The following is a 209,082-nucleotide window of genomic DNA, read 5'->3' on the forward strand; positions in this document are numbered from 1 at the left end:
AGTGGTGGGTGATGACGGGATCGAACCGCCGACCCCCTCCTTGTAAGGGAGGTGCTCTCCCAGCTGAGCTAATCACCCACTTCTCAATTTTCTGTTCTACACGGCGGAGACTACGTTAAGTAGTGGTGGGTGATGACGGGATCGAACCGCCGACCCCCTCCTTGTAAGGGAGGTGCTCTCCCAGCTGAGCTAATCACCCCCGCTGTGTGGAGTCGCATTATAGGGAGAGTTGAAAATGAGTCAACGCCTTTTCTAAAGAATTCGTTCGTTCGTCGTAAAATTAAACAAAGCGATCGCAAAAGCGGCGTCATAGCATGATTTATAAACAAAAACGGCAAACCGCGACGTTCCGACGGGAACAACATTGAGGAATCAGCCCACGGTGTTAGAATATTGACCCATAATTTCCACCGGACATTGCCGGCTATCGGCATCTTTATTAAACGTAAGGCCAATTCATGAAAATCAAAACTCGCTTCGCGCCAAGCCCAACCGGCTATCTGCACGTTGGCGGTGCGCGTACTGCTCTCTATTCCTGGCTTTTTGCCCGTAACCACGGCGGTGAGTTTGTACTGCGTATTGAAGACACCGATCTCGAACGCTCCACCCCGGAAGCAATTGAAGCCATCATGGATGGCATGAACTGGCTGAATCTGCAATGGGACGAAGGTCCCTATTACCAGACTAAACGTTTCGATCGTTATAACAACGTGATCGATGAGATGCTGGAAGCCGGTACCGCTTATAAATGCTATTGCTCAAAAGAGCGTCTGGAAGCGTTGCGCGAAGAGCAAATGGCGAACGGTGAGAAGCCGCGTTACGATGGACGCTGCCGCCATAGCCACGAGCATCATGCCGATGATGAGCCGTGCGTGGTGCGTTTCGCCAACCCGCAGGAAGGGTCGGTTATTTTTGACGATCAGATCCGCGGACCTATCGAGTTCAGCAACCAGGAGCTGGACGATCTGATCATTCGCCGTACCGATGGTTCCCCGACCTACAACTTCTGCGTCGTAGTGGATGACTGGGACATGGCGATCACCCACGTGATCCGTGGTGAAGATCATATCAACAACACGCCGCGCCAGATCAACATCCTTAAAGCGCTGAATGCGCCTGTGCCGGTATACGCGCACGTATCGATGATCAACGGCGACGATGGCAAGAAACTCTCCAAACGCCACGGGGCGGTCAGCGTGATGCAGTATCGCGACGATGGCTACCTGCCCGAAGCGCTGCTGAACTATCTGGTGCGTCTGGGCTGGTCCCATGGCGATCAGGAGATCTTCACCCGCGAAGAGATGATCGAGTTCTTCTCGCTGGGGGCGGTCAGCAAATCCGCGAGTGCGTTCAACACCGACAAGCTGCTGTGGCTGAACCATCATTACATCAATACGCTGCCGGCGGAGTATGTGGCGACGCATCTGCAGTGGCATATTGAGCAGGAAAATATCGATACCCGCAACGGTCCGCAGCTGGCCGAGTTGGTGAAGCTGCTGGGCGAGCGTTGCAAAACGCTGAAAGAGATTGCCCAGAGCTGCCGCTACTTCTATGAAGAGTTCGCTGAATTCGACGCCGACGCGGCGAAGAAACATCTGCGTCCGGTAGCGCGTCAGCCGCTGGAAGTCGTCCGCGACAAGCTGGCGGCGATTAGCGACTGGACGGCGGAAAACGTCCACCACGCGATTCAGGCGACCGCTGATGAGCTGGAAGTGGGCATGGGTAAAGTCGGTATGCCGCTGCGCGTGGCCGTTACCGGTGCAGGGCAGTCTCCTGCGCTTGACGTTACCGTCCATGCAATCGGCAAGTCCCGTAGCGTAGAGCGTATCAATAAAGCGCTGGCTTTTATCGTTGAGCGCGAAGGCCAGGCGTCCTGACGGGGACCTGGATGATAAAACGGCAGGATACCCCTGCCGTTTTTTTTGTCTGTTACACCGGGCTGGCGATGCCGAGGCGGGCAAGAAAACCGCTAATCCCTTCCCGGGCCAGCAGGTCGCGGAGCTGCAGCTGTTCTGCCGGAGTCATCAGTTGCAGGGTTTCTGTGATTTGCCGCCAGATCGCGTCCGCTTCATTGACCAGGTAAGCGCCTGGCGATTCCGCGAGATGATTGTCGCTAAACAGATGGCGTCTGGCGGGAATGTTCGTCAGAAACTCGCGCACCGGTTGGTCGATGACCACCAGCCGCGCTCGGCCTCCTTTGACGCCGGGTATCGTTTCCGTGCGCCATTTCTTCTCACGAACCCAGCGATTGATCGTTTGTCTCGCCAGCCCCAGGCAGTCGGCAAGCTCTGCGGGCGTCATTTTATCTTTTAGTTTCATCATGGTTTACCGATCGCGGATCCCTAACCGAAGCAGTAACCCGGTGATCCCCTCGCGTAACAGCAGCGACATAAGCTGCTTCTGCTCGCTGGGAGTGAGTTCTTTACAGAGGGTCAGCAGCAGCGATTCCAGATCGCTGTCGTGGGGAGAATAGGTGCCGGGCGTCTCCGCCACGCGCTGGGCGCTGCGGATAAACTCCCTGACTTGCTCATTGACATGGACCAGGCGCGCCTTACCGCCCTGGACGCCAGGCCGCGGAGAGGTCTGCCAGCCTTCTTTCCGCACCCACTTATTGATAGTTTGCCGGCTGTAGCCGGTCAGATGGGCGATTTCTTCAGGTGTCATTCGTTCCTTGAGCATACTATTTCCTGAGTAAATGTATGGGAATTAGCTGTCCATGTTATAGCATCCTTTTACTGGAAAAGGTGACCTGTTTAACTTCTGGCTGCGATAAGGCTCGCAATCTCAGCAGGTTGCCTGCTTTTTCAGCGATTGAATCGAGAAGGATAATTTTGCCGTTGACACCTGAGCGAGGAATTCATATTATGCCGCCCGTCAACACGACACGCTTTACGTTACGGGGCTATAGCTCAGCTGGGAGAGCGCTTGCATGGCATGCAAGAGGTCAGCGGTTCGATCCCGCTTAGCTCCACCAAATTCTGCACCCAGCGGATTTGGTTCATAAAGAGGTCCTGTGGGGCTATAGCTCAGCTGGGAGAGCGCTTGCATGGCATGCAAGAGGTCAGCGGTTCGATCCCGCTTAGCTCCACCAAAATTCAGAACCCTCGCTTCGGCGGGGGTTTTTTTTATCTATTCTCATGTAAAGCACTTTCTGGTTACGTCAGTTAATCTCCAGCTATTAAAATCGAAAGTAATTTCAGACTTTTTCCTGATAATTCACCTTGCTTGCCCTAAATAAGCAACATAACATTTCCCCCATTAAGCGTAATGAGGTTGCCGGAGTTTTAATTAACAATAATGGTTGATAAAATTAACATTAATATCAAAAAAACTCTGTTGGCCTTTATCGTCTGTTTAGTCGCTATTCCGCTGGCTCGTTTTATTTCACCGCAAACGGTTATTGATGGCAATCTTATTTATATTGCCTGGCTGCCAATCAGCGTAATGTTTTCTGTTATTTTTATCTTTGGTCGCTATGCGATTGCACCATTAATTCTCGCATTTGCCATTACCAATAGCCTGATAATTAAATTAACGCTACCGCAGGCGTTTATCTTACTCTTTTGTCAGCTGTTTGCGGTGTTCGTCTCCTGCGCTATTCTAAGACTGTTGGTGGGTAAGCGCTGGCGCTGTGGTCCAACGGCGAAACATATGGGGGCGCGGATCTTCTGGGGCGGGTTCTTCGCGCCGGTGCTGCTGAAAATCACCATGTACCTCGCCGGACAATATTTTGCGTTTCCCCTATCTATTACCAGCTATTTTGGTAGTATGCCGTTGATTTACACCGTAATAGATATTCAAAGTTTAATCAGCGCAGCATTAATTTTTACCACCTTTTTATATTATCCAATGCGGATGATTATCAATCCACGCTACGCTCGACGATTCTGGCGGCAGGAATGTTTACCGTGGCTGGCAGCAAAATATCGTTCCTTTACGCTATATTGGTTTATTGCGCTGGCGGTGATATTAACGCTATTGTGTGCGCCGTATCAGTCTGAATTTATTGCCGGTTATTTAGTTCCGGTGATTTTTATCGTCTACTTTATCGGGATTAGCCGGATTGGTCATGCGTTGCTGCGTATTTCATGGTCGGTCTCGGCTTTTTTACTGGTGGTGTATAACAAAAACTTTCTCCAGGGCGTCCAAAGCGAGTATTCATTATCCTTTGTGCTGTCAGTGTTGATCTCCTTTACTATCTGTTTGTTTTATATGGCAGACACCTATGCCCGCAGCGATCGCAATAAACGCCGCTGGCGTAGTCAGGCGGAAGAAGATCCGCTGACTGGCTTGCCTAACCTGCGCGCGCTGGAGAGCCATTTACAAAGCTGTCCGCAGCAGGTTATCTGCAGCCTACGTATTCATAATCTCGACTTTCTCAGCAGGCATTATGGCCTGATGATGGGGGTGGACTGTAAACGGCAGATTATTCGGGCGCTGCAACCGCTGCTGGGGGAGGCGGATAAAGTTTTCCAGGTGCCGGGCAGCGAACTGATCCTCGTGCTTGACGGACCGGAGCCTTCATCCCGTTTGCATCATATGGTCGCGGTTCTCAACCACAAAAAATTCAGCTGGCACAATCAGCCGCTGGATCTAGAGTTTGGCGCGGCCGGGGGGCGCGACGACGGTCAGCGCGAGGGACTTCACCAGATGCTGGGTCAGCTAAGCTGGCTTTCCGAACAGGCGGGCAGCGAACGTCGGGTGCTGGCGCTGGATGAGGAGCAGGAGCTGGTGGTGGATCAAACCACCGAGCAGGTGCGCCTCCTCATGCGCGTCAAGCAGGTGCTCAAAGAGCGGGCGCTCATGCTCTATGCGCAACCGATTCAGAACAGGGAAGGGGAGGGATATCATGAGATCCTCACCCGGATGCGCTGTGGCGATAGCGTCATTATGCCCGATCAGTTTATCCCGTTGATTGTGCAGTTTAACCTCAGCCAACGTTTCGACATGCTGGTGCTGGAGACCTTGTTCAGCGTGCTTCATCAGCACGCTGGCCAGCGATTCTCGGTCAATCTGCTGCCTGCAACCCTGATGCAAAAGGATAGCGCCGCGCAGATTATCGCGCTGTTTCAACGCTATGCGGTCTCACCAGACCTTATCACTATTGAAGTCACTGAAGAGCAGGCCTTTTCCAATGCCGACATCAGCCGGCAAAATCTTGAAGCGCTGCGCGCGTTTGGCTGCGCCATCGCCATTGATGACTTTGGCACCGGATATGCGAACTATGAACGACTGAAGCATCTGCAGGCCGATATCATCAAGATTGACGGCTGCTTCGTCCGCGACATCCTCACTGACCCGCTGGACGCCATTATGGTGAAATCGATTGTCGAGATGGCGCGGGCGAAACAGATGAGCGTGGTGGCGGAATATGTCGAAAGCGAACCGCAAAAAGCGCGCTTGCTGGAGCTGGGGGTGAATTATCTGCAGGGCTACCTGGTGGGCAAGCCTCAGCCGCTGGGCGAATGACGGGTAAAAAAAAGCCGGGCATCGCCCGGCTCAGATGACAGGCGTCTGTTACAGAACCAGAGCCGCAATAGAAGCAGACAGGACGCTGACCAGCGTGGAGCCGTAAACCAGCTTCAGACCGAAGCGAGAAACCACGTTGCCTTGTTCTTCGTTAAGACCTTTGATCGCCCCGGCGATGATGCCGATAGACGAGAAGTTGGCGAAGGAGACCAGGAAGATAGAGATAATGCCTTCCGCGCGCGGGGAGAGCGTCGAGGCGATTTTCTGCAGATCCATCATGGCGACGAATTCATTCGAGACCAGCTTGGTAGCCATAATACTGCCCACCTGCAGCGCTTCGCTTGCCGGCACGCCCATCACCCAGGCGACCGGGTAGAAGATATAGCCAAGGATCCCCTGGAAGGAGATGCTGTAGCCGAACCAGCCGGTCACAGTGGCGAACAGGGCGTTCAGCGCGGAGATCAGCGCGATGAAGCCGATCAGCATCGCCGCCACGATAATCGCGACTTTAAAGCCCGCCAGAATGTACTCGCCCAGCATCTCGAAGAAGCTTTGACCTTCGTGCAGATTCGACATCTGCAGATTTTCTTCACTCTCTTCCACACGGTACGGGTTAATCAACGACAGAACGATAAAGGTGCTGAACATGTTGAGCACCAGCGCCGCGACGACGTACTTCGGCTGCAGCATGGTCATGTATGCGCCGACGATGGACATCGATACGGTGGACATCGCGGTCGCCGCCATGGTGTACATACGGTTGCGTGACATTTTGCCGAGAATATCTTTATAGGCAATAAAGTTTTCCGACTGGCCGAGGATCAGCGAGCTGACGGCGTTGAAGGACTCCAGCTTGCCCATGCCGTTGATTTTCGACAGCACGGTACCGATGGCGCGAATAACAATCGGCAGGATGCGAATATGCTGCAAAATACCGATCAACGCGGAAATGAAGACGATAGGGCACAGAACCTTAAGGAAGAAGAAGGCCAGACCTTTGTCGTTCATGCTGCCGAACACGAAGTTTGTCCCTTCGTTGGCAAAGCCGAGAAGTTTTTCAAACATCTCGGAGAAGCCTTTCACAAAACCCAGACCAATATCGGAGTTCAGGAAGAACCAGGCCAGCAGGACTTCAATGACAAGCAGTTGAACAACATAACGAATACGGATCTTTTTACGGTCATGACTGACCAACAGGGCCAGTATAGCCACCACAACGATCGCGAGGACAAAATGCAAGACGCGGTCCATAGTTGCTCCAAATATGAGGCAGGTTAAATTTCCGTGCACATTCTATGCAACGGCTTTAAAGAAAACGAGATCAATTGCACACTATTGCAAGGAACTGTGACCAATGGCAAAAATAGTGATCAAACATCCACTTTTGTTATGTTACGTAAAGGTTTTAAAAGTTGCATTCTTGTACTACTCTTACTAGCGGGCGCGATCGGGTTTACTGACGCCCGTTTTTCATTTCCGGCCAGCAATTGTTCCCTCCTATCACAGCAATCATTATCTCCATTCTAAATGAACTTGATAATCATTCGCATTTTGATAGCATGAAACATAGCAAAGGCTATATTTCCAGAGGCAGAAGATGACTAGCAGTCGCGTTGAGAATAGCAGTAGTCGCGCCGCGCGCAAGGTGAAGCTCGCCTTAATGGGGCCAGCTTTCGTCGCTGCCATTGGCTATATCGATCCGGGTAATTTCGCCACGAATATTCAGGCTGGCGCCAGCTTTGGCTATCAGCTGCTGTGGGTGGTGGTATGGGCCAACCTGATGGCAATGCTGATCCAGGTGCTCTCTGCCAAACTCGGCATTGCCACCGGTAAAAACCTGGCCGAGCAGATCCGCGACCATTACCCGCGCCCGGTAGTGTGGTTTTACTGGGTGCAGGCGGAAATCATCGCCATGGCCACCGACCTGGCCGAATTTATTGGCGCTGCGATTGGCTTTAAGCTGGTGCTGGGCGTATCGCTTCTGCAAGGGGCGGTGCTGACCGGGGTGGCGACCTTCCTGATCCTGATGCTGCAGCGGCGCGGACAAAAACCGCTGGAGAAGGTGATTGGCGGCTTGCTGCTGTTTGTTGCCGTCGCCTATGTCGTTGAATTGATCTTTTCCCAGCCCGCGCTGGCTCCCCTGACCAAAGGGCTGGCGATCCCTACGCTGCCCAACGGCGAGGCGGTATTCTTAGCCGCCGGGGTGCTGGGGGCCACCATTATGCCGCACGTGATCTACTTACACTCCTCGCTTACCCAGCATCTGCACGGCGGGACGCGAAAAGAGCGCTATAACGCGACCCGCTGGGATGTGGCGATCGCCATGACCATTGCCGGGTTCGTCAACCTGGCGATGATGGCGACTGCCGCGGCGGCATTCCATTTCAATGGCCATACCGGCGTCGCCGATCTTGATCAGGCTTACAGAACGCTGGAGCCGCTGCTGAGCCATGCGGCGGCGACCATCTTTGGCCTCAGTCTGGTCGCTGCAGGTTTATCATCGACGGTGGTGGGGACTCTCGCAGGTCAGGTGGTCATGCAGGGCTTCATTCGCTTTCATATTCCACTGTGGTTTCGCCGGGCGGTCACCATGCTGCCGTCGTTTGTCGTTATTCTGCTGGGGCTGGATCCAACGCGCATCCTGGTGATGAGTCAGGTGTTGCTGAGCTTTGGTATTGCGCTTGCCCTGGTACCGCTGCTGATATTTACCAGCAATGCAAAGCTAATGGGAGACCTGGTGAATACCCGCTGGGTGAGAGGCATCGGCTGGGCGATAGTCGCGATTGTGGTGAGCCTGAACGGCTGGTTAATTGTGGGATCGCTGCTCGGGGTGGATTAATGGCCTCCCGATGCGGAATAAAGCGAAGGGGAGCCGATGGGCTCCCCTTTTCGTCTGTTAGTGATGGCCATGTCCATGACCGTGACCACGCCCGCCGGGACCACGTCCCCAGCCGCCGCGGCGATCGTCGCGGTCGCTCCAGCCCGCGCGATAGCCGCGCTCCCAGGCTTTATCTCTGCCTTTGTACCAGCCTTTGTGCCAGCCGTTGTCATGACGATGCCAACGGTTATCACGCCATTCATAGTGACGACGCCAGTAATCACGGTCGCGCCAGCTGCCACCGTCCCAGTAGTTACCGTAATTGTCACGATCGCCAATTTGTAATTTTATCGATGGCAACAGGGTGATTTCACCAGCGTTAGCGACTAATGGCGCTGCGGCCAGCAGTACTGCTGCCAGAATCAGTGACCTGAACATACTCTTCTCCTTCACGATCGGGGCCCTAAGCGGCCTGTTAACGTGATATTACGGGCCGGTAAAGACCTATCGCATCGGACGAACTCCGAAAGCACAGAAAAGAGCACTTTTTGCTAAAGTAACATTTGCTTTACAGCGCCAGGATGGCATCAATCGCGGCGCACTCTTCGGCGCTGAAATGACGATGTTTCAGCATTCCGACAGCGTCATCCAGCTGGGCGGTTTTGCTGGCGCCGATCAGCACGGAGGTGACTTTCTCCTCGCGCAGCACCCAGGCCAGCGCCATCTGCGACAGCTTCTGCCCGCGTGCTTCCGCCAGCGTATTCAGCTGACGAATTTTTTCTAATCTGGCGCTGGTCAGCTGCTCCGGCTGCAGAAAACGACTGCTGCTGGCGGCACGTGAGTCTGCCGGAATGCCGTTGAGATAGCGGTCGGTGAGCTGTCCGCCGGCCAGCGGTGAAAACGCTATACTTCCCACCCCTTCCGTCTGCAAAAAATCCAGCAGCCCCTCTTCCACGCCGCGTTCAAACATGGAGTAGCGGGGCTGGTGAATGACGCAGGGGGTGCCGAGATCGTTAAGGATCTTCACCGCCTCCCGCGCCTGGGCCAGCGGATAGTTGGAGATGCCGACGTACAGCGCTTTACCCTGGCGGACAAGGTGATCAAGCGCGCGCATCGTTTCCGTCAGCGGTGTCTCCGGGTCCGGGCGGTGATGATAAAAAATATCGACATATTCCAGCCCCATGCGCTGCAGGCTCTGGTTAAGGCTGGCCACCAGATATTTGCGTGAACCCCAGTCGCCGTAAGGGCCGTCCCACATGGTGTAGCCCGCCTTGGTGGAGATGATCAACTCATCGCGATAGGGCAGGAGCGCCTCTTTGAGGATGCGGCCAAAATTGCTCTCCGCCGAGCCCGGCGGCGGCCCATAGTTGTTGGCCAGGTCGAAATGGGTAATGCCGAGGTCAAATGCGTGCTGGAGCATCTGCCGGCTGGTTTCCACCCGCGTTTCATCGCCAAAGTTATGCCACAGACCGAGAGAAATTGCCGGCAGCTGAAGGCCGCTGCGGCCGCAGCGACGATAGGCCATCGTTTGATATCGCGTGGTACTTGCCTGGTAAACCATTCTTCCTCCGCAGATAAAACAGGGTGTGTATACGTTTACACTAATCAATGTTCTGCGTGGAGTACACCGCTTTTTCGGCGTAATTATTGCTTTACACCGCCTTTATCGCCCCCTTTCTGGACAGGCGGATCGCTTATTCAATACTCAAATTACACCTGCGCCAAAATGAGGAAAATGGATATGCAACCGACTTACACTATTGGGGATTATCTGCTGGATCGCCTCGTCGACTGCGGTATTGACCGCTTGTTCGGCGTGCCGGGAGATTACAACTTACAGTTTCTCGACCGGGTCATTGCGCACAATGCGTTGGGGTGGGTCGGCTGCGCCAACGAGCTCAATGCGGCCTATGCTGCTGACGGTTATGCACGCATTAAGGGAGCCGGTGCGTTACTAACAACCTACGGCGTCGGCGAACTGAGCGCCCTGAACGGCGTGGCGGGCAGCTATGCGGAGCATATTCCGGTATTACATATCGTCGGCGCGCCCTCCACTGGCGCTCAGCAGCGGGGCGAACTGCTGCATCACACCCTGGGCGACGGCGATTTCCGCCATTTTGCGCGGATGAGCGAGCAGATCACCTGTAGCCAGGCGCTGCTGACCGCCGGCAACGCCTGCCATGAGATCGACCGTGTTCTGCGCGATATGCTGACGCATCATCGGCCTGGCTATCTGATGCTGCCGGCCGATGTCGCCAGAGCGGCAGCGATTGCCCCAGCGCAGCGCTTGCTGGTGGAGGCCGCTCCGGCGGATGAAAACCAGCTCGCCGGATTCTGCGAGCATGCCAGCCGCCTGCTGCGGGGCAGTCGACGCATCTCCCTGCTGGCGGACTTCCTCGCGCAACGCTATGGCCTGCAAAACACGCTCCGGGAATGGGTAGCGAAAACCCCCGTCGCCCACGCCACCATGCTAATGGGCAAGGGGCTGTTCGATGAGCAGCAGAGAGGTTTTGTCGGCACCTACAGCGGTATCGCCAGCGCGCCGCAGACCCGGGAGGCCATCGAAAACGCCGAGACCATCATCTGCATCGGCACGCGCTTCACCGACACCATCACCGCAGGATTCACCCAGCATCTGGCGCGGGATAAGACGATAGAGATCCAGCCCTTCGCGGTCAGGGTGGGCGATCACTGGTTCAGCGGCGTGCCGATGGATCAGGCACTGGCTGCGCTGATGACCCTTTCCGCACCGCTGGCGGCGGAGTGGGCTGCGCCTCAGGTCGTGGCGCCGGAAGTGGAGGAGGGGGCCGACGGCGAACTCACGCAGAAAAATTTCTGGGCGACGGTGCAGGGGGCGCTGCGTCCCGGCGATATTATTCTCGCCGACCAGGGGACGGCCGCCTTCGGCATTGCCGCGCTGAAGCTGCCGTCAGAGGCGTCGCTGATCGTCCAGCCGCTGTGGGGCTCGATTGGTTTTACCCTCCCGGCCGCCTATGGCGCGCAAACCGCGGCGGCAGAGCGGCGGGTGGTGCTGATCGTCGGCGATGGCGCCGCCCAGCTGACGATTCAGGAGATGGGCTCTATTCTGCGCGATAAGCAAAATCCGCTTATTCTGCTGCTGAATAACGAAGGGTATACCGTGGAACGGGCGATTCACGGCCCGGAGCAGCGCTACAATGACATTGCCCTGTGGGACTGGCGACGCCTGCCGGAAGCCTTCGCCCCGGACGTTGCCTCGCGCTGCTGGCGGGTTACGCACACCGATGAGCTACGGGAGGCGATGGCGGAGAGCATCACCTCCGATACGCTCACCCTGGTGGAAGTGATGCTGCCGAAAATGGATATTCCCGATTTCCTGCGCGCGGTGACGCAGGCGCTGGAGGAACGAAACAGCCGCGTTTAGTCGGTATGGTGTCTGGCAATCATCAAGGGCCTCCCGGCCAGCAGCAGCCAGGCCGGGAGCATCACAATGCACAGCAGCGGCAGCAGCGTGGTGTCCGGCACCACCACGGCGGCCATAAACAGGCTCAGCCAGCCGTCGCGGGTGACGACCAGCACCATGCCGAGGATCGCGCAGGAGACGGTGATCGCCGCCGGCACGGCGTCCACGTGGGCATGCAGCATCAGCCCCAGCGCCACGCCGACGAAGACCGCGGGGAAAATCCGCCCGCCGCGAAAGCCGCAGGCCGAGGCGAGAACCAGCGCAGCCAGTTTAACCAGCGCGATGAGCAGATAATCCGAGGCTGTCAGCGTCTGGCTGAAGGCCAGCTGCTGCATCTCATCCAGCCCCTTAAACAACGTTAAATGTCCGCCAATGGTCCCGAGGATCCCTAACAGTAAGCCGCCGAGGCCCAGCGTCAGGATCGGGTTTTTCAGGCGATGCATCAGCGTGTGCAGGCGCGGCAGACACCAGACGGCGACCATACCGACGGCGATAGCGATCAGGGCGACGATCATGCCGCTGACAATATCGACGAAGTGCATCTGGCTATAGTGTGGGAGCGGCAGCGTGAAGTGGGGGTGGAAAAACAGCCCGGTGGTCAGCGCGCCCGCGGCGGCGGCAAGCATCGGGGCAAACAGACGATCCCATAGCGGCGACTCGTTGCTGCTGTTGAGGGTTTGCGAAAAAATCAGCGCGGCGGCCACCGGGGTGCCGAAGAGGGCGCCGATGGTGCCTGAGGCCGCGAGAATGGTCCAGTCAAGAGAGCTGACCCGCGGGAACAGTCGGGAGCCGACGGCGACGGCCAGCGCAATATTCACCACCATAATCGGATGCTCCGGGCCGAGGCTGACGCCGCCGGCGAGGCCAAGGATCAGCGCCGCCAGCAACCCGGGCAGCGCGCCGGTGGCAATGGGCGCGCCGATTAACGACTCGGTCGCCGGGTCCGGCCCGGCATGCCCCGGGCTGTAACGGACGACCAGGCCCACCGCGATCCCCGTCGCCGTGAGAATGGCGATGATCCACAGCGGGTTCTCGGCGCTTACTCCAAACTGCACAGGCAAATTGCTCCACAGGATGCGCTGCAGCAACGCGGCAACCTTCATCGCGCCGATCAGGATCAGACTAGAGGCGATGCCAATCAGGATAGCCGGCACCGACAGGATCAGCATTGTTCTGGCGCGAGGATGGAGCATGAAAATGTCCTTGTTAAAGTTCAGGAGCACTACTTTGCCTTTGTCGGCGGGGACCGTCGATGCAAATGGTGCTGAAACGATAAAGTTAAGGCGGCGTCTGATACCCGTGGCCTCGTTAATAGGCTACTTTGCATTGATTACAAACTAAATGTGACCTGTGTCGCTAAACAAGGGGCGTCCGCGAGTTGGACGTTGTTGTTAAGCCGCCATGAATTTACAGTGTGCCAAAAGATTTATTTTGACTTTAGCGGAGCCGTAACGGAATGACAAAATTTGCTTTAGTAGGAGATGTCGGGGGGACCAACGCCCGCCTGGCGCTGTGTGATCTGGCGAGCGGAGAGATCTCTCGTGCAAAGACCTATTCCGGGCTCGATTATCCCAGTCTGGAGGCGGTGGTGCGCGTCTATCTCGAGGAGCATCAGGTGACGGTCAGCGAAGGCTGTATCGCTATCGCCTGCCCGATCACCGGCGACTGGGTGGCGATGACCAACCATACCTGGGCCTTCTCCATCGCCGAGATGAAGCGCAACCTTGGCTTTGCGCACCTTGAGATTATTAACGATTTCACCGCCGTTTCAATGGCCATCCCGATGCTGAAAGCCGAGCACCTGATCCAGTTCGGCGGCAGCGCGCCGGTAGCCGGCAAACCGATCGCCGTTTATGGCGCCGGAACCGGGCTGGGCGTAGCCCATCTGGTACACGTTGATAAGCGCTGGGTCAGCCTGCCGGGCGAAGGCGGCCATGTCGATTTTGCGCCGAACAGCGAAGAAGAGGGCATTATTCTGGAAGAGCTGCGCGCTGAGCTAGGGCATGTCTCCGCAGAACGCGTCCTCTCCGGTCCTGGTCTGGTCAACCTTTATCGCGCGATAGTCAAATCGGATGGACGACTGCCGGAGAACCTGCAGCCGCGTGAGGTCACCGAGCGGGCGCTGGCGGATAGCTGCACCGACTGTCGCCGGGCGCTGTCGCTGTTCTGCGTCATTATGGGGCGCTTCGGTGGAAACCTGGCGCTGACCCTGGGGACGTTTGGCGGCGTCTATATCGCTGGCGGCATCGTGCCGCGCTTCCTGGAGTTCTTTAAAGCCTCCGGCTTCCGCGGCGGTTTTGAGGACAAAGGTCGTTTTAAAGCCTATGTCCAGGATATCCCGGTTTACCTGATCGTGCATGACAACCCAGGCCTGCTGGGCTCCGGCGCGCATCTGCGTCAGACGCTGGGTCAGGTGCTGTAAGCGCATTCCTCCCGGGCTACTGTCGTAGCCCGGCCAGGCGGGGAGCCCCGCCGTCTACAGATTCATCAGCTGGCGAAACTCTTTCACTTTACTGCGACTGACCGGAACCTGAAACTCCAGGTCGCGCAGGCGTAGCACATAGGTATTGTTAAACCACGGCTCAATTTCCCGAATTTTGCAGAGATTCACACAGTACGAGCGGTGACAGCGAAAGAAATGTGCGGTGGGCAGTTTGCTGCAGAATTCGGTAATGTTCATCGGCATGACGAATGACTCCCGGCGAGTGTAGACGAAGGTCATCTTCTCGTGCGCCTCGGCATAATAGATATCATGAATGCTGGTGACGATGATCCGCTCATCTTTTATCAGATTGATGGTGTCGTTTTCCCGAGGCGCCACGCTGGTTAACCCGGAAGCGGCGTTATTTTGCTGCTGCCAGGCGGCGGTCAGCTTCTGCAGCATATTGATGATGCGCGACTCCTGGTAGGGCTTCAGAATGTAGTCAAACGCCTCCAGCTCAAAGGCTTCCACGGCGTGTTCTTTCCACGCGGTGATAAAGACGATAAAAGGCTTATGGGCGAACTGGCTGATGTTCTGCGCCAGCAGAACGCCGTCCAGCGATGGAATATTGATATCGAGAAAGATGGCGTCGACCTTGTTGTGCTGGAGAAATTTCAGCACGTCCAGTCCGTCGTCAAAGCTGCCGACGATCTCCATCTGGCTGTGGGTGTTGATAAGCCAGGAGAGTTCCTGTTGGGCCAGAAACTCATCCTCCACAATGATAACTTTCATCTTTTCTCCGCTCATGACAACAGAGACTCCGTCAGCGCCTGCGGCGTAGAGTGATTGGGGACATAAAAAGCGATCTCCGTTCCTGGCGTCAGGGTGCGGATATGCAGCCCCTCGCCATAGAGAAGTTTCACCCGATGATGAACGTTGAGCAGGCCGATTTTGTTACCCGGCATTTCATCGGCTTCCACGCGGGCGACCACGGCGGGATCGATGCCGTTGCCGGTGTCGCGAACGCTGATGCGAACCCGATTACCGCACTCATTGATGCCGATCGTCACCACGCCTTTCCCTTTACACGGCTGAATGCCGTGCACAATGGCATTTTCCACCAGAGGCTGGATAAGCAGGCTTGGGATCACGCAGCTGACGTCGTCGTCAATATCATAGATAACCGTCAGTTTGTCGCCGAATCGCGCCTGTTCAATGGCGATGTAATCTTTGATCTGATACAGCTCTCGTTTGATATCAATCTGCTCATCGTCTTTTAATTCGATGTTATAGCGCAGATAGCGCGACAGATTAAAAATGAGCTGGCGCGCGGTGTCCGGATTAAGGCGAATCGAGGAGGAGATCGCGTTCAGGGCATTGAATAAAAAGTGCGGGTTAATCTTGCTTTGCAGAGCGCGCAGCTCCGCTTTGTTGGCCATCTCCCGTAGCTGTTCGGCGCGGGAAACCTCCAGCTGGGTGGAGATGATTTGTGACAGGCCTATCGCCATCTCCTGCAGCGTCGAGGTGATGCGATGGGCGTGGCAGTAATAGATTTTTAGCGTACCGGTGACCACCCCTTTTTCCCACAGCGGAATGACCATCAAGGAGTGGATCTCCGGCGTGCGGTGGGCTTCATCATTGTTTTTAATAATGATTTTTCCATAACGGATGGCCTGTCGGGTGGTGGGACTGATGACATCGTTATGATGTTGATAGTTGGCTTCACCGACGCCCACGTAGGCCAGCACGTGTTCCGTATTGGTGATCGCCACCGCGTCGGCGGTAATGTCGCGGCGGATAATGTCGCAAACCTGGCGCAGAGAATCGCTGTTGACCTGACGGAACAGCGGCAGGGTTTTGTTGGCAATGTCGAGCGCCAGTTTCGCCTGCCGCGCGGCGCTGGCCTCCTTTTCCCCTTCCACGCTCTGCACCAGCAGCACGATAAAACCGATGCAGACGCTGCCGAGGATCATCGGGATACCAATTTTCGAAACAATATCCACGCCGAGGCTGAGGGAAGGGGCCCAGATCACCACCAGGATCATGGTCAGAGTCTCGCAGACCATTCCGGCCAGAATGCCGATTTTCCAGCGTTGATCGCGGGCCACTTTGCGGTTAATCAACCCCGACAGCAGGCCGGCGATGATGCTGGTGATAAAGCAGGGCACGGCGGTCACGCCGTCAATATCAATCAGATAGCGGTGCACACCGGCAATCACCCCGACAATGGCCCCCACCCAGGGACCAAACAGGATCCCGCCGGACATCACGGCGATGATGCGCACGTTTACCAGCGATCCTTCCACCGGCACACCGGACCAGGTACTGAAGAGCGCGAACAGCGAGAAAATGGCGGTGACAGCCAGCAGCTCTTTCGGCGTATGCGCCGACTTATGCAACAGTTCGCGGAACAGGCGCAGGCGAATGAGAAAAAACAGGCAAATAAGCATCAGGGCCGCACGATCATAGACCGCCAGCATCATAGTAAAGATTTCGTGCATGGGTGCGCCGCGTCAGTGGCCAGAAAAGGACATGATAAAAAACCTGACGACAGAAGACCAGCCGCAGAAAAATAATGAGGAAAAGGCGCACTTTTAAAAGGGGATTGAGGGGTGGGGAGGCGATGTACCGCCAGACGCCAGAAGAAACGATAAATACCCGTGATAGAAAAGATATCAATATGTTACCACTTGCAGACAAAACGGTATTCATTCCGCAGCGTACTGCCGTATTTAGCGCAGACGATACCCGTTTTTAACGCCAGTGATTATTTTTCGTCAGGGCACTCGACAACGTGATTTTTTTCAGGTTATTTTCTAAACGAGCCGCAACAGCGGCAGCGTCGCTCGGACGGTCCGGGCGCTAACGTTAATCAGAGGAACCTATGGCTGAATCCAGTCCTGAACGCCGTTTTACGCGTATCGATCGTCTCCCCCCGTACGTTTTTAATATTACTGCCGAACTGAAAATGGCTGCGCGCCGGCGCGGCGAAGATATTATTGATTTCAGTATGGGCAATCCCGATGGCGCGACGCCGCCGCATATCGTGGAAAAACTCTGCACCGTCGCCCAGCGGCCTGACACCCATGGTTACTCTACCTCGCGGGGGATCCCACGCCTGCGTCGCGCTATTTCGCGCTGGTACGAAGAACGCTATAACGTCGATATCGATCCGGAATCGGAAGCGATCGTCACCATTGGTTCGAAAGAGGGGCTGGCGCACCTGATGCTGGCGACGCTGGATCATGGCGACACCGTGCTGGTGCCGAACCCCAGCTACCCGATCCATATCTACGGCGCGGTGATTGCCGGGGCGCAGGTGCGCTCGGTGCCGCTGGTGGAAGGGGTGGATTTCTTTAACGAACTGGAACGCGCCATCCGCGAGAGCTATCCGAAGCCGAAGATGATGATCCTTGGCTTTCCCTCGAATCCGACCGCGCAGTGCGTCGAGCTGGATTTCTTTGAAAAGGTTGTCGCCCTGGCGAAGCAGTATGACATCCTGGTCGTCCACGATCTGGCCTATGCCGATATCGTGTATGACGGCTGGAAAGCGCCCTCCATCATGCAGGTGCCCGGCGCGCGCGATGTCGCCGTCGAGTTCTTTACCCTGTCGAAAAGCTATAACATGGCCGGCTGGCGCATTGGCTTTATGGTCGGTAATAAGACCCTGGTGAACGCGCTTGCCCGCATCAAAAGCTACCATGACTACGGCACGTTTACGCCGCTGCAGGTGGCGGCGATCGCTGCCCTGGAGGGCGATCAGCAATGCGTGCGGGATATCGCTGAACAGTATAAGCGCCGCCGCGATGTGCTGGTGAAAGGGCTCCATGAGGCCGGCTGGATGGTGGAGTGTCCGAAAGCGTCCATGTACGTCTGGGCGAAAATTCCGGAACCTTATGCCGACATGGGCTCGCTGGAGTTTGCGAAAAAGCTGCTTAACGAAGCGAAGGTTTGCGTTTCTCCGGGGATTGGCTTTGGCGATTATGGCGATACCCATGTCCGCTTCGCGCTGATCGAGAACCGGGACCGGACGCGTCAGGCGATCCGCGGCATTAAGGCGATGTTCCGCGCGGATGGCTTGCTGCCCGCCGCGAGCTAGCGCTTCGGCGAATACGCTATAACAAAAACGGGAGCCTCTGGGCTCCCGTTTTTTTTGACACCGCTGCAGTCTAGATCATCAGGGCAAAAGTACCGGCCCAAACGATGACCATAAAAGAGAGGCCCATAAAGAAGTATTTCACGACTCATCACTCCACGCGCTTATGCGACGTTCAAATGAATTAATTGTTCTGTTTTTCAAGGGCTGTCGCTGGTGAAATCTCACCCTGCGGCAGCTCGCAATTCTGTGCGTTAAGTGCTCCAGATGGCGCTAATGTACGCCTAAAAAATCAGGGAAACAAGAGGCATTTTTTTATTAATTTTTAGTTACTTACGAGTGTCGTGATTCGGCGACACATTAATTTCGCCCGGTAATAAATTTAGCGCCAGCGACGCTGCGAAAACGGGTTTCTCATCAGGGCGATTAGCGGGGCTAGTCAGGCTTGGCGCGCGGCATTCACGTTGCCACGCGCCACCGGTTTAATGCAGATCAGAGGCGCGCTGTCGCCACTCGGCAGGGTAGTGTGCCGGGATAAAGCGCAGCGTGATCGCCATGAGTAACAGGACACAGAGCGCATGCCAGGACCAGTCAAGGGTGTAGTTCCCGCTCAGGCTACGCAGCAGGCCGGAAAGCCAGGGCGACAGGCCGGCGATAATAAATCCGATACCCTGCATAAAGGCTACCAGCCGGCCGGCCACCGTCGGTTGTCCGGCATGATCGAGGGCCAGCACCAGGCACAGGGGAAACGCGCCGCCCAGACCGACGCCGCAGGCGAGAGCCCAGAGCGCGGAGAAGTGCTGCGGCAGCCAGATGAAGCCGCAGAAGCCAATCAGCTGGAGCGCCAGAGCACACAGCAGTAGCTGGCGCCGGTCATCCTGGCGAGCCAGCGCCGGCAGCAGCAGCGCGCCCGCGGTTTGCCCAACCGTCAGCAACGCCAGCAGCGAGCCGCTGTACTGGGCGCTGTCGCCAAGCTGCATATAATAGGGCGGCAGCCAGGCGATCAGACTGGCGTAGCCGGCATTGATCAGTCCGAAATAGAGCCCCAGCGTCCAGGCGCGGCGCTGGCCAATAATCGCTACCCGGGGGGCGGCGCTGGTCTGATGCGGAGCACGGGGCAGGTGCCGGCAAATCGCCAGCCAGCTGAGCAGGGCGAGGAGGGCGGGGAGCGCCCACCAGGCCAGCGCATCCCGCCAGGCTGTGCTGTGCGACGCCAGCCACGGCGTTAACGCGGCGCCTAACCCGCCACCGCCCATTAGCGCGGCTGACCATAGCCCCATTACCAGCGGCGTCCGTCGGGCGAATAAGCGCTTAATCACCGCCGGGATGGCAGCCTGGATGATGCCGATGCCAACGCCTCCGGCCAGGGCGCTGGTGAGCAGTAGGCCGCTATTCGGGGCGATTTCCCGCAACAGGGCGCCCGCCGCGATAATCAGCAGGCTTAGCGCAATGCTACGGTTTTGACCGACATGACGATCGACCCAGCCGCCGGCCAGCGCCAGCACGCCCATCGCTACCACCGGCAGGGCGGTCAGTAGCGCGGCTAGGGTATAGCTCATCCCGCTGGCGGCGCGGATCTCCGGAAGCAAAGGGCCGATGGAGGTGAGCAGCGGCCGCATATTTATGCCGATCAGCACCAGGATCCCCAGCGTCAGATTCTGTCGCAACACGGCTTTCATGGCTGCTGTTCCGCCCACCGCTGATAAACTGCCAGCCCCTCCGGCTGGGGGCGATGATGGATCGGCAACGTCTGCTGCGCCAGCGGCTGCTGCAACTGCTGATAAATCGCGGCGGTAGATAGCTGAAAAGGCTCTCCGTCCTGATTGCTGTTGGCGAAAAATACTTCCCGCACGCCGGTTAAATAGAGTGCGCTAAGACACATCGGACAAGGCTGTCCGCTGGCGTAAATAACGCATTCGCGCAGAACTTCGCTTCCCAGCCTGGCGGCAATATCGCGAACGGCATTCAGTTCGGCATGCGCCGTTGGGTCGCCGCTCAGATGAAAGGTATTGACGGCTTCGGCGACAACCTCGTTATGGCGCACCATCACGGCGCCAAAGGGGCGACCACCGTGGGTTGTGTTGTGTTTTGCCAGCGCTAAGGCGCGCTGGAGATAGCGATCGTGAGCGGACATAGTCACTCCTGCATAAGATGATGTTCAAGGTAAAAGAGGCAACGGGTCGTGCGTAGAGGGTACGTAACTTGTTTCATAAGTTAAAAGACTTATTTATGATGAACCCTAGTTGAATTACTTATAGGTAAGCGGATGCTCCTGCGCCATCTTTCCTACTTTATCGCTGTGGCAGAACACCGTGGCTTTACCCGCGCCGCCGCGGCGCTGCACGTCTCCCAGCCGGCGCTGTCACAGCAGATCCGCCAGCTGGAAGCCATGCTGGAGGTTCAGCTTTTCGACCGCTCTGGCCGTTATATCCGGTTAACCGATGCCGGAGAGATCTGGCTGGAGTATGCCCGCCGGGCGTTACGCGATCTTGAGGAGGGGCGGCGCGCTCTGCATGACGCTGAGGATCTGCAGCGCGGCAAACTCCGCATTGCCATGACGCCGACCTTCACCACCTATATGCTGGGACCGCTGGTGGAAAACTACTATCGACGCTACCCCGGCGTGAAATTGCTGATCCAGGAGATGAACCAGGAGCGCATGGAAATGATGTTGCTGCAGGATGAACTGGATGTCGGCATCGCCTTTGACGACAGTCGTTCCCCGGATATTGTCGTTCAGCCGCTGCTGACGGAAACCCTCGCACTGGTGGTGAGCCGCACGCATCCTCTGGCCAGAGAGAACGCGCTCAGGCTGCAGGCGCTCGACGCGCAGCCGCTGATTTTACTGAGCAGCGAGTTTGCCACCCGGGAGCAGATCGATCGTTATTGTCGTCGTCATCGGCTCGAACCTGACGTGCAGATGGAGGCCAACTCTATCGGCGCCGTTCTGTCGGTCATTCGGCGAACGCCCCTTGCGACACTGCTGCCGGCGGCGATCGCCGGGCAGTATGATGATGTGGTGGCGATTGGGCTGGAACCCGCGCTGCTGCAGCGAACGGCCTGTTTGCTCCAGCGCAGGGATGCGTGGCAGAGCGCCGCGGCACGCGAATTTATCGCCCTGGCGCGGGAGATTGCGCTAACGCTTGAGCAGGAAAACCGCCTGCCTCCTGCCTGAAGGCGTGCGTCGCTCGGCGGCGAGCCAGGATTAACGATGGGCTGCGTTGCTGGTGTCGGCCTCGTCGGGCAGGGCATTCTCTCTAAGCATGACTTCCTCCTTAAGCCTTTCCAGCACGTGATGAAAGAGCTGGGTCTTGTCTGGCTCAGCCATTGTCTGCAATTTCACATTAAATAAAGTATGGGACAGAATAAGATCGTGGATAAATTCCAGCAGTACCTCACTTTGCGGAAGTGAAGTTAATTCCTGATGGATATAACCGGTTTGTTGCCGTAGCGGATTTTTTGTGACATCCATCGGTCGGGCGCTAATGCTATGGGCAAATATTTTCTCAATTGCCTGACTGGTAATATAGAGCCGATTCAATGACAGGATGGGGTTTTCGGCTTCCTGCGGAATGAAGTGACAATAAACAAACGGTTTCTCAGGCAGCATCATGCTGAACCTGTTTTCACGATGAATATCGTTAGGCGCCTCCAGCAACGCCATTAAATTCCGGCTGTGCGGATGCCAGAGTCCTGAAGCTGTGACCTTGACGTTGAACTGCGTGACGGTATTCCCGCTCTGGGTTTCCATGACGGGAATATCGCCATCAATCCGCAAAATGCTATGGATATGGGAGTGTGGCGACCAGTAGGTTTCCAGCGTCTCAGATGAATTGAGTGGATTAAATGTGTTGGTTACCTCTTTTTCCTGATGAGAAAGGACGGCGAGTTTTAGTGTTCCCCGCGTCGGGTTAAGCTTCAGGCATAGATTGATCGCACCGATATCATGCCAGTGAAGAATGTCTTCAATTTCACAGTTTAATAATTTTTGCGCCCGGGAAAGGGAACAATACTCCATTGGCGGTAAATTATTTAATTTCCAGATATTCCGTTCTGTTATATTCATAAGGATTGTTTATTGCAGAAAAATAGCGGTCAGTATTAGCAATGAAAATCTGATGGTCATGTGCTTTTTTTTGTTAACGTCGCTGGTCTGATTGATGAAATTCATTCATGTTGAGAATATTATATCAATAAGATGATTATTCTTATTGTTACGTCAGCCATTCACTTGATTGTGTAATCCTATCATTTATTTCGCTCGAGAAAAATAGTTTGCTTAGCGCCTGAATACAACACTTTTTTTGTTTTTTTATTAACGACCTCGACGAGAGGGAACGCATCATGAAGAGAATGTGGATCTTGAGATCAATGCCTGGACGACAGGGATAACGCAAACGGATGCTCGCGGCATCCGTTTGCGGCGGCCAAGCTTAACGGGTTACAGAGGGATAGCGATCTCCTGGCTGCGCGATGGCATACCAGGCCATCATCTCCGCGGTACCCGGCTGACCTTCTGCTGGCGCCCAGTCCATAGTGTCGATTTCAGCAAGCGGTTGATAAGCGCCTTGTTTGACTTCAAATACCATCCCACCAGCGTCGAGTGAGAGCACCGTATGCCAGGTGCCAGGCTCCATTTCCAGTGCCATGCAGGTTTCACCCAGCACCACCCGGTTAGTGATCGCGCCATGATCATCAAAATTTAGCACCACAAAGCGGCCTTTCAGCGGCAGCAAAAGTTCAAAGGTATGTCGGTGCCGGTGCGGGCGGATATAGGTGCCGGGTTCCATAGCGATAGCCAGACGCTGCACCGGGTCGCTCAGCTCAGGGTGAAAATTGCGATGGGCACGTAAGCGCGGGGAACTGGCCGCCGCTTCGCTCTGCTGCTGCATATCGCTAAGGGTGATCTGTTTCATATCAACGCCTGGCTCCTTTGTTGTCCAGAGAGTGTTGCATCGGCTGGGCGGCAGGTTAACGACCAGGCCACGCGATATTGTACGCATAAAGCGTGTTGCTGTCGGTTAATTGTCGAGGCTATAGAGTGCAGGAGGGCTTCTGCCAGGCAACCACGCAATTCCTACCTGCTTTTTTTGCCTGGTACAGGGCGCCGTCGGCACGGTTAAGTCATTCATTCTATAACGTTTTAGGATCCTCCGTTGTGGCAAGACCGATACTGATCGTGACGCTTTCGGGCAGTTTAACCCTGCTGCTGACGTCGCCTGGGTTGATAATGGTCTGGCGGGTCCGCTCGGCGATGAGTTGCGCCTGCTGTTGGCCCACGTCAGACAGTAATAGCGCAAATTCCTCGCCGCCTGTTCTGGCCACAATATCATCTCTGCGAACCTGATCCTGAAGAACCCCGGCCACATACTGAATAACAAGATCTCCCTGAAAGTGACCATATTTGTCATTGATGCGCTTGAAATGATCGATGTCGCATAACAATTTAGACAATGGTTTTGCACAGAGACCCGTTGCATTTTTTATCAGCACAAGGTAAAAATAACGGCGGTTATACAGCTGCATCAGATAATCACGAATCGAGTTCTGATAGGCATTCTCATATTTATTGTTGGATAATTGATAAAGATTAAACGCATTAAGGAAAATAATGATAATAAAGATCAGAGTGCCCAGCGTTTCGAAAAGCCTCGCTTTATACCCTGTGTTCTCGCTAGCGACATCTGCGGTTGTTAAGAAAGAGAAGGTTAAGATATAAACGAAGTAGTAAAAATAGACTCCTGTCCTGAATATATTTCTGAAGCGGGTTAATGCCATCGTCGTGGAAAAAAAGAACGTCCATATGTAAGCCATTATATTACTGGCTAAGCGAATCGTTGGTTCATACAGGTGGATTGAGGAAAATCCAACAATCAGGACGATAGCTAAGGTCAGGCTTACACAGGCAAAGGTAATAATAATGTGATTATGGGAGGCCAGCAGGCGATGCGAACGAAACTTGAATACTAATACCGCGGTGATGATTTAGGTGAGTGTTAACGCGTTGCGGTAAAAATAGATGAGTCTGATGGCCTGTTCATTAGGTCATACCTGTCAGGGCAAGAAAACTATGTTTTTATGATCGTGAATATCAATATTTTGAATGTCTGTCGGGAGTGAGCAGTATGCTTTTCGTGCGGTCGCTGCTGACGATGTCATTACGTTTTACAACTCCTCTTTTCCTGTGAGTTGTTCATTTTAGTCGCAAAATTATAACTGGTGTTTTCCTCTTTTTAAAAAGAGGAATGGCGCCACAGGTTTTATATCTATAAATAAATCACTTTGTGCGTTAACAGGAAGGGGGCATTGATGATCAGGTCGGTACCACCTTGAGTAGACAGTCTACAGGAGCTGCAGAAAAACCATCAAAAGTCGGCGTGGATCCGACATAAAGCAGGAGGGTTATGGTGTCCCCTGCAGGAATCGAACCTGCAACTAGCCCTTAGGAGGGGCTCGTTATATCCATTTAACTAAGGGGACAAGGCGGCACGAGTATAGCGTTTTTCGCCCGCCTGAGTAAGAGCTATACCGTCTGACTGCTTAAACCCTCGCCATTCTAAGCGCTTTTTTTATGCCCGGTCGGCATTTTGGCTTTTGCAGCGGCCTGCGCGCGGGCTTCCGCTTTTCGCTTGTTGCTCATGTCGTTACGGATCTGCGCATGGCTCAGCAGTGCGAAGATGAAGGTCCCGCCGCAGATATTACCCGCCAGCGTCGGAAGGGCGAAAGGCCAGATGAAGTCGCTCCAGGGCAGGCTTCCATTAAACACCAGATAAAGGATCTCCACCGAGCCCACCACGATATGGGTAGTATCCGCCAGGGCGATAAGCCAGGTCATCAGAATGATCACCACGATCTTGGCGGCGCCGGCGAGGGGAAACATCCAGACCATGGTGGCGACCAGCCAGCCGGAAATAATCGCATTGGCAAACATCTCCGTCGGGCTGTTTTTCATCACATCTTCGGCGATGCTGACGAAGGCCTGGCGGGTCGGCTCATCAAAAACAGGCATATAATTGAAGGCCCATGCGGCCACCGCGGTGCCGATGAGATTGCCCGCCAGCACCACCGACCATAGCCGCATGAGTAAACCGACGTTTCCGGGGGTGGGATTGTGCATCACCGGCAGTACGGCGGTGACCGTATTTTCCGTGAACAGCTGCTGGCGGGCCATAATCACGATAATAAAGCCGAAGGTATACCCGAGGTTCTCGAGTAAAAACCCTCCCGGGATCCCCTCCAGCTTGACGTGAAAAATCCCTTTCGCCAGCAACGAGGCGCCCATCGACAGACCGGCCGCAATCGCAGACCACAGCAGGGCCAGCGCATCGCGCTCCATCTCTTTTTCCCCTTCCTGACGAATATGTTCATGGATCGCCATCGCCCGCGAGGGAAGACGGTCTTCATCCACTTCTATCTCCTCCCCGCGCTGCTTTTCTTCACTTTCGACCTCACGTTCGTCGTCCGCTGGCTTTAATTTGTTATCATCAAGTTCATCCATTTCGTGGCCCTCGCTATCACTCTGTATAGTAATAGCGTAGCGGCTTTACCTGGCGTCTGGCTGGGCATACTCTGAAATCGCAAAAATGGTAACGTCAGATTTTTGTCGCTCCGCTAGAATAGGAGCCCCGCGATCTCGTTATTCCCAGGCTATGATCAAATCAACAACTTGGGTGATATAGACATCGTTCAACGTGCTGTTACAATCGCTCACATCTGTACGGGCGGAAACGTTGTCTTTCCGTCATGGATGGCAACTCGCGATAGCCATAAAAACCAGGGAGACATCTATGAATTATCGCCTGTCGGCGCTTGCGCTTGGCGCCACATTGCTGGTGGGATGTGCCAGTTCCAGCTCTGGCGATCGGCCGCAGGGGCGCTCAGACCCGTTAGAAGGGTTTAACCGCACGATGTTTGACTTCAACTTTAACGTGGTTGATCCTTACGTGCTTCGTCCCGTCGCGGTGGCATGGCGTGACTATGTTCCGCAGCCGGCGCGCAATGGCTTAAGCAACTTCACCAGCAACCTGGAAGAGCCGGCGGTGATGGTGAACTCCTTCCTGCAGGGCGACCCGTATAAAGGTATGGTCCACTTTACCCGCTTCTTCCTGAACACCATCCTCGGGATGGGGGGGCTGATCGATGTCGCCGGGATGGCTAATCCGCAGCTGCAGCGCGTTGAACCGCATCGTTTCGGCAGTACGCTCGGCCACTATGGCGTCGGCTATGGCCCGTATGTGCAACTGCCATTCTACGGCAGCTTTACCCTGCGTGACGAAGGCGGCGATATGGCCGATGGCCTCTATCCGGTGCTCTCCTGGCTGACCTGGCCGATGTCGATCGGCAAATGGGCGGTAGAAGGGATTGAGACACGCGCTCAACTGCTGGATTCCGACGGCCTGCTGCGTCAGTCTTCCGATCCTTACATTCTGGTGCGTGAAGCTTACTTCCAGCGTCATGACTTTATCGCCAACGGCGGTAAGCTGACCCCGGCGGACAATCCGAACGCCCAGGCCATTCAGGATGAACTGAAAGATATCGATTCACAGTAATCTGCGAATAAAAAAAGGGTGAACATGATGTTCACCCTTTTTTGTTGCGCGCTGCTTATCAGAAGCGGTAGTTGAAGTTGGCGCCGTACAGCCAGGCGGTCCCTTCGGAGCGGAAGGTATACGGGCCTTCCTTGATTTCCACATGCTGCCCGTGCATATAGGAAATCCCGACGTCAACCGACGCATCCTTGTTGAACGCGTAGGTGGTACCCGCGCTCAGCCACAGGCGGTCCTGGTCCGGAATGGAAATGGAGCGATTGTTGGCCGGTACCGGGCTGTCGTCGAAGGCGATACCGGTGCGGAAGGTCCAGTTATCGTCGTAATAATAGGTCGTCCCCAGCGCTACGCGGTAGGCGTCCTTAAAGCCTTCCTCTTTATAGAACAGCGTCTGGCCGTTGCTGCCGGTGGCTTTCAGCTCCTGGAACTGGCTCCAGCTGGTGTAGGTCAGACTATAGTGGACCGCCCACTGCGGCGCCACGCGGTTATAGCCCGACAGTTCCCACATTTCCGGCAGGTTAAGGGTCAGTGAACCGCCGGTGGTCTGGCCGTTAGTACCCGCCGGCAGACCGAAGTTGCCAAGGATCTGGTTATAGGCCGCTGGCAGACTGCTGCGATAGTTACCGTCGAAATCGATCTTGACCTCGGAACGGTAGGTTAAACCGTAGCGGTTGTTCTTATCCAGCTCATAGAGGATACCGGCGTTCCAGCCAAAGCCCCACGCATTGCCGTTAAGATGGGCGATCTGCGTGTCGGCTGGGATCTTCGCCACCTGGCCTGCCAGCGCCGGCGGCAGCGCGCCAGAGCCAGCGACAATCTGGCCCAGATCGCCTGCATAGCGCTCGATCTTCGCCTTAGCGTAGACCGCATCGAAACCTAAGCCAAAGCTCCAGTTGCTGTCGAGGCGATAGGCGCCGCTCAGGTTGAAGTTAGCCGTAGTCAGGTCGGTTTTACCGCCCATGCTGCCGGCCGCATAATCATCGTTATACTCTGTTGCCAGGCCGTAGTTGGAGGTGATGGACGCCCCCCAGCCGAACTGATCGTTAATCGGCGCGACAAAGTGGAAGTTGGGTACCCACGCCGTCGGGGCGATATTGTCCGCATTCAGGCTTTTGCCGGTGGGGGAAGTCCCGGAGACATTGACGCCCGGGTCGACAAAAACGGCGCCCGCCGACATAGTCGGACGGTCAAACATCATAATTAATGCCGGGTTACGACTGGCATTGCCTGCATCGTCTGCGATAGCCCCTTCACCGGAATAGGCCCGACCCAGCCCTGATGAAGAGAATTCGTTGAGCTGGAAGCCTGCTGACCAGGCCTGGGTGGAAACAAGTGCGACAGCCACTGCAAGGGCAGATTGGGTAAAGCGGGTTTTCTGGCTCATGCCCATAACCTCATTGAGTTATTTTTTTTTAAACTATGTTACATGCCGTAACAGAAGCGCGGAAGTGTAGGGTCTGCGGTACAACAGAGAAATCAGACCAGTGCGCTGAGTATAGGTCTGACCAGATGAGTTGTTGCAAGTTTGTTTATGAAGTTTTTCAATTGTGATAACAGAAACGCGATCCAGCTGGCAAAATTGTCGGGGGGAAGGCGACGGAGAAAAGGTGATTTTTGTTTTAGATCATTTTTAAGTGTGATTTCTGTCACTTAACGCCGTGATAGCGATTATCGGCTGGAGGCAAACCGGAGGGCGGGCGTAAAATAGGCACATTAATTGTCTGGCACCGCAGGTGCATATCCAGAGGAAATCTACGATGAGTAAATGTAGCGCTGATGAAACCCCGGTTTGCTGCTGTATGGATGTTGGGACCATTGTCGACAACACCGACTGCACCGCCTCATACAGCCGCGTATTCGCCAACCGCGCGGAAGCAGAGCAAATGCTCGCCGCGCTGAGCGAAAAAGCCCGCAGTGTGGAATCTGAACCGTGCAAAATTAATCCCGTCTTCGCCGACGTTGACGGCGGCGTAAAGCTGGATATCGATTTTGTGTTTAGCTGTGAAGCCGAATCCCTCATCTTCCAGCTGGGTCTGCGTTAATCCCTCCGCTTAGCGCCCCGTGAACGGGGCGTTATCTTTTCTGTTCAATGTGTTTTGGCTCGCAATTTTTCGCTTCCCCGATTGGCTTAATGTAAAAAATTAGTTAACAATGCTATCAGGTCAGACCACTTGGTTGTCTTGGTTAACAGGGGAGAGTTATGAGTCAGGCATTACCGCTTATCACCCGTCAGGGCGATCGCATTGCCATTGTCACAGGGTTACGCACGCCGTTTGCGCGTCAGGCGACGGCATTTCATGGCGTTCCTGCCGTTGATTTAGGAAAAATGGTGGTTGGCGAAATGCTGGCGCGCAGCGACATTCCTGTGGAAGCCATTGAGCAACTGGTCTTCGGTCAGGTCGTGCAGATGCCGGAGGCGCCGAATATCGCCCGGGAAATTGTGCTCGGTACCGGAATGAGCGTGCACACCGACGCCTACAGCGTCAGTCGCGCCTGCGCCACCAGCTTCCAGGCCGTGGCGAATGTCGCTGAAAGCCTGATGGCCGGCACCATCCGCGCCGGTATCGCCGGCGGTGCCGATTCCTCCTCTGTGCTGCCTGTCGGCGTCAGCAAAACGCTGGCCCGCGCGCTGGTCGATGCGAACAAAGCCCGCACGCTGAGCCAGAAACTGAAGCTGTTTTCCCGCCTGCGGCCGCGCGACCTGCTACCGGTCCCCCCGGCGGTGGCGGAATATTCAACCGGCTTACGGATGGGCGATACCGCCGAACAGATGGCGAAAAGCTGGGGGATCAGCCGGGAACAACAGGATGCGCTGGCGCATCGTTCACATCAGCTGGCGGCTAAAGCCTGGGAAGAGGGAAAGTTGTCCGCGGAGGTGATGACCGCCTATGCGCCCCCCTTCCGCCAGCCGCTGGAGCAGGACAACAACATCCGTAAAAATTCAACCCTCGCAGATTACCAAAAGTTACGCCCGGCCTTCGACCGTAAACATGGCACCGTTACCGCCGCCAACAGCACGCCGCTGACGGATGGCGCGGCGGCGGTGATCCTGATGACCGAGTCGCGGGCCAAAGAGCTGGGGCTGACGCCGCTGGGTTATCTGCGCAGCTATGCCTTTACCGCCATCGACGTCTGGCAGGATATGCTGCTGGGGCCCGCATGGTCCACGCCGCTGGCGCTGGAGCGCGCTGGCCTGACGCTGGCGGATCTCACGCTTATCGATATGCATGAAGCTTTCGCCGCGCAGACGCTGGCCAATCTTCAGTGTCTGGCAAGCGACCGCTTTGCCCGCGAGGTGCTGGGGCGTGCGCAAGCCACCGGTGAGGTGGATGAGAGTAAATTTAACGTCCTCGGCGGCTCTATCGCCTACGGTCATCCCTTTGCCGCCACTGGCGCGCGGATGATCACCCAGACGCTGCATGAGCTGCGGCGACGGGGAGGGGGATTTGGTCTGGTGACGGCCTGCGCGGCAGGCGGTCTGGGCGCGGCGATGATTGTGGAGGCTGAATAATGGATACGGTTTCCGCTTTTAAGCTTGAGGTCCGTGCGGACAACATCGCGGTGATTACCATCGATGCCCTGGGTGAAAAAATGAATACCCTGAAGGCCGAGTTCGGCAATCAGGTGCGGGGACTGATACGCCAGATACGCGACGATAAGTCGGTGCGCGGCGTGGTATTTATCTCCGCCAAAGCCGATAACTTTATCGCCGGCGCAGATATCAACATGATTGCCCGCTGCCGCAGCGCGCAGGAGGCGGAAGCGCTGGCCCGCCAGGGGCAGCAGATTATGGCCGAGATCCATGGCTTGTCGATTCCGGTCATTGCCGCCATCCATGGCGCTTGTCTGGGCGGCGGACTGGAGCTGGCGCTGGCCTGCCATGGCCGCATTTGTAGCGATGACGAAAAAACCCGACTCGGGTTGCCGGAGGTACAGCTTGGCCTGCTGCCGGGTTCCGGCGGGACGCAGCGTTTACCGCGGCTGATCGGCGTCAGTACGGCGCTGGATATGATGCTCACCGGCAGGCAGTTACGGCCGCGCCAGGCGCTGAAGGCCGGTCTGGTGGACGAGGTGGTTCCGCAGACAATTTTACTGCAGGCGGCGGTGGAGCTGGCGCTGAAGGGGCGCCCGGCCAGCCGCGAGGTGCCTGTTCGCGAACGCGTGCTGGCGGGCCCCCTGGGTCGCCATCTGTTATTCCAGTACGTCGGCAAGCAAACGCAGCGCAAGACCCAGGGCAACTACCCGGCGGTGAAGCGAATTTTGCAGGTCGTCGAGAATGGTCTGGCCCATGGCTGCAGCAGCGGTTACGCCGAAGAGGCCCGTGCGTTTGGCGAACTGGCGATGACCCCGCAGTCGCAGGCGCTGCGATCGATCTTCTTTGCCAGTACCGATCTGAAAAAAGACCGTGGCGCCGAGGCGGAACCCGCTCCGCTGAGAAGCGTTGCCGTCCTGGGCGGCGGCCTGATGGGCGGGGGGATCGCCTATGTGACCGCCTGTAAAGGCGGACTGCCGGTGCGAATCAAAGATATTCAACCCGGCGGGATCAACCACGCCTTAAAGTACAGCTGGGATCTGCTGAACAAACAGGTTCGCCAGCGTCGACTGCGCCCCAGCGAGCGCGATCGTCAACTGGCGCTGATCACAGGCACAACCGACTATCAGGGCTTTACCCATCGCGACGTGGTGATTGAGGCGGTATTCGAGGACCTGGCGCTGAAACAGCGGATGGTCAGTGAAGTGGAGCAAAACGGCGGTCCGCAGACTATCTTTGCCTCGAATACCTCGTCGTTACCGATAGGCGATATAGCCGCCCATGCCAGCCACCCTGAGCGGGTGATCGGCCTGCACTTTTTCAGCCCGGTGGAGAAAATGCCGCTGGTTGAGGTGATCCCGCATAAGGGAACCGATCCGCAGACCATCGCCACGGTGGTGCAACTGGCTAAACGTCAGGGGAAAACGCCGATCGTGGTGGCGGACAAAGCGGGCTTCTATGTAAACCGCATCCTCGCGCCGTATATAAATGAAGCGATGCGTCTGCTGGTGGAGGGAGAACCGGTTGAGGTGATTGATAAGGCGCTTGTGAAATTCGGTTTCCCGGTGGGACCGGTTCAACTGCTGGATGAAGTAGGTATTGATACCGGCACCAAAATTATTCCCGTGCTGGAGAAGGCCTTTGGAGAGCGTTTCAGCCCACCTGCAAACATCATTGACGCGATTTTGAAGGACGATCGCAAAGGTAGAAAAAATAATCGTGGTTTCTATCTTTATGAGACAAAAGGGCGTAAAAGCAAAAAACGGCCCGACCCGGCAGTCTATCCGCTGCTGGGCATCGACCGCCCCCAGTCGCGGTTGTCCACGCAGCAGGTGGCGGAGCGCTGTGTGATGATGATGCTTAACGAGGCGGCGCGCTGCTTTGATGAGCAGATTATCCGTAGCGCGCGCGATGGTGATATCGGCGCCGTATTTGGTATAGGGTTTCCGCCATTTCTTGGCGGCCCGTTCCGGTATATGGATACTATCGGCGCGGGTGAAGTTGCCGCGATCCTGCAGCGCCTGGCCGCCCAGTACGGCCCACGTTTTACACCCTGTGACACTTTATTACGCATGGCCGAACAGGGGACCACCTTTTGGCCAGCGGATGAACGGATGACCTAAGTTATGGTCAAAGAAGGTAAATCCGGCTGCGGATGACGCTGTTGATTGGCTGTTTTGTAAACAATCATTGACTATACTTACGCCATTGAGGTAAAAAACAGCGTTTCATTCGTTGAATGGATCAGGCACAATGCCCGGCCACCGGGTCACCTGCGTATTGTCTTCGCAGGCCAAACTACGGTGCTTCTGGTTAACAAAAGCGGTGCAATATGCAAGTTTTTATTATGCGTCACGGCGACGCTGCCCTCGATGCAGCCAGCGACTCGGTTCGTCCATTAACCGTATGCGGTTGTGATGAGTCTCGTCAGATGGCAACCTGGCTGAAAGGTCAAAAAGTGGATATTGAGCGCGTTCTTGTCAGTCCCTATCTGCGTGCGGAACAGACGCTGGATATTGTTGGGGAGTGCATGAACCTGCCGAAACATGTCGACGTGATGCCGGAACTCACGCCGTGCGGCGATGTGGGAATGGTGAGCGCCTATCTGCAGGCGCTGGCAAATGAAGGCGTGGCGACGGCGCTGGTCGTCTCCCACCTGCCGCTGGTGGGGTACCTGGTCTCAGAGCTGTGCCCGGGGGAAACGCCCCCGATGTTCACCACCTCGGCTATCGCCTGCGTTAATCTGGACGCCGACGGCAAGGGTGAATACCTCTGGCAGAAAAGCCCCTGCAATCTCAAGATGGCCAACGCCATCTGACGACCCCGGAGCTCGCCGTCAAGGCAGCTCCGGCGGTTGCCACTCCTCGACCTCAATCAGAATCAGCAGTGCGGCGTCACCGCCGTACTCTTTTGGCGCCTGATGAAAAGCCATGATGTGCGGATGCTGCGCCAGCCACAGCGGGGTTTGCTGTTTGAGAATGTGCTTACCGTGCCCGTGCATCACGCAGGCGCAAAACACATGCTCGCGGCGGCAGGCGGCAATCAGCGCGCCCAGTTCCTGTTTGGCCTGCTGCTGGGTGAGCCCATGCAGATCGAGAAACAGTTCCGGCGAATAATCCCCACGGCGCAGCTTTTTCAGCTCAAAATGGCTGACGTCGGCGCGGACATATTTTGTCGAGCCTTCGGTATTCAGTAACGGCTGAAACTCATCGGAAAAATAGTGGCTGTTGTCGGCCTGCTCCTGCAGCAGACGCTTAGGGGCAACCTCGGTGATTTTCTTGCGCTGCGGGCGGTGAACGATGGTGTCCTGTTTGATCTTCCGCGTGCCGGTCATCAGCTGACGGAACAGCGCCTGATCCTCCTCGCTAAGCGATGTCTTCTTTTTCATTGTCCGCTCTCATTAATACTTTGCGCTAGTTTACCCGACTCAATATCCCTTCGGGCAAGGAAAACCTGTTTTTTCCCCCGCCACCCCACGCAAGAATGCTGATTTATCGCCGTCTTCATGGCACACTAGCCGCCGAATTTATAGCAGAGTGTGCCCTGGAGGATGTCGTGGATAAAATTTTTGTTGATGAGGCAGTCAATGAGCTGCATACCATTCAGGACATGCTGCGCTGGGCGGTAAGCCGTTTCAGCGCTGCTAATATCTGGTACGGTCACGGGACTGACAACCCATGGGACGAGGCGGTACAGCTGGTGCTGCCTTCGCTGTATCTGCCGCTGGATATTCCGGAAGATATGCGTACTGCGCGCCTGACCTCCAGCGAGAAACACCGCATTGTAGAGCGGGTGATTCGCCGCGTGAACGAGCGTATTCCCGTCGCCTATCTGACCAACAAAGCGTGGTTCTGCGGCCATGAGTTTTACGTCGATGAGCGAGTGCTGGTGCCGCGCTCCCCGATCGGCGAACTGATCAATAACCAGTTTGCCGGGCTGATTACCCATAAGCCGCAGCATATCCTTGATATGTGCACCGGCAGCGGCTGCATCGCCATTGCCTGCGCCTATGCCTTCCCGGAAGCCGAAGTCGACGCCGTGGATATCTCCCCGGACGCGCTGGCCGTCGCCGAGCACAATGTGGAATCCCATGGCCTGATCCATCACGTGACGCCGATCCGTTCTGACCTGTTCCGCGACCTGCCGAAGCTACAGTACGATCTGATCGTCACTAATCCGCCGTATGTCGATGAAGAGGACATGGCCGATCTGCCGGAAGAGTATGAGCATGAGCCGGTTCTGGGTCTGGCCTCAGGAAGCGATGGCCTGAAGCTGACGCGCCGCATCCTCGGCAATGCGCCGGATTATCTCAGCGACGACGGGATTCTGATTTGTGAAGTCGGTAACAGCATGGTACATCTGATGGAGCAGTATCCGGACGTGCCGTTTACCTGGCTTGAGTTTGATAACGGCGGCGACGGCGTCTTTATGCTGACCAAACAGCAGCTGATTGACGCTCGCGCGCACTTCGGTATTTATAAAGACTAAAAAAAACAACACGCCAACATAACGACAAAGAATGGAGCCGTGATGGCAGGAAATACAATTGGACAACTCTTTCGCGTCACCACCTTCGGCGAGTCGCACGGCCTGGCGCTGGGCTGCATCGTTGACGGCGTGCCGCCGGGCATTCCGCTGACCGAAGCCGATCTGCAGCACGACCTCGATCGTCGTCGCCCGGGTACCTCGCGTTACACCACGCAGCGTCGCGAGCCGGATCAGGTCAAAATCCTCTCCGGCGTCTTCGAAGGCGTCACCACCGGGACCAGTATCGGGCTGCTGATTGAGAACACCGATCAGCGCTCGCAGGATTACGGCGCGATCAAAGATCTGTTCCGTCCTGGCCATGCGGATTACACCTACGAACAAAAGTATGGTCTGCGCGACTATCGCGGCGGCGGTCGCTCCTCCGCCCGCGAAACCGCGATGCGCGTGGCGGCCGGGGCGATTGCCAAAAAATTCCTCGCCGCGAAGTTCGGCATCGTCATTCGCGGCTGCCTGACGCAGATGGGCGACATTCCGCTGGCTATTAAAGACTGGGATCAGGTTGAACAGAATCCTTTCTTCTGCCCGGACCCGGAGAAAATCGACGCTCTCGATGAACTGATGCGCGGTCTGAAAAAAGAGGGCGACTCCATTGGCGCCAAAGTGACCGTCGTCGCCGACGGCGTACCGCCGGGCCTTGGCGAGCCGGTCTTTGACCGCCTTGACGCCGATATCGCCCACGCGCTGATGAGCATCAACGCCGTGAAAGGCGTGGAGATTGGCGACGGTTTCGACGTGGTGAAGCTGCGCGGCAGCGAAAACCGCGATGAGATCACCAAAACCGGATTCCAGAGCAACCACGCCGGCGGCATTCTTGGCGGCATCAGCAGCGGTCAGCAGATCGTTGCCAACATCGCGCTGAAGCCGACCTCCAGTATTACCGTTCCCGGTCATACCATTAACCGCTTTGGCGAAGAGGTGGAGATGATCACCAAAGGGCGTCACGATCCGTGCGTCGGCATACGCGCCGTACCGATCGCTGAGGCGATGCTGGCGATTGTCTTAATGGATCACTTTATGCGTCAGCGCGCGCAGAATGGCGACGTGACGACGACAATTCCACGCTGGTAACCATGAAAAATACCGTTATCGCCCTGCTGGCGCTGCTGGCCAGCGCCGGCAGCCTGGCCGCCACGCCATGGCAGAAGATATCCCAGCCAATTGGCGGCAGCGCGCAGTCGATTGGCGCGTTCTCCAATGGCTGTATCGTTGGCGCCGAGGCGCTGCCGCTGAACGCCGCCGGCTATCAGGTGATGCGAACCGATCAGCGTCGCTACTTCGGTCATCCGGATCTGGTTCAGTTTATTCAGCGCCTGAGCAATCAGGTGCACAATAAAGGCATGGGGACCGTGCTGATTGGCGACATGGGGATGCCGGCAGGCGGCCGCTTTAACGGCGGCCACGCCAGCCATCAGACGGGCCTCGATGTCGATATCTTCCTCCAGCTGCCGCAGACGCGCTGGACTTCGTCCCAGTTGCTGAAGCCGCAGGCCCTGGATCTGGTCGCCAGCGATGGCAAACGCGTGGTGCCGTCGCTGTGGAGTCCGCAAATCAGCCAGCTGATCAAGCTGGCGGCGGAAGATAGCGAAGTGACCCGCATCTTCGTCAACCCGGCGATTAAACAGCAGCTGTGTCTGGATGCGGGCAACGACCGCCAGTGGCTGCGCAAAGTTCGTCCCTGGTTCCAGCATCGCGCCCATATGCACGTCCGTCTGCGCTGCCCGGCGGGCAGCCTGGAGTGCGAAGATCAGGCGCCGCCGCCGGCCGGCGATGGCTGCGGTGCGGAGCTGCAGAGCTGGTTCGAGCCACCTAAACCCGGGTCTACCCCACCTGTGAAGAAGACGCCGCCGCCGTTGCCGCCTTCCTGCCAGGCGCTACTGGATGAGCATGTGCTGTAATGGATAGTTTTATTGAGTTGTTTTCCGTATCGCCGCTGGTGCTGGTGGTGCTTTTCTTTGTCGCCATCCTGGCCGGTTTTATTGACTCACTGGCCGGGGGCGGGGGCTTACTGACCGTGCCGGCGCTAATGGCCGCCGGTATGCCGCCGGCCCAGGCGCTGGCGACCAATAAGCTGCAGGCCTGCGGCGGATCGCTGTCGGCGACCCTCTATTTTGTCCGCCGCAAGGTGGTCAATCTCGCCGATCAGAAGCTGAATATTCTGATGACTTTTATCGGTTCAACCGCCGGCGCGCTGCTGGTCCAGCACGTGCAGTCCGATATTCTTAAGCAGATCCTGCCGTTGCTGGTGATCGGCATCGGTCTCTATTTTCTGCTGATGCCGAAACTGGGCGAAGCGGACCGACAGCGTCGGCTCTACGGCCTGCCGTTTGCGCTGGTCGCCGGCGGCAGCGTCGGGTTTTACGATGGCTTTTTCGGCCCCGGCGCCGGTTCGTTTTATGCGCTGGCGTTTGTCACCCTGGCCGGGTTTAACCTGGCGAAGTCGACGGCCCACGCCAAACTGCTCAACGCCACCTCGAACGTCGGCGGCCTGCTGCTGTTTATTATCGGCGGAAAGGTTATCTGGGCCACCGGCTTTGTGATGATGGCCGGCCAGTTTATTGGCGCCCGCGCCGGCTCCCGGCTGGTGCTGAGCAAAGGGCAATCGCTGATCCGACCGATGATCGTTATCGTTTCGGCGGTGATGAGCGCGAAACTTCTCTACGACAGCCACGGGGCTGAGATTTTGCAGTGGTTGGGAATTCATTAATGCAACAGCAACACCATTATCAGCAGCTTATTGACCTCTTCAACAGCTGCTTTGCCGCAGATTTTAATACTCGCCTGGTGAAAGGCGACGATGAGCCGATCTACCTCCCGGCGGACGATGACACGCCATATCACCGTATCGTCTTCGCGCACGGTTTTTTTGCCAGCGCTCTGCATGAGATCTCCCACTGGTGCATCGCCGGCAAAGCCCGCCGCGAGCTGGTGGATTTTGGCTACTGGTACTGTCCGGACGGCCGCGATGCGATGACCCAAAGCCAGTTTGAGGACGTGGAGGTGAAACCACAGGCCCTGGAGTGGCTGTTCTGCGTGGCGGCGGGATTTCCGTTTAACGTCAGCTGCGACAATCTGGAAGGTGACGTTGAACCCGATCGCATCGCCTTTCAGCGCCGGGTACATGCCCGGGTGATGACTCTGCTTGAACAAGGGATCCCCGAACGTCCGGCGCGTCTTATTCGCGCATTACAACACTATTATCAAACGCCGCCATTGACGGCAGAACACTTTCCGTGGCCGGAAGACCTGCACTAAGGCCACACATTACATGACAAGAGGTAAGATGATGATCGCGGAGTTTGAATCACGCATTCTGGCGCTGATTGACAACATGGTAGACCACGCCAGTGATGATGAACTGTTTGCCGGCGGTTATCTGCGCGGCCACCTGACGCTGGCGGTGGCTGAGCTGGAAGGTGAGGGCGAACATTCAGCGGAAGCGGTACACAGCAAAGTCAGCCATAGCCTGGAGAAAGCCATCGGCGCTGGCGAACTGTCGCCGCCGGACCAAATTCTGGTGCAGGGCATGTGGGAAAACCTGTATCAGCAGGCGAAAAATCAGGCCTGATCCATGATGTAGGTCGGATAAGCGTAGCGCCATCCGACACGCTAACGGCGCAACCAGGATTTACCCTGTTTGCGCTGTGCTTCGCCGGGCTACCGTGTTGGTCGCCCGGATGAGGCCGGGAATGTCGCGCTTCCCAGGGATTTTTCTCCCCTTGCGCTGTTACTTCACCGCTTTTCCCTTCAGCAGTTTTCTCACCCATAGCCGATTCGGATTCAGCGCCGCCAGGGTGCCGCTATCCAGCGGTAGCGGTTCAGCGCTCATCTGCGCCGCCAGCAGCTCAGCGCTTAACGGCGCGGTGCAAATGCCTCGCGATCCGAGGGCGCCAAGCATAAACAGGTTATGGAAGACCGGCGCGCTACCGGCGTTATCCTGCCGTTCGTGGAGGCTGGCGTATTGCGTCAATGTCGCCGCATAGTCCGGCACGTTGCCGACCATCGGCAGATGATCGCGGGTGGCGCAGCGCACGCCGCAGCGGGCGTCACTGGCGCTAATATCCACGTCCTGCGGCCACTCCGCGCCCGGGAAGCAGTCGATCAGCCGTTGCCGGTTGTGCTGCTGATCTTCTTCGCTGAAGGTGGTGTCGGTTTTGCCGCGATGGTAGCTGGCGCCAATGCAGTGCTGCTGATTTTGCGGATTCTGCGGCGTCAGGTAGCCGTCGTAGCACAGCACCTGGCGCAGGTCGGAAAGCCGCGGGGTGGTGGGTATATGGCTGACCTGGCCGCCAACGGGGTAGACCGGCAACGGCGCGGTTTGCGCAAAATCCGATATGCGGTGGCCGTTGGCCAGCACGACCGCCTGATGATAGCGCTGCCGGTTGAGCAGCCAGCCATCGCCCTCCGCACTCAACGTCTCGACCTGATAACCATAATGCACGTGCAGTCCGCGAGTCGCCGCCAGCGCCAGCAGCTCGGCGGTGAGCTGCTGCGGGCACAGCCAACCGCCGGCTGGATAGGTTATGCCGCCGCAGCCGGTCTCGACGCCGGTCAGCTCCGCAGCCTGCTCCGCCGTCACCGCGCAGGCGATATCAGGGGGCAGCTCCAGGGCCAGCATCTGATTGATTTTGTGTGCGCTTTTTTCATCCCAGCCAAGCTGGGTGACCCCGCACCATTGATGATCGAACAGCACCGGCAGCGCGTCGTAGGTGCGGCGGGCGAAGGTAAAGGCGGCTGGGAAAAAGCGCGCCAGCGCCGGATCGTGCTGGCTTAACAGCGGGTAGAGCGCGCCCTGGCGATTACCGGAGGCGCCCTGCGCCGGGGCGTCGTCCGCACAGTAAAGGGTCACCTGCCAGCCGCGACGCAGCAGCGCCAGGGAGAGCAGGGCGCTGGCGATACCGCCGCCGACGATGGCCGCCTCGCGGGCCTCGCTCCCGGGGCGGGCGAACCAGGGCGCGCGCGCCGGCAAGGTCAGCGTTTGCGCCATCTCGCCGGTCAGCATCTCCCGTTTGCGGCCGAAGCCTTTGGTTTTACGCAGGGTAAACCCGGCTTCCTGCAGGCCGCGGCGGACAAAACCGGCGGAGGTAAAAGTGGCCAGCGTCCCGCCGGGACGCGCCAGGCGCGCCATGGCATTGAACAGATCCTGGGTCCACATGTCGGGATTTTTCGCCGGGGCAAAGCCGTCGAGAAACCAGGCGTCCACCTGCTGATTCAGCGAATCATCCAGCTCTCTGGTCAGCTCGTTGATATCGCCAAACCACAGATCGAGCGTGACCCGTCCGCCGTCGAGCAGCAGACGATGGCATCCGGCGAAGGCCGAAGGCCATTGCGCCTGCAGCTGTTCCGCCCATGGAGCCAGCTCTGGCCAGCGCTGGTGCGCCAGGCGGAGATCTTCCGCCTTCAGCGGATATTTCTCAAAACTGATGAAATGTAACCTTTGCAGGGTAACGTCCGGGTTATCGCGAACAAAAACGTCAAACGCCTGCCAGAGGGTGAGGAAATTGAGCCCGGTGCCGAAGCCGCTCTCCGCGACGATCAACAGCGGGCGAGGGTGGCTGGAGAAGCGCTCCGGCAGATGATTTCCGCCGAGAAAGACGTAGCGTGTCTCTTCCAGACCGTTGTCATTGGAAAAGTAAACATCGTCAAAATCTCGGGAAACAGGTGTACCCTCAGCATTGAATTCCAGGTTGGCGGGTTGTATAGCGTTTTGTTTCACGTAAGTTACTCGAATCACAAGGCGTAGCGCGATCTTAGCGATGTGTGCCTGAGGGCGCAAATTTATACACAAAATGTCTGATCGGACTTGTTCGGCGTACAAGTGTACGCTATCGTGCGACACGAAACTTAAAATAGTGCGACTTACAGAGGTATTTAATGAAACGTGCAGTGATTACTGGCTTGGGCATCGTTTCCAGCATCGGTAATAACCAGCAGGAAGTCCTGGCATCTCTGCGTGAAGGACGTTCAGGGATCACTTTCTCTCAGGAGCTGAAAGATTCAGGGATGCGCAGCCACGTATGGGGCAACGTCAAACTGGATACCACTGGCCTCATTGACCGCAAAGTAGTGCGCTTCATGAGCGACGCCTCCATCTATGCTTACCTGTCCATGGAACAGGCCGTTGCCGACGCAGGTCTGGCGCCGGAAGCATACCAGAATAACCCGCGTGTCGGCCTGATCGCAGGCTCCGGCGGCGGCTCCCCGAAATTCCAGGTCTTCGGCGCCGATGCCATGCGCAGCCCGCGTGGTCTGAAAGCCGTGGGTCCGTATGTGGTCACCAAAGCGATGGCTTCCGGCGTTTCCGCCTGCCTCGCCACGCCGTTTAAAATCCACGGCGTTAACTACTCCATCAGCTCCGCCTGCGCCACTTCCGCACACTGCATCGGTAACGCGGTAGAGCAGATCCAGCTGGGCAAACAGGATATCGTCTTTGCCGGCGGCGGCGAAGAGCTGTGCTGGGAAATGGCCTGCGAGTTCGACGCCATGGGCGCGCTGTCCACCAAATACAACGACACGCCGGAAAAAGCCTCCCGCACCTATGACGCCAACCGTGACGGCTTCGTTATCGCCGGCGGCGGCGGTATGGTCGTGGTGGAAGAGCTGGAACACGCCCTGGCGCGTGGCGCGCACATCTATGCGGAAATCGTCGGCTACGGCGCAACCTCCGATGGCGCAGACATGGTAGCCCCATCCGGTGAAGGCGCAGTGCGCTGCATGCAGATGGCGATGCACGGCGTTGATACCCCGATCGACTACCTGAACTCCCACGGTACTTCCACGCCGGTCGGCGACGTGAAAGAGCTGGGCGCGATCCGCGAAGTGTTCGGCGACAACAGCCCGGCTATCTCGGCGACCAAAGCAATGACCGGTCACTCGCTGGGCGCTGCTGGCGTGCAGGAAGCTATCTACTCCCTGCTGATGCTGGAGCACGGCTTTATCGCGCCGAGCATCAACGTCGAAGAGCTGGACGAGCAGGCTGCCGGCCTGAACATCGTCACCAAACCGACTGACGCTAAGCTGACCACCGTGATGTCCAACAGCTTCGGCTTTGGCGGCACCAACGCCACGCTGGTGATGCGTAAATACAACGCCTAATCGGCACGCGATGCACTGAGGGGAGCCACCGGCTCCCCTTTTTTGTCATCTTGACAGGGTAAGAGCCCGCAGGCACACTGCTGGCGGATCCATTAGTCTCTCCACTAATGCGTAAGCGTTTAACGTCAACCAACGCGCCTTAACCCTGATAGTCAGGTGGAGGGGGCGTGTCGCTTTGCTCGCCTTACTCTGCGAATCTGGAGTAATGCATGTCCGCAGTCACTGAAACAACATCTCATTCATCCGCGAATTTGTCGCTTTTTCGCATTACGCTCGCCGTCTTTTTGACCTATATGACCGTCGGTTTGCCGCTGCCGGTGATCCCGCTGTTTGTCCATCAGGAGCTGGGATTGGGTAACACCATGGTCGGCGTAGCGGTGGGGATCCAGTTCCTCGCCACCGTTCTTACCCGCGGCTACGCCGGGCGCCTGGCAGACCAGTACGGCGCCAAACGCTCCGTCCTGCAAGGGATGCTGGCCTGCGCCCTGGCCGGCGCGGCCTGGCTGGCCGCTGCGCTGCTGCCGCTGCCGGTGTTAGCGAAGCTGGGCCTGTTGCTGCTGGGCCGCCTGATCCTCGGGTTTGGCGAAAGCCAGCTGCTGACCGGCAACCTGAGCTGGGGGATGGGGCTGGTGGGGCCGGCCCGCTCCGGCAAAGTGATGTCATGGAACGGCATGGCGATGTACGGCTCGCTGGCGGTGGGCGCCCCGCTGGGATTGTTAATTTACAGCCACTTTGGCGTGGCGGTCCTGGCCTGCGTCACCATGGGACTACCGCTTGTCGCCTTGCTCATCAACGGCACGGTGCGCAAAGTGGCGGCGCACGGCGGTGAGCGGCCTTCACTGTGGAGCGTCATCGGCATGATCTGGCGGCCGGGTATTGGCCTGGGCCTGCAGGGCGTCGGTTTTGCGGCGATCGGCACCTTCGTTTCTCTCTATTTTGCCAGCCAGAACTGGCCGATGGCCGGATTTACCCTGACGGCGTTTGGCGGCGCCTTTGTGCTGATGCGGGTGCTGTTTGGCTGGATGCCGGATCGGTTTGGCGGCGTTAAAGTGGCGATGGTCTCGCTGCTGATAGAGGCGGTCGGTCTGACGCTGCTGGGGCTGGCGCCCGGCGTCTGGGTGGCGCTGGCCGGCGCGGCGCTGACCGGATGCGGCTGTTCGCTTATTTTCCCCTCGCTTGGCGTGGAGGTGGTGAAGCGCGTCCCGGCGCAGGTGCGCGGCACTGCGCTCGGCGGCTATGCGGCCTTTCAGGATATCTCTTATGGCCTGACCGGGCCGCTGACCGGTCTGCTGGCCACTTCGCTGGGCTACTCGTCGGTATTCCTTGCCGGCGCCCTCTGCGCGGTGCTGGGGATCCTCGTCACCATCATCTCATTTCGCCGCTAGGTTGTTGTCAGGCCAGAAATCGCCGTAGTCAGCACTGCGGCGTTTGGCATGAAAGGGTGCCGTGAACGCCGCCAGTGCCTGCTCGGCTACAGCAGGAGCCACAGCACCAGGAGCAGGACAACCGCGCCCAGCGCCAGCTGCCAAGGCTTAACGGCCCATGTCCGCCGGGTCACGGGCTCCTCCTGCGGGATCGCCAGCGTCTCCTGGGCGCGGGCTACCCGCAGCACAAACACCTTATTCAGCAGCGCCAGGATCTGCGCCGGGCTCAGCGTGGTCTGGGGCGTGACCTGCCAGTTGCGACGGGCAAAGTCGACAATCTTCTGCCACTCCGCGGCCTCCAGCGGCTGCTTGAGCGCCCCCTGCAGCGAGGTAAGCGTGGGCGCGCTTTGCGCGCTGAGCGTCTGCCGCGCCTGCAGCCAGTACGAAAGCGGCGTGAAGTGCGTCGCCGGGATCAGCTCCCCGGACTTGACGCCGCAAAGTTCCAGCATGGACTGCCAAATCAGTTTGCTTGGTTCGCCGGTGGCGGCCGCCAGCTTAGTCACCAGCTGATTGAGCGTGTTGTGCTCGGCCGGCAGCAGTGGACGAAGGGTCGGCGGGCGCTGCTGCGGCTGCGGGATCGACAGCTGACCGCGCTGCAGCAGATGCAGAATGTTCTCCAGTTGCGACTGGCTGAGGGCATGCAGCGCCGTTTGCCCATAATGCTGACGAATATAATCGCTCACCGCCTGGCGGTTATTGCCCTGGCCGAGCAGATCGCTGAGCTGCGCCAGGGTCTGGCGATGATGATGATTGTCCTGCGCGGCGGCCAGGCGCTGGTTGAGACTGGCCTCGGCGGCGCTGAAATGGCGGGCCAGCAGGGGCGTGTCGCCTTTCAGTCCGAGGTCATGTTTGACGCAGGCCCACACTTCCGCATTCTGCTGCGAGGTCAGCGCCACCAGGCGCGTGATCAGTCGCTCCAGGACGGTGCGTTGCTGCATGGAAAGCGAAGGTTCGCCGGTGGCGGCAGTGCCTGATGGGCCTCGCCCTGGAGGACGGTCTGGCATATCTGCAAGGGGGTGCGTCATGATTCATCCTTTCGATATCGCGGTGCTGGAACCAGGTGATGAGTATGCCTGGCGGCCAGATTATGGCACACTTCCCCGGTTAACTCTCGTTCTCAGACAGGTACTGAACTGTGAAAATCCTCGTTGATGAAAATATGCCCTATGCCCGTGAGCTTTTTAGCCGTTTAGGCGACGTGCAGGCGATCCCGGGCCGCCCGGTCCCGGCCGATGCCCTGACCGATGCGGATGCCTTAATGGTGCGCTCGGTCACCCGGGTCAATGAAGCATTGCTTGCCGGCAAGGCCATCAGGTTCGTCGGCACCGCGACCGCAGGCACCGATCATGTCGATCAGGCGTGGCTGCAGCAGGCGGGGATTGGTTTCTCCGCAGCGCCAGGCTGTAACGCCATTGCGGTGGTGGAGTATGTCTTTTCATCGCTGCTGATGCTGGCCGAACGTGACGGCTTCTCGCTGCGCGATCGCACCGTCGGGATTGTCGGCGTCGGTAACGTCGGCGGGCGGCTGCAAAAGCGTCTGGAGGCGCTGGGCATCAAAACCCTGCTCTGCGATCCGCCGCGCGCTGACCGCGGCGACGAAGGCGACTTCCGCTCCCTTGACGATCTGGTCCAGCAGGCCGATGTCATCACCTTCCATACCCCGCTGTATAAAGAAGGGCAATATAAAACGCTGCATCTGGCTGATGAGGCGCTGATTAGCCGCCTGAAGCCCGGAACGATTTTGATCAACGCCTGCCGCGGGTCGGTGGTGGATAACGCCGCGTTGCTGAAACGGCTGGAAGCCGGTCAGTCCCTGAGCGTGGTGCTGGACGTTTGGGAGCCGGAGCCGGATCTCAACGTAGAGCTTCTCAAGCGGGTAGATATCGGCACGGCGCACATCGCCGGCTACACCCTTGAAGGGAAGGCGCGCGGGACGACGCAGGTATTCGAAGCCTATAGCGCCTTTATCGGCCATCCGCAACAGGTGGCGCTGGATACCCTGTTGCCGGCCCCGGAGTTTGGCCGCATCACCCTGCATGGCCCGCTCGATCAGCCGACGCTGAAAAGACTGGTTCATTTGGTGTATGATGTGCGCCGCGATGATGCGCCGCTGCGGAAGGTGGCGGGCGTCGCCGGTGAATTCGACAAGCTGCGTAAAAATTATCAGGAACGTCGCGAATGGTCTTCGCTGTACGTGCAGTGCAGCGATGAGCAGGCGGCGACGCTGTTGCGCCAGCTCGGTTTTAACGCCGTGCATCATCCTGTTCGTTAATATCTTCTTAATGCCCCTGCCGGATACTCCGGCAGGGCCGCTTTATTTCTGGAGTAAACCACCATGTCTGAAGGCTGGAATATTGCCGTACTGGGCGCAACGGGCGCCGTAGGCGAAGCCCTGCTCGAAACTCTCGCTGAACGCCAGTTCCCGGTGGGGGAGATTTTTGCTCTGGCGCGCAATGAAAGCGCGGGCGAACATCTGCGTTTTGGTGGCAAGTCGGTGATCGTCAAGGACGCCGCCGAGTTTGACTGGACCCAGGCCCAGCTGGCCTTCTTTGCCGCAGGCGTCGAAGCCAGCGCAGCGTATGTCGAAGATGCGACAAACGCCGGATGTCTGGTTATCGATCTCAGCGGCCTGTTTGCGCTGGAGCCGGACGTACCGCTGGTGGTGCCGGACGTGAACCCGTTCGTGTTAGGCGATTACCGCAACCGCAATCTGATTGCGGTGCCCAATAGTCTGACCAGCCAGCTGCTGACGGCGCTGAAGCCGCTTATCGATCAGGGTGGACTGTCGCGCATTAGCGTCACTAACCTGCTCTCCGCCTCAGGGCAGGGGAAAAAAGCGGTGGATGCGCTGGCAGGGCAGAGCGCCAAGCTGCTGAACGGCATCCCCATCGATGAAGACGATTTCTTTGGCCGCCAGCTGGCCTTCAACATGCTGCCGCTGCTGCCGGATCGTGAAGGTAGCGTGCGCGAAGAGCGCCGTATCGTCGATGAAGCGCGCAAAATTCTTCAGGATGACGGGCTGATGATCTCCGCCAGCGTCGTCCAGTCGCCGGTCTTCTACGGCCATGCGCAGATGGTGAACTTTGAAGCGATGCGTCCGCTGGCAGCGGAAGAGGCGCGTGACGCCTTTACCCGCGGCGAGGAGATCGAACTTTCTGAAGAGGGCGAATTCCCCACTCAGGTTGGCGATGCTTCCGGCAACGCCCGTCTCTCCATCGGCTGCGTGCATAATGATTACGGCATGCCGGAGCAGGTCCAGTTCTGGTCGGTGGCGGATAACGTCCGCTTCGGCGGCGCGCTGATGGCGGTGAAGATCGCCGAGAAGCTGATTGAGGAGTACCTGTACTGATGTCTGAGATGGAGCAACAGCCGGTCTGTAAAATCGCGCTGGGCATCGAGTACGACGGTAGCAAATATTACGGCTGGCAGCGGCAAAACGAAGTACGCAGCGTGCAGGAGAAGCTGGAAAAGGCGCTCTCGCAGGTGGCGAACGAACCCATTACCGTCTTTTGCGCCGGCCGCACCGACGCCGGTGTCCATGGCACCGGCCAGGTGGTGCATTTCGAAACCCGGGCGCAGCGTAAAGATGCCGCCTGGACGTTGGGGGTAAATGCGAATTTACCTGGTGACATCGCGGTGCGTTGGGTCAAACATGTCCCGGCGGATTTTCACGCCCGGTTCAGCGCCACGGCGCGCCGCTATCGTTACGTCATCTATAATCATCGCCTGCGTCCGGCGGTATTAAGTCAGGGCGTCACGCATTTTCATCAGCCGCTCGACGCCGCGCGCATGCAGCGTGCCGCACAGTGTCTGCTGGGGGAGAATGACTTTACCTCGTTTCGCGCGGTGCAGTGCCAGTCGCGTACCCCGTGGCGCAACGTGATGCACATTAACGTTACCCGCTACGGCGCTTATGTGGTGGTGGATATCAAAGCGAATGCCTTTGTACATCATATGGTCAGGAATATTGTGGGCAGCCTGATGGAAATCGGGGCCGGAAACCAGCCGGAGAGCTGGATGGCAGAACTGCTGGCAGCAAAAGACAGGACGCTCGCTGCGGCAACGGCAAAAGCGGAAGGGTTGTATCTGGTGTCGGTGGATTACCCGGCCCATTATGATTTACCGGTGCTGCCAATGGGCCCGCTGTTTCTGGCGGACTAATAGGGTCATTAAGGGTAAAGACAAACATGGACTTGATTCACTTTTTAATTGATTTCATCCTGCATATTGATGTGCACCTGGCCGAGCTGGTCGCCCAGTATGGCGTCTGGGTTTATGCCATTCTGTTTTTGATTCTGTTCTGCGAAACCGGGCTGGTGGTAACGCCGTTCCTGCCGGGGGATTCCCTGCTGTTCGTCGCGGGCGCGCTCTCGGCCCTGCCCACCAACGATCTGAATGTCCACCTGATGGTATTGCTGATGGTCATCGCGGCTATCGTCGGCGATGCGGTCAACTACACCATTGGCCGGCTGTTCGGCGAAAAGCTGTTCAGCAACCCGAACTCGAAGATTTTCCGTCGCAGCTATCTGGATAAAACCCATAGCTTCTACGAACGTCACGGCGGAAAAACCATTATCCTGGCGCGCTTTGTGCCGATAGTCCGAACCTTCGCGCCGTTTGTGGCGGGAATGGGGCATATGTCCTATCGTCATTTTGCGGCCTATAACGTCGTCGGGGCGTTGCTGTGGGTGCTGCTGTTCACCTACGCCGGCTATCTGTTTGGCGATCTGCCGGTGGTGCAGGAGAACCTGAAGCTGCTGATCGTGGCGATCATCGTGCTTTCCGTCCTGCCGGGTGTGATTGAGATTATTCGCCATAAGCGGGCGGCGGCGAAGCAGGCGAAGTAGTTTAGCCTGCGTTGCGCGTGACGGTACACGAGCGTCACGCGCAGCGGTTTGACCACTTTTTTATCCCATGTTCCGGGATGATATGATTTAATGTGCAACATTCATGGTCTGTAAGAGGCAAAAATGGCATTATGCGCCCCTTACGACAAAACTGGCATCGACCAGGTTCAGGCAGAAAGGTTATCAATGAGCTGGATTGAACGAATTAAAAGCAACATCACTCCCACCCGCAAGGCGAGCATTCCTGAGGGTGTATGGACCAAGTGCGACAGCTGCGGTCAGGTACTCTACCGCGCCGAGCTGGAGCGCAACCTGGAGGTTTGTCCTAAGTGCGATCACCATATGCGCATGTCGGCGCGTAATCGCCTGCATAGCCTGTTGGATGAAGGTTCCCTGGTGGAACTGGGTAGCGAACTTGAGCCAAAAGATGTGCTGAAGTTCCGCGATTCAAAAAAATACAAAGACCGCCTGGCGTCCGCTCAAAAAGAGACGGGCGAAAAAGACGCGCTGGTGGTGATGAAAGGTACGCTCTACGCGATGCCGGTGGTGGCCGCGGCCTTTGAATTCTCCTTTATGGGGGGATCGATGGGTTCCGTCGTTGGCGCACGCTTTGTGCGCGCGGTGGAGCAGGCGCTGGAAGATAACTGCCCGCTGATCTGCTTCTCCGCCTCCGGTGGCGCCCGTATGCAGGAAGCGCTGATGTCGCTGATGCAGATGGCGAAAACCTCCGCGGCGCTGGCAAAAATGCAGGAGCGCGGATTACCGTACATCTCTGTGCTGACCGACCCGACCATGGGCGGCGTATCGGCGAGCTTTGCGATGCTGGGCGACCTGAACATTGCCGAGCCGAAAGCGCTGATCGGCTTTGCCGGTCCTCGCGTCATTGAGCAGACCGTACGTGAGAAGCTGCCGCCGGGATTCCAGCGCAGTGAGTTCCTGATTGAAAAAGGGGCGATCGATATGATCGTTCGCCGTCCGGAAATGCGTCTCAAGCTGGCCAGCATTCTGGCGAAGCTGATGAACCTGCCGGCGCCGGTTGCCGCTTCGGAAACGCCTCATGAAGGCGTGGTGGTGCCGCCGGCACCGGATCAGGAACCCGAGGCCTGATAAAGCAGAGGGCAGGGCCTGGCGGCGCTGCCCTTTTTTATTCAAACGCGTTAACCGTCAATTCTTGCGGGCATCATGGAAAAAGATCCTATTCCTCAGGCCACGTCGCCCCTGGCTACGTGGCTTTCTTATCTGGAACATCTGCACAGTAAAACCATCGACCTGGGGCTGGCGCGCGTCAGCGAGGTCGCGCGGCAGATGGATATCGTCAAACCGGCGCCGTTCGTCTTTACGGTCGCGGGCACCAATGGCAAAGGCACCACCTGCCGCACGCTGGAAACGGTCCTGATGGCGGCCGGCTATAAAGTGGGGGTCTACAGCTCTCCGCATCTGGTGCGCTACACCGAACGCGTGCGCATTCAGGGCGCGGAACTGCCGGAGGCGGCGCATACGGCCTCGTTTGCGGAGATTGAAGCGGCGCGGGGCGACATCTCGCTGACCTATTTTGAGTACGGCACGCTCTCTGCGCTATGGTTGTTTAAGCAGGCGCAGCTGGATGTGGTGATCCTGGAGGTGGGCCTCGGCGGCCGTCTCGACGCCACCAATATCGTGGATGCCGACGTCGCCGTGGTCACCAGCATCGCCCTCGATCATACCGACTGGCTGGGACCGGATCGCGACAGTATCGGCCGGGAGAAAGCCGGTATCTTCCGTGCCGGTAAACCGGCGGTGGTAGGGGAGCCGGATATGCCGCACACCATTGCTGAAGTGGCGCGCGAGAAGGGCGCGCTGCTCCAGCGCCGCGGCGTCGACTGGCGCTATGAGGTGGAAGGCGAGACATGGTCCTTCCGCGACGCGGGCGGGGCGTTAAGCCGCCTGCCTCTGCCTCAGGTGCCGTTGCCGAATGCCGCCACGGCCGTGGCGGCGCTGCGCGCCAGCGGCCTTGCCGTGGATGACGCTATCCTGCGCGCGGGGATCCGCGACGCGATGCTGCCGGGACGCTTTCAGATAATCAGCGACGCCCCGCGGGTGATCCTCGATGTGGCGCATAACCCGCACGCGGCGGCTTATCTCGCCGGGCGTCTCAAAACGTTAGCGAAAACGGGACGCGTGCTGGCGGTTATTGGTATGCTGCATGATAAGGACATCGCCGGTACGCTGGCCAATCTGACGCCGGAAGTTGACGTCTGGTACTGCGCGCCGCTGGAGGGTCCGCGCGGGGCGACGGCGGAGCAACTGGTGGAACATTTGCGTGGCGGCACAGTCTATAGCAGCGTGGCGCAGGCATGGCGCGCGGCCATGGCTGACGCTAAAGCGGAAGATACAGTGCTGGTGTGTGGTTCATTTCTCACGGTAGCGCAGGTAATGGAAGAGATTGACGCGGGGAGAATCGGTGGCGAGTAAGTTTCAGAACCGTTTAGTCGGGACAATCGTGCTGGTGGCGCTGGGGGTGATTATCCTGCCAGGGCTGCTGGACGGGCAGAAAAAGCATTATCAGGATGAGTTTGCCGCGATCCCGCTGGTGCCGAAACCCGGCGATCGCGATGAACCGGATATGCTGCCGGCGGCGACTCAGGCGCTGCCTTCGCAGCCGCCGGAAGGGGCGGCGGAGGAGGTGCGGGCTGGCGATGCCGCTGCGCCATCGTTAGATCCGTCGCGTATCCCGGTGAACAGCAACAGCTTCGATGACGTTCAGGAGCCGGTGGTTGCCGCGAAACCGCAGCCTAAACCCCAGCCGAAGCCGCAGCCGAAGCCGCAACAGCAGGCTGCGACGCCTACCCCTCCGCCGGCTAAGCCTCAGCAGCAGCAACCACCGCAGCAGCAGGCGGCCCTGCCGGCGCCGACCGGCAAGGCCTATGTGGTCCAGCTGGGCGCGTTGAAGAACGCCGATAAGGTGAACGAGATCGTCGGTAAGCTACGGGCATCGGGCTTCAAAGTCTATACGTCGCCTTCGACGCCGGTACAGGGTAAAATTACCCGTATCCTCGTCGGCCCGGATGCGTCAAAAGACAAGCTCAAGGGCCAGCTGGGCGATCTGCAACAGATCTCCGGGCTCAGCGGGGTGGTGATGGGCTTCACCCCGAACTGATGGTTTTTTTCCGCCATGCGGAGAGAACGCGGCGGGGCTAAACGCCCCGCAAACCCTGTCTCAGCCGCCCTGAAGAGGCGAAAGGCAGTCTGGCGTTGAATGTTTTTTCAGCGCCATTTTTATTTCTGTAGGGCAAGGAAATCCCTACGCAAACGTTTTCTTTTTCTGTTAGAATGCGCCCCGAACTGGACGACAGGGCGTAAAATCGTGGGACGTATATGGTCTGGATTGATTACGCCATTATGGCGGTGCTGGGTCTTTCTTGCCTGGTCAGCCTGATCCGCGGCTTCGTTCGCGAAGCTTTATCGTTAGTCACGTGGGGTTGCGCGTTTTATGTCGCCAGCCACTATTACGCTGACCTGTCTGTCTGGTTTACGGGCTTTGAGGATGAACGGGTTCGAAATGGGATTGCTATTGCGGCGCTGTTTATCGTGACGCTCATCGTTGGCGCTATCGTGAACTATGTGATAGGCCAGCTGGTGGAGAAGACCGGTTTGTCAGGTACCGACAGGGTATTGGGGATCTGCTTCGGCGCGCTACGTGGGGTGCTGATCATCGCCGCTATCCTGTTCTTCCTTGACACCTTTACCGGGATGGCGAAGAGCGATGACTGGCAGCAGTCGCAGTTTATTCCCTATTTTACCCCCGTCATCAGATGGTTTTTTGAATACCTGCAAAGCTCGTCAAGTTTCTTGCCTAAAGTATAGACTTTGGGTCGTTGCTGAACGAGGAAAAGACGTATGTGCGGTATTGTCGGTATCGCCGGTGTTATGCCGGTTAACCAGTCGATTTATGATGCGCTAACGGTGCTCCAGCACCGTGGACAGGATGCCGCTGGCATCATCACCATTGATGCCAACAACTGCTTCCGGTTGCGTAAGGCTAACGGGCTGGTAAGCGACGTATTCGAAGCCCGCCATATGCAGCGTATGCAGGGCAATATGGGGATTGGCCACGTGCGTTACCCCACGGCGGGCAGCTCCAGCGCCTCCGAAGCGCAGCCGTTTTACGTCAACTCGCCGTATGGCATCACGTTGGCGCATAACGGCAACCTGACCAACGCCCATGAGCTGCGTAAAAAGCTGTTTGAAGAAAAACGCCGCCATATCAATACCACCTCAGATTCCGAAATCCTCCTCAATATTTTCGCCAGTGAGCTGGATAACTTCCGTCACTACCCACTGGAAGCGGACAACATCTTTGCCGCGATTGCGGCGACCAACCGCCTGATCCGCGGCGCGTACGCTTGCGTGGCGATGATCATCGGTCATGGCATGGTGGCCTTCCGCGACCCGAACGGCATTCGTCCGCTGGTACTGGGCAAACGTGACGTAGGCGATGGCCGCACCGAGTATATGGTGGCCTCGGAAAGCGTGGCGCTTGACACCCTTGGCTTTGAATTCCTGCGCGATGTGGCGCCGGGCGAAGCGGTTTATATTACCGAGAAGGGCCAGCTGTTTACCCGTCAGTGCGCCGATAACCCGGTCAGCAACCCGTGTCTGTTCGAGTATGTCTATTTTGCCCGTCCGGACTCGTTTATCGACAAAATTTCCGTCTACAGCGCCCGCGTCAATATGGGAACCAAACTGGGCGAAAAGATTGCCCGCGAGTGGGAAGATCTGGATATTGACGTCGTTATCCCGATCCCGGAGACCTCCTGCGATATCGCGCTGGAGATCGCCCGCATCCTTGACAAGCCTTATCGTCAGGGCTTCGTGAAGAACCGCTATGTCGGCCGCACATTTATCATGCCGGGTCAGCAGCTGCGTCGTAAGTCTGTGCGCCGCAAGCTCAACGCCAACCGTGCGGAGTTCCGCGATAAAAACGTGCTGCTGGTGGACGATTCTATCGTCCGCGGCACCACCTCGGAGCAGATCATCGAGATGGCGCGCGAAGCAGGGGCGAAAAAAGTGTATCTGGCCTCAGCCGCGCCGGAAATTCGTTTCCCGAACGTGTACGGTATCGATATGCCGACCGCCAACGAACTCATCGCCCATGGCCGCGAAGTGGATGAGATCCGCCAGATCATCGGCGCCGATGGCCTGATTTTCCAGGATCTCAACGATCTGATCGAAGCGGTGCGCGCGGAAAATCCGGATATTCAGCAGTTTGAATGCTCAGTGTTCAACGGGGTATACGTCACCCGGGATGTCGACCAGCAGTACCTCGACTACCTCGATTCCCTGCGTAACGATGATGCCAAAGCGGTTCAGCTGCAGAACGAAGTCGAAAACCTCGAGATGCACAACGAGGGTTAAGCCGTTCGCGCGTCGCGGGCCCGCCGTTCCTGATGGAAGGCGGGCCTTTTTTTCGCCCGGCAACCGTGCGTCAATGGTTGCGCCAACGGCTATAATCCGGCAAAGTCTGCGGCACGACGCGCAAGGGGTAACTGAACGTGAAACGACTGATTATTGGCATTTCCGGCGCCAGCGGCGCCATCTATGGCGTGCGGATGCTGCAGGTGCTACGGAATGTGCCGGATATTGAAACCCATTTGATCCTCAGCCAGGCGGCGCGCCAGACGCTGGCGATGGAGACCGACTTTACCGTGCGTGAAGTACAGGCGCTGGCTGATGTGGTGCATGATGCCCGCGACATCGCCGCCAGCATCTCCTCCGGCTCGTTTAAAACCGCCGGGATGGTGATTTTACCCTGCTCAATGAAAACGCTCTCGGGTATTGTCCATAGCTACACGGATGGTCTGCTGACGCGGGCGGCGGATGTGGTGCTGAAGGAGCGTCGTCCGCTTGTGCTCTGCGTGCGGGAGACCCCGTTCCATCTTGGCCATCTGCGCCTGCTGGTGCAGGCCGCGGAGCTGGGGGCGGTGATTATGCCGCCGGTGCCGGCCTTCTACCATCGGCCGCAAAGCCTGGATGATGTTATCAACCAGACCGTCAACCGGGTGCTCGATCAGTTCGACATTAGCCTGGAACAAGACTTGTTTACTCGCTGGCAAGGGGCTCAGGATTGCACCAAATAGGTGCGTGAAATGTACGCTTGCGCTGCGGTGGTGCAAATTTGTCGCCCCGATCAAATCCTCGACATTTATTTCGTCTTTTTGCGTTCAGGCGCTGCGGTTTCGCCAGTAATGCTGGTATCTTCCCTTTTAAGACAATCCTGCAACTTTATTTTAACAAATTTAACCCTGTTCCCGGCACGCACCGGGAAGATGGCACAAAAACTGCAGGATTGCTCGGCAATCACCATAACAAGCAACGCACCACATCACGACACTTAAGGGTACTGTATGAAGAAGACGATTCTGGCTCTCTCTTTACTCGTGGGAATGAGCAGCACGGCCAGCGTGTTCGCTGCTCTGCCGCAGAGCATTCGCATTGGCACTGACGCGACCTATGCGCCGTTTTCGTCGAAAGACGCGAAAGGGGACTTTGTTGGCTTTGATATCGATTTAGGCAATGAACTGTGCTCCCGTATTAAGGTGAAATGTACCTGGGTCGGCAGTGATTTTGACTCCCTGATCCCCTCCCTCAAGGCGAAGAAAATTGACGCCATCATCTCCTCGCTCTCCATCACCGAGAAGCGCCAGCAAGAGATCGCCTTCTCTGACAAGCTTTATGCCGCCGACTCCCGTCTGATCGCGGCCAAAGGCTCGCCGATCCAGCCGACGCTGGAAGCGCTGAAAGGTAAACACGTCGGCGTGCTGCAGGGCTCCACGCAGGAAGCCTATGCTAACGATCGCTGGCGCAGCCAGGGCGTTGACGTGGTGGCCTATCAAAACCAGGACCTGATCTATTCCGACCTCTCCGCGGGTCGTCTGGATGCGGCGCTGCAGGATGAAGTCGCCGCCAGCGAAGGCTTCCTCAAACAGCCCGCCGGGAAAGATTTCGCCTTCGCCGGCCCGTCGGTTAAAGACAAAAAGTACTTTGGCGACGGCACCGGTATCGGCCTGCGTAAGGACGACGCCGAGTTGAAAGCCGCGTTTGATAAAGCGCTGGGCGAGATGCGCAAAGACGGCACCTACGACAAAATGGCGAAGAAATACTTCGATTTTAACGTCTACGGCGACTAAGACTGCCGCAGGCCCGCGCTATCGGGTGGGCCTGCCGCCATGCTCGTGTAAAAGCCCTGAAAAGGTGCATCGCCAGACGCTGTGGATCATATTAGTGCAAAGGCGGCCGCTTTTGTGGCTAAAAAATGCATAGTTAAGCGTTTGTGATGCAAAAAAATGGCCTTTCTGGTGCATAAATCTTTGCCCTCAAGGGGCGAATAATGGCACGATAACTGGTGTTAATAGTTCTAATAAACCCGTTAGAATGACAGTCTGTCGAGGATAGTTATGAAAAAACTGGCGTTGTCTCTCTCTTTAGCGCTGGCCCTTTCCAGCGTTTCCACGGTCTTTGCCGCTATTCCGCAAAAAATTCGTATCGGTACCGATCCGACTTATGCTCCCTTCGAATCGAAGAATGCGCAGGGGGAATTGGTGGGTTTTGATATCGATCTGGCAAAAGAGCTGTGTAAGCGTATTAATACCCAATGTACCTTTGTGGAAAACCCGCTGGATGCGCTGATCCCCTCTTTAAAAGCGAAGAAAATCGACGCGATTATGTCTTCGCTGTCGATTACCGAAAAGCGTCAGCAGGAAATCGCTTTCACCGACAAACTGTATGCGGCTGATTCGCGTCTGGTGGTGAAAAAGGGCAGCCCCGTGACGCCGGACCTCGCCACCCTGAAGGGGAAGCGCGTGGGCGTGCTGCAGGGCACGACGCAGGAAACTTATGGTAATGAGCACTGGGCGCCGAAAGGTATCGAGATTGTCTCTTATCAGGGACAGGACAATATCTATTCCGACCTGACCGCCGGCCGTATTGATGCCGCTTTCCAGGATGAGGTCGCGGCCAGCGAAGGGTTCCTGAAACAGCCTATCGGTAAAGATTACCAGTTTGGCGGTCCGTCGATTAAAGACGAAAAGCTGTTCGGCGTCGGCACCGGTATGGGGCTGCGTAAGGAAGACAACGAACTGCGTGAAGCGCTGAATAAGGCGTTTGCAGAGATGCGTAAGGACGGCACCTACGACAAGCTGGCGAAAAAATATTTCGATTTTAACGTATACGGCGAATAATTCTCACGCCTCACCACTGCGCGTCCGATTCACGCGCAGTGGTGGATGACAGACAGGGTAGGCAGCATGCTGTATGGGTTTTCACAGGTTATTTTGCAGGGTGCGCTCGTCACCCTGGAGCTTGCGCTCAGCTCGGTCGTTCTCGCCGTCCTGATCGGGCTGGCGGGCGCGGGCGCAAAGCTATCGAGCAACCGTCCTCTGGCGCTGGTGTTTGAAGGCTATACCACACTGATTCGCGGCGTCCCCGACCTGGTGCTGATGCTGTTGATTTTCTACGGCCTGCAGATTGCGCTCAACAGCGTCACCGACGCGTTGGGCATGTCGCAGTTTGATATTGACCCGATGATCGCCGGGATAATTACCCTTGGCTTTATCTATGGCGCCTATTTTACGGAAACCTTCCGCGGCGCCTACCTGGCGGTGCCGAAGGGGCATATCGAAGCGGCCACCGCCTTTGGCTTCAGCGGCGGGCAGACGTTCCGGCGCATCCTGTTCCCGGCGATGATGCGCTACGCGCTGCCGGGGATCGGCAACAACTGGCAGGTTATCCTCAAGGCGACGGCGCTGGTCTCGCTGCTGGGGCTGGAGGATGTGGTCAAAGCCACGCAGCTGGCGGGCAAAAGCACCTGGCAGCCGTTCTACTTCGCCATCGTCTGCGGTCTGATTTATCTGGTGTTTACCACCCTGTCTAATGGCGTACTGCTGCTGCTCGAACGCCGCTATACCGTTGGCGTGAAGAGGGCTGACCTGTGATTGAAATTATTCAGGAGTACTGGAAATCACTGCTGTGGACCGACGGCTATCGCTTTACCGGCGTGGCGATTACCTTATGGTTGCTGATCTCTTCGGTGGTCATGGGGGGCATCCTGGCGGTCTTTCTGGCAATCGGCCGCGTTTCGAGCAATAAGTTCATCCAGTTTCCCATCTGGCTGTTTACTTACATATTTCGCGGCACGCCGCTGTACGTGCAGCTATTGGTCTTTTACTCCGGCATGTACACCCTGGAAATCGTCAAAGGCACTGAACTGCTGAACGCCTTTTTCCGCAGCGGGTTAAACTGTACGGTGCTGGCGCTGACCCTGAACACCTGCGCCTATACCACCGAAATTTTCGCCGGCGCGATCCGCTCGGTACCGGCGGGCGAAATTGAAGCGGCGCGGGCCTACGGCTTCTCTTCGGTCAAACTGTACCGCTGCATCATCCTGCCTTCCGCGCTGCGGATTGCGCTGCCGGCCTACAGTAACGAAGTGATCCTGATGCTGCACTCAACGGCGCTGGCGTTTACCGCCACGGTGCCGGATCTGCTGAAAATCGCCCGCGATATCAACTCGGCCACCTATCAGCCGTTCACCGCCTTCGGCATCGCCGCGGTGCTCTATTTAATTATCTCGTATGTGCTGATTAGCTTGTTCCGCAAAGCGGAAAAGCGCTGGTTGCAGCATATCAAACCTTCTTCAACGCATTGAGAACGCCATGTCCGACAATAAATTAAACGTTATCGATCTGCATAAACGCTATGGGGAACACGAGGTGCTGAAGGGCGTCTCGCTGCAGGCGAAAGCCGGGGACGTTATCAGTATCATCGGTTCATCGGGCTCCGGGAAAAGTACCTTTTTGCGTTGTATTAACTTCCTTGAAAAACCGAGCGAAGGCACGATCGTCGTCAGCGGCCAGAATATTGGCCTGGTACGGGATAAAGACGGCCAGCTGAAGGTAGCCGACAAGAACCAGCTGCGCCTGCTGCGCACCCGGTTGACCATGGTGTTTCAGCATTTCAATCTGTGGAGCCATATGACGGTGCTGGAGAACGTCATGGAGGCGCCGATTCAGGTGCTGGGCTTAAGCAAACAGGAAGCGCGCGAACGGGCGGTAAAATACCTGGCCAAGGTCGGGATAGACGAACGTCAGCAGGCGAAATACCCGGTGCATCTTTCCGGCGGCCAGCAGCAGCGTGTCTCTATTGCCCGCGCGCTGGCGATGGAGCCGGAGGTGCTGCTGTTTGATGAGCCGACCTCCGCGCTGGATCCGGAGCTGGTGGGCGAAGTGTTACGCATTATGCAGCAGCTGGCGGAAGAGGGGAAAACCATGGTGGTGGTGACCCACGAAATGGGCTTTGCCCGCCACGTCTCTTCGCATGTCATTTTCCTGCATCAGGGAAAAATTGAAGAAGAAGGGCATCCGGACGCGCTGTTCGGCGCGCCGAAAAGCCCGCGCCTGCAGCAGTTTCTGAAAGGGTCGCTGAAATAAACGGCTCACCCGGCGTCCGCGGGCGCCGGGTGGGATCCACGCTCCAGCCGGTAGATCCAGTCATCGTAATCGACGCCGTTCAGATGATAGGCTTTCTCCAGCACCTGCGTGCGTACAAAGCCCTGCTTCTCCAGCAGGCGCGATGAGCCACGATTCTCTGCCAAAACCCAGGCATTGATAGCCCGCACCCCCAGCGTGCTGAAACCATAATCGCAGATCGCCCGCAGCGCTTCGCTGGCATACCCTTTTCCCTGAGCCTCGGGCAGCAACGCATAGCCGACGTCGGCCTCGTGCGGATTTTTAGGGCTGACGCGAAGCCCAATATCGCCCAGCGCATCGCCGCGCTGATTACGCAGAACATACACGCCGGGATCGGCGCAGCGACTGGCGAACACGCTGCGCAATGCCTCCTCGCTTAACACTTCGCCCATAAAACGCATCACCTGCGGATCCTGGCGCAGGCGCAGAAAAAAGGGCCAGTCATCGGTAACAAAGCGGGTAAGCGAAAGGCGAGGCGTGGTGATGGTCGTCATAAAGCAGTCAATACAAAGAAGGAAAGGCCTACCTTAGCACTTTACTCCGCCTGTTAACACCGGCGAACCGGCCCGCTGGCGATGAACTCAGGCGCTTCAGGGCGCGGGTTGTCCGGGATAGGGCGACACTGCAGCGCCAGGCTGAGACCATCCAGGCGTGGGGCATTAGCCAGCAGAATGGAATCAGGGGAGCCAATGCCCCCCCGTGTCAGCCATTAACTCAGCACATCCTTTAGCGCTTCGTCGAGATCGTACCAGCGGAAGGCGAAGCCGGCGGCTTCCAGCCGCTTAGGCAGCGCGCGCTGACCGCCGAGCACCAGGACGGCGGATTCGCCCATCAGCAGGCGGATGGCGGCGGCGGGGACGCGGAAAATCGCCGGTCGATTGAGCGCATGACCCAGCGCGTGGGCGAACTGCTCGTTATGCACGGGATAGGGCGAAACCATATTGAACGGGCCGCGCAGATCGTTATCCAGCAGCCACAGAATGCCGTTAACCATATCGTCGATATGGATCCAGGCCAGGTACTGTCTGCCGCTGCCGATAGGCCCGCCGAGGCCGAGCTTAAAGGCTGGGGTCATTTTGCCGAGAATACCGCCCCGCGGCGCCAGTACCACGCCGGTGCGCAGCAGACAGACGCGAGTGCGCTCGCTTTGCGCTTCGCAGGCAATTTGCTCCCAGCGGGCGCAGAGCTTATGGGTAAACTCATTGTGCGGCGGCTCTTCTTCGGTCACCACCACTTCGCCGAGGTCGCCGTAATAGCCGGTGGCTGACCCGCTGATCAGCACGGAGGGAGGGGTGTCGCTGGCGTGGATCAGGCCCACCAACCGCTGAGTGAGATCCCAGCGACTATGGCATAAGCGCTGTTTCTGTTCGGCGGTCCAGCGTTTATCGGCGATGGGCTCGCCCGCCAGATTGATGACGGCATCGATGTCATTGAGGTGGTGATGGCCCTCGAAATCGCGCCACAGCGTGACGCGCGGATCGAGACGGGCGCGGGCGGTATCCGGATGCCGGGTGGAGACCGTGACGCTATGCCCGAGCTCCAGCAATCTGGGTATCAGATGTCGGCCAATCAGGCCGGTACCACCAGTAAGCAGGATCTTCATACCACCTCCCTGACATGGTTAGCGCCGCCAGCTCATGGTCATGGATACCGAGTCGGCATAGCGCAGCGCGTGAAGTTTATCGATCTCCACTTCAGCATATGTGACCCAGTGATGTTCGCATGCGATATTCAGCACATCCTGAGTTAATTTTTCCAGCAGTGAAAAACGACCATTCTCAAGATGGCTGATGATGCGTTTGGTAATGGTGCGGTAGTTCAACGCATCATTAATGTCCTCGCTGTCGCGCGCTTTATCGGCAGGGTAGTGAATGGCCACATTCACCACCACGTCCTGGCGGTTGGCGATCTCTTCCTCTTTAATACCAATAAAAGTACGCAGGCGCAGGTTCTTAATACGAATAATGGCGTCTGGTTGAGACATTGCAGGCTTCCTCCGTGGTGTAAGTCCTGCAATCATACAACAAAGCGCGACGGGCGAGCAGGGGGTTAATAAGACTGAATTTTTAGCATCGCTTCCACTGTCGCCGGCCGCTGCTTAATGCGCTCATACCAGTTATGCACCGCCGGATAGTTCGCCAGATCGATCCGCTGGCGGACATGGCAGTTCACCCAGGGCCAGGCGGCGATGTCGGCGATGCTGTAGTGGTCCCCGCCCAGCCACGGGCTGGATCCCAGGCGGTGATTCAGTACCCCGTAGAGTCGCTGGGTTTCCACCTGAAAACGCTCAATCGCGTAGGGCACGGTTTGCGGCGCTGAGTGGGAAAAATGCTGATTTTGCCCCAGCATCGGTCCCAGGCCGCCGACCTGCCAGAACAGCCACTGCAGGGTGGTATAGCGCGCCCGCAGCTCCCCGCTCAGCAGCTTGCCGCTTTTTTCCGCCAGATAGAGCAGAATGGCGCCGGACTCAAAGACGCTCAACGGCGCGCCGCCGTCAGCAGGCATGTGGTCGACGATAGCCGGAATTTTGTTATTCGGCGAAATCGCCAGAAACTGCGGATGAAACTGCTCCCCTTTACCGATATCGACCCGGATTAGCCGATAGGCCAGCTGCGCCTCTTCGAGAAAGAGGGTGATTTTGTGGCCGTTTGGGGTGGGCGCATAGTAGAGATCGATCATAATATTTCCCGCCGTCGTGGGTCGCAAACTGATCGAGTATAGGTGAAGCTGCGCGACCCGGGAGAAAATCCGCGAGCGGCGCGTCGGTCTGTCGCCAGCCGCGCAGCGGGCGAGCAGTGACATCGCCTGTAAGACAGGCTATGTTGGTTTATTGCCCTGTCTACCAACCCTGAGGAAGCTATGAGCCAGCCTGTGATTACCCTGTGGTCCGATGCCGATTTTTTCTCACCGTACGTGATGTCTGTCTATGTCGCGCTGCAGGAAAAGAGCCTGCCTTTTAGCCTTAAAACCATCGACCTGAACCGCGGCGAACATCTGCAGGCCGGCTGGACGGGCTATGCCGCCACCCGTCGCGTACCGCTGCTTGAGGTTGACGATTTCGCGCTGAGCGAGTCTTCGGCGATTACCGAATATCTGGATGAACGTTTCGCGCCGCCTGAGTGGGAGCGCCTTTATCCACACGATCTGCAAAAGCGGGCCCGCGCCCGGCAGATCCAGGCCTGGCTGCGCAGCGATCTGGTGCCCATTCGTGAAGAGCGATCCACCGCCGTGGTGTTTGGCGGAGTGAAAATGCCGGCGCTCAGCGAGGCAGGCAAGCGGTCGGCGGAAAAACTGTTTGCCACCGCGACCACACTGCTGGCCCACGGCGGGCAAAATTTATTCGGCGAATGGTCTATAGCCGACGCCGACCTGGCGCTGATGCTCAATCGTCTGGTTCTCAATGGCGATGAGGTGCCGGAGGCGCTGGCGGATTATGCGGCGTTCCAGTGGCAGCGGGCCTCAATCCAGCGTTACGTGGCGCTTTCCGCCAAACGCGGAGGCTGATAACCCGCTGCGCTTCCGCTATCATAGAGGCATCGTAACCAGTGGAGATGGAACCTATGAAGCTGATGTTTGCCTCCGATATTCATGGTTCGCTGCCCGCCACGGAACGCGTGCTTGAACGTTTCGCGCAAAGTGGCGCCAGGTGGCTGATCATCCTCGGCGATGTGCTTAATCACGGACCGCGCAACGCGTTGCCGGAAGGCTATGCGCCGGCGGAGGTGGCCGAGCGGCTGAACAGCGTGGCGGAGCGCATCATTGCCGTCCGCGGTAACTGCGACAGCGAAGTGGATCAAATGCTGCTTCGTTTTCCCATGACCGCGCCCTGGCAGCAGGTGCTTGGCGAAGGCTATCGCCTGTTTCTGACCCACGGTCATCTGTATAGCCCGGACAATTTGCCGCCACTTGCCGCTGGCGATGTCCTGGCGTATGGCCATACTCATATTCCGGTTGCTGAAAAACGCGGGGCGATCTCTCTGTTTAATCCAGGCTCAGTGAGTATCCCGAAAGGGGGATATTCCGCCAGCTATGGGCTACTGGATGAGGGGCGTCTGCAGGTTTTAGCACTCAATGATAATCAGGTTATTGCAGAGGTCGCAATTTACCCGTAATTTAGCCCTCAATCATAAAGACGCGCCGCAAGAGCGCTTTTAAAGTAAGGTTTCCTGATGGCGGAACAGAATCATTTGGCAAGCACAGAATGGGTCGATATTGTTAATGAAAACAATGAGGTGATAGCACAGTCCAGCCGCGAGCAGATGCGCGCGCAGTGCCTGCGCCACCGGGCGACCTATATCGTCGTTCACGACGGAATGGGGAAAATTCTGGTGCAGCGACGCACCGAGACAAAAGACTTTCATCCGGGCATGCTGGATGCCACCGCCGGCGGCGTCGTGCAGGCTGATGAGCAATTGCTGGAGTCGGCCCGCCGCGAGGCGGAAGAGGAGTTAGGCATCGCCGGGGTGCCGTTCGCCGATCACGGCCAGTTCTACTACGAAGATAAATTCTGCCGCGTCTGGGGAAGCCTGTTCAGCTGCGTTTCCCACGGGCCGTTTGCCCTGCAGGAAGAAGAGGTAAGCGAGGTGTGCTGGTTAACGCCGGAAGAGATCACCGCCCGCTGCGATGAGTTCACGCCCGACTCCCTGAAAGCGCTGGCGCTGTGGATGACCCGCAACGCCGGTAACGAGTATGATGACGCGGAAGAGAGCGAGCGCGAATAATCGCGCGAACGCGTGGCAGCAAACGCTGTTCGCCTCCTGACAAAAAAAGGCAGCCATCTGGCTGCCTTTTGCTTTTCTCTCAGCGAGCGATTACTTCTGCTGCTGAGCTGACTGGATCGCGGTCAGTGCGATGGTGTAGACGATATCGTCTACCAGCGCGCCACGAGACAGATCGTTGACCGGCTTGCGCATACCCTGCAGCATCGGCCCGATGGAGATCAGGTCGGCAGAGCGTTGTACCGCTTTGTAAGTGGTGTTACCGGTGTTCAGATCCGGGAAGATGAACACGGTCGCGCGGCCAGCTACCGGCGAGTTCGGCGCTTTGGATTTCGCGACGTCAGCCATCACCGCGGCGTCATACTGCAGCGGGCCGTCGATCATCAGATCAGGACGTTTTTCCTGCGCCAGGCGGGTCGCTTCGCGGACTTTTTCTACATCGCTACCCGCGCCGGAAGTACCGGTGGAGTAGGAGAGCATCGCCACGCGCGGTTCGATGCCGAAGGCAATCGCGGAGTCAGCGGACTGAATCGCGATTTCCGCCAGCTGCTCTGCGGTCGGATCCGGGTTGATCGCGCAGTCGCCGTAAACGTAAACCTGTTCCGGCAGCAGCATGAAGAACACCGAAGAGACCAGCGAGCTGCCCGGTGCGGTTTTGATCAGCTGCAGCGGCGGACGAATGGTGTTGGCGGTGGTGTGTACCGCGCCGGACACCAGGCCGTCGACTTCGTCTTGTTCCAGCATCAGGGTGCCGAGAACCACGTTATCTTCCAGCTGCTCGCGGGCGACCGCTTCGGTCATGCCCTTGCTCTTACGCAGTTCGACCAGGCGAGCCACGTAGCTTTCGCGTACCACTTCCGGGTCGACGATTTCGATACCGGCGCCCAGCTCAACGCCCTGCGCTGCCGCAACGCGGTTGATCTCATCCGGGTTACCCAGCAGCACACAGGTGGCGATCCCGCGTTCGGCGCAGATAGCGGCGGCTTTCACGGTACGCGGCTCGTCGCCTTCCGGCAGAACCACGCGTTTGCCGGCTTTGCGCGCCAGCTCGGTCAGCTGGTAGCGGAAGGCTGGCGGGGAGAGACGACGGCTGCGCTCGGAGGTCGCGGTCAGCGATTCGATCCAGTCGGCGTTGATGTAGTTGGCGACGTATTCCTGAACTTTCTCAATGCGCTCGTGATCGTCAACCGGTACTTCGAGGTTGAAGCTCTGCAGGCTCAGGGAGGTCTGCCAGGTGTTGGTGTTGACCATGAATACCGGCAGGCCGGTGGCGAAGGCGCGTTCGCACAGCTTGCTGATGCGCGCGTCCATTTCATAGCCGCCGGTCAGCAGGATGGCGCCGATTTCCACGCCGTTCATCGCAGCCAGGCAGGCGGCAACCAGCACGTCAGGACGATCTGCGGAGGTCACCAGCAGCGAGCCCGCGCGGAAGTGCTCCAGCATGTGCGGGATGCTGCGCGCGCAGAAGGTCACGGATTTGACGCGGCGGGTGTTGATGTCGCCTTCATTGATGATGGTCGCATTCAGGTGATGGGCCATGTCGATCGCGCGGGTGGCGATCAGATCGAAGCTCCACGGTACGGCGCCCAGCACCGGCAGCGCGCTGCCGTTTTGCAGCTGAGCCGGGTCGATCTTCACAACTTTCGCTTTGGATGAGTCGTCGAAGATTTCTGACAGGTCAGGGCGGGTACGGCCCTGCTCGTCGACCGGCGCATTCAGTTTGTTGATGATAACGCCGGTGATGCTGGTGTTTTTCGCGCCGCCAAAGCTGTTGCGGGTCAGTTCAATACGCTCGTTCAGCTGTTCTGGCGTATCGGTGCCCTGCGACATCACGAAGACGATTTCCGCGTTCAGGGTTTTGGCGATTTCAAAGTTCAGCGCCTGGGCGAACTGATGCTTACGGGTCGGCACCAGGCCTTCCACCAGTACCACTTCCGCGTCCTGAGTGTTCGCGTGGTAGTTGGCGATGATCTCTTCCATCAGCACATCTTTCTGATTGCTGGAGAGCAGAGACTCAACGTGGTTCATCTTCAGCGGTTCAGCAGCGGTGGTGGTGGAGGAGCTGGCGCGAACGATGGTGGTGGTCTGGTCCGGGGCATCGCCGCCGGAGCGCGGCTGGGCGATAGGTTTAAAGACGCTCAGACGAACGCCTTTGCGTTCCATAGCGCGGATCACACCGAGGCTGACGCTGGTCAGGCCTACGCTGGTACCGGTAGGAATTAACATGATAGTACGGGACACGGTATATCCTCTTTCGTTACCGCCAGTATCAGGCGGGATACAAAACAGCACCACCAGCGACCTGTCATACTCCACGTTGCACGTGCGTTGGCTCTACTTGCTCACCCCGGTCGCGTACGCGCTGTACGCGCCGGGGATCTGCTGTGTCGCCGCCTTCCTGCAGCTCGAAGTATTGCGGGTCAGGGCTGGCGGTGTGGAATTATGCGGTCAGACGGCTGGCGTCTTGCGCGATGACCAGCTCTTCGTTGGTCGGGATAACCACGGCAGGACGGGTGCCTTCTTTGTTGATGAAGCCAGACTTGCCGAAGCGGGCAGCCAGGTTACGCTCATGGTCAACTTCAAAGCCCAGTACGCCCAGTTTGCCCAGCGACAGCTCACGCACCATCGCGGCGTTTTCACCGATGCCACCGGTGAAGATCACGGCGTCGAGACGGCCGTCCATCAGCGCGGTGTAGGAGCCGATGTATTTCGCCAGGCGGTGGCAGTAGACGTCCATCGCGCGTTTAGCGTCGGCTTTTTCCTGGTAGTTGTCTTCCACGTAGCGGCAGTCGCTGGTGACTTCGGTCAGGCCCAGCAGGCCGGACTCTTTGGTCAGCATTTTGTTGATGGCGTCAACGCTCATGCCCAGGGTGTCGTGCAGATGGAAGATGATGGCCGGATCGATATCGCCGGAGCGGGTACCCATCACCAGGCCTTCCAGCGGGGTCAGACCCATGGAGGTGTCAACGCACTTGCCGTTACGAATAGCGGAAACCGAACCACCGTTGCCGAGGTGGCAGGTGATGATGTTCAGCTCTTCAACCGGCTTGTTCAGGATCTTAGCGGCTTCCTGAGTCACGTAGAAGTGGCTGGTGCCGTGCGCGCCGTAACGACGAACGCCGTGCTCTTTGTACAGGCTGTACGGCAGGGCGTAGAGATAGGATTCTTCCGGCATGGTCTGGTGGAACGCCGTATCGAATACTGCCACGTTTTTGTCTTTCAGGTGCGGGAAGGATTTCAGCGCTTCAGCGATGCCGATCAGGTGTGCCGGGTTGTGCAGCGGGGCGAAGGACGCGGCGTCTTTAATGCCCTGAATCACGGACTCGTCGATGACTACGGAGCTGGTGTATTTTTCGCCGCCGTGGACGATACGGTGGCCGATTGCGGTCAGCTGAGCAGACAGTTCTGGTTTTTGTGCCAGAATAGTGTTAACGATAAAGTTCAGTGCTTCGCTGTGCGCGGCGCCCGCGCCTAATTCGGCTTCTTGTTTGCCGCCGTCAATTTTCCATTTGATACGGGCTTCCGGCAGGTGGAAGCATTCCGCTAAACCGGACAGGTATTCGTCGCCGTTCACGGCGTCAAGGATAGCAAATTTCAGAGAGGAGCTACCGCAGTTCAGAACCAGTACTAACTTACTCGACATGGAAGTACCTTTTTATGATACGTGGCTAAAAAAACGTCAGTGTGTCATTAGCGTAGCGCAGGATGACCTCGACATTTATGATTAACATCATGCCTTGTTCTGTTTTCAGGCACGATGAGATAAGTACATTTGATTTTATGCCATTTTGCATGATTTTCAGCCAATGGCAGAATATGCGATAATTTGACTAGCCTGGCAAAAGAGTCTATCCGCCCTTTCAGGCGGGCACAGGATACCTGATTGCGGCATCCTTTGCCAAAATCTTTTGAACGATGTCATGCATAGTTGGTGTTTTGCACGAATTTTTTAAGTTTTATATGTAAAGTTGAGGTAAAGCCATGTCGACCCCTGAGAAACGCCCCGTTAGCTTCTTTAGCTTGTTCAACCGCGGGCAGCACTACGCCAAGACCTGGCCTCTCGACAAGCGCCTCGCGCCGGTATTTATCGAAAACCGCATCATTCGTGCCACCCGCTACGCCATCCGCATCATGCCGCCGATCGCCATTTTCACCCTCTGCTGGCAGATAGCGCTGGGCGGCCAGCTGGGTCCCGCCGTGGCCACCGCGCTGTTTGCATTGAGCCTGCCGATGCAGGGGTTATGGTGGTTGGGTAAACGTTCAGTGACGCCGCTGCCGCCTTCCATTCTTAACTGGTTCTACGAAGTACGCGGCAAACTGCAGGAGGCGGGGCAGGCGCTGGCGCCTGTCGAAGGCAAGCCCGATTATCAGGCGCTGGCTGACACGCTTAAGCGCGCCTTCAAACAACTCGATAAAACTTTCCTTGATGATTTGTAATTCACTACGGAAAACGCATATAAAAGAAGGCGCATGATTTATGCGCCTTCTTTATTTCACGCCCTACCGTGCTACAGGAGTCACAACATGGAAATGACCAATGCGCAGCGTCTGATTTTATCCAATCAGTACAAAATGATGACGATGCTAGACCCGGACAATGCGGAGCGCTACCGTCGTCTGCAAACCATCATTGAGCGTGGGTATGGGCTGCAGATGCGTGAACTGGACCGCGAGTTCGGCCAGTTGACGGAAGAAACCTGCCGTACCGTTATCGACATCATGGAGATGTACCACGCGCTACACGTCTCCTGGACCAACCTGAAAGACGCGGAGGGTATCGACGAGCGTCGGGTTACCTTCCTCGGCTTTGATGCCGCCACCGAAGCGCGTTTTCTCGGCTACGTGCGCTTTATGGTCAATGTTGAAGGCCGTTACAGCCACTTTGACGCCGGCACCCATGGCTTTAACTCGCAGACCCCGATGTGGGAGAAATATCAGCGGATGCTGAGCGTCTGGCACGCCTGCCCGCGCCAGTATCATCTGAGCAGTAACGAAATTAACCAAATCATCAATGCCTGAGGGAGGTGCCCGTGCAGTGTAAAGGTTTCCTGTTCGATTTAGACGGGACGCTGGTGGATTCCTTGCCGGTGGTGGAGCGTTCATGGTGCAAGTGGGGGGATCGTTTCGCCATCGACCATGATGAAATTCTCAGTTTTATTCACGGCAAACAGGCCATTACCTCCATTCGCCATTTTATGCCGGGTCGCAGCGAGGAGGATATCCAGGCCGAATTCCGTTATCTCGAGCAGATGGAAGCCACTGATATCGAAGGCATCGTTGCCCTGCCGGGGGTGTTAGCCCTGCTGAATTCGCTCAATGAGGCTGGGATCCCGTGGGCGATTGTCACCTCCGGCTCGATTCCGGTTGCGCACGCGCGTCACCGCGCGGCGGGCCTGCCGATGCCGGAGGTGTTTGTCACCGCAGAGCAAGTGAAGCACGGCAAGCCGGCGCCGGACGCCTATCTGCTGGGCGCCGAGCGGTTGGGGCTGCCTGCCGGGGAGTGCGCGGTGGTGGAAGATGCGCCGGCGGGGCTGCTCTCCGGGCTGACGGCAGGCTGTCGCACCATCGCGGTCAAGGTGCCTGCCGATGCCCCCCGTCTGGATGAAGCCGACCTTGTGCTGAGCAGCCTGGAAGATCTGCTGGTTGAACGCCAGGCCGACGGCGTGGTGAATGTGCGTCTTAAAGCGTAAACCCATGATTTCGCCCCGCGTCGTCGGGGCTTTTTTATGCCACTATGTCGACTCCCACTTGTGACAAGGAAACGTTGTGAACGGTGAATTGATTTGGGTTTTATCCCTCCTGGCCATCGCGGTTGTGCTGTTTGCTACCGGCAAGGTGCGCATGGATGCTATCGCCCTGATGGTCATTGTCGCCTTTGTCCTCAGCGGCACGCTGACGCTGACCGAAGCTTTTTCCGGGTTCAGCGATCCTAACGTGATCCTGATTGCCGCCCTGTTTATTATCGGCGACGGCCTCGTGCGTACCGGGGTAGCCACCAAGATGGGCGCCTGGCTGGTGAGCGTAGCAGGCAACAGCGAAACCAAAATGCTGATCTACCTGATGCTCACCGTCGCCGGGCTGGGCGCGTTTATGAGCTCCACCGGCGTGGTCGCCATTTTCATTCCGGTGGTCCTTAGCGTCTCGGCGCGGATGAATACCTCCCCCTCGCGGCTGATGATGCCGCTGAGCTTCGCCGGGCTTATCAGCGGGATGATGACCCTGGTGGCGACGCCGCCCAACCTGGTGGTCAACAGCGAACTGCTGCGCGAAGGGCTGCACGGCTTCAGTTTTTTCAGCGTCACGCCGATTGGCCTGGTGGTGCTGATCCTGGGCATCGTCTATATGCTGGCGGTGCGCTTTATGCTGAAGACGGATAATGGCGAATCCGCGCGCGATGGACGAAAAAGAAGCACCTTCCGCGATTTGATTCGCGAATATCACCTCACCGGCCGCGCCCGCCGGCTGGCGATCCGACCCGGTTCGCCGATGATCGGTCAGCGGCTGGATGATTTAAAGCTGCGTGAGCGCTACTGTGCCAACGTCATCGGCGTTGAGCGCTGGCGGCGGTTCCGTCGAGTGATTGTTAACGTCAACGGGGTATCGGAATTTCGCGCCCGCGACGTCCTGCTGATCGATATGTCCGCCTCCGATGTCGACCTGCGCCAGTTCTGCGGCGAGCAAATGCTCGAGCCGATGGTGCTGCGCGGCGAGTATTTTGCCGATCAGGCGCTGGATGTGGGGATGGCGGAGGTGGCGCTGATCCCGGATTCAGAGATGATAGGCAAAACGGTGCGTGAGATAGCCTTCCGCACCCGGTTTGGTCTCAATATCGTCGGCATGAAGCGCGATGGCAAAGCGATGGATGGTTCCGTGGTCGATGAGCCGCTGCAGCTCGGCGATATCCTGCTGGTGGTCGGCAACTGGCGGCAAATTGCCCTGCTGGCGAAGCGCGGTCGGGATTTCGTGGTGCTCAATATGCCGGTTGAGGTCGATGACGCTTCGCCGGCCCACAGCCAGGCTCCGCACGCGATTTTCTGTCTGGTGCTGATGGTGGCCCTGATGCTGACGGATGAAATCCCCAACCCTATCGCCGCGATCATCGCCTGTCTGCTGATGGGCAAATTCCGCTGCATCAACGCCGAAAGCGCCTACAAGGCGATCCACTGGCCGAGCATTATTCTGATTGTCGGGATGATGCCGTTTGCCCTGGCCTTGCAGAAAACCGGTGGGGTGGATCTGGTGGTCAAGGGACTGATGGACGTTGCCGGAGGCGAGGGGCCTTATCTGATGCTCGGCTGCCTGTTTGTGATGTGCGCGGCGATAGGCCTGTTTATCTCTAACACGGCCACCGCTGTGCTGATGGCGCCTATTGCCTTAGCGGCGGCGAAGTCGATGGGCGTGTCGCCCTATCCCTTTGCCATGGTGGTGGCGATGGCGGCTTCGGCGGCGTTTATGACCCCGGTCTCCTCGCCGGTCAACACCCTGGTGCTTGGCCCGGGTAAGTATTCCTTCAGCGACTTTGTAAAGATTGGCGTGCCCTTTACCGTGCTGGTAATGGTGGTCTGCGTCCTGCTGATCCCGGTGCTCTTCCCGTTTTAAGGTATGCAGGCCGGGTAGGGGGCGACCGCGGCCCGGCCTGAAAAATTACAGCGGCGAATCCTGGCTGATTTCATCCAGCGACAGCTGGAAGCTCGGGACAAACACCTGCATAAAGTAATCCATCTCCGCGCTGCGCCGCGACGCCAGCGTTTTTTCCAGACGGCCTTTGGCCAGCAGAAATTCGTTGTTGCCCGCCGACAGCTCTTCGAGGCATTTCAGGTAGGCGCAGAGGGCGTCAGCCTGTTTGACGATCGACTGCTCTTCCTCACTGTAGTGATGCTCGTCAATCAGCGGTTCGAAAATATCGCGCAGCTCGTCAGGCACCATATCCACCAGCTTCTGCTGGGCGATTTTCTCAATCGCCTTATATTCCTGGGCAATCTGCGAATTGAAATATTTCACCGGAGTAGGGAGATCGCCAGTTAAGACTTCCGAGGCGTCATGGTACATCGCTAACAAGGCGATACGCTCGGCGTTGACCTGGCCGCCGAATTTGCGGTTTTTGATCGCCGCCAGCGCGTGGGCGACCATCGCCACCTGCAGGCTGTGCTCGGAGACATTTTCAGTGCGCACGTTGCGCATCAGCGGCCAGCGGTTAATCAGTTTCAGACGGGAGAGGTGGGCAAAGAAATGACTCTGACTCATAGGAACCCTTAATCAGTGACAACATCGGGTTCCATTGTGCGCAGGGATCGCCGCCGGATGCAAATGCCGGCGGCGGCACGATTACAGCTGATGGTAGCCGGAGAGGAAGCGGCCGAAGCGGGAGATCGCCATCTCCAGGTCGTCTTCGCGAGGCAGGGTCACAATGCGTACGTGATCCGGCCACGGCCAGTTAAAGGCAGTACCCTGCACCAGCAGCACTTTCTCCTGCAGCAGGAAATCGAGCACCATTTTCTGGTCATCGTGAATATTGAAGCGTTTGGCGTCGATTTTCGGGAACATGTACAGCGCGCCTTTTGGCTTCATGCAGGAGACGCCCGGAATATCGTTGATCAACTCCCAGGCGCGGTTGCGCTGTTCATACAGACGCCCGCCGGGAATGATGAATTCGCTGATACTCTGGTAGCCGCCCAGCGCCGTCTGGATAGCATGCTGGGCCGGCACGTTGGCGCACAGACGCATCGACGCCAGCATTTCCAGTCCTTCGATATAGCCTTTCGCATGTTTTTTCGGGCCATTCAGCACCATCCAGCCCTGACGGAAGCCGGCGACGCGGTAAGTTTTCGACAGTCCGTTGAAGGTCACCGTCAGCAGATCGGGCGCCAGAGCGGCGATCGAGTGATGCTGGGCTTCGTCGTAGAGGATCTTGTCGTAGATCTCATCGGCGAAAATAATCAGGTTGTGCTGGCGGGCGATCTCCACGATCTCCTGCAGCAGCTCTTTGGAATAGACCGCGCCGGTGGGGTTGTTGGGGTTGATGATCACGATCCCGCGGGTGCGAGGCGTAATTTTAGCGCGGATATCGTCAAGATCCGGGAACCAGTCAGAGGATTCGTCACACAGATAGTGCACCGCTTTACCGCTGGAAAGGGACACCGCCGCCGTCCACAGCGGGTAGTCCGGGGCGGGAACCAGCATCTCATCGCCGCTGTTTAACAGCGCCTGCATCGCCTGGACAATCAGTTCGGACACGCCGTTGCCGATGTAAATATCTTCCACGGTGACATCGCGCATTCCCCGCGCCTGGTAATGCTGCATGATGGCTTTACGCGCCGAGTACAATCCTTTCGAATCGCAGTAACCCTGGGCGGTAGGCAGATTGCGGATGACGTCGACGAGGATCTCGTCAGGGGCTTCGAAGCCGAAGGGCGCCGGGTTGCCGATGTTCAGTTTCAGAACCTTATTGCCTTCTTCTTCAAGACGTTTCGCTTCTTTCAGAACCGGGCCGCGGATGTCATAACAGACGTTCTCTAACTTGCTGGATTTTTCGATGGGGGACATGAATCTTGACCTTTTAGCTGTTATCGCCACTCCCTGCCGTGGAAGTCAGCACGGAACAATGTACTCCGCCTCCCCGCTGTTTTGAAGGCTTTGCAGGAGAAGATTTTGTTAACGCAGGATTTTAAGCGTAATTGATTTATCTGCTGCTTGCTGATTTTTCCTGTGGTTTATGCCTTTTCATGGCATTTTTTCGGTCGTCTATGTTGAGGTAGTGCCTTTTTTACCATCATTTATCTGGTTTGTTTGTCGGGTAAACGGAGGGGCTGAAGAATGGATGGCCGCAAAAAAACGCTATCCTTAATGTAATAGCGGTTGATTTGTAATCTTGATGTTAAGTAATTTTAATAAAAAACTGTGCGCAAGCGCATTATTATTATTTTTGACAGGTAATAATCTGAGGTTTGTTAATTTATATTAAATGTTGAAAAAAATTTAAAATTAACTCAGTTAATCCTTATTAAGGCTTATAAAAAGGATGGGAATCGGTTAGAATATCGCCGTTAATATCAGTTCTAGTCGGTATGATTTACGGCTGAATTGGTATCTAATATATTGTTATTACAGAATTTTATTGTTCGTTTTTCGCCAAAAAAGACGTCCGGCGAAAGAGAGGCTTTCTCACCACCACTGTGCGATTTCCCGGGGCGACGTATGACGCCTTGCTGGCCGTGGTAATTAATAATAATGAGGAATACGAACAATATATTACTCCGGTGTTCTGCGCATTTGCTCAGATGAGTACTTTGGCATGTAATAACGTTCGTCCAGTTGTTTATCCGCCATCTGACGGTGAGCACAAGGCTCAGGGAATAGCCGGAAACCTGGCGTAAAGCATCAACAAGGCAGGTCAGCGTTAGCCACCTGTAAGTGAAGAAAGATGATTAATACAACACGTCCGATACTCAACCTCGATCTCGATCTGCTGCGCACCTTTGTAGCCGTCGCTGATTTGAACACCTTCGCCGCCGCCGCCGCCGCAGTGTGCCGTACCCAGTCCGCGGTCAGCCAGCAAATGCAACGCCTGGAGCAGCTGGTTGGCAAGGAGCTTTTCGCTCGTCACGGACGCAATAAACTGCTGACCGAGCAGGGCATCCAGCTGCTGGGCTATGCCCGCAAAATCCTGCGCTTTAACGATGAAGCCTGCATGTCGCTGATGTATGGCAGTCTGCAGGGGGGACTGACTATCGGCGCGTCGGAAGAAACCGCTGATACTATCCTGCCGTTTCTGTTAAACCGCATCGGCTGCTTCTATCCCAGAATGACGCTGGAGATTAAAGTCCATCCCCACGCCGTCATCATGGCGATGCTGAGCGGGGGAGAGGTCGATCTGGCATTAACCACCCATCAGCTTCCCGGTTTTACCGCTTTTACGCTGAGAACGTCGCCTACCCTCTGGTACTGTGCGGCGGACTACGTGCTGGCGAAAGGGGAGTCGATCCCCCTGATCCTGCTCGAAGAGCCTGGCCCGTTCCGTGAGGACATCATCGCCGCGCTGGAGGCTGCCCGCGTCTCCTGGCATCTGGCCCACGGCGCCTCGTCGCTCTCCGGGGTGAAAGCGGCAGTGAAAGCCGGGCTGGGGGTCACCGCGCGTCCGGTCGAAATGATGAGCCCGGATTTGCGCGTGGCCGGCATTAGCGATGGCCTGCCGGTCCTGCCGGATACCCGGTACGTCGTCAGCTGCAATCCGCAGACGGTGAGCGAACTACCGCAGGCGATTTTTCAGTCTCTGAGCCAGGAGAGCGATCCCTGGCGCGCGGGGCCGGCACTTACTCCGGAAGAGGGAGGAAGCACCTTCATTTTGTGAGGTTATTTTGCTAACAAAGATCACAAAAACTGGTAACAGAATGTAAGTGTCCAAAAAGAGCCTCAGGGGTGGGTTTCTCGTCTGGTGGCTCTTTTTTTTGCACTCTTATTGATGTTTTGAATCTTTTTTTTATTTCTTTGCAGAAAAATCAGCATATTGGCGTGACCGGACGCTCACCTTGCCGACTTTTTCCTGCACTTTCAACACTTCCTGCTAATGTTAAAAAACCGGATGGATTGTTGCCGATTTCCTGGGGTAATTAACAAAACCGTGTCGCAGATCAAGAAAATACCCCTCTTTGGGGGGAGGAATCGAGGCTAAATCCTGTCAAAATAGCAGGGATTTTTGATTTACGACGGAAACGGACACGATTCAACAACACTAAAACCGAACAGTATGCAAGGTTATTTCGCATAAAAGGGCATTTAATGTTAATGAAAAGATTCCAATGTAAATTAATGTTATGAAAACTTTTGTTAAAGTTGACAAAAGGTTAAAGAAAGGGGTAAAAAGCCACGGCATCTGGGCTTCTCACATCTTCCAGGGACGCTTTTTTGCACGGTTATTTTTTATTCCTCCCGTGAAACGCTGTGGCGTTCATCTGCCAGTAAGAGCAGAGGGTTTTGGCGCTACACTTTTTTGGTTAAGCAATGCGTATGTCAACATCCACTGAAGTCATCGCTCATCACTGGGCATTCGCTATATTTCTCATCATCGCTATCGGTCTGTGCTGCCTGATGCTCGTCGGCGGCTGGTACCTTGGCGGTCGCGCGCGCGCGCGTAGCAAAAACACGCCGTTTGAATCGGGGATCGACTCCGTTGGTTCGGCCCGCTTACGTCTTTCTGCGAAGTTTTATCTGGTTGCCATGTTCTTCGTGATCTTCGACGTGGAAGCCCTGTATCTCTACGCATGGTCGACCTCCATCCGCGAGAGCGGCTGGGTCGGCTTTGTGGAAGCCGCAATTTTCATTTTAGTGCTACTGGCTGGTCTGGTTTATCTCGTTCGCATCGGCGCACTGGACTGGACGCCTGCGCGTTCCCGTCGCACGCTGGTTAACCCGGAAACAGACAGTCCCACTAACCGTCATATGCAGTAAAAGCGAGGCAATAAGATGGATTATACGCTCACCCGCATAGATCCTAACGGTGAGAACGACCGTTACCCCCTGCAGAAACAGGAGATCGTTACCGACCCCCTGGAGCAGGAAGTCAACAAAAGCGTGTATATGGGGAAACTCGAACACGCGCTGCATGACATGGTGAACTGGGGCCGTAAGAACTCAATTTGGCCGTATAACTTCGGCCTTTCTTGCTGTTATGTGGAAATGGTGACGTCATTCACTGCGGTGCATGACGTTGCGCGCTTTGGGGCCGAAGTTCTGCGCGCCTCTCCGCGTCAGGCGGACCTGATGGTGGTCGCCGGAACCTGCTTCACCAAAATGGCGCCGGTTATTCAGCGTCTCTATGATCAGATGCTGGAGCCGAAGTGGGTGATCTCCATGGGCGCCTGCGCGAACTCCGGCGGCATGTACGACATCTATTCCGTCGTCCAGGGCGTGGATAAATTCATTCCGGTCGATGTGTACATCCCGGGCTGTCCGCCGCGTCCGGAGGCCTATATGCAGGCGCTGATGCTGCTGCAGGAGTCCATTGGTAAAGAACGTCGTCCGCTCTCATGGGTGGTTGGCGATCAGGGCGTCTATCGCGCCAATATGCAGTCGGAACGCGAGCGTAAACGCGGCGAACGTATTGCAGTGACCAATCTGCGGACGCCGGACGAGATTTAATTTGCGCCTGCGGGCGGGAGAACCACTTCGCAAATCAATCTACAACAGCGCGAAGTCTCGCCCGGCAGTCACCACGGACCTTTTGCAATGGTGAACAATATGACCGATTTAACCGCGCATGACGCCGCACCAGCCTGGCAAACCCGCGATCACCTTGATGACCCGGTGATCGGCGAACTGCGCAACCGCTTTGGGCCGGATGCCTTTACCGTTCAGCCAACCCGTACCGGCGTACCGGTGGTATGGGTCAAGCGCGAGCAGCTGCTTGAGGTGGGTGATTTCCTGAAGAAATTGCCGAAGCCTTACGTGATGCTGTTTGACCTGCACGGCATGGACGAACGTCTGCGCACGCACCGCGATGGCCTGCCCGCCGCGGATTTTTCCGTTTTCTATCACCTGATTTCCATCGACCGCAACCGCGACATCATGCTCAAGGTGGCGCTGTCTGAAAACGATCTGCATCTGCCGACCTTCACCAAACTGTTCCCCAACGCCAACTGGTATGAGCGTGAAACCTGGGAAATGTTTGGTATTACCTTCGATGGCCACCCGAACCTGCGTCGCATCATGATGCCGCCGACCTGGGAAGGCCACCCGCTGCGTAAAGACTACCCGGCGCGCGCCACCGAATTCGATCCGTTTGAGCTGACCAAAGCCAAACAGGATCTGGAGATGGAAGCGCTGACTTTCAAACCGGAAGAGTGGGGCATGAAGCGCGGCACCGACAACGAGGACTTCATGTTCCTCAACCTCGGTCCGAACCACCCCTCCGCGCACGGTGCGTTCCGCATTATTCTGCAGCTGGATGGCGAAGAGATCGTCGACTGCGTGCCGGACATCGGTTACCACCACCGCGGCGCCGAGAAGATGGGCGAGCGCCAGTCCTGGCACAGCTACATCCCGTACACCGACCGTATCGAATACCTTGGCGGTTGCGTCAACGAGATGCCGTACGTGCTGGCTGTGGAAAAACTGGCCGGGATCACCGTGCCGGATCGCGTCAACGTGATCCGCGTAATGCTCTCCGAACTGTTCCGCATCAACAGCCACCTGCTGTATATCTCTACCTTTATTCAGGACGTCGGCGCGATGACCCCGGTCTTCTTCGCCTTTACCGATCGGCAGAAAATCTACGATCTGGTGGAAGCGATCACCGGTTTCCGTATGCACCCGGCGTGGTTCCGCATCGGCGGCGTCGCGCACGATCTGCCGCGCGGCTGGGATCGTCTGCTGCGTGAGTTCCTCGAGTGGATGCCGAAGCGTCTGGACTCCTATGAAAAAGCCGCCCTGCGCAACACCATTCTGAAGGGCCGTTCCGTCGGCGTGGCAGCCTATACCGCTAAAGAGGCGCTGGAGTGGGGCACCACTGGCGCAGGCCTGCGCGCCACCGGTATCGGCTTCGACGTGCGTAAATGGCGTCCTTATTCTGGCTATGAAAACTTCGACTTCGAAGTCCCGACCGGGGGCGGCGTCTCTGACTGCTACACCCGCGTGATGCTGAAAGTCGAAGAGCTGCGCCAGAGCCTGCGCATTCTTCAGCAGTGCCTCGACAATATGCCGGAAGGGCCGTTCAAAGCGGATCACCCGCTGACCACGCCGCCGCCGAAAGAGCGCACGCTGCAGCATATCGAAACCCTGATCACCCACTTCCTGCAGGTATCGTGGGGCCCGGTCATGCCGGCCAACGAATCCTTCCAGATGATTGAGGCGACCAAGGGGATTAACAGTTACTACCTGACCAGCGACGGCAGCACCATGAGCTACCGTACCCGCGTCCGCACGCCGAGCTTTGCGCACCTGCAGCAGATCCCGTCGGCGATCCGCGGCAGCCTGGTATCCGACCTGATCGTCTATCTGGGTAGTATCGATTTTGTTATGTCAGACGTGGACCGCTAATTATGCACGAGAATCAACAACCACAAACCGAGGCTTTTGAGCTGAGTGCGGCAGAGCGTGAGGCTATTGAGCACGAGAAGCACCACTACGAAGACCCGCGTGCGGCGTCCATCGAAGCGCTGAAAATCGTTCAGAAACAGCGCGGCTGGGTGCCGGATGGCGCGATCTACGCCATTGCCGATGTGCTGGGCATCCCGGCCAGCGACGTCGAAGGCGTGGCGACGTTCTACAGCCAGATTTTCCGCCAGCCGGTTGGCCGTCACGTGATCCGCTACTGCGACAGCGTGGTGTGCCACATTACCGGCTATCAGGGAATTCAGGCCGCCATCGAGAAGAAGCTGAACATCAAGCCAGGGCAGACCACCTTTGATGGCCGCTTTACCCTGCTGCCGACCTGCTGCCTGGGCAACTGCGACAAGGGACCGACCATGATGATTGATGAGGACACTCACAGCCATCTGACGCCGGAGGCAATTCCTGACCTGCTGGAGCAGTACAAATGAAAACCGTAATTCGTACTGCGGAAACGCATCCGCTCACCTGGCGCCTGCGCGACGACAAGCAGCCGGTCTGGCTGGACGAGTATCGCAGCAAAAATGGCTATGAAGGGGCGCGAAAAGCGCTGACCGGCATGGCGCCGGACGAGATCGTCACGGCGGTAAAAGACGCTGGCCTGAAAGGGCGCGGCGGCGCGGGCTTCTCCACCGGTCTGAAGTGGAGTCTGATGCCGAAAGACGAGTCCATGAATATCCGTTACCTGCTGTGTAACGCCGATGAAATGGAGCCGGGCACCTATAAAGACCGCCTGCTGATGGAGCAACTGCCGCACCTGCTGGTGGAAGGCATGCTGATCTCCGCGTTTGCGCTGAAGGCCTACCGCGGCTACATCTTCCTGCGCGGAGAGTATATCGAAGCGGCCCAGCATCTGCGCCGCGCGATTGCCGAAGCCACCGAGGCGGGCCTGCTGGGGAAAAACATCTTCGGCACCGGTTTTGACTTCGAGCTGTTTGTCCACACCGGGGCAGGGCGCTATATCTGCGGCGAAGAGACGGCGCTGATTAACTCCCTGGAAGGTCGCCGCGCTAACCCGCGCTCCAAGCCGCCGTTCCCGGCGAGCTCCGGCGTGTGGGGTAAGCCGACCTGCGTCAACAACGTGGAAACCCTGTGCAACGTGCCGGCGATTTTGGCCAACGGCGTTGAGTGGTACCAGAACATCTCCACCAGTAAAGATGCCGGCACCAAGCTGATGGGCTTCTCCGGCCGCGTAAAGAACCCGGGCGTCTGGGAGCTGCCGTTCGGCACCACTGCCCGCGAGATCCTGGAAGATTACGCCGGCGGCATGCGCGATGGCCTGAAGTTTAAAGCCTGGCAGCCGGGTGGGGCAGGGACCGACTTCCTCACCGAAGCGCACCTCGATCTGCCGATGGAGTTCGAAAGCATTGGTAAAGCGGGCAGCCGTCTGGGCACCTCGCTGGCGATGGCCGTTGACCACGAGATCAACATGGTCTCGCTGGTGCGCAACCTCGAAGAGTTCTTCGCCCGCGAGTCCTGCGGCTGGTGTACGCCGTGCCGCGATGGGCTGCCGTGGAGCGTGAAGATCCTGCGCGCCCTGGAGCGCGGCGAAGGCCAGCCTGGCGATATCGAAACCCTTGAGCAACTGTGTCGATTCCTGGGCCCGGGTAAAACCTTCTGCGCGCACGCGCCGGGCGCGGTTGAGCCGCTGCAGAGCGCGATTAAATATTTCCGCGAAGAATTCGAGGCTGGCATTAAGCAGCAGTTCAGCAATACCCATGCAATCAACGGGATTCAGCCGAACCTGCTTAAGACGCGCTGGTAATCTAAAGGTTTTTTTATTTTTGGAAGCACGCTAATGGCTACGATTCATGTAGACGGCAAAGAATACGAGGTCAACGGAGCGGACAACCTGCTGGAGGCTTGTCTCTCTCTTGGGCTTGATATTCCCTACTTTTGCTGGCACCCGGCGCTAGGGAGCGTCGGTGCTTGCCGCCAGTGTGCGGTGAAGCAATATCAGAACGCGGAAGACACGCGTGGTCGCCTGGTGATGTCCTGTATGACTCCGGCATCCGACGGCACCTTTATTTCTATCGACGATGGCGAAGCGAAGCAGTTCCGCGAAAGCGTGGTGGAGTGGCTGATGACCAACCACCCGCACGACTGCCCGGTCTGCGAAGAGGGCGGCAACTGCCACCTGCAGGATATGACGGTGATGACCGGCCATAGCTTCCGCCGCTATCGTTTTACCAAGCGTACCCACCGCAATCAGGATCTGGGGCCGTTTATTTCTCACGAAATGAACCGCTGCATCGCCTGCTACCGCTGCGTGCGCTACTACAAAGATTATGCCGACGGCACCGATCTGGGCGTCTATGGCGCCCACGACAACGTCTACTTCGGCCGCCCGGAAGATGGCACCCTGGAGAGTGAATTCTCCGGCAACCTGGTGGAAGTCTGCCCGACCGGCGTCTTCACCGATAAAACCCACTCCGAGCGCTATAACCGTAAATGGGACATGCAGTTTGCGCCGAGCATCTGCCAGCAGTGTTCCATCGGCTGTAACATCAGTCCGGGCGAACGCTATGGCGAACTGCGTCGTATCGAAAACCGTTATAACGGGACCGTTAACCGCTACTTCCTCTGCGACCGCGGTCGTTTCGGCTATGGCTACGTGAACCTGAAAGACCGTCCGCGTCAGCCGGTTCAGCGCCGCGGCGACGATCTGATTACCCTCAACGCCGAGCAGGCGATGCAGGGCGCGGCGGATATTCTGCGCCAGTCGAAGAAAGTGATCGGCATCGGCTCCCCGCGCGCCAGCATTGAAAGCAACTTCGCGCTGCGCGAACTGGTGGGCGCCGACAACTTCTATACCGGCATCGCCAAAGGCGAACAAGCGCGCCTGCAGATGATGCTGAAAGTGCTGCGCGAAGGTGGGATCCACACCCCAAGCCTGCGCGATATCGAATCCTACGACGCGGTACTGGTGCTGGGCGAAGACATTACCCAGACCGGCGCGCGCGTCGCGCTGGCGGTGCGTCAGGCGGTGAAAGGGAAAGCACGCGAAATGGCGGCGGCGCAGAAAGTGGCCGACTGGCAGATCGCCGCGATCCTCAACATCGGCCAGCGCGCCAAACACCCGCTATTCGTCACCAACATCGATGACACCCGCCTGGATGACATCGCCGCGTGGACCTACCGCGCGCCGGTGGAAGATCAGGCGCGTCTCGGCTTCGCCATCGCCCATGCGCTGGACGATAGCGCGCCGGCGGTTGACGGCCTGAGCCGCGAACTGCAGGGGAAAGTCGATGTCATCGTCCAGGCGCTGGCCGGGGCGAAAAAACCACTGATTATTTCCGGAACCAACGCCGGCAGCATGGAGATCATCCAGGCCGCCGCTAACGTGGCGAAAGCCCTGAAAGGCCGCGGCGCCGACGTCGGCGTGACGATGGTTGCCCGCGCGGTGAACAGCGTCGGTCTGGGTATGATCGGCGGCGGCTCGCTTGAAGAGGCGCTGGACGAACTGGAAAGCGGCGCCGCAGACGCGGTTATCGTGCTGGAAAACGACCTTCACCGTCATGCTTCCGCCGCCCGCGTCGACGCAGCGCTCTCCAAAGCGCCGCTGGTGATGGTGGTTGACCATCAGCGCACGGCGATTATGGACAAAGCGCACCTGGTGCTCTCCGCGGCAAGCTTTGCGGAAAGCGACGGTACCGTGGTCAACAACGAAGGCCGCGCTCAGCGCTTCTTCCAGGTCTACGACCCGGCCTACTACGACGCGAAAACCGTCATGCTGGAAAGCTGGCGCTGGCTGCATTCCCTGCACAGCACCGTTAACAACCGTCAGGTTGACTGGACGCAGCTGGACCACGTCATCGATGCCGCGATTGCCGCCCTGCCGCAGCTGGCGGGCATTAAAGACGCCGCGCCGGATGCGACCTTCCGCATTCGCGGGCAGAAGCTGGCGCGTGAACCGCACCGCTACAGCGGCCGCACGGCGATGCGCGCCAACATCAGCGTCCACGAACCGCGTCAGCCGCAGGATAAAGACACCATGTTCGCCTTCTCCATGGAAGGGAACAACCAGCCGTCCGCCCCGCGTTCGCAGATCCCGTTCGCCTGGGCGCCGGGCTGGAACTCCCCGCAGGCATGGAACAAGTTCCAGGATGAAGTGGGCGGGAAACTGCGCCACGGCGATCCGGGCGTCCGTCTGTTTGAAGCGTCCGCCAGCGGGCTGGAATACTTCACGGCGGTGCCGGCCAGCTTCCAGGCGGAAGACGGGAAATGGCGTATCGCGCCGTACTACCACCTGTTTGGCAGCGATGAGCTGTCGCAGCGCGCGCCGGTGTTCCAGAGCCGGATGCCTGAGCCGTACATCAAGCTGAACCCGGCGGATGCCGCGAAGCTTGGCGTCAACGCCGGGGCGATGCTCTCCTTTAGCGTGGAAGGCCAGACCCTGCGTCTGCCGCTGGTTATCTCTGAAGGTCTGACCGCAGGACAGGTTGGCTTACCGATGGGCATGCCGGGCATTGCGCCGGTACTGACCGGATCGCGTATTGATTCACTGCAGGAGGCGAAAGCATGAGCTGGTTAACGCCGGATCTTATCGACATTCTGTTAAGCATCCTGAAGGCCGTGGTCATTCTGCTGGTGGTGGTCACCTGCGGCGCGTTCATGAGCTTCGGCGAGCGTCGTCTGCTCGGTCTGTTCCAGAACCGCTACGGGCCAAACCGGGTGGGCTGGGGCGGTTCGCTGCAGCTGGTCGCCGACATGATCAAAATGTTCTTTAAAGAGGACTGGGTTCCGCGCTTCTCGGATCGCGTGATCTTTACTCTGGCGCCGGTGATCGCCTTTACTTCGCTGCTGCTGGCCTTCGCCATTGTGCCGGTCAGCCCGACGTGGGTGGTGGCCGATCTGAACATCGGGATCCTGTTCTTCCTGATGATGGCAGGCCTGGCGGTATACGCGGTGCTGTTCGCCGGTTGGTCGAGCAACAACAAATACTCCCTGCTGGGGGCGATGCGTGCTTCCGCGCAGACCCTGAGCTACGAAGTGTTCCTCGGCCTCTCCCTGATGGGCGTGGTGGCGCAGGCGGGGTCATTCAACATGACCGATATCGTCAACAACCAGGCGCATCTGTGGAACGTTATTCCGCAGTTCTTCGGCTTCGTGACGTTCGCCATCGCCGGCGTGGCGGTGTGTCACCGTCACCCGTTCGACCAGCCGGAAGCGGAGCAGGAGCTGGCCGATGGTTACCACATTGAATATTCCGGCATGAAGTTCGGTCTGTTCTTCGTCGGTGAATACATCGGTATCGTCACCGTTTCAGCGCTGATCGTCACGCTGTTCTTCGGCGGCTGGAATGGCCCGTGGTTACCTCCTTTCATCTGGTTCGCGCTGAAAACCGCGTTCTTCATGATGATGTTCATTTTGATCCGCGCATCATTACCGCGTCCGCGCTATGACCAGGTAATGTCCTTTGGCTGGAAGGTATGCCTGCCGTTAACGCTGGTCAACTTGTTGGTAACGGCGGCTGTCATTCTCTGGCAGGCGCAATAAGGGGTGAATTGAACATGACCTTAAAAGAATTATTGGTGGGGTTCGGCACCCAGGTCCGTAGTATCTGGATGATTGGCCTGCATGCCTTCGCCAAACGTGAAACCCGGATGTATCCGGAAGAGCCGGTCTATCTGCCGCCGCGCTATCGCGGCAGGATTGTGCTGACGCGCGATCCGGACGGTGCAGAGCGCTGCGTCGCCTGTAACCTGTGTGCGGTAGCCTGCCCGGTGGGCTGTATTTCTCTGCAGAAAGCAGAGACGGTAGACGGCCGCTGGTACCCTGAGTTCTTCCGCATCAACTTCTCACGCTGCATCTTCTGCGGTCTGTGCGAAGAAGCGTGCCCGACCACGGCGATCCAGTTGACCCCGGACTTTGAGCTGGGTGAATACAAGCGTCAGGATCTGGTGTATGAAAAAGAGGATCTGCTGATTTCCGGTCCGGGCAAATACCCGGAATATAACTTCTACCGGATGGCGGGTATGGCAATCGACGGCAAAGATAAGGGCGAAGCGGAAAACGAAGCTAAGCCGATCGACGTCAAGAGCCTGTTACCGTAAGGAGAGGGCAATGGAATTCGCTTTTTATATCTGTGGCCTGATCGCCATCCTCGCAACCTTGCGGGTCGTCACCCACACCAATCCGGTGCATGCGCTGCTGTACCTGATCATTTCGCTGTTAGCGATTGCCGGGGTGTTCTTCTCGCTGGGCGCTTACTTCGCCGGGGCGCTGGAGATTATCGTCTACGCCGGGGCCATTATGGTGCTGTTCGTCTTCGTGGTGATGATGCTCAACCTGGGCGGCAGCGAAATCGAACAGGAACGCAAATGGCTGCAGCCGGGGATCTGGATTGGCCCGGCCATCCTCTCCGCGGTGCTGCTGGTGGTGATCGTTTACGCCATCCTCGGTATTAACGATCAGGGTATCGACGGCGCGGCGATTAACGCCAAAGAGGTCGGTATTGCGCTGTTTGGGCCGTACGTCCTGGCGGTGGAGCTGGCCTCCATGCTGCTGCTGGCGGGCCTGGTGGTCGCCTTCCATATCGGCCGCGAAGAGCGCGCCGGCGAGGTGCTGAGCAACCGTGTGAACGACAGCGACAAAAGAAAAACGGAGGAACACGCATGATCCCCTTAACACATGGACTGATCCTCGCGGCCATCCTGTTTGTGCTTGGTCTGACGGGGCTGGTGATCCGCCGCAATCTGCTGTTTATGTTGATCAGCCTGGAAATCATGATTAACGCCGCCGCGCTGGCCTTTGTGGTGGCGGGCAGCTACTGGGGCCAGACTGATGGTCAGATTATGTATATCCTCGCTATCAGCCTCGCGGCTGCGGAAGCGAGTATCGGTCTGGCGCTGCTGCTGCAGCTCCATCGTCGCCGCCAGAACCTGAACATCGATTCAGTAAGTGAGTTGCGTGGATGAACATGCTTGCCTTAACCATTCTTTTGCCATTGATTGGCTTTGTGCTGCTGGCCTTTTCCCGCGGGCGCTGGTCGGAAAACCTTTCCGCCACCGTTGGCATGGGCTCGGTAGGCCTGGCGGCGCTGGTCACCGCCTACGTCGGCGTTGACTTTTTCGCTAACGGCAAACAGGCGGTCAGCGTGCCGCTGTGGACCTGGATGTCGGTTGGGGATTTCAACATCGGCTTCAACCTGGTGCTGGACGGCCTGTCGCTGACCATGCTCTCCGTGGTGACCGGCGTCGGCTTCCTGATCCATATGTTCGCCTCCTGGTATATGCGCGGTGAAGAGGGCTATTCCCGCTTCTTCGCCTACACCAACCTGTTTATCGCCAGCATGGTGGTTCTGGTACTGGCCGATAACCTGCTGCTGATGTACCTGGGTTGGGAAGGGGTGGGTCTCTGCTCTTACCTGCTGATCGGTTTCTACTACACCGATCCGAAGAACGGCGCCGCAGCGATGAAAGCGTTTGTGGTGACCCGCGTCGGCGACGTGTTCCTCGCCTTCGCGCTGTTCATTCTTTATAACGAACTGGGTACCCTCAACTTCCGCGAAATGGTTGAGCTGGCGCCGCAGCACTTCGCTAACGGCAGCACCACGCTGCAGTGGGCGACGCTGATGCTGCTCGGCGGTGCGGTCGGTAAATCCGCCCAGCTGCCGCTGCAAACGTGGCTTGCCGATGCGATGGCGGGTCCGACGCCAGTCTCCGCGCTGATCCACGCCGCCACCATGGTTACCGCGGGCGTCTACCTGATCGCCCGTACCCACGGTCTGTTCCTGATGACGCCGGAAGTGCTGCATCTGGTCGGGATCGTCGGGGCGGTAACGCTGGTGCTGGCGGGCTTCGCCGCGCTGGTGCAGACCGACATCAAACGCGTTCTCGCTTACTCCACCATGAGTCAGATTGGCTACATGTTCCTCGCGCTGGGCGTGCAGGCATGGGATGCGGCGATTTTCCATCTGATGACCCACGCGTTCTTTAAAGCGCTGCTGTTCCTGTCGTCGGGTTCGGTGATTCTCGCCTGCCATCACGAACAGAACATCTTCAAGATGGGCGGCCTGCGCAAATCTATTCCGCTGGTGTACGTCTGCTTCCTGGTGGGGGGCGCGGCGCTGTCCGCTCTGCCGCTCATTACCGCAGGCTTCTTCAGTAAGGATGAGATTCTGGCGGGGGCGATGGCCAACGGCCATATCAACCTGATGGTGGCGGGCCTGGTCGGCGCCTTTATGACCTCGCTGTACACCTTCCGCATGATTTTCATCGTGTTCCACGGTAAAGAGCAAATTCACGCGCACGCAGGGAAGGGGATCACCCATCATCTGCCGCTGATTGTGCTGCTGGTGCTGTCCACCTTCGTTGGCGCGCTGATCGTGCCGCCGCTGGAAGGCGTCCTGCCGCAGACCACTGAACTGGCGCACGGCAACGTGATGACGCTGGAGATTGCCTCCGGGATCATCGCCATTGCCGGCATCCTGATCGCCGCATGGCTGTGGCTGGGCAAACGCACCCTGGTGACCTCTATCGCCAACAGCGCGCCTGGCCGCTTCTTCGGTACCTGGTGGTTCCATGCCTGGGGCTTCGACTGGTTATACGACAAAGTCTTCGTTAAGCCATTCCTCGGCATTGCCTGGCTGCTGAAGAGCGATCCGCTGAACGCATTGATGAACATCCCGGCGATCCTCTCCCGCTTCGCAGGTAAAGGCCTGCTGGTGAGCGAAAACGGCTATCTGCGCTGGTATGTGGCGTCAATGAGCATCGGCGCGGTGGTGGTGCTGGCGCTGCTGATGGTATTGCGTTGAGTTTGAGAACCATTGTGTTGCCCGGCGGCGCGCTGCTTGCCGGGCCTACGGGACCGTAGGTCGGGTAAGCGTTAGCGCCACCCGACAAAACAAGCCTCAAACCGAAGTGAATTTTCTGTGAGAATTCGTTGAAAATCAGGTCGTAAAGGACAGGCATTATCGGCGAAGTCAACGTGGACGCCGCCTGCGCGGAGCAACCGGAGCGTATTAAAGTACGTGAGGATTGTGAGCACAGCCGGAGTTCGCTATGACGAGTAAGATAGCCTGAACCGGACTTAAATAAGGAATAAAAATCACCATGTTATTGCCTTGGTTGATATTAATCCCCTTTATCGGCGGCTTCCTGTGCTGGCAGACCGAACGCTTTGGCGTGAAAGTGCCGCGCTGGATCGCGCTGATTACTATGGGACTGACGCTGGCGCTTGGCCTGCAGCTGTGGATGCAGGGCGGCTATTCTCTGACGCAATCCGCGGGTATTCCGCAGTGGCAGTCTGAGTTCGTGCTGCCGTGGATCCCACGCTTCGGCATTAGCATTCATCTGGCGATCGACGGCCTGTCGCTGCTGATGGTGGTGCTGACCGGCCTGCTCGGCGTGCTGGCGGTGCTCTGTTCCTGGCGCGAAATCGAAAAATACCAGGGATTCTTCCACCTCAACCTGATGTGGATCCTGGGCGGCGTCATCGGCGTGTTCCTCGCCATCGACATGTTCCTGTTCTTCTTCTTCTGGGAAATGATGTTGGTGCCGATGTACTTCCTGATCGCGCTGTGGGGCCACAAAGCCTCTGACGGTAAAACGCGTATCACGGCGGCCACTAAGTTCTTCATCTACACCCAGGCGAGCGGCCTGGTGATGCTGATCGCCATTCTGGCGCTGGCATTCGTCCACTTCAACGCCACCGGCGTGTGGACTTTCAACTATGAAGAGCTGTTGAAAACCCCGATGTCCCACGGCGTGGAATACCTGCTGATGCTCGGCTTCTTCATCGCCTTCGCGGTGAAAATGCCGGTGGTGCCGCTGCACGGCTGGCTGCCGGACGCCCACTCCCAGGCGCCGACCGCCGGTTCCGTCGACCTCGCGGGGATCCTGCTGAAAACCGCGGCCTACGGTCTGCTGCGCTTTGCGCTGCCGCTGTTCCCGAACGCCTCCGCCGAGTTTGCGCCCATCGCGATGTGGCTGGGCGTGATCGGGATCTTCTACGGCGCGTGGATGGCCTTTGCGCAGACGGATATCAAACGTCTTATCGCCTACACCTCCGTGTCCCACATGGGCTTCGTGCTGATTGCTATCTACACCGGCAGCCAGCTGGCGTATCAGGGGGCGGTGATCCAGATGATTGCTCACGGTCTCTCCGCGGCGGGTCTGTTTATTCTCTGCGGCCAGCTGTACGAACGTCTGCATACCCGTGACATGCGTCAGATGGGCGGTCTGTGGAGCAAAATCAAATGGCTGCCGGCGATGTCGATGTTCTTCGCCGTCGCCACCCTGGGGATGCCGGGCACGGGTAACTTCGTCGGCGAATTTATGATCCTGTTCGGCAGCTATAAAGTGGTGCCGGTGATCACCGTGATCTCGACCTTTGGTCTGGTATTCGCGTCCGTTTACTCGCTGTCGATGCTGCATCGCGCTTATTTCGGTAAAGCGAAAAGCGAAATCGCGGCGAAAGCGCTGCCGGGGATGTCCCTGCGTGAACTGTCTATCATCCTGCTGCTGGTGGTGCTGCTGGTGCTGTTGGGCTTCTTCCCGCAGCCGATCCTCGACACCTCGCATGCTGCGATGAGCAACATTCAGCAGTGGTTTGTTAATTCTGTTTCTACTACAAGGCCGTAATTCGCCATGACAATAACTCCACAACAACTGATCGCACTGCTACCGCTGCTGATCGTCGGCTTGACGGTGGTGGTTGTGATGCTCTCCATTGCGTGGCGACGCAATCATTTTCTCAATGCCACGCTGTCGGTTCTCGGACTTAACGCCGCGCTGGTCTCGCTCTGGTTCGTCGGCCAGAACGGGGCGATGGACGTCACGCCGCTGATCCGCGTTGACGGCTACGCTATGCTCTATACCGGGCTGGTGCTGCTGGCGAGCCTCGCGACCTGTACTTTCGCCTACCCGTGGCTTGAGGGTTACAAGGACAACAAAGAAGAGTTCTACCTGCTGGTGTTGATTGCCGCCCTGGGCGGCATTCTGCTGGCCGGTGCGAATCATCTGGCGGCGCTGTTCCTCGGCATCGAGTTGATCTCCTTGCCGCTGTTCGGCCTGGTCGGCTACGCCTTCCGCCAGAAGCGTTCGCTGGAAGCGAGCATCAAATACACCATCCTCTCCGCGGCAGCCTCCTCTTTCCTGCTGTTCGGTATGGCGCTGGTGTATGCGAACTCCGGCAACCTGTCCTTCCTTGCGCTGGGCAAGAGCCTGGCGGACAACACCCTGCACGAGCCGCTGCTGCTGGCGGGGCTCGGCCTGATGATCGTCGGTCTTGGCTTTAAGCTGTCGCTGGTGCCGTTCCACCTGTGGACGCCGGACGTTTACCAGGGGGCGCCTGCGCCGGTCTCCACCTTCCTGGCGACCGCCAGCAAGATTGCTATCTTCGGCGTGGTGATGCGTCTGTTCCTGTACATGCCGGTGGGCAACAGCGAAGCGGTGCGCGTGGTGCTGGGGCTGATCGCCTTCGCCTCTATCATCTTCGGTAACCTGATGGCGCTGAGCCAGACCAATATCAAACGTCTGCTCGGTTACTCTTCTATCTCCCACCTCGGCTATCTGCTGGTGGCGCTGATCGCCCTGCAAAGCGGCGAAATGTCGATGGAAGCCGTTGGCGTCTACCTGGCCGGCTACCTGTTCAGCAGCCTCGGCGCGTTCGGCGTGGTCAGCCTGATGTCCAGTCCATACCGTGGCCCGGACGCGGACTCGCTGTTCTCCTACCGCGGTCTGTTCTGGCACCGTCCGATCCTGTCGGCGGTGATGACGGTGATGATGCTCTCCCTGGCCGGTATCCCAATGACGCTCGGCTTTATCGGTAAGTTCTATGTGCTGGCCGTCGGTGTTCACGCCCATCTGTGGTGGCTGGTTGCCGCGGTGGTTGTCGGCTCGGCGATCGGTCTCTACTACTACCTGCGCGTGGCGGTGAGTTTGTACCTGAGCGCGCCGGAGCAGCTGAACCGTGATGCGCCGTCGAACTGGCAGTACAGCGCGGGCGGTATCGTGGTGCTGATCTCTGCCCTGCTGGTGCTGGTGCTCGGTATCTGGCCGCAGCCGCTGATTAGCATCGTGCAGCTGGCGACGCCGCTGATGTAAGTTGATTGCCTCAATAAAAAAACCGCCGGAATGGCGGTTTTTTTATGCCCGGAATGTTACGCCACCCTGTAGACCATAAAGTCTTCCGCCAGCAGGGTGTCCGGGAAAATCTCCCGGCATTCCGCCAGCATCCGCAGGCAGCCTTCGGCATCGTAGCGTGAGCTAAAGTGGGTGGCGATTAGCGTGCCGACCCCCGCTTCTTTGGCAAGCGCTGCGGTCTGCTGACTGGAAGAGTGGCCGCGGCTATTGGCTTTCTCCGCCATCGCCTGCTCCAGCGTGGTTTCGTGCACCATCACATCCGCCCCGCGCGCCATTTCCAGCGCCTGCGGGCAGGGGGCGGTATCGCCGAAGATGGCCAGCGTTTTACCCGGCGTAGCGGGCCCCAGGTAGCGGCTGCCGTCGATCGTCCGGCCATCCGCCAGCGTGACCTGTTCACCGCGCTTAAGCCGGTGAAACAGCGGTCCGGGGGGCACGCCGTCGGCAATCAGCTGGGCGGCGTCGAGGGCGCCGGGCTTGTCATGCTGCTCAATGCGATACCCGTAGCACTCCACCGGATGGCTGAGCGGGAACGCGGTGACCCGATAGCCCTCTTCGTCGAACACCAGACCGGGGCCGACTTCGATGATGGTCAGGGGATAATCGGTCCACGAACCGCTGAGGCGCAGCGCGGTGTCAATGAATTCCTTTATTCCTTTTGGTCCGTAGACCGTCAGCGGCAGCGAATTCCCCTGCATCGAGCGGCTGCACAGCAGGCCGGGCAGGCCGAACAGATGGTCGCCGTGCAGATGGGTAATAAAGATCTTATTCAGTTTGCCTGGATGATGGGGCGTATGCAGAAATTGATGCTGGGTCCCTTCGCCGCAGTCAAACAACCACATTTCGGCGCGGGTTGGCTGTTGCAAATTGAGTATTATCGACGTCATATTACGCGTGCGGGTCGGCACCCCGGCGGATGTCCCCAAAAAAGTTAATTCCATCGTCCAGTGTCCTCAGGGCGAGTCGCAAAGTATCAGTATATCAATAAGGAGCAGCAGATGATGACCTGGCAGGATCTCCATCATAGTGAACTGACCGTTCCCCAGCTGTATGCGCTGCTGAAGCTGCGCAGCGAAGTCTTTGTCGTGGAGCAGCAGTGCGCCTATCAGGATGTCGACGGCGATGATTTGGTCGGGGAAAATCGCCATCTGCTCGGCTGGCGCGATGGCGAACTGGTGGCCTATGCGCGGATCCTTAAAAGCGAAGAGACGTACGATCCGGTGGTGATTGGCCGGGTTATCGTCAGCCCCGCCGCGCGCGGCGAAAAGCTCGGCCATCAGCTGATGGCGCAGGCGCTGGCCAGCTGTCAGCGGCACTGGCCGCAAAAGGCGATTTACCTCGGGGCGCAGGCGCATCTGCAAGCCTTTTACGCCCACTTCGGTTTTACGCCAGTGACTGAGGTCTATGATGAGGATGGCATTCCGCACATCGGCATGGCGCGGGAAAGCCGCGCTCTCTGACCCCCTCAACACTCGCGTCCCAACCTTGTTCCGGGCCGGCGAGCAGGTGAGTTAAAACCCGCTCCCTCGTCATGGGTACTGCTATTCCGCCGTTGAACCCCTTATAATGTGGGGTTTTACTACCGTGGAGGTTTGCGTGCTGTCTGTTTCCACTGCGCTGGCCCGTTTACGTGACGGCCTGAGTGAGCCCTTTCCTGACTCACCCGGCACGCGAATTATCGATATTGCCTTTCCGCTGAATGATGCCTTCGATCCGCTGCTATGGTGCGGCCAGCAGCCGCAGTGGCCGCAGTTCTACTGGCAGCAGCGCAATGGCGACGAGGAGCTGGCGGCGCTGGGGGCGGTAAAAAGCTTTCCCTCGCTCGACGCCGCAAACCGCTTTTTACACCAGGCCGGGCGGCAGGATCTGCGCATCTGCGGCCTGAATGCGTTTGCCCCGCAGCAGGGCCGGCTGGTGCTGCCGCGTCTGGAGTGGCGTCGGTGCGGCGGTAGGGCCGTGATGCGGCTGGTGCTGCACAGCGACCTCTCCCTGCGCGACGATGCCGTGACGGCGCGTGATTTTCTCGCCAGTCTGACCACCGCCCAGGCGACCCCTGGCGGCGTGCCGCCGCTGCTGAGCGAGCGCCACTCCTCCGATTATCCCCAGTGGCAGGCAATGATAGACCAGGCGACGCAGGCCATCGCCGCCGGCGACATGGATAAAGTGGTGCTGGCGCGGGCAACCGACCTGCAGTTTGCCGCCCCGCTGGATGCCGTGAGTATCATGGCCGCCAGCCGCAGCCGCAATCTTAACTGTTTTCATTTCCTGATGGCGTTCAATGCCCGGCAGGCGTTTTTCGGCTCCACGCCGGAGCGGCTGTGGCGCCGGCGCGGCGCGCTGCTGCGCACCGAAGCGCTGGCGGGCACCGTCGCTAATCATCAGGATGACGCGAAGGCGCAGCAGCTGGCCGACTGGTTGATGAAAGACGACAAAAATCAGCGGGAAAACATGCTGGTGGTGGAGGATATCTGCCAGCGCCTGCAGAGTGAGGCCTCGACGCTGGACGTTCTGCCGCCGCAGGTGGTGAGGCTGCGCAAGGTGCAGCATCTCCGACGCTGCATCTGGACCGAGCTGGCGGAGCCTGACGACAGCCGCTGTCTGCTGCAGCTCCAGCCCACCGCCGCGGTGGCCGGCCTGCCGCGGCGGGCGGCGCTGGCATTCATTCAGCGCCATGAACCTTTTTCCCGTGAATGGTACGCCGGCTCCGCCGGGTATCTGTCGCTGGCGCAAAGCGAGTTTTGCGTGGCGCTGCGTTCGGCGAAAGTGGACAACGACACTCTGCGACTGTATGCCGGGGCGGGGATCGTCAGCGGCTCCGATGCGCAGCAGGAGTGGCAGGAGATTGACAACAAAGCGGCCGGGCTGCGCTCGCTGCTGTGTCCATAAGACGGGAATGACGATGCATATCAAAACGCCGTCACTTTGCCTTATCTATACTTAGCATCAATATTTGATACCGGACAATTTCATGTCAGTAAGCGCATTTAACCGACGCTGGGCGGCGGTGATCCTGGAAGCTTTAACGCGCCACGGCGTGCAGCATATCTGCATTGCGCCGGGCTCGCGCTCGACACCCTTAACCCTGGCGGCGGCGGAAAACCGCGCCTTTATCCATCATACCCATTTTGACGAACGCGGCCTCGGCCACCTGGCGCTCGGTCTGGCGAAAGCCAGTCGTCAGCCGGTGGCGGTTATTGTGACCTCCGGGACCGCCACCGCGAACCTATATCCGGCGCTGATTGAGGCGGGGCTTACCGGGGAAAAGCTGATTCTCCTGACCGCCGACCGTCCGCCGGAGCTGATCGACTGCGGCGCCAATCAGGCGATTCGTCAGCCGGGGATGTTCGCCTCCCATCCGTCGCAGACGATTTCTCTGCCGCGTCCCTCGCAGGACATTTCCGCCCGCTGGCTGGTCTCGACCCTCGACCAGGCCTTGGGCGAGCTGCACGCCGGCGGGGTGCATATCAACTGCCCGTTCGCCGAACCGCTGTATGGCGATATGGATGATACCGGCGTGGAGTGGCAGCAGCAGCTCGGCAACTGGTGGCAGAGCGATAAACCCTGGTTACGTCAGGCGCTGCAGATGGAAAGTGAGAAACAGCGCGACTGGTTCTTCTGGCGGCAAAAGCGCGGCGTGGTCGTGGCGGGCAGAATGAGCGCTGCCGAAGGGAAAAAAGTGGCCGAGTGGGCGCAAACCCTCGGCTGGCCGCTGATCGGCGATATCCTGTCACAGACCGGGCAGCCGCTGCCGTGCGCTGACCTGTGGCTGGGCAACGGCAAAGCGGTGAGCGAGCTGGCGCAGGCGCAGATCGTGGTTCAGCTCGGCAGCAGCCTGACCGGCAAGCGGGTCCTGCAGTGGCAGGCCACCTGCGAGCCTGATGAATACTGGCTGGTGGATAATCTGCCCGGCCGTCTCGATCCGGCGCAGCACCGCGGCCGTCGTCTGCTCGCCAGCATTGACCGCTGGCTTGAGCTTCACCCGGCGGAGAAACGCCAGCCGTGGGCGACGGCTATTCCTGAACTGGCCCGACAGGCGTGGGAGGCGGCGGTCGCCAGCAACGAACCCTTTGGCGAAGCGCAGCTGGCGCAGCGAATTCGGCGCTATCTGCCGGAACAGGGGCAACTGTTTGTCGGCAACAGCCTGGTGGTGCGCCTGATCGACGCCCTGGCGCAGCTGCCGGCTGGCTACCCGGTTTATAGCAACCGCGGCGCCAGCGGCATTGATGGCTTGATCGCCACCGCCGCCGGCGTCCAGCGCGCCAGCGCCCGGCCAACCCTGGCTATCGTCGGCGATCTTTCGGCGCTGTACGATCTCAACTCGCTGGCCCTGCTGCGCCAGGCGTCGGCGCCGCTGGTGCTGATCGTGGTGAACAACAACGGCGGGCAGATTTTCTCCATGCTGCCGACGCCGCAGGACGAGCGGCGCCAGTTCTACTTAATGCCGCAGGACGTTGATTTCAGCCACGCGGCGGCGATGTTCGGCCTGGCCTATCATCGCCCGGCTGACTGGCAGGCGCTGGATGAGGCGCTGGCCGGCGCCTGGCGCAGGGCAGGGGCGACGGTGATTGAGCTGGCGGTCAATGAGACCGACGGCACGCAGACCCTCCAGCAGCTGCTGGCGCAGGTAAGTCGCCTGTGACCCTCAGCGCTGCAGTCGAACATGGCCAGCCGGGTTATCCCTGGCTGGTCTTTCTGCACGGTTTTTCCGGCGACCGCCATGAGTGGCGGGAAGTAGGCGACGCGTTTCGCGCCTGGCCGCGGCTGTATCTCGATCTGCCGGGCCACGGCGGCTCGGCGGATATCGCGGTGCAGGACTTTGCCGGGGTCAATATTCTGCTGCAGGCTACGCTTAATAGTTACAACATACTTAACTACTGGCTGATCGGTTACTCGCTGGGGGGCCGGGTGGCGATGAACTTCGCCTGCCAGCCGCGCGCGGGCCTGCGCGGCCTCGTCGTTGAGGGCGGCCATCCGGGGCTGCAGGATGCCGAAGCGCGGCAGGCGCGGCGCAGCAACGACAGCGCCTGGGCGGAACGTTTTCGCCATGAGCCGTTGGCGCAGGTCTTTGCCGACTGGTATCAGCAGCCGGTCTTCGCTTCACTGGATGCCGGGCAGCGCGCGGCGCTGGTCGCCTTACGCAGCCGGAACAACGGCGCGACGCTGGCCGAGATGCTGCAGGCGACCTCCCTTGCCGGGCAGGCCGATCTGCGCGCGTCCCTGCAGGCGCGCGATTTCCCCTTTCACTACCTGTGCGGCGAGCGCGACGCGAAGTTTCGCGCCATCGCGCAGGCGCTCGCGGCGGATCTCCATCTTATTCACCATGCCGGACACAACGCGCACCGGGACAACCCGGCGGCGGTGATTGCCTGTCTGGCGCAGATTCTGGCAAGTTAACTGAAGGACATTCTATGATCTCTCTTGATGAAGCAATGCTCTATGCCCCTGTTGAATGGCACGATTGTTCCGAAGGCTATACCGATATTCGCTATCACAAATCGGCCGACGGCATTGCCAAAATCACAATCAATCGCCCGCAGGTGCGCAACGCCTTCCGCCCGCTGACCGTCAAAGAGATGATCCAGGCGCTGGCGGATGCTCGTTATGACGACAATATCGGGGTGATTGTCCTGACCGGGGAAGGTGAGAAAGCCTTTTGCGCCGGCGGCGATCAGAAAGTCCGCGGCGATTACGGCGGCTATCAGGACGACTCCGGCGTGCATCATCTCAACGTACTCGACTTTCAGCGCCAGATCCGCACCTGCCCGAAACCGGTGGTAGCGATGGTGGCCGGCTACTCTATCGGCGGCGGCCACGTGCTGCACATGATGTGCGATCTGACCATCGCGGCGGAAAACGCCATCTTCGGTCAGACCGGGCCGAAAGTCGGCTCCTTCGACGGCGGCTGGGGCGCCTCCTATATGGCGCGCATCGTCGGGCAGAAAAAAGCGCGCGAAATCTGGTTCCTCTGCCGTCAGTATGACGCGCAGCAGGCGCTGGACATGGGGCTGGTGAACACCGTGGTGCCGCTGGCGGATCTGGAAAAAGAGACGGTGCGCTGGTGTCGTGAAATGCTGCAGAACAGCCCAATGGCGCTGCGCTGTCTGAAAGCGGCGCTGAACGCCGACTGCGACGGCCAGGCCGGTCTGCAGGAGCTGGCGGGCAACGCCACTATGCTGTTCTACATGACGGAAGAGGGACAGGAAGGCCGCAATGCCTTCAACCAGAAACGTCAGCCGGACTTCAGCAAATTTAAACGGAATCCCTAATGCGCGTTTCGCAGGTTTACCGCTGGCAGATACCGATGGACGCGGGCGTGGTGCTGCGAGAACGGCGGTTAAAAACCCGCGACGGGCTGTTCATCCACCTGCGGGAGGGTGAGCGGGAGGGCTGGGGGGAAATTTCTCCCCTGCCGGGATTCAGCGCAGAGACCCTGGCGGAGGCGGAGGCGGCGCTGCTGCCCTGGGCTCAGGCCTGGCGCGACGGCGCGGAGCCGGCGCTTCCTGCGCTGCCCTCTGTCGCCTTTGGCATCAGCTGCGCGCAGGCGGAGCTCAGCGGCGAGCTGCCGCAGGCCGCGGATTATCGCGCGGCGCCGCTCTGCTCCGGCGATCCGGATGAGCTGTTCGCCAGACTGGCGGCGATGCCCGGCGAGAAAGTCGCTAAGGTGAAAGTGGGGCTCTGGGAGGCGGTCCGCGACGGCATGGTGGTTAATCTGCTGCTGGAAGCCATCCCCGACCTGCAGTTGCGTCTGGATGCCAACCGGGCCTGGACGCCGCTGAAAGCGCAGCAGTTTGCGAAATATGTCGATCCGGCGTATCGCCAGCGCATTGCCTTTCTTGAGGAACCTTGTAAAACGCGGGAGGACTCGCGGGCCTTTAGTCGCGAAACCGGGATCGCTATCGCCTGGGATGAAAGCCTGCGCGAGGCGGATTTTCGCTTCGTCGCCGAGCCGGGCGTGCGCGCGGTGGTGATCAAGCCGACGCTAACCGGCAGTTTACACCGGGTTCAGCAGCAGGTCGCCGCGGCCCATGCGCTGGGGCTGAGCGCGGTGATCAGCTCGTCGATCGAGTCCAGCCTCGGGTTAACCCAGCTGGCGCGGGTTGCCGCCTGGCTGACGCCGCAGACCATCCCCGGACTGGACACCCTGTCGCTGATGGGCGCCCAGCTGGTGCGGGCGTGGCCGGAAAGCCCCCTGCCGATGCTCAGCATCGATACGCTGGAGCCGCTGCTGTGACCTTTCGCGACTGGCCCTGGCGGCACTGGCGCCAGCGGCGCGGAGAGGCGCAGGCGCTGCGCCTGAATGACCAGCCGCTGACCTGGCGCGACCTGTGCGCCCGCGTTGACGCGCTGGCGGCCGGGTTTGCCGCGCAGGGCGTAACCGAAGGTCACGGGGTGGCGCTGCAGGCTTTTAACCAGCCGTCGACGCTGCTGGCCTGGCTGGCGCTGCTGCAGTGCGGCGTGCGGGTGCTGCCGCTGAATCCGCAGCTGCCGACGGCGTTGCTGCAGGAACTGCTGCCAGCGTTGACCGTCCAGCATCAGCTGGTGCTTAACGGCGATGCGCTGCCGGGGGATTTACCGGCGTTAACCCTGCAGGCGACAGCGGGAACCCATGCTGTGCCGTGGCGTGGGGATCGTTTCGCCTCAATGACGCTGACCTCGGGGTCGACCGGTTTGCCGATGGCGGCAGTGCATCATGCCAGCGCCCATCTGGCCAGCGCCGCCGGCGTGCTGGCGCTGATGCCGTTTGCCGCAGAAGATGACTGGCTGCTGTCGCTGCCGCTGTTTCATGTCTCCGGCCAGGGGATTATGTGGCGCTGGCTGCTGGCCGGCGCGCGGCTGACGGTGCGCGATAAACAGCCGCTGGCGCAGATGCTGCAGGGCTGTACCCATGCTTCGCTGGTGCCGACTCAGCTGTGGCGCCTGCTGAATGACGATGCTGCGCTTACCCTCAAGGCGGTGCTGCTCGGCGGCGCGGCGATCCCGGTCGAATTGACCGAGCGGGCGCGGGGGCAGGGGGTACGCACCTACTGCGGTTACGGCCTGACCGAATTCGCTTCCACCGTCTGCGCTAAAGAGGCCGACGGCGCGGCGGATGTGGGCGCGCCGTTGCCGGGGCGGGAGATGAAAATCGTTGCCGGCGAGGTCTGGCTGCGGGCGGCGAGCATGGCCGCGGGCTACTGGCGCGACGGTCAATTGTTGCCATTGACCAACGACGAAGGGTGGTTTGCCACCCGCGATCGCGGCGAGATCATCGATGGACGGCTTACTCTCCTCGGGCGCCTGGATAATCTCTTTTTCAGCGGTGGGGAAGGGATCCAGCCGGAGGAGGTGGAACGGATCATCGGGGCGCATCCGCAGATACAGCAGGCGTTTGTCGTGCCGCTGGACGATGCGGAATATGGCCAGCGTCCGGTAGCGGTGGTGGAATGCGATGACGGCTGCGAAATGAGCGTGCTGGCGGCATGGAGCGCGGAACGGCTGGCGCGTTTCCAGCAGCCGGTGCGTTGGCTGCGGCTGCCGGAAACGTTAAAGAACGGTGGGATTAAGATCTCGCGCCGGGCGCTGCGCGAATGGGTCAATTCGCCGGCTTAGCCGATATTGGCTTCGGCGCGACGCTGGCGCTGTTTACGCCGCAGACGCAGCAGCGGCGGCACCACCAGCACGGCGATAGCCAGCACCAGCAGCGTTTTGGTCACCCCGCTTTGCCACAGGATCGCCAGATTGCCGTTGCTGATCGACAGCGCGCGACGCAGGTTCTGCTCCAGCATCTCCCCCAGCACGAAGCCCAGGATCAGCGGCGACATCGGGAAGTGCATTTTGCGCATGATGTAGCCGAGCACCCCGAGCCCCACCATCAGCAGCAGGTCAAAAGTAGTGCTGTGTACCGCGTAGACGCCGACGGCGGAGACCGCGGCGATGGCCGGGACCAGAAACCACAGCGGAATGGTCAGCATACGGGTGAACAGGCCGATCAGCGGAATGTTCATGATAAGCAGCATCACGTTGGCGATCAGCAGGGCGGCAATCAGCCCCCAGACGATATCCGGCTGCTCGGTGAACATTGCCGGGCCGGGGGTGATGTTATACAGCGTCAGCGCGCCCATCATCACCGCGGTGGTGCCGGACCCCGGCACGCCGAGCGTCAGCATGGGAATAAAGGAACCGCAGGCGGAGGCGTTATTGGCCGCTTCCGGCGCCGCCACGCCGCGAATATCGCCCTTGCCGAAGTTATCGCTGTTACCGCTGAGTTTTTTCTCCGTCATGTAGGTAATGGCGCTGGCGATGGTCGCCCCGGCGCCGGGCAGAATGCCGACGAAGAAACCCACCACCGAAGAGCGCAGGGTCGCGCCGACGCACTGCGCGGCCTCTTTGGTGTTAAACAGCATCCGTCCGGTTTTCCGCACCAGCGTTTGTCCGCCGCTGGTGCTCTCCAGCATCAACAGGATCTCTGAAACCGAGAACAGGCCGATCACAACCACAATAAACTGTACGCCGTCCGAGAGATGGACGCTGTCGAAGGTGAAGCGGTAAACCCCGGTATTGGCGTCCACCCCTACCGTCGCCAGACCCAGGCCGATTAACGCCGCGAGGAACGACTTCAGCGGGTTCTGCGCCATCATGCTGCCAAGACAGGCGATGGCGAAGACCATCAGCGCGAAGTACTCCGCCGGACCGAACGCCAGCGACCACTGGGCGAGCAGCGGCGCGAACAAAATAATACCGCCGATGGCGATCATTGAGCCAAAGAAGGAACTGACGGCGGAAATCGACAGCGCAACACCGCCGCGACCCTGCTGGGCCATCGGATAGCCGTCGAGGGCGGTCATAATGGCGGCGGCATCGCCGGGCACGTTCAACAGAATTGATGAAATACGCCCGCCGTATTCGCAACCGATATAAACCGTCGCCAGCAGGATCAGCGCCGACTCCGCGGGTAAATGCAGGGCGAAAGCCAGCGGCAGCAGAATCGCCACGCCGTTGATAGGCCCCAGCCCCGGCAGGAGGCCGACGATAGTCCCGACAAAGCAGCCGATCAGGGCGATCAGCAGGTTCTCCGGCGTCATGGCGACGGCGAAGCCCTGCGAGAGATAGATCCAGGTATCCATAAACGCCTCCGTTAATTAAACCAGATGCCAAGGGGCAGGGTGACATCGAGCAGGGTGTCGAAGGCGTACCATAACGACACGCCCATCGCGACGCCGGCAATGCCCGCCGCCGGCAGCGTCGCGCCGAACAGCAGACCAATGATCGCCGTCAGCAGCGCGGTGGCCAGCGGAAAACCGAGCCATTCAAACCCCCAGGCGTAGACCACCAGCACCACGACCATGGTCAGCAGACGCTGCAGCACATGCCGTCCCGGCCACTCGACGGCATCCGGGCGACGCAGCAACATTAACGCCGAGCACAGCAGCATCAGGCCGATGATCCCGAGCGGGAAGGGACGCGGGCCGACGGGTTCATAGGCGTATTCGCTGTGGATCTGCCAGGCGATAAACAGACCGCCAATACATAACAACAGCCACACTCCGGCAAAAATACGATCGCTCATTAGCGCCTCCGCGGATTATTTTGCCAGGCCAAAGGCTTTCGCCTGTTCGCGATAGTCGCTGACCTGCTGCTTAACGTAGGTATCGAGCTCCTTGCCGTTCATGTTGAATTCAAACAGGCCGCGCAGTTCACGTTGCTTTTTGAACGCTTCGGTTTGCTGCAGTTTAGTGAATTCATCGACCCACCACTGGTACTCGGCGTCGCTGACTTTCGGGCCCATAAAGAAGCCGCGAATAATCGGCCAGACCAGGTCGTAGCCCTGCTCTTTAGCGGTGGGGACATCGGCGAGCGCGCCCGGCAGTCGTTCACTGGAGAAGACCGCCAGCACGCGGATTTTATTGCCCTGCAGATAGGGCACCATCTCGCTGAGATCGCCGGAGACCGCCTGCACATGGTTACCGAGCAGCGCGGTCACCGGCTCGCCGCCGCCCTCAAAGGCGACGTAGCGCATTTTATGCGGGTCGACGTTGGCTTTTTGCGCCAGCAGCGCCGCTTTCATCCAGTCCTGGCTGCCGATGGAGGCCCCGGCGCCAATCACGATACTGGAGGGATTTTTCTCCATCGCGGTCATAAACGACTTCAGATCTTTCCATGGCGAATCGGCGCGCACGGCGATCATGCCGTAGTCGGTGCCGACGCTCGCCAGCCAGCGCACGTCATCGACGCTGTAACGGCCGAATTTACCCTGCGACAGGTTCAGCAGCGAGCCGCCGGAGAAGGCGACGACGGTCCCCGGCTCTGCCGGGCGCTGGGCGACAATGGCGTTGTAGGCTACCGCGCCCACGCCGCCGGGCATATAGGTGACGCGCATCGGTTTCTCGATAGCGCCGGTTTCCATCAGGCTCACCTGAATCAGCTTACAGGTCAGGTCAAAGCCGCCGCCGGGTTTAGCGGGCGCGATACATTCGGTGCGGGACGGGGCCTCCGCGGCGAAGGCGGATGTGGTGCAAAGGCACAGCGCGATGGCGCTCAGATGGCGGAAAAATGGCGTTTTCATAGGCTTCCTCAGCAGGTACAGGGCAGGTTTTTTTGATTATGTGAACCGACATATGGCGATTCGGTTGCATGATTGTTAAAACAGTTACCTTTCATTTCCCTTTCAATGCAGCAGCAACGTTACAGGATGTGATATGCGTCTCTTATTAGCCGAGGATAATCGTGAGCTGGCTCACTGGCTGGAAAAAGCGCTGGTGCAGGGCGGTTTTGCCGTAGATTGCGTCGCTGACGGGCGTGCGGCCGACCATCTGCTGCAAAGCGAGCAATATGCGCTGGCGGTGCTGGATATCGGTATGCCGGGGTTCGATGGCCTTGAAGTGGTGCAGCGGCTGCGCAAGCGCGGGCAGACCCTGCCGGTGCTGTTGCTGACCGCCCGCAGCGCGGTAGCGGACCGGGTGAAGGGCTTAAATGCCGGCGCGGATGACTATTTACCCAAGCCCTTTGAGCTGGAAGAGCTCGACGCCCGCCTGCGGGCGCTGCTCCGGCGCAGCGAAGGGCAGGTGCATGAGGTGCAGCAGCTTGGCGAGCTGGCGTATTGTGACGAAGGCTATTTTTTACTCCGCGGCCAGATGTTGTCTCTGACGCCGCGCGAGCTGGCGCTATTGAAAGTGCTGATGTTTCGCCGCACCCGCCCGGTTTCCCGTCAGCAGCTGTTCGAACAGGTGTTCAGTCTCAGCGATGACGTCAGTCCGGAAAGCATCGAACTCTACATTCATCGTCTGCGCAAGAAACTTCAGGCGAGCAATGTGCGTATAACCACCCTGCGCGGTTTAGGCTATCTGCTTGAGTGCGAGCGCCATGAGATGGAGTAAGCCGCAATCGCTCTATGCCCAACTGTTGCTGTTTCTCGGCCTGCCGCTGGTCCTACTGTGGGGACTCTCCGCGTTTAACAGCTACGTCAGCGCGCTGCAGGCGGCGACGCAAGCCTACGATCGTACCCTGCTGTCGTCGGCGCGGACGGTGGCCGAGCAGCTGGTGGTTCGCGGAGGGCAACTGGAGGTGAATGTGCCCTGGGTGGTGCTGGACAGCTTCGAGCTCAATATGAACGATCGTCTCTATTACAAGGTGCTCGACCCGCAGGGGAAGGTCATTTCCGGCTATGACGATCTGCCCGCGATGCCGCCCTCCACCTCGCGAACTCAGCTCTATCCGGCGCTGGCGTGGTTTTATCATACCGAATATCGCGGTCAGGCAATCCGCGTGGCGCGCCTGCTGCAGCCCATCAACGAAGGCGGCATCGTTGGCATGGCGGAGATATATATTGCCGAAACGCTGCAGTCCCGCCGCTGGCTGGCCGGACAATTACTCTTCTCATCCTGGGTGTCGCAGGGGTTACTGGTCCTGTTGACGCTGGTGCTGGCAGCCTGGCTGCTGCGTCGCGTGCTGCGGCCCATGCGTCAGCTCTCCGCGCTGATGGTGCGCCGTGAACCCGGTCTGCTGACGCCGCTGCCGGAGCTGCTGCCCTGGTCGGAAACGCGGCTGCTGATTGTCGCGTTCAACCGCTACATCGACCGCCTGCGGGTGATGATCTCCCGCCAGGAGCGCTTCAGCGCCGATGCGTCCCATCAGCTGAAAACACCGCTGGCGGTGCTGAAAACGCAGGCTTCGGTAGCCCTGGCCAGCGACGATCCGCAACTGTGGCGCGAAAGTCTGCAGGCGATGCGCGCCACGCTGGACGATACGGTCTTGTTAACGGAGCGGTTGCTGCAGCTGGCGACGGTAAAACAGCGGGAGCAGGCGTTTGCGGTGATTAACTTGCCGGAGATTGTGCGCAACAGCTGCTTTTCACGTATCGCGCAAGCGCGGAGCAAACATATCGATCTTGGCTACGAGGGCGAGCAGTCGGCGGTATATGTGGCAGGCGATAGCGTTCTGCTGGGGGAGCTGTGCGCTAACCTGCTCGACAATGCCATTCGCTATACCCCGGAATATGGAACGGTCACGCTTAGCCTGCATCGCGACGGCGACGCCGTGTTGCTCAGCGTGGAAGACAGCGGTCCGGGAATTGACGACCACCAGGTACACCAGGCGCTGATGCCGTTTCGCCGCCTCGATAACGCGGGCGCGATTCCCGGCGCCGGGCTGGGCCTGGCGCTGGTTAACGATATCGCACGTTTGCATCGTAGCCACCTGCAGCTTTCGCGCAGCGAAAGCCTGGGCGGACTGAAGGCGACGCTGCGCCTGCTGACCGTGGCGTCAGAGTAGCCCCTTCATGCTCAGGGTGAGGCGGGTGGCGGCATTGAGATCGTAGTTTTTAAGCTCATCCGCTTTCACCCAGGCGTAATCGTCAAACTCCTCGTTGATCGTTACGTCGCGATTGGCGCTAACGCAATCGAAGATCAGATAGATCATATAGATCGTTTCCTGGCGCCCGTCGGGATAGGTTTTCACGCGGGTATCGTCGCGGAAGCTCCATGGCGTGATACGGGTCAACTGCAGTTTTTCGCCAAGCTCCTCGCGGACTTCGCGTCGCAGCGCCTCTTCAATACTTTCCCCCGACTCCACGCCGCCGCCGGCCAGCGCCCACTGTCCGGGAAAAACCCCGCGGTCGGCAGCCATCTTGCACAACAGGTAATGGCCATCATTTTGGATTAGCGGGCAAACAATCGTCCTTTGACGCATGATTTTTCTCCTTCGCAGTAAGTCGGGCCGGGTATCGAGGAAACAGTTTGCGAGGCGCCTCGGCAAACCGCAAGGGAAATACGGCGCTGGCTTTACAGAGTGATAAGTTAAGCGAAAATTATCGTATGGAGAGCCACCATGGAAAGGACCACCCATTCCCCACATGACGCCGTGTTTAAACACCTACTGTCGCATCGGGCGACGGCGCGGGATTTTCTGGACATTCACCTTCCTGAACATTTGCGAGAATTATGCAATCTGCAAACGCTGCAGTTGGAGTCCGGAAGTTTTATCGATGAAGACCTGCGCGCCAGCCATTCCGATATTCTTTACTCGCTGCAAACCTAGGCGGGGGACGGATATATCTATCTGCTTATCGAACATCAAAGCTCTGCGGACCGTCATATGGCATTTCGCCTGATGCGTTATGCGATAGCAGCGATGCAGCGCCATCTGGATAAAGGACATACGCAACTGCCATTGGTGATCCCGCTGCTTTTTTATCATGGGCAAGTCTCGCCCTGGCCGTATCCCATGTGCTGGCTGGAAGGATTTGCTCATCCGCAAACCGCGCGGCAAGTATACAATCAGGATTTTCACTTAATCGATATCACGGTGCTTCCTGACGATACAATAATGCAGCACCGACGGGTCGCGATGCTTGAGTTGCTGCAAAAGCATATCCGGCAACGCGATATGATGGAACTGCAGGAGCAACTAGCCAGCCTGTTGGCGCTGGGATACACTAGCCGCAGACAGCTCAGGACGCTGCTTCACTATTTATTGCAGGCAGGAAATGCCGCCGATCCGGTCGCCTTTTTACGTAATCTTGCGCAAAATGTCCCCAGACGGCTGCATAAGGAGACGCTAATGAACATTGCCCAGTTTCTGGAACAACGCGGCCATCAGCAGGGCCTTGAGCAGGGCCTGCAGCAAGGTCTTGAACAGGGAGAACAATTGGCTGCGCAACGTATTGCCCAGGCGATGCTGGAAAACGGGCTTGATCTGGCGCTGGTGGCGAAGCTGACGGGGCTTGCGCCGGAGCGCCTGGCCCTGCTCGCCCATTAATTTTTCTGCTTCCTTCAAACAGCCTGCGCGATGGCGATTGCGCAGGTAAATATAGATTTATTCAATCAATACAACCTAATTAAATATAATTCCACTGAATATGAATTCGGTGAAATTTACTTTCTTTCGCAAATGCGCGGCGGTATTGCTGTAAAAAGACGCAACTGGTTACACTCTTGTGAAAAATCATTTCGCCAGGTTATTGATTCCTGACGAGTGCGCAGTAGAATTTTCAGGTTTTTTCGGGACTTCTTTGATTTTAATTTTCTGGATAGAGTAAATAATGAAAAAAAGCATTTTTATGGCGCTGGCTGGCGTCATGCTGGTCTCTTCGGCGGCCCATGCGATCAGCGTTACCGGCGAAGCAGGCGAGCATTACACCAACCTTGGGGTCGGCTTCGGCACCGAGTCCACCGGTCTGGCTGTTTCGGGTAACTGGCTGCACAGCGATAACGACGGCGACGCCGCGGGTTTAGGCCTGGGCCTGAATATTCCGCTGGGGCCGTTCCTGGCGACCGTGGGCGGTAAAGGGGTATACACCAACCCGAAACAGGGTGATGAAGGTTATGCGGCCGCGGTCGGCGGCGGCCTGCAGTGGAAAATCGGCGACAGCTTCCGTCTGTTTGGCGACTACTACTACTCTCCAGATTCCCTATCCAGCGGCATTGACAGCTATCAGGAAGCCAACGTCGGCGCCAGCTGGACCATTATGCGTCCGCTCAGCATCCAGGCAGGCTATCGCTATCTGAACCTGGCGGGCAAAGATGGCAACCGCGATAACACCATCGCCGACGGCCCGTACATCGGCGCCAGCGCCAGCTTCTAATCTCCTCCGGCGCGGTCTCTTCTTGCCGCGCCAGATTTTCCTCCTCGTCAGCCTCCCGCTTTGCGTTATAGTATTTGCCACCTGGCAGGCAAGGAGTGAGCAATGTTGAATGTGGAAATGCTGTCCACTGGCGATGAAGTGTTGCATGGTCAAATCGTTGACACCAATGCAGCATGGCTGGCGGATTTCTTTTTTAATCAGGGTTTACCATTAACGCGCCGTAATACCGTCGGCGACGATCTCGATGCGCTGGTGGCGATGCTGCGCGAACGCAGCGAACAGGCGGATGTACTGATCGTCAATGGCGGCCTCGGCCCAACCAGCGACGACCTGAGCGCGCTGGCCGCGGCCACCGCGAAAGGCGAAGGACTTATTTTGCATCCGGAGTGGCTGGAAACCATGACCCGCTTCTTTGCTGAACGCGGGAGGCCGATGGCGGAAAGCAACCGTAAGCAGGCGGAAATCCCCGCCAGCGCCGAGATGATCAATAACCCGGTGGGCACGGCCTGCGGCTTTGCCATCCAGCTCAATCGCTGCCTGATGTTTTTCACCCCCGGCGTTCCCTCTGAATTCAAAGTGATGGTCGAGCAGGAGATTTTACCGCGCCTGCGCCAGCGCTTTACGCTGCCGGAACCGCCGGTATGCCTGCGGCTGACCACTTTTGGCCGCTCGGAAAGCGAGCTGGCGCAAAACCTCAATCCGCTGACGTTACCGCCTGGCGTAGTAATGGGCTACCGCTCGTCGATGCCGATCATTGAGCTGAAGCTGACCGGACCGGCTGAGCAGCGTGACGCCATGCTGGCCCTGTGGCCGGAAGTGCGTAAAGTGGCTGGCGACAGCCTGATTTTCGAAGGCACTGAAGGGTTACCGGCGCAGATTGCACGCTGCCTGCAGGAGCGGCAGCTGAGCCTGACGCTCAGCGAGCAGTTTACCGGCGGTCTGCTGGCGCTCCAGCTGTCCCGCGCCGGCGCGCCGCTGCTGGCCAGCGAAGTGGTCCCGGCGCAGGAGGAGACGCTGGCGCAGGCGGCCCGCTGGGCGGCCGAGCGGCGCATTAACCATTTTGCCGGCCTGGCCCTGGCGGTGAGCGGCCAGGAAAACGATCATCTTAACGTGGCCCTGGCCACCCCCGACGGCACCTTCGCGCTGCGGGTGAAGTTTAGCGTCACCCGCCACAGCCTGGCGGTACGCCAGGAAGTCTGCGCCATGATGGCATTAAACCTGCTGCGTCGCTGGCTGAATGGCCAACCGCTGGCCAGTGAACATGGCTGGATTAACGTGGTGGATTCCCTCTCAATGTAAGTCGTTTCCCGGCGCGCGGGCTTCTCCCGGGCGCCGGTTGTCCAGCCTGTTGTACTCTCCTGAAAAAATTCTGTGCGTTAAGTCGCAATTTTCCGCTGCGAACGGTCCAGCATACGGGAAAGCGATTGCCCCGCGATGTCGCTCACACTTTACCGCCCGGACAACCGCAACACTGATTCCAGTATTCAGGATTGGAGTCCAGTATGTTGGAATCAACGAAAGTCCCGGCGCTGACCCGCGCGATTGAGATCCTCAATTTAATTGGCCGCATCGGACCCTGCAGCGCGGCGACGATAATAGCGGAGCTGGGGATCCCGAAAAGCACGGTTTATCTGCTGCTGGGCGAGCTGAAAAAGCAGCGCTTCATCAGTATGGATAATCAGGATAACTACTGCCTGTGGACCAAATTGGTGGAGCTGGCCGGGCAGGCGCTAAGCAAAATGGACCTGCGCGAGCTGGCGCGGCCGCGCCTGACCCGGCTGATGGATGAGTGCGGCCTGCTCTGCCATCTGGGCATTATCGATCACGGTAACGCCTACTACATTCTGAAAATTGAATCACCCGCCACCATTAGCGTGCGTTCGCACGAAGGAAAGAGCCTGTCGCTTTACCGCTCCGGGATCGGCAAATGTCTGCTGGCCTGGCAGCCCGCCGGGGTTCAGGCATCGATTATCGATGAACTGCAGTGGGAGAGGGCTACGCCAACGACCATCAGCAATGCTCAACAGCTGCGGGAGGAGCTGGGGCGGATCCGCGCCCGGGGCTGGAGCTTTGATAATGGCGAGGACTATCCGGACGTGCGCTGCGTGGCCGCCCCGGTTTTTAACGCCAATAACGACCTGACCGCCGCCATCTCGGTGGTGGGTACCCGTCTGCAAATCAATGAAGACAATCGCGATTACTTTGCCGGTAAGGCGATTGCCTGCGCGAAAGATATTTCACGACTGCTGGGGTGGAAAAGCCCCTTTGAACAACTCGCCTCATCATAAGGAGAACACCATGACCCTACCGAAAATTAAACACGTCCGCGCCTGGTTTACCGGCGGCGCCACCGCAGAGCAGGGCGCCGGCGGCGGCGATTACCACGATCAGGGGGCTAACCACTGGATTGACGATCATATCGCCACCCCGATGAGCAAATACAAACAGTATGAGCAGTCCCGCCAGTCGTTTGGCATCAACGTTCTGGGCACGCTGATTGTGGAAGTGGAAGCCGACAACGGGCAGACCGGCTTTGCCGTGTCGACGGCCGGAGAGATGGGCTGCTTTATCGTGGAAAAACATCTCAACCGCTTTATCGAAGGCAAATGCGTCAGCGATATCAAACTGATCCACGACCAGATGCTCAACGCCACCCTTTACTACGCAGGATCCGGCGGTCTGGTGATGAACACCATCTCCTGTGTCGACCTCGCGCTGTGGGATCTGTTCGGGAAAGTGGTTGGCCTGCCGGTCTACAAACTGCTGGGCGGAGCGGTGCGTGACGAAATCCAGTTCTATGCCACCGGCGCTCGTCCGGATCTGGCGCAGGAGATGGGCTTTATCGGCGGCAAAATGCCCACCCACTGGGGGCCGCACGATGGCGACGCCGGGATCCGCAAAGACGTCGCCATGGTGGCGGACATGCGCGAAAAATGCGGCCCGGATTTCTGGTTAATGCTGGACTGCTGGATGAGCCAGGACGTTAACTATGCCACCAAACTTGCCCATGCCTGCGCCCCTTACAACCTCAAGTGGATCGAGGAGTGCCTGCCGCCGCAGCAGTATGAAGGTTATCGCGAGCTGAAGCGCCAGGCGCCGGCCGGGATGATGGTGACCAGCGGCGAGCACCACGGCACCCTGCAGTCCTTCCGCACCCTGTCGGAGACCGGAATCGATATTATGCAGCCCGACGTCGGCTGGTGCGGCGGCTTAACCACGCTGGTGGAGATAGCGGCTATTGCTAAAGCGCGCGGGCAGCTGGTGGTGCCGCACGGCTCGTCGGTTTACTCACATCATGCGGTGATCACTTTCACCAACACGCCGTTCAGCGAGTTTCTGATGACCAGTCCTGACTGCGCCACGCTGCGTCCGCAGTTCGACCCGATCCTGCTCGGCGAGCCGGTGCCGGAGAGGGGGCGCATTCATAAATCGGTACTGGATAAACCCGGCTTTGGCGTCGAGCTCAATCGCGACTGCAACCTGAAACGTCCTTATCAACACTGATCCCCCGGGCCGCCCGGCGGCCCACGCCTGAGGATATTATGATGAGCAACACTCTGCTGGAGAGCGTGGTGAAGAAAAACCGCGCCCGCTTAATCCCCTTTATGCTGGCGCTGTACGTGCTGGCGTTTCTTGACCGTTCGAATATCGGTTTCGCCAAAGAGACCTACCAGCTGGACACTGGCCTCAGCAACGAAGCCTATGCGCTGGGGGCGGGGATTTTCTTTGTGGTCTATGCCTTTCTTGGTGTGCCGGCCAACCTGCTGATGCGCAAATTTGGCGCCAGAAAATGGATCGGCTGCACCACGCTGCTGTGGGGCGTGCTGTCGGCGGCGATGGCGTGGGCGGATACGGAAGCGAAATTCCTGCTGGTACGTACCCTGCTGGGCGCGGCGGAGGCGGGCTTCTTCCCCGGAATGATCTACCTCACGTCTCAGTGGTTTCCCCAGCAAAACCGCGCCAGCATTATGGGGCTTTTTTATATGGGGGCGCCGCTGGCGCTGACCCTCGGTTCGCCTTTATCCGGCGCGCTGCTGGAGATGCATGGGTTTATGGGCCATCCCGGCTGGTTCTGGATGTTTGTGATTGAAGGCCTGCTCGCCGTCGCCGCGGGAGCGTTCACCTTCTTCTGGCTGGACGATTCGCCGCAGCATGCCCGCTTCCTGAGCGCGGCGGAGAAACAGGCCCTGATAAGCGAGCTGGCGCGAGAGGAGGAGAAAAAGGTCACCTCGCGTCTGTCCGATGCGCTGCGTAACGGGCGGGTCTGGCAGCTGGCGCTGATCTACATGACCATTCAGGTGGCGGTCTATGGCCTGATTTTCTTCCTGCCCACTCAGGTCGCCGCGCTGTTGGGCACCAAAGTCGGCTTCATTGCCTCGGTGGTGACGGCTATTCCGTGGGTGGCGGCGCTGTTCGGCACCTGGCTTATCCCTCGCTACTCCGATCGCACCGGCGAGCGGCGCAATATTGCCACGCTGACGCTGCTGGCGGCAGCGGTCGGGATTGCGGTTTCCGGGCTGGTGGCGCCGGTGCTGGCTATCATCGCGCTGTGCGTGGCGGCGGTTGGGGTGATTGCCGTGCAGCCGGTCTTCTGGACGATGCCGACGCAGCTGCTCTCCGGCACGGCGCTGGCCGCCGGGATTGGCTTCGTTAACCTGTTTGGCGCCATCGGCGGCTTTCTGGCGCCGATCGTTCGCGTGCAGGCCGAAACGCTGTTCGCCAGCAGCGCCGCTGGACTGTTAACCCTGGCCGGCGTGGCCATCATCGGGGTGATCATCATCTTCTCATTAAGCCTCACCCGCGCGGTTCCTCAGCGCGGCGGCGTACAGCATTGATTAAAGGAATCGCTATGAACGCACTGTTATCTAACCCCTTCAAACGTGGATTATTAAGCGGTGAGACGCAAATAGGCCTGTGGCTGAGCTCGACCTCCTCCTATCTGGCGGAGATTGCCGCCACTTCAGGATATGACTGGCTGCTGATCGACGGCGAGCATGCCCCGAACACTATTCAGGACCTTTATCATCAGCTCCAGGCTATCGCCCCTTACGCCAGTCAGCCGGTGATCCGTCCGGTGGAGGGCAGCCGCAGCCTGATAAAACAGGTGCTGGATATTGGCGCCAGAACGTTGCTGGTGCCGATGGTCGATACCGCCGAGCAGGCGCGGGAAGTCGTCTCGGCAACCCGTTATCCTCCTGTCGGTAGCCGCGGCGTTGGCGCCGGCGTGGCCCGGGCGGCGCGCTGGGGCAGAGTGGAGAATTATATGGCGGAGGCGAATGACGAACTCTGTCTGCTGATTCAGGTGGAGAGCCGAACCGCGCTGGAAAATCTGGACGCTATCCTCGAGGTGGAGGGCATTGACGGGGTGTTTATCGGGCCGGCGGATCTCTCCGCTTCGCTGGGACACCCGGACGATGCTGGCCATCCTGACGTGCAGCGGGTGATTGAACAGAGCATCCGGCGCATTCGCGCGGCGGGAAAAGCGGCCGGATTTCTGGCGGTCGACCCGGCGATGGCGGAAAAATGTCTCGCCTGGGGGGCCAATTTCGTCGCCGTCGGGGTCGATACCATGCTGTACACCCAGGCGCTGGACCGCCGGCTGGCAATGTTTAAATCCGCCAGCGCTCAGCCGCAGGAGAAAGCGAGCTATTGACGGCGCAGGCTGGCGCCGGACTCAGGCGAGCGCCTGCGCCAGCACCGTCAGCGGATGTTCGCAGCGTTTGCTGGTGGACATTTCTATCTGCCATTTACAGGTCTCGCAGTCGGTGACGACGATGTCGGCGCCGCTCTCCTCAATCTGACGGAACAGCGGGGCGCCGATAGCCTGGGATACCGCGTAATTCTCAGTCTTAAACCCGTAGGTGCCGGCGATGCCGCAGCACTGCGAATCCAGCACTTCCAGCTGCAGGCCAGGGATCAGCCGCAGCAGTTCGAGGGTATACAGCGACCAGCCCATTTTCTCCATATGGCACGGCGTGTGATAGACCACCTTCAGCGGCAGCGGGCGCAGCGGCAGCGTTTTGCCACTATCCAGTTGTTTCCAGATCCAGCGAGTGGCCAGCTCCACCCGGTCGCGGAGATCGCTGTTGTCGACATCAAGGAGATGCGGGTATTCATCGCGCAGCGTAAAGGTGCAGGTCGAGGAGGTGGCGATGATCGGCAGCGCGTTTTCCCGCATCGCGGCGACGTTGCTCTGCGCCTGCTTACGCGCTTTGTCAAAAAAGCCGTTGGCGATCAGCGGCACGCCGCAGCATTTTTCCCGTGATAACAACTGCACGCCGGTGCCCAGCGCATTGACGACGCGAATCAGATCCTTGCCCAGCTGCGGGTGGTTATAGTTGACGTAGCAACCATGAAAGAAGGCCACCTGCTCAGGGTACTGCGCCTGTCTGGCCGCGAGCTGGCGGTAAGCGCGGCGGAAGGTACCGAAGCCATATTTTGGCAGCGTGCGGCGATGATCGATATTGAGCGCCGCGTCGAGCAGGCGGCGTACCGGTTTTAAGCCGGTGGTGGCGTTTACCAGTGGGGCAAAGGGGGTGGAAAGGGTGCCCATCAGGTCGGTATGGCTGAGAATGGCGTCGCGCAGGGTCGGTTTTTGCTGGCCATACTGTGCCCGGGCGCGTTGAATGATATCGCCAATTTTTACATCCGACGGGCAGGCGACCTCACAGCGCTTGCAGTTAATGCAGTACTTGAGCGCCTCATCGTACAGCGCGCCATCCTTCAGGCGCAGGCGTTCGCCGTCCGGCCCCGCCTGTTTCGGCCCGGGATAGCGCGGATTGACCCGGCTGACCGGACAGGTGGTGGTACAGACCGTGCACTTAATGCAGCTTTCAAAACGGGTATCGTTCATGGTCGGCCTCCGGCGAGGGCGTGGATCTGTCTGGCGGCGTGCAGTGCGGTGACGGCGCAGACCCCGCCGCCGCAGCCGAGCTGAATGGCATCGAACCCGCCGAGCAGTGAACCGATGGCGAAAAGATTGCTGAACGGCTGCCCGCCCAGCATGGGGCGCAGCAGGGCATCGGTTTTCACCCCGAAGCGCTGCCACGGCTGGGAGGCAAAGAAGTCGCGCTGGTACCAGTCGTCGCGCGGCAGGGTCTGCTGTAGATCGAGACCGAGAATGGGTTCGCGCACGCTATCCCGCGTGGCGACAAGACCGTTACTGAAAAAGCTGCCGCTGGCCAGCACGGTAAAACGCGGACGCAGCGCAATATCGCCGTGATTTCGCGTCCAGACGGCCTCGACGGCGCCCTGTCGATGGCTGATGTTCACCACTTCATCGCCGGCAAGCCAGGTGCCGCCGCCGCGAATAAACTGCCGCTGCAGCAAACGGTGCAGGCGCATCCCGGGAACCGAAGGCGGCAGCGTCGGCAGCAGACGCAGCGGGCAGGGCAGGCGCGCCTGCAGCCAGTGGTACAGGCGATCGTCGGCGAGGCCAAAGCAGGCGGGCATGATCAGCAGCTCATGCTGTTGCGCCAGCGGCAGCAGCGCCGCATGCAGGGCAGGCCAGTGGTTTTCATCGTCGAGGAGGCGGGCGATATTGGCGGCGCGAAACTCGGTGGGGTTGTCACGTAAAACATCCAGCAGCGGTAACTCGATTTCCGCCGCTACGGCGGTGACGCCGGTTTGCCCGAGCGCGGCGGCGGCGAGATGCGGCTGAAAATCGGCAAAGCCGCTGATCCCCACCAGGCAGACCCCCTGTCGGGGGAGTGGCGCGACAGGAACCTCCTGCGGCGATAGCCACGCCGCGCGCAGCGTCCCCAGCGGTGTTACCCGCCGGTGCGGGCGGTGCGCGTCGCCCTGCATCACCGCGCCGCAGGCGGCCAGCAGGGCTTCAGTCTGTTTAGCGTATTCGAGCACCGTCCCGGCGCCGAGCCGGGAATAAGGGTGCTCAGGAAGCAGTTCAGCGAGCTGCTGCAGACCTTGCGCGAGGTCAGTGACGTTATCGCCGTTCGGCAGCGCCGAGAGCAGATCTAACGACGCGGAGGAAAAATGCAGTGCGCTTTGCCCGCGGCTGATGATAACGCTGCGCAGGCCGGACTGATTCAGCGTCAGGCCGCACAGCAGGCCGGCCAGTCCGCCGCCGATAATCGCGCAGTCAAATTTCATCCTGATGCTCCTGTGGTAGTCCGCACAGGCCGAGGTAGACCCAGCGGGTGAATTCGCTTTCGCGCAGCGCGTCGCCCCAGGCGATGGGCTGCACGCCCTCCCAGCGCTCATTGAGAAACGCCGACAGCTGGGTCAACGACTGCGCGGGGGTGGTGACGTTAAAGCGCTGCAGCAGACCGGCGGCGCGGCAGGCGCAGAGTTCCCCCTGGCAGGTCCCCATCCCAATCCGGGTACGGCGGCGCAGGTCGAGCAGGGTGTGGACCGCCAGATTTTCCACCGCGTATTTCACTTCACCAGCGGTGACGGCTTCGCATTCGCAGACCAGACTACGGTGCTGGCGGCTGTCGCCAAGCCAGGCCGGCGTGCGATCGCCATGGCGGTAGACAGCAGAGCCGCGCAGCGGGCCCGGCAGGGAGATAATTTTTCGCAGGGTGCTTTCCGTCGGCTCCTGCGACCCGGGGAGCGGGCTCTCGGCCGTGGAACAGGGGGTGGTGTTGCCCAGCTTACGACAGACGGCGTCGGTGGCCCACTCGGCCATCAGGCGATAGGTCATCAGCTTGCCGCCGGTGATGGTAATGAAGCCTTCCATGCCGTCGCGCTGAGCATGGTCGAGCAGGACGATGCCGCGGCTGACGCTGCGTCCGCTGGGATCGTTGTCGCTGGCCACCAGCGGGCGCACGCCGGAGTAGGCGCGGAGGATCCGGGTGCGGCCCATGACCGGCGCCAGCTTTTCACCTTCGCGCAGCAGGGTTTCGACTTCCGCGGTCGTTACCCGGTTGTCGTCAATTTCGTCATAAGGAATATGCATCGAGGTGGTGCCGATCAGCGAGATGGTATCCCCGGGCACCAGAATATCGGCATCGGCGGGCTTACGGCAGCGGTTGATCACCAGGTTGTTAATCCGGTGGTCAAGGATCAACAGCGATCCCTTCGCCGGGAACATGGTGATGCGCAGGTCGGCATATTCCGCAATGCGCTGCCCCCAGATCCCGGCGGCATTGACCACTACCCCGGCGTACAGGACGCGGGTCTGGTGAAGCTGACGATCGTATACCTGGACGCCACAGACGCGGTCACCCTGGCGCAGCAGGCCTGTCACTTCGCAGCCGGTGAGGATCTGCGCGCCGTGTTCGCGGGCGTCGAGCATATTGGCCGCGGTGAGGCGAAACGGGTCAATGGTGCCATCCGGGACCTGCACCGCCCCCAGCAGCGTCGGGTTGACGGCGGGCTCGCGGCGCAGCGCCTCCTGCGCAGAAAGCGGCGTGGCCTCTATGCCAGCCTGCTGGCAGGCGGCGATAAAGGTCTGCTGCCAGGCCAGATCGTCTTCAGGCAGGGTAATGAACAGACCGCCGGCCGGTTCGATACAGTGACGAGCGATGCGGCGCAGGATGCGGTTCTCACTGATGCATTCGCGGGCGGATTCGTTGTCGGTCACCGCATAGCGGGCGCCGCTGTGCAACAGCCCATGATTACGGCCGGTGGCCCCGGTGGCGATATCATGGCGCTCAATGAGCACTGTACGTAATCCGCGTCGGGCGCAGTCGCGGGCGATGCCGGCGCCGGTTGCTCCGCCGCCGATGATGATGACCTCGCTATCAAGACGTCCCGTCATCTTCAGCTCCTCTGCTTTCGTTTACCGCCATTTAGCCACAATCAATAAGGTTATTGTTTGATTTCGAGCATATTCGCGCGTTATTTGAGCGCATTATGTGATTTTGTGCTCACATTGGAACCTTTTGTCATATTTCTGTAACAAATTGTGCGATGTTTCACAGTATCAGCTCTACGTATTGCCTACCATCGCGGCCAGATTCGAAGTTGGTGATTAATCTGGGATTGTTGTCGTGACGTCAGTAAAAAACAGCAAGGGCCACGGAGGCTGATATGTTAAGTATTTTTAAACCCGCCGCGCATAAAGCGCGTTTGCCAGCCGCGGAGATCGACCCGCTCTATCGTCGGTTACGCTGGCAGATTTTTATCGGCATCTTCTTTGGTTATGCCGCTTACTATCTGGTTCGTAAGAACTTTGCCTTGGCGATGCCCTATCTTATCGAGCAAGGTTTCTCCCGCGGCGATCTCGGTTTCGCCCTTTCCGGCATCTCCATTGCCTACGGATTTTCGAAATTCATCATGGGATCGGTCTCTGACCGTTCGAATCCGCGCATTTTCCTGCCAGCGGGGCTGATCCTCGCCGCGCTGGTGATGCTGGTGATGGGCTTCGTACCGTGGGCCACCTCGAGCATCATGATTATGTTCGTGCTGCTGTTTCTCTGCGGCTGGTTCCAGGGGATGGGCTGGCCGCCGTGCGGCCGTACCATGGTCCACTGGTGGTCGCAGAAAGAGCGCGGCGGAATTGTTTCAGTGTGGAACTGCGCGCATAACGTCGGCGGGGGGATTCCGCCGCTGCTGTTCCTGTTGGGTATGGCCTGGTTTAACGACTGGCATGCGGCGCTCTATATGCCGGCTTTCGGCGCTATTCTGCTGGCGATTTTCGCCTTCGCGATGATGCGCGATACGCCGCAATCCTGCGGCCTGCCGCCGATCGAAGAGTATAAAAACGACTACCCGGACGATTACAGCGAAGAGCATGAACAAGAGCTGACGGCGAAGCAGATCTTTATGCAGTACATTCTGCCGAACAAGCTGCTGTGGTACATCGCGGTCGCCAACGTCTTCGTTTATCTGCTGCGCTACGGCATTCTCGACTGGTCGCCGACCTACCTGAAAGAGGTGAAGCACTTCGCGCTGGATAAATCCTCCTGGGCCTACTTCCTGTACGAGTACGCGGGGATCCCGGGCACCCTGCTGTGCGGCTGGATGTCGGATAAAGTGTTTAAAGGCAACCGCGGCGCCACCGGCGTGTTCTTTATGACCCTGGTGACCATCGCCACCGTCGTGTACTGGCTGAACCCGCCGGGTAACCCGGGCGTCGATATGGCCTGTATGATTATTATCGGCTTCCTGATCTACGGCCCGGTGATGCTGATTGGTCTGCATGCGCTGGAGCTGGCGCCGAAGAAAGCCGCCGGCACCGCCGCAGGCTTCACCGGCCTGTTCGGTTACCTCGGCGGTTCCGTGGCCGCGAGCGCCATCGTCGGCTACACCGTCGATTTCTTCGGCTGGGACGGCGGCTTTATGGTGATGATCGGCGGCAGCGTGCTGGCGGTTGTCCTGCTGGTTATCGTGATGCTCGGTGAACGCCGCCATCATCAACAGCTGAAGCAAGCCTAAGGAGCGGCGATGAACATGAAACTCACCGCGCTAATGAGCGGCATGATGTTGGCCAGTTCTGCGCTGTGCTTCAGCGCGACAGCGGCGGATAAAATGGTTATCGCCCACCGGGGCGCCAGCGGTTATCTGCCTGAACATACCCTGCCGGCGAAAGCGATGGCCTACGCTCAGGGGGCGGATTACCTTGAGCAAGACCTGGTGATGACCAAAGACGACCGACTGGTGGTGTTGCACGACCACTATCTGGATCGGGTGACCGACGTCGCTCAGCGCTTCCCGCAGCGGGCGCGTCAAGATGGCCGCTTCTACGCTATCGACTTTACCCTGGCCGAGATCAAGTCGCTGACGTTTACCGAAGGGTTTGAGCCGAAAGACGGCAAGAATGTGCAAACCTATCCCGGGCGTTTCCCGATGGGCAAATCCGATTTTCGCATTCATACCTTTGAAGAAGAGATTGAGTTTGTCCAGGGGCTGAATCATTCCACCGGCAAAAACATCGGTATTTACCCGGAAATCAAAGCGCCGTGGTTCCACCATCAGGAAGGCAAAGATATTGCCGCCAGCACGCTGAAAGTGCTGAAAGAATATGGCTACACCAGCAAGCAGGATAAGGTCTATCTGCAGTGCTTTGACGCCAACGAGCTCAAGCGTATTAAGCATGAGCTGGAGCCGAAGATGGGCATGGATCTCAAGCTGGTGCAGCTTATCGCCTATACCGACTGGAATGAAACCCAGCAGCGGCAGGCTGACGGCAAGTGGGTGAACTACAGCTATGACTGGATGTTCAAGCCGGGGGCCATGGCGCAGATTGCGCAGTACGCCGACGGCATTGGTCCGGATTATCATATGCTGGTGGCGGAAGGCTCAAAGCCGGGGGCGGTGAAGCTGACGGCGATGGTGAAGGAGGCGCACGCCAGCCATCTGCAAGTGCATCCGTATACCGTGCGCGCGGATCAGCTGCCGGAGTACGCCAGCAACGTCAATCAGCTCTATGACCTGCTGTATCGCCAGGCGGACGTCGATGGCTTGTTTACCGATTTCCCGGATAAAGCGGTGCAGTTTCTGGACGCTAAGCAGTAAAAAGCCGGGTTTACCCGGCCTGTGAACGGCAGTTTTGTCGGGCGCATAAGCGTTACGCCGCCCGACAAAACTTACATCTCAATTTCGATATCGCCCTTCGCCCGGCAGCAGCAGGGCAAAATTTCTCCCGGCTGGATAAAGGCCAGCGGCTCGGTCAGCCAGTCAACCTGGCCGGAGACCAGACGAGTGCGGCAGGAGCCGCAATAGCCTTCGCGGCACTGATACTCGACTTCGATATTATGCGATTCAAGAGCAGCCAACAGGGAAGGGTGTTCATCCTGACACTCAAGGCGAGTGTCAGAGATTTTCAAGAAGATCCGCTTCATTACAGCTGGAAGTTGCTCAGGTCGTCGGCATCGACTTCAGAGTCGATCTGGCCGACCAGGTAAGAGCTGACCTCTACTTCCTGCGGCGCCACCTGGACGTTGTCGGAGACCAGCCAGGTGTTGATCCACGGGATCGGGTTGGAGCGGGTCTGGAACGGCAGATCGAGGCCCACCGCCTGCATGCGGATATTGGTGATGTACTCGACGTACTGGCAGAGAATATCTTTGTTCAGGCCAATCATCGAGCCGTCGCGGAACAGATAGTCCGCCCACTCTTTCTCCTGCTGCGCCGCCAGCACGAACAGGTCATAGCACTCCTGCTTGCACTCTTCGGCGATTTCCGCCATTTCCGGATCGTCGCTGCCGGAGCGCAGCAGGTTCAGCATATGCTGAGTGCCGGTCAGGTGCAGCGCTTCATCGCGGGCGATCAGGCGGATAATTTTGGCGTTGCCTTCCATCAGTTTGCGCTCGGCAAAGGCGAAGGAGCAGGCGAAGCTGACGTAGAAGCGGATCGCTTCCAGGGCGTTGACGCTCATCAGGCACAGATAGAGTTTCTTTTTCAGCTCGCGCAGATTGACGGTCACGGTCTTGCCGTTGACGGTGTGGGTGCCTTCGCCCAGCAGGTGCCAGTAGCTGGTCATCTCGATCAGCGAATCGTAATAGTGGGAGATCCCCTCGGCACGCTTTTGGATCTGCTCGTTGGTGACGATATCGTCGAACACGGTCGCCGGGTCGTTGACGATGTTGCGGATGATATGGGTGTACGAGCGCGAGTGAATGGTCTCGGAGAAGGCCCAGGTTTCCACCCAGGTCTCCAGCTCCGGGATGGAGATCAGCGGCAGCAGCGCCACGTTCGGGCTGCGGCCCTGGATGGAGTCGAGCAGCGTCTGGTACTTCAGGTTGCTGATGAAAATGTGTTTTTCATGTTCCGGCAGCGCCTGGTAGTCGATGCGATCGCGGGAGACGTCAACCTCTTCCGGGCGCCAGAAGAAGGAGAGCTGTTTTTCAATCAGCTTTTCAAAGATATCGTATTTTTGCTGATCGTAGCGGGCCACGTTAACCGGCTGGCCAAAAAACATTGGCTCAAGCAGCTGATCGTTTTTCGTCTGTGAAAAAGTGGTGTATGCCATTGAAGTGAGTCCTGTTGAACTGTATTGCCCGGCGGCGATGCGTTGGCCGGGCCTACAAAATCGTAGGCCGGGTAAGCGTAGCGCCACCCGGCAAAAATACCTTAGATCTTACAAGCGCCGCTTTCGCAGCCGTCGTCCTGGATGGACGGGGCCAGGTCATCCTGAGCGTCTTCAGCGCCATCACGGGTGTTGTGATAGTACAGCGTTTTGACGCCGAATTTATAGGCGTTGAGCAGGTCTTTCAGCAACTGCTGCATCGGCACTTTTCCGGAAGGGAAGCGCGTCGGATCGTAGTTGGTATTCGCAGAGATCGACTGGTCGATAAACTTCTGCATGATACCCACCAGCTGCAGGTAGCCGTCGTTGTTCGGCATTTCCCACAGCAGTTCGTAGGCGTTCTGCAGGTTTTCGTAGTCAGGCACCACCTGGCGCAGGATCCCATCCTTCGACGCTTTAATACTCACGTGGCCGCGCGGCGGCTCGATGCCGTTGGTGGCGTTGGAGATCTGCGACGAGGTCTCGGACGGCATCAGCGCGGAGAGCGTGGAGTTACGCAGGCCGTGGGTTTTGATGGACGCGCGAAGCGCTTCCCAGTCGTAGTGCAGGGCTTCGCTGACGATGCCGTCCAGGTCTTTTTTATAGGTATCGATCGGCAGGATACCCTGCGCATAGGTGGTTTCGTTGAACCACGGGCAAGCGCCCTGTTCGATAGCCAGTTCGTTGGAGGCCTTCAGCAGGTAGTACTGAATCGCTTCGAACGTTTTGTGGGTCAGGTTGTTGGCGCTGCCGTCGGAGTAGCGTTTGCCATGCTTCGCCAGATAGTAAGCGAAATTGATCACGCCGATGCCCAGCGTACGGCGGCCCATCGCGCCGCGTTTGGCGGCCGGGATGGGGTAATCCTGATAGTCGAGCAGCGCGTCCAGGGCACGCACCGCCAGCACCGCCAGCTCTTCCAGCTCGTCGAGGCTGTCGATAGCCCCGAGGTTGAAGGCCGACAGGGTGCACAGCGCGATTTCGCCGTTTTCGTCGTTGACGTCTTCCAGCGGTTTAGTCGGCAGGGCGATCTCCAGGCACAGGTTAGACTGGCGCACCGGGGCGACCACCGGATCGAACGGGCTGTGGGTGTTGCAGTGGTCGACGTTCTGGATGTAGATGCGGCCGGTGGAGGCGCGCTCCTGCATCATCAGCGAGAACAGCTCAACCGCTTTAATGCGCTGCTTGCGAATGCTGTCGTCCTGCTCGTACTGGGTGTACAGGCGCTCAAATTCGTCCTGATCGGCGAAGAAAGCGTCATACAGGCCCGGGACGTCGGAAGGGCTGAACAGGGTAATGTCGCCGCCCTTCAGCAGACGGGTGTACATCAGCTTGTTGATCTGCACCCCGTAGTCCATGTGACGAACGCGGTTGGCGTCGGTCCCGCGGTTGTTTTTCAGCACCAGCAGGCTTTCCACTTCCAGATGCCACATTGGGTAGAAGAGGGTCGCCGCGCCGCCGCGTACGCCGCCCTGCGAGCAGGACTTCACCGCGGTCTGGAAATGTTTGTAGAACGGAATGCAGCCGGTGTGGAAGGCTTCGCCGCCGCGGATCGGGCTGCCCAGCGCGCGAATGCGGCCGGCGTTGATGCCGATGCCGGCGCGCTGGGAAACGTATTTCACAATCGCGCTGGAGGTAGCGTTGATGGAGTCCAGGCTGTCGCCGCACTCGATCAGCACGCAGGAGCTGAACTGACGGGTTGGGGTACGCACGCCGGACATGATCGGCGTCGGCAGCGAGATTTTAAAGGTCGACACCGCGTCGTAGAAACGCTTGATGTAGTCCAGACGCGTTTCGCGCGGGTAGTTAGAGAACAGGCAGGCAGCCACCAGAATATAGAGGAACTGCGCGCTCTCATAAATTTCGCCGGTGACGCGGTTTTGTACCAGATACTTGCCTTCCAGCTGCTTAACGGCAGCGTAGGAGAAGTTCATGTCGCGCCAGTGGTCGAGGAAACCGTCCATCTGCTGGAACTCTTCTTCCGTGTAGTCTTCCAGCAGATGATGATCGTATTTACCCTTCTCGACCATCTTCACCACGTGATCGTAAAGCGCCGGCGGCTCAAACTGGCCGAAGGCTTTTTTACGCAAATGGAAAATCGCCAGACGCGCGGCGAGGTACTGGTAATCCGGCGCCTCGCGGGAGATCAGATCCGCAGCGGCTTTGATAATGGTTTCGTGGATGTCCGCGGTTTTAATGCCGTCATAGAACTGGATATGCGAGCGCAGCTCTACCTGGGAAATCGAAACGTTATTCAGTCCTTCTGCCGCCCAATCCAGTACGCGATGGATTTTGTCGAGATTGATGCGCTCGGTGGTTCCGTCGCGCTTTGTCACCAGCAGACTCTGATTCATGTGGATTTTACCTGTCCGTGAAAGAAAATATCCCCCGTTTATCCACAGAAGGCCGTTGTGACTAACTCTGTGGATAAATACTATATGTAGGGGGTTGTCGATAAAAGGAACGCTATATGGTGAGTATTTTAGTAAGGAATCTTTTGAGTACAAGGGTTGATTTTGACGTTAAATTGAGGTTGCGGAAGGGTAATAATCCGCAAGTCCACGTCGCATAAGGCCTGGAGAAGAAGTCAATAAAACAGAAAAAAAAATGAAAATTTGATCGAGTGCTGATTTCTTCATCGGAAGAAATAATCACGCGGCTTGATGCCGCGCAATCATCATAAGCGCAGGTGCTGACGTCACGCTTTTTTGGCGCTGGTATGCAACATATAGTTAACATCAACCCCCGGCGCCAACTTGAAGGTGTTGGTCAACGGATTGTAATGCAGGCCGATGATATGCTGCTCTTGCAGAGAAGTCTGATCTACCCAGCCCAGCAGTTCGGCCGGCTTGATAAACTTTTTCACATCATGAGTGCCTTTGGGCACCATCTTCATGACATATTCCGCGCCGACCACCGCCATCAGCCACGCTTTACCGTTACGGTTGATGGTGGAGAAGAAGACCTGGCCGCCAGGCTTCACCAGCCGCGCGCAGGCGTGGACGACCGACTGTGGGTCAGGGACGTGCTCCAGCATCTCCATGCAGGTGACGACGTCATACTGCTGCGGATGCTTCGCGGCATGTTCTTCAACCGTTTCCTGAACATACTCCACCTGAATTCCGCTCTCCAGGGCGTGCAGTTTCGCCACCTGCAGCGGCTCGGCGCCCATGTCCAGCCCGGTGACCGTCGCGCCTTCGCGCGCCATGCTCTCGGCGAGGATGCCGCCGCCGCAGCCGACATCGAGGACTTTTTTACCGAACAGGCCGCCTGAGCGTTCGGCGATATAGCCCAGCCGCAGGGGGTTAATGCGGTGGAGCGGTTTGAACTCGCCCTCCAGATCCCACCAGCGCGAGGCGACGGCTTCGAATTTGGCGATTTCAGCATGATCGACGTTAGGGGCTACCGACGTTTTTTCGGCATTCATGGGCGCTTTTACTCCTTTTCTGTTCAGACCTGCGAGTATATCAGCAGCGCGCCATGAATAAACCGTATTGCTTTACCTCTCTTAGCGCGGCTGTGTTATAATTTGCGACCTTTGAATCCGGGATACAGTAGAGGGATAGCGGTTAGATGAGCGACCTTGCGAGAGAAATTACACCGGTCAACATTGAGGAAGAGCTTAAGAACTCTTATCTGGATTATGCGATGTCGGTCATTGTTGGCCGTGCGCTGCCGGATGTCCGAGATGGCCTGAAGCCGGTACACCGTCGCGTACTATACGCCATGAACGTATTGGGCAATGACTGGAACAAAGCCTATAAAAAATCAGCCCGTGTCGTTGGTGACGTAATCGGTAAATACCACCCGCACGGCGACTCCGCGGTATACGACACCATCGTGCGTATGGCGCAGCCGTTCTCGCTGCGTTACATGCTGGTGGACGGCCAGGGTAACTTTGGTTCCATCGACGGCGACTCCGCCGCGGCGATGCGTTATACCGAAATTCGTCTGGCGAAAATCGCTCATGAGCTGATGGCCGATCTTGAAAAAGAGACGGTCGATTTCGTTGACAACTATGACGGCACGGAGCGTATTCCGGACGTCATGCCGACCAAAATTCCTAACCTGCTGGTAAACGGCGCCTCCGGGATCGCCGTCGGGATGGCCACCAACATACCGCCGCATAACCTGACGGAAGTGATCAACGGCTGTCTGGCCTATGTCGACGATGAAGACATCAGCATTGAAGGGCTGATGGCGCATATTCCTGGCCCTGATTTCCCGACCGCCGCCATTATCAACGGCCGTCGCGGCATTGAAGAGGCCTACCGCACCGGTCGCGGTAAAGTCTACATCCGCGCGCGCGCGGAAGTGGAAGTGGACGCGAAATCCGGCCGCGAAACCATCATCGTGCATGAAATTCCCTATCAGGTGAACAAAGCGCGCCTGATTGAGAAAATCGCCGAGCTGGTAAAAGAAAAACGCGTGGAAGGCATCAGCGCGCTGCGTGACGAGTCTGATAAAGACGGGATGCGCATCGTGATTGAAGTGAAGCGCGACGCGGTAGGGGAAGTGGTGCTCAACAACCTCTATTCCCAGACCCAGCTGCAGGTCTCCTTCGGCATCAACATGGTTGCGCTGCACCATGGCCAGCCGAAGATCATGAACCTGAAAGACATCATCGCCGCCTTCGTGCGCCACCGCCGCGAAGTGGTGACCCGTCGCACCATTTTCGAGCTGCGTAAAGCCCGTGACCGCGCGCATATCCTCGAAGCGCTGGCCGTGGCGCTGGCCAATATCGACCCGATTATCGAACTGATCCGTCGCGCGCCGACCCCGGCTGAAGCGAAAGCGGCGCTGGTTGCCCAGGCGTGGGATCTCGGTAACGTCGCGGCGATGCTGGAGCGTGCCGGTGATGACGCCGCGCGTCCGGAATGGCTGGAGCCAGAGTTCGGCGTGCGCGAGGGTAAATACTACCTGACCGAGCAGCAGGCCCAGGCGATTCTGGATCTGCGTCTGCAGAAACTGACCGGCCTTGAGCATGAAAAACTGCTCGACGAATATAAAGAGCTGCTGGAGCAGATCGCGGAACTGCTGCACATCCTCGGCAGCGCCGACCGTCTGATGGAAGTGATTCGCGAAGAGCTGGAGCTGATCCGCGACCAGTTCGGCGACGAACGTCGTACCGAAATCACCGCCAACAGCGCTGATATCAACATCGAAGATCTGATCAACCAGGAAGACGTGGTGGTCACCCTGTCGCATCAGGGCTATGTGAAGTATCAGCCGCTGACCGACTACGAAGCACAGCGTCGTGGCGGTAAAGGCAAATCGGCAGCGCGCATTAAAGAAGAAGACTTTATTGACCGCCTGCTGGTGGCCAACACCCATGACACCATCCTCTGCTTCTCAAGCCGCGGTCGTCTGTACTGGATGAAGGTCTATCAGCTGCCGGAGGCCAGCCGCGGCGCGCGCGGTCGTCCGATCGTCAACCTGCTGCCGCTGGAAGCCGATGAGCGTATCACCGCTATCCTGCCGGTCCGCGAGTATGAAGAGGGCGTCAACGTCTTTATGGCCACCGCCAGCGGTACCGTGAAGAAAACCGCGCTGACCGAGTTCAGTCGTCCGCGTTCCGCCGGCATTATCGCGGTGAACCTGAACGAAGGCGATGAGCTGATCGGCGTCGATCTGACCTCTGGTCAGGACGAAGTGATGCTGTTCTCCGCGGCCGGCAAGGTCGTGCGCTTCAAAGAGGATGCCGTTCGCGCCATGGGCCGTACCGCCACCGGCGTACGCGGCATTAAGCTGGCGGAAAACGACAGCGTCGTCTCGCTGATTATTCCGCGCGGCGAAGGCGCGATCCTGACGGTGACGCAAAACGGTTACGGTAAACGTACCGCCGCGGCTGAGTATCCGACCAAGTCGCGTGCCACCCAGGGCGTTATCTCGATCAAAGTCACCGAGCGTAACGGTTCCGTGGTCGGCGCCGTACAGGTGGATGATTGCGATCAGATCATGATGATCACCGACGCCGGGACGCTGGTGCGTACCCGCGTTTCCGAAGTGAGCATCGTGGGCCGTAACACCCAGGGCGTGATCCTCATCCGCACCGCGGAAGATGAAAACGTGGTGGGGCTGCAGCGCGTCGCTGAGCCGGTCGACGACGAAGAACTGGACGCCATCGACGGTAGCGCGGCGGAAGGCGATGACGATATCGCCCCGGAAGCGGATACCGATGACGACATCGCCGAAGACGAAGAGTAATCGTCCCAGGTAAATGTTCTGAAAGGGCCGGGTATTCTCCCGGCCCTTTTTGCATTAACATTGCGGCAAAGCCGGTTTACCGCTACTTTAACCCCATTCTGTTGAGTCCCTGACGGCCGAGCATCGCCACATTGAAATATCTTGCCTCTTTTCACACAACCCTGAAGGTTTCCCGTTATCTGTTCAGAGCGCTGGCGGTATTGCTGTGGCTGCTGATTGCGTTTGTCTCTGTGTTTTATATCGTCAACGCGCTGCACGAGCGGGAAGCCGAGATCCATCAGGAGCTCAATCTCAACGCCGATCAGGCCCAGCGCTACATTCAGCGTACGGCGGATGTGATTAAAGAGCTGAAGTACGTCGCCGGTAACCGGCTGTCGGCAGGGGATGCGGTAGCGCAAGGGCAAAGCGGCGATATTGCGATCCCCAGCTTTGAACCCCTGTATCCTGACTCCGACTGCAGCGCGATGAGTAGCGCCTGGCGTAATTCGCTCCAATCGCTGGCGTGGTTTATGCGCTACTGGCGGGATAATTTTACCGCCGCCTATGACCTTAACCGCATCTTTCTCATCGGCAGCGATAATCTCTGTATGGCCAACTTTGGCCTGCGTGACGTGCCGATTGAGCGCGATCAGGCGCTGAAAGTCCTGCATCAACGCATTGAGCAATACCGCAATGCGCCGCAAAACGAGCGCGGCAACAACCTGTTCTGGATAAGCCAGGGCATGCGCCCCGGGGTGGGCTATTTTTACGCCCTGACGCCGATCTATATGGCCAATCGCCTGCAGGCGATGCTCGGCGTTGAGCAGACCATCCGCATGGAAAGCTTCTTTACGCCGGGCAGCCTGCCGATGAGCGTGACTATCTTCGACGATAACGGCCAGCCGCTGATCTCCCTGGCCGGCGCGGAAAGCAAAATCCAGAGCGAAGCGAAATGGATGCAGGAGCGAATGTGGTTTGGCTACAGCGCGGGTTTCCGCGAGCTGGTGCTGAAGAAAAGCCTCGCGCCGTCCTCCCTGAGCATCGTCTATTCCGTCTCGGTAGACCAGGTGCTGGAGCGGATCCGTATGCTGATCATCAACGCCATCGTTCTCAATATCCTCAGCGGCGCGATGCTGTTTGCGCTGGCGCGGATGTATGAGCGGCGCATTTTTATCCCTGCGGAAAATGACGCTCAGCGGCTGGAAGAGCATGAGCAGTTCAACCGCAAAATCGTGGCCTCCGCCCCGGTGGGGATCTGTATTCTGCGCACCCTCGACGGGACCAACATTCTCAGTAACGAGCTGGCGCACAACTATCTGAACATGCTGACCCATGAGGACCGCCAGCGGCTGACGCAGATCATCTGCGGCCAGCAGGTCAACTTTGTCGATGTGCTGACCAGCAACCATACCAACCTGCAGATTAGCTTTGTCCACTCGCGCTATCGCAACGAAAACGTGGCGATTTGCGTGCTGGTGGACGTTTCCGCCCGCGTGAAGATGGAAGAGTCGCTGCAGGAGATGGCCCAGGCGGCGGAGCAGGCCAGCCAGTCGAAATCGATGTTCCTTGCCACCGTCAGCCATGAGCTGCGTACTCCGCTGTATGGCATCATCGGCAACCTCGATCTGCTGCAGACCAAAGCGTTGCCGAAGGGCGTCGATCGCCTGGTGACGGCGATGAACAACTCCTCAAGCCTGCTGTTGAAAATCATCAGCGATATTCTCGATTTCTCCAAAATCGAGTCCGAGCAATTGAAGATCGAGCCGCGGGAATTTTCCCCGCGCGAGGTCATGAACCATATCTCCGCCAACTATCTGCCGCTGGTGGTGCGCAAGCAGCTGGGTCTGTACTGCTTTATCGAACCGGACGTTCCGGAACAGATGTCCGGCGACCCGATGCGCCTGCAGCAGGTGATCTCCAACCTGCTGAGCAATGCGATCAAGTTCACCGACACCGGCTGCATTATCCTGCACGTCCAGTGCGCGGGGGATTATCTGCAGATTAGCGTCCGCGACACCGGGGAGGGGATCCCGGCGAAAGAGGTATTGCGCCTCTTCGACCCCTTCTTCCAGGTGGGGACCGGCGTGCAGCGCAACTTCCAGGGCACCGGCCTTGGCCTGGCGATTTGTGAAAAACTGATCAGCATGATGGATGGCGATATCGCCGTGGAAACGGAGCCGGGAATGGGCAGCCGCTTTACCATCCGCATCCCGCTGTATGGCGTGCAGAACACGCCGCAGATGACGGCGAACGGTTTCGCTGGCAAGACCTGCTGGCTGGCCATCCACAACACCTCGCTGGCGATGTTCGTCACCTCGCTGCTCAGCTATCACGGCCTTACGGTACGTCGTCATGCCGGAGAAACCCCGGACGCCGAGGATGTCTTACTCACTGACGATGAAGCGCTGAGCGGCTGGCAGGGAAGGGCGATGGTCATCTTCTGCCGTCGTCATATCGGTATTCCGCAGGAACGGGCCGCCGGCGAGTGGCTGCATAGCGTGACGACGCCGCATGAACTGCTGCCGCTGTTGGGGCGTATTTTCCACGTCGCGCTGGCCAGTGCGGACAATAGCCGGGCGCTGATGGCGCCGGAGGCGCAGGCCGGCAATAACGACGACATGATGATCCTCGTGGTCGACGATCATCCGATCAACCGGCGCCTGCTGGCGGATCAGCTGGGATCGCTCGGCTACCAGTGCGTGACCGCGAACGACGGGGTCGACGCGCTCAACGTCCTCAGCAAGCAGCACATCGATATCGTGCTCAGCGACGTCAACATGCCTAATATGGATGGTTATCGCCTGACGCAGCGCATTCGTCAGCTTGGCCTGACGCTGCCGGTGATTGGCGTCACGGCCAATGCCCTGGCGGAAGAGAAGCAGCGCTGTCTGGAATCGGGGATGGACAGCTGTCTGTCCAAGCCGGTGACGCTTGACGTGCTGAAGCAAACGCTGACGGTATATGCGGCGCGGGTACGTAAAGGGCGGGAATAACGGGGAACTCCGTCTCGCCGGGGCGAGACGGAGAGAGCGTAGGGTTACTCTTTGTCCGTCGCGCTCAGCGAGACGGAGGAGAGGTAGTTCAGCAGGGCGATGTCGTTTTCGACGCCCAGCTTCATCATTGCCGACTTTTTCTGGCTACTGATGGTTTTGATGCTGCGGTTAAGCTTTTTGGCGATCTCGGTCACCAGGAAGCCTTCGGCGAACAGACGCAGCACTTCGCTCTCCTTCGGCGACAGGCGTTTATCGCCATAGCCGCTGGCGCTGATTTTTTCCAGCAGACGAGAGACGCTTTCCGGGGTGAATTTCTTCCCTTTCTGCAGCGCGGCCAGCGCTTTTGGCAGATCGGTCGGCGCCCCCTGCTTGAGGACGATCCCTTCGATATCCAGATCCAGCACCGCGCTGAGGATCGCCGGGTTGTTGTTCATGGTCAGAACAATGATCGACAGATCCGGGAAGTGGCGCTTGATGTATTTAATCAGCGTGATCCCGTCGCCGTATTTATCACCGGGCATGGACAGATCGGTGATCAGCACATGGGCGTCCAGCTTCGGAAGATTGTTGATAAGGGCCGTGGAGTCTTCAAACTCGCCAACGACGTTCACCCACTCAATTTGCTCAAGTGACTTACGAATACCGAACAGTACGATCGGATGGTCATCGGCAATAATTACGTTCATAGTGTTCATGTATAAGGCTACCTTCTACAGCAAGCTCTTGACGTAAGCGTCAATGTCGCTGATATATTTTTCTATGCCTTGCGCATCCTTTTCGCGAATCAGATGCTCAAGCGTTTCACATAACTGTTTGCCGGGTATCAGATTAAGCATAGCAAATGCCCCTTTGAGGCGGTGGGCGGTTTGTGCCAGAGCAGCAAAATCGCCCGCTTCGATTTCAGTATACAATCTCTGAACATCATCCGGTACCGTATCGGCAAACAGTGCGTAATAGCCGCTGGCATGGAGTTCGGCGTTACTCTCGTTTCCTGAGGTGGCGGGCTGAACCGCCTCCTCCGCCAGCTGCTGCTCAATAAGCTGCAGGATAGCCTCCTGCATCGCCGTGCTAATATTAAAGTTGACCCGCAGTTGGCCCGGGCCGATTTTGCGTATCCCAACCTCATCATCGCTTAAAAGCAAGCCCGAAGCAGTAAGATTAGACGGATTATCCGTTAAATACAGATCGAACGCTTGACTTGTCGCCCGATCGTCCGGCGTGATGCAGGACGCCCCCCAGCTCTCCAGCTGGCGGGTGACAATCCGCCGCACTTCGCTGGAGGTCACATCCAGCAGGACGATAACGTCATCCAGCAGATGTTCTCCCGCCTCTGGCGCCTCTTCGCTGGCCGGCATTTTCAGATGCAGGCTATAGCGAGTCCCCAGCGACTCTCGCGCTTTGATGGTCAACTGCCCGCCCAGCTTGCGCGTCATGCGGTCACACAACCAGAAGGTGAGGGCGTTCGCTTTGCCGTACAGATCGCTCTGGGTCTCATTGAGATACGGGAAGTGCATATTGTCGATCTCGTTAGCCGAGACCCCGTTGCCGGTATCGAGAATGCGGAAGGTCAGGCGATCGCTGGCCGACTCTTCCTGGCAGACGTCGAGGGTGATCTTGCCGATCGGCGTGGTGGTGACGGAATACTGGATCAGCAGCACCAGCGTGCGCCGCAGCGCTTCACGGTCGCCATAGCGTTGCTCGCCGGCAGGCAGCGCGTTATTGATAAGCAACTGCAGCCCCTTGCGCTTCATCGCCGGCAGCACCTCCGGTACGACGTCGTCGATCAGCTCCTGCACCGAGAACAGCGACTGGCTGGTTTTCCAGGCATCGCTTTCCAGCAGGTTAGCCAGCTGAATGTCATCGATCAGTGTGACCAGCTCATCGGCATGCTGCGCCAGCGTCCGGTTCTCCGCGCCGTCGAGCGCCGCTGCCTCGGCCGCCAGGTTCAGGGCGGGCTGCTTCAGGGCGCTGCCGATATGCTGCATAAAGGCCGCCCGGCCCTGCTGGTTTTTCTCATACAAGCGCTGGGCCTGTTTGAGCTTTTTATTGACCAGCACTTCGCGGTCCTGGTCTCGGATAATCAGGATCTGCGTGCGCGGCGCTACCTGGCTGCGATACTGGCGGATCTCATACTGTTCGTTGTTGACGGTGGCCTGGATCACCCCCTGATGCTGGTCCGCCATGTTGGTGATGTTCTGCAGGTTCAGGTGTGGAAGCAGATGGTCGGCAATCGGGTTGCTGATCACCGTTCGGTTGGCTTCCTGATCGTGGACGAGCAGCCCCAGCGGCAGCAAAGACACAATTTCTTCATTAATGGCGCGCAGTAAACGCAGTTCGCTATTGGCGGCGGAGGGGAGCCCGGCGCCCGAGGCACTGCTGCGTCCTTTATAATGCCGAAAGGTGGTGAAACCGAACAGGGCCAGCGCCAGCAGGCCAATGTTAAGCAGCAGCGGCAGAAGAATGTTTTGCAGGGACTCCAGCAGCATGGTGCTCATCGGGACCGTCCACAGCACCTGCATACCGGTGGTGCTGATGTCGGTGGCGATGTCAATCTGCATGCCGTTGAAGGTGATCCCGATATGATCGCTAGCCTCTTTCTCGGGGCTGGCGGCAACATTTTGCGAGGGATCAGGCTCGATACGGAAGCTGTCCAGCGCCATGCCCGGCGGGATCAGATCGTTAATCGGCAGGTCGAAGGCGACCACTGTCGCCAGGTGTCCTGGCTGATTGAAGGTGGTACGTAACGTAAAGTAGTGCGCGTTCTGCCAGGCAAGATGGCGCAGCGGCGAGAAGGTCTCGCGCTCATCAAGGGTATTGGCCTGCAGCAGCATTTCCGCGCGCCGGGATTCCACCACGCTGCTGATGGTTGACTCTTTAAAGCTTGAGGAGAGGTCCTTCAACGGCAGGGTGGAGATGAGAATCAGGCTATTATCCAGACCATTGAGATAGTACATCGACCACGGAATGGTCTCCGCGCCCCACAAAATATCGAGATAATCGGACATTTTCTGCGTCATCTCGAGGGTCGAGCTGTCGTGGGAGCCAAAGATCAGGGCTTCGGTTTTACGTCGGGGCTTCTCCAGATAGTACACGTCCTGCTTTAAACGCGTCTCCTGCAGGCCGCCGCTGGCGGTGTTGGAAGAGGTGGCGGCGATATTGTCGTAGATTTGCCAGGTGGCATAGCGCCAGGTATCAATGCGCTGGTGCAGGGCATGAGAGACATCAACCACCTGATAGCTCTTCTCTTTCAGCCAGGCATTGACGGCGCTTTGAATCATCACCCCCATCGTCGCCAGCAGGACAATAACCATCAAAATGAAGAAGCGGCTGATGTTGCCGGGGATCAGAGAGAATTTTTTCGGGGTCATCTTGTGGCTGAACGACTCATCATTGTTTGTAAACAGGATGTAGCGCCAGAGTAACTGGCAACAAAACAGATGCTGCAGGCAGTATAAAGGCTAATGGCGTAAATCCATACTACAGATTGGCGCCAGCGGCGCGATACCGCCCAGGAATTATCTTAGAAACGAAGCGTAAATGAAACCGCGTCCGCAAGGCTGACAGCTGACGATATTGACAGAAACAAAAGCGAAGAATCGCACGAAATAACAAGACATTGGCAGAATAAGCACGAAAGGCGGCCTAATTGATTGATTAATAGTCGTTAGGGAATCATTGGCTGTAGCACAGATAAATTAAAGTTGTGTAAAGAAGGGTAAAAAAAACCGGATGCGAGGCATCCGGTTGAAATTAGGGGTAAACAGACATTCAGAACTGAATGACGGTAATAAATAAAGTTAATGATGATAGCGACTCTTATTTTAGTCACCAATGTTCATTTTGTTTTACCATTCAGTGCTATAGGCTTGGTTTTGTATATCATATTGATTTTCAATGGCTAAATAATTTTTTTGATTATTAGTGCGTATTTCCCTGGCCATTTTGGGGTGAAAAAAAGTTCCGCTGCATTTACAAATTGAAACATCTTGTGGGAACTTTGAAACATCTTAGAAGTTTTAGTATCATATTCTTGTTGGATTATTCTGCATTTTGCAGCACAATGAAATAGCCGACTGATTAGAAGGGTAATCAGTAAGCAGTGGCATAATAAAAGGCATATAACAAACAGAGGGTTAATAACATGAAAGTTAAAGTACTGTCCCTCCTGGTACCGGCTCTGCTGGTAGCAGGCGCAGCAAATGCGGCTGAAATTTATAACAAAGACGGCAACAAATTAGACCTGTACGGTAAAATTGACGGTCTGCACTACTTCTCTGACGACAAGAGCGTCGACGGCGACCAGACCTACATGCGTGTAGGCGTGAAAGGCGAAACTCAGATCAACGACCAGCTGACCGGTTACGGCCAGTGGGAATACAACGTTCAGGCGAACAACACTGAAAGCTCCAGCGATCAGGCCTGGACCCGTCTGGCATTCGCCGGTCTGAAATTTGGCGACGCGGGCTCTTTCGACTACGGTCGTAACTACGGCGTAGTATACGACGTAACGTCCTGGACCGACGTTCTGCCGGAATTCGGCGGCGACACCTACGGTTCTGACAACTTCCTGCAGTCCCGTGCTAACGGCGTTGCAACCTACCGTAACTCTGACTTCTTCGGTCTGGTTGACGGCCTGAACTTTGCTCTGCAGTACCAGGGTAAAAACGGCAGCGTCAGCGGCGAAGGCGCGACCAACAACGGTCGTGGCGCTCAGAAACAGAACGGTGACGGCTTCGGTACCTCTGTAACTTATGACATCTTTGATGGCATCAGCGCTGGTTTCGCGTACTCTCACTCTAAACGTACCGACGATCAGAACAACCTGGTTCTGGGTCGTGGCGACAACGCTGAAACCTACACCGGCGGTCTGAAATACGACGCGAACAACGTTTACCTGGCCACTCAGTACACCCAGACCTACAACGCGACCCGCGCTGGTTCTCTGGGCTTTGCTAACAAAGCGCAGAACTTCGAAGTGGTTGCTCAGTACCAGTTCGACTTCGGTCTGCGTCCGTCCGTCGCTTACCTGCAGTCTAAAGGTAAGGATCTGGAAGGCTACGGCGACCAGGACATCCTGAAATATGTTGACGTTGGCGCGACCTACTACTTCAACAAAAACATGTCCACCTATGTTGACTACAAAATCAACCTGCTGGACGACAACAGCTTCACCCGCAAAGCCGGTGTTTCTACCGACGACGTGGTTGCCCTGGGCCTGGTTTACCAGTTCTAAGTTGCAAGCTGTATAACAAAAAGGCGCCTCTGGCGCCTTTTTTTATGTCTGGTTTAACCTCGCTGGTATACTCTTGTCGCCCTGGTAAGAGGAGCCTCGATTAATGGATATGACTTTCTTTCGCGCCGCGCTGTTGGGCGCCTGCGTACTGTTCTCTGGCTGCGATTCAGCCACCACTCCCGCGACACCCGCCTCAACGGCCACCGTACTGGATGGTAAAACGATGGGCACCTTCTGGCGGGTCAGCGTTATCGGCGTGGATGAGGCAAAGGCCCAGGCGCTGCGCGCCAAGGTTCGGGCCCAGCTGGACGCCGACGATCGCCTGCTGTCGACCTGGAAAAACGACTCGGCGCTGATGCGTTTCAACCACGCGGCGGATACCCGGCCCTGGCCGGTGAGCGAAGCGATGGCGGACATCGTGACCCTGTCGCTGCGGATTGGCGCCAAAACGGACGGCGCGATGGACATCACCGTGGGGCCGCTGGTCAATCTGTGGGGCTTTGGCCCGGATAAACAGCCGGTCGCCACCCCGGATGCGCAGGCGATCGCCGCGGCGAAAGCTCGCACCGGCCTGCAGCATCTGCAGGTTATCAATCAGAGCGGCAGGCAGTTCCTGCAAAAAGATATTCCCGATCTGTTTGTCGACCTCTCCACTGTGGGGGAAGGCTATGCCGCCGACCACCTTGCGCGCTTGATGGAGCAGGAGGGGATCTCCCGCTATCTGGTGTCGGTGGGCGGGGCGCTGGTCAGCCGCGGGATGAATGGCGAAGGCAAGCCCTGGCGGGTGGCGATCCAGAAACCGACCGACCGGGAAAACGCCGTTCAGGCGATTGTCGACATCAATGGCCACGGCATCAGCACCTCCGGCAGCTATCGTAACTACTATGAACTCGACGGGAAACGTATCTCTCACGTCATCGACCCGCAGACCGGGCAGCCGATAACCCATAAGCTGGTCTCTGTGACCGTTATTGCGCCAACGGCGCTGGAGGCGGACGGCTGGGATACCGGGCTGATGGTGCTGGGGCCGGAAAAAGCGCAGCAGGTGGTGCGCGAGCAAGGGCTGGCGGTCTACATGATCGTCAAAGAGGGGGAGGGCTTTAAAACCTGGATGTCGCCGCAGTTCCGTACCTTCCTCGTCGGCGAAAAAAATTAAAAAGCAAGATTGCGGGTTTTTTGCGGCGGGCTTTACCGCAGACTGAGGATACACTTACAGCAGGAGACCCGTGATGAAACCGATAGTTGCCGATACCGATGACCGCCGCTGGCAGGCTGTCTGCGAGCGTGATACCCGGGCCGATGGTCAGTTCGTCTTTGCGGTACTGACCACCGGCATCTGCTGCCGTCCCTCCTGCCGCTCGCGGCGCGCGCGGCGGGAAAACGTGCGCTTTTTTGCTGACGTCGCTGCTGCCGTGGCGGCGGGATTCCGCCCCTGCAAACGCTGCCAGCCGGATAAAGACTGCCCGCAGCAGCAAAGGATCGATAAAGTGGCGCAGGCCTGTCGCTTGCTGGAGCAGGAGGCGCCCCTGACCCTTGAGGCGCTGGCGCGCGAGCTGGCGGTTAGCCCGTTTCATTTCCACCGTTTATTCAAATCCGTGACCGGTATGACCCCCAAAGCCTGGCAGCAGGCGTGGCGCGCGCGACGCCTGCGCGAGGCGCTGGAGCAGGGGAAACCGGTGACCCGCGCCGCGCTGGCGGCCGGCTTCCCCGACAGCAGCAGCTATTATCGCCAGGCCGATGCCGCCTTAGGGATGACCGCCAGCCAGTTTCGCCGAGGCGGCGCCGCCGCCGTGGTGACCTGGACGACGGGCGACTGCGCGCTGGGCCGCTGCCTGGTGGCGCAAAGCGAACGCGGCGTCTGCGCCGTGCTGCCGGGTGATAACGATGCTGCATTGCTCGACGATCTGCGCCAGCGCTTTCCCCGCGCCGAGCTGCGCCAGGGCGACCCTGAGTTTCGTCGTCAGATGGCGGAGATTTTCGCCCACCTCGACGACAGCCGGCGGCCGGTGTCGCTGCCGCTGGATCTGCAGGGCACCGCGTTCCAGCTGCAGGTCTGGCAGGCGCTGCGGCAGATCCCGGCGGGTGAGACCCGCAGCTACCGCCAGGTGGCGGAGCATATTGGCCAGCCGCGGGCGGTAAGAGCCGTGGCCGGCGCCTGCGCGGCGAATTCGCTGGCGGTGATCGTTCCCTGCCATCGGGTGGTGCGTGAGAATGGCGCGCTGTCCGGTTATCGCTGGGGAACCGCGCGAAAAGCGCAGCTGCTGGCGCGCGAGGCGCAACGAGAGGAGGAGTAATGCTCGATCTGTTTAGCGATACCCCACCGTGGCAGGAGCCGCTGGCCCCCGGCGCGGTGGTCCTTCGGCGCTTTGCCCGTGATCGCGCTCCGGGGCTGCTGCAGGCGATTGCCGACGTCGCCCGTCAGTCGCCGTTTCGCCGGATGGTCACGCCGGGCGGGTACACCATGTCGGTGGCGATGACCAACTGCGGCCGGCTGGGCTGGACCACCGATCGCCACGGCTACCTCTACGCCCCGGTCGACCCGGTAACTCATCACACCTGGCCGCCGATGCCGGCCGTATTCCGTGAACTGGCGCTGGCGGCAGCCGCGGCCGGCGGCTACCCGGGCTTTTCCCCCGACGCCTGTCTGATTAACCGCTACCAGCCCGGCGCAAAGCTGTCGTTGCATCAGGATAAAGATGAACAGGATCTGCGGGCGCCGATCGTCTCGGTCTCGCTGGGGGTGCCGGCCATCTTTCAGTTTGGCGGGTTGCAGCGCAGCGACCCGCTGCAGCGGCTGCTGCTGGAGCATGGCGATGTGGTGGTCTGGGGCGGGGAGTCGCGCCTGTTTTATCATGGCGTTCAGCCGCTGAAAGCGGGCCATCATCCCGAGACCGGAGACTGTCGATATAACCTCACCTTTCGGCAGGCGGGCCGTCCCGGCGATTAAAATAAGAATTATTCTTGATGTCACCGGCGAGCCGTTTAAACTGCTGGCTGTTTTGCTTTTCCGGATAGCCTGTTATGGAACTTCTTTCTCTCGTCTGGCGCCAGTATCGCTGGCCGTTTCTGGGCGTTATTGCCCTCAGCCTGCTCAGCGCCGCGCTGGGTATCGGCTTAATCGCCTTTATTAACCTGCGCCTGATCGCCACTGTCGATACCTCGCTGCGGGTGCTGCCGGAATTTCTTGGCCTGCTGGGGCTGTTGATGGCGGTGACCCTGGGCTCGCAGCTGGCGTTGACCACCCTCGGCCATCATTTTGTTTATCGCCTGCGCGGCGAGTTTGTGAAACGCATCCTCGATACCCAGATTGAACAGGTGGAGAAGATCGGCAGCGCGTCGCTGCTTGCCGGGCTGACCAGCGATATCCGCAATATTACCATCGCCTTTGTACGCCTCCCTGAGCTGGTGCAGGGGATCATTCTCACCTTCGGCTCCGCCGCTTATCTGGCCTGGCTGTCAGGAAAAATGATGCTGGTGACGGCCCTGTGGATGGCGCTCACCATTTGGGGCGGTTTTGTGCTGGTGTCGCGGGTCTACAGACATATGGCCAGCCTGCGCGAAACGGAAGATAAGCTCTATCACGACTACCAGACGGTGCTGGAAGGGCGCAAAGAGCTAACCCTCAACCGCGAGCGCGCGGAGTATGTGTTTAATCAGCTCTACCTCCCGGACGCCCGTGAGTACCGGCACCACATCGTTCGCGCCGATACCTTCCATCTCAGCGCGGTCAACTGGTCGAATATTATGATGCTTGGCGCCATCGGGCTGGTGTTCTGGATGGCCAACAGCCTCGGCTGGGCCGATACCGCCGTGGCGGCGACCTACTCCCTGACGCTGCTGTTTTTGCGCACGCCGCTGCTCTCCGCCGTCGGCGCGCTGCCCACGCTGCTGAGCGCCCAGGTGGCGTTCAACAAGCTGCGCCAGTTCTCCCTCGCCCCTTACCGGGCCGATTTCCCCCGGCCGCAGCCGCAGGCTGACTGGCAGACGCTGGAGCTGCGCGATGTCACTTTCCATTATCCGGACCATCGCTTTGCGGTAGGGCCGCTTAATCTGACGCTAAAACGCGGCGAACTGGTGTTTCTGATCGGCGGCAACGGCAGCGGCAAGTCAACCCTGGCGATGCTCCTGACCGGCCTGTATCAGCCGGTTTCCGGTCAGATTCTGGTGGACGGCCAGCCGCTGGCGGCGGATAAACCGGAGGCGTACCGCAAACTGTTCTCCGCCGTGTTTACCGACGTCTGGCTGTTCGACCGTCTGCTCGGGCCGCAGGGCGAGGAGGCCGATCCGGCGCTGGTGGCAACGTGGCTGGAGCGTCTGCAAATGGCCCACAAGCTGCAGCTGGAAAACGGTAAGATCGGCGACCTGCGGCTGTCGAAAGGGCAGAAGAAGCGTGTGGCGCTCCTGCTGGCGCTGGCCGAGTCCCGGGATATCATTCTGCTGGATGAATGGGCGGCGGATCAGGATCCGCATTTCCGCCGCGAGTTCTATCAGGTCCTGCTGCCGTTGATGAAGCAGATGGGGAAAACCGTGTTCGCCATCAGCCATGACGATCACTACTTCCAGCACGCCGATCGCCTGCTGGAGATGCGTGACGGGCAGCTGTCAGAGCTCACCGGCGAAGAGCGGGCGCAGGCCTCCCGCGATGCGGTGGCCCGCACGGCCTGATTCACGCTGCGCGCCCGGGGAAAGCCCGGGCGCCGCTGAAATTTTCAGCGTCTACATTGCTGACGGTTATTATTTCCCCCTCCTCGCGCTATGCTTAAGGCTTCCGGCCCGCAGGCCGGCTCACTATTCTCAAAAGGATTGCCCGACCGATGTCCGTTTTGCATAAAAAAAGCGCCCGCTTGCGTGACGAAGAGCGCGCCCGTCTGATTTGGCTGTTGAGCACCGATAAAGCGGTGACCTCTGCGCTGCTGGGCAAACTGACGCTGGCAGAACGTTACGATGAAGGTACGCTCGCCGATGACCTGGCCGAAGTGGAAATCCTGGTCTCGCATCTGCCGCCGCCGGATCTCGCCGATGCGCTGGAAGCGCTCCCCTATGACGCCCGCACCGCGCTGTGGTGCCAGGTGCCCGACGATAAACGCGGCGAAGTGCTGCTGGAAGCCTCAGAAAACGTCTGGGGCGACCTCATCGATAAGATGAGCGACCACGAGCTGCTGCAGGCGATGCAGCCGCTGGATATCGATGAACAGGTTTACCTGCTGCAGCATCTGCCGCGCAACCTGACCGGACGGTTGCTGGCGACCCTGCCGGCCGAGAAGCGCGCCCGTATTCGCCAGATCATGCGCTACGCCGACAACAGCGTCGGGTCGATCATGGAGTTTGAGGTCATTACGGTGCGGCCGGAGGCCACCCTGGCGGCGGTTCAGCGCTATTTGCGGCGTCTCGGTAAAATGCCGGAGAACACCGACAAACTGTTTGTCACCACCCGCAATAAGCTGCTGCTCGGCGAGCTGGAGCTGCAGACCATTCTGCTCAACGATGCGCAGAAGCGGGTGGGGGAGGTGATGGAGGGCGATCCGGTCACCTTTCAGCCGCACGAAGAGGCGGAGAAGGTGGCGCGCACCTTCGAACGTGATGACTTGCTCAGCGCCGCCGTTATCGATGCCGATGGTAAGCTGATCGGCCGTCTGACTATCGATGAGATCGTCGATGTGGTCTATGAAGAGACCGACAACGATCTGCGGCGGATGGGCGGTCTGAGCGATGAAGAAGATGTCTTCGCCCCGGTCAGCAAGGCGGTAAAAACGCGCTGGGCGTGGCTGGCGGTCAACCTGTGTACGGCGTTTATCGCTTCCAGGGTCATCGACGGCTTCGAACACACCATTTCTCAGCTGGTGGCGCTGGCCTCGCTGATGCCGATCGTCGCCGGGATCGGCGGCAATACCGGCAACCAGACGATCACCATGATCGTCCGGGCGATGGCGCTGCAGCAGATCCAGCCCGGCAGCTTTACCTTCCTGATCCTGCGTGAAATGGGCGTTGCGCTGATTAATGGCCTGGTGTGGGGCGGGATCATGGGGGGCATCACCTGGTGGCTGTATGACGATCCGCAGCTTGGCGGAGTGATGACGCTGGCCATGATGCTCAACCTGCTGATGGCGGCGATGATGGGCGTCATCATCCCGATGGTCATGGTGAAGCTGGGGCGCGACCCGGCGGTCGGCTCCAGCGTGATGATCACCGCTATCACCGACACCGGCGGCTTCTTTATTTTTCTGGGGCTGGCGACGCTGTTTCTGATGTAGCCTGCGCTTTTGCCCGCAGGCGGCGGGGGATGATCGCCATCGCGACGATCCCCGCCAGCACGCCAATCGCCAGATTGCTGGTTCCCACCGTCGCGGCGACGGTCACCAGCATCACCAGCGTTTCCGGCCACGGATTGCGCGCCAGCTCGCCCGGGCGAATGCTGTGCCAGCTAAAGGTCTTCACCGCCACGATCACCATCACCCCGGCCAGGACCGCCATCGGGATCTTCGCCATCACCTGGCTGAGCGCTGTCACCAGCAGGAGCAGCACCAGACCGGCGATCGCCGTAGAGAGACGGCTGCGGGCTTTGCCCATTTCCACGTTAACGATGGTCTGGCCGATCATCGCGCAGCCCGCGATACCGCCATAACAGCCGGCGAGGATGTTGGCGATACCCAGCCCGGCGCTCTCCCGCGATTTATTCGACGGCGTATGGGTCAGGTCATCCACCAGCTTAGCCGTCAGCAAAGACTCCATCAGGCCGACAAAGGCGATGCTGAGGGCGCACGGCCAGATAATCTGCAGCGTGGCAAGATTGAGGGGAACGGTCAGGGCGGTGAATCCCGGCAGGCCGCCGCTCATCGAGCCTTCATCGCCGACGGTCGGCAGCAGCTGGCCGGTGGTGACGGTATAGAGAGTGAGCGCGACGATGGCGATCAGCGGCGCCGGGATAGCCTTAATAAAGCGCGGCGCCCACAGGACGATAAGCAGCGTGAGGACAAACAGGCCGACGATGAGCGGCTGACGGCTCCAGAAGTGCGGCACCTGGGCAAAGAAAATCAGGATCCCGAGGGCGTTGACGAACCCGGTCATCACCGCCGGGGGGATAAAGCGCATCAGGCGCGCCATGCCGCACAGACCAAACAAAATTTGAATAATACCCGCCAGAATGACGGCTGGCAGAATGTAACCCACGCCGTGCTGATGCACCATCGGGCCAATGACCAGCGCTACTGAGCCCGCGGCGGCGGTGACCATCGCCGGGCGTCCGCCGAGTAGCGACATCGCCAGACAGAGCACCACGGAAGCAATCAGGCTCACCTGCGGGTCAACGCCGGCGATGACAGAAAACGAAATCACTTCCGGGATTAACGCCAGGGCGGTGAGCACGCCGGCCAAGGCTTCGCGCGTCAGCAGCGACGGAGAACGGAGGATGGTGCGCAGGTTGCCGGAAGCGGCGGAGTCAGAAACTGGAGGCATAAAAAAAGTTCGCAGCTTATAAAAAAAGGAGGAGCGGTGTCAGACCCTGCTTCCGTGCGGTCTGTCACAAAACCAGGGATGATAGCGCGGAATCTACCAGCGCACCAGTACAAAAAGTGATTTGCTGTATACATTTATTAAACATTTTTATAACGGATCTCAAAACAGAACTTAAAATTTAAACAATATTTAAATTTTTGAGCTTCGGTGGTAACGTGAGGGGTGAGAATCGTATCACCTGCGCTAAATAAAAACAGCGAGTAAAGTAAGGCTCAAATCCGATGAATAAAAAGATGGCCGTACCACGCTCACAGGCGGTTGGTCCCAACAGCACTCGGACCAACACCCGCCATGAGCAAGAGACGGATGTATTGTTGATTGGCGGCGGCATTATGAGCGCCACACTGGGAACCTGGCTGCAGGAGCTTGAGCCAGACTGGTCTATTACCATGGTTGAGCAGATGTCCAGCGTGGCGGAAGAGAGCTCAAACGGGTGGAACAATGCGGGGACCGGCCACGCGGCGCTGATGGAGCTGAACTACACGCCGCAGACCGCCAACGGCATCAATATCGACAAAGCGGTCGACATCAACGAAGCCTTCCACATCTCGCGTCAGTTCTGGGCGCATCAGGTGACGCGCGGCGTCCTGAACAAACCAAAATCATTCATTAACAGCGTGCCGCACATGAGCTTTGTGTGGGGCGAAGATAACGTCAACTTCCTGCGCGCGCGCTATGCGGCGCTGCAGCAGAGCGAACTGTTCCGCGGCATTCGTTACTCTGAAGACCATCAGCAGATCAAAGCCTGGGCGCCGCTGGTGATGGAAGGTCGCGACCCGCTGCAAAAAGTGGCCGCCACCCGTACGGAAGTGGGAACCGACGTCAACTATGGCGAAATCACCCGCCAGCTGATCGCCAGCCTGCAAAAGCATGATAATTTCTCCCTCCAGTTGGGCACCGTGGTGCGTCGCTTCAAGCGCAACGCCGACAAGAGCTGGACGGTCACCCTCGCGGATGCCGACAACCGTCGTCAGAAGCGGGTTATTAAAGCCAAATTTATCTTTATCGGCGCCGGCGGCGCGGCGCTGACCCTGCTGCAGGAAACCGGCATTCCGCAGGCCAAAGAGTATGCGGGCTTCCCGGTCGGCGGCCAGTTCCTGGTCTGCGAAAATCCGGAGGTGGTAAACCACCATCTGGCGAAGGTATACGGCCAGGCCGAAGTGGGCGCGCCACCGATGTCGGTGCCGCACATCGATACCCGTATTATCGACGGTAAACGCGTGGTGCTGTTCGGGCCGTTCGCGACCTTCTCGACCCGCTTCCTGAAGAACGGTTCGCTGTGGGATCTGCTGGCCTCGACCAATACCTCGAATATCCTGCCGATGCTCAACGTCGGCCTGGACAACTTCGATCTGGTGAAATATCTGATTAGCCAGGTGATGCAGAAAGATAAAGATCGTCTGGCCGCGCTGTGCGAATACTATCCGGAAGCGCGGAAAGAGGACTGGCGGTTGTGGCAGGCCGGTCAGCGCGTGCAGATCATCAAGCGCGATGCGAAGAAGGGCGGGGTACTCCGCCTGGGCACCGAAGTGGTCAGCGATGACGAAGGCACCGTCGCGGCGCTGCTCGGCGCATCGCCAGGCGCCTCCACCGCGGCGCCTATCATGCTGCAGCTGATGGAAAAAGTGTTTAAGGACAAAGTTAATTCGCCGGAATGGCAGGCCAGGCTGAAGGCGATCATCCCGACCTACGGTATTCGCCTTGATGGTAACCCGGCGGAGATTGAGAAAGCGCTGGCGTGGACCAGTGAAGTGCTTGAGCTGAAATATGAGCCAGCCGCGGCGATGGATAAAGCCCCGCAGGCGGAGCTGAAGCCGCTGAGCGGCGGCAAGCCGATAGCGGATATCGCGCTCTGACAAAAACGGCAGCCTGCGGGCTGCCGTTTTTTTATTGCCGTTTTAATGGCGCGCCTTAGCGGACCTCGGCGTTACCGATAGTCTCCTCCGCGCGCCAGATGCGATATTTCACATCGACATTGGTCGGCGTGTAGACGACGATCGGCAGCTTGCTGTTGTAGCGCAGCATGGCGTCATCGCCGAGGCCGGCAGTCACAAATTTCTTCGTTTTCTTGCCGTCCGGGCAGGCCATCATGGTGGATACCGGGCCGCTCAGCTTATCAAAAACATAGTAGTCATAACCCCAGCCTTCCAGGGTTTTGCTTTCCAGCTCCCCGCCAAGACGATGGTGGTTGCAGTCAACTTCCAGCGTCTGGCCGATCATCAGCTCAACCTTCAGCGCCGATTCATCCTGCTGCTGCGGCAGCTGAATAACCTGACGCTTCATGCCTTTTTCCGCTTTCGGGAACGGCGCGACTTTTTCCAGCGGCTGGTCTGCGGCCAGGGCGCCGGCGGACATGCAGGCGGCGGTCAGCAGAGAAACGGCTAGCGTAGTGATTTTTTTCACGGTTGATCATCCTTTATTTTCGTTCCTGACAGAGATAGCCTATCATCACTTTGCTAAATGTTAAGATTTATTTACCAATTTTTGCAAAATGAATAGTGTTATCTACTGGTAAGACGTCGGCCGCGCAGAGCGCAACAGGGGCGCTGGCAGGCCGCCAGAGGCCTGCCGGTGAAATTATTCATTACGGCTATTTTTCGCTTCCTCAATAAATTCTTCATCGATTTCATCAGTGTTGCCAGCGTGTTCCCGCCCCGACAGCAAATTCCAGCAGGCGATAAACAAGGCGGCGATCAGCGGGCCGATAACAAAGCCGTTAATACCGTAGATCTCCATGCCGCCGAGGGTGGCGATCAGGATCAGGTAGTCCGGCATTTTGGTATCCTTGCCCACCAGCAGCGGACGCAGAATGTTGTCCACCAGGCCAATCACAATGACAAAGAAGCCGACAATAAAGGCGCCCTGCCACAGCTGGCCGGTGGCAAACAGGTAAATCGCCGCCGGCACCCAGATAATGGCCGAGCCTACCGCCGGGATAAGCGACAGGAACGCCATCAGCGCGCCCCAGAGAATGCTGCCGTCCAGACCGGCGATCCAGAAGGCAAAGCCGCCCAGCGCCCCCTGCGCCAGCGCCACGGCGACGGTGCCTTTTACCGTGGCGCGGGCCACCGCGGCGAACTTAGCGAAGAGGTGCTGCTTCACGTAGCTGGATAACGGCAGAGATTCGAGGATCAACAGCACCAGGTGAGGGCCATCCTTCAGCAGGAAGAACAGCAGGTAGAGCATAATGCCGAAGCTGACGGTGAAGCCAAAGGTGCCTTTACCAATCAGAAACGCGCTGCCGGCCAGATACTGGCCGCCTTTCAGGGCGACATCGGAGAGCTGCTGCTGGATCTGCTGCGCGCTATCCAGGTTATGTTCGGCGAGGAAGCTTCTGGCCCAGCCGGGGAGGTGGGCGATCAGGCTGGCGACCACCGTCGGGAACTGGGTATCGTTATGCTGCAGTTTGCTGTACACCACGTTCAGCTCGTAGGCCAGTGATGACAGGATAATCGCCAGCGGCGTGAACACGATAAGGCAGATAATGACGATGGTCATCAGCGCCGCAAGGCCGTTACGTTCGCCGAGGCGGGTGCGCATCTTGTTTTTGACCGGATTGAAAATCACCGCGAGGATGGCGGCCCAGAGGATGGCGGAATAATAGGGTGAGAGAACATCAAAAAAGGCCAGGGTTACAATGAAGACGATAAGGATGAAAAATCCTTTGGTAAGTCCATTAACTCTCATGTCATCCGCTCCTGCTTATGAGTCATACGGTCGAATAATAGATGCTACGACGTAATTTACCATCAGGATAGTCGTACTCTATACGCTGTGGCGCGGAAAGGGCACAAATTCAACGAGCTGAGGGGAACAGGCGTAAAAGATGGGCATAAAAAAACCAGCCTTAAAAGGCTGGTTTCTCAGGGATTTTTGGTCGGCACGAGAGGATTTGAACCTCCGACCCCCGACACCCCATGACGGTGCGCTACCAGGCTGCGCTACGTGCCGACGCGTGGGGAACAATATTACCCGTTCCCCAAGCGAATGCAAGCGGGTCGCGCGCGATTGATTCATAATTAATCAATCAGTTAGCGATAAAGCGTTTTTCGTCGGTCAGGACCTGCAGCAACAGGCTGAGCTGCGGTTTCTGATCTTTGATTTTCTCGCCGTCGCGGCTCCAGGTGGTATAGGTGCCGTTATGGTTGAGGACCACGGTGATAGCCGGGGTGGTAATGGCCAGCGTATCGCCGTTGGCCGCGGTGACCCAGTTCCGACGCCGCGCAGCGCTGAACAGATCTTCCCCCTGCGAATACTCATTGGCCGGCGTCGACACGTGAAGCAGGCGCTGCATCAGCGTGGTCATCACATCTTTGTTATCGGTCAGGGTGGCAATTTCCTGGGCCGGCGTGCCCGGCCAGTGAATAACCAGCGGCACCTGCAGCTGCTCGCGCGACCAGTCGAACGGGTCGTGTTTGACGTTAAGCGGCTTGCCGTGGCCGCCGGTGATAATGACCACCGTATTATCGAGCTTGCCGGCTTCGCGCAGCGCGGTCAGCACCCGATCGATCTGGGCATCAACGTCGCCTGCCGCCTTGCTATAACGGCGGACAAAGCCCTGCTGCTGCGTATCGTCGAGGGTGGTGCCATTGAGCGAGACCCACGAGAACCAGCGATTCTCATCCTGCGCGTAACGGTCCAGCCAGCCGATCCACTGATTGGCGGTCTGCTCGTCGCTCTGGGTCTTCGCGCTCGGCAGCGAGAAGTCGGAGAGCAGCGCCTGGCGATACAGCGGGCTGCTAAACCCATCGGAAGAGAACAGGCCCAGCTGGTAGCCCTGCTGGTTGAGAGCGGTGATCAGCGCCGCGGGAATACGCGCCGAGAGGACGCCGTCCATATAGCCTGGCGAAATGCCGTAGAACAGGCCAAACAGGCCGCTGTCGGCGGTATTGCCCGAGCTCATATGCTGGGTAAAGTTCACGTTTTCTTTGGCAAACGCCGCCAGCGCCGGCATCGTTTTTTCAAACCGCGAGTAGTTCAGGTTGTCGACGGTGATCAGTAGCACGTTATAGCCCGCGCCGAGGTCGCGGTAGCGCAGGTTACTGAGCGGATACTGGACCGATACCGCCTCCGGCGCCCCTTGCTCCACCAGGCGACGCTGATAATCCTGGGCGTCGAGCAGGCCATGTTTCTCAAGGAAACGACGGGCGGTCATCGGATAAGAAAGCGGTAGATTCGCTCGCTGCATGGTGATCGGGCGATAAAAATTGGCATCCGCCCAGATATAGACCAGGTGGCTGCTGATGAACGACAAAAAGAAGAACCAGGCGACCGGGCGGGCATAATGGCGGCGACGCGTCAGGCTGCGCAGCTTTTGCCAGCTCCAGGTGGCGAAGAGCATTTCAATCAAAAAGATGACCGGGACGCTGATAAACATCAGCTGCCAGTCGCGCGCCATCTCATTCTGGTCAGGGTTGATGACCAGCTCCCAGACCACCGGGTTTAAATGAAGATGAAAGCGGGTAAAGACCTCGCTGTCTATCAGCAGCAGCGTCATCCCGGCGGTGGCAAGGATCACCGACAGGAAGCGCATCAGGCGCTGCGAGACCACGATAAAGGTCAACGGAAAGAGGATCAGCACATAGCTGGTAAACACCAGGAAGCTGAAGTGCCCGACGAGACTGACGTACGAAAAGAGTCGTCCGGCAAGCGTCGTCGGCCAGTCGGCGACAAAAAGGTAGCGGCTGCCGAGCACCATGGCCAACAACATGTTGAACAGGGCGAACCAGTGCCCCCAGCTAACCATCTGGGAGACTTTTTCTCGGTAGGGCTGACGTAGAGTCACCATATACTGTTGCTGTTATCCTTAATGCGCTGGATCGTCGTTAATCGAAGATTGCAAAGCCTGCGCGAAAGAACGGGCGATGGCCTGACGCTGCGCCGGCGCGACGCTACTGTTGATCAGGTTGGTCACCATATTGCCTAACACCATCAGTGAAAGGTCAACCGGGGCTTTGTGTGATTCCAGGACGTTCGTCAGCTCGCTGAGCAACTGTTCGACCTGTTGATCGCTATAGCGGGAAATTTGCGGCATAAACTCAAAATCTGTTTGTTCGTGAAAGGGCAACATATTACCGTAGCAGCAGCTTTTTTTCCGCATTTTTTCGCCGCGGCGCAAAAGCGCACCGATCGTCAGTCATGACGTCGAAATGTGTGGTGCCAGTTGCGTCGGCAACCCGGCGGTGGTTGAATACCGCCCGGTCTAAAAGGAGAGTTTAACATGAGTCTGGATATCGACCAGATTGCCCTGCATCAGTTAATCAAACGTGATGAACAAAATCTGGAGCTGGTGCTGCGCGAGTCACTGCTGGAGCCGAACGCGACGGTCGTCGAGATGATGGCTGAACTGCACCGGGTTTATAGCGCCAAAAGCAAAGCCTATGGCTTGTTCAATGAAGAGAGCGAACTGGCGCAGGCGCTGCGCCTGCAGCGTCAGGGGGAAGAGGAGTTTCTGGCGTTCAGCCGCGCGGCGACCGGCCGCCTGCGCGATGAGCTGGCGAAATACCCGTTCGCCGAAGGGGGCATTGTCCTCTTCTGTCAGTATCGTTACCTGGCGGTCGAGTATCTGCTGGTGGCGGTGCTCAATAACCTCAGCAGCATGCGCGTCAACGAAGAGCTGGATATCCGCTCGACCCATTATCTGGATATTAACCATGCCGATATCGTCGCGCGCATCGATCTGACCGAGTGGGAAACCAATCCGGAGTCGACCCGCTACCTGACCTTCCTGAAAGGGCGGGTGGGGCGCAAAGTGGCCGATTTCTTCATGGATTTCCTCGGCGCCAGCGAAGGTCTCAACGCCAAAGCGCAGAACCGCGGCCTGCTGCAGGCGGTGGATGACTTTGCCGCCGACGCGCAGCTTGATAAATCCGAGCGACAGAATGTGCGTCAGCAGGTCTATGCTTACTGCAATGAACAGCTGCAGGCCGGGGAAGAGATTGAGCTGGAGTCGCTGTCCAAAGAGCTTGCCGGCGTCAGCGAAAAGAGCTTCCAGGAGTTCACCGCCGAGCAGGGCTACGAGCTGGAAGAGAGCTTCCCGGCGGATCGCAGCACCTTACGTCAGCTGACCAAGTTTGCCGGCAGCGGCGGCGGTTTGACCATTAACTTCGACGCGATGCTGCTGGGCGAACGCGTATTCTGGGATCCCGCCACCGATACCCTGACCATTAAGGGCACCCCGCCGAACCTGCGCGACCAGCTGCAGCGCCGGACGTCCGGCGGCAACTAAGCGCCACGCCCCGTCAGCGCGACCGCTGTACGGGGACGATCTCCACGCCGCTCTGCACCAGCCGCTGGCGCAGCGCGGCGTCGGGCTCCCCATCGACGATAAGCGTACTGGCGAGGTTCAGCTCGCCGATGGCAAAGGCCGACGCGGCGTTGAGCTTTTCCCGGGAGGCCATCACCACGGTTTCCGCGGCCCTGGCCGCCAGCGCGCGCTTGATGCCTGCCTCTTCATAATCACCGGTGGTAAAACCCGCTCGCGGGTGGACGCCGGTCACCCCCATAAAGAACACATCGGCGTTGATCCGCGCCATTGCTTCCAGCGTTTCAGGGCCGACGGCGACAACCGAATGCTTAAACACTTTGCCGCCGAGCAGGATCACCTCGATTCGCGGGTGATCGACCAGCGCCACGGCGATGCCGGGGCTATGAGTGACCACCGTGCAGCTGAGGTCGGCGGGTAATAAGCCGATCATCGCCGCGGTGGTGGTGCCGCCATCGACAATCACCACCTGTCCAGGCTGGATCAGGGCGGCGGCAGCGCGCGCCACCGCCTGTTTGGAGGCGATTTGCACGCTTTTGCGTGTTTCAATAGGGGCGATGGCGGCAGAGACGGGCAGCGCCCCGCCGTGGACCCGCTGCAGTTTTCCTTCCGCCGCCAGCTCGCGCAGATCGCGGCGAATGGAGTCCTCAGAGACGTTAAACCGTTGGCTCAGCTCCCCGGACATCACCTGTTTTTCCTCCGCAAGGATCTGCAGGATTTGCTGTTTTCGTTGACTGGCGAGCATGATTTTTCCTTCACGAGTGATCTTGTTTATGCACGATTATGCATGTTATGGTGCCTGCTGTCATCTGAAAGGGGATATAACATGCAAACTCACGCACCGCACGTCCGACACGTTCGCGAGACGCTGCTCTCTGATAACTGGTACACGCTGAAAAAATATACCTTTGAACTGCAGCGCCGGGACGGACGCTGGCAGGAGCAGAGCCGCGAGGCCTACGATCGCGGCAACGGCGCGGTCATTTTACTCTACAACCGGGAAAAGCGGACGGTGGTCCTGACCCGTCAGTTCCGTTTTCCGGTGTTTACTCACGGTCACGACGGATATCTCATTGAAGCGGCGGCCGGGCTGTTGGATAACGCCTCGCCGGAGGCGCGGATCGTTGCCGAAGCGGAAGAGGAGACCGGCTTTCGGGTGACGCGCATCGAGCCCCTCTTCACCGTCTTTATGAGCCCCGGATCTGTCACCGAAAAACTCTACTTTTTTATCGCCGAATATCAGGCCGATGACCGGCAGGGAGACGGCGGCGGGCTGGCGGCGGAAGGTGAGGACATTGAAGTGCTGGAGTGGCCGCTGGCGCGGGCGCTGCAGGCCATTCGCGATGGCGAGATCATGGATGCCAAAACCATTATCCTGCTGCAGCACCTGGCGCTGAATGCCGACACGCTCCTCGCCGGCTGAGCGGCAAGGAGCAGGGAGGGTTAACGCAGCTCGCGGGCAATGGCGCTGTACATCAGCGCCGCTTCCAGCGGCTGGGCGTTAAAGGAGGGTTCCGCCTGCGGCCAGGTCGACCACTGGACGATCACCAGGTGTTCCGCGCGGTTCACCATGATCACCTGGCCGTAGATCCCCAGCGCCCACAGCGAGTCTTTCAGCCCTTCCTGCGGCGTCGGCTGGACGTTTTGCGCATTCGCCGGTATGGCGTTATTCCACCACTGATAGCCGTAGATACCTTGCGGATGTGCCGCCGAGACCGAGTTTAGTGCAGTGGTCCAGCTTGCGGCCTGATCGAACCAGCCCGCCGGCACCAGCTGTTTGCCGTTGCTTAACCGACCATCGCGGGCGACGAATTCGCCGAAGCGGCCCCAGTCTTCAAGGGTGGCGTTAAAGCCGTGGGCGCCGACATCGTGCTTCCCTTGCTGATAAGCATGCCATACGCCGTCGTGGGCCATCCCGGCTGGCTGCCACAGCGACTGCTCAAGCCAGGCGGCCAGCGACATGCCGGTGGCGCGCTCCAGGATATCGCCCAGCAGCCAGGCGCCGCCGGAAGAGTAGGACCACTGCTCGCCGGCCGGATGTTTGCGCGCCAGGCCGGTGACGATCTTGCGCACGCAGGCATAGGCCCCGGGCTGCGCCTCGCACTGGGTCAGGCGGGCGAAATGCGACTGCGGGTCGGTGTAGTCTTCATTCCATTCCACACCGCTGGTGTGCTGCATCAACTGCTTCAGCGTCACGCCGTCCCAGGCGGTGCCTTTCAGTTCGGGTTCATAAACGGTAATCAGATCATCAAGGGAGTGGATCTTACCCTGCTGAATGGCGATGCCCACCAGCGTCGAGACCACCGATTTTCCCACCGAGCGTGAGGTCCACAGGGTGGTATCGGTGTTGCCGTCGCCAAGATATTTCCAGGCGACTTTGCCGTCTTTCAGCACCAGCATACCGCTGACGTTCTCGCGCTTCAGGTAATCCTGCAGGGTCCAGGTGTGGCCGTTGAGGGTATAGCGGGCATCGGTCAATTGTTTTTCAGCGCGTTCCAGCGGCGCCGAGGCGCCGTGGCGGAAAACATCGCCGGCATAGTTGCGATAGTCATTTCGAAAGCCAATCACGCGTGAAGTCTGATCCCAGCTGAGCATATCTTTGGCGGCGGGTAGCGTTTGGTCGTAAGGCGTTGGGCAGACATCCAGCGTCAGGTCGCCGCAGCGTTGTGCCATTGCCGCGGCCGGCAGCGCCGCCAGGATTAACGCCAGGGCCAGTGGTTTTCTTATCATCATCCTTTCCTCGTTTGCCATAGATTCGCATCGCAGTATATAAATCGGCGCGCGGCGGCTAAAATCAGCAAAGGGGGGATTTTCCCCCGCAAGGGAGAGAAGGATGAAAACCCTGCAGTATTCTTTCGCGCAGATTGAAGCATTCGCCACCATCGCCGAGACCGGCAGCCTGTCGCGGGCGGCCATTCGGTTAGGTAAAGACCGAACCACGCTGCGCGATCTGCTGGACTATCTGGAAGATGCGCTGGGCTATCGGCTGTTCAGCCGGGAAGGGCGTACCCTGACCTTAACCGCCGAAGGGGAGCAGCTTTTTCGTCAGGCGCATCTGCTGTTGCGTCAGGCGCAGGCTTTCGAGTCTTTTGCGCAAACGCTGCCGCAAACCGCCGGGCAGGCGCTGCGTCTGGTGTACGATCCCTTTATCCCACGTGATTTTCTCTGCGCGCTGGCCGATACGCTGGCCCGGCGGCAGATCCGGTTAAGCTGCTGGAGCGCCTCGCGGCGCGAAGCCGAGCAGGCGCTGAGCGATGGCGTGGCGGATATGGCGATGTGCCAGGCCAACAACCGCACGCTGGGCAGCGAAATGGAGTGGCGGGCGCTCGGCACGGTGGATCTGCGTTTCTACGCGGCGGACCGCCTGTTCCGGGATGCGGCGCGGCCGCTGACGCTGCTCAATCTGTCGTTGACGCCGCAGCTGGTGATGCACCGGCGCAGCGACGATCAGATTGCCCGCCGGCTGCAGATCTCCGGCCATACGCTGTATATGAACGAAATTACCCTGCTGCGCCATGCGATGGAGCAGGGGAGGGGCTGGGGGTTTTTACCGGACCATTTGCGGCCAGGCGAGTGGCGGGGAGTCAGTGAAATCGCGACGGAGGTCGGCAGTCAGGGACTGAACGTCACCATGGTGATGCTCTGGCAGCCCGGAATGAATAAGCACCGGCTGCTGAGCGACATCGTGGACGAGGCGCCGGCGCTTTGGCGGCGCGGATAACAAAACGCCCCGGAGCCGAAGACCCCGGGGCGCTATGCCATACAACTTCCTTTCGGCGATTACGCGCGAACGAAGTCGATGTGAGTCAGTTTCGGCTTGAACGCGTGGCGCTGAACAGCCTGAACTTTGACTTTTTCTTCTTTGCCATCAACAACGACGGTCAGAACTTCGCCGTAAAACTCAGCTTTGTCCTGCATGTTCCATACTTTGTCGTGGTCCAGTTCGATAGCAACCGGAGCAGCTTCGCCACCGTAGATGATTGCCGGGAACTTGTTAGCTGCGCGCAGGCGGCGGCTCGCACCCTTACCCTGCTCTTTACGTACTTCTGCGTTGATAGTAAACATTGATGTCTCTCTATATATAAAGCCTGCTACAGGCGACCCAGCAACAGGCGGATTATCTGCTTTGCGAATGCAAAAGCGGGCGGCATTATAGCCGCCAAACGACACCCGGGCAATCAAAACCTCAGCTTTCCGGGAATTAACGCAGCTCGTTGGCGCGGCGAAAACGTCCCTGATAATCGAACACTTTTTCCCGCACCTGCCAGTACTGCCCCTTCGTGCGGGCGACGACAAAGTCCGGATGGCGCAGCAGCGCCTGCTGGGCCACGATATCCGCCGGCGTTATCCAGCGCAGCGGCACTCCCGGCGTGCGGGTATGCGGGCGGATAAACAACTGCTCAAAGGCGGTACGCTGGGCGGGCGTTTGCAGACGGAAGCGCTCACTGACGTCGGCGCCGTCCTCATCGTAGTAGGTGATTTTCAGCCACGGGCCTTTCTCGTCGCTACCGTGCTGCAGGGCCATGCCGCTGCAGCGCAGCACCAGCGCGTCCTTCAGCTTCAGCGCCGCCTTCAGCATGTCGTCCGGGTCAACCAGAATGGTGTCGCACTCCCGGCAGCGGCGGGCGGCGATATCGTTTTCCGCGTTGCACTGCGGGCAGTTTTTGAAACGAAAGCGGAAGTCGCACTGTTCGCGGTGGCCGTCGTCATCTTCGAACCATCCCTGGCAGCGGCGGCCAAAATGCTCAATCAAGGTGCCGTCGGCGGTGGTTTTGCCCCAGAAGGTGTTGGCGAAGCCGCAGGCCGGGCAGAAGACCTGCACCGGCACGTTGTCGCTTTTGCCCTTCGGCGTCCCCACTTCCGGGGCGTACAGGTCGTGCGGGTTGCCGGCGTAGTCGAGGATCAGACAGTCGGTTTTTCCCGGCGCCAGGCGCAGGCCGCGGCCAACGATCTGTTGGTAAAGACTCACCGACTCGGTGGGGCGGAGGATGGCGATCAGGTCGACGTGCGGGGCGTCGAAGCCGGTGGTTAGCACCGCGACGTTCACCAGATAGCGATACGCCTGCGCTTTAAACGCCTCGATGATGCGATCTCGCTCCGGACCCGGGGTTTCCCCGGTGATCAGCGCCGCCTGGCCTGCCGGCAGCAGGCCGGTCACTTCCCGGGCGTGCTCCACGGTGGCGGCGAAGATCATCACCCCTTTGCGGCTTGCGGCGAACTCCACGATCTGGCTGACGATATGCGGTGTAATGCGCTGCTGTTTTTTCAGTTCGTGATTAAGATCGGCCTCGCTGAACAGGCCGTTGCTTTGCGCCTGCAGGCGGCTGAAATCGTACTGTACCACCGGCATATCGAGGCGTTCCGGCGGCGTCAGGTAGCCGTGCTTAATCATATAGCGCAGCGGCAGCTCATAGATGCAGTCGCGGAACAGCGCTTTTTCATCGCCACGCACCATCCCGTGGTAGTGGAACTGATAGATCCACCCCTTGCCGAGGCGGAACGGGGTCGCCGTCAGGCCGAGCAGCCGGAGCTGCGGGTTGACCTGCCGCAGGTGGCTGATGATCTGCTGATACTGGCTGTCGTCATCATCGCTGATGCGGTGGCATTCATCGACGATCAGCAGCGAAAACTCGCTGCGAAATTGCGCCAGATTGCGCGCCACCGACTGCACGCTGCCGAACACCACTTTGCCGTGGCTCTCTTTACGCTGCAGACCGGCGGCAAAGATATCCGCCTCGAGGCCAAGGGCGCAGTATTTAGCATGATTCTGCGCCACCAGCTCTTTGACGTGGGCCAGCACCAGCACGCGGCCGCGGGCCAGTCGGGCAAGCTCGGCGATCACCAGGCTTTTGCCCGCGCCGGTGGGCAGGACAATCGCCGCCGGCTCGGTATGGCGACGAAACCAGGCGAGGGTGGCATCGACGGCTTCTTGTTGGTAGGGACGTAATGTAAAAGTCATGAATTCACGGGGCTAATTAACTCGCGAATAGTATGCCATGAATCTTTTCCCTTGAGTGGTGTTAAGAGCCCGTTATACTAGCCAGTGAATTTCTTCTTTTTCGGGCGATTTGCCCGCTCCAGCACTTTGACAGGCTAAAAAAATCTCATGCGACTTGATAAGTTTATCGCTCAGCAGCTTGGCGTCAGCCGGGCTATTGCCGGGCGTGAAATCCGCGGCAGCCGCGTTACCGTGGACGGCGACATTGTAAAAGATGCTTCCTTTAAGCTTCAGCCGGAGCACGAGGTGGAGTATGACGGGAACACGCTGACCCAGCAGAACGGCCCGCGCTATTTTATGCTCAACAAGCCGCAGGGGTACGTCTGTTCCACCGACGATCCCGATCATCCGACTATCCTCTATTTCCTCGACGAGCCGGTGGCGCATAAGCTGCATGCCGCCGGTCGGCTGGATATCGACACCACCGGACTGGTGCTGATGACCGATGACGGCCAATGGTCGCACCGCATTACCTCGCCGCGACACCACTGTGAAAAAACCTATCTGGTGGCGCTGGAAAGCCCGCTGGCGGAAGGGACCGCGGAGCTGTTTGCCAAAGGCGTCCAGCTGCATAACGAAAAAGATCTCACCAAACCGGCGGTGCTGGAAGTTATCACTCCGACCGAAGTGCGCCTCACCATTAGCGAAGGCCGCTACCATCAGGTGAAACGCATGTTCGCCGCCGTGGGCAACCACGTGGTTGGCCTGCATCGGGAACGCATCGGCGACATCCTGCTGGATGAATCTCTGGCGCCGGGTGAATATCGTCCGCTGACGGAAGCGGAAATCGCCAGCGTGGGCGCCCCGCAGCCACGGAGCAAAACGTGACGCTGAAGCAAAATTCGTCTCTGGGGATTGTCTTTATCCTTGGCCTGCTGGCCATGCTGATGCCGCTGTCGATCGATATGTATCTTCCGGCCCTGCCGGTGATCGCTGCCCAGTACCACGTGCCGGACGGCAGCGCGCAGATGACCCTCAGCACCTATATCCTCGGCTTTGCGCTGGGGCAGCTGCTGTACGGTCCGATGGCTGACAGCCTCGGCCGCAAGCCGGTGATCCTCGGCGGAACGCTGGTCTTCGCCGCGGCGGCGGTGGCCTGCGCCCTGTCGCAGACCATCGAGATGCTGATCGCCATGCGCTTCTTCCACGGTCTGGCGGCCGCGGCGGCCAGCGTGGTGATCAACGCCCTGATGCGCGATATCTATCCGAAAGATGAGTTTTCGCGGATGATGTCGTTTGTCATGCTGGTGACGACCATTGCGCCGCTGGTGGCGCCGATGGTCGGCGGGGCGGTGCTGGTCTGGTTCAGCTGGCATGCCATCTTCTGGATCCTCGCCCTGGCGGCCCTGCTGGCGTCGCTGATGATCGGCCTGTTTATCCGCGAAACGCTGCCGGCTGAAAGGCGTCAGCCGTTCCACCTGCGCACCACGATGGGTAACTTTGCCACCCTGTTCCGCCATAAGCGGGTCCTGAGCTATATGCTGGCGAGCGGCTTTAGCTTCGCGGGCATGTTCTCTTTCCTTAGCGCCGGGCCTTTCGTCTATATCAATATTAACCACGTCGCGCCTCAGCACTTTGGCTACTATTTTGCGCTGAACATTGTCTTTCTGTTCCTGATGACCATGTTCAACAGCCGGTTTGTGCGGCGGGTAGGGGCGTTGCGCATGTTTCGCGCCGGGCTGTGGATCCAGTTTGCCATGGCGGTGTGGATGGTGGTTTGCGCGCTGCTCGACGTCGGCTTCTGGTCGCTGGTCATCGGCGTGGCGGCCTTCGTTGGCTGCGTATCGATGGTGTCGTCGAACGCTATGGCGGTGATCCTCGATGAGTTTCCGCATATGGCGGGCACCGCTTCGTCGCTAGCGGGGACTTTCCGCTTTGGTATCGGGGCGATTATCGGCGCGCTGCTGTCGATGGCCACCTTTACCACCGCCTGGCCGATGCTGATCTCCATCGCCTTCTGCGCCACCAGCTCTATTTTCTTCTCCCTTTACGCTTCCCGCCGGCGAAAAATCGCACGCTAGGTCACATTTTCAGGGGCGAAATCGCCCCTTTCTTGATGCACGTCAACCGCAATGGGCTTCAGGGTTCTGCGATTTGTTTCCTTTATGTAAAATCAATTAGTGTAAAAAGTCGCATTGTTGCGATAAAAAAGTTGTTTTGGATCACAGAAACGGGTACATATAGCGCCAATCGGCTTGCCGGGTTAAAAAATAACACGCTGGAATATAAGCGCTTAACCCTGGGCCGCCGCGGCTGTAAACGTTTTCTGCGTCTGAGCAGGACTATTTGTCAACAGTGTGTTAATATTGATGTAAATTTATTGTGAAGCCTTTTGCTTCCGGGGAAACCACGTGAATACACAACAACTCTCTATCGTACACCGTCTGCCGCAGAGCTATCGCTGGCTGGCCGGTTTTGCGGGTTCCAGAGTTGAACCGATTCCGCAAAACGGCGCGCAGAACGAAAACAGTCTCGTCGCCCTGAAGTTGCTGAGTCCGGACGGTGAAAAAGCCTGGCCGGTGATGCATAAGCTCAGCCAGGCGTTAAGCGACATCGAAGTCGACTGTTCCGTTCTTGAGTGCGAAGGCGAGCCCTGCCTGTTCGTTAATCTGCAGGATGAGTTTGCCGCCACCTGTCGTCTGAAAAACTTTGGCGTGGCGATCGCCGAGCCCTTCTCCGGCAATAACCCTTTCTGACCGTCAGCTTAGCGCCAGCAGCTGGCGGGTATACTCATGCCGGGGCGCGCTGAAGACGGACTGGCACTCGCCCTGTTCGACCACCACTCCCTGCCGCAACACCATCACCTGGTGACACAGCGCGCGCACCACGCCTAAATCATGGCTGATAAAAATATAGGCCAGCTGATGCTTCAGCTGTAATGCTTTCAGCAGATTCAGGATCTGCGCCTGAACGGTTTTATCCAGCGAGGAAGTCGGCTCGTCGAGGACGATCAGCTGCGGCTTGACGATTAACGCTCTGGCGATGGCGATACGCTGGCGCTGGCCGCCGGAGAAAGCCGCCGGGTAGCGCTGGCGGCTGGCCGGGTCGAGGCCGACCTCCTGCATGGCAAGGATCACCGCCTGTTCGCGTTCAGCCGCCGTCAGCGTCGGCTGGTGGACGCGCAGGCCCTCCTCAATGATCTGCTGCGCCGTCAGGCGCGGATTGAGCGACGAGTTCGGATCCTGAAAAACCACCTGCATCTGTCGGCGCAGCGGCAGCAGCTGTCGGCGACCGCGTCCCTGAATCGGCTGGCCGGCAAAGGTTATCTTGCCCTCGGAGGGGATCAGGCGCAGCAGCGCCAGACCGGTCGTGCTTTTGCCGGAACCCGATTCTCCCACCAGACCCAGCGTCTCGCCGGCCCGTAGCTGGAAATGGAGATCATTGACCACCCGATGGTGATCGACCACCCGACGCAGGATCCCCCGACGAATGGGGAACGCCACCTGTAACGCCTCCGCCTGCAGCAGCACCGGGGCATCGGCGGCCAGCGGCACCGGCTCGCCGTCCGGTTCGCTATCCAGCAGGCGTTGGGTGTAAGGATGGGCCGGCGCGCTAAACAGCGCCCGACAGTGATTGTGCTCCACGCAGCGGCCGTTCTGCATCACCGCCACCCGGTCAGCCAGCTGGCGGACGATGCTCAGGTTATGGGTGATAAACAGCAACCCCATGTTCAGCTCCCGCTTTAGCTCGCGCAGCAGCTGCAGAATTTGCGCCTGCACTGACACATCGAGGGCGGTGGTCGGCTCGTCGGCGATCAACAGCTCCGGGCGCGTCAGCAGCGCCATGGCGATCATCACCCGCTGGCGCTCGCCGCCCGAGAGCTGGTGCGGATAGTCCGCCAGCCGCCACGGCGCCTGACGGATCCCGACGCGCTCCAGGCAGTCGAGGATCTCCCCGCGCGCCGCCTCTTTGCGCATTCCCCGGTGTAACGACAGCACCTCGTAGAGCTGTTTTTCCAGGGTATGCAGGGGATTGAGCGACACCATCGGCTCCTGAAAGATCATCGCGATCCGGTTGCCGCGCACGCCGCGCAGGGTCGCCTCATCAGCATGCAGCAGCGACTGGCCATGAAAACGGATATCGCCGCTGGGGTAGCTGGCCGGCGGGGTAGGGAGCAGCCGCAGCACCGACAGGGCGGAGATGCTCTTACCGGAGCCGGATTCCCCCACCAGGGCCAGCGTTTCGCCGGCCGCCACCTCGAGCGACAGATTATGCACGACGGTCTGCGTCTCCCCCTGCTGGCGAAAGGCGATAGAGAGATTGTCGATAGCTAACAGCGGGTGGGTCATATTACACCGCCTTACTGGGGTCAAAGGCGTCGCGCACCGCTTCACCGATGAAAATCAGCAGCGTCAGCAGCACGGCGACAGAGAGAAACGCGGCAATGCCCAGCCAGGGCGCCTGCAGGTTGTTTTTGCCCTGCAGGAGCAGCTCGCCGAGGGAGGGCGAGCCGAGCGGCAGGCCGAAGCCGAGAAAATCCAGCGACGTCAGGGTGGTAATAGAGCTGCAGAGAATAAAAGGCAGGAAGGTGAGGGTCGCCACCATCGCGTTGGGCAGCATATGCCGCAGGATGATCTGCCGGTCGCTGACCCCTAACGCCTGCGCCGCCCGGATGTAGTCGTAGTTGCGGGTGCGGAGAAATTCAGCGCGCACCACGCCCACCAGCGTCATCCAGCCAAACAGGACGGTGATCGCCAGCAGCCACCAGAAGCCCGGCTGCACGACGCTGGAGAGCAGGATGATCAAAAACAGCGTCGGCATACCGGACCAGACTTCGATAAAACGCTGCCCCCAGAGGTCGATTTTACCGCCGTAATAACCTTGTATCGCACCGGCCAGCACCCCCAGCACGCTGGAGAACAGCGTCAACAGCAGACCAAACAGTACCGAGATGCGCGTCCCATAAAGGATCCGCGCCAGCACATCGCCGCCGTTGGCGTCGGTGCCGAGCCAGTTGCTGGCCGAGGGCGGCGATGGAAAAGGAACCGTGCTGGCAAAATTGATCGTCGTCGCGCCGAAGCGCACCGGCGGCCAAAGCGCCCAGCCGTGGCTGGCCAGCTGCTGCTGCAGCCAGGGATCCTGATAGTCGGCGGCGGTGGCGAATGCGCCGCCGAAGGTCTGCTCGGTATAGTTTTTTAACACCGGGACGTACAGCTGGCCCCGGTACTGCACCAGCAGCGGCCGATCGTTGGCCAGCAGCTCAGCCCCCAGGCTGCAGAGGAAGAGGATTAAAAACAGCCACAGCGACCAGTAACCGCGACGGTTGTGGCGAAAGCGCGCCCAGCGGGCCTGATTAACGGGACTGAAGAACGACATTAGCGGCCCTCAAAATCAATACGCGGGTCGACCAGCGTATAGCTGATATCGCTGACGATATTCAACAGCAGGCCGATCAGGGTGAAAATATAGAGCGTGCCGAACATCACCGGATAGTCGCGGGAGACCGTCGCTTCATAGCCCAGTAGCCCCAGACCATTCAGGGAGAACATCACTTCGATCAGCAGCGAGCCGGTAAAGAACATACTGATAAAGGTGGCCGGGAAACCGGCGATCACCAGCAGCATGGCGTTGCGGAACACGTGTCCCCAAAGGATCTGTTTCTCACCGACGCCTTTGGCGCGGGCGGTGACCACATACTGTTTGCGGATCTCGTCAAGGAAGCTGTTTTTAGTCAGCATGGTCAGGGCGGCAAAGCCGCCGATCACCGTCGCCAGCACCGGCAGGGTGATGTGCCACAGATAGTCGAGGATCTTTTCATACCACGGGAGGGTGTCGAAGTTTGGCGAGACCAGACCGCGCAGCGGGAAGAGGTCGAAATAGCTGCCGCCGGCGAAAATCACGATCAGCAGGATGGCGAACAGAAAGGCGGGGATCGCATAGCCAATGATAATCAGCGTACTGCTCCAGATGTCAAAGCGGCTGCCGTTGCTGACGGCTTTGCGGATACCCAGCGGAATGGAGACCAGATAGATGATCAGCGTGCTCCACAGCCCGAGGCTCACCGAGACCGGCAGGCTGTCTTTAATCAGCTGCAGCACGGAGGCGCTGCGAAACAGGCTGTCGCCAAAATCAAAGCGCAGATAATCGCCCAGCATCTTCAGGTAGCGCTCGTGCAGCGGTTTGTCGAAGCCGTAGCGGTGGGTGATCTCGGCGATGACTTCCGGATCGAGGCCGCGCCCCCCGCGATAGTGACCCTCGCTGATATTGCCGGCGCCGGTACGGGCATGGCTGGCGCCCATCCCGCCGTCGCCGGCGCCTGGCATTCCGCCGTGCTGACCAAATTCGATGGCGGCGATGGCCTGGTCGACCGGGCCGCCGGGAGCGATCTGTACAATAAAAAAGTTAATGGTAATGATGGCCCACAGGGTGGGGATCACTAACAGCAAACGGCGGATCAGGTAGCTGCCCATGGTATGTCCTTAGCGTCTGTCCGCGGGGAGGGTGGCCGCTTTGTTCGCGTCATACCACCAGGTATCAAGGCCGGACGAATAAATGGGGCGGGTTTGGGGGAACGAGAATTTATTCCACCACGCGGTGCGGTCCTGCGCCATATACCACATCGGCAACATGTAGTGGTTCCAGGTGAGGACGCGGTCCAGCGCCCGGCCAAGCGGGATCAGCTTCTGCTTATTACCCTGCCACTGCAGGATCTGCGCAATCAGTTTATCCACCACCGGACTTTGCACCCCCGGCGCGTTGTAGCTGGAGTGAATATAGTCCGACGCCCAGGAGATTTGCAGGTCAGTCCCCGGCCAGGGCATGGCGCGCCACAGGCTCGGCATCATGTCGTAATCGCGGCTGCGGCGGCGGTTGCTGTACTGCGAGTTATCCACCTGACGAATATCCATGACGATCCCCAGGCGCTGCAGGTTGTGCTGAAACGGCAGCACCCAGCGGTCATTGCTTCCGGCCGGCATCAGCAGTTCAAAGCGCAGCGGCTTACCGGTGGCGGCGTTAACCCGGCGCTGGTTCTTCACCGTCCAGCCCGCCGCGTTAAGCAGGGCGTCGGCTTGGAGTAAGTTGGCGCGGTCGAAGCCATCGCCGCGGGAGACCGGCGGCTGGTACACCTGGCTGAAGAGCTCGGGGGGCAGTTCGTTTTTCATCGGCGTCAGCAGGGCCAGCTCGGCCGCGTCGGGCAGGCTGCGGGCGGCATATTCGGTGTTCTGGAAATAGCTGTTGGCGCGCTGATACGCGCTGTAAAACAGCGCCTTGTTCATCCATTCAAAATCAAACGCCAGGGTAATGGCCTCCCGCACCCGGCGATCGGCGAATACCGGGCGCTGAATATTGAACGCCAGCCACTGGGTATCCTGCGCCGAGGTGTTGGCATACTCCTCTTTAATGATGTAGCCGCGGCTGAAGTTGCGGCCGACGTAGCGGGTGGCCCAGTTTTTGGCGACCGTCTCTTCCCGGCGGTCGACGGCCCCGGCTTTAAAGGCTTCGAAAGCGACGTTGTCGTCAAGATAATAGTCATAGCGCAGCGTATCGAAGTTCCAGCGACCGCGGTTGACCGGCAGGTCGGCCGCCCAGTAATCGGCGACCCGGGAATAGGTAATATACTGTCCCATCCGCCAGGCGCTGATGCGGTAGGGCCCGCTGGCCAGCGGCGGCTTTGACAGCGGGTCGCTGAGTTTGTGATGACGCCAGAACGCCTCGGGCATCACCGGCAGGCTCAGCAGGCTCAGCATGTTCTCTTTACCGGGCTGGCCGAGGTCGATACGCACGGTCAACGGCGCGATGGCCTTCACGGTGGTGCCTTTATAAAAGAGGCGGAACTGCGGCACCCCTTCGGTCATAAACTTATTGAAGGTAAAAGCGACATCGCGGGCGGTGATTGGCGTGCCGTCGTGAAAACGGGCGCGCGGGTTGAGGGCGATCTCCATCCATGAATAGTCCCCGGCGTAGCGCGCCCGTTCGGCAATCAACGGATAGTAGCTGCCGGGCTCATCATCCGAGGTGGTGAACAGGGGATCGTAGAGCGCTTCAGTGCGTACCGCGGGATTGCCGCGCAGCGCGTAGCGGTTGAAGTTGTCAAAGGTGCCAATCGCCGCCAGGGTGAGGGTGCCGCCTTTCGGCGCCTGTGGATTAACATAATCAAAATGGCTGAAACCGGCGGCGTATTTGGGTTCGCCGATAATCGCGAAGGCGACGCTTTCCTGAATGGATTGCGCTTTAGCGCTCAGGCTAAACAGAGCAAGCAGAAGCAGAAAAAGTCGCGCATACATAGGCGGCAGAATACCCTGTCATAGCCGGCCCCCGTGGCCGACTTCTGTTCCCGCATCATAAGTGAGACTTAACGCGTTGTGAAATAATTCGCGGGTTCATCGTGCGCGGCCACCAGCGCCGCCAGCGACAGCGGCCGGCTGATCCAGTACCCCTGCAGGAAATGCACTCCCTGAGCGCGGAGCCACTCCGCCTGCTCCTGGGTCTCCACCCCTTCGGCAACGGTCATCAATTTCAGCCGACGGCTGAGGGTCAGCACCGCATCCAGCACTGGCGAGGTGACGGTTTCGGTGCCGATCGCCTGCACAAAGCCGCGATCGATCTTCAGATAATCGAAGTTATAGCGTTCGAGATAGATCAACGCGCTATGCCCGGTGCCAAAATCATCGATCGCGATTTCAAAACCGTGCTGGTGCAGCCAGGCGAAGTTAGCGACCGATTTTTCTTTGTCAATCATCGCCCGCTCTGTGACCTCCAGCACCACGTGAAAATGGCCGGCGGGCAGCGCGGCGGCGAAGCGCAGCATATCGTCGCGGAAGCTGTCGGCCTGAAGATGGGCGGGGGAAATGTTGAGCCCCAGCTTGACGCCGTGCGGCAGAATACGCTTCAGCGCCGGCGCGTCGCGGGCGATCAGCGCCAGCAGGTGATCGGTCAGCGGCACGATCATCTGCTGGGTTTCCGCGAGGTTAATAAAGACGTCAGGCGGAATTTCGCCCACCACCGGATGGCGCCAGCGCATCAGGACCTCCACGCCGCTGATACGCAGAGTCTGGGCATTCACCACCGGCTGATAGACGACGTAGAACTGGTTGTTTTTGATCCCCAGCAGGATGGATTTTCGCGGATCGGATTTGATCGACAGCACGTAATAGCAGAGCAGCCCCGCCAGCAGGCCGCACACCACCCCGAGCAGCAGAGCAAACTGCGTATTTTCCGCCAGCCAGCTGTTGGCATACAGGTAGACCTTGAGGGGGAAACCGTCGATCTGCACTTCGCGGATCGGCACGTTATGCAGCGTTTGCGGATCTACCAGCCGGTTACTGAAGGTGGAGATAGCGGTGTGGCCGATGACCAGCGCAATACCGCTGAAATCATTCTGCCGTGCGGAATAGAGGATATACGGCGTGAGATTGGCGTTAATCGACACGAAAATGCCGCTGTTTTCATCACCGGGTTTGCCTACCCATAGCGCCAGCGCCGCGCTCTTCGGCATCATCGGCGTGCCTGGCAAAATCGCCATATCAAGGGGTTTGCGGATATCAATGGCCGGGATCAGCTGGGTGAGGGGGGTATTCATGGCGCCGGTTGCCGAGGAGCAAAAGGCCACGCCGTTTTTGACCAGCAGGAAAGCGCGGACGTTAGGGCTGAACGCGGCGTGGGAGGTGAGCCCGGAGTCAATATTCTCGCAGGGCTGCTCCACCAGCGGCTGCAGGCCGTCAATGGTCTGGCGCAGGTCGTGAAAATAGCTTTTCAGATAGGTATTAACATTGTTGATAATGGCGTCGAAACGCTCGGCCCGGTTATGGTAAATCACCATAAATTGAATGCTGCCAGCCAGTAGCGCGACGATAATGCCCACGCACAGGCTGGTTAGCCAGGTTTTACGCTGGGGCGAAAAGTAGCGAGTCAGCATAGCTATAGTCTTTCCGTGTTATTGATGCGCAGCAACGGGTTGTCAGTCGTCGTTTTTCTCATTCCCACTTAAAAGACATAGCTTATTTTGCGTCGTTCAGAATCAGGTGGCAAAAAAAAACACTGCCGGGGCAGTGTTTTTTATCCCGCTTCCAGCCAAGGGATAACCGGCGGCGGTAGAGGACAGTTTACGAGCGGCTCAGGACTCGACGCGCTTCGTTGTAGCGCTTTTTCCAGTATGGCTCATCCATGCTGGAGATGGTCACTCCGCTGCTGGTAGAGGCGTGAACAAACTGGTTGTTGCCGAGGTAGATCCCGACATGGCGGCCGGTAGAGCCGGCGCGGAACAGAACCAGATCGCCAGTACGCAGCTGGGTACGGGAAATCGATTTTCCGGTTTCCTGCTGTTCAGAAGTTGAACGCGGCAGTTCCAGACCAAATTGTTCGCGGAAGGTGCGCTGCACGAACGCCGAGCAGTCGATACCTTTGCGAGTGCTGCCGCCGAGGCGGTAACGCACGCCTTTCCAGCTGGCATACTGATCCATTAAACGGGACTTCACGTCCAGGTTACGGACCATCGTTTCAAATTCATCCTGAGAGGCTTGCAGTGATGATAAATCGCCACTACCCACAGCATGCGTCTCAGAATGCATATTCCTGGCGGTACTTGTTGAACTACACGCGGAAAGCAGAACCGCTACTGCAATCGCGGGGGCTACCCGCAAGATGTATCTCAAAATCGGCTGAGATTTGACCATGCTGTTTATTTTCCCTTGTTGTCCTTAACGACAATGTCGTTATAAAAAATGCCAAACGTGTTAGAGCCTAAATACCCATCCGCAATGAGACAATTCCTTAAGCTTAAATTTGTGCAGTCACGCACAATTTTATTCAGGGCCTGAATTAATGTTGCGGAAAAGGCAAAACGAGAACGAGATTACCCTATCAAACGCCGCATGGCGAGCGGTTTTGCGCGATTTCTTATAAGTATTTTGGTGACAAAAAGTGAATCATCGGGAAAGGACAAAATTGCGGCAATTGCGGGCAAAAAACAGACAATTCCTTCATTTGTCACGGGATTAATGTGACAAGAAGATGAACGTGATGTTGAAAAAAAGGACAATTGAAAAAAGGGACCCAAAAGGTCCCCTTATAGATAATGCCTCTGGCGGCGGCCCGCGGCTTTATTTGGCCGATATTCCGCCGGGTAAGTAGCGATCGAAAAAGGCGATCAGTTTATCGCTCAGCGGCGTCATCAATACCCAGGGCGCGCCAATCAGCACGGCGGTCAGAGAGCCGACGGCAATATCGCTGAACCAGTGGGCGCCAATCATCACCCGCGGGAAAGCAAAGACCACAAATATCACCAGCGCCACGGTCAGCGCGCGGCGGCCAAAATAGCGCCACATAAAGCTCGCGAAGATCAGCAGCATCATCCCATGATCGCCGGGGAAGCTGTCCTTGGAAGCATCCTTAGTGGGGAAGTTAACGACGTCGCTGACGCGGGTGACATCGCTGAAAAACAGCGACGGACTGGCGCGCTGAACCGGCATCAGGTGCTGCGCCAGCTGGTTGATGATCACCGCCGCCAGCAGCATTACCACGCCCATAATAGCGATCTGACGACGGCCTGCCGCCGGCGCCTTGAGCCAGTAGCTGAGCATCAGGCAACCCATCGCCAGCAGCGAGCAGGCGTCGAAGGCGCGATTGTTGATGATCGCCAGCAGCCAGGCGTAAGCGTGGCTGACGCTGACGCCATGGTTAAAGAAATGGAAGATCGCGGCGTCTACCGGCGCCCACGCGCCGTGGTTGGCTGGCAGATACCAGGAGCAAAATAGCGCCACACCCGCGATGTTAAGCAGCAGGATTAAAGGAATTCGGTTTTTCATCATAGCCATTGCGATTTTGTGACAGTCGGCGGCAACCTTAGCCGCCTTAACTTAAACGAAGCCTCAACAATGAGGTCTGGAGCGCGTTCCAGTCGGCTTCATGGGCGGAGATAAGCTCGATGCGGCTATCGGGCGGGGCGACGCTAAGGGTCTCGATATGCAGATCCTCGCCCTGGCGGTTGATCCGCACCGCCCCTTCGGCAATGCGCAGCACACCTTTGACGCGCGCCACCGGCGCCAGCCGGGCCCACTCCAGCAGGGCGATGGTGTCAAAGACCGTTTCCGCGTCGAAGATCCAGCCGCAGGCCTGATAGCCCTGGCCGCTGTTAAGGTGGCGTCGCCAGCGCTGGTGTTCCGCCAGACTAAGGGCGGCGAGACCGGCTGTGGGGGGATGGCGGTGGGCGTGCTCCGCGCTCGCCGGCAGCGGGGCGGTATTGCGCCGCGGTTCATCAAGCAGGGCCAGGTCGATATTACCCTGGGTCGCCGACACCTGGCGGCGATCGCCGCCCCAGCGTTGCCACCAGTCGACAAACGCCTGAGCGCTTTCGGGCGTTTCCCGATCGCTTTTATTGGCCACGATGATATCCGCCGCCGCCAGCTGGTCGCGAAAGTTGTCGTTGTTGACCGCTTTCTCGTTCAGTAGCTGACGCGGATCGAGGATGCACAGGGTCGCGCGCAGATCGATCCAGGGTTCATACACCGCCGCGGTGAGGATATCGAGGATCTGCTTTGGATGGCCAAGTCCGGTGGGCTCAATCAACAGACGATCGGGTTTCCCCTGGCGCAGCAGGGTATTCAGCCCGACCTGCATCGGCAGGCCATTGACACAGCACATGCAGCCGCCGGGGATCTCCTTGAGCAGGGCGCCGCTGTCGGCCAGCAGGGCGCCGTCTATCCCGACTTCGCCAAACTCGTTAACCAGTACGGCCCATTTTTCATCCGCAGGCTTCTGCGCCAGCAGATGAAGAATCGAGGTCGTCTTACCGCTGCCGAGAAAGCCGGTGATCAAATTGGTTCTTGTCACTCTTTTCTCCAGGATAAATGTAATGTTGTAACAGTTACGCCTATCCTGACGAAAAAAGAGGGAAAAGAGAAGTCCTGAGGCGGACAGAAGGAAATTCTGTCCGCATAAGCGCAAATATTGTTAAGAATTGAGCGCGCGGGCAACCGCCTCGCGGGCGCCGTGCATCGCCAGCTGCTGCCAGGCGGCGCGGATCCCGGCGACAAACTGCGCGTTGCGCGGCAGGTCGCGGCCAAATATTTCCTCCAGACCCAGCAGGGCGTCAACGCGCTGCTGCTCATCGCTCTGCGCCACCCGCTGCTGGATCTTGTCCACCAGCGGATCGCGGACGTCGATGGCCTGACCGGCATCGTCCGTACCGCTGACGTAGCGCATCCAGCCGGCTACGCCGAGGGCCAGCAGCGGCCAGCGGCTGCCGCGCTCAAGATGCACGCGAATACCGTCGAGCATACGCTGGGGCAGCTTCTGGCTGCCGTCCATGGCGATTTGCCAGGTACGGTGTTTGAGCGCCGGGTTGCTGAAGCGCGCGATCAGGCTGTCGGCATAGGCCGCCAGATCGACGCCGGTAATGGTCAGCGTCGGGGCCTGTTCGTCAAGCATCAGCTGGCGGGCGGTGCGGCGGAAGACCTCATCCTGCATGCAGTCGCTGACGTGCGCATGACCTGCCAGATAGCCAAGCCAGGCGAGGAAAGAGTGGCTGCCGTTGAGCATCCGCAGCTTCATCTGCTCCCAGGGCAGCACGTCGTCGGTCATCTGCACGCCCGCCGTCTCCCAGGCGGGGCGCCCGGCGACAAAGTGGTCTTCGACCACCCACTGAATGAAGGGTTCGCAGCTGATGGCGCAGGGATCTTCCACCCCCAGCACGGCGGCGATTTCCGCCAGCGACTCCGCGGTGGCGGCGGGAACAATACGATCCACCATGGTGCCCGGGAAGCTAACGTTGTCGGCGATCCAGCTCGCCAGCGCCGGACTGCGTTTTTCCGCCATGCCGAGGACGGCATTTTTCACCACGTGGCCGTTGTCGGGAATGTTATCGCAGGAGAGCACGGTAAAGGGCGACAGGCCCCGTTCCCGGCGGCGGGCCAGCGCTTCAACTAAAATACCGGGAGCCGACTGCGGCAGCGTCGGATTTTCCAGATCGTGAACGATACGCGGATGCGTCGGATCCAGCTTGCCGGTCGCCGGATCGATGCAATAACCTTTTTCCGTGATGGTCAGCGAGACAATCGCTACCTGCGGCTCGCAAAATTTCTCGATAATCGCCGCCAGCGAATCGAGCCTGGCGTTCAGGCATTCGTGCACCGCGCCGATAACAATGGGCTGATTACCGTCGGCGCCTTTTTCCAGTACGGTAAACAGGTGGTCCTGTTCGCGAAGCTGGCTCATCAGCGTATCGCCGCTGAACAGACTGATTTCGCAGATCCCCCAGTCGCCGCCGATGTTATTCAGCACGCGATCGGTCAGCAGCGCCTGGTGCGCGCGATGAAACGCGCCAAAGCCGAAATGGACAATACGCGAGCGGAGCTGGCTGCGATCGTACTGAGGACGTTGCACGTTTTCCGGTAGCGTAGCGGTTGCAATTGTTGTCATTCTTTACACACCTGTTTAACTGCTTATTAACATTGCCAGTCTAAAGTTATATGACAGGAAATTAAATTGGTAAGCCGAAATTATCCGCTGACTGTGAGCTGGATCAATCAATGCGCCGGCTCTGTTTGCAGCCTGACGAGAAACATGTATGGTAGTCGTCATGATTGTCGCCATTATTGGTATAACAACTTTTGTGAGGGCATAGCGATGGAGCAAACCTGGCGGTGGTATGGGCCGAACGATCCGGTATCGCTTGATGATGTACAACAGGCGGGGGCGACCGGGGTCGTCACTGCGCTGCACCATATTGCAAACGGTCAGGTCTGGCCGGTCGACGAGATTAAAGAGCGTCAGGCGCTGTTAGCGGCGAAAGGGCTGACCTGGTCGGTGGTCGAAAGCATTCCGGTGCACGAGGATATTAAAACCCACAGCGGACAGTATGCGACCTGGATTGCCAACTATCAGCAGAGCATCCGCAACCTCGCGGACTGCGGCATCGATACCGTATGCTACAACTTTATGCCGATCCTCGACTGGACGCGCACCGATCTGGAATATGAGCTGCCGGACGGCTCCCGGGCGCTGCGTTTCGATCAGATCGCCTTCGCCGCCTTTGAACTGCATATCCTCAAACGCCCGGGGGCGGAAGCGGATTACAGCGAAGAAGAGCAGCGCCAGGCCGAGGCGTATTACAAGGCGATGAGCGAAGCGGACATTGAGAAACTGACCCGCAATATCATCGCCGGCCTGCCGGGGGCGGAAGAGGGCTACACCCTTGACCAGTTCCGCGCGCGCCTGGCGGAATATGACCACATCGATAAAGCGCAGCTGCGCGAAAATATGGCCTATTTCCTGCGGGCCATCGTACCGGTGTGCGAAGAGGTGGGGATCCGACTGGCAGTGCATCCGGACGATCCGCCGCGGCCGATCCTGGGCCTGCCGCGTATCGTGTCGACCATCGAAGATATGCAGTGGCTGAAAGAGACAGTGGACAGCATCAATAACGGCTTTACCATGTGCACCGGATCCTATGGCGTCCGCGCCGATAACGATCTGGTGAAGATGGTGGAGACCTTTGGCGATCGCATCCACTTTACCCATCTGCGCGCCACCTGCCGCGAGGCGAACCCGAAAACCTTCCACGAGGCGGCGCACCTTAGCGGCGACGTCAATATGGTGGCGGTTGTGGATGCGATTCTGCGTGAAGAGCAGCGGCGTAAACAGGCCGGCGATCTGCGCCCGATCCCGTTCCGTCCGGATCATGGTCATCAGATGCTGGACGATCTGCGCAAGAAAACCAACCCAGGCTATTCGGCGATTGGCCGTCTCAAGGGGATGGCGGAAGTGCGCGGCGTGGAGCTGGCGCTGAAGATGACCAAATACCCTGAACTGCTGTAATCGCGGCAACGGGGATAACAAAAAGGACAGCCAGCGGCTGTCCTTTTTTACTGGTCAACTCGTCACGGAAAATTAATCCGCGCGGCCCATATAGCGGCACTCTTCGATATGAATGCGGATTTTCTCACCTGTGGTCAGGTATTCCGGCACCTGAATCACCAGGCCGGTGCTCATGGTGGCGGGCTTGGTGCGGGAGCTGGCGGATGCCCCTTTAATACCCGGCGCGGTTTCGATAATTTCCAGGTCCACGGTCTGCGGCAGCTCAAGCGCCAGCAGCTGGCCGTCCCAGGTCAACACCTGCATATCCGGCATGCCGCCTTCCGGAATAAACTGCAGCTCTTCTTCGATCTGCTCTTTCGTGAAGGTGTAAGGGGTGTAGTCTTCTTTATCCATGAACACGTATTCGTTGCCATCGACATAGGAGAAGTCAACGAAACGGCGGGTCAGGGTCACGGTATCGACGATATCGTCGCCTTTGAAGCGCTCTTCTACTTTCAGGCCGGTACGCACATCGGAGAAGCGCATTTTATACAGTGTCGCAGCACCGCGGGCGCTGGGTGACTGAATATCGATATTTTTCACAATCAGCAGCTTGCCGTTGTAATTCAGCACCATACCTTTTTTAATTTCATTCGCTCTTGGCATTGCAGTAATCCTGTCACTTAACGAGTCAAAAATATCGCGTAAAACTACTCGCGCCCGGGCGTTCAGGCAAGTGGAATTCGCGAGTTTTGCTATCTTCTGGCAAAACGTTTAGGCTGTGGCGCAAAATGAGCGTTTGGGAGCTGGGTTGTGGAATGTCGTACTGATTGTGGCGCATGTTGCATCGCCCCCTCTATATCCTCGCCGATCCCCGGCATGCCGCAGGGCAAGCCGGCCAATACCCGCTGTATTCAGCTCTCCGAGCACAATCTGTGCCTGATTTTCGGCTCCCCACTGCGTCCGAAGGTGTGCGCCAGCCTGCAGCCCTCGCCGGAGATGTGCTTCACTCATCGTGATGACGCCATCACCTGGCTGCTGGAGCTTGAGCTGGCCACCGCGCCCTGAGCTTAAAGCAGCAAATGAGACAGGTTTTTGATATGTGTATACCGATTATTTTGCCCATGTGTCGATTATGCGCAAGGTGCTGCTGCGCATGACCAGCTGGCTGCATTATCTCTATCTGGATCACTAATCTCCACTGCCCGGCTCCGGCCGGGCAACCTTATCTATACATCTCTGATCCGCCACAGGCAGGCCTGGGTGGCGATCCCCATAACCAGCGCTATCCAGAACACCGCATGATAGCTCCAGATCTCTGCCACCACGCCCGCCAGTGAGCCGGCGATGATCCAGCCGACGCGGGTGGTATTGGTGTAGAGGGTGGTGGCCGCGCCCGCCTGCCCGGGCATCAAATCCTGGAAATAAAGCATGCCAATCCCGGCGAGGATCCCGATATAGATGGCGTTCAGCACCTGCATCGCCAGCAGCAGCGCCGGCGTGTGCACCGTCAGCATGCCCACATAAAACAGCACCCCAGCCACCGCGGAAAGGCGCATCAGAAAGCGTTTACCGAAGCGCCGGGCGTAGTAACCGGCAATCAGCATGGTGGGAATTTCCAGCCCGGCGGCGGTCCCCATCATCAGGCCGGCCAGCTTCTCCGGCAGATGCAGCTCGTTAATGATAAACAGCGGCATATTAATGATGTACAGGCTGTTGGTGCCCCACATCAGCGTGCAGATGCTGAACAGCAGCAGCGCATCGCGGCGGTGCGTGCGCGGGGCTTCCAGCCGGCCAGTCGCCACCGCCTTGGCTTTGCGCATGCTGGGCAAGAACAGCCAGACCATGATCCCGCAGACGATAAACGCCGCCGCGGCGCTGAGGTACATCGCGGTAAAGCCAAACCCCATCGCCAGCGCATAGGCCAGCGGGGGACCAATCACCCAGGCCAGGGAGACCTGGGCGCGCAAAATGGAGCTGAACATCACCGCTTCGCGGCCGGTTTTGTCGGCATGCTCGCGCGCGAGGGCGAACATCTGCGGGTTGGCGGTCGAACCAAAGCTGCTAAGGAATACGCCGATGAACAGCAAAATGAAATAGTTCCGGTTCCAGGCAAACAGCACGCAGGCCAGCACCCCCAGCAGGCAGCAGACGACAATCAGCTGCTTGCGATCGCCCTGACGGTCAGAACGTCCGGCGAGGAACTGGCTGACCAGAATGCCGATGACGGCGCTGCCGGTAAAAAAGAAACCCACCATCGCCGGGCGGACATGCACTTCATTGGTCAGAAACAGGCTCAGGGTCGGCGTCTGCAACGCCCCGGCAATGCCCGTCAGAAAGGCGACGATCAGGAAGGCGGAAGAGGTGACATCGAACCCGCGTCGGGGAAGGGCGGCGCTTCGGTTTTCCATGGGTTTGGTTTTCTGTAGTTTCAGGAGACGGCGCGGAGTTTACGCCTGCTGGCTGAAAATAAACAGTAGTATGGCACGAATAATTAAAAAGGTGTTTCAAAATAGAGAGTTCAGCAAAAAGCTGACGTTTACCGCGGCCAGGCGCCAGGGCTTCAGCAAAAGTGTGCAGTACCTCTAAGTTCTGCAATCAAGTCGCTGACGTACCTTGCGCGTTGAGCAAGAAAGGTACAGAATTCTTGAAACGTTTCAGCGTCATTCGGCATATCGTTCACCGTCAGATGGCGCCTATTTTCTCAAGTTAGCTGAAACGATTCAATTCAGCAGGAGAGGAGAACCATGTTCCAGTTATCTGTGCAGGATATTCATCCCGGCCAGCAGGCCGGTAATAAAGAAGAGGCCATCCGGCAGGTCGCCGCCGCGCTGGTCAGCGCCGGCAACGTGGCCGATGGCTACGTGAACGGCATGCTGGCGCGCGAGCAGCAGACCTCGACCTTCCTCGGCAACGGGATCGCGATCCCGCACGGCACGACGGATACGCGTGACCAGGTGCTGAAGACCGGCGTTCAGGTGTTTCAGTTCCCGCAGGGCGTAACCTGGGGCGAAGGGCAGACCGCCTATGTGGCGATCGGGATTGCCGCCAGCTCAGATGAACACCTCGGCCTGCTGCGTCAGCTGACCCATGTGCTGAGCGATGACGCGGTCGCCGCCCAGCTGCAGTCCGCCACCACCGCGGAAGAGCTGCGGGCGCTGCTGATGGGGGAGAAGCAGAGCGAAGCGCTGAAGCTGGACAACGAGACCCTGAGTCTCGACGTCGCGGCCAGCGATCTGCTGACCCTGCAGGCGCTGAACGCCGCGCGTCTGAAAGAAGCAGGCGCTGTGGATTCCGCTTTCGTTAGCCACGTCATTAACGATACGCCGCTGAACCTCGGTCAGGGCATCTGGCTGAACGACAGCGCCGAAGGCAATCTGCGCAGCGCCGTGGCGGTCAGCCGCGCCGCCACCGCCTTCACCCGCGACGGCCAGCCGGTTTCCCTGCTGGTCACGGTGGCGATGACCGACGATCAGCCAACCGCGGTGCTGAACCGCCTGAGCAAGCTGCTGCTGGACAAGAAAGCTGACCATCTGCTGAAAGCCGACGCCGCCACCGTGCTGGCGCTGCTGACCAGCGACGACGCGATTGCCGAAGATGTGCTGAGCGCCGAATTCGTGGTGCGCAATGAGCACGGCCTGCATGCCCGTCCGGGCACCATGCTGGTCAACACCATTAAACAATTTTCCAGCGACGTCACCGTCACTAACCTCGACGGTTCCGGCAAGCCGGCCAACGGCCGCAGCCTGATGAAGGTCGTGGCGCTGGGTGTGAAAAAAGGTCACCGTCTGCGCTTTACCGCGCAGGGTGAGGATGCGCAACAAGCGCTGGATGCGATTGGCGAAGCGATCGCCGCAGGCCTTGGGGAGGGCGCATAAATGAGCAGACGTGTAGCAACCATTACTTTAAACCCGGCGTACGATCTGGTGGGCTTCACCCCGGAGATCGAGCGCGGTGAAGTGAACCTGGTGCGTACCACCGGCCTGCACGCCGCCGGGAAAGGCATCAACGTGGCGAAAGTGCTGAAAGATCTTGGCATTGACGTCACCGTCGGCGGCTTCCTGGGGAAAGACAACCAGGATGGCTTTCAGCAGCTGTTCAGCGAGCTGGGGATCGCCAACCGTTTCCAGGTGGTGCAGGGCCGGACCCGCATCAACGTTAAGCTGACGGAAAAAGATGGCGAAGTGACCGATTTCAACTTCTCCGGCTTTGAAGTGACCCCAGGCGACTGGGAACGCTTCGTCAACGACTCCCTGAGCTGGCTGGGGCAGTTCGATATGGTCTGCGTCAGCGGCAGCCTGCCGTCCGGCGTCAGCCCGGAGGCCTTTACCGACTGGATGACCCGTCTGCGCAGCCAGTGCCCGTGCATCATTTTCGACAGCAGCCGCGAAGCGCTGGTTGCCGGACTGAAAGCGGCGCCGTGGCTGGTGAAACCGAACCGTCGCGAGCTGGAGATCTGGGCTGGCCGTAAGCTGCCGGAGATGAAAGACGTTATCGACGCCGCCCATGCGCTGCGCGAGCAGGGGATCGCCCACGTGGTGATTTCCCTGGGCGAAGAGGGCGCGCTGTGGGTGAACGCCTCCGGCGAGTGGATTGCCAAACCGCCTTCAGTCGAAGTGGTCAGCACCGTTGGCGCCGGCGATTCGATGGTCGGCGGCCTGATTTACGGCCTGCTGATGCGTGAATCCAGCGAGCATACCCTGCGCCTGGCGACCGCCGTCGCTGCCCTGGCCGTCAGCCAGAGCAACGTCGGGATCACCGACCGTACCCAGTTGGCCGCGATGATGGCGCGCGTCGACTTACAACCCTTTAATTGACAGCAGGAGAGGCATAATGAAAACGCTGCTGATTATTGATGCCGGACTCGGACAGGCGCGCGCCTATATGGCGAAAACCCTGCTGGGTGCCGCAGCGCCAAAAGCGCACCTTGAACTGATTGATAATCCGAACGACGCCGAACTGGTGATTGTTCTCGGGTCGGCGCTGCCCACTGACAGCGCGCTGAACGGCAAACAGGTCTACCTCGGCGATATTAATCGCGCCGTGGCGCACCCGGAGCTGTTCCTCAGCGAAGCCAAAGGCCACGCGACGCCGTACGCGGCGCCTGCCGCCGCGGCAGTCCCGGCGGCCACCGGCGGACCGAAACGTATTGTCGCGGTCACCGCCTGTCCGACCGGCGTTGCCCATACCTTTATGGCGGCTGAAGCCATTGAAACCGAAGCGAAAAAACGCGGCTGGTGGGTGAAAGTGGAAACCCGCGGCTCCGTCGGCGCGGGCAATGCTATCACCCCGGAAGAGGTGGCCGAGGCGGATCTGGTGATCGTCGCCGCCGATATCGAAGTCGACCTGGCGAAATTCGCCGGCAAGCCGATGTATCGCACCACCACCGGTCTGGCGCTGAAGAAAACCGCCCAGGAGCTGGACAAAGCGGTGGCTGAAGCCAAACCGTACCAGCCTTCCGGTAAACCTCAGGCTGCTGGCGAAGGTAAAAAAGAGTCGGCGGGCGCCTACCGCCACCTGCTGACCGGCGTCTCCTACATGCTGCCGATGGTGGTGGCGGGCGGCCTGTGTATCGCGCTCTCCTTTGCCTTCGGGATCAAAGCGTTTGAAGTGAAAGACACCCTCGCGGCGGCGCTGATGCAAATCGGCGGCGGCTCGGCCTTCGCGCTGATGGTGCCGGTGCTGGCGGGCTTTATCGCCTTCTCCATTGCCGACCGTCCGGGTCTGACCCCGGGTCTTATCGGCGGTATGCTGGCGGTCAGCGGCGGCTCCGGCTTTATCGGCGGGATCATTGCCGGTTTCCTTGCCGGTTACGTGGCGAAAGCCATCAGCACTAAGCTGAAACTGCCGCAGAGTATGGAAGCGCTGAAGCCGATACTGATCATTCCGCTGGTCTCCAGCCTGATCGTGGGCCTGGCGATGATCTACCTGATTGGTAAACCGGTCGCCGGTATCCTCGCCTGGCTGACCCACTGGCTGCAAACCATGGGCACCGCCAACGCGGTTCTGCTGGGCGCGATCCTCGGCGCGATGATGTGTACCGACATGGGCGGCCCGGTGAACAAAGCGGCCTATGCCTTCGGCGTTGGCCTGCTGAGTACCCAGACCTACGCGCCGATGGCGGCGATCATGGCGGCCGGTATGGTGCCTCCGCTGGCGATGGGTATCGCGACGCTGGTTGCCCGCAATAAGTTCGACAAAGGGCAGCGGGAAGGGGGTAAAGCCGCGCTGGTTCTCGGCCTGTGCTTTATCTCTGAAGGGGCGATTCCTTTTGCCGCCCGTGACCCGATGCGTGTGCTGCCTTGCTGTATCGTCGGCGGTGCGGTAACCGGCGCTATCTCGATGGCGATTGGCGCGAAATTGATGGCGCCGCACGGCGGGCTGTTTGTTCTGCTGATCCCGGGGGCGATTACGCCAGTGCTGGGCTACCTGCTGGCGATTGTTGCCGGGACGCTGGTGGCGGGCCTCTCCTACGCGGTGCTGAAACGCCCGGAAGCGCAGGTAGCGGAAGTCGAAAAAGCGGCATAATCTCTCCGCAATAAAAAAGGGCCGACTGTTCGGCCCTTTTTTTATGTCTCTATTTACGCCACTTCGGCGATCTGCTGCGCCCGCAGCCAGGCTATCTCTTCCGCCCAGATATCCGGGTTGATGGTTTCCAGAATCAGCGGAATGCCGTCGAAGCGGTTGTCCTGCATGATCCAGCTGAAGCAATCGTGGCCGATGTTGCCCTCCCCCAGACTATGGTGACGGTCGACCCGGCTGCCGAAGGCGCTCTTGGCATCGTTGAGATGCATGCCGCGCAGATACTGAAAGCCGACGATACGGTCGAAGTCGGCAAAGGTCTTCTCGCAGGCTTCGGCGCTGCGCAGGTCATAGCCGGCGGCGAAGGCGTGGCAGGTATCGATGCAGACGCCGACGCGGGTTTTATCTTCCACGCCATCGATGATGGCCGCGAGGTGCTCGAACTTAAAGCCCAGGTTGCTGCCCTGGCCGGCGGTATTTTCGATAACTGCGGTGACGCCTTCGGTCTTCGCCAGCGCGATATTGATCGATTCGGCGATGCGCGCCAGACACTCTTCCTCCGGGATCTGCTGCAGATGGCTGCCGGGGTGGAAGTTGAGCAGCGTCAGCCCCAGCTGCTGACAGCGGGTCATCTCATCGATGAAGGCGTCACGGGATTTTTCCAGCGCCTCTTCCACCGGGTGGCCGAGGTTAATCAGGTAGCTGTCGTGCGGCAGGATCTGTCCGGGGCCAAAGTGATACTTTTCACAGGCGGCTTTGAATTCGGCGATGGTCTGGTCGCTGAGCGGCGCGGCGCGCCACTGGCGCTGATTTTTGGTGAAGAGGGCGAAGGCGGTTGCTTCGATTTCGGCGGCGCGAATGGCGGCATTGGCCAGTCCACCTGAGGCGCTCACGTGCGCTCCTACGTATTTCATAAAAAAACTCCAGTTAAAGCCGCTGGGGGGTGGGTAATGATAGCGGCTTAACTGGAGAAAGATGTAGTGCTTTATGCCATCAGGCTGTGGATGGCGACGTTAATGGCCCCGCCGCCGACAATCAACCAGACGAACAGCATCAGCGCCATCAGCAGCGGTTTCGCCCCGGCTTTTTTCAGGGCGCTGACGTGAGTGGTCACCCCAAGAGCGGCCATCGCCATCGCCAGCAGGACGGTATCCAGCGTCACCAGCATCTCCACGACCGCTTTCGGCAGCAGATGGAAGGAGTTAAACACCGCCACCAGGATGAACATAATGGCAAACCACGGAATGGTGATTTTGCTTTTCTCGCCGTTACCTGCTGGGGTCAGCTGTTTAACACGCGCCGCCAGGAACAGCAGGAACGGGGCCAGCATCATCACGCGCAGCATTTTAGCGATAACCGCGGCGTTCTCCGCATCCGGGCTGACCGCATGGCCGGCGGCGACGACCTGCGCCACTTCATGCATGGTGGAACCCATATAGATCCCGTAGGTCTCCGGGGTAAACCAGTGCGCCAGCAGCGGGTACATCGCCGGGTAGAGGAAGATGGCGATGGTACCGAAGATCACCACCGTGGCGACGGCGACGGTCACTTTACTGGCTTCGGCTTTGACCACCGGCTCGCTGGCAAGCACTGCCGCCGCGCCGCAGATGCTGCTGCCGGCGCCGATCAGCCAGCTGGTGTGCTTATCGAGCCCAAACACTTTCTGGCCCAGGAAGCAGGCGATGAAAAAGGTGCTGGAGAGCGTCAGAACGTCAATCAAAATACCGCTCACGCCGACGTCGGCAATCTGGGCGAACGTCAGGCGGAAGCCGTAGAGGATGATCCCCAGGCGCAGCAGATACTGTTTGGCGAAGATCACCCCGCCGTCGCAGGGCTGCCAGATTTTCGGATAGACCGTGTTACCGACGACCATCCCGAACAGAATAGCGAGGGTCAGGGCGCTGAAGCCCGCCCCGGCGATGGCCGGGAAGCTACCGGCCCACAGGGCGGCGCCGGTCAGGGCGGCGGTCAGCGCCAGGCCTGGGACAAAATGCCACAGGGAACGATGTTTGGTGGGTAAAGTGAGTGCTGTCATAACCTTCTCCTTTGTCTGCCTAAAGGTTACGCCGCGCGGGATTAAATATAAAATTGATTATATGTTTATAATCAATCGTAATAAGTGGTTAATGGCCGCTTCGCCGGCGACAACGGGGCAGGGGAGTGAGGCGCGCAAGCGAGCTGCTCTTGTCAGCAAGACGATGATTTTGTGACGTAAGGGGATTTTCCTTCCGTCAGCCGCCTCGATTTGTGTCACCATAGTAAGGAAGGTTATTCAGACTGGATTACTAAACGGGTGGGTTATGCATATTACGCTGCGGCAGCTGGAAGTGTTCGCCGAAGTCCATAAGAGTGGGTCGACCACTCAGGCGTCACAGATGCTGGCGCTTTCGCAATCGGCGGTCAGCGCCGCACTTACCGATCTGGAAGGGCAGCTTGGTGTACAGCTGTTCGACCGCGTCGGCAAGCGACTGGTGGTCAATGAGCATGGACGGCTGCTCTATCCGCGCGCCCTGGCGTTGCTGGAGCGGGCCCTGGAGATCGAGCAGCTGTTTCGCGGCGACAACGGGGCGATTCGGGTCTACGCCAGCAGCACCATCGGCAACTATATTATGCCGGAGATCATTGCCCGCTATCGCCATGACTTCCCGGATCTGCCGGTTGAGCTGAGCGTGGGCAACAGCCTGGACGTGATCAACGCCGTTGCCGACCTGCGGGTGGATTTCGGTCTGATCGAGGGGCCGTGCCATGCCGCCGATATTATCGCCGAGCCGTGGCTGGAAGATGAGCTGGTGGTGTTTGCCGCGCCTGACTCGCCGCTGCTGGCGGGGGAGGTGACCCTGCAGCAGCTGGCCGAGGCGCCGTGGATCCTGCGCGAGCATGGGTCTGGCACCCGGGAGATTGTCGATTACGTTCTACTGTCGCATCTGCCGGCGTTTCATCTGGGGATGGAGCTGGGCAACTCGGAGGCGATCAAACACGCTGTGCGCCATGGGCTGGGGATCAGCTGCTTATCGCGGCGGGTGATTGCCGAACAGCTGGCCTCCGGCACGCTGGCGGAGCTGAAAGTGCCGCTGCCCCGGCTGACGCGCACGCTGTGGCGGATCCACCACCGGCAGAAGCATATTTCCAAAGCATTACAACGTTTTCTGCAGTATTGCCAGGTGTAGCGATCCGGCTTTATCGCCTGATAGAGGGGGGGAATTTGCTGGCAATTCCGCAGGTTAGTGCTTTACTAATAATTTGCGGTCGATCATGAAGCTCTCTTATAACTTTGCATTTGTACCGGATGGAACCCCGATCGTCTGCTACAATCGCGCCTCATTTTTTGGATGGATAGCATTATCACATGGTTTCGGAAACTAAAACCACAGAAGCGCCCACGCTACGTCGTGAACTAAAGGCGCGCCACTTGACCATGATCGCCATCGGCGGTTCCATCGGTACGGGTCTTTTTGTTGCCTCTGGCGCAACGATTTCGCAAGCAGGTCCCGGCGGGGCGCTGCTGTCTTATATTCTGATCGGTCTGATGGTCTATTTCCTGATGACCAGCCTGGGCGAACTGGCGGCGTTTATGCCGGTGTCCGGTTCTTTCGCCACCTACGGGCAGAATTATGTTGAAGAGGGCTTCGGCTTCGCGCTGGGCTGGAACTACTGGTACAACTGGGCGGTAACGATCGCCGTTGACCTCGTGGCCTCGCAGCTGGTGATGAGCTACTGGTTCCCTGACACCCCAGGCTGGATCTGGAGCGCCTTGTTCCTCGGCATTATGTTCCTGCTGAACTGGATCTCGGTGCGCGGCTTTGGCGAGGCGGAATACTGGTTCTCGCTGATCAAAGTGGCCACCGTCATTATCTTTATCATCGTCGGCGTGATGATGATTGTCGGCATCTTCAAAGGGGCGCAGCCTGCCGGCTGGAGCAACTGGGGGATCGCGGATGCGCCGTTTGCCGGCGGCTTCTCGGCGATGATCGGCGTGGCGATGATTGTCGGCTTCTCCTTCCAGGGCACCGAGCTTATCGGTATTGCCGCCGGTGAGTCTGAGAACCCGGAAAAGAACATTCCGCGCGCGGTGCGCCAGGTCTTCTGGCGTATCCTGCTGTTCTATGTCTTCGCGATCCTGATTATCAGCCTGATCATTCCGTATACCGATCCGAGCCTGCTGCGCAACGACGTTAAAGATATCTCCGTCAGCCCGTTCACGCTGGTCTTCCAGCACGCCGGTCTGCTGTCGGCGGCGGCGATCATGAACGCCGTTATCCTGACGGCCGTTCTGTCGGCGGGTAACTCGGGGATGTACGCCTCTACGCGTATGCTGTATACCCTGGCCTGCGACGGCAAAGCGCCGCGCATTTTCTCGAAGCTGTCGCGTGGCGGCGTACCGCGCAACGCCCTGTATGCGACCACCGTTATCGCGGCGCTGTGCTTCCTGACTTCGATGTTCGGTAACCAGACGGTGTACCTGTGGCTGCTGAACACCTCGGGGATGACGGGCTTTATCGCCTGGCTGGGGATTGCCATCAGCCACTATCGTTTCCGTCGTGGCTTCGTCCTGCAGGGTAACGATATTAATAATCTGCCGTATCGTTCCGGGTTCTTCCCGCTGGGGCCGATCTTCGCCTTCGTGCTGTGCCTGATCATCACCCTCGGACAGAACTACGAAGCGTTCCTCAAGGACACCATTGACTGGGGCGGCGTGGCGGCGACCTACATCGGTATTCCGCTGTTCCTCGTCATCTGGTTTGGGTACAAACTGGCGAAAGGCACCCGCTTCGTTCGCTACAGCGAAATGACCTTCCCGGACCGCTTTAAGCGTTAATCTTCGCTATTGTGCGATAAAAGCCCTCTGAAAAGAGGGCTTTTTTTATGTCCACACGGTTACAGCCTGACACAATTCTTCATAATTAGATTGATAATAGAAATCATTATCTTTATCATTTCCGACCATTACGGATGAAGCCACTCCCCCGTCTCTGCCATGTGTACAGACTGACATCGGGCGACCAGCCACATCGACGAGAAAACAGCGCGAGTCTACCGCCGACAGAGCGGCAGGCCGCCAGCGCGTGTGAGCAGCACCTTTTTGTTTGTTTGGTTGTACACCTCATGGAGATTTGGAATGTTCAGGTTAAACCCTTTTATCCGGGCGGGATTGTCTGCGTCCGTCGTATCGTTGGCGTTTCCGGCCCTGGCCGATGTGAATGAAGAAACGCTGGTGGTGACCGCCTCGGCCACTGAACAGAGCGTCAAAGACGCACCGGCGAGCATCAGCGTCATCACCCAGCAGGATTTGCAGCGCAAGCCGGTGCAGAACCTGAAAGACGTACTGCGCGATGTGCCCGGGGTCCAGCTCACCAACGAAGGGGATAACCGCAAGGGCGTCAGCATTCGCGGTCTGAGCAGCAGCTATACCCTGATCCTTGTCGACGGGAAACGCGTCAACTCCCGGAACGCCGTCTTCCGCCACAATGACTTCGACCTGAACTGGATCCCGGTGGATGCCATCGAACGTATCGAGGTGGTGCGCGGCCCGATGTCCTCCCTGTACGGCTCCGATGCGCTCGGCGGCGTGGTCAACATTATTACCAAAAAAATCGGCCAGAAATGGACCGGGACGCTGAGCGCCGATACCACCATTCAGGAACACCGCGACCGCGGCGATACCTGGAACGGCCAGTTCTTCACCAGCGGCCCGCTGATCGACGGCGTGCTCGGGATGAAGGCCTACGGCAGCCTGGCGAAGCGCGCCAAGGACGATCCGCAGTCTTCCAGCAATGCCACCGGCGAAACGCCGCGCATCGAGGGCTTCACCAGCCGCGATGGCAATGTTGAATTCGCCTGGACGCCGAACGACAACCACGATTTCACCGCGGGCTATGGCTTTGACCGCCAGGATCGCGACTCCGATTCCCTTGACCGCAACCGCCTTGAGCGTGAGAACTACTCCCTGAGCCATAACGGCCGTTGGGAGATGGGCAACAGCGAGCTCAAGTTTTACGGCGAAAAGGTGGATAACAAAAATCCGGGGCAGAACGCCACCATCACCTCGGAAAGCAATGCCATCGACGGCAAGTATGTCCTGCCGCTGGACATGATTAACCAGCTGGTGACCTTCGGCGGCGAATGGCGCCACGACAAGCTGAAAGATCCGGTCAACCTGAGCAGCGGCGGCCAGTCGACCTCCGCCAGCCAGTACGCCCTGTTTATTGAAGACGAATGGCGCATCATCGAGCCGCTGGCGCTGACCACCGGCATTCGTATGGACGACCATCAGACCTATGGCGATCACTGGAGCCCGCGCGCCTATCTGGTGTATAACGCCACCGATACCGTCACCGTCAAAGGCGGCTGGGCGACGGCGTTTAAAGCCCCGTCGCTGCTGCAGCTTAACCCCGACTGGACCACCAACTCCTGCCGCGGCTCGTGCAGCATCATCGGTAACCCGGATCTGAAGCCGGAAACCAGCGAAAGCTTCGAGCTTGGTCTCTACTATCGTGGGGAAGAGGGCTGGCTGCAGGATGTTGAAGGCAGCATCACCACCTTCCAGAACAATGTCGACGATATGATTGATGTTCTGCGCACCTCCAGCGCCAGCGAAGCGCCGGGCTACCCGAACTTTGTCGGCTGGAAAACCGTCAACGGTAAGCGCGTGCCGATCTTCCGCTATTTCAACGTCAACAAAGCCCGCATCAAAGGGGTGGAGACCGAGGTGAAGATCCCGTTCGGCGATGAGTGGAAGCTGACGGTGAACTACACCTACAACGATGGTCGCGATCTGAGCAACGGCGGCGACAAACCGCTGCAGACGCTGCCGTTCCATACCGCCAACGGCACGCTTGACTGGAAACCGCTGGACGACTGGTCCTTCTACGTGACGGCCAACTATACCGGCCAGCAGCGCGCGGTGAGCGCCACCGGCAAAACGCCGGGCGGCTATACCCTGTTTGACGTCGGCGCGGCGTGGCAGGTCACCAAAAACGTGAAACTGCGCTCCGGGGTGCAGAACGTGGGCGATAAAGATCTCAACCGGGACGACTACAGCTATACCGAAGAGGGCCGTCGCTACTTTATGGCCGTGGATTATCGCTTCTGATCGTTGGCGCTTAACGATGGCCTGCGCCGCGACGTGGAGTCGCGGCGCAGGTTGCGTTTAGTTAAAGAGATGCTGCGCGTGGAAACGCAGATGGTCTTCGATAAACGAGGCAATAAAGTAGTAGCTATGATCGTAACCGGGCTGGATGCGCAGCGTTAACGGCCAGGCCTTCTGCCGCGCGACCTCCGCCAGTACCGCGGGCTGCAGCTGTCCGGCGAGGAACGGATCGTTATCGCCCTGATCGATAAGCGTCGGCACCGCGTCCGCCGGCTGGCTGGCCTGCATCAGGGCGCAGCTGTCCCAGGCGCGCCATGTCGATTCATCGGCGCCGAGATAGGCGGTAAACGCTTTCTTGCCCCACGGCACCTGGGAGGGATTGACGATTGGCGCGAAGGCGGAGACGCTGGCGTAGCGGCCGGGATTGGTGAGCGCCATGATAAGCGCGCCGTGACCGCCCATCGAGTGGCCGCTGATGGCGCAGCACTCGCCGACGGTAAACTCGCTGCGGATAAGCGCGGGCAGTTCGTCGCGCAGGTAATCGTACATCCGGTAGTGCGCCGCCCACGGCGCCTCGGTGGCGTTCAGGTAGAAGCCAGCGCCTTGCCCCAGATCGTAACCGTCATCGTTGGCCACCTCGTCACCGCGCGGGCTGGTATCCGGCATCACCAGCGCGATGCCCAGCGCGGCGGCAATGCGCTGAGCGCCCGCCTTGGTGGTAAAGTTTTCATCGTTACAGGTCAGCCCGGACAGCCAGTACAGCACCGGCGGCGGCGTTTCGCGCTCAGGCGGTAAAAAAATGCTGAACGTCATGGCGCAGTTCAGGACAGGGGAGTGATGACGCCAGCGTTGTTGCCGGCCGTCAAAACAGCGATGCTCTTCAAGCAGTTCCATGCAAGGCTCCTCGGAAGGGATGTGCGCGTAAACGTTCATAATACAGATATTTCATTAGCCGGTGAGCAACTTTCACTTTCTCCTTTTGAGAACTTACTGCATCATTAATGCAACTTATAGCCAACATGCCGGTGTAGCGATGGCGCTTATGGATGCGTACAGCGGTTGGATCATTCCGGATTCGGCGATAGGGATTTGGCGTCGCGCCTGAGGCGTGGCTTCGCGCCTTAATAAAAGGCAGCGCCAATTTCAATAATTATCGTTACGGCTACTGGATTCTGTGCGCCACCTCACGCACAATGAATACAAACTTTGCCCCCAGAAAAAGCAAAGAGCGCCACACCTGCAGGAGAAACCCAAATGTCATCACTGAGTAAAGAAGCCGTCCTCGTTCATGAAGCGCTGGTCGCTCGTGGGCTGGAGACGCCGATGCGTGCGCCAGTACAAGAAATTGATAACGAAACACGCAAGCGTTTGATTACCGGTCATATGACCGAGATTATGCAACTGCTGAATCTGGATCTGAGTGATGACAGTCTGATGGAGACCCCGCATCGCATCGCCAAAATGTATGTCGATGAGATCTTCTCCGGACTGGATTACTCCCGCTTCCCGAAAATCACCGTCATTGAAAACAAAATGAAGGTCGATGAAATGGTCACCGTGCGCGATATCACCCTGACCAGCACCTGCGAACACCACTTTGTCACCATCGATGGTAAAGCGACGGTAGCCTATATCCCGAAAGATTCGGTGATCGGCCTGTCGAAAATCAACCGCATCGTGCAGTTCTTCGCCCAGCGCCCGCAGGTCCAGGAGCGTCTCACGCAGCAGATCCTGATCGCGCTGCAGACGCTGCTCGGCACCAGCAACGTGGCGGTATCCATTGACGCGGTGCATTACTGCGTGAAAGCGCGCGGCATCCGCGACGCGACCAGCGCCACTACCACCACCTCCCTCGGTGGCCTGTTCAAATCCAGCCAGAATACCCGCCAGGAATTCCTGCGCGCAGTACGTCACCACAACTAAAACGGAGCAGGGTACATGGAGAGAAATGTCACGCTGGACTTTGTCCGCGGCGTCGCCATCCTCGGTATCCTGCTTCTCAATATCAGCGCCTTCGGCTTGCCGAAGGCCGCTTACCTCAATCCGGCCTGGTCAGGAAACGCGACCCTCAGCGACGCCTGGACCTGGGCGATCCTTGACCTGCTGGCGCAGGTGAAGTTTCTTACCCTGTTCGCGCTGCTGTTTGGCGCCGGTCTGCAGCTCCTGCTCCCGCGCGGTAAACGCTGGATCCAGTCGCGGCTGACCCTGCTGGCGCTGCTTGGTTTCATTCACGGTCTCTTCTTCTGGGATGGCGATATTCTGCTGGCCTACGCCCTGGTGGGGCTGGTGAGCTGGCGCATGGTGCGCGAGGCGCAGCATGTTAAATCGCTGTTTAACACCGGGGTGGTGCTCTACCTCACCGGTATTGCGGTGCTGGTCCTGCTGGGGATTATCTCGGGGACGGCCGCGAATCGCTCCTGGGTACCGGACGCGGCCAATCTGCAGTATGAGCAGTACTGGAAGCTGCACGGCGGCATGGAGGCGGTCAGCAACCGGGCGGATATGCTGTCGGACAATCTGTTGGCGCTCGGCGCGCAGTATGGCTGGCAGCTGGCGGGGATGATGCTGATAGGCGCGGCGCTGATGCGCAGCGGCTGGCTGAAAGGGCAGTTCAGCCAGCGTCACTATCGGCGCACCGGCGCGCTGCTGGTGCTAGCCGGGATGGCGGTGAATGTGCCGGCTATTGTCGCCCAGTGGTATCTGGCCTGGGACTATCGCTGGTGCGCGTTTTTACTGCAGGCGCCGCGTGAACTGAGCGCTCCGCTGCAGGCTATCGGCTATGCCTCGCTGGCCTGGGGCTACTGGCCGCAGCTCTGCCGTTTCCGCCTGGTGGGGGCTATCGCCTGCGTCGGACGCATGGCGCTGAGCAACTACCTGCTGCAGACTCTGATCTGCACCACCCTGTTTTATCATCTCGGGCTGTTTATGCGCTTCGATCGTCTGCAGCTGCTGGCCTTTGTTCCCCCCATCTGGGCCGTCAACCTCCTCGTGTCATCACTCTGGCTGCGCCGCTTCCGCCAGGGGCCGGTGGAATGGCTGTGGCGTCAGTTAACCCTGCGTGCGTCAGGGACATCATTGAAAGACACATCCAGATAACGATCTCGATCACAATCATAAACAAAACGGATGTAAACGTTTCCAGTCGTGTGACCTCACTCACGTAGCGGACCGCGGGTCGCTGCCAGAATAGCCTCCTTGCTGAGCACAGGAGGTGAATGTGACGTGCTGTAATTCTCTTAAGGTCGCTGAGTATGATCACCATTCGTGATGTCGCCCGCCAGGCGGGCGTATCCGTGGCCACCGTGTCGCGGGTGCTGAACAATAGCGCGCTGGTGAGTCCGGATACGCGCGACGTGGTGATGAAAGCGGTGACCCAGCTGGGCTACCGGCCCAACGCCAACGCCCAGGCGCTGGCCACCCAGGTCAGCGATACCATCGGCGTGGTGGTGATGGACGTCTCCGATGCCTTCTTCGGCGCGCTGGTGAAAGCGGTGGATACCGTCGCCCAGCAGCATCATAAGTATGTGCTGATCGGCAACAGCTATCACGAGGCGGAAAAAGAGCGCCATGCCATCGAGGTGCTGATCCGCCAGCGCTGCTCGGCGCTGATCGTCCATTCTAAAGCGCTCAGCGATGCTGAACTGAGCGACTTTATGCAACATATCCCGGGGATGGTGCTGATCAACCGCATCGTGCCGGGCTTTGCCCATCGCTGCGTCGGCCTCGACAACGTTAGCGGCGCGCTGATGGCTACGCGCATGCTGCTCAATCACGGCCACCAGCGCATCGGTTATCTCTCCTCCAATCACGGCATTGAAGACGACGATATGCGCCGGGAAGGGTGGAGCAAAGCGCTGCAGGAGCAGGGCATCATCGCCCCGGACAGCTGGGTCGGGTCCGGCTCCCCGGACATGCAGGGCGGCGAAGCGGCGATGGTCGAACTGCTGGGGCGGAATCTCGGCCTCACTGCGGTGTTCGCCTATAACGACAGCATGGCGGCCGGCGCGCTGACCACGCTGAAGGACAACGGCATTGTCGTGCCGCAGCATCTGTCGCTGATTGGCTTTGATGATATTCCTATTTCCCGTTACACCGATCCTCAGCTGACCACCGTGCGCTATCCGGTAATGTCGATGGCGAAGCTGGCCACTGAGCTGGCGCTGCTGGGGGCGGCCGGCAAGCTGGATCGCGAGGCGACGCACTGCTTTATGCCCACCCTGGTGCGCCGTCACTCCGTTGCCCAGCGGCAAACTGTGGGGCCGATCACTAACTGAAGCGGCGGCGGGATGTAACCGCTTTCAATTTGTGAGTAAATTCACAGTATATTAACATTCACCTGATTATGATGGCAGCGTTTACCAGTCTGAACCGCGAGGTGATGGGGAATCCTCACTTTCTTCAGTAGGAACAAGGCGTTAAACGAGTATTAGAGTCGTATTTTTCTGGAGCGTTACCCGACACGGAAGACCGAATTTTCGTCGTGAAATGCGTTGTGCGGTAACACTAATGCAACAAATCCCGCCCGCACTTTTTCACAAAAATGACCCTGCATAATAAAACCGGAGATTCCATGAATAAGAAGGTGTTTACCCTCTCTGCTGTAATGGCTGGTCTGTTATTTGGCGCCGCAGCACACGCAGCAGATACCCGTATCGGCGTGACGATTTATAAATATGACGACAACTTTATGTCGGTGGTGCGTAAGGCGATTGAAAAAGATGGCAAATCCGCGCCTGACGTCCAGCTGCTGATGAATGACTCGCAGAACGACCAGTCGAAACAAAACGATCAGATTGACGTGCTGCTGGCGAAAGGCGTGAAAGCCCTGGCGATCAACCTGGTTGACCCGGCTGCGGCGGGAACGGTCATCGAAAAAGCGCGCGGGCAGAACATTCCGGTGGTGTTCTTCAACAAAGAGCCTTCCCGTAAAGCGCTGGATAGCTATGACAAAGCTTATTACGTCGGTACCGACTCGAAAGAGTCCGGGATTATTCAGGGCGATCTGATCGCCAAGCACTGGAAAGCCAACCCGAACTGGGATCTGAATAAAGACGGCCAGATCCAGTACGTCCTGCTGAAAGGCGAGCCGGGCCATCCGGATGCGGAAGCGCGTACCACCTACGTTATCAAAGAGCTGAATGATAAAGGCCTGAAGACCCAGCAGCTGCAGATGGACACCGCCATGTGGGATACCGCCCAGGCGAAAGACAAAATGGACGCCTGGCTCTCCGGCCCGAATGCGAACAAGATTGAAGTGGTGATCGCTAACAACGACGCTATGGCTATGGGCGCGGTTGAAGCGCTGAAAGCGCACAACAAGAGCAGCATTCCGGTGTTCGGCGTGGATGCGCTGCCGGAAGCCCTGGCGCTGGTGAAATCCGGCGCGATGGCCGGTACCGTGCTGAATGATGCTAACAACCAGGCGAAAGCGACCTTCGATCTGGCGAAAAACCTGGCCGACGGAAAAGACGCTGCGGCAGGCACCAACTGGAAAATTGACAACAAGATTGTTCGCGTCCCCTATGTGGGCGTCGATAAAGACAACCTGAGCCAGTTTACCGGCAAATAATCGTGATGTGAGTTGCGGGCGTGGGTTATCCACGCCCGATTATTCCTGATACAGAACCAGACTCCTGCTGGCGTTATTGCGCCGGACGGGGCGTGCATGAACGCAGCCAGGTATAACTATGGTCAGCAATAATAGCGAACGGTCAGGCGAATATTTGTTGGAGATGAGCAACATCAACAAATCGTTTCCTGGCGTCAAGGCTCTTGATAATGTCAACCTGAAGGTTCGTCCGCACTCCATTCATGCGTTAATGGGTGAGAACGGCGCCGGTAAATCGACATTATTAAAATGCCTTTTTGGGATCTATCAAAAAGATTCCGGCAGCATTCTTTTTCAGGGAAAAGAGATCGATTTCCATTCGGCGAAAGAAGCCCTGGAAAACGGTATTTCGATGGTACATCAGGAATTAAACCTGGTCTTACAGCGTTCGGTCATGGACAACATGTGGCTCGGGCGTTATCCCACTAAAGGTATGTTTGTCGATCAGGACAAAATGTACCGGGACACCAAGGCCATATTTGATGAGCTGGATATTGATATCGACCCGCGCGCCCGCGTCGGTACCTTATCGGTATCCCAGATGCAGATGATTGAGATCGCCAAGGCGTTTTCCTATGACGCCAAAATCGTCATCATGGACGAGCCGACGTCCTCGCTGACGGAAAAAGAGGTCAACCATCTGTTTAAGATCATCCGCAAGCTGAAAGATCGCGGCTGCGGTATCGTCTATATCTCGCACAAAATGGAAGAGATTTTCCAGCTGTGCGATGAAATTACCATCCTTCGCGACGGCCAGTGGATCGCCACCCAGCCGCTGGAAGGGCTGGATATGGACAAGATCATCGCCATGATGGTCGGGCGTTCGCTCAACCAGCGCTTTCCGGATCGCGAAAACACCCCGGGAGAAGTGATCCTCCAGGTGCGCAATCTTACCTCCCTGCGCCAGCCGTCCATTCGCGATGTCTCCTTCGATCTGCATAAGGGCGAAATTCTCGGTATCGCCGGTCTGGTGGGCGCGAAGCGGACCGACATCGTGGAGACCCTGTTCGGGATCCGTGAGAAGGCCAGCGGCACCATCACCCTGCACGGGAAGAAGATCAACAACCACAGCGCCAATGAGGCGATTAACCACGGTTTTGCGCTGGTGACCGAGGAGCGGCGCTCCACCGGGATTTACGCCTATCTGGATATCGGTTTTAACTCGCTGATCTCCAATATTAAGAAATATAAAAACAGCGTCGGCTTGCTGGATAACTCGCGGATGAAGAGCGATACCCAATGGGTCATTGACTCTATGCGCGTTAAAACCCCCGGCCAGCATACGCAGATTGGTTCGCTTTCCGGTGGTAACCAGCAAAAGGTCATTATTGGCCGCTGGCTGCTGACCCAGCCGGAGATCCTGATGCTGGACGAGCCGACGCGCGGTATCGACGTCGGCGCCAAATTCGAGATCTATCAGCTGATTGCCGAGCTGGCTAAAAAAGATAAAGGGATCATTATTATTTCCTCCGAAATGCCGGAACTGCTGGGGATTACCGACCGCATTCTGGTGATGAGCAACGGCCTGGTCGCGGGCATTGTTGAGACTAAAACCACCACGCAAAACGAAATACTGCGTCTTGCGTCATTGCACCTTTAAGATCAGGGGCTTCACATGAGTGCGTTAAATAAAAAGAGTTTTCTCACTTACCTGAAAGAGGGTGGGATATATGTCGTCCTTCTGGTCCTGTTGGCCATTATTATTTTCCAGGATCCGACATTTTTAAGTCTGCTCAACCTGAGTAATATTCTGACCCAGTCCTCGGTGCGTATTATTATTGCCCTCGGGGTGGCCGGACTGATCGTCACGCAGGGCACCGACCTCTCCGCCGGCCGTCAGGTGGGACTGGCGGCGGTGATTGCCGCGACCATGCTGCAGGCGGTGGATAATGCCAACAAGGTGTTCCCGGATATGGCGACTATGCCGATCCCGCTGGTCATCCTGCTGGTATGCGCCATCGGGGCGGTCATCGGCCTGATTAACGGGATCGTCATTGCCTATCTGAACGTGACGCCGTTTATTACCACCCTTGGGACCATGATCATCGTCTACGGCATTAACTCGCTGTACTACGACTTCGTGGGCGCGTCGCCGATCTCCGGCTTCGACAGCCATTTCTCCCATTTCGCGCAGGGGTTTGTGGCGCTGGGCTCGTTCCGCCTGTCCTACATCACCTTCTACGCGCTGATTGCCGTCTTCTTTGTCTGGATCCTGTGGAACAAGACGCGCTTTGGCAAAAACATCTTCGCTATCGGCGGTAACCCGGAAGCGGCGAAGGTCTCCGGGGTCAACGTAGCGTTGAACCTGCTGATGATTTACGCCCTCTCCGGCGTGTTCTACGCCTTCGGCGGCCTGCTGGAAGCCGGTCGTATCGGCTCGGCGACCAATAACCTCGGCTTTATGTACGAACTGGACGCCATCGCCGCCTGCGTGGTGGGCGGCGTATCGTTCAGCGGCGGGGTAGGGACCGTATTCGGCGTGGTGACCGGGGTGATTATCTTCACCGTGATCAACTACGGCCTGACCTATATCGGCGTTAACCCTTACTGGCAGTACATCATTAAGGGGGCGATCATTATCTTCGCCGTGGCGCTGGATTCCCTGAAATACGCCCGTAAGAAGTAATTTTTGCCTGAGTAAAAACCCGCGCCTGGCGCGGGTTTTTTTATACCTGAAACGGATGCGTTGATGGAGGCTACTTTTCTTTCTGCAGCTCCAGTAGCTGCTCCGGGGTGACCGCCGGGTAGGACTGGGCGTCATCCGGCACGTCGTGCTGCTGCGCCGGAATCGGAATTAAAGGACCGAGGAAGCGCGGTTCCCGTTTGAAGATGTAGAGGTCCGCCAGCGCGCCGAAGCGGGCGCCGAATTCGCGCAGCCGCACGCTCCACATATCCTTCGGCGACGGCACCGCGTAGCACTGAGCCTGGATCCCCATATGCAGGGCGATAAACAGCGCCCGTTCGCAGTGGAAGCGTTGGGTGATGATAATGAAGTCGTTGGTGTCGAACACTTTGCGGGTGCGAACGATCGAGTCGAGCGTGCGGAAACCGGCATAGTCCAGCACGATATCCGCCGGATCGACGCCGCCTTTAATCAGGTCCCGGCGCATAGTCATCGGTTCATTGTAGCTTTGCAGGGCGTTATCCCCGCTCAACAGCAGATAGTTGACCTTGCCGCTGTTGTAGGCGTTGAGCGCGCCCTGGATGCGGTAGCGGTAATACTGATTGATCACCCCGGTGCGGTAGTATTTAGCGGTGCCCAGCACCACGCCGACCTGGCGGTAGGGGAGGTCCTGCAGCTCGTCATAGATATAGGGCGCGGTTTTCCAGCTCATCCAGCGGTCAAGACCCAGCACGGTCAACAGCAGCAGGCCGAGCAGGACTAACAGGCTGTAGAACACACGCTTTAACATGAACTTGGCTCAATAATAGACAACGGAGTCTTCAGGCTACTTTACCCGCCGGGTAAGCGCAAGAAACCCGCGTTTAATTGCGGGGATTTTCAGCAATATGAGCCGATCGCCGATCCCAGACCGGGCAAGGCGTAGCCGCAACCTGTTCTCCGGCCCTCCGTAACGTCTCAGCGACTTTGAGGCCGTCAGGTCGGCAGTTTCAGCAGCCATAGCGATCTTCAGCTCGCAATGGCGCGAACGGTAGGTCGGGTTAGCGGAGCGCCACCCGACAACATAACGGCATAAAAGGTCGGCCGGATTAGACGAAACCGCCATCCGGCCATCTGCTCAGGCGCGCAGGCTGATTAACCTAACAGCACGCGCTCGATATTGTGGCAGCCCAGCGCCTTCAGGGTGGCGACGGTGGCGTCCCACTGAATCAGCGCCGCATCGGCTTTCTCCGCCAGGATCGCCCGCTGGATGTCCGGATAATCATAGCCGTTGAGGCTGAGGAGATTCAGCGCCCCCTGCAGCGGCGGCAGCGTCGGGTTGAACGCCGCGTTTTCCGCATAGCTGCCGCTGAAAAGGGTGCCATCTTTCAGCTCCAGCGCTACGCCGGAAGGCGAGTGGCTGTACGGCGCGTGGCAGCGGTTAGCGGCCTCAATCGCCGCCTGGGACAGGGCATCGCCGCTGACCGGGAAGCCGTGGTTCTGGTGGTCCATCAGCAGGGTTTTGATCTCCAGGTCTTTCGGGCCGAAGGCATCCGGCAGATAGTGCTGCAGCGCATGGGCTTCGCGACCGGGCAGATGAATGCGCAGCGCCAGTCCGCTGTTCAGTTCGTTCATAAACTGACGGCAATGGCCGCACGGCGTGTAGTTCACCGTGATAGCGCGCAGGGAGGTTTCACCGCGCAGCCAGGCGTGGCTGATGGCGCTCTGCTCCGCATGGACGGTCTGCTGCATGGTGGCGCCGAGAAACTCCATGTTGCCGCCAAAGTACCAGCGGCCGCTGACGCCGCGGGCGATAGCCCCGACGTTAAAGTGGGAAAGGTCGGCGCGCGCGCAGGCGGCGGCCAGCGGCAGTAGCGCAAAGGCCAGCGCGTCTTCGTCCAGACCTGTCGCCTGTTGCAGCATCGCCACCTGATCGGCTTCGAGCAGCGCCGGGAAGTGCGGGTCGGCGAGCATCGGGGCGATGGCCGCCTGCAGGTCTGCTGCCAGAGTCGTCAAAGCAGCTTGAAAACGTGAGTGCATAGCGTTGCCTCATAACAGTGTAATGGGAAACCAGTGTACGGGCGTCAAGGGGTTTCAAATGTGATTTACGTCTCATTGCTAATGCAACTTTTCATTGTTGCATTGATAAATGTGATTTGAATCACATTTCATCCCACTACCGCAAGGATCAGCGGGAATAAAAACGGCGCCATCAACGAAGTGATGATCCCGCACAGCACCAGCGCCAGCGAGCTGAACGCCCCTTCCTGATAGTCCAGTTCCGCACAGCGCGCGGTACCGAGGGCGTGCGAGGCGGTGCCCATCGACAGGCCGCGCGACGCTTTAGTGCGAATACGCATCAGGTTGAGCAGGGTATGGCCGAATACCGCGCCAAGGATGCCGACAAAAATCACGCACACGGCGCTGATGGCCGGGATGCCGCCGATACTGCCGCTTACCGCCATGGCAATCGGCGTGGTCACCGATTTGGGCAGAACAGAGGCGGCGATCTGCGGTGTGGCGCCCATCAGCAGGGCCACGGTGGTGCCGGTGATCATCGCCACGCAGCTGCCGATAAAGCAGATGGTGATGATCGATTTCCAGCGCGCGCGGATCTGGTGCAGCTGTTCATACAGCGGGAAAGCCAGCGCGACCACCGCTGGCTGCAGCAGATCGTTCAGGATCTTGCTGCCGGCAAAGTAACGCTCATAGGAGATCCCGGTCAGCAGCAGAAACGGGATTATCACTACCATCGCCACCAGCAGCGGGTTGAGTAGCGGGAACTTAAAGCGGGCCGCCAGTTTGCGGGCGAGGAAAAAGACGATCAGGGTTAGCGGCAGCGACCACCAGATTTCATGCATCATTTTTCTTTTCCTTTTGCCCAATCACTTTGCGTTCGCCATGCACCAGGTGAGAGCTCCAGCTCACCACCACAAACACCACCAGCGTGCTGATGGCGCAGGAGATGACGACCGGCCCCAGCTGGGCGCGCAGCAGATCCCAGTACTGCATCACGCCGACGCCGATCGGCACGAACAGCAGCGCCATATAGCGGATCAGGATATTGCAGCCGGGGTTGACCCACTGCGGCGGCATAATTTGCAGCGCCAGCAGCACGAAGAGGATCAGCATGCCGATGATGCTGCCGGGAATGGTGATGGGCAGCAGCCCGGCGATAAATATTCCGGCGTATAAGCAGGCGTAAATCAGGACGAAAGCCCGCAGGTAGTGCCAGATAATAGTCAGCGATTTACTCATGGTAATAACCCTTGATGAAGTGCATTCATCATACAATTAATCCCTAAAATGTGCTACCGATCACATCATGAATTCTATGCATAGCGCTGATAGCGTACGGGAACAATAGCCTCTCCCGGCAGGACCTGACAGCTCGCAGCTTTGGGTATATCGGGTCCCACGCTACCTTTTTGGAAGAGAAGCGGCAAATGAAGGCGGTATGAGATGCCGCAGACTCCTGTAAAGCATAGAGATTATCTCCTCGCTTTGCCGCATTCGCCGAATGGGGAATGGCGTACGACAGGCGGGACGCATTGAGCACTTTCAACCAACGCCCGGAGGCGCTACCATAGCGCCTCTTTTTTTTCCGGGTAACGATATGCGTGTACTACTGGCGCCGATGGAAGGCGTGCTCGATTCGCTGGTGCGCGAGCTGCTGACCGAAGTGAACGATTACGATCTGTGCATCACCGAGTTTCTGCGGGTGGTGGATCAATTGCTGCCGGTTAAATCGTTCTACAGGCTGTGCCCGGAACTGCATCATCAAAGCCGCACCCCGTCCGGTACCCGCGTGCGCGTCCAGCTGCTGGGGCAATATCCCGAGTGGCTGGCGGAAAACGCCGCCCGCGCGGTGGCGCTGGGCTCGTGGGGCGTCGATTTAAACTGCGGCTGTCCGTCGAAGCTGGTGAACGGCAGCGGCGGCGGGGCGACGCTGCTGAAAGACCCGGAGCTTATCTATCGCGGCGCGAAGGCGATGCGCGAGGCGGTGCCCGGTCATCTGCCGGTGACGGTGAAAGTTCGTCTCGGCTGGGACAGCGGCGAACGGCGCTTTGAAATCGCCGACGCGGTGCAGCAGGCGGGGGCCAGCGAGCTGGTGGTCCACGGCCGCACCAAAGAAGATGGCTACAAAGCGGAGCGCATCAACTGGCAGGCCATCGGCGAGATCCGCCGGCGCCTGACCATTCCGGTAGTCGCCAACGGCGAAATCTGGGACTGGCAAAGCGCTCAGGACTGTATGGCCGTCACCGGCTGCGATTCGGTGATGATTGGCCGCGGGGCGCTCAACGTACCGAACCTCAGCCGGGTGATCAAATATAACGAACCGCGCATGCCGTGGCCGCAGGTGGTTCAGCTGTTGCAAAAATATACCCGTCTGGAAAAACAGGGCGATACCGGCCTGTATCATGTGGCGAGAATTAAGCAGTGGCTGGGCTATTTACGCAAGGAATATACCGAGGCGCTGACGCTGTTTAATGAAATTCGCGCCCTGCAAACCTCTGCTGAAATAGCGGCGGCGATCGCCCGCTATTAAGCGCCATATTGTTATTCGCTTCACATATTATTACTTGTCTGCCTATTGATGATAGGCATGAGTGAAATAAAGTGATACTGTGCGGTCAATCAATTCAGGATTGCTACTGAACGCAGGCAAAACCTAAGCACTTCCGTCATTCGTGGCGGCAAGTGCTTAGGTTTTTTTTTGGCCAAAATTTAACGGTGGGTAAATGATGACGTAAAACAAGAGATTGTCATTCATCTTTTCTCTGGCACGGTCGCGGTTTTATTACCGAAGGAGGCCCCTGCCATTCATTTTTTAAAAAAGAAAACAGGTAAATAAATAGCCTGGGGATCCCCTTTGTTTTTATTCAGTCACGGTGGAGATCACAATGTATAACAAAAAAATAAATCAGCTTTTTATCGGCGCGGCGCTGGCGGCGATGGCGCCCGTCGTGAACGCGGCGCAAACCCCGGCGTGGAACGGCAGCGTGCTGGGGTTTGAAGCCGGACAGCCAGGGCTGCTGGGCGATATGCTGGGTATTCGTCCAATCCTTGAAGAGAACGGCTTTCATTATAATCTCGGCTATCTTAACGAGATGGCCTACAACGCCGGCGGTGGTTATAACCACGATAAACATCTGGCCTATATTGACCAGGTGTCGTTGACCTTTACCCAGGATCTGGAGCGCTGGACCGGCATACCGGACGCCCGTCTCGAGGGCAACATCGTCAACCGCAACCACGATGATAACCTCACCACGAAACGGCTGCAGGATCCGCGGGTCAGCTTCAACGATCTGTCGCAGGAGAGCTGGGGCGGCGGGTCAATCACCCGTCTCGGCTGGCTGACCTTCGCCCGCAGCTTTGACGACCGTCGCCTGACCTGGCGCATCGGCATGATGAACAAGGTGCAAACCTTCGACCAGATCATTCCCTGCGATTTCCAGCTGTTGACCCAGTGCGGCGGCAAATCGGCCAACTCGCTGACCTGGAATAACTGGAACATCCACACCTGGGGCACCACCCTGGAGTACAAGCTGACGCCGACGGTGACCCTCAAAGGCGGGGTGATGGAGCAAAACCCGCAGGCCGCCTCGCGCAGCCATGCCTGGAGCTGGTCGACGAAGGGCAGCAAAGGCATTTTACTGCCGATGGAGATCGAAACCCGTCCGCTGATGAATGGCCTGCCGGGAGCCTATAACCTCGGCGTGGTCTGGACTAACGCGCCGCAAAGCGACCTCTACAGCGGCAAATCCGGCGGCGCCGGGGCGACGGACCCGCAGGGCTACGCCGAGCACGACAGCACCTGGTTTATGTACGCCGGCCTGAACCAGCAGATTACCCGCCACGCCGACGATCCGCTGCGGGGAATGAGCGTCTCGCTGAGCGGCAGCCTCAGCGACCAGCGCAGCAACTATATCCACTCCGCCGTCGCCGCCTCGATGCGTTACCGCGGGCTGTTTGACGCCCGTCCGGAGGACTGGATCGGCTTCGGCCTGACGTGGATCGACATGAGCAGCCACTACGCGCGCAATCAGCGCTATATGAACCAGCTCAGCGGCGCCGCCGACTATAACGATCCGGCCTGGCAGCCGGTGGCCGGCCACTCGCTGAACGGCGAACTCTATTATCGCTTCCGTCCGGTCTCCTGGCTGGAGCTGCAGCCGGGCCTGCAGTACTGGCACCGTCCGGGCGGCGTTGCGCAGACCCAGGACGCGTGGGTGGTGGAGTGGAAAACCGTCGTGACCTTCTGATAGTCGCGATCTTAATCACGTTTTTTCACTTGTCAGGTTGAGCGCGCAGCAGAAGTTGTTACAGTGCTGGCGTTGGATTGCAACTGCTGCGGCAGGCAAAACCTGATTACCTGGCGTTTCGTCGGGGGTCAGGTTTTTTTGTTTCTGGGGTCAATATGCAAATCGCCAAAGTACTCAATAACAATGTGGTGGTGGTTCTTGACGAACACCAGCGCGAACAGGTGGTGATGGGGCGAGGGCTGGCCTTTCAGAAACGCCCGGGCGACGCGCTGGACGACAGCAAAATTGAAAAAGTCTTCGCCTTACAAAGCGATGAACTGGTCGGCCGCTTAGGTGAACTGCTCAGTCAGATTCCGTTAGAAGTGATGACCACCTGCGATCGCATTATCGACCTGGCGCGCGGGCGGTTGGGCAAGTTACAGGAAAGTTTGTACATCACGTTAACGGATCACTGTCACTTTGCTATCGAGCGGCAGAAAAAGGGCATCGCACTGCGTAACGTGCTGCTGTGGGAGATCAAGCGGCTCTATCCGAAGGAGTTCGCGCTGGGCCAGGAGGCAAGGGCCATTATTGGCAAACGGCTCGGCGTGGCGCTGGCGGAGGATGAAGCCGGATTTATCGCCCTCCATCTGGTGACGGCGCAGCTCAACAGCGAAATGCCGGAGGTCATGCACGTGACCCGGGTGATGCAGGAGATCCTGCAGCTGGTGAAGTATCAGCTGCATCTGAAATACGACGAGGAGTCGCTGAGCTATCAGCGTTTCGTCACCCACCTGAAGTTTTTCGCCCAGCGGATGCTGACCCGCACGGTGGTGGAAGATGACGACGTCTCGCTGCACAGCGCGGTGAAAGACAACTACGCCAAAGCGTGGAAGTGCGCGGAAACGGTGGCGACGCATCTGCAAAAGCAGTATCAGCGGGCGCTGACCACCGAAGAAATTATGTTTCTTGCCATTCATATTGAACGGGTAAGAAAAGAGGGACGCTAAGTCTCCCGACAAAACTGGATTGTTACTGCATGATGCAGGCAAAACCTGAGCGCGACGCCTACCGGCGTGGTTCTCGGGTTTTTTTTATTTTTACTACTCAGTCGCCGGTTGTCTGCGGGCAGCGGCAGTAAGGAAAAGAGCATGGAATATAAAGCACTCGCGCAGGATATTCTCCGCCGCGTCGGCGGCAAAGAGAACATTGTGAGTCTGGTTCACTGTGCGACACGTCTGCGTTTTAAGCTGAAAGATAACGGCAAAGCCGATGCCGAAGGGCTGAAGGCCAACCCGGGCGTCATTATGGTGGTGGAGAGCGGCGGCCAGTTTCAGGTGGTGATTGGCAACCACGTTCACGACGTCTGGCTGGCGGTGCGTCAGGAGGCAGGGTTAAGCGACGACAGCGAACCGGTGGCGGAAAGCGTTGAAAAAGGGTCGCTGCTGGGGCAGATCATCGATGTCGTGTCGGGAATTTTCACGCCGTTTATCGGCGTGCTGGCGGCCTCCGGTATCCTGAAAGGGATGCTGGCGCTGGCGGTCGTCTGCGGTTGGCTGACCCCACAACAGGGAACCTATAAAATCTGGTTTGCCGCCAGCGACGCGCTGTTCTTTTTCTTCCCGCTGTTTCTCGGCTACACCGCCGGTAAAAAATTTGGCGGTAACCCGTTTGTCTCGATGGTGATCGGCGGGGCGTTAACCCACCCGCTGATGATTCAGGCCTTTGAGGCCAGCCAGGCGCCGGGCGCGGCGGTGGAGCACTTTCTCGGCATCCCGGTGACCTTTATTAATTACAGCTCATCGGTGATCCCGATTATTCTCGCCTCATGGGTCTGCTGCTGGCTGGAGCGCAAGAGCAACGCGCTGCTGCCGTCATCGATGAAAAACTTTTTTACGCCGGCGATTTGTCTCGCCGTTGTGGTTCCGCTGACGTTTCTGCTGATTGGCCCTCTGGCGACCTGGCTCAGTCATCTGTTGGCCCAGGGGTATCAGATTATCTACGCGGTGGCGCCGTGGCTGGCGGGAGCGGCGATGGGCGCGCTGTGGCAGGTTTGTGTGATCTTCGGCCTGCATTGGGGACTGATTCCGCTGATGATTAACAATCTGACGGTGCTTGGCCATGATTCCATGCTGCCCATGCTGCTGCCGGCCGTTATGGGGCAGGTCGGCGCGGTGCTGGGTATTTTGCTGAAAACCCGCGATGCCCGTCAGAAAGTGCTGGCCGGTTCTGCGTTTTCAGCGGGCATCTTCGGCATTACCGAGCCCGCTATCTATGGCTTAACATTGCCGCTGCGCCGGCCGTTTATCTTCGGCTGCGTGGCGGGCGCCATCGGCGGCGCTATTGTGGGTTTCAGTAATGCTAACGTCTATTCATTCGGCTTCGGGAACATTTTTACCGTGGCGCAAATGATCCCGCCCCAAGGGCTTGATAGCACCGTTTGGGGCGGCATAGTGGGCATCTTCGCGGCGTTGATTATCTCCTGTGGCTTAACTTTCTTCGCCGGCCTGCCGCGCGCCAGCGCCGCGCCGGGCGCCGTGGCGGTAGCGCCGGTCTCGGCAAACGACATTCTGGCGCCGATGAGCGGCAGCGTCATCGCCCTCGATCAGGTGCCGGACAGCACCTTCGCCAGCGGCCTGCTGGGGAATGGGGTCGCCATTATCCCGGCGGTAGGCAAAGTCATCGCCCCGTTCACCGGCGAAGTGGCCTCTCTGTTTCAGACCAAACACGCCATCGGCCTGCAGAGCGACAGCGGCATTGAGCTGCTGATCCACGTCGGCATCGACACGGTCAAACTCGACGGCGTGCCGTTTACCGCGCATGTGAAAGAGGGTGACAGAGTTCAGGCCGGCGATCTGCTGATTGAGTTCGATCGTCAGGCAATTCTGGACGCCGGTTACGACCTGGCGACCCCGATTATTATCAGCAACAGCGATGACTATCGTGAGATCGACACGGTGGCGCCCAGCGCCGTCGAAGCCGGTCAGCCGCTGTTGTCAGTCAGCCATTAATCACAGGAGAGAGAGATGAAAACATTCCCGGCAGATTTTTTATGGGGCGGCGCGACCGCGGCGAATCAGGTGGAAGGGGCGTACCTGGAAGATGGCAAAGGGTTATCCACCTCCGATGCGCAGCCGCACGGCGTCTTCGGCGAAGTGGTCGAGCGCGTACCCGGCGACAGCGGGATTAAGGATGTGGCGATCGATTTTTACCATCGTTACCCGGAAGATATTGCCCTGTTTGCCGAGATGGGCTTTAACTGCCTGCGGGTGTCCATCGCCTGGACCCGTATCTACCCCAACGGCGATGACGCCGAGCCGAACGAAGCCGGACTCGTGTTCTACGACAAGTTGTTCGACGAGATGGCGAAGCACAACATCACCCCGCTGGTGACGCTGTCGCATTATGAAATGCCGTGGGCGCTGGTGAAAAACTACGGCGGCTGGGGTAGCCGGGAGGTGATTGGCTTCTTTGAGCGCTACGCCCGGACGGTGTTCAGCCGTTATAAAAACAGGGTCAAACTGTGGCTGACCTTTAACGAAATCAATATGTCGCTGCATGCCCCGATGACCGGCGTCGGCCTGCCGGCCGGCAGCAGCAAAGGCGAGGTATATCAGGCCATTCACCACCAGCTGGTGGCCAGCGCCCTGGCGGTCAAAGCCTGTCACGAGCTGGTGCCCGAGGGCAAAATCGGCAATATGCTGCTCGGCGGGTTGATGTATCCCTTGAGCTGCAAACCGGAAGATGTGTTCGAGACGCTGCAGGAGAACCGCAGCTGGCAGTTCTTCGGCGACGTGCAGGCGCGCGGGGCGTACCCGGGCTATATGCAGCGCTTTTTCCGCGACAACGGCATCACGCTCGACATCACCGAGGCCGATCGCGACACGCTGAAAACCACCGTCGATTTTATCTCCTTCAGCTACTACATGACCGGGTGCGTCACCGCCGATGAGGCGCTGAACCAGCAGGCGCGCGGCAATATTCTCAGCATGGTGCCGAACCCGCACCTGGCGAGCTCGGAGTGGGGCTGGCAGATAGACCCCCTGGGCCTGCGTACGCTGCTGAACGTGCTGTGGGATCGCTATCAGAAGCCGCTGTTTATCGTGGAAAACGGTCTGGGCGCCAAAGATAAGGTGGAAGCCGACGGCAGCATTAACGATGACTACCGCATCAGCTACCTGAACGACCATCTGGTGCAGGCGCGGGAGGCCATTGACGATGGCGTTGAGCTGATGGGCTTTACCAGCTGGGGACCGATTGACCTGGTGAGCGCCTCGAAGGCGGAGCTGTCGAAGCGCTACGGCTTTATCTATGTCGACCGCCATGATGACGGCACCGGCACCCTGGCGCGCAGTAAGAAGAAGAGCTTTGACTGGTATAAAGAGGTGATTGCCAGCCGCGGCGCCAGCCTGAAAGCGTAACGCTTCTCCGCCCGGCCATCGTCGGGCGGGGGATTAAGCCGGTTTACGCGCGCGCAGTAAAAAGATCATCGGCCGCTCTTTCTCTTCATCCAGGGCGGGCTGTTGAGCAATCTGTTCGGCGCCTGGTCCCCACTCATCCAGCTGCTCCAGCACAAAACCGGCGGCGATAAGCGCGTTTATCCAGCTCGAGAGTTTGCGGTGCTGTTTAATGACGCCCTCGGCAAACCAGTTGCTGACGCGCTCCCCCTCCTGCTGATAGTGGCTGACCGGCCAGCTCTTTTGCCCCTGTTCATTCACCTGCCATCCCTGCTGCAGCGGCGCGGTATAGATGGGATGTTCGGCAGAAAAAACCAGGATACCGCCAGGGACCAGCGCCTGCTGCAGGGTGGAGAAGAGCGGGGCGATGTCGGGTAAATAATGCAGGGCCAGCGAGCTGTAGATCAGATCGCAGCTGTTGGCGGGCAGCGTCAGGGTTTGCAGATCGGCGCAGCGGTAGTCAATCTCATCCCCGCGGGTCATTTCCCGTGCCTGCGCCAGCATACGCCGGGAGATATCAAAACCCATTATCTGGCTGGCTCCCTGCTGCTGCGCCCAGCGGCAAAACCAGCCGTAGCCGCAGCCGAGATCCACCACCCGCAAACCGGCTAGCGGCGGCAGCATTTGCTGCAGGGCAGGCCACTCCGGTGCGCCATCCAGCCCTTTCACCGAACGATCGAGGGTTGCATAGCCGGCGAAGAAGTGCGGATCGTCATAAATATTCTGGCTCATATTCATCCCTTGAATTGATAAGTTTGTTTATTTTTAGCAAACTAATAATTTAGTCACACGCTTTACTAAACGCGTTTAATTCAATTAACTTATGATCACTCACCTGATTATATTATCTGACCTGTCTAATGAAATTGAGATTAAATAATAGCGTGCTGGCGGCCTTGCCCCTGGCCATCGCGCTGGTAGGCTGCGCGCCTTCCCATGAGGTTGCTCGTCCGCCGCAGCAGCAAATTCCGGCTTCCCACGTTGCCATGGATCTCCCCGCCGCCGTCAAAAACGGCTGGCCGCAGACCGACTGGTGGAAAGACTACCACGATGCCCAACTGGATAATTTGATTCAGCGCGCGCTCGCCAACGCGCCGGATATGCAGATTGCCGAACAGCGCATCAGGCTTGCCGAAGCGCAGGCCAGAATGTCGCAGGCGAATCTTGGCCCGGAGATGGATTTCTCCGCTGACATCGAACGTCAACGCATGTCGGCCGAAGGTCTGATGGGGCCGTTCGCCACCGACACCGACGGCAATACCGGCCCGTGGTACACCAACGGTACCTTCGGCCTGACCGCCGGCTGGGATCTCGATCTGTGGGGCAAAAACCGTGCGCTGGTGAAAGCCCGCATCGGCGAGCTGAAAGCCCAGGTGGCCGAGCAGGCTCAGACCCGCGAGCTGCTCTCCGGCAGCGTGGCGCGCCTGTACTGGCAGTGGCAGACGGAAGCGGCGATCAAAGCGGTGCTGCAGCAGGTGAAAAACGAGCAAAATAATATCGTGACGGTCGACAAGGCCCTGTATCAGCGCGGGATCACCAACTCCGCCGAAGGGGCGGAAAACGATATTAACGTCAGCAAAACCGACCAGCAGCTGGCGGACGTGGCGGGTACGATGAAAGAGATTGAAGCGCGGCTGATGGCCCTGACCAACAGCCAGAGCCAGTCGCTAAACCTCAAACCCGCCAGCCTGCCGACGGTCAGCGCGCAGCTGCCGGACACCCTTGGCTATGAGCTGCTGGCGCGTCGTCCGGATCTGCAGGTCGCTCACTGGTATATCGAGGCGTCGCTGAGCGAAGTGGACGCGGCGAAGGCGGCGTTTTACCCGGACATCAATCTGATGGCGTTCCTGCAGCAGGATGCCCTGCACTTAAGCGATCTTTTCCGCCATTCGGCGCAGCAGATGGGCGTCACCGCCGGACTGACGCTGCCGATCTTCGACAGCGGTCGCCTCAATGCCAATCTGGATATCGCCAGCGCGCAGAACAGCCTGTCCATCGCCCAGTACAACAAAGCGGTGGTGGACGCCGTCAACCAGGTGGCGAAAACCGCCAGCCAGGTCGAGACGCTGATGGCCAAGAGCCAACAGCAGCAGCAGGTTGAAAAAGACGCCCAGCGGGTGGTGGACCTGGCGCAGGCCCGGATGGCGGCGGGGATCTTGCCCGGCTCCCGGGTCAGTATGGCGAAGCTCCCGGCGCTGCAGGAGCGTATCACCGCCTTGCGCCTGCACGGCCAGTGGATTGACGCCAGCATTCAGCTGACCTCGGCCCTCGGCGGCGGCTACCACCAGAGCGTGAAGTAACCGGCCCCCCGGCGCGTCAGCGGGCGCGCCGCTCAGTCTTTCTTCTTCCCTTCGCGCCGCCTGAACCACCAGTGGGCGGCCACGACCAACACCACCGCGAGGATCAGCCAGATCCAGTGCTTCAGATGGGCGTCGAGGTGGTGCAGCCACGGGCCAACCACCTCGCCGCCAAGATAGCCTATGGTGGTAAACAGCAGAGCCCACACCAGCGCCCCGGCAATATTCAGCGGCAGGAAAATGCGCGGCGGCAGGCGGCTGGCGCCGATCAGCAGGGGGCCGATCACCCGGAAGCCGTACATAAAGCGGGTGCCGATGACAAACAGCCACGGCCGGTGCTGGATCATGCGCTGGGCTTTCCTGATCCGCGCCTTCTGGCTGGCGAAACGGCGCAGAATGCGCCCGCCGAAGCGGCGACCAAGCAGATAGAGCAACTGATCGCCAATCATCCCGCCGAGGGCGACAGCGATCACCACCAGGGGAAACTTCAGTAGCCCCTGATGCGCCGCGACGCCGCCCAGCAGGGTAATGGTCTCACCTTCCGCCATGCTGCCGACGATCAGCGCCGCGTAGCCATACTGGGAAATCAGGTGATTGATATCCATAAACAGCTTATCTCCTTACCTCATCACCTGTTAATCATACACCCTGCAGGCCAAAACGCGTCGACGCAGATTTTTTGTGCTGTACACAAAATAATCTACAGGGTGAATTATACTTGGATCAGTGCAGTACGAAGCCGTGACAAGGGGGACGCTATGAACCATGTCTGGGGGCTCTTCGCTCATCCCAACCGGGAGATGAGCGTGATAAAGAGCGAGAATGAAACCATTTCTCATCACTATACGCACCATGTGCTGCTGATGGCGGCGGTTCCGGTGGTTTGCGCCTTTATCGGCACCACGCAGCTGGGCTGGAACTTCGGTGACGGCACCATTATTAAACTGTCGATGTGGACCGGGCTGGCGCTGGCTGTCCTGTTTTATGCCGTGATGCTGGCCGGGGTGGCGATCATGGGGCGGGTTATCTGGTGGATGGCCAGGCAATATCCGCAGCAGCCTTCCCTGAAACGCTGCATGGTCTTTGCCGGCTATGTGGCCACGCCGCTGTTCCTGAGCGGGATTGTGGCGCTCTATCCGCTGGTCTGGCTGTGCGCGCTGATCGGTACCGTTGCCCTGTTCTATACCGGTTATCTGCTCTATCTCGGGATCCCGACCTTCCTGAGCATTAACCGGGAAGAGGGGCTCAGTTTCGCCAGCTCGACCCTGGCCATCGGGGTGCTGGTGCTGGAAGTACTGCTGGCGATCACCGTGGTGCTATGGGGGTATGGCTACCGACTGTTCTGATCGGACGAAACGGGTCAATATGCATTGCCGGCAAATATGTATTTTATGTCGGCAATGCAGCATTTCTTCACGATTCTTATTAGGCACAGGGCCTTACGGCGCGGTATGATGGCGTTTGCCAGCGAAGTTGCCCACTTAACCTCGCGGCGTACGTTCCATAACGTGCAAAAATACTTTTCAGAATGCCCATGATGCCGAAATTCCGAGTCTCTTTGCTCAGCCTGACCTTGCTGCTGGCTGTGCCTTTTGCGCCCCAGGCGTTAGCAAAAACCCCGACGGCGGTAGCCGCCTCGCAGCCGGACATCGCTTCCGGCAGCGCCATGATCGTCGATCTGGCCACCAAAAAAATCATCTACGCCAGCCAGCCGGATCTGGTGCGCCCGATGGCGTCGATCACCAAGGTGATGACCGCCATGGTGGTTCTCGATGCCCATCTGCCGCTGGACGAAATGCTGACGGTGGATATCAGCCATACTCCGGAAATGAAGGGGATTTACTCCCGCGTGCGTCTCAACAGCCAGATCAGCCGCCGCGATATGCTGCTGCTGGCGCTGATGTCTTCCGAGAACCGCGCGGCCGCCAGCCTGGCGCATCACTATCCGGGCGGCTACGACGCCTTTATTCGCGCGATGAACGCCAAAGCGCAGGCGCTGGGTATGACCCATACCCGCTATGTGGAGCCCACCGGTCTGTCGGTGCATAACGTCTCCACCGCCCGCGATCTGACCAAACTGCTGATCGCCAGCGAGCAGTACCCGCTGATTGGCCAGCTGAGCACCACCAAAGAAGAGACCGCCACCTTTGCCCATCCGGCCTACAGCCTGCCGTTCCGCAACACTAACCATCTGGTGTATCGCGACAACTGGAACATCCAGCTGACCAAAACCGGCTTCACCAACGCTGCCGGCCACTGCCTGATTATGCGCACGGTGATTAACCAACGTCCGGTGGCGCTGGTGGTGATGGATGCCTTCGGCAAATATACCCACTTCGCCGACGCCAGCCGTTTGCGGACGTGGATCGAGACCGGGAAGGTGATGCCGGTCCCGGCTTCGGCGCTGAGCTATAAAAAGCAGCGCGAAGCGCAGATGGCGGAGGCGATGCTGAAAGGCGGCGCCCAGACCGCGCAGAACGATTAATCTGCATATCCCCCGGATAACGGCGCATTGCGCCTTATCCGGGATAAAGATGTATTTATATCAAAGGGTTATCAGGTCTTGTAGGCCCGGCAAGCGCAGCGCCGCCGGGCAATCACGCCGAGTGCCGCGTTTGCGCCGGATGGCGGCTGACGCCTTATCCGGCCTACGTTATTTGGCGCCGGGTTCCGCCCCTTTCGCAGGCCCGGCAAGCGCAGCGCCGCCGGGCAATCACGCCGAGTGCCGCGTTT

Annotated in this window: 182 protein-coding genes, 6 tRNA genes and 3 pseudogenes; 116 read left to right on the plus strand and 75 right to left on the minus strand. The window is 58.6% G+C overall.

Annotated features, from left to right (window positions below; genetic code table 11):
• Positions 1 to 2: 2 nt before the first annotated feature.
• Together ABLV04_RS00005 and ABLV04_RS00010 are read right to left on the minus strand one after the other, a co-directional pair.
• Positions 3 to 78, minus strand: a tRNA-Val gene (locus tag ABLV04_RS00005).
• A gap of 45 nt (positions 79 to 123) precedes the next feature.
• Positions 124 to 199 (minus strand) — tRNA-Val (locus ABLV04_RS00010).
• A gap of 259 nt (positions 200 to 458) precedes the next feature.
• Here ABLV04_RS00010 and gltX point away from each other — a divergent pair.
• A complete protein-coding gene (gltX, locus tag ABLV04_RS00015) occupies positions 459 to 1,877 on the plus strand; it encodes a glutamate--tRNA ligase (RefSeq protein ID WP_180265859.1) in 1,419 nt (472 codons plus the stop codon).
• A gap of 52 nt (positions 1,878 to 1,929) precedes the next feature.
• Here the strand turns inward: gltX and ABLV04_RS00020 are convergent, their stop codons facing one another.
• Together ABLV04_RS00020 and ABLV04_RS00025 are read right to left on the minus strand one after the other, a co-directional pair.
• Positions 1,930 to 2,322 (minus strand): YfeC-like transcriptional regulator, encoded by a 393-nt coding sequence (locus tag ABLV04_RS00020; protein ID WP_101881326.1) that lies wholly within the window; start codon positions 2,320 to 2,322, stop codon positions 1,930 to 1,932.
• A gap of 3 nt (positions 2,323 to 2,325) precedes the next feature.
• Positions 2,326 to 2,679, minus strand: coding sequence for a YfeC-like transcriptional regulator (locus ABLV04_RS00025; RefSeq protein WP_004202017.1), 354 nt, complete (start codon positions 2,677 to 2,679; stop codon positions 2,326 to 2,328).
• 219 nt (positions 2,680 to 2,898) lie between these two features.
• Between ABLV04_RS00025 and ABLV04_RS00030 the strand changes: the two genes are divergently transcribed.
• The 3 genes from ABLV04_RS00030 to ABLV04_RS00040 all read left to right on the plus strand — a co-directional run bounded on the left by ABLV04_RS00030 (position 2,899) and on the right by ABLV04_RS00040 (position 5,469).
• A tRNA-Ala gene (locus ABLV04_RS00030) sits at positions 2,899 to 2,974 on the plus strand.
• A gap of 41 nt (positions 2,975 to 3,015) precedes the next feature.
• Positions 3,016 to 3,091: transfer RNA gene (locus ABLV04_RS00035), tRNA-Ala, on the plus strand.
• 206 nt (positions 3,092 to 3,297) lie between these two features.
• A complete protein-coding gene (locus ABLV04_RS00040) occupies positions 3,298 to 5,469 on the plus strand; it encodes an EAL domain-containing protein (protein ID WP_348815216.1) in 2,172 nt (723 codons plus the stop codon).
• 48 nt (positions 5,470 to 5,517) lie between these two features.
• On the opposite strand, the gene nupC is transcribed toward ABLV04_RS00040, so the two are convergent.
• The gene (gene nupC, locus ABLV04_RS00045; RefSeq protein ID WP_012540950.1) at positions 5,518 to 6,720 is read right to left on the minus strand and encodes a nucleoside permease NupC; all 1,203 of its coding nucleotides are present in this window, start codon (positions 6,718 to 6,720) and stop codon (positions 5,518 to 5,520) included.
• Between the two features lie 346 nt (positions 6,721 to 7,066).
• Between nupC and ABLV04_RS00050 the strand changes: the two genes are divergently transcribed.
• Positions 7,067 to 8,308 carry an Nramp family divalent metal transporter gene (locus tag ABLV04_RS00050; protein ID WP_004202021.1) on the plus strand — a complete coding sequence of 414 codons (1,242 nt, stop codon included), beginning with the start codon at positions 7,067 to 7,069 and terminating at the stop codon, positions 8,306 to 8,308.
• Between the two features lie 57 nt (positions 8,309 to 8,365).
• On the opposite strand, the gene ABLV04_RS00055 is transcribed toward ABLV04_RS00050, so the two are convergent.
• Positions 8,366 to 8,725 carry a DUF2502 domain-containing protein gene (locus ABLV04_RS00055; protein WP_023290584.1) on the minus strand — a complete coding sequence of 120 codons (360 nt, stop codon included), beginning with the start codon at positions 8,723 to 8,725 and terminating at the stop codon, positions 8,366 to 8,368.
• A 130-nt stretch (positions 8,726 to 8,855) separates the two neighbouring features.
• The gene (gene mgrA / locus ABLV04_RS00060) at positions 8,856 to 9,848 is read right to left on the minus strand and encodes an L-glyceraldehyde 3-phosphate reductase (RefSeq protein ID WP_023290583.1); all 993 of its coding nucleotides are present in this window, start codon (positions 9,846 to 9,848) and stop codon (positions 8,856 to 8,858) included.
• 180 nt (positions 9,849 to 10,028) lie between these two features.
• Between mgrA and ABLV04_RS00065 the strand changes: the two genes are divergently transcribed.
• Positions 10,029 to 11,690 (plus strand): thiamine pyrophosphate-binding protein, encoded by a 1,662-nt coding sequence (locus tag ABLV04_RS00065; protein ID WP_147733378.1) that lies wholly within the window; start codon positions 10,029 to 10,031, stop codon positions 11,688 to 11,690.
• Here ABLV04_RS00065 and ABLV04_RS00070 read toward each other — a convergent pair.
• Positions 11,687 to 12,922 (minus strand): ion channel protein, encoded by a 1,236-nt coding sequence (locus ABLV04_RS00070; RefSeq protein ID WP_147733377.1) that lies wholly within the window; start codon positions 12,920 to 12,922, stop codon positions 11,687 to 11,689. The two genes, ABLV04_RS00065 and ABLV04_RS00070, sit on opposite strands and share 4 nt — an antisense overlap.
• Positions 12,923 to 13,185: 263 nt before the next feature.
• On the opposite strand from ABLV04_RS00070, the gene glk reads away from it, so the two are divergent.
• On the plus strand, positions 13,186 to 14,151 hold the full coding sequence (glk, locus tag ABLV04_RS00075; protein ID WP_004202027.1) for a glucokinase: 966 nt from the start codon (positions 13,186 to 13,188) through the stop codon (positions 14,149 to 14,151).
• A gap of 54 nt (positions 14,152 to 14,205) precedes the next feature.
• Here the strand turns inward: glk and ABLV04_RS00080 are convergent, their stop codons facing one another.
• Together ABLV04_RS00080 and ABLV04_RS00085 are read right to left on the minus strand one after the other, a co-directional pair.
• Positions 14,206 to 14,943: a LytTR family DNA-binding domain-containing protein gene (locus ABLV04_RS00080; protein WP_147733376.1), complete on the minus strand. Its 738-nt coding sequence runs from the start codon at positions 14,941 to 14,943 to the stop codon at positions 14,206 to 14,208.
• Positions 14,944 to 14,954: 11 nt separating this feature from the next.
• The gene (locus tag ABLV04_RS00085; RefSeq protein ID WP_023290579.1) at positions 14,955 to 16,652 is read right to left on the minus strand and encodes a sensor histidine kinase; all 1,698 of its coding nucleotides are present in this window, start codon (positions 16,650 to 16,652) and stop codon (positions 14,955 to 14,957) included.
• Here ABLV04_RS00085 and ABLV04_RS00090 point away from each other — a divergent pair.
• Together ABLV04_RS00090 and alaC are read left to right on the plus strand one after the other, a co-directional pair.
• Entirely contained in the window at positions 16,651 to 16,749 is a 99-nt protein-coding gene (locus ABLV04_RS00090; protein WP_032428955.1) for a hypothetical protein, read from the plus strand. The genes ABLV04_RS00085 and ABLV04_RS00090 overlap by 2 nt on opposite strands.
• A gap of 286 nt (positions 16,750 to 17,035) precedes the next feature.
• The gene (gene alaC, locus ABLV04_RS00095) at positions 17,036 to 18,250 is read left to right on the plus strand and encodes an alanine transaminase (RefSeq protein ID WP_004202031.1); all 1,215 of its coding nucleotides are present in this window, start codon (positions 17,036 to 17,038) and stop codon (positions 18,248 to 18,250) included.
• A 70-nt stretch (positions 18,251 to 18,320) separates the two neighbouring features.
• Here alaC and ypdK read toward each other — a convergent pair whose 3' ends face one another.
• From ypdK to ABLV04_RS00110, 3 genes are all read right to left on the minus strand, one after another.
• A complete protein-coding gene (gene ypdK / locus ABLV04_RS00100; protein ID WP_099119320.1) occupies positions 18,321 to 18,392 on the minus strand; it encodes a membrane protein YpdK in 72 nt (23 codons plus the stop codon).
• A 337-nt stretch (positions 18,393 to 18,729) separates the two neighbouring features.
• Complete coding sequence (locus ABLV04_RS00105) at positions 18,730 to 19,926, minus strand: CynX/NimT family MFS transporter (protein ID WP_023290578.1); 1,197 nt, start codon at positions 19,924 to 19,926, stop codon at positions 18,730 to 18,732.
• On the minus strand, positions 19,923 to 20,381 hold the full coding sequence (locus tag ABLV04_RS00110; RefSeq protein WP_023290577.1) for a nucleoside deaminase: 459 nt from the start codon (positions 20,379 to 20,381) through the stop codon (positions 19,923 to 19,925). Before ABLV04_RS00110 ends, ABLV04_RS00105 begins: the two co-directional genes overlap by 4 nt.
• A gap of 132 nt (positions 20,382 to 20,513) precedes the next feature.
• On the opposite strand from ABLV04_RS00110, the gene cynR reads away from it, so the two are divergent.
• A complete protein-coding gene (gene cynR / locus ABLV04_RS00115; protein WP_147733375.1) occupies positions 20,514 to 21,422 on the plus strand; it encodes a transcriptional regulator CynR in 909 nt (302 codons plus the stop codon).
• Positions 21,423 to 21,452: 30 nt separating this feature from the next.
• On the opposite strand, the gene ABLV04_RS00120 is transcribed toward cynR, so the two are convergent.
• From ABLV04_RS00120 to ABLV04_RS00140, 5 genes are all read right to left on the minus strand, one after another.
• Complete coding sequence (locus ABLV04_RS00120; RefSeq protein WP_032428953.1) at positions 21,453 to 22,313, minus strand: hypothetical protein; 861 nt, start codon at positions 22,311 to 22,313, stop codon at positions 21,453 to 21,455.
• 367 nt (positions 22,314 to 22,680) lie between these two features.
• Complete coding sequence (locus tag ABLV04_RS00125; protein ID WP_044524294.1) at positions 22,681 to 23,163, minus strand: WbuC family cupin fold metalloprotein; 483 nt, start codon at positions 23,161 to 23,163, stop codon at positions 22,681 to 22,683.
• A 217-nt stretch (positions 23,164 to 23,380) separates the two neighbouring features.
• Complete coding sequence (locus tag ABLV04_RS00130; RefSeq protein ID WP_348815243.1) at positions 23,381 to 24,232, minus strand: GGDEF domain-containing protein; 852 nt, start codon at positions 24,230 to 24,232, stop codon at positions 23,381 to 23,383.
• A gap of 420 nt (positions 24,233 to 24,652) precedes the next feature.
• Positions 24,653 to 24,727 (minus strand) — tRNA-Arg (locus ABLV04_RS00135).
• 76 nt (positions 24,728 to 24,803) lie between these two features.
• The gene (locus ABLV04_RS00140; protein ID WP_060590099.1) at positions 24,804 to 25,745 is read right to left on the minus strand and encodes a formate/nitrite transporter family protein; all 942 of its coding nucleotides are present in this window, start codon (positions 25,743 to 25,745) and stop codon (positions 24,804 to 24,806) included.
• A gap of 289 nt (positions 25,746 to 26,034) precedes the next feature.
• Between ABLV04_RS00140 and mlaA the strand changes: the two genes are divergently transcribed.
• Positions 26,035 to 26,796 (plus strand): phospholipid-binding lipoprotein MlaA, encoded by a 762-nt coding sequence (gene mlaA / locus ABLV04_RS00145; protein ID WP_032453618.1) that lies wholly within the window; start codon positions 26,035 to 26,037, stop codon positions 26,794 to 26,796.
• Positions 26,797 to 26,854: 58 nt separating this feature from the next.
• On the opposite strand, the gene fadL is transcribed toward mlaA, so the two are convergent.
• Positions 26,855 to 28,177: a long-chain fatty acid transporter FadL gene (gene fadL / locus ABLV04_RS00150; RefSeq protein WP_023290543.1), complete on the minus strand. Its 1,323-nt coding sequence runs from the start codon at positions 28,175 to 28,177 to the stop codon at positions 26,855 to 26,857.
• 373 nt (positions 28,178 to 28,550) lie between these two features.
• Here fadL and ABLV04_RS00155 point away from each other — a divergent pair, with 373 nt between their 5' ends.
• The 4 genes from ABLV04_RS00155 to sixA all read left to right on the plus strand — a co-directional run bounded on the left by ABLV04_RS00155 (position 28,551) and on the right by sixA (position 33,143).
• Positions 28,551 to 28,835, plus strand: coding sequence for a YfcZ/YiiS family protein (locus ABLV04_RS00155; protein WP_023290542.1), 285 nt, complete (start codon positions 28,551 to 28,553; stop codon positions 28,833 to 28,835).
• Between the two features lie 158 nt (positions 28,836 to 28,993).
• Positions 28,994 to 30,304 (plus strand): acetyl-CoA C-acyltransferase FadI, encoded by a 1,311-nt coding sequence (gene fadI, locus ABLV04_RS00160; protein WP_048336257.1) that lies wholly within the window; start codon positions 28,994 to 28,996, stop codon positions 30,302 to 30,304.
• Positions 30,304 to 32,448 carry a fatty acid oxidation complex subunit alpha FadJ gene (gene fadJ / locus ABLV04_RS00165; protein ID WP_147733373.1) on the plus strand — a complete coding sequence of 715 codons (2,145 nt, stop codon included), beginning with the start codon at positions 30,304 to 30,306 and terminating at the stop codon, positions 32,446 to 32,448. Before fadI ends, fadJ begins: the two co-directional genes overlap by 1 nt.
• Positions 32,449 to 32,657: 209 nt before the next feature.
• A complete protein-coding gene (sixA, locus tag ABLV04_RS00170) occupies positions 32,658 to 33,143 on the plus strand; it encodes a phosphohistidine phosphatase SixA (RefSeq protein WP_004201794.1) in 486 nt (161 codons plus the stop codon).
• Between the two features lie 18 nt (positions 33,144 to 33,161).
• Here sixA and smrB read toward each other — a convergent pair whose 3' ends face one another.
• Positions 33,162 to 33,713 carry an endonuclease SmrB gene (gene smrB, locus ABLV04_RS00175; protein ID WP_004201792.1) on the minus strand — a complete coding sequence of 184 codons (552 nt, stop codon included), beginning with the start codon at positions 33,711 to 33,713 and terminating at the stop codon, positions 33,162 to 33,164.
• 167 nt (positions 33,714 to 33,880) lie between these two features.
• Here smrB and prmB point away from each other — a divergent pair, with 167 nt between their 5' ends.
• The 6 genes from prmB to ABLV04_RS00205 are packed head-to-tail and all read left to right on the plus strand — an operon-like array spanning position 33,881 to position 38,438.
• Positions 33,881 to 34,813: a 50S ribosomal protein L3 N(5)-glutamine methyltransferase gene (gene prmB / locus ABLV04_RS00180; RefSeq protein WP_023290538.1), complete on the plus strand. Its 933-nt coding sequence runs from the start codon at positions 33,881 to 33,883 to the stop codon at positions 34,811 to 34,813.
• Between the two features lie 42 nt (positions 34,814 to 34,855).
• Positions 34,856 to 35,941, plus strand: a complete 1,086-nt coding sequence (gene aroC / locus ABLV04_RS00185) for a chorismate synthase (protein ID WP_023290537.1) — start codon at positions 34,856 to 34,858, stop codon at positions 35,939 to 35,941.
• Between the two features lie 2 nt (positions 35,942 to 35,943).
• Positions 35,944 to 36,768, plus strand: a complete 825-nt coding sequence (gene mepA / locus ABLV04_RS00190; protein WP_023290536.1) for a penicillin-insensitive murein endopeptidase — start codon at positions 35,944 to 35,946, stop codon at positions 36,766 to 36,768.
• Positions 36,768 to 37,577, plus strand: a complete 810-nt coding sequence (locus ABLV04_RS00195) for a sulfite exporter TauE/SafE family protein (protein WP_004201787.1) — start codon at positions 36,768 to 36,770, stop codon at positions 37,575 to 37,577. The genes mepA and ABLV04_RS00195 overlap by 1 nt, the downstream gene beginning before the upstream one ends.
• Complete coding sequence (locus ABLV04_RS00200; protein ID WP_023290535.1) at positions 37,577 to 38,125, plus strand: elongation factor P hydroxylase; 549 nt, start codon at positions 37,577 to 37,579, stop codon at positions 38,123 to 38,125. The genes ABLV04_RS00195 and ABLV04_RS00200 overlap by 1 nt, the downstream gene beginning before the upstream one ends.
• Before the next feature lie 31 nt (positions 38,126 to 38,156).
• Entirely contained in the window at positions 38,157 to 38,438 is a 282-nt protein-coding gene (locus ABLV04_RS00205; protein WP_023290534.1) for a YfcL family protein, read from the plus strand.
• 159 nt (positions 38,439 to 38,597) lie between these two features.
• On the opposite strand, the gene mnmC is transcribed toward ABLV04_RS00205, so the two are convergent.
• Complete coding sequence (mnmC, locus tag ABLV04_RS00210; protein ID WP_180265817.1) at positions 38,598 to 40,586, minus strand: bifunctional tRNA (5-methylaminomethyl-2-thiouridine)(34)-methyltransferase MnmD/FAD-dependent 5-carboxymethylaminomethyl-2-thiouridine(34) oxidoreductase MnmC; 1,989 nt, start codon at positions 40,584 to 40,586, stop codon at positions 38,598 to 38,600.
• A 158-nt stretch (positions 40,587 to 40,744) separates the two neighbouring features.
• On the opposite strand from mnmC, the gene fabB reads away from it, so the two are divergent.
• Together fabB and ABLV04_RS00220 are read left to right on the plus strand one after the other, a co-directional pair.
• Positions 40,745 to 41,965, plus strand: a complete 1,221-nt coding sequence (gene fabB, locus ABLV04_RS00215; RefSeq protein ID WP_002913291.1) for a beta-ketoacyl-ACP synthase I — start codon at positions 40,745 to 40,747, stop codon at positions 41,963 to 41,965.
• A gap of 209 nt (positions 41,966 to 42,174) precedes the next feature.
• Positions 42,175 to 43,350, plus strand: a complete 1,176-nt coding sequence (locus tag ABLV04_RS00220; protein WP_180265816.1) for an MFS transporter — start codon at positions 42,175 to 42,177, stop codon at positions 43,348 to 43,350.
• Positions 43,351 to 43,436: 86 nt separating this feature from the next.
• Here the strand turns inward: ABLV04_RS00220 and flk are convergent, their stop codons facing one another.
• Complete coding sequence (flk, locus tag ABLV04_RS00225) at positions 43,437 to 44,414, minus strand: flagella biosynthesis regulator Flk (protein ID WP_023290531.1); 978 nt, start codon at positions 44,412 to 44,414, stop codon at positions 43,437 to 43,439.
• A gap of 110 nt (positions 44,415 to 44,524) precedes the next feature.
• On the opposite strand from flk, the gene pdxB reads away from it, so the two are divergent.
• The 10 genes from pdxB to ABLV04_RS00275 all read left to right on the plus strand — a co-directional run bounded on the left by pdxB (position 44,525) and on the right by ABLV04_RS00275 (position 54,352).
• Positions 44,525 to 45,661 (plus strand): 4-phosphoerythronate dehydrogenase PdxB, encoded by a 1,137-nt coding sequence (gene pdxB, locus ABLV04_RS00230; protein ID WP_044524278.1) that lies wholly within the window; start codon positions 44,525 to 44,527, stop codon positions 45,659 to 45,661.
• A 63-nt stretch (positions 45,662 to 45,724) separates the two neighbouring features.
• Entirely contained in the window at positions 45,725 to 46,738 is a 1,014-nt protein-coding gene (locus ABLV04_RS00235; protein ID WP_023290529.1) for an aspartate-semialdehyde dehydrogenase, read from the plus strand.
• Entirely contained in the window at positions 46,738 to 47,550 is an 813-nt protein-coding gene (gene truA / locus ABLV04_RS00240; RefSeq protein WP_032453605.1) for a tRNA pseudouridine(38-40) synthase TruA, read from the plus strand. The genes ABLV04_RS00235 and truA overlap by 1 nt, the downstream gene beginning before the upstream one ends.
• 26 nt (positions 47,551 to 47,576) lie before the next feature.
• Entirely contained in the window at positions 47,577 to 48,236 is a 660-nt protein-coding gene (locus ABLV04_RS00245; RefSeq protein ID WP_002913221.1) for a DedA family protein, read from the plus strand.
• A gap of 186 nt (positions 48,237 to 48,422) precedes the next feature.
• Positions 48,423 to 49,343, plus strand: coding sequence for an acetyl-CoA carboxylase, carboxyltransferase subunit beta (gene accD / locus ABLV04_RS00250; RefSeq protein ID WP_004201773.1), 921 nt, complete (start codon positions 48,423 to 48,425; stop codon positions 49,341 to 49,343).
• Positions 49,344 to 49,418: 75 nt separating this feature from the next.
• Positions 49,419 to 50,687 (plus strand): bifunctional tetrahydrofolate synthase/dihydrofolate synthase, encoded by a 1,269-nt coding sequence (gene folC, locus ABLV04_RS00255; RefSeq protein ID WP_348815223.1) that lies wholly within the window; start codon positions 49,419 to 49,421, stop codon positions 50,685 to 50,687.
• The gene (gene dedD, locus ABLV04_RS00260; RefSeq protein WP_023290524.1) at positions 50,677 to 51,372 is read left to right on the plus strand and encodes a cell division protein DedD; all 696 of its coding nucleotides are present in this window, start codon (positions 50,677 to 50,679) and stop codon (positions 51,370 to 51,372) included. Before folC ends, dedD begins: the two co-directional genes overlap by 11 nt.
• A 218-nt stretch (positions 51,373 to 51,590) precedes the next feature.
• Positions 51,591 to 52,079, plus strand: a complete 489-nt coding sequence (cvpA, locus tag ABLV04_RS00265) for a colicin V production protein (RefSeq protein WP_023290523.1) — start codon at positions 51,591 to 51,593, stop codon at positions 52,077 to 52,079.
• 33 nt (positions 52,080 to 52,112) lie between these two features.
• A complete protein-coding gene (gene purF, locus ABLV04_RS00270; RefSeq protein ID WP_004180758.1) occupies positions 52,113 to 53,630 on the plus strand; it encodes an amidophosphoribosyltransferase in 1,518 nt (505 codons plus the stop codon).
• Between the two features lie 137 nt (positions 53,631 to 53,767).
• The gene (locus ABLV04_RS00275; protein ID WP_044524274.1) at positions 53,768 to 54,352 is read left to right on the plus strand and encodes a UbiX family flavin prenyltransferase; all 585 of its coding nucleotides are present in this window, start codon (positions 53,768 to 53,770) and stop codon (positions 54,350 to 54,352) included.
• A gap of 65 nt (positions 54,353 to 54,417) precedes the next feature.
• Here the strand turns inward: ABLV04_RS00275 and ABLV04_RS00280 are convergent, their stop codons facing one another.
• A complete protein-coding gene (locus tag ABLV04_RS00280) occupies positions 54,418 to 54,579 on the minus strand; it encodes a hypothetical protein (RefSeq protein WP_032424512.1) in 162 nt (53 codons plus the stop codon).
• Between the two features lie 40 nt (positions 54,580 to 54,619).
• Here ABLV04_RS00280 and argT point away from each other — a divergent pair, with 40 nt between their 5' ends.
• The 5 genes from argT to hisP all read left to right on the plus strand — a co-directional run bounded on the left by argT (position 54,620) and on the right by hisP (position 58,699).
• A complete protein-coding gene (gene argT, locus ABLV04_RS00285) occupies positions 54,620 to 55,402 on the plus strand; it encodes a lysine/arginine/ornithine ABC transporter substrate-binding protein ArgT (RefSeq protein WP_004180753.1) in 783 nt (260 codons plus the stop codon).
• Between the two features lie 267 nt (positions 55,403 to 55,669).
• A complete protein-coding gene (gene hisJ / locus ABLV04_RS00290) occupies positions 55,670 to 56,452 on the plus strand; it encodes a histidine ABC transporter substrate-binding protein HisJ (RefSeq protein ID WP_002913209.1) in 783 nt (260 codons plus the stop codon).
• A gap of 66 nt (positions 56,453 to 56,518) precedes the next feature.
• The gene (locus tag ABLV04_RS00295; RefSeq protein ID WP_023290521.1) at positions 56,519 to 57,205 is read left to right on the plus strand and encodes a histidine ABC transporter permease HisQ; all 687 of its coding nucleotides are present in this window, start codon (positions 56,519 to 56,521) and stop codon (positions 57,203 to 57,205) included.
• The gene (gene hisM, locus ABLV04_RS00300; RefSeq protein ID WP_002913207.1) at positions 57,202 to 57,918 is read left to right on the plus strand and encodes a histidine ABC transporter permease HisM; all 717 of its coding nucleotides are present in this window, start codon (positions 57,202 to 57,204) and stop codon (positions 57,916 to 57,918) included. The genes ABLV04_RS00295 and hisM overlap by 4 nt, the downstream gene beginning before the upstream one ends.
• Before the next feature lie 7 nt (positions 57,919 to 57,925).
• Positions 57,926 to 58,699, plus strand: coding sequence for a histidine ABC transporter ATP-binding protein HisP (gene hisP / locus ABLV04_RS00305; RefSeq protein WP_002913206.1), 774 nt, complete (start codon positions 57,926 to 57,928; stop codon positions 58,697 to 58,699).
• A 5-nt stretch (positions 58,700 to 58,704) separates the two neighbouring features.
• On the opposite strand, the gene ABLV04_RS00310 is transcribed toward hisP, so the two are convergent.
• Positions 58,705 to 59,232 (minus strand): GNAT family N-acetyltransferase, encoded by a 528-nt coding sequence (locus ABLV04_RS00310; protein WP_101862061.1) that lies wholly within the window; start codon positions 59,230 to 59,232, stop codon positions 58,705 to 58,707.
• 128 nt (positions 59,233 to 59,360) lie between these two features.
• Here ABLV04_RS00310 and ABLV04_RS00315 point away from each other — a divergent pair, with 128 nt between their 5' ends.
• On the plus strand, positions 59,361 to 59,468 hold the full coding sequence (locus ABLV04_RS00315) for a hypothetical protein (protein WP_032453602.1): 108 nt from the start codon (positions 59,361 to 59,363) through the stop codon (positions 59,466 to 59,468).
• Here ABLV04_RS00315 and ABLV04_RS00320 read toward each other — a convergent pair.
• From ABLV04_RS00320 to yfcG, 3 genes are all read right to left on the minus strand, one after another.
• Positions 59,448 to 60,341, minus strand: a complete 894-nt coding sequence (locus ABLV04_RS00320) for a TIGR01777 family oxidoreductase (RefSeq protein ID WP_017899519.1) — start codon at positions 60,339 to 60,341, stop codon at positions 59,448 to 59,450. The two genes, ABLV04_RS00315 and ABLV04_RS00320, sit on opposite strands and share 21 nt — an antisense overlap.
• An 18-nt stretch (positions 60,342 to 60,359) precedes the next feature.
• Positions 60,360 to 60,722: a dihydroneopterin triphosphate 2'-epimerase gene (folX, locus tag ABLV04_RS00325; protein WP_002913200.1), complete on the minus strand. Its 363-nt coding sequence runs from the start codon at positions 60,720 to 60,722 to the stop codon at positions 60,360 to 60,362.
• Positions 60,723 to 60,787: 65 nt separating this feature from the next.
• Complete coding sequence (yfcG, locus tag ABLV04_RS00330) at positions 60,788 to 61,417, minus strand: GSH-dependent disulfide bond oxidoreductase (protein WP_023290519.1); 630 nt, start codon at positions 61,415 to 61,417, stop codon at positions 60,788 to 60,790.
• Positions 61,418 to 61,597: 180 nt separating this feature from the next.
• On the opposite strand from yfcG, the gene yfcF reads away from it, so the two are divergent.
• Genes yfcF through yfcD form a run of 3 tightly spaced genes read left to right on the plus strand, consistent with a single transcriptional unit; the run spans position 61,598 to position 63,459 of the window.
• Positions 61,598 to 62,242 carry a glutathione transferase gene (gene yfcF, locus ABLV04_RS00335; RefSeq protein WP_032453600.1) on the plus strand — a complete coding sequence of 215 codons (645 nt, stop codon included), beginning with the start codon at positions 61,598 to 61,600 and terminating at the stop codon, positions 62,240 to 62,242.
• A 56-nt stretch (positions 62,243 to 62,298) separates the two neighbouring features.
• Positions 62,299 to 62,850, plus strand: coding sequence for a phosphodiesterase (yfcE, locus tag ABLV04_RS00340; protein ID WP_023290517.1), 552 nt, complete (start codon positions 62,299 to 62,301; stop codon positions 62,848 to 62,850).
• 57 nt (positions 62,851 to 62,907) lie between these two features.
• Positions 62,908 to 63,459 carry an NUDIX hydrolase YfcD gene (gene yfcD / locus ABLV04_RS00345; protein WP_002913197.1) on the plus strand — a complete coding sequence of 184 codons (552 nt, stop codon included), beginning with the start codon at positions 62,908 to 62,910 and terminating at the stop codon, positions 63,457 to 63,459.
• 90 nt (positions 63,460 to 63,549) lie between these two features.
• Here yfcD and pta read toward each other — a convergent pair whose 3' ends face one another.
• Positions 63,550 to 65,697, minus strand: coding sequence for a phosphate acetyltransferase (gene pta, locus ABLV04_RS00350; RefSeq protein WP_032453599.1), 2,148 nt, complete (start codon positions 65,695 to 65,697; stop codon positions 63,550 to 63,552).
• A gap of 199 nt (positions 65,698 to 65,896) precedes the next feature.
• The gene (gene ackA / locus ABLV04_RS00355; protein WP_008803940.1) at positions 65,897 to 67,099 is read right to left on the minus strand and encodes an acetate kinase; all 1,203 of its coding nucleotides are present in this window, start codon (positions 67,097 to 67,099) and stop codon (positions 65,897 to 65,899) included.
• A gap of 338 nt (positions 67,100 to 67,437) precedes the next feature.
• Here ackA and yfbV point away from each other — a divergent pair, with 338 nt between their 5' ends.
• The 4 genes from yfbV (at position 67,438) to ABLV04_RS00375 (ending at position 71,055) form a co-directional block, all read left to right on the plus strand.
• Complete coding sequence (gene yfbV, locus ABLV04_RS00360; RefSeq protein WP_002913194.1) at positions 67,438 to 67,893, plus strand: terminus macrodomain insulation protein YfbV; 456 nt, start codon at positions 67,438 to 67,440, stop codon at positions 67,891 to 67,893.
• 87 nt (positions 67,894 to 67,980) lie between these two features.
• Positions 67,981 to 68,475, plus strand: coding sequence for a YfbU family protein (locus tag ABLV04_RS00365; RefSeq protein ID WP_023290515.1), 495 nt, complete (start codon positions 67,981 to 67,983; stop codon positions 68,473 to 68,475).
• Between the two features lie 11 nt (positions 68,476 to 68,486).
• Positions 68,487 to 69,146 (plus strand): sugar phosphatase, encoded by a 660-nt coding sequence (locus tag ABLV04_RS00370; protein WP_180265815.1) that lies wholly within the window; start codon positions 68,487 to 68,489, stop codon positions 69,144 to 69,146.
• 76 nt (positions 69,147 to 69,222) lie between these two features.
• Positions 69,223 to 71,055: an SLC13 family permease gene (locus ABLV04_RS00375; RefSeq protein WP_044524269.1), complete on the plus strand. Its 1,833-nt coding sequence runs from the start codon at positions 69,223 to 69,225 to the stop codon at positions 71,053 to 71,055.
• A gap of 45 nt (positions 71,056 to 71,100) precedes the next feature.
• Here the strand turns inward: ABLV04_RS00375 and yfbR are convergent, their stop codons facing one another.
• The gene (gene yfbR, locus ABLV04_RS00380) at positions 71,101 to 71,700 is read right to left on the minus strand and encodes a 5'-deoxynucleotidase (RefSeq protein ID WP_002913188.1); all 600 of its coding nucleotides are present in this window, start codon (positions 71,698 to 71,700) and stop codon (positions 71,101 to 71,103) included.
• Between the two features lie 81 nt (positions 71,701 to 71,781).
• A complete protein-coding gene (gene alaA, locus ABLV04_RS00385; RefSeq protein ID WP_004201748.1) occupies positions 71,782 to 72,999 on the minus strand; it encodes an alanine transaminase AlaA in 1,218 nt (405 codons plus the stop codon).
• 877 nt (positions 73,000 to 73,876) lie between these two features.
• Here alaA and ABLV04_RS00390 point away from each other — a divergent pair.
• From ABLV04_RS00390 to nuoN, 14 genes are all read left to right on the plus strand, one after another.
• Complete coding sequence (locus tag ABLV04_RS00390) at positions 73,877 to 74,803, plus strand: LysR family transcriptional regulator (protein ID WP_032453594.1); 927 nt, start codon at positions 73,877 to 73,879, stop codon at positions 74,801 to 74,803.
• Between the two features lie 650 nt (positions 74,804 to 75,453).
• On the plus strand, positions 75,454 to 75,900 hold the full coding sequence (nuoA, locus tag ABLV04_RS00395; protein ID WP_002913181.1) for an NADH-quinone oxidoreductase subunit NuoA: 447 nt from the start codon (positions 75,454 to 75,456) through the stop codon (positions 75,898 to 75,900).
• Between the two features lie 15 nt (positions 75,901 to 75,915).
• Entirely contained in the window at positions 75,916 to 76,590 is a 675-nt protein-coding gene (gene nuoB / locus ABLV04_RS00400; RefSeq protein WP_002913178.1) for an NADH-quinone oxidoreductase subunit NuoB, read from the plus strand.
• 87 nt (positions 76,591 to 76,677) lie between these two features.
• Positions 76,678 to 78,486 carry an NADH-quinone oxidoreductase subunit C/D gene (gene nuoC, locus ABLV04_RS00405; RefSeq protein ID WP_004201746.1) on the plus strand — a complete coding sequence of 603 codons (1,809 nt, stop codon included), beginning with the start codon at positions 76,678 to 76,680 and terminating at the stop codon, positions 78,484 to 78,486.
• A gap of 2 nt (positions 78,487 to 78,488) precedes the next feature.
• Complete coding sequence (gene nuoE, locus ABLV04_RS00410) at positions 78,489 to 78,989, plus strand: NADH-quinone oxidoreductase subunit NuoE (RefSeq protein WP_002913160.1); 501 nt, start codon at positions 78,489 to 78,491, stop codon at positions 78,987 to 78,989.
• Positions 78,986 to 80,323 (plus strand): NADH-quinone oxidoreductase subunit NuoF, encoded by a 1,338-nt coding sequence (gene nuoF / locus ABLV04_RS00415; protein WP_104466564.1) that lies wholly within the window; start codon positions 78,986 to 78,988, stop codon positions 80,321 to 80,323. The genes nuoE and nuoF overlap by 4 nt, the downstream gene beginning before the upstream one ends.
• A 33-nt stretch (positions 80,324 to 80,356) precedes the next feature.
• A complete protein-coding gene (gene nuoG, locus ABLV04_RS00420) occupies positions 80,357 to 83,083 on the plus strand; it encodes an NADH-quinone oxidoreductase subunit NuoG (protein ID WP_044524268.1) in 2,727 nt (908 codons plus the stop codon).
• A complete protein-coding gene (gene nuoH, locus ABLV04_RS00425) occupies positions 83,080 to 84,057 on the plus strand; it encodes an NADH-quinone oxidoreductase subunit NuoH (RefSeq protein ID WP_023290510.1) in 978 nt (325 codons plus the stop codon). The genes nuoG and nuoH overlap by 4 nt, the downstream gene beginning before the upstream one ends.
• Before the next feature lie 14 nt (positions 84,058 to 84,071).
• Positions 84,072 to 84,614: an NADH-quinone oxidoreductase subunit NuoI gene (gene nuoI, locus ABLV04_RS00430; RefSeq protein WP_002913152.1), complete on the plus strand. Its 543-nt coding sequence runs from the start codon at positions 84,072 to 84,074 to the stop codon at positions 84,612 to 84,614.
• Between the two features lie 10 nt (positions 84,615 to 84,624).
• Positions 84,625 to 85,179, plus strand: coding sequence for an NADH-quinone oxidoreductase subunit J (nuoJ, locus tag ABLV04_RS00435; protein ID WP_004201743.1), 555 nt, complete (start codon positions 84,625 to 84,627; stop codon positions 85,177 to 85,179).
• A complete protein-coding gene (gene nuoK / locus ABLV04_RS00440) occupies positions 85,176 to 85,478 on the plus strand; it encodes an NADH-quinone oxidoreductase subunit NuoK (protein ID WP_004865088.1) in 303 nt (100 codons plus the stop codon). The genes nuoJ and nuoK overlap by 4 nt, the downstream gene beginning before the upstream one ends.
• The gene (gene nuoL, locus ABLV04_RS00445; RefSeq protein WP_032453592.1) at positions 85,475 to 87,316 is read left to right on the plus strand and encodes an NADH-quinone oxidoreductase subunit L; all 1,842 of its coding nucleotides are present in this window, start codon (positions 85,475 to 85,477) and stop codon (positions 87,314 to 87,316) included. The genes nuoK and nuoL overlap by 4 nt, the downstream gene beginning before the upstream one ends.
• A gap of 298 nt (positions 87,317 to 87,614) precedes the next feature.
• Entirely contained in the window at positions 87,615 to 89,144 is a 1,530-nt protein-coding gene (gene nuoM / locus ABLV04_RS00450; protein WP_048297929.1) for an NADH-quinone oxidoreductase subunit M, read from the plus strand.
• A gap of 6 nt (positions 89,145 to 89,150) precedes the next feature.
• On the plus strand, positions 89,151 to 90,608 hold the full coding sequence (gene nuoN / locus ABLV04_RS00455; protein WP_004201737.1) for an NADH-quinone oxidoreductase subunit NuoN: 1,458 nt from the start codon (positions 89,151 to 89,153) through the stop codon (positions 90,606 to 90,608).
• Between the two features lie 56 nt (positions 90,609 to 90,664).
• Here the strand turns inward: nuoN and rnz are convergent, their stop codons facing one another.
• Positions 90,665 to 91,585: a ribonuclease Z gene (gene rnz / locus ABLV04_RS00460; protein WP_032453590.1), complete on the minus strand. Its 921-nt coding sequence runs from the start codon at positions 91,583 to 91,585 to the stop codon at positions 90,665 to 90,667.
• 57 nt (positions 91,586 to 91,642) lie between these two features.
• On the opposite strand from rnz, the gene ABLV04_RS00465 reads away from it, so the two are divergent.
• From ABLV04_RS00465 to menE, 7 genes are all read left to right on the plus strand, one after another.
• A complete protein-coding gene (locus ABLV04_RS00465; protein ID WP_032428946.1) occupies positions 91,643 to 92,104 on the plus strand; it encodes a GNAT family N-acetyltransferase in 462 nt (153 codons plus the stop codon).
• Between the two features lie 136 nt (positions 92,105 to 92,240).
• Positions 92,241 to 93,530, plus strand: a complete 1,290-nt coding sequence (menF, locus tag ABLV04_RS00470) for an isochorismate synthase MenF (protein WP_044524262.1) — start codon at positions 92,241 to 92,243, stop codon at positions 93,528 to 93,530.
• An 82-nt stretch (positions 93,531 to 93,612) separates the two neighbouring features.
• Entirely contained in the window at positions 93,613 to 95,283 is a 1,671-nt protein-coding gene (gene menD, locus ABLV04_RS00475) for a 2-succinyl-5-enolpyruvyl-6-hydroxy-3-cyclohexene-1-carboxylic-acid synthase (protein ID WP_072422095.1), read from the plus strand.
• Complete coding sequence (menH, locus tag ABLV04_RS00480; protein ID WP_044524260.1) at positions 95,280 to 96,038, plus strand: 2-succinyl-6-hydroxy-2,4-cyclohexadiene-1-carboxylate synthase; 759 nt, start codon at positions 95,280 to 95,282, stop codon at positions 96,036 to 96,038. Before menD ends, menH begins: the two co-directional genes overlap by 4 nt.
• 14 nt (positions 96,039 to 96,052) lie before the next feature.
• A complete protein-coding gene (gene menB, locus ABLV04_RS00485; protein WP_004201730.1) occupies positions 96,053 to 96,910 on the plus strand; it encodes a 1,4-dihydroxy-2-naphthoyl-CoA synthase in 858 nt (285 codons plus the stop codon).
• Entirely contained in the window at positions 96,910 to 97,875 is a 966-nt protein-coding gene (gene menC / locus ABLV04_RS00490) for an o-succinylbenzoate synthase (protein ID WP_065804899.1), read from the plus strand. Before menB ends, menC begins: the two co-directional genes overlap by 1 nt.
• Positions 97,872 to 99,233: an o-succinylbenzoate--CoA ligase gene (gene menE / locus ABLV04_RS00495; protein ID WP_180265814.1), complete on the plus strand. Its 1,362-nt coding sequence runs from the start codon at positions 97,872 to 97,874 to the stop codon at positions 99,231 to 99,233. The genes menC and menE overlap by 4 nt, the downstream gene beginning before the upstream one ends.
• On the opposite strand, the gene ABLV04_RS00500 is transcribed toward menE, so the two are convergent.
• Genes ABLV04_RS00500 through ABLV04_RS00510 form a run of 3 tightly spaced genes read right to left on the minus strand, consistent with a single transcriptional unit; the run spans position 99,230 to position 102,186 of the window.
• Positions 99,230 to 100,747: a tripartite tricarboxylate transporter permease gene (locus ABLV04_RS00500; protein ID WP_023290502.1), complete on the minus strand. Its 1,518-nt coding sequence runs from the start codon at positions 100,745 to 100,747 to the stop codon at positions 99,230 to 99,232. The two genes, menE and ABLV04_RS00500, sit on opposite strands and share 4 nt — an antisense overlap.
• An 11-nt stretch (positions 100,748 to 100,758) precedes the next feature.
• Positions 100,759 to 101,190, minus strand: a complete 432-nt coding sequence (locus ABLV04_RS00505) for a tripartite tricarboxylate transporter TctB family protein (protein WP_023290501.1) — start codon at positions 101,188 to 101,190, stop codon at positions 100,759 to 100,761.
• 15 nt (positions 101,191 to 101,205) lie between these two features.
• Positions 101,206 to 102,186, minus strand: coding sequence for a tripartite tricarboxylate transporter substrate binding protein (locus ABLV04_RS00510; protein ID WP_048297924.1), 981 nt, complete (start codon positions 102,184 to 102,186; stop codon positions 101,206 to 101,208).
• A gap of 133 nt (positions 102,187 to 102,319) precedes the next feature.
• Here ABLV04_RS00510 and tctD point away from each other — a divergent pair, with 133 nt between their 5' ends.
• Positions 102,320 to 102,997, plus strand: coding sequence for a transcriptional regulator TctD (gene tctD / locus ABLV04_RS00515; RefSeq protein ID WP_032453566.1), 678 nt, complete (start codon positions 102,320 to 102,322; stop codon positions 102,995 to 102,997).
• On the plus strand, positions 102,984 to 104,390 hold the full coding sequence (locus ABLV04_RS00520) for a sensor histidine kinase (RefSeq protein WP_072413752.1): 1,407 nt from the start codon (positions 102,984 to 102,986) through the stop codon (positions 104,388 to 104,390). The genes tctD and ABLV04_RS00520 overlap by 14 nt, the downstream gene beginning before the upstream one ends.
• Here ABLV04_RS00520 and nudI read toward each other — a convergent pair.
• Positions 104,382 to 104,807 carry a nucleoside triphosphatase NudI gene (gene nudI, locus ABLV04_RS00525; protein ID WP_060590071.1) on the minus strand — a complete coding sequence of 142 codons (426 nt, stop codon included), beginning with the start codon at positions 104,805 to 104,807 and terminating at the stop codon, positions 104,382 to 104,384. The genes ABLV04_RS00520 and nudI overlap by 9 nt on opposite strands.
• Before the next feature lie 138 nt (positions 104,808 to 104,945).
• Here nudI and ABLV04_RS00530 point away from each other — a divergent pair.
• The 7 genes and pseudogenes from ABLV04_RS00530 to yfaU all read left to right on the plus strand — a co-directional run bounded on the left by ABLV04_RS00530 (position 104,946) and on the right by yfaU (position 112,354).
• A pseudogene (locus ABLV04_RS00530) lies at positions 104,946 to 105,875 on the plus strand (Rpn family recombination-promoting nuclease/putative transposase).
• Between the two features lie 283 nt (positions 105,876 to 106,158).
• On the plus strand, positions 106,159 to 106,701 hold the full coding sequence (locus tag ABLV04_RS00535; RefSeq protein WP_180265813.1) for a YfaZ family outer membrane protein: 543 nt from the start codon (positions 106,159 to 106,161) through the stop codon (positions 106,699 to 106,701).
• 102 nt (positions 106,702 to 106,803) lie between these two features.
• Positions 106,804 to 108,000 carry a nicotinamide mononucleotide deamidase-related protein YfaY gene (locus tag ABLV04_RS00540; protein ID WP_032453562.1) on the plus strand — a complete coding sequence of 399 codons (1,197 nt, stop codon included), beginning with the start codon at positions 106,804 to 106,806 and terminating at the stop codon, positions 107,998 to 108,000.
• 203 nt (positions 108,001 to 108,203) lie between these two features.
• The gene (locus ABLV04_RS00545; RefSeq protein WP_180265812.1) at positions 108,204 to 108,989 is read left to right on the plus strand and encodes an IclR family transcriptional regulator; all 786 of its coding nucleotides are present in this window, start codon (positions 108,204 to 108,206) and stop codon (positions 108,987 to 108,989) included.
• Between the two features lie 10 nt (positions 108,990 to 108,999).
• On the plus strand, positions 109,000 to 110,205 hold the full coding sequence (gene rhmD, locus ABLV04_RS00550; RefSeq protein WP_017899291.1) for an L-rhamnonate dehydratase: 1,206 nt from the start codon (positions 109,000 to 109,002) through the stop codon (positions 110,203 to 110,205).
• A gap of 41 nt (positions 110,206 to 110,246) precedes the next feature.
• Positions 110,247 to 111,536, plus strand: coding sequence for an MFS transporter (locus tag ABLV04_RS00555; RefSeq protein WP_348815245.1), 1,290 nt, complete (start codon positions 110,247 to 110,249; stop codon positions 111,534 to 111,536).
• Positions 111,537 to 111,550: 14 nt separating this feature from the next.
• Positions 111,551 to 112,354 (plus strand): 2-keto-3-deoxy-L-rhamnonate aldolase, encoded by an 804-nt coding sequence (gene yfaU, locus ABLV04_RS00560; RefSeq protein ID WP_180265810.1) that lies wholly within the window; start codon positions 111,551 to 111,553, stop codon positions 112,352 to 112,354.
• Positions 112,355 to 112,375: 21 nt separating this feature from the next.
• Here the strand turns inward: yfaU and glpC are convergent, their stop codons facing one another.
• The 3 genes from glpC to glpA are packed head-to-tail and all read right to left on the minus strand — an operon-like array spanning position 112,376 to position 116,422.
• Positions 112,376 to 113,554 (minus strand): anaerobic glycerol-3-phosphate dehydrogenase subunit GlpC, encoded by a 1,179-nt coding sequence (gene glpC / locus ABLV04_RS00565; RefSeq protein WP_023290491.1) that lies wholly within the window; start codon positions 113,552 to 113,554, stop codon positions 112,376 to 112,378.
• Positions 113,551 to 114,810 (minus strand): glycerol-3-phosphate dehydrogenase subunit GlpB, encoded by a 1,260-nt coding sequence (gene glpB / locus ABLV04_RS00570; protein ID WP_180265809.1) that lies wholly within the window; start codon positions 114,808 to 114,810, stop codon positions 113,551 to 113,553. Before glpB ends, glpC begins: the two co-directional genes overlap by 4 nt.
• Positions 114,800 to 116,422, minus strand: coding sequence for an anaerobic glycerol-3-phosphate dehydrogenase subunit A (gene glpA / locus ABLV04_RS00575; protein ID WP_180265808.1), 1,623 nt, complete (start codon positions 116,420 to 116,422; stop codon positions 114,800 to 114,802). Before glpA ends, glpB begins: the two co-directional genes overlap by 11 nt.
• Before the next feature lie 272 nt (positions 116,423 to 116,694).
• Between glpA and glpT the strand changes: the two genes are divergently transcribed.
• Positions 116,695 to 118,041 (plus strand): glycerol-3-phosphate transporter, encoded by a 1,347-nt coding sequence (glpT, locus tag ABLV04_RS00580; protein ID WP_023290488.1) that lies wholly within the window; start codon positions 116,695 to 116,697, stop codon positions 118,039 to 118,041.
• A 9-nt stretch (positions 118,042 to 118,050) separates the two neighbouring features.
• Positions 118,051 to 119,121, plus strand: a complete 1,071-nt coding sequence (glpQ, locus tag ABLV04_RS00585; RefSeq protein WP_023290487.1) for a glycerophosphodiester phosphodiesterase — start codon at positions 118,051 to 118,053, stop codon at positions 119,119 to 119,121.
• Positions 119,122 to 119,192: 71 nt separating this feature from the next.
• On the opposite strand, the gene yfaE is transcribed toward glpQ, so the two are convergent.
• The 4 genes from yfaE to ubiG form a co-directional block, all read right to left on the minus strand.
• Entirely contained in the window at positions 119,193 to 119,447 is a 255-nt protein-coding gene (yfaE, locus tag ABLV04_RS00590) for a class I ribonucleotide reductase maintenance protein YfaE (RefSeq protein WP_107112370.1), read from the minus strand.
• Positions 119,447 to 120,577, minus strand: a complete 1,131-nt coding sequence (gene nrdB, locus ABLV04_RS00595) for a class Ia ribonucleoside-diphosphate reductase subunit beta (protein WP_004140835.1) — start codon at positions 120,575 to 120,577, stop codon at positions 119,447 to 119,449. The genes yfaE and nrdB overlap by 1 nt, the downstream gene beginning before the upstream one ends.
• A gap of 101 nt (positions 120,578 to 120,678) precedes the next feature.
• Entirely contained in the window at positions 120,679 to 122,964 is a 2,286-nt protein-coding gene (gene nrdA, locus ABLV04_RS00600) for a class 1a ribonucleoside-diphosphate reductase subunit alpha (protein ID WP_048297918.1), read from the minus strand.
• Between the two features lie 344 nt (positions 122,965 to 123,308).
• Positions 123,309 to 124,037: a bifunctional 2-polyprenyl-6-hydroxyphenol methylase/3-demethylubiquinol 3-O-methyltransferase UbiG gene (gene ubiG / locus ABLV04_RS00605; RefSeq protein ID WP_180265807.1), complete on the minus strand. Its 729-nt coding sequence runs from the start codon at positions 124,035 to 124,037 to the stop codon at positions 123,309 to 123,311.
• 146 nt (positions 124,038 to 124,183) lie between these two features.
• Between ubiG and gyrA the strand changes: the two genes are divergently transcribed.
• Positions 124,184 to 126,817: a DNA topoisomerase (ATP-hydrolyzing) subunit A gene (gyrA, locus tag ABLV04_RS00610; RefSeq protein WP_004201688.1), complete on the plus strand. Its 2,634-nt coding sequence runs from the start codon at positions 124,184 to 124,186 to the stop codon at positions 126,815 to 126,817.
• Positions 126,818 to 126,948: 131 nt separating this feature from the next.
• Entirely contained in the window at positions 126,949 to 129,789 is a 2,841-nt protein-coding gene (gene rcsC, locus ABLV04_RS00615) for a two-component system sensor histidine kinase RcsC (protein WP_023290484.1), read from the plus strand.
• Between the two features lie 44 nt (positions 129,790 to 129,833).
• Here rcsC and rcsB read toward each other — a convergent pair whose 3' ends face one another.
• Positions 129,834 to 130,484, minus strand: coding sequence for a response regulator transcription factor RcsB (gene rcsB, locus ABLV04_RS00620; RefSeq protein WP_002913007.1), 651 nt, complete (start codon positions 130,482 to 130,484; stop codon positions 129,834 to 129,836).
• A gap of 15 nt (positions 130,485 to 130,499) precedes the next feature.
• On the minus strand, positions 130,500 to 133,157 hold the full coding sequence (rcsD, locus tag ABLV04_RS00625; RefSeq protein WP_023290483.1) for a phosphotransferase RcsD: 2,658 nt from the start codon (positions 133,155 to 133,157) through the stop codon (positions 130,500 to 130,502).
• A 773-nt stretch (positions 133,158 to 133,930) separates the two neighbouring features.
• On the opposite strand from rcsD, the gene ompK36 reads away from it, so the two are divergent.
• The 6 genes from ompK36 to mgtE all read left to right on the plus strand — a co-directional run bounded on the left by ompK36 (position 133,931) and on the right by mgtE (position 141,273).
• Entirely contained in the window at positions 133,931 to 135,022 is a 1,092-nt protein-coding gene (gene ompK36 / locus ABLV04_RS00630; protein WP_101866217.1) for a porin OmpK36, read from the plus strand.
• A 103-nt stretch (positions 135,023 to 135,125) separates the two neighbouring features.
• Positions 135,126 to 136,178 (plus strand): FAD:protein FMN transferase ApbE, encoded by a 1,053-nt coding sequence (apbE, locus tag ABLV04_RS00635; RefSeq protein WP_180265806.1) that lies wholly within the window; start codon positions 135,126 to 135,128, stop codon positions 136,176 to 136,178.
• A gap of 73 nt (positions 136,179 to 136,251) precedes the next feature.
• Positions 136,252 to 137,316 (plus strand): bifunctional DNA-binding transcriptional regulator/O6-methylguanine-DNA methyltransferase Ada, encoded by a 1,065-nt coding sequence (ada, locus tag ABLV04_RS00640; RefSeq protein WP_023290480.1) that lies wholly within the window; start codon positions 136,252 to 136,254, stop codon positions 137,314 to 137,316.
• Complete coding sequence (gene alkB, locus ABLV04_RS00645; protein WP_180265805.1) at positions 137,316 to 137,969, plus strand: DNA oxidative demethylase AlkB; 654 nt, start codon at positions 137,316 to 137,318, stop codon at positions 137,967 to 137,969. Before ada ends, alkB begins: the two co-directional genes overlap by 1 nt.
• Before the next feature lie 74 nt (positions 137,970 to 138,043).
• A complete protein-coding gene (locus tag ABLV04_RS00650) occupies positions 138,044 to 139,687 on the plus strand; it encodes a multidrug ABC transporter permease/ATP-binding protein (protein WP_180265804.1) in 1,644 nt (547 codons plus the stop codon).
• Between the two features lie 149 nt (positions 139,688 to 139,836).
• On the plus strand, positions 139,837 to 141,273 hold the full coding sequence (mgtE, locus tag ABLV04_RS00655; protein WP_023290477.1) for a magnesium transporter: 1,437 nt from the start codon (positions 139,837 to 139,839) through the stop codon (positions 141,271 to 141,273).
• Here the strand turns inward: mgtE and ABLV04_RS00660 are convergent.
• A complete protein-coding gene (locus tag ABLV04_RS00660; protein WP_023290476.1) occupies positions 141,236 to 142,474 on the minus strand; it encodes a SulP family inorganic anion transporter in 1,239 nt (412 codons plus the stop codon). The two genes, mgtE and ABLV04_RS00660, sit on opposite strands and share 38 nt — an antisense overlap.
• Positions 142,475 to 142,755: 281 nt before the next feature.
• Between ABLV04_RS00660 and mqo the strand changes: the two genes are divergently transcribed.
• A complete protein-coding gene (mqo, locus tag ABLV04_RS00665) occupies positions 142,756 to 144,390 on the plus strand; it encodes a malate dehydrogenase (quinone) (RefSeq protein WP_023290475.1) in 1,635 nt (544 codons plus the stop codon).
• 55 nt (positions 144,391 to 144,445) lie between these two features.
• On the opposite strand, the gene eco is transcribed toward mqo, so the two are convergent.
• The 5 genes from eco to ABLV04_RS00690 form a co-directional block, all read right to left on the minus strand.
• Positions 144,446 to 144,937 (minus strand): serine protease inhibitor ecotin, encoded by a 492-nt coding sequence (gene eco, locus ABLV04_RS00670; RefSeq protein ID WP_023290474.1) that lies wholly within the window; start codon positions 144,935 to 144,937, stop codon positions 144,446 to 144,448.
• Between the two features lie 174 nt (positions 144,938 to 145,111).
• Positions 145,112 to 146,221, minus strand: coding sequence for an AI-2E family transporter (locus tag ABLV04_RS00675; protein ID WP_032453546.1), 1,110 nt, complete (start codon positions 146,219 to 146,221; stop codon positions 145,112 to 145,114).
• Positions 146,222 to 146,408: 187 nt separating this feature from the next.
• A tRNA-Pro gene (locus ABLV04_RS00680) sits at positions 146,409 to 146,485 on the minus strand.
• 76 nt (positions 146,486 to 146,561) lie between these two features.
• Entirely contained in the window at positions 146,562 to 148,322 is a 1,761-nt protein-coding gene (gene yejM / locus ABLV04_RS00685; RefSeq protein WP_049013176.1) for an LPS biosynthesis-modulating metalloenzyme YejM, read from the minus strand.
• Between the two features lie 18 nt (positions 148,323 to 148,340).
• Positions 148,341 to 148,568: a YejL family protein gene (locus ABLV04_RS00690; RefSeq protein WP_004195346.1), complete on the minus strand. Its 228-nt coding sequence runs from the start codon at positions 148,566 to 148,568 to the stop codon at positions 148,341 to 148,343.
• Positions 148,569 to 148,754: 186 nt separating this feature from the next.
• Between ABLV04_RS00690 and yejK the strand changes: the two genes are divergently transcribed.
• Positions 148,755 to 149,762, plus strand: coding sequence for a nucleoid-associated protein YejK (gene yejK, locus ABLV04_RS00695; RefSeq protein WP_004144267.1), 1,008 nt, complete (start codon positions 148,755 to 148,757; stop codon positions 149,760 to 149,762).
• A gap of 13 nt (positions 149,763 to 149,775) precedes the next feature.
• Here the strand turns inward: yejK and ABLV04_RS00700 are convergent, their stop codons facing one another.
• Positions 149,776 to 150,543: a DeoR/GlpR family DNA-binding transcription regulator gene (locus ABLV04_RS00700; protein WP_044524236.1), complete on the minus strand. Its 768-nt coding sequence runs from the start codon at positions 150,541 to 150,543 to the stop codon at positions 149,776 to 149,778.
• A gap of 81 nt (positions 150,544 to 150,624) precedes the next feature.
• On the opposite strand from ABLV04_RS00700, the gene ABLV04_RS00705 reads away from it, so the two are divergent.
• Complete coding sequence (locus ABLV04_RS00705; RefSeq protein WP_032453543.1) at positions 150,625 to 151,221, plus strand: NUDIX domain-containing protein; 597 nt, start codon at positions 150,625 to 150,627, stop codon at positions 151,219 to 151,221.
• A 20-nt stretch (positions 151,222 to 151,241) separates the two neighbouring features.
• Here the strand turns inward: ABLV04_RS00705 and ABLV04_RS00710 are convergent, their stop codons facing one another.
• Entirely contained in the window at positions 151,242 to 152,528 is a 1,287-nt protein-coding gene (locus tag ABLV04_RS00710) for a serine hydrolase (protein WP_048336217.1), read from the minus strand.
• Positions 152,529 to 152,631: 103 nt separating this feature from the next.
• Between ABLV04_RS00710 and ABLV04_RS00715 the strand changes: the two genes are divergently transcribed.
• Positions 152,632 to 153,519: a LysR family transcriptional regulator gene (locus tag ABLV04_RS00715; RefSeq protein ID WP_048297910.1), complete on the plus strand. Its 888-nt coding sequence runs from the start codon at positions 152,632 to 152,634 to the stop codon at positions 153,517 to 153,519.
• 59 nt (positions 153,520 to 153,578) lie between these two features.
• Here the strand turns inward: ABLV04_RS00715 and rplY are convergent, their stop codons facing one another.
• The gene (rplY, locus tag ABLV04_RS00720; protein ID WP_004201664.1) at positions 153,579 to 153,863 is read right to left on the minus strand and encodes a 50S ribosomal protein L25; all 285 of its coding nucleotides are present in this window, start codon (positions 153,861 to 153,863) and stop codon (positions 153,579 to 153,581) included.
• Positions 153,864 to 153,999: 136 nt separating this feature from the next.
• A complete protein-coding gene (locus tag ABLV04_RS00725) occupies positions 154,000 to 155,757 on the minus strand; it encodes a DEAD/DEAH box helicase (protein ID WP_131096369.1) in 1,758 nt (585 codons plus the stop codon).
• A 147-nt stretch (positions 155,758 to 155,904) separates the two neighbouring features.
• On the opposite strand from ABLV04_RS00725, the gene rsuA reads away from it, so the two are divergent.
• From rsuA to ABLV04_RS00740, 3 genes are all read left to right on the plus strand, one after another.
• The gene (gene rsuA / locus ABLV04_RS00730) at positions 155,905 to 156,624 is read left to right on the plus strand and encodes a 16S rRNA pseudouridine(516) synthase RsuA (protein WP_023290466.1); all 720 of its coding nucleotides are present in this window, start codon (positions 155,905 to 155,907) and stop codon (positions 156,622 to 156,624) included.
• Positions 156,621 to 157,817, plus strand: a complete 1,197-nt coding sequence (locus ABLV04_RS00735) for a Bcr/CflA family multidrug efflux MFS transporter (protein WP_023290465.1) — start codon at positions 156,621 to 156,623, stop codon at positions 157,815 to 157,817. The genes rsuA and ABLV04_RS00735 overlap by 4 nt, the downstream gene beginning before the upstream one ends.
• A gap of 330 nt (positions 157,818 to 158,147) precedes the next feature.
• The gene (locus ABLV04_RS00740) at positions 158,148 to 158,492 is read left to right on the plus strand and encodes a YejG family protein (protein WP_002912974.1); all 345 of its coding nucleotides are present in this window, start codon (positions 158,148 to 158,150) and stop codon (positions 158,490 to 158,492) included.
• A 3-nt stretch (positions 158,493 to 158,495) separates the two neighbouring features.
• Here ABLV04_RS00740 and yejF read toward each other — a convergent pair whose 3' ends face one another.
• From yejF to ABLV04_RS00785, 9 genes are all read right to left on the minus strand, one after another.
• Positions 158,496 to 160,085 carry a microcin C ABC transporter ATP-binding protein YejF gene (gene yejF, locus ABLV04_RS00745; RefSeq protein ID WP_072413744.1) on the minus strand — a complete coding sequence of 530 codons (1,590 nt, stop codon included), beginning with the start codon at positions 160,083 to 160,085 and terminating at the stop codon, positions 158,496 to 158,498.
• A gap of 1 nt (position 160,086) precedes the next feature.
• Positions 160,087 to 161,112, minus strand: a complete 1,026-nt coding sequence (locus ABLV04_RS00750; protein WP_023290463.1) for a microcin C ABC transporter permease — start codon at positions 161,110 to 161,112, stop codon at positions 160,087 to 160,089.
• Entirely contained in the window at positions 161,112 to 162,206 is a 1,095-nt protein-coding gene (locus tag ABLV04_RS00755) for a microcin C ABC transporter permease YejB (protein WP_004201658.1), read from the minus strand. The genes ABLV04_RS00750 and ABLV04_RS00755 overlap by 1 nt, the downstream gene beginning before the upstream one ends.
• A gap of 9 nt (positions 162,207 to 162,215) precedes the next feature.
• Positions 162,216 to 164,021, minus strand: coding sequence for an extracellular solute-binding protein (locus tag ABLV04_RS00760; protein WP_032453536.1), 1,806 nt, complete (start codon positions 164,019 to 164,021; stop codon positions 162,216 to 162,218).
• Between the two features lie 68 nt (positions 164,022 to 164,089).
• Positions 164,090 to 165,652, minus strand: coding sequence for a cyclic di-GMP phosphodiesterase (locus tag ABLV04_RS00765; protein WP_023290460.1), 1,563 nt, complete (start codon positions 165,650 to 165,652; stop codon positions 164,090 to 164,092).
• A gap of 187 nt (positions 165,653 to 165,839) precedes the next feature.
• Positions 165,840 to 166,409 (minus strand): bifunctional murein DD-endopeptidase/murein LD-carboxypeptidase, encoded by a 570-nt coding sequence (gene mepS / locus ABLV04_RS00770; protein ID WP_004201653.1) that lies wholly within the window; start codon positions 166,407 to 166,409, stop codon positions 165,840 to 165,842.
• Positions 166,410 to 166,835: 426 nt separating this feature from the next.
• Entirely contained in the window at positions 166,836 to 167,549 is a 714-nt protein-coding gene (locus ABLV04_RS00775) for a phosphatase PAP2 family protein (protein WP_077263844.1), read from the minus strand.
• Between the two features lie 37 nt (positions 167,550 to 167,586).
• Entirely contained in the window at positions 167,587 to 168,564 is a 978-nt protein-coding gene (locus ABLV04_RS00780) for a GTP-binding protein (protein WP_180265803.1), read from the minus strand.
• 120 nt (positions 168,565 to 168,684) lie between these two features.
• Complete coding sequence (locus tag ABLV04_RS00785) at positions 168,685 to 170,151, minus strand: fructuronate reductase (RefSeq protein WP_147733363.1); 1,467 nt, start codon at positions 170,149 to 170,151, stop codon at positions 168,685 to 168,687.
• 207 nt (positions 170,152 to 170,358) lie between these two features.
• On the opposite strand from ABLV04_RS00785, the gene uxuA reads away from it, so the two are divergent.
• The gene (gene uxuA / locus ABLV04_RS00790) at positions 170,359 to 171,549 is read left to right on the plus strand and encodes a mannonate dehydratase (protein WP_348815236.1); all 1,191 of its coding nucleotides are present in this window, start codon (positions 170,359 to 170,361) and stop codon (positions 171,547 to 171,549) included.
• Positions 171,550 to 171,621: 72 nt separating this feature from the next.
• On the opposite strand, the gene yeiP is transcribed toward uxuA, so the two are convergent.
• Positions 171,622 to 172,194, minus strand: a complete 573-nt coding sequence (yeiP, locus tag ABLV04_RS00795) for an elongation factor P-like protein YeiP (protein WP_002912951.1) — start codon at positions 172,192 to 172,194, stop codon at positions 171,622 to 171,624.
• A 147-nt stretch (positions 172,195 to 172,341) separates the two neighbouring features.
• Between yeiP and ABLV04_RS00800 the strand changes: the two genes are divergently transcribed.
• Both ABLV04_RS00800 and ABLV04_RS00805 read left to right on the plus strand, forming a co-directional pair.
• Positions 172,342 to 172,596 (plus strand): YkgJ family cysteine cluster protein, encoded by a 255-nt coding sequence (locus ABLV04_RS00800; protein ID WP_023290454.1) that lies wholly within the window; start codon positions 172,342 to 172,344, stop codon positions 172,594 to 172,596.
• A gap of 34 nt (positions 172,597 to 172,630) precedes the next feature.
• Positions 172,631 to 172,723 (plus strand): annotated as a pseudogene (locus ABLV04_RS00805) (hypothetical protein); the annotation flags it as partial.
• Positions 172,724 to 172,757: 34 nt separating this feature from the next.
• On the opposite strand, the gene setB reads toward ABLV04_RS00805, so the two are convergent.
• A complete protein-coding gene (setB, locus tag ABLV04_RS00810) occupies positions 172,758 to 173,939 on the minus strand; it encodes a sugar efflux transporter SetB (RefSeq protein WP_032453530.1) in 1,182 nt (393 codons plus the stop codon).
• 336 nt (positions 173,940 to 174,275) lie between these two features.
• On the opposite strand from setB, the gene fruB reads away from it, so the two are divergent.
• The 3 genes from fruB to fruA are packed head-to-tail and all read left to right on the plus strand — an operon-like array spanning position 174,276 to position 178,056.
• Positions 174,276 to 175,406 (plus strand): fused PTS fructose transporter subunit IIA/HPr protein, encoded by a 1,131-nt coding sequence (gene fruB / locus ABLV04_RS00815; protein ID WP_180265802.1) that lies wholly within the window; start codon positions 174,276 to 174,278, stop codon positions 175,404 to 175,406.
• Positions 175,407 to 176,345: a 1-phosphofructokinase gene (gene fruK, locus ABLV04_RS00820; protein ID WP_002912941.1), complete on the plus strand. Its 939-nt coding sequence runs from the start codon at positions 175,407 to 175,409 to the stop codon at positions 176,343 to 176,345.
• A gap of 16 nt (positions 176,346 to 176,361) precedes the next feature.
• Complete coding sequence (fruA, locus tag ABLV04_RS00825) at positions 176,362 to 178,056, plus strand: PTS fructose transporter subunit IIBC (RefSeq protein WP_044524221.1); 1,695 nt, start codon at positions 176,362 to 176,364, stop codon at positions 178,054 to 178,056.
• Between the two features lie 53 nt (positions 178,057 to 178,109).
• Here the strand turns inward: fruA and nfo are convergent, their stop codons facing one another.
• Positions 178,110 to 178,964: a deoxyribonuclease IV gene (gene nfo, locus ABLV04_RS00830; protein ID WP_023290450.1), complete on the minus strand. Its 855-nt coding sequence runs from the start codon at positions 178,962 to 178,964 to the stop codon at positions 178,110 to 178,112.
• Positions 178,965 to 179,035: 71 nt separating this feature from the next.
• On the minus strand, positions 179,036 to 180,085 hold the full coding sequence (locus ABLV04_RS00835) for a YeiH family protein (protein ID WP_044524219.1): 1,050 nt from the start codon (positions 180,083 to 180,085) through the stop codon (positions 179,036 to 179,038).
• 265 nt (positions 180,086 to 180,350) lie between these two features.
• On the opposite strand from ABLV04_RS00835, the gene yieE reads away from it, so the two are divergent.
• The 3 genes from yieE (at position 180,351) to cirA (ending at position 185,140) form a co-directional block, all read left to right on the plus strand.
• Positions 180,351 to 181,217, plus strand: a complete 867-nt coding sequence (gene yieE, locus ABLV04_RS00840) for a DNA-binding transcriptional regulator YeiE (protein WP_004201638.1) — start codon at positions 180,351 to 180,353, stop codon at positions 181,215 to 181,217.
• Positions 181,218 to 181,396: 179 nt separating this feature from the next.
• Positions 181,397 to 182,866 carry an amino acid permease gene (locus ABLV04_RS00845; protein ID WP_023290447.1) on the plus strand — a complete coding sequence of 490 codons (1,470 nt, stop codon included), beginning with the start codon at positions 181,397 to 181,399 and terminating at the stop codon, positions 182,864 to 182,866.
• Positions 182,867 to 183,166: 300 nt separating this feature from the next.
• A complete protein-coding gene (cirA, locus tag ABLV04_RS00850; RefSeq protein ID WP_348815239.1) occupies positions 183,167 to 185,140 on the plus strand; it encodes a catecholate siderophore receptor CirA in 1,974 nt (657 codons plus the stop codon).
• A 57-nt stretch (positions 185,141 to 185,197) separates the two neighbouring features.
• On the opposite strand, the gene fghA is transcribed toward cirA, so the two are convergent.
• A complete protein-coding gene (gene fghA, locus ABLV04_RS00855; RefSeq protein ID WP_147733360.1) occupies positions 185,198 to 186,031 on the minus strand; it encodes an S-formylglutathione hydrolase in 834 nt (277 codons plus the stop codon).
• A 360-nt stretch (positions 186,032 to 186,391) separates the two neighbouring features.
• Between fghA and folE the strand changes: the two genes are divergently transcribed.
• The 6 genes from folE to mglC all read left to right on the plus strand — a co-directional run bounded on the left by folE (position 186,392) and on the right by mglC (position 193,371).
• Complete coding sequence (folE, locus tag ABLV04_RS00860; protein WP_023290444.1) at positions 186,392 to 187,060, plus strand: GTP cyclohydrolase I FolE; 669 nt, start codon at positions 186,392 to 186,394, stop codon at positions 187,058 to 187,060.
• 15 nt (positions 187,061 to 187,075) lie between these two features.
• Positions 187,076 to 188,233, plus strand: coding sequence for a DUF418 domain-containing protein YeiB (gene yeiB, locus ABLV04_RS00865; RefSeq protein WP_023290443.1), 1,158 nt, complete (start codon positions 187,076 to 187,078; stop codon positions 188,231 to 188,233).
• A 155-nt stretch (positions 188,234 to 188,388) separates the two neighbouring features.
• Positions 188,389 to 189,411: an HTH-type transcriptional regulator GalS gene (gene galS, locus ABLV04_RS00870; RefSeq protein ID WP_023290442.1), complete on the plus strand. Its 1,023-nt coding sequence runs from the start codon at positions 188,389 to 188,391 to the stop codon at positions 189,409 to 189,411.
• A 296-nt stretch (positions 189,412 to 189,707) separates the two neighbouring features.
• On the plus strand, positions 189,708 to 190,706 hold the full coding sequence (gene mglB / locus ABLV04_RS00875) for a galactose/glucose ABC transporter substrate-binding protein MglB (protein ID WP_023290441.1): 999 nt from the start codon (positions 189,708 to 189,710) through the stop codon (positions 190,704 to 190,706).
• A gap of 118 nt (positions 190,707 to 190,824) precedes the next feature.
• On the plus strand, positions 190,825 to 192,345 hold the full coding sequence (gene mglA / locus ABLV04_RS00880; protein ID WP_002912876.1) for a galactose/methyl galactoside ABC transporter ATP-binding protein MglA: 1,521 nt from the start codon (positions 190,825 to 190,827) through the stop codon (positions 192,343 to 192,345).
• Positions 192,346 to 192,360: 15 nt separating this feature from the next.
• A complete protein-coding gene (gene mglC, locus ABLV04_RS00885; protein ID WP_002912871.1) occupies positions 192,361 to 193,371 on the plus strand; it encodes a galactose/methyl galactoside ABC transporter permease MglC in 1,011 nt (336 codons plus the stop codon).
• Between the two features lie 70 nt (positions 193,372 to 193,441).
• Here mglC and sanA read toward each other — a convergent pair whose 3' ends face one another.
• The 4 genes from sanA to ABLV04_RS00905 all read right to left on the minus strand — a co-directional run bounded on the left by sanA (position 193,442) and on the right by ABLV04_RS00905 (position 196,605).
• Entirely contained in the window at positions 193,442 to 194,158 is a 717-nt protein-coding gene (gene sanA / locus ABLV04_RS00890) for an outer membrane permeability protein SanA (RefSeq protein ID WP_004201624.1), read from the minus strand.
• A gap of 344 nt (positions 194,159 to 194,502) precedes the next feature.
• Entirely contained in the window at positions 194,503 to 195,387 is an 885-nt protein-coding gene (cdd, locus tag ABLV04_RS00895; protein ID WP_048336202.1) for a cytidine deaminase, read from the minus strand.
• A 128-nt stretch (positions 195,388 to 195,515) separates the two neighbouring features.
• Positions 195,516 to 196,211, minus strand: coding sequence for a CidB/LrgB family autolysis modulator (locus ABLV04_RS00900; protein WP_004201621.1), 696 nt, complete (start codon positions 196,209 to 196,211; stop codon positions 195,516 to 195,518).
• Complete coding sequence (locus tag ABLV04_RS00905; RefSeq protein ID WP_023290438.1) at positions 196,201 to 196,605, minus strand: CidA/LrgA family protein; 405 nt, start codon at positions 196,603 to 196,605, stop codon at positions 196,201 to 196,203. Before ABLV04_RS00905 ends, ABLV04_RS00900 begins: the two co-directional genes overlap by 11 nt.
• 358 nt (positions 196,606 to 196,963) lie before the next feature.
• On the opposite strand from ABLV04_RS00905, the gene dusC reads away from it, so the two are divergent.
• The 5 genes and pseudogenes from dusC (at position 196,964) to ascB (ending at position 204,016) form a co-directional block, all read left to right on the plus strand.
• Positions 196,964 to 197,896, plus strand: a complete 933-nt coding sequence (dusC, locus tag ABLV04_RS00910; protein WP_023290437.1) for a tRNA dihydrouridine(16) synthase DusC — start codon at positions 196,964 to 196,966, stop codon at positions 197,894 to 197,896.
• A gap of 355 nt (positions 197,897 to 198,251) precedes the next feature.
• Positions 198,252 to 199,616, plus strand: coding sequence for a carbohydrate porin (locus tag ABLV04_RS00915; RefSeq protein WP_032453519.1), 1,365 nt, complete (start codon positions 198,252 to 198,254; stop codon positions 199,614 to 199,616).
• A gap of 155 nt (positions 199,617 to 199,771) precedes the next feature.
• Positions 199,772 to 200,605 (plus strand): transcriptional antiterminator BglG, encoded by an 834-nt coding sequence (bglG, locus tag ABLV04_RS00920; protein WP_147733358.1) that lies wholly within the window; start codon positions 199,772 to 199,774, stop codon positions 200,603 to 200,605.
• A gap of 29 nt (positions 200,606 to 200,634) precedes the next feature.
• Positions 200,635 to 202,606, plus strand: a pseudogene (gene bglF / locus ABLV04_RS00925) (PTS beta-glucoside transporter subunit IIABC).
• 15 nt (positions 202,607 to 202,621) lie between these two features.
• Positions 202,622 to 204,016 carry a 6-phospho-beta-glucosidase gene (gene ascB / locus ABLV04_RS00930; protein ID WP_048297900.1) on the plus strand — a complete coding sequence of 465 codons (1,395 nt, stop codon included), beginning with the start codon at positions 202,622 to 202,624 and terminating at the stop codon, positions 204,014 to 204,016.
• Positions 204,017 to 204,049: 33 nt separating this feature from the next.
• Here the strand turns inward: ascB and ABLV04_RS00935 are convergent, their stop codons facing one another.
• Positions 204,050 to 204,784: a class I SAM-dependent methyltransferase gene (locus ABLV04_RS00935; RefSeq protein WP_032453514.1), complete on the minus strand. Its 735-nt coding sequence runs from the start codon at positions 204,782 to 204,784 to the stop codon at positions 204,050 to 204,052.
• Between the two features lie 128 nt (positions 204,785 to 204,912).
• Here ABLV04_RS00935 and mdtQ point away from each other — a divergent pair, with 128 nt between their 5' ends.
• A complete protein-coding gene (gene mdtQ / locus ABLV04_RS00940; RefSeq protein WP_044524206.1) occupies positions 204,913 to 206,352 on the plus strand; it encodes a multidrug resistance outer membrane protein MdtQ in 1,440 nt (479 codons plus the stop codon).
• A 32-nt stretch (positions 206,353 to 206,384) separates the two neighbouring features.
• On the opposite strand, the gene ABLV04_RS00945 is transcribed toward mdtQ, so the two are convergent.
• On the minus strand, positions 206,385 to 206,954 hold the full coding sequence (locus ABLV04_RS00945; protein ID WP_044524205.1) for a DedA family protein: 570 nt from the start codon (positions 206,952 to 206,954) through the stop codon (positions 206,385 to 206,387).
• Between the two features lie 153 nt (positions 206,955 to 207,107).
• Between ABLV04_RS00945 and ABLV04_RS00950 the strand changes: the two genes are divergently transcribed.
• Together ABLV04_RS00950 and pbpG are read left to right on the plus strand one after the other, a co-directional pair.
• Complete coding sequence (locus ABLV04_RS00950) at positions 207,108 to 207,695, plus strand: Yip1 family protein (protein WP_032453512.1); 588 nt, start codon at positions 207,108 to 207,110, stop codon at positions 207,693 to 207,695.
• 188 nt (positions 207,696 to 207,883) lie between these two features.
• On the plus strand, positions 207,884 to 208,834 hold the full coding sequence (gene pbpG, locus ABLV04_RS00955) for a D-alanyl-D-alanine endopeptidase (protein WP_023290428.1): 951 nt from the start codon (positions 207,884 to 207,886) through the stop codon (positions 208,832 to 208,834).
• Positions 208,835 to 209,082: the final 248 nt, after the last annotated feature.

This window comes from Klebsiella sp. JN_Kp127 (genome assembly GCF_040062505.1).
Taxonomy (GTDB): domain Bacteria; phylum Pseudomonadota; class Gammaproteobacteria; order Enterobacterales; family Enterobacteriaceae; genus Klebsiella; species Klebsiella quasipneumoniae.

Bases quoted from the DNA above. Each gene is read 5' to 3' on its own strand.
- gltX (WP_180265859.1), top strand. From the start codon at position 459: ATGAAAATCAAAACTCGCTTCGCGCCAAGCCCAACCGGCTATCTGCAC.
- ABLV04_RS00020 (WP_101881326.1), bottom strand. From the start codon at position 2,322: ATGATGAAACTAAAAGATAAAATGACGCCCGCAGAGCTTGCCGACTGC.
- ABLV04_RS00025 (WP_004202017.1), bottom strand. From the start codon at position 2,679: ATGCTCAAGGAACGAATGACACCTGAAGAAATCGCCCATCTGACCGGC.
- ABLV04_RS00040 (WP_348815216.1), top strand. From the start codon at position 3,298: ATGGTTGATAAAATTAACATTAATATCAAAAAAACTCTGTTGGCCTTT.
- nupC (WP_012540950.1), bottom strand. From the start codon at position 6,720: ATGGACCGCGTCTTGCATTTTGTCCTCGCGATCGTTGTGGTGGCTATA.
- ABLV04_RS00050 (WP_004202021.1), top strand. From the start codon at position 7,067: ATGACTAGCAGTCGCGTTGAGAATAGCAGTAGTCGCGCCGCGCGCAAG.
- ABLV04_RS00055 (WP_023290584.1), bottom strand. From the start codon at position 8,725: ATGTTCAGGTCACTGATTCTGGCAGCAGTACTGCTGGCCGCAGCGCCA.
- mgrA (WP_023290583.1), bottom strand. From the start codon at position 9,848: ATGGTTTACCAGGCAAGTACCACGCGATATCAAACGATGGCCTATCGT.
- ABLV04_RS00065 (WP_147733378.1), top strand. From the start codon at position 10,029: ATGCAACCGACTTACACTATTGGGGATTATCTGCTGGATCGCCTCGTC.
- ABLV04_RS00070 (WP_147733377.1), bottom strand. From the start codon at position 12,922: ATGCTCCATCCTCGCGCCAGAACAATGCTGATCCTGTCGGTGCCGGCT.
- glk (WP_004202027.1), top strand. From the start codon at position 13,186: ATGACAAAATTTGCTTTAGTAGGAGATGTCGGGGGGACCAACGCCCGC.
- ABLV04_RS00080 (WP_147733376.1), bottom strand. From the start codon at position 14,943: ATGAAAGTTATCATTGTGGAGGATGAGTTTCTGGCCCAACAGGAACTC.
- ABLV04_RS00090 (WP_032428955.1), top strand. From the start codon at position 16,651: ATGGGTGCGCCGCGTCAGTGGCCAGAAAAGGACATGATAAAAAACCTG.
- ABLV04_RS00085 (WP_023290579.1), bottom strand. From the start codon at position 16,652: ATGCACGAAATCTTTACTATGATGCTGGCGGTCTATGATCGTGCGGCC.
- alaC (WP_004202031.1), top strand. From the start codon at position 17,036: ATGGCTGAATCCAGTCCTGAACGCCGTTTTACGCGTATCGATCGTCTC.
- ABLV04_RS00105 (WP_023290578.1), bottom strand. From the start codon at position 19,926: ATGAAAGCCGTGTTGCGACAGAATCTGACGCTGGGGATCCTGGTGCTG.
- ABLV04_RS00110 (WP_023290577.1), bottom strand. From the start codon at position 20,381: ATGTCCGCTCACGATCGCTATCTCCAGCGCGCCTTAGCGCTGGCAAAA.
- cynR (WP_147733375.1), top strand. From the start codon at position 20,514: ATGCTCCTGCGCCATCTTTCCTACTTTATCGCTGTGGCAGAACACCGT.
- ABLV04_RS00120 (WP_032428953.1), bottom strand. From the start codon at position 22,313: ATGAATATAACAGAACGGAATATCTGGAAATTAAATAATTTACCGCCA.
- ABLV04_RS00125 (WP_044524294.1), bottom strand. From the start codon at position 23,163: ATGAAACAGATCACCCTTAGCGATATGCAGCAGCAGAGCGAAGCGGCG.
- ABLV04_RS00140 (WP_060590099.1), bottom strand. From the start codon at position 25,745: ATGGATGAACTTGATGATAACAAATTAAAGCCAGCGGACGACGAACGT.
- mlaA (WP_032453618.1), top strand. From the start codon at position 26,035: ATGAATTATCGCCTGTCGGCGCTTGCGCTTGGCGCCACATTGCTGGTG.
- fadL (WP_023290543.1), bottom strand. From the start codon at position 28,177: ATGAGCCAGAAAACCCGCTTTACCCAATCTGCCCTTGCAGTGGCTGTC.
- ABLV04_RS00155 (WP_023290542.1), top strand. From the start codon at position 28,551: ATGAGTAAATGTAGCGCTGATGAAACCCCGGTTTGCTGCTGTATGGAT.
- fadI (WP_048336257.1), top strand. From the start codon at position 28,994: ATGAGTCAGGCATTACCGCTTATCACCCGTCAGGGCGATCGCATTGCC.
- fadJ (WP_147733373.1), top strand. From the start codon at position 30,304: ATGGATACGGTTTCCGCTTTTAAGCTTGAGGTCCGTGCGGACAACATC.
- sixA (WP_004201794.1), top strand. From the start codon at position 32,658: ATGCAAGTTTTTATTATGCGTCACGGCGACGCTGCCCTCGATGCAGCC.
- smrB (WP_004201792.1), bottom strand. From the start codon at position 33,713: ATGAAAAAGAAGACATCGCTTAGCGAGGAGGATCAGGCGCTGTTCCGT.
- aroC (WP_023290537.1), top strand. From the start codon at position 34,856: ATGGCAGGAAATACAATTGGACAACTCTTTCGCGTCACCACCTTCGGC.
- mepA (WP_023290536.1), top strand. From the start codon at position 35,944: ATGAAAAATACCGTTATCGCCCTGCTGGCGCTGCTGGCCAGCGCCGGC.
- ABLV04_RS00195 (WP_004201787.1), top strand. From the start codon at position 36,768: ATGGATAGTTTTATTGAGTTGTTTTCCGTATCGCCGCTGGTGCTGGTG.
- ABLV04_RS00200 (WP_023290535.1), top strand. From the start codon at position 37,577: ATGCAACAGCAACACCATTATCAGCAGCTTATTGACCTCTTCAACAGC.
- ABLV04_RS00205 (WP_023290534.1), top strand. From the start codon at position 38,157: ATGATCGCGGAGTTTGAATCACGCATTCTGGCGCTGATTGACAACATG.
- fabB (WP_002913291.1), top strand. From the start codon at position 40,745: ATGAAACGTGCAGTGATTACTGGCTTGGGCATCGTTTCCAGCATCGGT.
- ABLV04_RS00220 (WP_180265816.1), top strand. From the start codon at position 42,175: ATGTCCGCAGTCACTGAAACAACATCTCATTCATCCGCGAATTTGTCG.
- flk (WP_023290531.1), bottom strand. From the start codon at position 44,414: ATGACGCACCCCCTTGCAGATATGCCAGACCGTCCTCCAGGGCGAGGC.
- ABLV04_RS00235 (WP_023290529.1), top strand. From the start codon at position 45,725: ATGTCTGAAGGCTGGAATATTGCCGTACTGGGCGCAACGGGCGCCGTA.
- truA (WP_032453605.1), top strand. From the start codon at position 46,738: ATGTCTGAGATGGAGCAACAGCCGGTCTGTAAAATCGCGCTGGGCATC.
- ABLV04_RS00245 (WP_002913221.1), top strand. From the start codon at position 47,577: ATGGACTTGATTCACTTTTTAATTGATTTCATCCTGCATATTGATGTG.
- accD (WP_004201773.1), top strand. From the start codon at position 48,423: ATGAGCTGGATTGAACGAATTAAAAGCAACATCACTCCCACCCGCAAG.
- folC (WP_348815223.1), top strand. From the start codon at position 49,419: ATGGAAAAAGATCCTATTCCTCAGGCCACGTCGCCCCTGGCTACGTGG.
- cvpA (WP_023290523.1), top strand. From the start codon at position 51,591: ATGGTCTGGATTGATTACGCCATTATGGCGGTGCTGGGTCTTTCTTGC.
- purF (WP_004180758.1), top strand. From the start codon at position 52,113: ATGTGCGGTATTGTCGGTATCGCCGGTGTTATGCCGGTTAACCAGTCG.
- ABLV04_RS00280 (WP_032424512.1), bottom strand. From the start codon at position 54,579: ATGGTGATTGCCGAGCAATCCTGCAGTTTTTGTGCCATCTTCCCGGTG.
- argT (WP_004180753.1), top strand. From the start codon at position 54,620: ATGAAGAAGACGATTCTGGCTCTCTCTTTACTCGTGGGAATGAGCAGC.
- hisJ (WP_002913209.1), top strand. From the start codon at position 55,670: ATGAAAAAACTGGCGTTGTCTCTCTCTTTAGCGCTGGCCCTTTCCAGC.
- ABLV04_RS00295 (WP_023290521.1), top strand. From the start codon at position 56,519: ATGCTGTATGGGTTTTCACAGGTTATTTTGCAGGGTGCGCTCGTCACC.
- hisP (WP_002913206.1), top strand. From the start codon at position 57,926: ATGTCCGACAATAAATTAAACGTTATCGATCTGCATAAACGCTATGGG.
- ABLV04_RS00310 (WP_101862061.1), bottom strand. From the start codon at position 59,232: ATGACGACCATCACCACGCCTCGCCTTTCGCTTACCCGCTTTGTTACC.
- ABLV04_RS00320 (WP_017899519.1), bottom strand. From the start codon at position 60,341: ATGAAGATCCTGCTTACTGGTGGTACCGGCCTGATTGGCCGACATCTG.
- folX (WP_002913200.1), bottom strand. From the start codon at position 60,722: ATGTCTCAACCAGACGCCATTATTCGTATTAAGAACCTGCGCCTGCGT.
- yfcG (WP_023290519.1), bottom strand. From the start codon at position 61,417: ATGATCGATCTCTACTATGCGCCCACCCCAAACGGCCACAAAATCACC.
- yfcF (WP_032453600.1), top strand. From the start codon at position 61,598: ATGAGCCAGCCTGTGATTACCCTGTGGTCCGATGCCGATTTTTTCTCA.
- yfcE (WP_023290517.1), top strand. From the start codon at position 62,299: ATGAAGCTGATGTTTGCCTCCGATATTCATGGTTCGCTGCCCGCCACG.
- yfcD (WP_002913197.1), top strand. From the start codon at position 62,908: ATGGCGGAACAGAATCATTTGGCAAGCACAGAATGGGTCGATATTGTT.
- ackA (WP_008803940.1), bottom strand. From the start codon at position 67,099: ATGTCGAGTAAGTTAGTACTGGTTCTGAACTGCGGTAGCTCCTCTCTG.
- yfbV (WP_002913194.1), top strand. From the start codon at position 67,438: ATGTCGACCCCTGAGAAACGCCCCGTTAGCTTCTTTAGCTTGTTCAAC.
- ABLV04_RS00365 (WP_023290515.1), top strand. From the start codon at position 67,981: ATGGAAATGACCAATGCGCAGCGTCTGATTTTATCCAATCAGTACAAA.
- yfbR (WP_002913188.1), bottom strand. From the start codon at position 71,700: ATGAGTCAGAGTCATTTCTTTGCCCACCTCTCCCGTCTGAAACTGATT.
- alaA (WP_004201748.1), bottom strand. From the start codon at position 72,999: ATGTCCCCCATCGAAAAATCCAGCAAGTTAGAGAACGTCTGTTATGAC.
- ABLV04_RS00390 (WP_032453594.1), top strand. From the start codon at position 73,877: ATGATTAATACAACACGTCCGATACTCAACCTCGATCTCGATCTGCTG.
- nuoA (WP_002913181.1), top strand. From the start codon at position 75,454: ATGCGTATGTCAACATCCACTGAAGTCATCGCTCATCACTGGGCATTC.
- nuoB (WP_002913178.1), top strand. From the start codon at position 75,916: ATGGATTATACGCTCACCCGCATAGATCCTAACGGTGAGAACGACCGT.
- nuoC (WP_004201746.1), top strand. From the start codon at position 76,678: ATGGTGAACAATATGACCGATTTAACCGCGCATGACGCCGCACCAGCC.
- nuoE (WP_002913160.1), top strand. From the start codon at position 78,489: ATGCACGAGAATCAACAACCACAAACCGAGGCTTTTGAGCTGAGTGCG.
- nuoF (WP_104466564.1), top strand. From the start codon at position 78,986: ATGAAAACCGTAATTCGTACTGCGGAAACGCATCCGCTCACCTGGCGC.
- nuoG (WP_044524268.1), top strand. From the start codon at position 80,357: ATGGCTACGATTCATGTAGACGGCAAAGAATACGAGGTCAACGGAGCG.
- nuoH (WP_023290510.1), top strand. From the start codon at position 83,080: ATGAGCTGGTTAACGCCGGATCTTATCGACATTCTGTTAAGCATCCTG.
- nuoI (WP_002913152.1), top strand. From the start codon at position 84,072: ATGACCTTAAAAGAATTATTGGTGGGGTTCGGCACCCAGGTCCGTAGT.
- nuoJ (WP_004201743.1), top strand. From the start codon at position 84,625: ATGGAATTCGCTTTTTATATCTGTGGCCTGATCGCCATCCTCGCAACC.
- nuoK (WP_004865088.1), top strand. From the start codon at position 85,176: ATGATCCCCTTAACACATGGACTGATCCTCGCGGCCATCCTGTTTGTG.
- nuoL (WP_032453592.1), top strand. From the start codon at position 85,475: ATGAACATGCTTGCCTTAACCATTCTTTTGCCATTGATTGGCTTTGTG.
- nuoM (WP_048297929.1), top strand. From the start codon at position 87,615: ATGTTATTGCCTTGGTTGATATTAATCCCCTTTATCGGCGGCTTCCTG.
- nuoN (WP_004201737.1), top strand. From the start codon at position 89,151: ATGACAATAACTCCACAACAACTGATCGCACTGCTACCGCTGCTGATC.
- rnz (WP_032453590.1), bottom strand. From the start codon at position 91,585: ATGGAATTAACTTTTTTGGGGACATCCGCCGGGGTGCCGACCCGCACG.
- ABLV04_RS00465 (WP_032428946.1), top strand. From the start codon at position 91,643: ATGATGACCTGGCAGGATCTCCATCATAGTGAACTGACCGTTCCCCAG.
- menD (WP_072422095.1), top strand. From the start codon at position 93,613: ATGTCAGTAAGCGCATTTAACCGACGCTGGGCGGCGGTGATCCTGGAA.
- menB (WP_004201730.1), top strand. From the start codon at position 96,053: ATGATCTCTCTTGATGAAGCAATGCTCTATGCCCCTGTTGAATGGCAC.
- menC (WP_065804899.1), top strand. From the start codon at position 96,910: ATGCGCGTTTCGCAGGTTTACCGCTGGCAGATACCGATGGACGCGGGC.
- ABLV04_RS00500 (WP_023290502.1), bottom strand. From the start codon at position 100,747: ATGGATACCTGGATCTATCTCTCGCAGGGCTTCGCCGTCGCCATGACG.
- ABLV04_RS00505 (WP_023290501.1), bottom strand. From the start codon at position 101,190: ATGAGCGATCGTATTTTTGCCGGAGTGTGGCTGTTGTTATGTATTGGC.
- ABLV04_RS00510 (WP_048297924.1), bottom strand. From the start codon at position 102,186: ATGAAAACGCCATTTTTCCGCCATCTGAGCGCCATCGCGCTGTGCCTT.
- tctD (WP_032453566.1), top strand. From the start codon at position 102,320: ATGCGTCTCTTATTAGCCGAGGATAATCGTGAGCTGGCTCACTGGCTG.
- ABLV04_RS00520 (WP_072413752.1), top strand. From the start codon at position 102,984: ATGAGATGGAGTAAGCCGCAATCGCTCTATGCCCAACTGTTGCTGTTT.
- nudI (WP_060590071.1), bottom strand. From the start codon at position 104,807: ATGCGTCAAAGGACGATTGTTTGCCCGCTAATCCAAAATGATGGCCAT.
- ABLV04_RS00535 (WP_180265813.1), top strand. From the start codon at position 106,159: ATGAAAAAAAGCATTTTTATGGCGCTGGCTGGCGTCATGCTGGTCTCT.
- ABLV04_RS00540 (WP_032453562.1), top strand. From the start codon at position 106,804: ATGTTGAATGTGGAAATGCTGTCCACTGGCGATGAAGTGTTGCATGGT.
- ABLV04_RS00545 (WP_180265812.1), top strand. From the start codon at position 108,204: ATGTTGGAATCAACGAAAGTCCCGGCGCTGACCCGCGCGATTGAGATC.
- rhmD (WP_017899291.1), top strand. From the start codon at position 109,000: ATGACCCTACCGAAAATTAAACACGTCCGCGCCTGGTTTACCGGCGGC.
- ABLV04_RS00555 (WP_348815245.1), top strand. From the start codon at position 110,247: ATGAGCAACACTCTGCTGGAGAGCGTGGTGAAGAAAAACCGCGCCCGC.
- yfaU (WP_180265810.1), top strand. From the start codon at position 111,551: ATGAACGCACTGTTATCTAACCCCTTCAAACGTGGATTATTAAGCGGT.
- glpC (WP_023290491.1), bottom strand. From the start codon at position 113,554: ATGAACGATACCCGTTTTGAAAGCTGCATTAAGTGCACGGTCTGTACC.
- glpB (WP_180265809.1), bottom strand. From the start codon at position 114,810: ATGAAATTTGACTGCGCGATTATCGGCGGCGGACTGGCCGGCCTGCTG.
- glpA (WP_180265808.1), bottom strand. From the start codon at position 116,422: ATGACGGGACGTCTTGATAGCGAGGTCATCATCATCGGCGGCGGAGCA.
- glpT (WP_023290488.1), top strand. From the start codon at position 116,695: ATGTTAAGTATTTTTAAACCCGCCGCGCATAAAGCGCGTTTGCCAGCC.
- glpQ (WP_023290487.1), top strand. From the start codon at position 118,051: ATGAACATGAAACTCACCGCGCTAATGAGCGGCATGATGTTGGCCAGT.
- yfaE (WP_107112370.1), bottom strand. From the start codon at position 119,447: ATGAAGCGGATCTTCTTGAAAATCTCTGACACTCGCCTTGAGTGTCAG.
- nrdB (WP_004140835.1), bottom strand. From the start codon at position 120,577: ATGGCATACACCACTTTTTCACAGACGAAAAACGATCAGCTGCTTGAG.
- nrdA (WP_048297918.1), bottom strand. From the start codon at position 122,964: ATGAATCAGAGTCTGCTGGTGACAAAGCGCGACGGAACCACCGAGCGC.
- ubiG (WP_180265807.1), bottom strand. From the start codon at position 124,037: ATGAATGCCGAAAAAACGTCGGTAGCCCCTAACGTCGATCATGCTGAA.
- gyrA (WP_004201688.1), top strand. From the start codon at position 124,184: ATGAGCGACCTTGCGAGAGAAATTACACCGGTCAACATTGAGGAAGAG.
- rcsB (WP_002913007.1), bottom strand. From the start codon at position 130,484: ATGAACACTATGAACGTAATTATTGCCGATGACCATCCGATCGTACTG.
- rcsD (WP_023290483.1), bottom strand. From the start codon at position 133,157: ATGACCCCGAAAAAATTCTCTCTGATCCCCGGCAACATCAGCCGCTTC.
- ompK36 (WP_101866217.1), top strand. From the start codon at position 133,931: ATGAAAGTTAAAGTACTGTCCCTCCTGGTACCGGCTCTGCTGGTAGCA.
- apbE (WP_180265806.1), top strand. From the start codon at position 135,126: ATGGATATGACTTTCTTTCGCGCCGCGCTGTTGGGCGCCTGCGTACTG.
- ada (WP_023290480.1), top strand. From the start codon at position 136,252: ATGAAACCGATAGTTGCCGATACCGATGACCGCCGCTGGCAGGCTGTC.
- alkB (WP_180265805.1), top strand. From the start codon at position 137,316: ATGCTCGATCTGTTTAGCGATACCCCACCGTGGCAGGAGCCGCTGGCC.
- ABLV04_RS00650 (WP_180265804.1), top strand. From the start codon at position 138,044: ATGGAACTTCTTTCTCTCGTCTGGCGCCAGTATCGCTGGCCGTTTCTG.
- mgtE (WP_023290477.1), top strand. From the start codon at position 139,837: ATGTCCGTTTTGCATAAAAAAAGCGCCCGCTTGCGTGACGAAGAGCGC.
- ABLV04_RS00660 (WP_023290476.1), bottom strand. From the start codon at position 142,474: ATGCCTCCAGTTTCTGACTCCGCCGCTTCCGGCAACCTGCGCACCATC.
- mqo (WP_023290475.1), top strand. From the start codon at position 142,756: ATGAATAAAAAGATGGCCGTACCACGCTCACAGGCGGTTGGTCCCAAC.
- ABLV04_RS00675 (WP_032453546.1), bottom strand. From the start codon at position 146,221: ATGAGAGTTAATGGACTTACCAAAGGATTTTTCATCCTTATCGTCTTC.
- yejM (WP_049013176.1), bottom strand. From the start codon at position 148,322: ATGGTGACTCTACGTCAGCCCTACCGAGAAAAAGTCTCCCAGATGGTT.
- ABLV04_RS00690 (WP_004195346.1), bottom strand. From the start codon at position 148,568: ATGCCGCAAATTTCCCGCTATAGCGATCAACAGGTCGAACAGTTGCTC.
- yejK (WP_004144267.1), top strand. From the start codon at position 148,755: ATGAGTCTGGATATCGACCAGATTGCCCTGCATCAGTTAATCAAACGT.
- ABLV04_RS00700 (WP_044524236.1), bottom strand. From the start codon at position 150,543: ATGCTCGCCAGTCAACGAAAACAGCAAATCCTGCAGATCCTTGCGGAG.
- ABLV04_RS00705 (WP_032453543.1), top strand. From the start codon at position 150,625: ATGCAAACTCACGCACCGCACGTCCGACACGTTCGCGAGACGCTGCTC.
- ABLV04_RS00710 (WP_048336217.1), bottom strand. From the start codon at position 152,528: ATGATAAGAAAACCACTGGCCCTGGCGTTAATCCTGGCGGCGCTGCCG.
- ABLV04_RS00715 (WP_048297910.1), top strand. From the start codon at position 152,632: ATGAAAACCCTGCAGTATTCTTTCGCGCAGATTGAAGCATTCGCCACC.
- rplY (WP_004201664.1), bottom strand. From the start codon at position 153,863: ATGTTTACTATCAACGCAGAAGTACGTAAAGAGCAGGGTAAGGGTGCG.
- ABLV04_RS00725 (WP_131096369.1), bottom strand. From the start codon at position 155,757: ATGACTTTTACATTACGTCCCTACCAACAAGAAGCCGTCGATGCCACC.
- rsuA (WP_023290466.1), top strand. From the start codon at position 155,905: ATGCGACTTGATAAGTTTATCGCTCAGCAGCTTGGCGTCAGCCGGGCT.
- yejF (WP_072413744.1), bottom strand. From the start codon at position 160,085: ATGACCCACCCGCTGTTAGCTATCGACAATCTCTCTATCGCCTTTCGC.
- ABLV04_RS00750 (WP_023290463.1), bottom strand. From the start codon at position 161,112: ATGTCGTTCTTCAGTCCCGTTAATCAGGCCCGCTGGGCGCGCTTTCGC.
- ABLV04_RS00755 (WP_004201658.1), bottom strand. From the start codon at position 162,206: ATGGGCAGCTACCTGATCCGCCGTTTGCTGTTAGTGATCCCCACCCTG.
- ABLV04_RS00760 (WP_032453536.1), bottom strand. From the start codon at position 164,021: ATGTATGCGCGACTTTTTCTGCTTCTGCTTGCTCTGTTTAGCCTGAGC.
- ABLV04_RS00765 (WP_023290460.1), bottom strand. From the start codon at position 165,652: ATGCTGACTCGCTACTTTTCGCCCCAGCGTAAAACCTGGCTAACCAGC.
- mepS (WP_004201653.1), bottom strand. From the start codon at position 166,409: ATGGTCAAATCTCAGCCGATTTTGAGATACATCTTGCGGGTAGCCCCC.
- ABLV04_RS00775 (WP_077263844.1), bottom strand. From the start codon at position 167,549: ATGGCTATGATGAAAAACCGAATTCCTTTAATCCTGCTGCTTAACATC.
- ABLV04_RS00785 (WP_147733363.1), bottom strand. From the start codon at position 170,151: ATGACAACAATTGCAACCGCTACGCTACCGGAAAACGTGCAACGTCCT.
- uxuA (WP_348815236.1), top strand. From the start codon at position 170,359: ATGGAGCAAACCTGGCGGTGGTATGGGCCGAACGATCCGGTATCGCTT.
- yeiP (WP_002912951.1), bottom strand. From the start codon at position 172,194: ATGCCAAGAGCGAATGAAATTAAAAAAGGTATGGTGCTGAATTACAAC.
- setB (WP_032453530.1), bottom strand. From the start codon at position 173,939: ATGGAAAACCGAAGCGCCGCCCTTCCCCGACGCGGGTTCGATGTCACC.
- fruB (WP_180265802.1), top strand. From the start codon at position 174,276: ATGTTCCAGTTATCTGTGCAGGATATTCATCCCGGCCAGCAGGCCGGT.
- fruK (WP_002912941.1), top strand. From the start codon at position 175,407: ATGAGCAGACGTGTAGCAACCATTACTTTAAACCCGGCGTACGATCTG.
- fruA (WP_044524221.1), top strand. From the start codon at position 176,362: ATGAAAACGCTGCTGATTATTGATGCCGGACTCGGACAGGCGCGCGCC.
- nfo (WP_023290450.1), bottom strand. From the start codon at position 178,964: ATGAAATACGTAGGAGCGCACGTGAGCGCCTCAGGTGGACTGGCCAAT.
- ABLV04_RS00835 (WP_044524219.1), bottom strand. From the start codon at position 180,085: ATGACAGCACTCACTTTACCCACCAAACATCGTTCCCTGTGGCATTTT.
- yieE (WP_004201638.1), top strand. From the start codon at position 180,351: ATGCATATTACGCTGCGGCAGCTGGAAGTGTTCGCCGAAGTCCATAAG.
- ABLV04_RS00845 (WP_023290447.1), top strand. From the start codon at position 181,397: ATGGTTTCGGAAACTAAAACCACAGAAGCGCCCACGCTACGTCGTGAA.
- cirA (WP_348815239.1), top strand. From the start codon at position 183,167: ATGTTCAGGTTAAACCCTTTTATCCGGGCGGGATTGTCTGCGTCCGTC.
- fghA (WP_147733360.1), bottom strand. From the start codon at position 186,031: ATGGAACTGCTTGAAGAGCATCGCTGTTTTGACGGCCGGCAACAACGC.
- folE (WP_023290444.1), top strand. From the start codon at position 186,392: ATGTCATCACTGAGTAAAGAAGCCGTCCTCGTTCATGAAGCGCTGGTC.
- yeiB (WP_023290443.1), top strand. From the start codon at position 187,076: ATGGAGAGAAATGTCACGCTGGACTTTGTCCGCGGCGTCGCCATCCTC.
- galS (WP_023290442.1), top strand. From the start codon at position 188,389: ATGATCACCATTCGTGATGTCGCCCGCCAGGCGGGCGTATCCGTGGCC.
- mglB (WP_023290441.1), top strand. From the start codon at position 189,708: ATGAATAAGAAGGTGTTTACCCTCTCTGCTGTAATGGCTGGTCTGTTA.
- mglA (WP_002912876.1), top strand. From the start codon at position 190,825: ATGGTCAGCAATAATAGCGAACGGTCAGGCGAATATTTGTTGGAGATG.
- mglC (WP_002912871.1), top strand. From the start codon at position 192,361: ATGAGTGCGTTAAATAAAAAGAGTTTTCTCACTTACCTGAAAGAGGGT.
- sanA (WP_004201624.1), bottom strand. From the start codon at position 194,158: ATGTTAAAGCGTGTGTTCTACAGCCTGTTAGTCCTGCTCGGCCTGCTG.
- cdd (WP_048336202.1), bottom strand. From the start codon at position 195,387: ATGCACTCACGTTTTCAAGCTGCTTTGACGACTCTGGCAGCAGACCTG.
- ABLV04_RS00900 (WP_004201621.1), bottom strand. From the start codon at position 196,211: ATGATGCATGAAATCTGGTGGTCGCTGCCGCTAACCCTGATCGTCTTT.
- ABLV04_RS00905 (WP_023290438.1), bottom strand. From the start codon at position 196,605: ATGAGTAAATCGCTGACTATTATCTGGCACTACCTGCGGGCTTTCGTC.
- dusC (WP_023290437.1), top strand. From the start codon at position 196,964: ATGCGTGTACTACTGGCGCCGATGGAAGGCGTGCTCGATTCGCTGGTG.
- ABLV04_RS00915 (WP_032453519.1), top strand. From the start codon at position 198,252: ATGTATAACAAAAAAATAAATCAGCTTTTTATCGGCGCGGCGCTGGCG.
- bglG (WP_147733358.1), top strand. From the start codon at position 199,772: ATGCAAATCGCCAAAGTACTCAATAACAATGTGGTGGTGGTTCTTGAC.
- ascB (WP_048297900.1), top strand. From the start codon at position 202,622: ATGAAAACATTCCCGGCAGATTTTTTATGGGGCGGCGCGACCGCGGCG.
- ABLV04_RS00935 (WP_032453514.1), bottom strand. From the start codon at position 204,784: ATGAGCCAGAATATTTATGACGATCCGCACTTCTTCGCCGGCTATGCA.
- mdtQ (WP_044524206.1), top strand. From the start codon at position 204,913: ATGAAATTGAGATTAAATAATAGCGTGCTGGCGGCCTTGCCCCTGGCC.
- ABLV04_RS00945 (WP_044524205.1), bottom strand. From the start codon at position 206,954: ATGGATATCAATCACCTGATTTCCCAGTATGGCTACGCGGCGCTGATC.
- ABLV04_RS00950 (WP_032453512.1), top strand. From the start codon at position 207,108: ATGAACCATGTCTGGGGGCTCTTCGCTCATCCCAACCGGGAGATGAGC.
- pbpG (WP_023290428.1), top strand. From the start codon at position 207,884: ATGATGCCGAAATTCCGAGTCTCTTTGCTCAGCCTGACCTTGCTGCTG.